This window comes from Candidatus Thiodictyon syntrophicum (assembly GCF_002813775.1).
Taxonomy (GTDB): domain Bacteria; phylum Pseudomonadota; class Gammaproteobacteria; order Chromatiales; family Chromatiaceae; genus Thiodictyon; species Thiodictyon syntrophicum.
Map to the genome: position 1 here is coordinate 6,357,285 of NZ_CP020370.1, position 230,686 is coordinate 6,587,970.

Annotated in this window: 190 protein-coding genes, 3 tRNA genes and 5 pseudogenes (2 of these 198 only partly in view); 101 read left to right on the forward strand and 97 right to left on the reverse strand. The window is 66.2% G+C overall.

Going from position 1 to position 230,686, the window contains the following annotated elements:
• The 4 genes from THSYN_RS27245 to THSYN_RS27260 all read left to right on the forward strand — a co-directional run.
• On the forward strand, positions 1-1,132 hold the 3' portion of the coding sequence (locus THSYN_RS27245; RefSeq protein WP_100921900.1) for a serine hydrolase domain-containing protein. The gene continues 71 nt to the left of window position 1, outside the view; 1,132 of the gene's 1,203 nt are visible here — the last part of the coding sequence; its start codon lies beyond the left edge, outside the window; the stop codon is at positions 1,130-1,132.
• Between the two features lie 290 nt (positions 1,133-1,422).
• Positions 1,423-3,732: a tetratricopeptide repeat protein gene (locus THSYN_RS27250; protein WP_100921901.1), complete on the forward strand. Its 2,310-nt coding sequence runs from the start codon at positions 1,423-1,425 to the stop codon at positions 3,730-3,732.
• Positions 3,733-3,753: 21 nt separating this feature from the next.
• Positions 3,754-3,951 (forward strand): BglII/BstYI family type II restriction endonuclease, encoded by a 198-nt coding sequence (locus THSYN_RS27255; protein WP_236848719.1) that lies wholly within the window; start codon positions 3,754-3,756, stop codon positions 3,949-3,951.
• Entirely contained in the window at positions 3,935-4,621 is a 687-nt protein-coding gene (locus THSYN_RS27260; RefSeq protein WP_100921902.1) for an MT-A70 family methyltransferase, read from the forward strand. Before THSYN_RS27255 ends, THSYN_RS27260 begins: the two co-directional genes overlap by 17 nt.
• Before the next feature lie 145 nt (positions 4,622-4,766).
• Here the strand turns inward: THSYN_RS27260 and THSYN_RS27265 are convergent, their stop codons facing one another.
• Genes THSYN_RS27265 through THSYN_RS27275 form a run of 3 tightly spaced genes read right to left on the reverse strand, consistent with a single transcriptional unit; the run spans position 4,767 to position 8,907 of the window.
• Positions 4,767-7,862, reverse strand: a complete 3,096-nt coding sequence (locus THSYN_RS27265) for an SH3 domain-containing protein (RefSeq protein WP_100921903.1) — start codon at positions 7,860-7,862, stop codon at positions 4,767-4,769.
• A gap of 29 nt (positions 7,863-7,891) precedes the next feature.
• Positions 7,892-8,188: a hypothetical protein gene (locus THSYN_RS27270; protein WP_100921904.1), complete on the reverse strand. Its 297-nt coding sequence runs from the start codon at positions 8,186-8,188 to the stop codon at positions 7,892-7,894.
• A gap of 35 nt (positions 8,189-8,223) precedes the next feature.
• Complete coding sequence (locus THSYN_RS27275) at positions 8,224-8,907, reverse strand: ankyrin repeat domain-containing protein (protein ID WP_100921905.1); 684 nt, start codon at positions 8,905-8,907, stop codon at positions 8,224-8,226.
• 185 nt (positions 8,908-9,092) lie between these two features.
• On the opposite strand from THSYN_RS27275, the gene THSYN_RS27280 reads away from it, so the two are divergent.
• Positions 9,093-9,476 carry a hypothetical protein gene (locus tag THSYN_RS27280; protein ID WP_100921906.1) on the forward strand — a complete coding sequence of 128 codons (384 nt, stop codon included), beginning with the start codon at positions 9,093-9,095 and terminating at the stop codon, positions 9,474-9,476.
• 130 nt (positions 9,477-9,606) lie between these two features.
• Entirely contained in the window at positions 9,607-10,356 is a 750-nt protein-coding gene (locus tag THSYN_RS27285) for an N-acetylmuramoyl-L-alanine amidase family protein (protein ID WP_100921907.1), read from the forward strand.
• A 156-nt stretch (positions 10,357-10,512) separates the two neighbouring features.
• Here the strand turns inward: THSYN_RS27285 and sbcB are convergent, their stop codons facing one another.
• The 7 genes from sbcB to THSYN_RS34390 form a co-directional block, all read right to left on the reverse strand.
• The gene (gene sbcB / locus THSYN_RS27290; protein WP_100921908.1) at positions 10,513-11,964 is read right to left on the reverse strand and encodes an exodeoxyribonuclease I; all 1,452 of its coding nucleotides are present in this window, start codon (positions 11,962-11,964) and stop codon (positions 10,513-10,515) included.
• A 163-nt stretch (positions 11,965-12,127) separates the two neighbouring features.
• On the reverse strand, positions 12,128-12,472 hold the full coding sequence (gene rplS, locus THSYN_RS27295; RefSeq protein ID WP_100921909.1) for a 50S ribosomal protein L19: 345 nt from the start codon (positions 12,470-12,472) through the stop codon (positions 12,128-12,130).
• Positions 12,469-13,242 (reverse strand): tRNA (guanosine(37)-N1)-methyltransferase TrmD, encoded by a 774-nt coding sequence (trmD, locus tag THSYN_RS27300; RefSeq protein ID WP_100921910.1) that lies wholly within the window; start codon positions 13,240-13,242, stop codon positions 12,469-12,471. Before trmD ends, rplS begins: the two co-directional genes overlap by 4 nt.
• Before the next feature lie 42 nt (positions 13,243-13,284).
• On the reverse strand, positions 13,285-13,812 hold the full coding sequence (rimM, locus tag THSYN_RS27305; protein ID WP_100921911.1) for a ribosome maturation factor RimM: 528 nt from the start codon (positions 13,810-13,812) through the stop codon (positions 13,285-13,287).
• A 65-nt stretch (positions 13,813-13,877) separates the two neighbouring features.
• Positions 13,878-14,150: a 30S ribosomal protein S16 gene (rpsP, locus tag THSYN_RS27310; RefSeq protein ID WP_100921912.1), complete on the reverse strand. Its 273-nt coding sequence runs from the start codon at positions 14,148-14,150 to the stop codon at positions 13,878-13,880.
• 503 nt (positions 14,151-14,653) lie between these two features.
• Positions 14,654-15,199: a DUF2059 domain-containing protein gene (locus tag THSYN_RS27315; protein WP_100921913.1), complete on the reverse strand. Its 546-nt coding sequence runs from the start codon at positions 15,197-15,199 to the stop codon at positions 14,654-14,656.
• Positions 15,200-15,366: 167 nt separating this feature from the next.
• Positions 15,367-15,516: a hypothetical protein gene (locus tag THSYN_RS34390; protein ID WP_157817968.1), complete on the reverse strand. Its 150-nt coding sequence runs from the start codon at positions 15,514-15,516 to the stop codon at positions 15,367-15,369.
• 253 nt (positions 15,517-15,769) lie between these two features.
• Here THSYN_RS34390 and THSYN_RS27320 point away from each other — a divergent pair, with 253 nt between their 5' ends.
• Together THSYN_RS27320 and THSYN_RS27325 are read left to right on the forward strand one after the other, a co-directional pair.
• Complete coding sequence (locus THSYN_RS27320) at positions 15,770-16,810, forward strand: DNA-methyltransferase (protein WP_100921914.1); 1,041 nt, start codon at positions 15,770-15,772, stop codon at positions 16,808-16,810.
• Positions 16,811-16,820: 10 nt separating this feature from the next.
• Entirely contained in the window at positions 16,821-17,897 is a 1,077-nt protein-coding gene (locus THSYN_RS27325; protein ID WP_216644634.1) for a hypothetical protein, read from the forward strand.
• A gap of 395 nt (positions 17,898-18,292) precedes the next feature.
• On the opposite strand, the gene THSYN_RS27330 is transcribed toward THSYN_RS27325, so the two are convergent.
• Together THSYN_RS27330 and smc are read right to left on the reverse strand one after the other, a co-directional pair.
• Complete coding sequence (locus THSYN_RS27330; protein ID WP_100921916.1) at positions 18,293-18,502, reverse strand: DUF433 domain-containing protein; 210 nt, start codon at positions 18,500-18,502, stop codon at positions 18,293-18,295.
• A 115-nt stretch (positions 18,503-18,617) separates the two neighbouring features.
• The gene (gene smc / locus THSYN_RS27335) at positions 18,618-22,118 is read right to left on the reverse strand and encodes a chromosome segregation protein SMC (RefSeq protein ID WP_100921917.1); all 3,501 of its coding nucleotides are present in this window, start codon (positions 22,116-22,118) and stop codon (positions 18,618-18,620) included.
• A gap of 556 nt (positions 22,119-22,674) precedes the next feature.
• On the opposite strand from smc, the gene THSYN_RS27340 reads away from it, so the two are divergent.
• From THSYN_RS27340 to THSYN_RS35515, 5 genes are all read left to right on the forward strand, one after another.
• A complete protein-coding gene (locus tag THSYN_RS27340) occupies positions 22,675-22,941 on the forward strand; it encodes a hypothetical protein (protein WP_100921918.1) in 267 nt (88 codons plus the stop codon).
• A gap of 12 nt (positions 22,942-22,953) precedes the next feature.
• On the forward strand, positions 22,954-23,265 hold the full coding sequence (locus tag THSYN_RS27345; protein WP_100921919.1) for a nucleotidyltransferase domain-containing protein: 312 nt from the start codon (positions 22,954-22,956) through the stop codon (positions 23,263-23,265).
• A gap of 231 nt (positions 23,266-23,496) precedes the next feature.
• Positions 23,497-23,739, forward strand: coding sequence for a hypothetical protein (locus tag THSYN_RS27350; RefSeq protein WP_236848720.1), 243 nt, complete (start codon positions 23,497-23,499; stop codon positions 23,737-23,739).
• Between the two features lie 10 nt (positions 23,740-23,749).
• Positions 23,750-24,952 (forward strand): ATP-binding protein, encoded by a 1,203-nt coding sequence (locus THSYN_RS27355; RefSeq protein ID WP_100921920.1) that lies wholly within the window; start codon positions 23,750-23,752, stop codon positions 24,950-24,952.
• Between the two features lie 433 nt (positions 24,953-25,385).
• Positions 25,386-26,120, forward strand: a complete 735-nt coding sequence (locus THSYN_RS35515) for a hypothetical protein (RefSeq protein WP_216644635.1) — start codon at positions 25,386-25,388, stop codon at positions 26,118-26,120.
• Between the two features lie 36 nt (positions 26,121-26,156).
• On the opposite strand, the gene THSYN_RS36300 is transcribed toward THSYN_RS35515, so the two are convergent.
• The 6 genes from THSYN_RS36300 to THSYN_RS27400 form a co-directional block, all read right to left on the reverse strand.
• Positions 26,157-31,106, reverse strand: coding sequence for a CHASE domain-containing protein (locus THSYN_RS36300; protein ID WP_236848721.1), 4,950 nt, complete (start codon positions 31,104-31,106; stop codon positions 26,157-26,159).
• Positions 31,107-31,222: 116 nt separating this feature from the next.
• Positions 31,223-35,446: a GAF domain-containing protein gene (locus THSYN_RS36305; protein WP_236848722.1), complete on the reverse strand. Its 4,224-nt coding sequence runs from the start codon at positions 35,444-35,446 to the stop codon at positions 31,223-31,225.
• A 30-nt stretch (positions 35,447-35,476) separates the two neighbouring features.
• The gene (gene selD, locus THSYN_RS27390) at positions 35,477-36,541 is read right to left on the reverse strand and encodes a selenide, water dikinase SelD (RefSeq protein WP_100921921.1); all 1,065 of its coding nucleotides are present in this window, start codon (positions 36,539-36,541) and stop codon (positions 35,477-35,479) included.
• A 274-nt stretch (positions 36,542-36,815) separates the two neighbouring features.
• A complete protein-coding gene (locus THSYN_RS36775; protein ID WP_257791208.1) occupies positions 36,816-36,947 on the reverse strand; it encodes a hypothetical protein in 132 nt (43 codons plus the stop codon).
• The gene (locus THSYN_RS27395) at positions 36,944-37,339 is read right to left on the reverse strand and encodes a type II toxin-antitoxin system VapC family toxin (protein ID WP_236848723.1); all 396 of its coding nucleotides are present in this window, start codon (positions 37,337-37,339) and stop codon (positions 36,944-36,946) included. Before THSYN_RS27395 ends, THSYN_RS36775 begins: the two co-directional genes overlap by 4 nt.
• Before the next feature lie 2 nt (positions 37,340-37,341).
• On the reverse strand, positions 37,342-37,569 hold the full coding sequence (locus tag THSYN_RS27400) for a type II toxin-antitoxin system Phd/YefM family antitoxin (RefSeq protein WP_216644636.1): 228 nt from the start codon (positions 37,567-37,569) through the stop codon (positions 37,342-37,344).
• 355 nt (positions 37,570-37,924) lie between these two features.
• Here THSYN_RS27400 and THSYN_RS27405 point away from each other — a divergent pair, with 355 nt between their 5' ends.
• From THSYN_RS27405 to THSYN_RS34405, 5 genes and pseudogenes are all read left to right on the forward strand, one after another.
• Positions 37,925-38,419, forward strand: coding sequence for a phospholipase D-like domain-containing protein (locus THSYN_RS27405; protein WP_100921923.1), 495 nt, complete (start codon positions 37,925-37,927; stop codon positions 38,417-38,419).
• A 717-nt stretch (positions 38,420-39,136) separates the two neighbouring features.
• Positions 39,137-40,807, forward strand: a complete 1,671-nt coding sequence (locus THSYN_RS34400) for a hypothetical protein (protein WP_157817969.1) — start codon at positions 39,137-39,139, stop codon at positions 40,805-40,807.
• A 245-nt stretch (positions 40,808-41,052) separates the two neighbouring features.
• A pseudogene (locus THSYN_RS37500) lies at positions 41,053-41,373 on the forward strand (toll/interleukin-1 receptor domain-containing protein); the annotation flags it as partial.
• A gap of 195 nt (positions 41,374-41,568) precedes the next feature.
• Positions 41,569-42,069 (forward strand): annotated as a pseudogene (locus THSYN_RS37505) (secretin and TonB N-terminal domain-containing protein); the annotation flags it as partial.
• Between the two features lie 456 nt (positions 42,070-42,525).
• Positions 42,526-42,936, forward strand: a complete 411-nt coding sequence (locus THSYN_RS34405) for a hypothetical protein (RefSeq protein WP_157817970.1) — start codon at positions 42,526-42,528, stop codon at positions 42,934-42,936.
• A 59-nt stretch (positions 42,937-42,995) separates the two neighbouring features.
• Here THSYN_RS34405 and THSYN_RS27425 read toward each other — a convergent pair whose 3' ends face one another.
• Positions 42,996-43,535: a hypothetical protein gene (locus THSYN_RS27425; protein ID WP_157817971.1), complete on the reverse strand. Its 540-nt coding sequence runs from the start codon at positions 43,533-43,535 to the stop codon at positions 42,996-42,998.
• An 80-nt stretch (positions 43,536-43,615) separates the two neighbouring features.
• The gene (locus THSYN_RS27430) at positions 43,616-44,773 is read right to left on the reverse strand and encodes an AAA family ATPase (protein WP_100921928.1); all 1,158 of its coding nucleotides are present in this window, start codon (positions 44,771-44,773) and stop codon (positions 43,616-43,618) included.
• A 426-nt stretch (positions 44,774-45,199) separates the two neighbouring features.
• Between THSYN_RS27430 and THSYN_RS27435 the strand changes: the two genes are divergently transcribed.
• The 3 genes from THSYN_RS27435 (at position 45,200) to THSYN_RS36920 (ending at position 49,336) form a co-directional block, all read left to right on the forward strand.
• Positions 45,200-45,646 carry a hypothetical protein gene (locus tag THSYN_RS27435; protein ID WP_100921929.1) on the forward strand — a complete coding sequence of 149 codons (447 nt, stop codon included), beginning with the start codon at positions 45,200-45,202 and terminating at the stop codon, positions 45,644-45,646.
• 179 nt (positions 45,647-45,825) lie between these two features.
• Positions 45,826-47,268, forward strand: coding sequence for a phospholipase D-like domain-containing protein (locus THSYN_RS27440; RefSeq protein ID WP_100921930.1), 1,443 nt, complete (start codon positions 45,826-45,828; stop codon positions 47,266-47,268).
• Positions 47,261-49,336 (forward strand): tetratricopeptide repeat protein, encoded by a 2,076-nt coding sequence (locus THSYN_RS36920; RefSeq protein WP_216644637.1) that lies wholly within the window; start codon positions 47,261-47,263, stop codon positions 49,334-49,336. Before THSYN_RS27440 ends, THSYN_RS36920 begins: the two co-directional genes overlap by 8 nt.
• A 747-nt stretch (positions 49,337-50,083) precedes the next feature.
• Here THSYN_RS36920 and THSYN_RS27450 read toward each other — a convergent pair.
• Entirely contained in the window at positions 50,084-50,821 is a 738-nt protein-coding gene (locus THSYN_RS27450) for a hypothetical protein (protein ID WP_100921931.1), read from the reverse strand.
• 101 nt (positions 50,822-50,922) lie between these two features.
• Between THSYN_RS27450 and THSYN_RS27455 the strand changes: the two genes are divergently transcribed.
• Positions 50,923-52,272 carry an IS701 family transposase gene (locus tag THSYN_RS27455; protein WP_157817463.1) on the forward strand — a complete coding sequence of 450 codons (1,350 nt, stop codon included), beginning with the start codon at positions 50,923-50,925 and terminating at the stop codon, positions 52,270-52,272.
• A 202-nt stretch (positions 52,273-52,474) separates the two neighbouring features.
• On the opposite strand, the gene THSYN_RS27460 is transcribed toward THSYN_RS27455, so the two are convergent.
• Complete coding sequence (locus THSYN_RS27460) at positions 52,475-53,482, reverse strand: ImmA/IrrE family metallo-endopeptidase (RefSeq protein WP_157817972.1); 1,008 nt, start codon at positions 53,480-53,482, stop codon at positions 52,475-52,477.
• A gap of 762 nt (positions 53,483-54,244) precedes the next feature.
• On the opposite strand from THSYN_RS27460, the gene THSYN_RS27465 reads away from it, so the two are divergent.
• From THSYN_RS27465 to THSYN_RS34410, 3 genes are all read left to right on the forward strand, one after another.
• The gene (locus THSYN_RS27465) at positions 54,245-54,475 is read left to right on the forward strand and encodes a phospholipase D-like domain-containing protein (protein ID WP_100921933.1); all 231 of its coding nucleotides are present in this window, start codon (positions 54,245-54,247) and stop codon (positions 54,473-54,475) included.
• A 133-nt stretch (positions 54,476-54,608) separates the two neighbouring features.
• Positions 54,609-55,496, forward strand: coding sequence for a J domain-containing protein (locus THSYN_RS27470; RefSeq protein ID WP_100921934.1), 888 nt, complete (start codon positions 54,609-54,611; stop codon positions 55,494-55,496).
• The gene (locus THSYN_RS34410) at positions 55,489-56,685 is read left to right on the forward strand and encodes a hypothetical protein (protein ID WP_157817973.1); all 1,197 of its coding nucleotides are present in this window, start codon (positions 55,489-55,491) and stop codon (positions 56,683-56,685) included. Before THSYN_RS27470 ends, THSYN_RS34410 begins: the two co-directional genes overlap by 8 nt.
• On the opposite strand, the gene THSYN_RS27475 is transcribed toward THSYN_RS34410, so the two are convergent.
• Positions 56,602-57,888 (reverse strand): ISKra4 family transposase, encoded by a 1,287-nt coding sequence (locus THSYN_RS27475; protein ID WP_100917720.1) that lies wholly within the window; start codon positions 57,886-57,888, stop codon positions 56,602-56,604. The genes THSYN_RS34410 and THSYN_RS27475 overlap by 84 nt on opposite strands.
• An 88-nt stretch (positions 57,889-57,976) precedes the next feature.
• Here THSYN_RS27475 and THSYN_RS27480 point away from each other — a divergent pair, with 88 nt between their 5' ends.
• From THSYN_RS27480 to THSYN_RS27485, 3 genes are all read left to right on the forward strand, one after another.
• Entirely contained in the window at positions 57,977-59,320 is a 1,344-nt protein-coding gene (locus THSYN_RS27480) for a hypothetical protein (RefSeq protein WP_157817974.1), read from the forward strand.
• Positions 59,321-59,473: 153 nt separating this feature from the next.
• The gene (locus THSYN_RS34415; RefSeq protein ID WP_157817975.1) at positions 59,474-60,415 is read left to right on the forward strand and encodes a hypothetical protein; all 942 of its coding nucleotides are present in this window, start codon (positions 59,474-59,476) and stop codon (positions 60,413-60,415) included.
• 142 nt (positions 60,416-60,557) lie between these two features.
• Complete coding sequence (locus THSYN_RS27485) at positions 60,558-60,851, forward strand: type II toxin-antitoxin system Phd/YefM family antitoxin (RefSeq protein ID WP_100921936.1); 294 nt, start codon at positions 60,558-60,560, stop codon at positions 60,849-60,851.
• 114 nt (positions 60,852-60,965) lie between these two features.
• Here THSYN_RS27485 and THSYN_RS27490 read toward each other — a convergent pair whose 3' ends face one another.
• The 4 genes from THSYN_RS27490 to THSYN_RS27505 form a co-directional block, all read right to left on the reverse strand.
• Complete coding sequence (locus THSYN_RS27490; protein WP_236848724.1) at positions 60,966-61,298, reverse strand: transcriptional regulator; 333 nt, start codon at positions 61,296-61,298, stop codon at positions 60,966-60,968.
• Between the two features lie 14 nt (positions 61,299-61,312).
• Positions 61,313-61,534: a hypothetical protein gene (locus THSYN_RS27495; RefSeq protein WP_100921938.1), complete on the reverse strand. Its 222-nt coding sequence runs from the start codon at positions 61,532-61,534 to the stop codon at positions 61,313-61,315.
• 30 nt (positions 61,535-61,564) lie between these two features.
• On the reverse strand, positions 61,565-61,738 hold the full coding sequence (locus tag THSYN_RS27500; protein ID WP_236848725.1) for an AAA family ATPase: 174 nt from the start codon (positions 61,736-61,738) through the stop codon (positions 61,565-61,567).
• Between the two features lie 21 nt (positions 61,739-61,759).
• Positions 61,760-61,856: transfer RNA gene (locus tag THSYN_RS27505), tRNA-Sec, on the reverse strand.
• 297 nt (positions 61,857-62,153) lie between these two features.
• Between THSYN_RS27505 and THSYN_RS27510 the strand changes: the two genes are divergently transcribed.
• Positions 62,154-62,834 (forward strand): cobalamin B12-binding domain-containing protein, encoded by a 681-nt coding sequence (locus THSYN_RS27510; protein WP_100921939.1) that lies wholly within the window; start codon positions 62,154-62,156, stop codon positions 62,832-62,834.
• Positions 62,835-62,854: 20 nt separating this feature from the next.
• A complete protein-coding gene (locus THSYN_RS27515) occupies positions 62,855-63,694 on the forward strand; it encodes a diguanylate cyclase domain-containing protein (protein ID WP_100921940.1) in 840 nt (279 codons plus the stop codon).
• A 173-nt stretch (positions 63,695-63,867) separates the two neighbouring features.
• On the opposite strand, the gene selB is transcribed toward THSYN_RS27515, so the two are convergent.
• The 3 genes from selB to fdhE form a co-directional block, all read right to left on the reverse strand.
• Positions 63,868-65,775 (reverse strand): selenocysteine-specific translation elongation factor, encoded by a 1,908-nt coding sequence (selB, locus tag THSYN_RS27520; RefSeq protein WP_100921941.1) that lies wholly within the window; start codon positions 65,773-65,775, stop codon positions 63,868-63,870.
• Between the two features lie 328 nt (positions 65,776-66,103).
• Entirely contained in the window at positions 66,104-67,573 is a 1,470-nt protein-coding gene (gene selA, locus THSYN_RS27525) for an L-seryl-tRNA(Sec) selenium transferase (protein WP_236848726.1), read from the reverse strand.
• A gap of 156 nt (positions 67,574-67,729) precedes the next feature.
• Positions 67,730-68,683, reverse strand: coding sequence for a formate dehydrogenase accessory protein FdhE (gene fdhE, locus THSYN_RS27530; RefSeq protein WP_100921943.1), 954 nt, complete (start codon positions 68,681-68,683; stop codon positions 67,730-67,732).
• 532 nt (positions 68,684-69,215) lie between these two features.
• Here fdhE and THSYN_RS27540 point away from each other — a divergent pair.
• Complete coding sequence (locus THSYN_RS27540) at positions 69,216-69,533, forward strand: nucleotidyltransferase family protein (RefSeq protein WP_100921945.1); 318 nt, start codon at positions 69,216-69,218, stop codon at positions 69,531-69,533.
• A 284-nt stretch (positions 69,534-69,817) separates the two neighbouring features.
• Here the strand turns inward: THSYN_RS27540 and THSYN_RS27545 are convergent, their stop codons facing one another.
• Complete coding sequence (locus tag THSYN_RS27545) at positions 69,818-70,147, reverse strand: nucleotidyltransferase domain-containing protein (protein WP_100921946.1); 330 nt, start codon at positions 70,145-70,147, stop codon at positions 69,818-69,820.
• Positions 70,148-70,232: 85 nt separating this feature from the next.
• Between THSYN_RS27545 and THSYN_RS27550 the strand changes: the two genes are divergently transcribed.
• Positions 70,233-70,472: a GIY-YIG nuclease family protein gene (locus THSYN_RS27550; protein WP_236848989.1), complete on the forward strand. Its 240-nt coding sequence runs from the start codon at positions 70,233-70,235 to the stop codon at positions 70,470-70,472.
• 447 nt (positions 70,473-70,919) lie between these two features.
• Here THSYN_RS27550 and THSYN_RS27555 read toward each other — a convergent pair whose 3' ends face one another.
• The 5 genes from THSYN_RS27555 to THSYN_RS37605 all read right to left on the reverse strand — a co-directional run bounded on the left by THSYN_RS27555 (position 70,920) and on the right by THSYN_RS37605 (position 75,326).
• Positions 70,920-71,543: a formate dehydrogenase subunit gamma gene (locus THSYN_RS27555; RefSeq protein WP_100921947.1), complete on the reverse strand. Its 624-nt coding sequence runs from the start codon at positions 71,541-71,543 to the stop codon at positions 70,920-70,922.
• Positions 71,543-72,415 carry a formate dehydrogenase subunit beta gene (gene fdxH / locus THSYN_RS27560; protein ID WP_100921948.1) on the reverse strand — a complete coding sequence of 291 codons (873 nt, stop codon included), beginning with the start codon at positions 72,413-72,415 and terminating at the stop codon, positions 71,543-71,545. Before fdxH ends, THSYN_RS27555 begins: the two co-directional genes overlap by 1 nt.
• A gap of 10 nt (positions 72,416-72,425) precedes the next feature.
• Positions 72,426-73,706 (reverse strand): molybdopterin dinucleotide binding domain-containing protein, encoded by a 1,281-nt coding sequence (locus THSYN_RS37595; protein WP_216644638.1) that lies wholly within the window; start codon positions 73,704-73,706, stop codon positions 72,426-72,428.
• Positions 73,707-73,811: 105 nt separating this feature from the next.
• On the reverse strand, positions 73,812-74,690 hold the full coding sequence (locus THSYN_RS37600; RefSeq protein WP_216644639.1) for a molybdopterin-dependent oxidoreductase: 879 nt from the start codon (positions 74,688-74,690) through the stop codon (positions 73,812-73,814).
• 48 nt (positions 74,691-74,738) lie between these two features.
• A complete protein-coding gene (locus THSYN_RS37605; RefSeq protein WP_100921949.1) occupies positions 74,739-75,326 on the reverse strand; it encodes a sulfate ABC transporter substrate-binding protein in 588 nt (195 codons plus the stop codon).
• An 802-nt stretch (positions 75,327-76,128) separates the two neighbouring features.
• On the opposite strand from THSYN_RS37605, the gene THSYN_RS27575 reads away from it, so the two are divergent.
• The 4 genes from THSYN_RS27575 (at position 76,129) to THSYN_RS27590 (ending at position 79,626) form a co-directional block, all read left to right on the forward strand.
• Positions 76,129-76,494 carry a hypothetical protein gene (locus THSYN_RS27575; RefSeq protein WP_100918454.1) on the forward strand — a complete coding sequence of 122 codons (366 nt, stop codon included), beginning with the start codon at positions 76,129-76,131 and terminating at the stop codon, positions 76,492-76,494.
• Positions 76,491-77,945 (forward strand): IS21 family transposase, encoded by a 1,455-nt coding sequence (istA, locus tag THSYN_RS27580; protein ID WP_100918453.1) that lies wholly within the window; start codon positions 76,491-76,493, stop codon positions 77,943-77,945. Before THSYN_RS27575 ends, istA begins: the two co-directional genes overlap by 4 nt.
• Positions 77,946-77,950: 5 nt before the next feature.
• On the forward strand, positions 77,951-78,697 hold the full coding sequence (istB, locus tag THSYN_RS27585; protein ID WP_100918452.1) for an IS21-like element helper ATPase IstB: 747 nt from the start codon (positions 77,951-77,953) through the stop codon (positions 78,695-78,697).
• A 773-nt stretch (positions 78,698-79,470) separates the two neighbouring features.
• Positions 79,471-79,626 carry a helix-turn-helix domain-containing protein gene (locus tag THSYN_RS27590; protein WP_236848990.1) on the forward strand — a complete coding sequence of 52 codons (156 nt, stop codon included), beginning with the start codon at positions 79,471-79,473 and terminating at the stop codon, positions 79,624-79,626.
• Between the two features lie 24 nt (positions 79,627-79,650).
• Here the strand turns inward: THSYN_RS27590 and THSYN_RS27595 are convergent, their stop codons facing one another.
• Both THSYN_RS27595 and prmC read right to left on the reverse strand, forming a co-directional pair.
• A complete protein-coding gene (locus THSYN_RS27595; RefSeq protein WP_100921950.1) occupies positions 79,651-79,974 on the reverse strand; it encodes a tetratricopeptide repeat protein in 324 nt (107 codons plus the stop codon).
• 121 nt (positions 79,975-80,095) lie between these two features.
• Positions 80,096-80,965 (reverse strand): peptide chain release factor N(5)-glutamine methyltransferase, encoded by an 870-nt coding sequence (prmC, locus tag THSYN_RS27600; RefSeq protein WP_100921951.1) that lies wholly within the window; start codon positions 80,963-80,965, stop codon positions 80,096-80,098.
• Between the two features lie 329 nt (positions 80,966-81,294).
• Here prmC and THSYN_RS27605 point away from each other — a divergent pair, with 329 nt between their 5' ends.
• Both THSYN_RS27605 and THSYN_RS27610 read left to right on the forward strand, forming a co-directional pair.
• Entirely contained in the window at positions 81,295-82,158 is an 864-nt protein-coding gene (locus THSYN_RS27605) for a Uma2 family endonuclease (RefSeq protein ID WP_100921952.1), read from the forward strand.
• Positions 82,159-82,458: 300 nt separating this feature from the next.
• Positions 82,459-83,352 carry a Uma2 family endonuclease gene (locus tag THSYN_RS27610; protein WP_100921953.1) on the forward strand — a complete coding sequence of 298 codons (894 nt, stop codon included), beginning with the start codon at positions 82,459-82,461 and terminating at the stop codon, positions 83,350-83,352.
• Between the two features lie 540 nt (positions 83,353-83,892).
• Here THSYN_RS27610 and THSYN_RS27615 read toward each other — a convergent pair.
• The 4 genes from THSYN_RS27615 to hemA all read right to left on the reverse strand — a co-directional run bounded on the left by THSYN_RS27615 (position 83,893) and on the right by hemA (position 89,907).
• Positions 83,893-86,691: an SUMF1/EgtB/PvdO family nonheme iron enzyme gene (locus THSYN_RS27615; RefSeq protein WP_100921954.1), complete on the reverse strand. Its 2,799-nt coding sequence runs from the start codon at positions 86,689-86,691 to the stop codon at positions 83,893-83,895.
• Positions 86,692-86,761: 70 nt separating this feature from the next.
• Positions 86,762-87,430: a TIR domain-containing protein gene (locus THSYN_RS27620; protein ID WP_100921955.1), complete on the reverse strand. Its 669-nt coding sequence runs from the start codon at positions 87,428-87,430 to the stop codon at positions 86,762-86,764.
• Positions 87,431-87,550: 120 nt separating this feature from the next.
• A complete protein-coding gene (gene prfA, locus THSYN_RS27625; protein ID WP_100921956.1) occupies positions 87,551-88,630 on the reverse strand; it encodes a peptide chain release factor 1 in 1,080 nt (359 codons plus the stop codon).
• The gene (hemA, locus tag THSYN_RS27630; RefSeq protein WP_100921957.1) at positions 88,627-89,907 is read right to left on the reverse strand and encodes a glutamyl-tRNA reductase; all 1,281 of its coding nucleotides are present in this window, start codon (positions 89,905-89,907) and stop codon (positions 88,627-88,629) included. Before hemA ends, prfA begins: the two co-directional genes overlap by 4 nt.
• A 217-nt stretch (positions 89,908-90,124) precedes the next feature.
• On the opposite strand from hemA, the gene THSYN_RS27635 reads away from it, so the two are divergent.
• The 6 genes from THSYN_RS27635 (at position 90,125) to pth (ending at position 96,129) form a co-directional block, all read left to right on the forward strand.
• Entirely contained in the window at positions 90,125-92,089 is a 1,965-nt protein-coding gene (locus THSYN_RS27635; RefSeq protein ID WP_100921958.1) for a tetratricopeptide repeat protein, read from the forward strand.
• Positions 92,086-92,964, forward strand: a complete 879-nt coding sequence (gene ispE / locus THSYN_RS27640; protein ID WP_100921959.1) for a 4-(cytidine 5'-diphospho)-2-C-methyl-D-erythritol kinase — start codon at positions 92,086-92,088, stop codon at positions 92,962-92,964. The genes THSYN_RS27635 and ispE overlap by 4 nt, the downstream gene beginning before the upstream one ends.
• Positions 92,965-92,983: 19 nt before the next feature.
• Positions 92,984-93,058, forward strand: a tRNA-Gln gene (locus THSYN_RS27645).
• A 215-nt stretch (positions 93,059-93,273) separates the two neighbouring features.
• Positions 93,274-94,227 carry a ribose-phosphate diphosphokinase gene (locus THSYN_RS27650; protein WP_100921960.1) on the forward strand — a complete coding sequence of 318 codons (954 nt, stop codon included), beginning with the start codon at positions 93,274-93,276 and terminating at the stop codon, positions 94,225-94,227.
• Positions 94,228-94,641: 414 nt separating this feature from the next.
• Positions 94,642-95,256 (forward strand): 50S ribosomal protein L25/general stress protein Ctc, encoded by a 615-nt coding sequence (locus THSYN_RS27655; RefSeq protein WP_100921961.1) that lies wholly within the window; start codon positions 94,642-94,644, stop codon positions 95,254-95,256.
• Positions 95,257-95,550: 294 nt separating this feature from the next.
• Positions 95,551-96,129 (forward strand): aminoacyl-tRNA hydrolase, encoded by a 579-nt coding sequence (gene pth, locus THSYN_RS27660; RefSeq protein WP_100921962.1) that lies wholly within the window; start codon positions 95,551-95,553, stop codon positions 96,127-96,129.
• Positions 96,130-96,526: 397 nt separating this feature from the next.
• Here pth and THSYN_RS27665 read toward each other — a convergent pair whose 3' ends face one another.
• Positions 96,527-97,558 carry a metallophosphoesterase gene (locus THSYN_RS27665; protein ID WP_100921963.1) on the reverse strand — a complete coding sequence of 344 codons (1,032 nt, stop codon included), beginning with the start codon at positions 97,556-97,558 and terminating at the stop codon, positions 96,527-96,529.
• An 85-nt stretch (positions 97,559-97,643) separates the two neighbouring features.
• Here THSYN_RS27665 and THSYN_RS36780 point away from each other — a divergent pair, with 85 nt between their 5' ends.
• Positions 97,644-97,769, forward strand: a complete 126-nt coding sequence (locus THSYN_RS36780; RefSeq protein WP_257791209.1) for a hypothetical protein — start codon at positions 97,644-97,646, stop codon at positions 97,767-97,769.
• A gap of 78 nt (positions 97,770-97,847) precedes the next feature.
• Here the strand turns inward: THSYN_RS36780 and THSYN_RS37610 are convergent, their stop codons facing one another.
• Together THSYN_RS37610 and THSYN_RS37615 are read right to left on the reverse strand one after the other, a co-directional pair.
• On the reverse strand, positions 97,848-98,645 hold the full coding sequence (locus tag THSYN_RS37610; protein ID WP_472297478.1) for a DbpA RNA binding domain-containing protein: 798 nt from the start codon (positions 98,643-98,645) through the stop codon (positions 97,848-97,850).
• A gap of 138 nt (positions 98,646-98,783) precedes the next feature.
• Positions 98,784-100,262 (reverse strand): annotated as a pseudogene (locus THSYN_RS37615) (DEAD/DEAH box helicase); the annotation flags it as partial.
• A gap of 1,943 nt (positions 100,263-102,205) precedes the next feature.
• Between THSYN_RS37615 and THSYN_RS27675 the strand changes: the two are divergent.
• The 13 genes from THSYN_RS27675 to THSYN_RS27735 all read left to right on the forward strand — a co-directional run bounded on the left by THSYN_RS27675 (position 102,206) and on the right by THSYN_RS27735 (position 111,836).
• On the forward strand, positions 102,206-103,054 hold the full coding sequence (locus tag THSYN_RS27675) for a tyrosine-type recombinase/integrase (RefSeq protein ID WP_100917453.1): 849 nt from the start codon (positions 102,206-102,208) through the stop codon (positions 103,052-103,054).
• Entirely contained in the window at positions 103,047-104,204 is a 1,158-nt protein-coding gene (locus THSYN_RS27680; RefSeq protein ID WP_100917452.1) for an IS91 family transposase, read from the forward strand. The genes THSYN_RS27675 and THSYN_RS27680 overlap by 8 nt, the downstream gene beginning before the upstream one ends.
• 1,003 nt (positions 104,205-105,207) lie before the next feature.
• Entirely contained in the window at positions 105,208-105,543 is a 336-nt protein-coding gene (locus tag THSYN_RS34420; RefSeq protein ID WP_157817977.1) for a hypothetical protein, read from the forward strand.
• A gap of 202 nt (positions 105,544-105,745) precedes the next feature.
• Positions 105,746-105,994 (forward strand): DUF2845 domain-containing protein, encoded by a 249-nt coding sequence (locus THSYN_RS37515; RefSeq protein WP_418219953.1) that lies wholly within the window; start codon positions 105,746-105,748, stop codon positions 105,992-105,994.
• Positions 105,995-106,233: 239 nt separating this feature from the next.
• A complete protein-coding gene (locus tag THSYN_RS34425) occupies positions 106,234-106,869 on the forward strand; it encodes a hypothetical protein (RefSeq protein WP_157817978.1) in 636 nt (211 codons plus the stop codon).
• 544 nt (positions 106,870-107,413) lie between these two features.
• Positions 107,414-107,884, forward strand: a complete 471-nt coding sequence (locus THSYN_RS27695; protein ID WP_157817979.1) for a hypothetical protein — start codon at positions 107,414-107,416, stop codon at positions 107,882-107,884.
• Positions 107,885-108,138: 254 nt separating this feature from the next.
• Complete coding sequence (locus THSYN_RS27700; RefSeq protein WP_100921967.1) at positions 108,139-108,339, forward strand: hypothetical protein; 201 nt, start codon at positions 108,139-108,141, stop codon at positions 108,337-108,339.
• Positions 108,340-108,797: 458 nt separating this feature from the next.
• On the forward strand, positions 108,798-109,247 hold the full coding sequence (locus THSYN_RS27710) for a DUF29 domain-containing protein (RefSeq protein WP_100921968.1): 450 nt from the start codon (positions 108,798-108,800) through the stop codon (positions 109,245-109,247).
• A 32-nt stretch (positions 109,248-109,279) separates the two neighbouring features.
• Positions 109,280-109,516: a hypothetical protein gene (locus THSYN_RS27715; protein ID WP_100921969.1), complete on the forward strand. Its 237-nt coding sequence runs from the start codon at positions 109,280-109,282 to the stop codon at positions 109,514-109,516.
• On the forward strand, positions 109,513-109,743 hold the full coding sequence (locus THSYN_RS27720; protein WP_100921970.1) for a hypothetical protein: 231 nt from the start codon (positions 109,513-109,515) through the stop codon (positions 109,741-109,743). Before THSYN_RS27715 ends, THSYN_RS27720 begins: the two co-directional genes overlap by 4 nt.
• A gap of 267 nt (positions 109,744-110,010) precedes the next feature.
• Entirely contained in the window at positions 110,011-110,187 is a 177-nt protein-coding gene (locus THSYN_RS35030) for a hypothetical protein (protein ID WP_172965349.1), read from the forward strand.
• 269 nt (positions 110,188-110,456) lie between these two features.
• Positions 110,457-111,197 carry a DUF2259 domain-containing protein gene (locus THSYN_RS27730; protein WP_157817980.1) on the forward strand — a complete coding sequence of 247 codons (741 nt, stop codon included), beginning with the start codon at positions 110,457-110,459 and terminating at the stop codon, positions 111,195-111,197.
• A 345-nt stretch (positions 111,198-111,542) separates the two neighbouring features.
• The gene (locus tag THSYN_RS27735) at positions 111,543-111,836 is read left to right on the forward strand and encodes a hypothetical protein (protein ID WP_100921972.1); all 294 of its coding nucleotides are present in this window, start codon (positions 111,543-111,545) and stop codon (positions 111,834-111,836) included.
• Positions 111,837-112,106: 270 nt separating this feature from the next.
• On the opposite strand, the gene THSYN_RS36340 is transcribed toward THSYN_RS27735, so the two are convergent.
• From THSYN_RS36340 to THSYN_RS27765, 6 genes are all read right to left on the reverse strand, one after another.
• Positions 112,107-112,550: a DUF4351 domain-containing protein gene (locus THSYN_RS36340; protein WP_236848727.1), complete on the reverse strand. Its 444-nt coding sequence runs from the start codon at positions 112,548-112,550 to the stop codon at positions 112,107-112,109.
• A gap of 122 nt (positions 112,551-112,672) precedes the next feature.
• Positions 112,673-113,368: an Rpn family recombination-promoting nuclease/putative transposase gene (locus THSYN_RS36345; RefSeq protein WP_236848728.1), complete on the reverse strand. Its 696-nt coding sequence runs from the start codon at positions 113,366-113,368 to the stop codon at positions 112,673-112,675.
• A gap of 55 nt (positions 113,369-113,423) precedes the next feature.
• On the reverse strand, positions 113,424-114,467 hold the full coding sequence (locus THSYN_RS27750) for an IS630 family transposase (RefSeq protein WP_100917916.1): 1,044 nt from the start codon (positions 114,465-114,467) through the stop codon (positions 113,424-113,426).
• Positions 114,468-114,869: 402 nt separating this feature from the next.
• Positions 114,870-115,817 carry an Rpn family recombination-promoting nuclease/putative transposase gene (locus tag THSYN_RS27755; RefSeq protein WP_100921974.1) on the reverse strand — a complete coding sequence of 316 codons (948 nt, stop codon included), beginning with the start codon at positions 115,815-115,817 and terminating at the stop codon, positions 114,870-114,872.
• 353 nt (positions 115,818-116,170) lie between these two features.
• Complete coding sequence (locus tag THSYN_RS27760; RefSeq protein WP_157817981.1) at positions 116,171-117,106, reverse strand: Rpn family recombination-promoting nuclease/putative transposase; 936 nt, start codon at positions 117,104-117,106, stop codon at positions 116,171-116,173.
• A 342-nt stretch (positions 117,107-117,448) separates the two neighbouring features.
• A complete protein-coding gene (locus THSYN_RS27765; protein WP_100921976.1) occupies positions 117,449-118,399 on the reverse strand; it encodes an Rpn family recombination-promoting nuclease/putative transposase in 951 nt (316 codons plus the stop codon).
• Between the two features lie 34 nt (positions 118,400-118,433).
• Between THSYN_RS27765 and THSYN_RS27770 the strand changes: the two genes are divergently transcribed.
• The 6 genes from THSYN_RS27770 (at position 118,434) to dtd (ending at position 123,389) form a co-directional block, all read left to right on the forward strand.
• The gene (locus tag THSYN_RS27770; protein ID WP_100921977.1) at positions 118,434-119,417 is read left to right on the forward strand and encodes a metal ABC transporter solute-binding protein, Zn/Mn family; all 984 of its coding nucleotides are present in this window, start codon (positions 118,434-118,436) and stop codon (positions 119,415-119,417) included.
• Positions 119,414-120,154 (forward strand): metal ABC transporter ATP-binding protein, encoded by a 741-nt coding sequence (locus THSYN_RS27775; protein WP_100921978.1) that lies wholly within the window; start codon positions 119,414-119,416, stop codon positions 120,152-120,154. Before THSYN_RS27770 ends, THSYN_RS27775 begins: the two co-directional genes overlap by 4 nt.
• Before the next feature lie 235 nt (positions 120,155-120,389).
• Positions 120,390-121,274, forward strand: coding sequence for a metal ABC transporter permease (locus tag THSYN_RS27780; protein ID WP_100921979.1), 885 nt, complete (start codon positions 120,390-120,392; stop codon positions 121,272-121,274).
• Positions 121,264-121,713 (forward strand): transcriptional repressor, encoded by a 450-nt coding sequence (locus tag THSYN_RS27785; protein WP_100921980.1) that lies wholly within the window; start codon positions 121,264-121,266, stop codon positions 121,711-121,713. The genes THSYN_RS27780 and THSYN_RS27785 overlap by 11 nt, the downstream gene beginning before the upstream one ends.
• 279 nt (positions 121,714-121,992) lie before the next feature.
• The gene (gene pip, locus THSYN_RS27790; protein WP_100921981.1) at positions 121,993-122,955 is read left to right on the forward strand and encodes a prolyl aminopeptidase; all 963 of its coding nucleotides are present in this window, start codon (positions 121,993-121,995) and stop codon (positions 122,953-122,955) included.
• Positions 122,952-123,389 carry a D-aminoacyl-tRNA deacylase gene (dtd, locus tag THSYN_RS27795; RefSeq protein WP_100921982.1) on the forward strand — a complete coding sequence of 146 codons (438 nt, stop codon included), beginning with the start codon at positions 122,952-122,954 and terminating at the stop codon, positions 123,387-123,389. The genes pip and dtd overlap by 4 nt, the downstream gene beginning before the upstream one ends.
• 346 nt (positions 123,390-123,735) lie before the next feature.
• Here the strand turns inward: dtd and THSYN_RS27800 are convergent, their stop codons facing one another.
• Positions 123,736-124,698, reverse strand: a complete 963-nt coding sequence (locus THSYN_RS27800; protein ID WP_100921983.1) for a Gfo/Idh/MocA family protein — start codon at positions 124,696-124,698, stop codon at positions 123,736-123,738.
• A complete protein-coding gene (locus THSYN_RS35035; RefSeq protein ID WP_172965350.1) occupies positions 124,695-124,862 on the reverse strand; it encodes a hypothetical protein in 168 nt (55 codons plus the stop codon). Before THSYN_RS35035 ends, THSYN_RS27800 begins: the two co-directional genes overlap by 4 nt.
• Positions 124,863-125,266: 404 nt before the next feature.
• Here THSYN_RS35035 and apaG point away from each other — a divergent pair, with 404 nt between their 5' ends.
• From apaG to THSYN_RS37065, 4 genes and pseudogenes are all read left to right on the forward strand, one after another.
• A complete protein-coding gene (apaG, locus tag THSYN_RS27805; protein WP_157817982.1) occupies positions 125,267-125,641 on the forward strand; it encodes a Co2+/Mg2+ efflux protein ApaG in 375 nt (124 codons plus the stop codon).
• A 49-nt stretch (positions 125,642-125,690) separates the two neighbouring features.
• Positions 125,691-126,536, forward strand: a complete 846-nt coding sequence (locus THSYN_RS27810) for a symmetrical bis(5'-nucleosyl)-tetraphosphatase (protein WP_100921985.1) — start codon at positions 125,691-125,693, stop codon at positions 126,534-126,536.
• Between the two features lie 33 nt (positions 126,537-126,569).
• Positions 126,570-127,325, forward strand: coding sequence for a TSUP family transporter (locus THSYN_RS27815; protein ID WP_100921986.1), 756 nt, complete (start codon positions 126,570-126,572; stop codon positions 127,323-127,325).
• A 360-nt stretch (positions 127,326-127,685) separates the two neighbouring features.
• Positions 127,686-127,970 (forward strand): annotated as a pseudogene (locus tag THSYN_RS37065) (DUF805 domain-containing protein); the annotation flags it as partial.
• 132 nt (positions 127,971-128,102) lie between these two features.
• Here the strand turns inward: THSYN_RS37065 and THSYN_RS27820 are convergent.
• Together THSYN_RS27820 and THSYN_RS27825 are read right to left on the reverse strand one after the other, a co-directional pair.
• On the reverse strand, positions 128,103-129,734 hold the full coding sequence (locus THSYN_RS27820; protein ID WP_100921987.1) for an alpha/beta hydrolase: 1,632 nt from the start codon (positions 129,732-129,734) through the stop codon (positions 128,103-128,105).
• The gene (locus tag THSYN_RS27825; protein WP_100921988.1) at positions 129,731-130,414 is read right to left on the reverse strand and encodes an SOUL family heme-binding protein; all 684 of its coding nucleotides are present in this window, start codon (positions 130,412-130,414) and stop codon (positions 129,731-129,733) included. The genes THSYN_RS27820 and THSYN_RS27825 overlap by 4 nt, the downstream gene beginning before the upstream one ends.
• Positions 130,415-130,664: 250 nt before the next feature.
• Here THSYN_RS27825 and THSYN_RS27830 point away from each other — a divergent pair, with 250 nt between their 5' ends.
• The 4 genes from THSYN_RS27830 to THSYN_RS27845 all read left to right on the forward strand — a co-directional run bounded on the left by THSYN_RS27830 (position 130,665) and on the right by THSYN_RS27845 (position 136,812).
• Complete coding sequence (locus THSYN_RS27830; protein ID WP_100921989.1) at positions 130,665-130,850, forward strand: hypothetical protein; 186 nt, start codon at positions 130,665-130,667, stop codon at positions 130,848-130,850.
• Positions 130,851-130,866: 16 nt separating this feature from the next.
• A complete protein-coding gene (locus tag THSYN_RS27835) occupies positions 130,867-132,513 on the forward strand; it encodes an alpha/beta hydrolase (protein ID WP_100921990.1) in 1,647 nt (548 codons plus the stop codon).
• Between the two features lie 150 nt (positions 132,514-132,663).
• A complete protein-coding gene (locus THSYN_RS27840; RefSeq protein WP_100921991.1) occupies positions 132,664-136,047 on the forward strand; it encodes a hypothetical protein in 3,384 nt (1,127 codons plus the stop codon).
• Positions 136,048-136,146: 99 nt separating this feature from the next.
• Positions 136,147-136,812 (forward strand): cohesin domain-containing protein, encoded by a 666-nt coding sequence (locus THSYN_RS27845; RefSeq protein WP_100921992.1) that lies wholly within the window; start codon positions 136,147-136,149, stop codon positions 136,810-136,812.
• Between the two features lie 133 nt (positions 136,813-136,945).
• Here THSYN_RS27845 and THSYN_RS27850 read toward each other — a convergent pair whose 3' ends face one another.
• The 4 genes from THSYN_RS27850 to THSYN_RS27865 all read right to left on the reverse strand — a co-directional run bounded on the left by THSYN_RS27850 (position 136,946) and on the right by THSYN_RS27865 (position 147,469).
• The gene (locus tag THSYN_RS27850) at positions 136,946-137,767 is read right to left on the reverse strand and encodes a Uma2 family endonuclease (RefSeq protein ID WP_100921993.1); all 822 of its coding nucleotides are present in this window, start codon (positions 137,765-137,767) and stop codon (positions 136,946-136,948) included.
• Positions 137,768-137,889: 122 nt separating this feature from the next.
• The gene (gene pbpC, locus THSYN_RS27855) at positions 137,890-140,199 is read right to left on the reverse strand and encodes a penicillin-binding protein 1C (RefSeq protein WP_157817984.1); all 2,310 of its coding nucleotides are present in this window, start codon (positions 140,197-140,199) and stop codon (positions 137,890-137,892) included.
• 306 nt (positions 140,200-140,505) lie between these two features.
• Entirely contained in the window at positions 140,506-146,985 is a 6,480-nt protein-coding gene (locus tag THSYN_RS27860; protein ID WP_100921995.1) for an alpha-2-macroglobulin, read from the reverse strand.
• 67 nt (positions 146,986-147,052) lie between these two features.
• A complete protein-coding gene (locus THSYN_RS27865) occupies positions 147,053-147,469 on the reverse strand; it encodes a septal ring lytic transglycosylase RlpA family protein (protein WP_236848729.1) in 417 nt (138 codons plus the stop codon).
• A 285-nt stretch (positions 147,470-147,754) separates the two neighbouring features.
• On the opposite strand from THSYN_RS27865, the gene THSYN_RS27870 reads away from it, so the two are divergent.
• The 3 genes from THSYN_RS27870 to THSYN_RS27880 are packed head-to-tail and all read left to right on the forward strand — an operon-like array spanning position 147,755 to position 152,113.
• Entirely contained in the window at positions 147,755-149,581 is a 1,827-nt protein-coding gene (locus THSYN_RS27870) for a diflavin oxidoreductase (RefSeq protein ID WP_216644641.1), read from the forward strand.
• Between the two features lie 17 nt (positions 149,582-149,598).
• Positions 149,599-151,302 carry an assimilatory sulfite reductase (NADPH) hemoprotein subunit gene (gene cysI, locus THSYN_RS27875; RefSeq protein ID WP_100921996.1) on the forward strand — a complete coding sequence of 568 codons (1,704 nt, stop codon included), beginning with the start codon at positions 149,599-149,601 and terminating at the stop codon, positions 151,300-151,302.
• A complete protein-coding gene (locus THSYN_RS27880; RefSeq protein ID WP_100921997.1) occupies positions 151,295-152,113 on the forward strand; it encodes a phosphoadenylyl-sulfate reductase in 819 nt (272 codons plus the stop codon). Before cysI ends, THSYN_RS27880 begins: the two co-directional genes overlap by 8 nt.
• Before the next feature lie 257 nt (positions 152,114-152,370).
• Here THSYN_RS27880 and THSYN_RS27885 read toward each other — a convergent pair whose 3' ends face one another.
• The 13 genes from THSYN_RS27885 to THSYN_RS27945 form a co-directional block, all read right to left on the reverse strand.
• Positions 152,371-152,943, reverse strand: coding sequence for a Uma2 family endonuclease (locus tag THSYN_RS27885; RefSeq protein ID WP_100921998.1), 573 nt, complete (start codon positions 152,941-152,943; stop codon positions 152,371-152,373).
• A 76-nt stretch (positions 152,944-153,019) separates the two neighbouring features.
• On the reverse strand, positions 153,020-153,943 hold the full coding sequence (locus THSYN_RS27890) for a LysR substrate-binding domain-containing protein (protein ID WP_100921999.1): 924 nt from the start codon (positions 153,941-153,943) through the stop codon (positions 153,020-153,022).
• A 44-nt stretch (positions 153,944-153,987) separates the two neighbouring features.
• Positions 153,988-155,490, reverse strand: coding sequence for a hypothetical protein (locus THSYN_RS27895; protein WP_100922000.1), 1,503 nt, complete (start codon positions 155,488-155,490; stop codon positions 153,988-153,990).
• A 229-nt stretch (positions 155,491-155,719) separates the two neighbouring features.
• The gene (locus THSYN_RS27900) at positions 155,720-156,646 is read right to left on the reverse strand and encodes an alpha/beta fold hydrolase (protein ID WP_100922001.1); all 927 of its coding nucleotides are present in this window, start codon (positions 156,644-156,646) and stop codon (positions 155,720-155,722) included.
• A 112-nt stretch (positions 156,647-156,758) separates the two neighbouring features.
• A complete protein-coding gene (locus tag THSYN_RS27905; RefSeq protein WP_100922002.1) occupies positions 156,759-157,178 on the reverse strand; it encodes a UPF0158 family protein in 420 nt (139 codons plus the stop codon).
• A gap of 269 nt (positions 157,179-157,447) precedes the next feature.
• Positions 157,448-159,646: a toll/interleukin-1 receptor domain-containing protein gene (locus tag THSYN_RS27910; protein WP_100922003.1), complete on the reverse strand. Its 2,199-nt coding sequence runs from the start codon at positions 159,644-159,646 to the stop codon at positions 157,448-157,450.
• Positions 159,647-160,032: 386 nt separating this feature from the next.
• Positions 160,033-161,337, reverse strand: a complete 1,305-nt coding sequence (locus THSYN_RS27915) for a DUF58 domain-containing protein (protein WP_100922004.1) — start codon at positions 161,335-161,337, stop codon at positions 160,033-160,035.
• A gap of 157 nt (positions 161,338-161,494) precedes the next feature.
• A complete protein-coding gene (locus tag THSYN_RS27920; RefSeq protein ID WP_100922005.1) occupies positions 161,495-162,481 on the reverse strand; it encodes an AAA family ATPase in 987 nt (328 codons plus the stop codon).
• Positions 162,482-162,620: 139 nt separating this feature from the next.
• Positions 162,621-163,829: a DUF4350 domain-containing protein gene (locus THSYN_RS27925; RefSeq protein WP_100922006.1), complete on the reverse strand. Its 1,209-nt coding sequence runs from the start codon at positions 163,827-163,829 to the stop codon at positions 162,621-162,623.
• Positions 163,819-165,390, reverse strand: a complete 1,572-nt coding sequence (locus tag THSYN_RS27930; protein ID WP_157817985.1) for a DUF4129 domain-containing protein — start codon at positions 165,388-165,390, stop codon at positions 163,819-163,821. The genes THSYN_RS27925 and THSYN_RS27930 overlap by 11 nt, the downstream gene beginning before the upstream one ends.
• The gene (locus tag THSYN_RS27935) at positions 165,380-166,402 is read right to left on the reverse strand and encodes a stage II sporulation protein M (protein ID WP_100922008.1); all 1,023 of its coding nucleotides are present in this window, start codon (positions 166,400-166,402) and stop codon (positions 165,380-165,382) included. Before THSYN_RS27935 ends, THSYN_RS27930 begins: the two co-directional genes overlap by 11 nt.
• Before the next feature lie 3 nt (positions 166,403-166,405).
• The gene (locus THSYN_RS27940; RefSeq protein ID WP_236848730.1) at positions 166,406-167,122 is read right to left on the reverse strand and encodes an RDD family protein; all 717 of its coding nucleotides are present in this window, start codon (positions 167,120-167,122) and stop codon (positions 166,406-166,408) included.
• 8 nt (positions 167,123-167,130) lie between these two features.
• Complete coding sequence (locus THSYN_RS27945) at positions 167,131-167,748, reverse strand: chorismate--pyruvate lyase family protein (protein WP_100922010.1); 618 nt, start codon at positions 167,746-167,748, stop codon at positions 167,131-167,133.
• A 461-nt stretch (positions 167,749-168,209) separates the two neighbouring features.
• Between THSYN_RS27945 and THSYN_RS27950 the strand changes: the two genes are divergently transcribed.
• Positions 168,210-168,404: an alanine-zipper protein gene (locus tag THSYN_RS27950; protein WP_100922011.1), complete on the forward strand. Its 195-nt coding sequence runs from the start codon at positions 168,210-168,212 to the stop codon at positions 168,402-168,404.
• On the opposite strand, the gene THSYN_RS27955 is transcribed toward THSYN_RS27950, so the two are convergent.
• A complete protein-coding gene (locus tag THSYN_RS27955) occupies positions 168,383-169,369 on the reverse strand; it encodes a L,D-transpeptidase family protein (RefSeq protein WP_100922012.1) in 987 nt (328 codons plus the stop codon). The genes THSYN_RS27950 and THSYN_RS27955 overlap by 22 nt on opposite strands.
• A 29-nt stretch (positions 169,370-169,398) precedes the next feature.
• Here THSYN_RS27955 and THSYN_RS27960 point away from each other — a divergent pair, with 29 nt between their 5' ends.
• On the forward strand, positions 169,399-171,480 hold the full coding sequence (locus tag THSYN_RS27960) for an elongation factor G (protein ID WP_100922639.1): 2,082 nt from the start codon (positions 169,399-169,401) through the stop codon (positions 171,478-171,480).
• A 201-nt stretch (positions 171,481-171,681) separates the two neighbouring features.
• Here THSYN_RS27960 and THSYN_RS27965 read toward each other — a convergent pair whose 3' ends face one another.
• Complete coding sequence (locus tag THSYN_RS27965; protein ID WP_100922013.1) at positions 171,682-173,145, reverse strand: MFS transporter; 1,464 nt, start codon at positions 173,143-173,145, stop codon at positions 171,682-171,684.
• Positions 173,146-173,673: 528 nt separating this feature from the next.
• Between THSYN_RS27965 and THSYN_RS34440 the strand changes: the two genes are divergently transcribed.
• Entirely contained in the window at positions 173,674-174,528 is an 855-nt protein-coding gene (locus THSYN_RS34440) for a hypothetical protein (RefSeq protein WP_157817986.1), read from the forward strand.
• 58 nt (positions 174,529-174,586) lie between these two features.
• Here the strand turns inward: THSYN_RS34440 and THSYN_RS27980 are convergent, their stop codons facing one another.
• The 11 genes from THSYN_RS27980 to recA form a co-directional block, all read right to left on the reverse strand.
• The gene (locus THSYN_RS27980) at positions 174,587-178,888 is read right to left on the reverse strand and encodes a pilus assembly protein (protein WP_157817987.1); all 4,302 of its coding nucleotides are present in this window, start codon (positions 178,886-178,888) and stop codon (positions 174,587-174,589) included.
• A gap of 272 nt (positions 178,889-179,160) precedes the next feature.
• Positions 179,161-179,733 (reverse strand): pilus assembly PilX family protein, encoded by a 573-nt coding sequence (locus tag THSYN_RS27985; RefSeq protein ID WP_236848993.1) that lies wholly within the window; start codon positions 179,731-179,733, stop codon positions 179,161-179,163.
• A gap of 228 nt (positions 179,734-179,961) precedes the next feature.
• Positions 179,962-181,200, reverse strand: coding sequence for a PilW family protein (locus THSYN_RS27990; RefSeq protein ID WP_100922018.1), 1,239 nt, complete (start codon positions 181,198-181,200; stop codon positions 179,962-179,964).
• 163 nt (positions 181,201-181,363) lie between these two features.
• Complete coding sequence (pilV, locus tag THSYN_RS27995; RefSeq protein WP_100922019.1) at positions 181,364-182,059, reverse strand: type IV pilus modification protein PilV; 696 nt, start codon at positions 182,057-182,059, stop codon at positions 181,364-181,366.
• Positions 182,060-182,231: 172 nt separating this feature from the next.
• Positions 182,232-182,322, reverse strand: a tRNA-Ser gene (locus tag THSYN_RS28000).
• A 168-nt stretch (positions 182,323-182,490) separates the two neighbouring features.
• Positions 182,491-182,724 (reverse strand): carbon storage regulator CsrA, encoded by a 234-nt coding sequence (gene csrA / locus THSYN_RS28005; protein WP_100922020.1) that lies wholly within the window; start codon positions 182,722-182,724, stop codon positions 182,491-182,493.
• A gap of 191 nt (positions 182,725-182,915) precedes the next feature.
• Positions 182,916-184,154, reverse strand: coding sequence for an aspartate kinase (locus THSYN_RS28010; RefSeq protein ID WP_100922021.1), 1,239 nt, complete (start codon positions 184,152-184,154; stop codon positions 182,916-182,918).
• 25 nt (positions 184,155-184,179) lie between these two features.
• Positions 184,180-184,419 carry a hypothetical protein gene (locus tag THSYN_RS28015; protein WP_100922022.1) on the reverse strand — a complete coding sequence of 80 codons (240 nt, stop codon included), beginning with the start codon at positions 184,417-184,419 and terminating at the stop codon, positions 184,180-184,182.
• Between the two features lie 173 nt (positions 184,420-184,592).
• Positions 184,593-187,259, reverse strand: a complete 2,667-nt coding sequence (gene alaS / locus THSYN_RS28020) for an alanine--tRNA ligase (protein ID WP_100922023.1) — start codon at positions 187,257-187,259, stop codon at positions 184,593-184,595.
• Between the two features lie 35 nt (positions 187,260-187,294).
• On the reverse strand, positions 187,295-187,750 hold the full coding sequence (locus tag THSYN_RS28025; protein ID WP_100922024.1) for a regulatory protein RecX: 456 nt from the start codon (positions 187,748-187,750) through the stop codon (positions 187,295-187,297).
• Between the two features lie 10 nt (positions 187,751-187,760).
• On the reverse strand, positions 187,761-188,819 hold the full coding sequence (gene recA, locus THSYN_RS28030; RefSeq protein ID WP_100922025.1) for a recombinase RecA: 1,059 nt from the start codon (positions 188,817-188,819) through the stop codon (positions 187,761-187,763).
• Here recA and THSYN_RS36350 point away from each other — a divergent pair.
• From THSYN_RS36350 to THSYN_RS28050, 4 genes are all read left to right on the forward strand, one after another.
• Positions 188,743-189,429 carry a Uma2 family endonuclease gene (locus THSYN_RS36350; protein WP_236848994.1) on the forward strand — a complete coding sequence of 229 codons (687 nt, stop codon included), beginning with the start codon at positions 188,743-188,745 and terminating at the stop codon, positions 189,427-189,429. The two genes, recA and THSYN_RS36350, sit on opposite strands and share 77 nt — an antisense overlap.
• A gap of 202 nt (positions 189,430-189,631) precedes the next feature.
• Entirely contained in the window at positions 189,632-190,450 is an 819-nt protein-coding gene (locus tag THSYN_RS28040) for a toll/interleukin-1 receptor domain-containing protein (RefSeq protein WP_100922026.1), read from the forward strand.
• 52 nt (positions 190,451-190,502) lie between these two features.
• Complete coding sequence (locus THSYN_RS28045; protein WP_100917404.1) at positions 190,503-191,513, forward strand: IS1 family transposase; 1,011 nt, start codon at positions 190,503-190,505, stop codon at positions 191,511-191,513.
• A gap of 76 nt (positions 191,514-191,589) precedes the next feature.
• On the forward strand, positions 191,590-195,255 hold the full coding sequence (locus tag THSYN_RS28050) for a CHAT domain-containing protein (RefSeq protein WP_100922027.1): 3,666 nt from the start codon (positions 191,590-191,592) through the stop codon (positions 195,253-195,255).
• A gap of 453 nt (positions 195,256-195,708) precedes the next feature.
• On the opposite strand, the gene THSYN_RS28055 is transcribed toward THSYN_RS28050, so the two are convergent.
• From THSYN_RS28055 to thrC, 4 genes are all read right to left on the reverse strand, one after another.
• On the reverse strand, positions 195,709-196,185 hold the full coding sequence (locus THSYN_RS28055; protein ID WP_157817989.1) for a type II toxin-antitoxin system VapC family toxin: 477 nt from the start codon (positions 196,183-196,185) through the stop codon (positions 195,709-195,711).
• Positions 196,172-196,372 (reverse strand): DUF2281 domain-containing protein, encoded by a 201-nt coding sequence (locus THSYN_RS28060; protein ID WP_100922029.1) that lies wholly within the window; start codon positions 196,370-196,372, stop codon positions 196,172-196,174. The genes THSYN_RS28055 and THSYN_RS28060 overlap by 14 nt, the downstream gene beginning before the upstream one ends.
• Positions 196,373-196,462: 90 nt before the next feature.
• Positions 196,463-197,215 carry a bifunctional 2-polyprenyl-6-hydroxyphenol methylase/3-demethylubiquinol 3-O-methyltransferase UbiG gene (ubiG, locus tag THSYN_RS28065; protein ID WP_100922030.1) on the reverse strand — a complete coding sequence of 251 codons (753 nt, stop codon included), beginning with the start codon at positions 197,213-197,215 and terminating at the stop codon, positions 196,463-196,465.
• A gap of 291 nt (positions 197,216-197,506) precedes the next feature.
• Positions 197,507-198,898 (reverse strand): threonine synthase, encoded by a 1,392-nt coding sequence (gene thrC / locus THSYN_RS28070; protein ID WP_100922031.1) that lies wholly within the window; start codon positions 198,896-198,898, stop codon positions 197,507-197,509.
• A 440-nt stretch (positions 198,899-199,338) separates the two neighbouring features.
• On the opposite strand from thrC, the gene THSYN_RS28075 reads away from it, so the two are divergent.
• The 16 genes from THSYN_RS28075 (at position 199,339) to ilvB (ending at position 218,560) form a co-directional block, all read left to right on the forward strand.
• Positions 199,339-199,647 (forward strand): DUF485 domain-containing protein, encoded by a 309-nt coding sequence (locus THSYN_RS28075; protein WP_100922032.1) that lies wholly within the window; start codon positions 199,339-199,341, stop codon positions 199,645-199,647.
• Positions 199,644-201,371 (forward strand): cation acetate symporter, encoded by a 1,728-nt coding sequence (locus THSYN_RS28080; RefSeq protein WP_100922033.1) that lies wholly within the window; start codon positions 199,644-199,646, stop codon positions 201,369-201,371. Before THSYN_RS28075 ends, THSYN_RS28080 begins: the two co-directional genes overlap by 4 nt.
• A 352-nt stretch (positions 201,372-201,723) precedes the next feature.
• Positions 201,724-201,981, forward strand: a complete 258-nt coding sequence (locus THSYN_RS28085; protein WP_100922640.1) for a DUF4212 domain-containing protein — start codon at positions 201,724-201,726, stop codon at positions 201,979-201,981.
• A gap of 11 nt (positions 201,982-201,992) precedes the next feature.
• On the forward strand, positions 201,993-203,792 hold the full coding sequence (locus tag THSYN_RS28090; RefSeq protein WP_100922034.1) for a sodium:solute symporter family protein: 1,800 nt from the start codon (positions 201,993-201,995) through the stop codon (positions 203,790-203,792).
• Between the two features lie 193 nt (positions 203,793-203,985).
• The gene (locus THSYN_RS28095; RefSeq protein WP_100922035.1) at positions 203,986-205,851 is read left to right on the forward strand and encodes a DUF294 nucleotidyltransferase-like domain-containing protein; all 1,866 of its coding nucleotides are present in this window, start codon (positions 203,986-203,988) and stop codon (positions 205,849-205,851) included.
• Positions 205,852-205,881: 30 nt separating this feature from the next.
• On the forward strand, positions 205,882-206,568 hold the full coding sequence (locus THSYN_RS28100) for a 3'-5' exonuclease (RefSeq protein ID WP_100922036.1): 687 nt from the start codon (positions 205,882-205,884) through the stop codon (positions 206,566-206,568).
• A 71-nt stretch (positions 206,569-206,639) separates the two neighbouring features.
• A complete protein-coding gene (mntA, locus tag THSYN_RS28105; RefSeq protein ID WP_100922037.1) occupies positions 206,640-207,050 on the forward strand; it encodes a type VII toxin-antitoxin system MntA family adenylyltransferase antitoxin in 411 nt (136 codons plus the stop codon).
• Positions 207,047-207,586: a DUF86 domain-containing protein gene (locus THSYN_RS28110; RefSeq protein ID WP_100922038.1), complete on the forward strand. Its 540-nt coding sequence runs from the start codon at positions 207,047-207,049 to the stop codon at positions 207,584-207,586. The genes mntA and THSYN_RS28110 overlap by 4 nt, the downstream gene beginning before the upstream one ends.
• Positions 207,587-207,622: 36 nt before the next feature.
• On the forward strand, positions 207,623-208,090 hold the full coding sequence (locus THSYN_RS34445) for a hypothetical protein (protein WP_157817990.1): 468 nt from the start codon (positions 207,623-207,625) through the stop codon (positions 208,088-208,090).
• Positions 208,091-208,558: 468 nt separating this feature from the next.
• The gene (acs, locus tag THSYN_RS28115) at positions 208,559-210,505 is read left to right on the forward strand and encodes an acetate--CoA ligase (protein WP_100922039.1); all 1,947 of its coding nucleotides are present in this window, start codon (positions 208,559-208,561) and stop codon (positions 210,503-210,505) included.
• A gap of 290 nt (positions 210,506-210,795) precedes the next feature.
• On the forward strand, positions 210,796-211,629 hold the full coding sequence (locus THSYN_RS28120; RefSeq protein WP_100922040.1) for an NYN domain-containing protein: 834 nt from the start codon (positions 210,796-210,798) through the stop codon (positions 211,627-211,629).
• Between the two features lie 186 nt (positions 211,630-211,815).
• Positions 211,816-213,528 carry a type IV-A pilus assembly ATPase PilB gene (pilB, locus tag THSYN_RS28125; RefSeq protein ID WP_100922041.1) on the forward strand — a complete coding sequence of 571 codons (1,713 nt, stop codon included), beginning with the start codon at positions 211,816-211,818 and terminating at the stop codon, positions 213,526-213,528.
• A 5-nt stretch (positions 213,529-213,533) separates the two neighbouring features.
• A complete protein-coding gene (locus THSYN_RS28130) occupies positions 213,534-214,793 on the forward strand; it encodes a type II secretion system F family protein (RefSeq protein ID WP_100922042.1) in 1,260 nt (419 codons plus the stop codon).
• A 251-nt stretch (positions 214,794-215,044) separates the two neighbouring features.
• Positions 215,045-215,917 carry a prepilin peptidase gene (locus tag THSYN_RS28135; RefSeq protein ID WP_100922043.1) on the forward strand — a complete coding sequence of 291 codons (873 nt, stop codon included), beginning with the start codon at positions 215,045-215,047 and terminating at the stop codon, positions 215,915-215,917.
• A 15-nt stretch (positions 215,918-215,932) separates the two neighbouring features.
• Positions 215,933-216,529: a dephospho-CoA kinase gene (gene coaE / locus THSYN_RS28140; RefSeq protein WP_100922044.1), complete on the forward strand. Its 597-nt coding sequence runs from the start codon at positions 215,933-215,935 to the stop codon at positions 216,527-216,529.
• Positions 216,530-216,814: 285 nt separating this feature from the next.
• A complete protein-coding gene (gene ilvB, locus THSYN_RS28145; protein ID WP_100922045.1) occupies positions 216,815-218,560 on the forward strand; it encodes a biosynthetic-type acetolactate synthase large subunit in 1,746 nt (581 codons plus the stop codon).
• 323 nt (positions 218,561-218,883) lie between these two features.
• On the opposite strand, the gene THSYN_RS28150 is transcribed toward ilvB, so the two are convergent.
• From THSYN_RS28150 to THSYN_RS28160, 3 genes are all read right to left on the reverse strand, one after another.
• Positions 218,884-219,579 carry an anaerobic ribonucleoside-triphosphate reductase activating protein gene (locus THSYN_RS28150; RefSeq protein ID WP_100922046.1) on the reverse strand — a complete coding sequence of 232 codons (696 nt, stop codon included), beginning with the start codon at positions 219,577-219,579 and terminating at the stop codon, positions 218,884-218,886.
• A gap of 181 nt (positions 219,580-219,760) precedes the next feature.
• Entirely contained in the window at positions 219,761-219,955 is a 195-nt protein-coding gene (nrdD, locus tag THSYN_RS28155) for an anaerobic ribonucleoside-triphosphate reductase (RefSeq protein ID WP_100922047.1), read from the reverse strand.
• Between the two features lie 105 nt (positions 219,956-220,060).
• Positions 220,061-223,027, reverse strand: a complete 2,967-nt coding sequence (locus THSYN_RS28160) for a ribonucleoside triphosphate reductase (RefSeq protein WP_100922048.1) — start codon at positions 223,025-223,027, stop codon at positions 220,061-220,063.
• A gap of 412 nt (positions 223,028-223,439) precedes the next feature.
• On the opposite strand from THSYN_RS28160, the pseudogene THSYN_RS37520 reads away from it, so the two are divergent.
• A pseudogene (locus tag THSYN_RS37520) lies at positions 223,440-223,763 on the forward strand (toll/interleukin-1 receptor domain-containing protein); the annotation flags it as partial.
• Here the strand turns inward: THSYN_RS37520 and THSYN_RS28170 are convergent.
• Both THSYN_RS28170 and THSYN_RS28175 read right to left on the reverse strand, forming a co-directional pair.
• Complete coding sequence (locus tag THSYN_RS28170; protein WP_100922049.1) at positions 223,749-224,099, reverse strand: hypothetical protein; 351 nt, start codon at positions 224,097-224,099, stop codon at positions 223,749-223,751. The pseudogene THSYN_RS37520 and the gene THSYN_RS28170 sit on opposite strands and share 15 nt — an antisense overlap.
• A 12-nt stretch (positions 224,100-224,111) precedes the next feature.
• A complete protein-coding gene (locus THSYN_RS28175; RefSeq protein ID WP_100922050.1) occupies positions 224,112-224,813 on the reverse strand; it encodes a hypothetical protein in 702 nt (233 codons plus the stop codon).
• Between the two features lie 38 nt (positions 224,814-224,851).
• Here THSYN_RS28175 and THSYN_RS28180 point away from each other — a divergent pair, with 38 nt between their 5' ends.
• Entirely contained in the window at positions 224,852-225,835 is a 984-nt protein-coding gene (locus THSYN_RS28180; RefSeq protein ID WP_100922051.1) for a tetratricopeptide repeat protein, read from the forward strand.
• On the opposite strand, the gene THSYN_RS28185 is transcribed toward THSYN_RS28180, so the two are convergent.
• Entirely contained in the window at positions 225,832-226,299 is a 468-nt protein-coding gene (locus THSYN_RS28185) for a DUF433 domain-containing protein (protein WP_100922052.1), read from the reverse strand. The two genes, THSYN_RS28180 and THSYN_RS28185, sit on opposite strands and share 4 nt — an antisense overlap.
• Positions 226,300-226,445: 146 nt before the next feature.
• Between THSYN_RS28185 and THSYN_RS28190 the strand changes: the two genes are divergently transcribed.
• The gene (locus THSYN_RS28190) at positions 226,446-229,586 is read left to right on the forward strand and encodes an error-prone DNA polymerase (RefSeq protein ID WP_236848731.1); all 3,141 of its coding nucleotides are present in this window, start codon (positions 226,446-226,448) and stop codon (positions 229,584-229,586) included.
• A gap of 224 nt (positions 229,587-229,810) precedes the next feature.
• Here THSYN_RS28190 and THSYN_RS28195 read toward each other — a convergent pair whose 3' ends face one another.
• Together THSYN_RS28195 and sohB are read right to left on the reverse strand one after the other, a co-directional pair.
• Positions 229,811-230,173 carry a hypothetical protein gene (locus tag THSYN_RS28195; protein WP_100922054.1) on the reverse strand — a complete coding sequence of 121 codons (363 nt, stop codon included), beginning with the start codon at positions 230,171-230,173 and terminating at the stop codon, positions 229,811-229,813.
• 148 nt (positions 230,174-230,321) lie between these two features.
• Positions 230,322-230,686: the end of a protease SohB gene (gene sohB, locus THSYN_RS28200; protein WP_100922055.1), read on the reverse strand. The gene runs 664 nt beyond the window's last position; the window shows 365 of its 1,029 coding nt (coding positions 665-1,029); its start codon lies beyond the right edge, outside the window; the stop codon is at positions 230,322-230,324.

Here is a 230,686-nt window from a genome sequence, read left to right on the forward strand (position 1 = left end):
GACGGACCGGGGCGCGATGCAGGCGGCGCTGCAGCAAATCGCCGACGACTACCTGAGCACCAGGGGCGAGCCCGAACACATCTCGGCAGTGTCGATCAGCGTGCTGCTGCCGGGCGGGCAGGACAATCTGAACGTCGTCGCCGGGCGGGTGGCACGCGCGGCAGACGCGGCACCGGTCACGCCAGCGACACTGTTCCAAATCGGCAGCATCACCAAGTCATTCACCTCGGCGGCGCTACTGCAACTCCAGGCGGAGAAAAGGCTGCGTATCGAGCAGCCCCTGGGCGAACTGCTGCCCGAATATCCGGCCTGGAAAGAGGTGACCCTGCGTCGGCTGCTCCACATGACGAGCGGGATTCCGGGCTACGACAATAGCCCAGCCATGTTGAAGTCAATGGCCGCCGTGGGGCTCGAGCGGCACTGGACGCCGCCGGTCTTGGTCGGTTTCGCCGATCCGACCTACCCCGACGCCATGGCGCCGACGACTGGTTGGAATTACTCCAATACCAACTACATCCTGGCGGGCATGATCATCGAGCGGGTGACCGGCCACCCCTATGCGCAAGAGATCACGGAGCGGTTCCTGGGTGAGCGTCTGGGGCTCACCGCCACCTACTACAGCCCCGACACCTATCCGGACACCGTCAACGCACGGCTGGCGGCGGGCTATTTCTGGAGCCATGATCCGGAAAACGCCGGGCTGGCGAAGCTGCTGGGCCGCGATGTCAGCCGCATGGACATGTCCTGGGCGGGGGCCGCGGGCGGCATCGTCGCGACCCCGCGGGACGTGACCCACTGGGTCGCTGCGCTCTATCAGTCCCCGCTGCTGGCGGCCCCCGAGCGGCAGGCGCTGCTCTCCATCGTTTCCAATAAGACCGGCCAGCCGATCGCGGCGACCTCGGCCGCCGATCCGCACGGCTTCGGCCTCGGGGTTGCCCAGTTCAGCAAGGCGCCCATGGGCACCGGCTGGTACTATCAGGGTGAGACGCTGGGATTTCGCGTGCTCTATGTCTATACCCCGGCGGACGGCATCATCTTCGCCGTGGGGCTGAACAGCCAACCGTCGGACGCGGAAAACAAGGCCGGCGACCTGATCACGAACATTCACGCGGCGGTGGCGGCCCACCGATAGACCCGAAAGGCGCGATTTAACCGCAGCCCGTAGGGTCCGCTGCGCGGACCAATGACCCTGAAATCCACAGATGAACACAGATGAACACAGATGAACACAGATTTTCTTTGCATTGTCATGCGCTTATCCCTATTGTCACAATCACCGGCAAGGTGAGTGCCCGGCCAAGCGTAAGTCCATGAATTATCTGCGATAATCTGTTTTCATCCGTGGATGACTGCTCTTTCTGGGATCATGCCGCCCGCCGATTACGCCTCTTTGCCCCCACCACCCGGACGCGACCCACCGCCATGTACCTGCGCACCCTGCTGCCCGCCCTGCTGCTGATACCGATCCTGTCATCTTCCATGGCGGCGGCGCCGGAGGCGGGCTACCTGGGCGTCGCGGTCTGCGGCGAGTGCCACGCCAAGGAACGCGACCTGTGGCGCGACTCCTTTCACGACCGGGCCATGAAGGAGCCGACTGCCAAGACGGTACTGGGTGATTTCAAGGACGTGCAGTTCACCGCCCACGGGGTGACCTCACGCTTCTTCAAGCGCGACGGGCGCTTCTTCGTCCGCACCGACGGCCCCGACGGGACGCTCAAGGACTACCCCATCCGCTATACCTTCGGCTGGTATCCGCTCCAGCAATACCTGATCGAGTTCCCCGGCGGACGCCTGCAAAGCCTCGGCATCGCCTGGGACAGCCGCCCCCAGGACCAAGGCGGCCAGCGCTGGTTCCATCTCTACCCGAACGAAAAGATGGACCACCGCAACCCGCTGCACTGGACGGCGCCCGACCAGACCTGGAACTACCAGTGCGCCGACTGTCACTCCACCGACCTCAAGAAGGGGTACGACGCCGAGCGCCACGTCTACGACACGCGCTTCGCGGAGATCAACGTCGCCTGCGAGGCCTGCCACGGCCCCGGCTCCCGCCACGTCGCCTGGGCCCAGGCGGCAGTCGCCGCCAAGGCGTCCGGCACCGCCCCGACGCCGCCCGCCGCGTCCACTGATCCGACCCTGGGCCTGCTGGTGGACCTAAAGGACCGCGACGGCGGCCAGTGGCAGACCGACCCCGCGACCGGCAAGCCGGCCCGCACGGTGCCGCGCAAGAGCCAGACGCAGAACGAGACCTGCGCCCGCTGCCACTCCCGGCGCGGGCGTATCTGGGACGAACTGACCCCCGGCGAGCCCCTGCATCAGGGGTTCCGCCTCGCCCTGCTGTCGCCGTCCCTGTACTTCCCGGACGGCCAGATCAAAGACGAGGACTATGAGTACGGCTCCTTCATCCAGAGCCGCATGTACCACCAGGGCGTCGTCTGCTCGGACTGCCACGAGCCCCACAGCCTGAAGCTCAAGGCCGCGGGCAACGCCGTCTGTACCCGCTGTCACCAGGCCGAGCGTTATGACGACAAGACCCACCATCACCACGCCACGGGCGGCACCGGTACCGCCTGCGTCGCCTGCCACATGCCCCGGCGCCTCTACATGGTGGTGGACCCGCGTTTCGATCACAGCCTGCGGGTGCCGCGCCCCGACCTGTCCGAGACGCTCGGCACCCCCAACGCCTGCAACGCCTGTCACCAGGACAAGGACGCCGCCTGGGCCGCCGCCGCGGTGGCCGGCTGGTTCCCGGACCCGGCCCGCCGCGGCCCCCACTTCGGCGAGGCCCTGCACGCGGCCGACACCAACGCGGCGGACGCCCCGGCGCGCCTGCTCGCCCTGGCCGGCGACCCGGGCCAGCCCGCCATCGCCCGCGCCAGCGCCCTGGAACGGCTCCATGAACACCCGAGCCGGGACGCCATGCTGACGCTGCCCCGTCTGCTCAAGGACCCGGACCCGCTGGTACGCGCCGCCGCCGTGCGCTACCTCGAAGTCACTGACCTGCGCACCCGCACCGAACAGGCCTGGCCCCTGCTCACCGACCCCGCGCGCACCGTGCGCCTGGAGGCGACCCGGGTGCTGGCGCCGCTCGCGACCCAAACGATGGGCGCGGAGCTGGCCAGTCAGTTGGACAGCGCCCTGCAGGAGTATGTGGCCGCCGAGAGCGTCAACGCCGACCGCCCCGAAGCCAACCTGAACCTGGGCCTGATCGCCCTCACCGCCGGGGAGCCGGAGGTCGCCGAGCGCGCCTACCGCGAGGCCCTGGCCCTGGACCCGCGCTTCATCCCCGCCCATGCCAACCTGGCCGACCTCTACCGCGGCCAGGGCCGGGAGGCCGAGGCGCAGGCGCAACTGCGCGCCGGCCTCGCGGTCGACCCCGAGAGCGCCGACCTGCACCACGCGCTCGGCCTGTCACTGGTGCGGGCCAAGCGCCTGGACGCGGCCCTGACCGATCTGAAGCGCGCGGTGGAACTCGCACCCGCCAACACCCGCTACGCCTATGTCTACGCCATCGCCCTGGACGGCGCCGGTCAGACCGCCGAGGCCCTGCCAGTCCTGGCGGCGGCCGCCGAGCGCGACGCGGCTAATACCGAGTTGCTGGTCGCCCTGGTCCAGTACCACGCCAAGCTCGGGCAACGCGAGGCCGCGACCGCCTGGCTGGACAAGCTGGCCGCCGTAGCGCCGGGGGACCCGACGGTCGACCAGTTAAGGGGTTCTTTGAAGCAACCGTGACCGCGCGAGTACCCTGAGAGGGTGATCTCGGTTGGCGTCATCATTACGCGATGTGATTCATTGCAGAGTATTTTTGCCAGGTTGGGACGCGGAAGCAGCTATGGAGCCTCAACGACGCATATGAGCAAGCTGCTGCCGAAGATCGAGGGAGGCGGCAGCGGCGGTTGCCCACTGCTCGTTTTTGGGATTAGAGACACCCTATATGACCAAAGTTGTTAGTATTACCGGGCCAACCCCCGGTGAGGACCTGTTGTCGAAGGTGGATGAGCTTTATTCCACCATCCTCGCCGACCCCCCGTGGCAGTTCCAGAACCGCACCGGCAAGATGGCGCCCGAACACAGGCGCCTGCTCCGCTACCCGACTATGGCCGTCAATGACATCATGGACCTGCCGGTGCAGGAGGTCGCCGCCGAGCGCAGTCACCTGTATCTGTGGGTACCCAATGCCCTGCTCGCCGAGGGCCTGCGCGTCATGGCCGCCTGGGGCTTCACCTATAAGTCGAATCTGATCTGGTACAAGGTCCGCAAGGACGGCGGACCGGATGGGCGCGGTGTGGGCTTCTATTTCAGAAACGTCACCGAGATGGTCCTGTTCGGCGTGCGCGGCGGTATGCGGACCCTGGCGCCGGGCCGCCGACAGGTCAATCTGCTCTCGACCCAGAAGCGCGAGCATTCACGCAAACCGGACGAGATCTTCGACCTCATCGAGCGCTGCTCCCCCGGCCCCTATCTCGAACTCTTCGCCCGTTTCGAGCGCGACGGCTGGGACCAGTGGGGCAATGAAGACGTGGAGCGCAACTCCTTTCACGGTGTGGCCCTGCGCACCGGCCACACCGAACCGCACTTGCGCCCGCTGGAAACACCGGCGGCCTATCGCGGCAAGGCGTGAGTAGCTGCCGGATTTACCGTGAAAGTCGCGCCGGGAGCGCGCTCCAGTTCTCCCACTCCCTTTGGGAGAGGGCGGGGTGAGGGAACGGCCATGGCCCCCGCAACGTTCATCTTTCGGGGTGGCGCGGGCGCCATGGCCGTTAGGATCACTGCGCCATACAGCGCGTAATCAGTTGCCTGATCCGGGCGCCCGCCTCCCCGGTCGCGCTGACCCGCGCATCCTTGACCGGTTGCAGGGAACCCAGTGCGGCCTCCAGACCTTGGCGGACCGGGGCCCAGCAGGCGATTTCCGGCTTCTCGTCCAACCAGGTCGTCAAATAATCACTGAGGGTTTCCTGCACCTTCCCAGCCGCCTCTGCGGCATGGACTGCCAAGGGGTAGAGCGCGAGATAGCGGATGAAGGGGTCGGCCGGGAGCGCCGCAATGGCCGCTGCGGCACAGGCCTCGTCGCAGTCCTCGCCCTCGGCCTCCCCATCGTCCACCGGGCCATCCAATCCGATCACCCGCGGGCTCCGGGTCCCACGCCAGGCCGCCCGCTCCGCGGCAGGGTGGCGCGGATTGCGGTCATGCCAGCCCCAGTAGGCGTCACCGATTCGCAGATAGCCCTCTACCAGATAAGGCTCCAATCCCGCCAACTGAGCGGCAAGCCAGGGTGCACTCAGGGTCTCCAGCCCGAACGCAGGGGCCATGGCGGCAAGCCGGTCGATGCTGTCCAAGCGTGCCAACTCCAGATCGGGAGACAGCGCTGGCGGCAGGTGGGCGCGGCCGGTTCCAAGGAACTGCAGGAACTCGACCTCATCACGGAAGGCAGCGCCCGCGGCGGCGGCATGGCGCTCTAGGATCACCCGGTACGCCTGCTGCGGATGGGCCGGATCGAAGGGGGCGAGAAGACCCCCAAAGACCCAACCCAGGATGCCGTCGGCGGTCTGCACCTGGTACCAGCGGTCCTCGACATCGCCGATGCGTTCAGTCCCCGCGGTCCGCTTCGTCACGGAGACCACCGTCCCCAGGGGGAGGCGCTGGAGTTGCCCGCAACCGGATTGCGGGTCGGGCCGCACAAGCACGCCCGCGCCAAGGGTAATGCGTGAGTGACGGGGCACGGATTGCACCCGCACCGCGCCCCTGTGCCCTTGCAGGGCGCGGCCGGGGGTGCGGCAGGTCTGCATCCGCTCGTCGAAGCGCTCGAGCAGTCGGCGCGGCCCCTCCTGCGCCTCCCCGGCCGGCGCCGCCGCCTTGGGCAGTTCGGCCCGCAGCCGGCCAAGGAAGGCCGCGAAGTCGGCCTCCTCCATCGCGTCGTGCGACGCCGCTGCCAGGTAATGCTCCACAATCCGACGGTAGGCCTGTTCGGGATGGGAAGAATCAAAGGGCGTCAGCAGTCCACCGAAGGCCCATCCGTTGACACGCTGCGGCCCCACGACGTAGTACCAGTAGTCCTGCACCCCGGCCACGCGGGTGGCCAGGGCTGAGCGCCCCAGGACCAGGACCGGCGTGCCGATGGCAAGGCGTGCCGCGCCGCCCTGCGTGCCCGGATACCGGATCTCCGGCGCACCCGCAAAGGCCGCACTGCGCAGCCGCCCACCCGAGCCGAGGATCATCCGCTGGTCAGGTCCGAACGGCTCGCTCCAGGCCTTCCCCCAGCGTCCGTTCTGCGCGACATTGGCGCTGTAGCAGCCCTGTATGTCATTGTCGACAACGGCCAGCAAAGCGCCCGGCTTCTCATCGCTGCCCTTGCCATAGAGGAAAGTCCGCTTCCCGTCGGCGGAGACTTCCAGGATGCAGCAATCCTCTGGAACCACGGGATTGGGACGCAGTTGGTCCGGCGGTGCCGACGGATAGACCCGGTCCCCATCCTGCTTGTCCCAGGGCTCCCGGTTATACAGCCAGCAGGCGGTATGGGCGGGAATCGCGACGGGCGTCTCAGGATCGAGGTCGACCGGCCCCTGCTGCGCGTCACGCACCAGCAGCCATGCGGTGCGGCCGTCGTCGCGGACCAGAAAACGCAGCGGCGCCTTGGCTTGACTTGAGCAACGAAACCAACCCGGCGTATAGGTCCGCGTCGCCAAGACCTGGTCGGATTCGACACGGCCGGTCGGAACCTCGAGCTTGCGCACCCGCTTGCTTGCCGAGGACAGGAGTGTGATCTTCCCGGCGTAGCATTCCTGCATCCAGTCTTCTCGTTCGCAATCGCGACGACAGAGATCCAGGCACCGCGCCAACGTGTCGGCCCTTTCCCGCGCACACTTGAAGCTATCGCAGTCCGCGGTGCAACTGTCATGTGCGTATTCGCATTGTCCGCAATCGTCCTCGACCTCCTCGCCGGCGGTCGTCGTCTTCACGACGTTCAGGCTGTCCCCGCGATAACTTGCGGCATAGTCCTCAGACCGCTCGAAGCTCCAGCTCCCGTTGCCCGAGCCGCTGAAATCCTGTGACCACTCATCGAACAGGCTATGCTCAGTATCGCTCGCAAGCACCACGCGTTGGCGTCGCTCGCGCTCCCGCCGATTCCAGTATTCGCTCTTAAGATCGTAGGTCATCCAATAGACATCAGGCTCGCCGCCGAGTCTTCGCACCTGGACCGACCCGGGATCAAGAAGATCTGCATACGCGAAGAACGACTGGGGGGGGAAACAAGGCGCGACCGCCTTATTGTCCGGCCGGGTGAGAACCAGCTCCGGGCCCCCGGCGATGGAGAACCACACCGGGCCGGGCTCGTCCGACAGGCTCCCCGGCGCAAAACGCAGCCGCCAGCGCGGCTCCCGTCCCTGCTCCAGGCTGTCCACGGGCCTGATATGAAACGGGGCCGACCGCTCACCAGACGCCGACTCCCAGGACCCGGTGGCCTCGCCCCGGGGATCGAAGGTGCCCGCGATCCTGCCGGTGCGCGGCGGGTCGCCGGCATTGCTCCGGTCCGTTTCCCGGAGGACGAATTGCCCGTCCGCCGCCAGGTTGCCATACAACTCCCGTGTTCGGTAGCGATTCGTCGCCGCGTCGTATTGGCTATCGCTCTGCTCATAATAAGAGCCACTCAGGTCACTCTTGCTTCTGACCAGGTGCAGCCAGATCGGGACAGCGTCCCCGCGCGTGCCGGTATAGATCTGACCGAAACATCGCGACTCCCCGGGCAGGCGCGGTTCGGCCGCGCTCACCCGTGCCGGCGGGATAGCCCCGAGCAGGATCAGGACCAGCAGCCCGACCCGGCAGTCCGGTCGCCCGCAACGGGCGCGGTTTTCCGCTCCGACCATTGCTCACCTTACGCGTGGGCACCCGCCCATCATTCGTCGCCCCCCTCCCCCAACCAGCCCTGCAACGCCTTGATCAGCCCCTCCGCCTGGGCGCGGCTGGAGATGTTGAATTTGGATTGCTGGCGGTATTCGCCGGCGCGCTTCTGGTAGCGGCGGATGGTGAATTTGTCCGGGCCATAGACCTCCTTGGCCTTGTCCCAGTCCTGATAGCGGAAGATGATGGTGGTCCAACTGCCCTTGGACAGGATCACCTTGTCCAGTTCCTTGCTGGTCTCGATCCCGTCTTCCGTGTAGGAAACGGTCAGGTCCTCCACTGTTTCTGCCATCGCTGTCTCTCCCAAGGGTTGGGGCGCCGCACCGCTCAGGGGCGGGCGCCGGATTGTTGTAATGCCGTTTGGATGTCGGCGGTGTTCGGTTGCCTGGGGTCGCGGGCACGGGCCAGCGCGAGCGCCGTCCGACCGGCCCCATCGGGGCGGTTGACGTCGGCCCCGCGGGCGATCAGCCGTTTGACGGTCTCCAGGTGGCCCAGGGTGACCGCCAGGTGCAGCGGCGTGCGGCCCTGGGCGTCGGGCCGGTTCAGGTCGGCCCCGCGGCGCAGCAGGAAGTCGACACTGTCGCGGTCCCAGACCCCGGCGTGCACCAGGGTGACCAGCATCGCCTGGGCCTCCAGCGGGGCGCCCAACTGCACCAGCAGGACGGCGACCTGGGTCCTGCCGTGGGTCAGGGCCAGTTCCAGGGGGGTGCGGCCAGCGCTGTCGCGGGCCGTCAGGGTGGCCCCGTGGTCCGCCAATTCACGCGCAACGGCGACCTGACCGGCCCGGGCGGCGAGGTGCAGGGGCAGGTCGCCGTTGCCGTCGCGCTGATTCAGGTCGGTCCCGGCGGCGATGTGCCGTCTGATCTGGTCCAGATCGCCTACCTGAACCGCCCGGTGCAGATTGACGGTCGGCGGCGCCGACCAGCCGCAGCCCGCCGCCAGGGCCGCCAGGAGCGGCAGCGCCCACAGGAGCGCCGGGAGCGGTGCCGACAGGTAGGATGGTTGACGCATGGGCTCGGGTCGGCTGAACGGGTCACTGGAGAGGCGGACGGGATGGTAAACGGCAGGGGTACGGACCCGCAACCCGGGAAGGCGGGGGTGCGCTCGTGTTAGCCTGTCGATCCGGCCGCGGGCCTGCCACATCATCGTTTCCGCGGTTCCACCACTTCTCACGGACTCACCGACAGCCAATCCATATGATCTGGAAATTCCTGCTGACCGCCGCGGTGGTGCTCGCCGCCTTCTTTTTCATCCGGCAGCGGCTGCGCGGCCGGGGTCGGCCCCTGGCCGACGGTCCGCCGCGACCCCCGCTGCTTCCCGCCGGTGCAGTCCGCTGGGCCGCCTATGGCGTGGTGGCGGTCATGCTGCTCGGCAGCGGCTGGTACCTGTACCGCGACTGGGCACTGGGCGATCAGGTGGTGGAGGTCCAGGTGGTCAACGCCAACACTGGGGCCATCACGCGCTACCAGGCGCACCGACGCGACATCCAGGGCCGCGTGGTCCGCATCCTGGATGGGCGGGAACTGCGGCTGGCAGACGTGGAGCGGATGATCGTGACCAAGGAGGGTCAGGGCCTCTGAACGGGCGTCACGCGGACAGTGAACATGCAGCCAAGGCCAAGTCTATGATTATTTGCGTCTATTCGCGTTCATTTGCGGCTAAACTGCTTTTTCTGGGTTGAAGACTTAGGCCCACTCTGGAGACCCCCACATGTCGGAGAAAAGCCGTCTGATCGGCCTGGTGTTGCTGGTCATCCTCTACCACGGCGGGCCGGCCCGTGCCTGTTCCCCGGCCGCTTTCGTCGTCGCCATCGATGTCGGGCACTCGCTGCGCAGCCCAGGCGCCGTCAGCGCGCGCGGCGTGCCCGAGTTTCGGTTCAATCGCGACCTGGCCGCGGCGGCGGCCGACGTACTCGCGGCCGGCGGGTTCCGCCGCAGCTTTGTGATCAACGCCGACGGCACTGCCCAGTCGCTGCGGGGGCGCACGGACGAGGCGGCACGGCGCGGGGCCGACCTGTTACTGTCGATCCACCACGACTCGGTGCAGCCGCGCTATCTGTCAAATTGGACCCTGGATGGCGTCACCCGACCCTACAGCGATCACTTTCGCGGCTTCTCGCTCTTCGTTTCCGCCAAGAATCGCCAAGCCGAGCGCAGCCGGCGGTTCGCCGAGCTGCTCGGGCGCTCGCTCACGGCGCGGGGGCTGACGCCGACCCTGCACCATGCCGAACCGATCGCGGGCGAGCACCGGCCCCTGCTCGATGCCAGGCTCGGCCTCTATCGCTTCGACGACCTGGTGGTGCTCAAGGGGGCCGCCATGCCGGCGGTGCTGTTGGAGGCCGGGGTGATCCTCAACCGCGACGAGGAGTCACTGCTGGCCCAGGGTGCCTACCAGCAACGGATCGCGGCGGCGATTCTCGCCGCGGTGCAGGACTATTGCGACGCGTTGCCGCCCGGGTAATCCCGGGAAGAGCAGTTCTCACGCCAAGGCGCCAAGTTCGTTGTCGTTGTCGTTGTCGTTGTCGTAATCGAGGTTATCGGAGCGTCCTGGATTCTCTCGCACCCCAAAGTGCATCGCTTCTCCGATTACGACAACGACAACGATTGTCGCTCATCCTCAGTCCCCGGCATCCATCAGCGCCTCGGCCCAGGCGCCCAACTGATCGAGGACCTGGCGCTTGGCGGGGTCGGCGGCATGGGTCTGCGCCAGCGCGGCAAGCTGGGCCTCGTACTGATCCAACTGGATGCTCCCGCCGGCCTGGGGGTCGGTAAGGCGGGTAAGGCGCCAGGCGTCCCACTCCTCGCGCTCCTCTGGACTCAGGGTCTCGGGCCAGTTGCGGGCGCGGTAGCGAAAAAGCATCTGCGGCAGGCGCGGGTCGGCGAAACGGGGATTGGCCGCGGCCAGGTCCGCGGGGGCCAGGGCGCGGACGCGCTCCAGGGTCCGGCGATCGGCATCCGACAGGAAGCCCCCGGAGTAGAGCATCAGGTCCGGGTCGGTTGCTGACTGGCCGTTCGGCCCCTCGGGCGCCGGCTGATGCACCGCCTGGACGCGCGCGCGGATGGCCGCGGCCTTGTCCCTGACGGTCTGGGCCCGGCGCACGACCTGGGCCGGATCAATGGACCAGCGCGCCGCCGCTGCTGCCGTCAGGGTCTTGAGCGGGGCCAGCACCGGGGAGTGGTTGACCTGGACCGTCTTGAGCGGGATACGCTCGACCCCGGCCGGCAACTGGGCGCTCGGGGTGAAGAGCCGTCGGCGCAGTTCCTCCACCGACAGATCCAGCAATTGGTCCGGGTCGGCGCGCAGGTCCAGACAGATTACACCGTTGCCGTTGGTCGGATGTTGGGCCACCGCGACCACCGGGGCGATGCACCCCAGGGCGGCGGGGAAGCGGGCGGAGGCGTGCACCAGGGGTTCGCCCTTCTCCAGCATGGTCCGCACCTCACGCTTGTCGCGCAGCCGCAGGGCATAGTCATAGAGCCGCGGCTGGGCACGGCGCAGCAGTCGCGCGAGCGCGATGGTCGCCTGCACGTCGATGAGGGCATCGTGGGCACCGGCGTGCGGGATGGCGTTGGCCGCGGTCAGGTCTTCCAGTCGGAAGGAGGCGGTGCCGTCGTCGCGCAGCGGCCAGACGATACCCTCCGGGCGCAGGGCCTGGGCCAGGCGCAGTATGTCGATCAGGTCCCAGCGCGAATTGCCGTGCTGCCACTCGCGGGCATAGGGGTCGCGCAGGTTGCGGTAGAGGAGGTGGCGGGTGACCTCATCGTCGAAGCGGATGCTGTTGTAGCCGGTCCCGCAGGTGCCGGGGACACTCAACACGTCCGCGATGGCGGCGGTGAACTCGGCCTCGATCAAACCCTTTGCATCGGCCAGTTGGGGCGTGATGCCGGTGACCAGACAGGCCTCCGGCTGGGGCAGCAGGTCCAGGGCGGGCCGGCAATAGAGCACCAGGGGCTCGCCGACGGGGTTGAGGTCCTCGTCGGTGCGCTGCCCGGCGAACTGGCAGGGGCGATCCCGCCGCGGGTCGACGCCCCAGGTCTCGTAGTCGTGCCAGTAAAAGGTCGCGGCCACTCGCACCTCACCCGGCCCTTTGAGGACCGTCGGTCATGGTGTTATACCAGAGCCCACCGCACCGAACCCGAGTACCCGCACCGGAGAGAAAATCGGTCAGACCCAAGGGTCCGCCGCTCCTCATAGCCCCAGCCCATGCGGTGACCCCGGGCGGCGGACCCTGTTAGAGCTTTTCCTTGATACGGGCGGCCTTGCCGGTGAGCCCGCGCAGGTAATACAGCTTGGCGCGGCGCACGTCACCCCGGCGCTTGACCTGGATCTCGGCGATCACCGGGCTGTAGGTCTGGAACACCCGCTCCACCCCCTCGCCGTGGGAGATCTTGCGCACCGTGAAGGCGGAGTTCAGCCCGCGGTTGCGCTTGGCGATGACCACGCCCTCGAAGGCCTGGAGACGTTCGCGCTCGCCCTCCTTGACCTTGATCTGAACGACCACGGTATCGCCGGCGGCGAAATCCGGAACCTCGCGGTTCATCTGCTCGGCATCGAGCGCCTGTATGATATTGCTCATGGTTTCCTAAGCTCCTGTGCTAACCCCAACCCGGCAGTTCGGCGGGCCTGGATAAATTCATCGAGCAGCGCCTGATCCTCTGGACCCAGGCCCCGCCGCGCCAATAGTTCCGGCCGCTTGAGCCAGGTCCGCCCGAGCGCCTCGCGGCGGCGCCAGCGCGCAATCGCCGCGTGGTCACCGCCGATCAAGACCGGCGGCACCGACTGCCCCGCCACCAGCTCCGGGCGGGTGTAATGGGGGCAATCGAGCAGCCCGTCCGTGTGCGAATCCTGCGCCGCGGACTGGGCGTGGCCCAAGGCCCCCGGCAGCAGCCGGATCACCGCGTCCATGACCACCATGGCCGCCAGTTCACCGCCGCTCAATACGTAGTCGCCGATGGACCACTCCTCGTCCACCTCATGCTCGATCAACCGCTCGTCGATCCCCTCGTAGCGGCCCGCCACCAGAATCCAACCGCCGGCCAGGGCTAACTCACCCATCGCCGCCTGATCGAGCAGACGCCCCTGCGGCGAGAGGTAGGCGACCCGACTCCCCGGTGCCTGGGCCCGGGCGGCGCCGATCGCGTCGCGCAGCGGCTCCACCTTCATCACCATCCCGGGGCCGCCGCCATAGGGGCGGTCATCGACGGTGCGGTGGACATCGTGGGTATAGTCCCGCGGGTTCCAGAGGTGCAGTTCGGCGATGCCCCGGGTCAGGGCACGGCCGGTCACCCCCTGATCGAGCAGGATGCGGAAGAGGTCCGGCAGCAGGGTAACCACATCAAAACGCATGGGCACTCCGCTGACCCGGGTCCGCCGCGGGCGCTAGGCCCGTCAGAAGTCCGGGTCCCAGTCCACCTGGATCAGCCGACGCTCGAAGTCCACGGCCCGGACCACCGCGTCCCAGGTGAAGGGCAGCAAGCGCTCACGCTCACCGACCACCACCAGGACATCGTTGGAGCCGGTCGAAAACAGGTGGCTCACCCGCCCCAGCGCAACCCCTTCCAGGGTCTCGACCGCCAGCCCCTCCAGGTCGATCCAGTAGAACTCGTCCGCCTTGGGCGGGGGCAGCCGGTCGCGGGTGACCGCGATCTCCTGACCCACCAGGGCCGCGGCCTGGTCACGGTCGTCACAGCCCTCGAGCCGGACCACCACGCCCTTGCCGTGCGCCCGACCCTCCGCCACCCGGCGCGGCGTCGGCGCGGTGCCGAGCAGCCAGGGCGAATAGCGCAGGATGCCCTCCCGCGGCGCGGTCTCGGAGAAGACCTTGACCCAACCGCGGACCCCGTAGACACCATCGATGTGTCCGAGGACCAGGCGTTGCCCACCGGGCCCTGACCCGTCAGGCGCATCCTCAGGCATGATCAATGTGACCCAGGGGAGACGTGGCGTTGCAGATGAGAGACTTGGACGACCCGACGCGACCCTCAGGCCGCGGCCGGAAGCGCCGCCGCGGCCTCGCGGGCGGCCTGCCGCAGGAGCTGGCGCACGCGATCGGTGGGCTGGGCACCCTTGCCGATCCAGTGCTCGGCACGGGCGCGGTCGACCCGCAACGGCACCTCGCCGCCCTTGGCGGTGGGGTTGAAGAAGCCGATGCGCTCAATGTAGCGCCCGTCGCGGGGCGAGCGGATATCGGTAACCACTATCTGGTAGAAGGGGTGCTTCTTGGCACCGCCGCGAGTCAAACGGATCGTGACCATGGTCTGTCCTAGCTAGAGACGAATGGCCCCCCAAACAGCGACCGGAATCCGTCGGATCCCGGGCAGGTCCCGTTGGGGTCCTGTTCAAGGTGGGCGCGTGAAAAAAAACGGTGCGCGGGCGGCCCCGCAGCAAACGCGTAAGTATACAGAAATCCGGGCGTGACGGAAGCCTGTATCGGAGAGCCCGTAGGCTGGGCAGAGCGAGCGCGATGCCCATCTGAAGCCGCGGCCCCGGTCCGGCCCACCCCGCTGCTGACCCGCGGGCGGCGTTAGGGCCCGCCTCCAGGGCCGCGCCGCGGAACGCGCACGGCGTGCGGGTCCGCGTCCTGCCGATCCCGAGGTCGCCGCGACCTTCGCGGCAGTTGCGACCCGCTTCAAGGGCCCCCGCGCGCCCCGACGAAGCCACCTTGTCACCCCCACCTACCGGGGCACTCGCCTTTGATGGTCCGCGTCGGCAGCCTCCGCTCGCCCCTCCCCCGCCAACGCGGGAAGGGCACCTAGGTCTACTTGGGCGGCGGCGTTTCCTCCTTCTCGGTCGCCTGCAACTGTTCCAGCGCATCTTGCTGCAACTGTTGCAGCTTGGGCTCCAGCATCATCATGCGCTCCTGCACCAGTTCCATGGTGTTCTGCATGACCAGCGGCATCTTGGCAATCACCGCGTGGCCGGCTTCGGATTTATAAAAGGCAATCATGCCGTCGATCTCGGGCTGGGTGAAGGTCTTGGTATAGACCGCAATGAACAGCGGCTCCAGCACGCCCCAGCCCATCTCCTGCCTGAAGAGCGCGGTCGCCTTGGCCCCCATCTCATCCACGACCTTCTGTTGCGGCGGCGTCAGGTCCTCACTGCCGAAGGCCTCCTGCATCGCGGACTGCATCGCGGACTCGACCTCTCCGGGGACCCCATCGACGAGCTTGCGTGACTCGGTGAGGGTAATCAATTCCTTGACCGAGGCCGCGGTCGGCGCCGGCACAGCGGGCGCGGGATCGGCGGCGCCGGCCGCCTGGGCCGCAATGAGGGCCAACAGCAGGACCCGCGGGAGCATTGACATGGCACTTCCTTCGTAAGGTGACGAGCGGTGGGAACAGGGGAGGCGCGGCACGCTAGCAGCCCGGGTTTGCCAAGTCAACGGGCGGGGCGCGGACGGGTGTGATCCAAACCGATGTGGTCCCTCGAACGCCGTAGGATGCCGCCGAAGATGGTCAGCGCGAACTGGCGCTACAGTTCCCCGGACAGGCCCGGAAAGAAGGCGATCGGCACGAACACCGCCAGCAGCACCAGGGTGCTTGCGATCACCGGCCCGGTGGTCTGGGTCACGGTCTTCCAGGCCGCCCCCGGGGCGCGAGCCCACGCCCATGCCGCGGTCACGGCAGCGGCTGCACGCGCTGCACGCCTACCTGACGCAGTTGGAGGGCAAGCTACCCACCCTAACACCGCCTTCCGGAAAAACTTCGGTTTTCCACCCAGGCAGTTACGGCGTGGACCGAAGCGGGAGGCGCCGCACAGCGAGCACCATGAAGCGGACTTGAGTCCCTCGGACCACGCCGCACCGGGGGTCAGACTCAGCTAGCGTATACTGGTCACCCGATCGCCGTAGGACCCGCAAGCGCTTGAAAGACCGATGACCACAGCCGACCCCCTCCAACTACTCGAAACCGACGCACTGACCGGTCTGCGCGGCTTACCCGATGCCTCGGTCCAGGTCGCCCTGACATCCCCACCCTTTTATTTGCTCCGGCGCTACGGGACCACTGCCACCTGGCCCGACGGCTGGGAAGGGGAGCTCGGACACGAATCCCACCCCAATGAATTCGTGCGCCACCTGCTCGACTGCTTCGACCAGGTATGGCGCGTACTGAAGGACGACGGGTGCCTGTGGGTGAACCTGGCAGACACCTACAACAACCGGCAAGGCAAGAAGGGCACCACCAACGCCCCGGACGGCTCCAACGGCCGCTTTGCTGCCGGCGGTAAGGGCTATGCGGAATCGCTGCGCCAACAGCCGGAATTCTTCAAGCACTACATTCCCACCATCGGACACAAGTCCGAAATCGGCGTGCCCTTCCGCTTCCACCTCGCCATGACCGACTCGGAATTCCGCCGTTTTGTCGGCGCGGCACCCGGGCCCCAGTGGATCTGCCGACGCACCATCGTCTGGGCCAAGTCGCTGGTGAACCTCGAGACCCAACAAGCGCGGGGCAACGCCATGCCGGAGCCGACGCTCGACCGACCCTCGCGCAACTACGAGTTCCTCTTTCTCTTCTCCAAGAGGCCCGACTATCGATTCGATCGCAAGGCCATCGACATCCCGGCCCGCTCCAGCATTCGACGCGGCGATCGGGCCAATTGCGGCTCCGTCTGGCAGACCGATTACCAAGTCCTTGCAGACAGCGACGCGACCCCCGACGGCCTGTGGCAGATCAACCCCGAGGCCTCACCCTATCGGCACCTCGCCATGTGGCCGCGCTCCCTGGTCAGACAGATGTTGCTCCCCACCACCCGGCCTGGCGACACCATCCTGGACCCCTTTGCCGGCAGCGGCACCTCGGGACAGGTGGCGATCGAACTCGGGCTGAACGCGGTGCTCATCGAACCCTCCGCGATGGCCCGGGACGCCCTGTCCGACCGGCTCGACGGCCTCAATATGGCACTGCCCTTGTGAACCCTTCGCCATGAGCACACCAGATCAGCCGGAAGAACCAGTGCCCGCAACGGCGACCGAAGCGATCGAGCGGGTATTCGGGGCGGACAACCGAGCACGCCTGCTCAAGCGCTACTTTGACGCCAATGGGGCTGTCACCCCCGAAAATGCCTGGTGGCACGTCTATCGACTCTTGCTCTGGATCGATCGCACGACCGCACTCGCCCACTGTTATGAATCGGACAAGGCCCAGCCGGGACGGCCCTGGTATGAACGCAGCCTCGCGTTTCACGACTGGTTGGCGACCGCCCTTAGTTTGGCACCCGCCGACCTGGGTGATGCCATCGACTGGCTCTTTCGCGAGGCCATCGGCGACCTTGCCAGCCAGGCCATTGCCTCCCGTAGCGCGACATACGAGAAGCAGCGTGCCCCTTATGCTGGCAGAGGCTTTCCCGAGCCGGGCGAAGACCCCGAATTGGTCGGAATCATCCGGGAAGCGCTGTCGCCGTGGATGGATCAGCGCCCACCCGACGACGCATTCCGGAACCTGACGCGGCGTATTCACGCACACTTGAACCAAGAGAACAAGAGACGCAATCTCGTTGGCGAAGGGTTCGAGGATGTCATCGCCGCGGTCATCTCCCGCCTGAGCGGCGCCGATCGCCTGAAAATTCGCAACCGAGCCCTGTTGCATGACCTGCCGGGTTTCCACGCCCCAGCGCCGAATGAGAAGATCAAAAAGGTCGATCTTGCGATCTTGGGCGAGGGACAGCGAAACCTGATCAGCGCCAAGTGGAGCATCCGTGCGGATCGGGAAGAACAGTTCCTGAGCGACTTCGAGGCCTATGCCCGCCTGGAATCGGCCGGGCAGAATTTCTCCTACACCCTGATCACGAACGAGTTCGACGCGGCACGCCTCAAAGCGGCCTGTGAACGTCGTCGGCAGAATGCACTGCTGTTCACCTATGTCGTGCACATCAATCCCCAGGGGATGCTGGCGGCCTACGGGGACTCTGGCCGCGGGGCCGCGAAGCAGATACGCACGCATGTCGAAACCGGGCGGCTCATGGACCTGGCAAGCTGGCTCGCCCTGGTTACTGACTCCTGATCATCAGGCCCAATACGGACAGTGGAGGTCAGCGCAATGTCACTGGTCCGCACAGCACACTGGCTGATTCTGCCGCTGCCTAAGCCCCGAAGGGGCGAGACATACCAGCCCAGGGCAGCGCCCTGGGTTGGGGATGCGAAGCAGTCCAGCCCTGTAAGGGCGTGACATAACGGGGTGGACCGATACGCCGGACACCGATGTCACGCCCTTACAGGGCTCGCCCATTCAACAACGGTACCCCAGGGCGTTGCCCTGAGCTGGTATGTTCGACCCCGTTGGGTCATGGCGCGCGACCGGGGCCTGCAGTGGCCTGGGTCCAGCAACGCCGAGCCGACCCGATGCCCCCCGCCCCGGCTCCCGCAACCGCGCTCCTCGATCAGTGCGCGCGCAAGACCCTAAGCCGCGGCAAGGGTCCGCTCCTTGACCTCTTCCAGGAAGCCGATCACCTGCTCACGGCGCACGCTGGGAAAGCCGTCGAGAAAGTCGTCGATCGATTCACCGCCCTCCAGATAGTCGATCAGGGTGGCGATCGGAACCCGTGTGCCCGCGAAGACGGGCGTCCCCCCCATCACCGCGGGGTCTAGGTGAATGACTGTGTTGACCATGGATCTTCACCTCGGAATGCGATCGGCTGCCGATAGCACCAACGATGGGTTTCGCTGCGCTCTACCCATCCTACGGGTCGGTTCTCGGGATCTGTGTCACGAGATCGCGGCGGCCTCAGCCCACCGCCCCCATCCGCGCCGCCTCCTCCACGTCCACCGACACCAGCCGCGAGACGCCGGGCTCGTGCATGGTGACGCCGAGCAGATGGTCGGCGATCTCCATGGTCACCTTGTTGTGGCTGATGAAGATGAATTGCACCTGCTCGGACAGTGAGCGGACCAGCTCGCAGAAGCGCCCGACGTTGGCGTCGTCCAAGGGCGCGTCGACCTCGTCCAACATGCAGAAGGGGGCGGGGTTCAATTGGAAGATGGCGAACACGAGCGCCACGGCGGTGAGCGCCTTCTCCCCGCCCGAGAGCAGGTGGATGCTGGAATTGCGCTTGCCGGGGGGGCGCGCCATGACGGTGACGCCGGTCTCCAGCAGGTCCTCGCCGGTCAGTTCCAGGTAGGCCTGACCGCCGCCGAAGAGGCGCGGGAACAGGACCTGGAAACCGGTGTTGACCTGGTCGTAGGTGTCCTTGAAGCGGGTGCGGGTCTCGCGGTCGATCTTGCGGATGGCGCCTTCCAGGGTGTCCAGGGCGCGGGCGATGTCGGCGTGCTGCTCATCCAGATAACGCTTGCGCTCGGACTGCTCCTGGTATTCGTCGATGGCGGCCAGGTTGATGGCGCCCAGGCGCTGGATGCGCGCACCGAGCTTGGTCAGGCGCTCCTGCCAGGTCGCCTCGTCCGCGGCCGGGTCCAGGTCGCGCAGCGCGGCCTCGGGGTTGGTCTGCGCCTCCGCGAGCTGCTCCTCCAGGGTGCGGCGGCGCACCAGGCGCTCCTGGCGCTCCAGGCGCAGCGCATCCAGGTCCCGTTGGAGCAGCTGGGCCGCCTGCTCCACCCGGTGACGCTCCTGCTCCAGGGCGCGGACCTCCTGGTCCAGGGACTCCAGACGCTCGCGGGCGGCGGCCAGTTCGGCCTCCACCTCCACCCGGCGGGCGAGTTGTTCGTCCAGCCGCTCGCGCTGCTCGGCCAGCGGCTCGACCGACTCCTCGATGGCCGCCTCCAGTTCGTCGCGCCGCCCGCGCAGTTGCGCCTGCTGGTCCTGGGCGCGGGACTGGCTGAGCAGCGTCGCCTCGCGCGCGGCGCGATTGGCCTCGACCCCCACCCGCAGGCCCTGGGCGCGGTCGCGGGCGGCGCGCTCGGCCGCGCGCGCCTGGGTCAGGGCCGCACGCAGGGTCTCGCGCTCACGGGCGAGCTGCTCGCGTTGCTCGGCCAGGCGCTCGACCTCCTCCAGCAGTTCGTGGAGCCGCTCGCGCGCCTCCTCCATGTCGGCGATGGCGTCCTCGCACTGGCTGGTCAGGTCCGCGTTCTCGGCGGCCAGGGCTTCCTGGCGCTCCAGCAGGTGGCCAGCGCGGGCGCGCTGGCCAGTCAGCTCGGCGCGTACGCCCGCCAGCTCCCGGTTGAGCGCGGCCAGGGCCTGGGCGCTCGCGGTGCGGGCCTGCTCGGCCTCGGCGCGGGCGCTGCGCAGGGCCTGGTCTTGGGCGGCGAGCGCCTGCTCCCGCCCGGCCAGGGACTCGAGCTCCAGTTCCAGGGCCTTGAGCGCCTCGGCGCGGGCCAGCACCCCGTCGGTGGCCCCCTTGGCCGGGGTGCGCAGCCAGTTGGTGCCGATCTCGGTGCCGTCACGGGTGATCAACCGCTCGCCGGGGGCCAGGTCCGCGCGCCGCTCCAGGGCCTCGGTCAGATCGGCGGCCGTCTGCACCGCACCGAGCAGGGCGTCCAGCGGCCAGGGGGATTGGCACAGGCCGGCGAGTCGGGTCCCCGGGCCGCCGCCGCCCGGGGCCGCGGGGACGGCGGTGTCGATCAGGACCAGGCCGGGGGTCAGCCCGCCCGCCGCCAGGGGCCGCAGGTCCGGCACCGGCACGGCCTTGAGCGCGGGCCCGAGCACCGTCTCCACCGCCGACTCCCAGCCCGCGCCCACCTGGAGCCGATCGGCCAGGCGCGGCGCCTGGGCCAGGCCGTTGGCCGCGAGCCAGGCGGTCAGCGTCTTGTCGCGATCGGTCAGCGCGTCCTGCTGCAGCGCCTGGAGGGAGGCGCGCCGCCCCTTGGCCTGCTGCAGCCCAGTACGCACCAGGTCCAGGTCGGCGCTCAGGGAGCGCGCGGCGGCCTCCCGCCCGGCCAGGTCCGCGGCCACGGCCGCTTGGCGGGTCTCCAGTGCCTCGCACTGCTCGGCCAACCCCTCCGCGCGCTCGCTCAGGTCCGCGACGCGCGCCTGCGCCCCCGCCAAATCCAGCCGACCGGCCTCCTCCTCCAGTCGCCGCAGCCGCTCCCGGTCGCGCCCCAGGCGCTGCTCCAGGGCGGTGATGCGGGCGCGCTCCACCTGGGACTGCTGGCCGGGACCGGCCGCCTCCTGGTTGAAGCGGTCCCACTGCGCCTCCCAGTGGGACTGCTGGTCCTCGGCGAGCGCCACCGCGGCGGCGGTCTCGGTGAGCCCGGTCTGGGCGGCGGCCAACTGGGGTCCGTCCCGGGCCAGGGCGGCCTCGATCTCGGCGAGCCGGGCCAGGTCGCGCTCCAGGTGCTGCCCCGCATCGGTGAGTTCCTGATCGAGCCGGAACAACTCCGCCTCGCGCCGACCGCGCGACTCGTTGGCGAACTGGATCGCCTGCTCGGCGCGCGCGATCTCGGAGCCCACGGCGTAGAAGCGGCCCTGGACCTGGTTGAAGTGGTCGGACGCCTCGCTGTAGGCGGTGCGGCGCTCCTCAATGTCCGCCTCGATGCGGCGCTGGCGGGCCAGCCCCGCCGCCTGGTCGGTCTCCAGGGTGCCCAGGCGCCGGTCCTGGTCGTCGAGTTCCCGGTCCAGGGCGCGCCAGCGCATGGCCTTGATGTCCTGGTCCAGACGCCGCTCCTCGGCCCGGTACTCGGTGTAGCGCGCGGCGGTGTCGGCCTGGCGCTCCAGGTGTTGGAGCTGCTTGGCCACCTCGTCGCGGAGATCCGTCAGACGCTCCAGGTTCTCCCGGGTGTTGCGCATCCGGGTCTCGGTCTCGCGCCGGCGCTCCTTGTACTTGGAGATACCGGCCGCCTCCTCCAGGAACAGCCGCAGGTCCTCCGGGCGCGCCTCGATGATGCGCGAGATCATCCCCTGCTCGATGATGGCGTAGGAGCGGGGCCCCAGGCCCGTGCCCAGGAACAGGTCCTGGATGTCGCGCCGCCGACAGCGGCTGCCGTTGAGGAAATAGGCGGATTGGCCGTCGCGGGAGACCTGGCGCTTGACCGCGATCTGGTTGAAGGCGGCGAACTCACCCCCGGCGCGCCCGTCGGCGTTGTCGAACACCAGCTCGATACTCGCCAGACCCACGGGTTTCCTGCCCGTACTGCCGTTGAAGATGACGTCCGCCATCGACTCGCCGCGCAGCATCTTGGCCGAGGACTCCCCCATGACCCAGCGCACCGCGTCGATCACGTTGGACTTGCCGCAGCCGTTCGGCCCCACCACCCCCACCAGATTGCTGGGAAAATGGGCGGTGGTCGGGTCCACGAAGGACTTGAAGCCGGCAAGTTTGATCTTTTCAAGACGCATCCGGGCAGGGTAACGGATGCGGGGGGTGGGGCCAAGCGTTGGGGTGGGGTTGGGACGCCCGATCAGCGTGTGACGCCTGAAAGAAAGACTGGAGGAGCGGCCAAGCCCCATCAGCCCAGAAAAAGCAGTTTAGCCGCAAATTAACGCAAATTAACGCAAATAATCAGAGGCTTGCGCTCTACTGCGTGTTCACCGTCCGGGCGACGCCCGCGACTATGCTAACCAGCAAATTTATTTGCGCTTATTTGCGTTAATTTGCGGCCAAATACTCTTTTTTGGCTCAAGGGGGGAGGCGACGCGGCGATCGTGTCACTGCAACCGTCGGGCGGACTTTGCAGCGGTTCGCCCCCCCGAGACGGCTTGCGTACGTCCCGGTAAAACGCCATGCTTTACGGCGACCCCAGCCGCGGGACCCGAACGACGAGATAGTCCTGGAGGCAGCGGTGAACGGTGGTGCCGACCTGATCGCCACCGTCAACCTTGCCGACGACCTGCCGGCCGCGACCCGCTGCGGGATCGGCGTGGAGCGGCCCGGCAACATCCTGCGGAGACTCCCATGACGGTCACCAGCAACGACGCCCTGCGGCTTCAGAAGTCGCTACTCGACGAGGTCAAGCAGATCGCGACCGAGGAGGGCACCACCATTAATCAGTTCATCAACGTGGCCGTGGCGGAGAAGGCGGCGGCGCTACGCACGCAGGCGTACTTCCGGGAGCGCGCGCAGCGGGCGGACTTGGCCGAGTTGGATCGCATACTGGGACGGTCCGGGAGTGAACCGCCGCGCCCTGGAGACGAGGTTCCCGAGAGACTGCCCAACCAGTAGCGAGCGCCCCCGATGATCAGCCAGGAACAGATCGATTCCGCCGTCCGCGTACTGGCACAGGTCGCCGACGCGCAGCGTATCCTGTTGTTCGGCTCCTATGCCCGCGGCGATGCCGGAGAAGACTCGGACCTCGACCTGCTGGTCATCGAGCCGCAGGTCCCCGATCGCGCGGCGGAAATGGTCCGGTTGCGGCGCGCATTGCGGCCCTTGCGTATCCCGGTCGACGTGCTGGTCTATTCCGTGGACGAGGTGGCGCGTTGGGGCGGGCAGCCGGGTAGTGCCTTGTATTGGGCGTTACAGGAAGGCAGGCAGGTTTATGCCTGAACCCGTAGCCCGTGTGGCAGAGGCCCAGCAGGACCAAGAGCGGCGAAACCGCCTTCGGCGTTCCGCCTAGGTACTGGAACCTATCGCTACGGCGCGGCGCAAACGGCGCTGGTGAGACCGCTCCAGCGGTGTCACCCAGGGGTTGGCCACTGCGCGGCCGGGACCGTCCGGCACCTGTCGCAGTCGCGATCGGGTACGTCGGCCTCACGGCGCAAAGCGCCTGAAACAGGCGTGAAACCGCTGGAGCGGTATCACGAGGGCTGCAATTGCCAGGTTGTATTCGCAACTCACAATGCCAATCTAGTGGTTAACGGGGATGCGGATCAAGTCATCGCATTGGAAGCTGACGCGCAGCAAGGTCGCGTATATGCATCCGGTGCGATCGAGGAACATGACGTCCGAAGCGCGATTATCCGCACCCTGGATCGGGGCGACGATGCCTTCTCTCTGCGCAGGGCAAAGTACGGTTTTTGAGGGGAAACACATGGACTGGACCGAGGTCTCACAACGCATTCAAGCCGGAGAGGACGAGCGCACCGAACTCGGCCGTTTTCGCTCTTGGAGCGAGAAGGACTGGCTCGACTCCGTCTGCGCCCTGGCGAACACCGAGGGCGGCCTGGTGGTCTTGGGCGTCGCCAACGACGGGCGTATCGACGGGGTGCCGATGGACGCCGAGGAGGTCCAGGAGCGGCTGACCAACGCCATTCACAATGGGCTCAACGCCCCGGTCCAGGCGCGGCTCGGCCGCCGACAGGAGGCGCAGGGGTGGGTCCATTGGATCGAGGTCGGACGGATGCGTGGGCCTGAGCCCCTGCGCCACCGCGGCCGGGTGCTGGTGCGGCGAGGCCGCGGCAATGACGAGCCGACGGGATCAGAACTGCAGGAACTGTACAACACCTACGGCCTGGTCTTTACCGAGGAGCGCGTGGTGCCCGGCACCAGCGCGGACGCCATCGCGCCGCAGGCGTTTCGGGACTACATGCAGCGCAAGGGCGTGGACCTGGACGCCGAGCCGGGGATGGCGTTGGAGACCGACCTCTACAACCGCGAGGTGCTGGGGCGCGATTTCGACGGCGCACTGCGGGCGACCCTGTTTGGGCTCTTGTGTTTCGGCAAGGACCCCCAGGCGTACCCGCCGACGCGCAATCTGTGGGTGGATCTGGTCGCCTATGCCGGCACCGAGCGCGGCGCCGAGGTGCTGCTGGCCGGGGAGGCGCGCGGCCGGCTCGACGAGCAGGTGCAGCGTGCCGAGGGCTGGTTGCGCGCGCTCGGGCACGGTGAGCGCTATGTCGGGATGGAGCGCACGGAGCAGTGGCCGGTGCCGCTGGCGGCCTTTCGCGAATGCGTGGTCAACGCGGTGGCGCACCGGGACTACAGTATCCTGGGCTCGCGGGTCCTGGTCGAGGTCTTCGATGACCGGGTGGTGGTGACGAGCCCGGGTGCCCTGCCCAATCACAAGCGCCCGGAGTCGGTCCTGGCCGGCGGTACGCCGCGTTCACGCAATGAAGCCATCGCCAACGTGCTGTGGGACCTGCGCCTGATGGAACAGCGCGGCAGCGGCTACCCGCGCATGATCCGCGCGATGCGCGCCTTCAACGGTACCGTGCCGGAATTGGAACACGACAAGGATGAGCGCTGGGTGAGGGTGACGCTGCGGCGCACGGCGGCTGAAACCCCCTCATCCTAAAGTCCTGCAAGTGCTCACGCCAAGGCGCCAAGCTCGCCGAGGAAGTTCCAGGCGTTGTTGAAGTGATTTGGCTCACCCATCGGGCGCTCCGGCGGCTGCGCAAATCCCTTTGTTTCTTCTTGGCGTCTTGGCGTGAGCAATTGCCGGATTCAGGTTCTTGCGATTGCGGGTAACGCGCCCGACTGGTGCCCGCGGCGCGGGTGCGATCAGCACTGCACTGATGTGGTGACCGAGATCCCGGGTACGCGGTCGTTGTCGTTGTCGTAATCGAATAATCCGACCACGATTACGACAACGACAACGACGCCCGGTCCGCGAGAACGCCGGGTTTGCGTCGAGCCGCGGGGACGTGCAGACTTTGCGTCCCAGTGCGTTCGGCCATTCAGCCCTGCCCCGCGGGGCGCCGGAATCGCTCGCGAGTTGAGGAGTGCCTATGTCCCCCGCAGAAGCCCCGCGCCAGCGTCAGCCCAGAGACCTGGGCCGGCTCATGGTCTGGTTGGTCGCCATCGTGACCACGGCCGCGCTGTTCCAGGTCTGGTCCAATCATACCCGGCAACCGGTGCCGCCGGACCCGACGGGACTGGCGACACGCTTGTCGCCGGTCGGGTCCGTCAAGCACGCCGTGCCGTCGGCGTCGGCGCCCGCGGCCCTGCCGGTTGCACCGGCGGCACCGCCGCCGGTGGTCGTAGCGCCCAGCGTCACCGTGGAGCCGGCCAGCGCCCCGACGCCAGCCGCGGTAAAGGCAGATCCGGCCCCGGCCCCGGCCCCGCTACCGGCGACCCCGGCACCGGCAGCCCCGACCCCGACCCCGGCCCCGGCCCTGCTGCCTGAAACCCCGGTCCAGGCGGCCCAGGCGCCCGCCGCGACGATACCGCCGCGCCCCGCGCGGGCGGCCCCCCCACCGGCGCCCGTCCAAGAGCGCGCCGCGGCGGGCGCCGCCGCCGGACCCCGGGCCAATGTTCCAGGGCGCCCGCGGCTGGCCCCGCCCGGGGGCCGGCCCCAATTCCGGCCTCAGGTCCCACCCTGGTATGCCCCCGGCTATCCGCCTGCCTACCCGCCGGCCTACCCGGCTGGCCCCGGATACCCGCAGTACGGGCCTGGCTACGGCCCCTTCCCGGCCGCTCCCGCGGGCTACGGACCACCCTGGGGCGCGCCCGGCTGGTGGTAGGCCTGGTCCGGCCCAGGACGCGGCGCGGCCGCGGGCTCAGTCGGCGCCCCCGGCAGGCCCCGGCGTCGCGCGGGCACTGTGCCAGTCGCGCAGGGTCGCGAGCGCCTCGTCATAGTCGAAGCGCTCGATCTCCCTGGCCAATTGGGCAGCCTGCGGACCGAGCGCCGCGGCAATCAGTGGCCGCTGCTCGAACCAGAGCGCCGCGGCCCTGGTATCGTCCTCGGCCAGGTGCGACTCCAACTGACTTAAGACCGCCAGCGCCCGCCCCCAATCCAGCGGGGCCGCCGCCTCGGCAGCAGGGGCCGGCGCGCGCTCCGGGGCGGGCTGCGCGGGGTCCGGCGGCAGCCAGTGCAACAGGGCGCTGTAGAGCAGTTCCGGCGCCACCGGCTTGCCGATATGGTCGTTCATCCCCGCCTCCAGGCAGCGTTGCCGGTCTTGCGCAAAGGCGCTGGCGGTCATCGCCAGGATCGGCAGGGACGCCTTGCCGGGCAGCCGGCGGATCTGGCGCGCCGCCTCGAGCCCATCCATGACCGGCATCTGCACGTCCATCAGCACCAGTGCATAGTCGCGGTTGCGCACCCGCCCCACCGCGTCGCGGCCGTTGTCCACCACCTCGACGACCAGCCCCAGGTCGGCCAGGAGGTCGCAGGTGACCGCCTGATTGACCGGTTCGTCTTCGACCACCAAGAGGCGGACGCCGTGACAGCGGCGGCGCAGCGCCTGCTCGTGCGTCTCCTCCTGGGGCTCGCGGGCGACGGACGGCGCCCTCCCCGCCGCACCCGGCGCCCGACCCAGGCGGGCGGTAAACCAGAAACGGCTGCCCACCCCCAAGGTGCTGTCCACCCCCACCTCGCCACCCATCAGGGCGGCCAGGCGCGCGACGATGACCAGGCCCAGACCGGTGCCGCCGTACTCGCGGGTGGTCGAACTGTCGGCCTGGACGAAGGGCTGGAACAGCCGTGCCTGTTGGTCCGCGCTCAGACCGATACCCTGGTCCGCCACCTCGATGCGCAGGAGCAGGCCCGCGGCGTCCTCGGTCAGGACCCGCACCTGCACCCGGACCTCGCCGCGTTGCGAGAACTTGACCGCGTTGCCCACCAGGTTGGCGACCATCTGCCCCAGGCGTAGGGGATCGCCATGCAGGTAGGCCGGGACCCCGGGGTCCAGCGCGACGACCAGCCGCAGGCCCTGCTGCGCCGCCCGCTCGGAGAACAGGTTCAGGGTCCCGTCCAGGACCTGGCTCAGGGCGAAGTCGAGATCCTCCAGCACCACCCGCCCGGCCTCGATCTTGGACAGATCCAGGACGTCATTGAGGATGCCGAGCAGGCGCTGGGCGGCGTCACCGATCTTGGTCAGCCGGTCCTGGGCCTTGGGGGCGGGGGTCTCGCGCTGGAGCAGATAGGTCAGCCCCAGGATGGCGTTCATGGGCGTGCGGATCTCGTGGCTCATGTTGGCCAGGAAGGCGCTCTTGGCCCGGTTGGCCGCCTCGGCCGCGTCGCGTGCCTCGCGCAACTCCCGGGTCCGGGAGGCGACCAGTGATTCAAGGTGATGGCGGTGGCGCTCCAACTCGAGTTCGGCCTCCTTGCGGGCACTGATGTCCTGGAAGATACCGGACAACGCGACGGTCTTGCCCTGCTCCACGATGGGCCTGCCGATCGCGTGCACCCAGCGGTGATGGCCCTTCGCAGTCACGAATTCCAACTCCAGGTCAAAGGGCTCCTGGTCGTCGATGGCCGCTTTCACGGCCCCGATCACGACCGGGCGGGACCCGGGGGCATAGAACACAATCCCCTTGTCGACCGTCGGCTGATAGGACGGGTCCAGCTCGTGAATCTCATAGATCGCCTCGGTCCATATCTGCGCGCCGGTGGCCACGTCCAGTTCCCAGCCGCCGATCCGCGCGATCCGGCCCATCTCATTGAGTAAGGCCTGGCTCTTGCGCAAGGTCGCCTCGGCCCGCTTGCGCTCGGTAATGTCGATGTTCATCCCCAGGATACCCAGGATCTCGGCCCCGCTGCGGATCGGGGCAATGATATTCTGGAAGATGCGCAACTCATCGTTGACGAGGTATTCGACCTCCTCGTCGACCACCTCCCCCGCCAGGGCGCGGGCATTGTTGGCCTGCCAGAGCGCCAGGTCCGGCGCGCTCACCCCGCTCTCGTCCGGGCGCCGTCCCAGGATGCTGCCCCAGTGCGCGACCAGGCAACCGTTCTCGATCACACAATAGCCGTCACGGTCGCGCGCCCAGAACTCGAAGGGGGTGTTGTCCACCACCGCGCGCAGGAGCGACTCGCGCGCCCGCAGATCGGCCTCCGCCTGGACCCGCTCAGTGATGTCAAAGAAGGTGACGACGACCCGCCGAACCGCCCCCTGGTCGTCGCGCAGCGGGTGGGCCTCGCATTGGACCCAGGTCGGAGCGGCGCGGTCGGGCCGCAGGATGCCCAGGTTCAGTTGCCGCAGCGGCTCACCGGCCGCCAGGGCGCGGTTGACCGGGTACTCCGCCGGCGGCATCCGCGAACCGTCTTCCCGCACAAAGCACCAGACCGGGTCGATGGCCGCCTTGCCGCGCATCTGCTCCCCCGTCAGACCCAGCAACCGGGCGGCCATGGGATTGGCGAACCGGATTTGCGTATCCGGACCATGCACGACCACCCCCGCGTCCAGGTTCTCGACCAGACCGCGGTAGTTGCGCTCGCTCGCGCGCAGCGCCGCCTGGGTCTCAAGCCGCTCGATCGCATCGGCGGCGGTGTCGGCGATGGTGCGCAGCGCCTCCAGCAGGCGCAGGGCCTCCGGGCGGCGCGCGGTGTCGGCAATGGCCAGGGTCCCCAGCAGCCGCTCCCGTGACCGCAAGGGCACGCACGCGAAGGTCACCACGCCCAGCGCGCGCAGGGCCGCGAACCGGTATTCGGGACGGTGGCCGGCATCCAACTCCACCAGGGCCTCGCCGCGCGTCGCCACCAGCCCGGACAGGGTCTGGTCAACGGGGACCCGCAGCGGGGCACCATCGCCGACGCCGACGGCGCCGACGAACACCATCTCGGCCCGCGCCGCGTCGTAGGTCTCGATGACGACGATCGGGAACCCCAGCCGGTGCGCCAGGGTCCGGGGCACGGCCTGGTAGAACGCATCCGCGGAATCGGCCGCGACCGCCAGACTGACCACGGCACCGACCGCGTCGCGCGCCAGTTCGGCATAGCGGTGGTCGGTGATGTCGCCGTAGGCGATGACCACGCCGTACCCCGGCAGCGGCAAGGGGGCGGCGGTGACCTCGATCCAGGTCACCGTCGCATCCGGCCGCACGACACCCATCTCCGAGTGATGCAGCCCCTCACGGGTCTGGAGCGCCCGCATGGCGGGGTACTCGGCGGGCGGCATCGGGGTCCCGTCGGTGCGCAGGATCCGCCAGGCGGGGCTGTCGATGCGGCGTTGGCGCTGCTCTGCGCTGGGGATGCCGAGCAGGGCCTCGGCGCGCGGGTTCGTCTCCAGGATGTCACCCGCGGCGTCGGTCACGGTCAGACCCAGCGGCAGGGTGTCGAAGAGCGTCTTGTACTTGGTCAGGGCGACGCCGAGCGCCTGCTCGGCGCGCTTGCGGTCGTCGATATCCAGCAGTGCCCCCTGGTAGCAGGTGATGCTCCCCGCCGGATCACGCACCACCCTGGCGTTGATGGAGACCCAGCGGGTCGCCCCGTCCGGTCGGCGCGCCTGGATCTCGTAGCCGGTGACCGCATCCTGCTGCGCCAGCAGGCGCAGCAGCCGTTGCCGGTCCTGTGGGTCCGCATAGAGTTGGGAACCGATATCGGTCACCTCCGCGAGCAGTTGCGCCGGCGTGGTGAAGCCGAGGATGCGGGCGAAGGCACTGTTGACGCTGACATAGACGCCCTGCGGGGTCGATTGGTACAGCCCCACGGGCGTGGTCTCGAAGATCTCGCGATACCTGTGCTCGGCCTCCTGCAACCGCAGGGCCTGGAAGCGGGTGTTGCGCAGGGCCAGCACCAGCGCCGCGAGGAGTGCGCTGATGATGCCCCCGCCGCCCCCGACCAGCCAGACGCGCAGATCCCGCCACGCCGCTGCCGGGGGACCGGACGGCGCGACGACCAGGGTCCAGCGCGACCCATTGAAATCGACGGGGAGGCGCAGCGCCGCGCCCGCCCCCAGGGCAGAGGCCGGCGCCGCGCCCGGCTCACTATCGAACAGCAGGGTTTCCGGTCCGGGTCGATCGCCCTCATAGACCGCGAGGCGCACACCAGGGACCCCGTCCCCCAGAATGCCATGCATCAGATCGGTCATCCGATAGGGGCTGTAGACCCAGCCGAGCAGGGCGGCGCGGCGCTCCGCGACGCTCGCCGTCGGCGCTCCGGGGCGATAGACCGGGACATACATCAGGGTCCCGGCCTGGGCGTCCTGGCCCGTCTCCTGCACCAGCAGGACCCGACCGGAAAGGATGGCCCGGTCCTGGTCACGCGCCCGCTCCATGGCAGCCCGGCGCACCGGTTCGGTGAACATGTCATAACCGAAGGCGCGCAGGTTACGGCCGCTGAAGGGCTCCAGATAAACGATGGCGGAATAGGGGTCGCGTTCACCCGGCGGCCACACGCGGTAGTCGGGGAAGCCCTCCGCCCGGATCTGCTCCACATGTCGGGCCAACTGCCCGGCGGGGATCAGGCGCGCGAAGCCCACACCCTGGATGCCCGGCAGATTCAGTTGGACCTTGCTGCGCTCAATGAACGTCTGCCACTGACCACGGGTGACCTCTCCCGCCGCCGCGAAGTAGGCCGCCCCGCCGCGCAGGACCTGGGCATGGGCGTGCAGACGCGCCTGGACCTTGGCCTCGATCGCGATACCGGCCACGGCCAAGTCCTGGCGGTTGACGGACTGCACCGCGGCCAGGGTGTAGAGGGTCGCGACCAGGGTCAGCACCAGGCCGAGCGCGAGCGTCGCCCAGGCCAGCCAGAGATGGCGCCGCGGGCCGCCGGCGGTTACGGGCATGGTTTGATCCTCGGCATCAGGGGCCAAGAAAGGCTATTTGTCCGCAAATCAACGCAAATAAACGCAAATAAAGAAAAAGATTTCAATCGTGCGGTAATCGCTGTGTTCATTTGCGTTCATTTGCGTTCATTTGCGGACACCTTGTCTTTGATGGCGGCGCGCAGAGTCGCCAAAGCCGCGTCGAAGGCGAAGGCCTCGATCTCGCCGCCCAGGCGCGCCGCGGCGTCCGGCCCCAGGACGGATTGGGCGAGCACGGCGCCGGTGAGCCACAGGTCGCCGGCACGGGTGTCGTCCGCGGCCAGCAGGGACTCCAACCGGGTCAGAACACCCAGCGCGCGGTCGCGCTCGCTCGCGCCCGGCGGCGGCGGGGACGGGTCCGCGGCCAGGAACTGCCCCAGTGCCGTCAACAGGGGGGTAAGGGCCCCCTCCAGCCCGGTCAGGCAGGTCTCAAGTTCAGCCCCCGGTGCCGCCGTGCGCACGGCCAGTTCGAGCGCCGCGGCGCCCTGCCGCACGGCCTCGGCGCCCAGGGTAGCGGCCGAACCCTTCAGGGCATGGGCCAACTGCTGCACCGCGCGGCGATCATCCGCGGCCAAGGCGCGGCGCAGCGCCGCCAGGTCCCCGGCATGGCCTTGCACGAACAGGGTCAGCAGGCGCGCGTAGCTTGGGAGCCGGCCACGCACCGCGCGCAACCCGGCCGCCAGGTCGAGACCGGCAATGTCGCTGAGCCGCGCCCGCAGCGCCGCCTCCTCCGGCGCCGCGGCGGGGGGCGGCACCGGCGCCGACGGTGAGGCCTGCGCAACGCGCCCCGGCAGCCAGCGCAGCAGGGCCGCGTAGAGGCGCTCCGGCTCCACCGGCTTGCCGATGTGGTCGTCCATGCCCGCGGCCAGGCACAGTCGGCGGTCCTCCGCGAAGGCGTTGGCGGTCATGGCCAGGATCGGCAGCGCGGCCCCGGCCGGGGACGCGCGGATGCGCCGCGTCGCCTCCAGCCCGTCCATTTCCGGCATCTGCACGTCCATCAGGATCAGGGCATAGGCCCCGGTGCGGGCACGCTCGACCGCCTGGACCCCGGTGGTCGCGACATCCACGATCAGACCCAGCCCGCCCAGCAGTTCGCTGGCCACTTCCCGATTGACCGGGTCATCTTCCGCCAGGAGCAGCCGCAGGCCCCGGTAGTCACGCGCCAGGGTCTGTGCCAGGCCCTCCGGCGGCGGCGGGCCGGACGGCGCGGCCAGGGGGTCGTCGGGCCGCGGGACCGGGGGCCGGTCCCGCGGGCCCCCGACCCGCGTCAAGCGGACGGTCGCCCAGAAGGTGCTGCCCTCACCCGCGGCGCTCGTCACGCCGACCTCCCCTCCCATGAGGTCCGCCAGGCGGCGGCAGATCACCAGCCCGAGACCGGTGCCGCCGAAGCGGCGGGTGGTGGAGTCGTCCGCCTGGGTAAAGGACTGGAATAACCGGCCCTGTTGGGCCGGGGTCAGGCCGATGCCCTGGTCCACGACCTCCAGGCGCAGGAGCAGGGTCCGGCCGCCCTCCTCCACCACCCGGGCGCGTATCTCGATGCAGCCACGCGCGGAGAACTTGATCGCGTTGCCAATGTAGTTCAGCAGGATCTGCCCCAGGCGCAGGGGGTCGCCGCGCACCAGGGCGGGCAGGGCCGGATCGATCGCACGCTCCAGACTCAGGCCCTTGACGGCGGCCCGCTCGCCCAGGAGGGCGATGGCATGATCGATCGTCTCGACCGGGTCGAACGGGACCTCTTCCAGGCCCAACTGGCCGGCCTCGATCTTGGAGAGATCCAGGACGTCGTTGACGATGCCCAGCAGGTGCCGGGCGGCCTCGTCGATCCGGGTCAATTGCCCCTGGGGCTTGGGGTCGGTGAAGGCCCGGCGCAGCAGATAGGTCAGCCCGACGATGGCATTGATGGAGGTGCGGATCTCGTGGCTCATATTGGCCAGGAAGGCGCTCTTGGCGCGGTTGGCGACCTCGGCCGCCTCCTTGGCCTGGGCCAGGGCCAGTTCGGCCCGGCGGCGCACGACGATCCGCCACAGTTCATCGGCCACGAGCTGCAATTGCTGCACGTCGGACGGGTCGTAATCGCTCGCCTTGTTACCCACCCCGATCAGCATCAGGACGCGCTCGTCCTCGGTCACCGGGACCCCCAGGTGGCGCAGCACCGGGGCGTGGCCCGCCGGGTAACCCCGGCGCTCGGGGTGCGTTGAATAGTCGTTGTGGATGACCGGCGCGCCGGTGCGTACCGCGTCCGCCCAGACCCCGGCCTGAGAGACCGGATAGTGGCTGTCGTAAGGCGCGGCGCAGAGCGCGTGGGTGCCCGCTGACCAGCAGTTGAGCGTGAGGCCCTCCTGGTCCGGGTTGACGAAGTGCAGGTACCCGATGGCACTGTCGGTGAGGGCCACCGCGGTATCGATGCCGATCTGCAACAGATCGTGCTCGGTGAGGAGGGGCGCCCGGGCGCTCAGATCGGCCAGGGCCTTGAGGCGCTGGTCGCTGCGTCGGAGATCCCGATTGGCGACCTCCAGCGCGGCGGTGCGCGCCTGCACCAGGGTCTCCAGATGGTTGCGGTGCCGGTCGAGCTCGCGCTCGACGCGGGCGCGTTCGATCGCCACGCTGGCCAGTTGGGCGCCGCGCTCGATCAGTGCCAGTTCCGGGGCACGGGGGGCCCGCGGCACCTTGAAATAGATGGCAAAGGTGCCGAGCGTCTCGCCCCGCACGGACAGGATCGGCACCGACCAGCAGGCGCGCAGTCCATGCGCCAGCGCGAGTTCCCGCCACTGCCGCCACAGCGGATCGGCGGCGATATCCGCCACGACGGTGATGCGGCGGGTGTAGGCGGCGGTACCGCAGGAGCCCGCGGCGGGGCCGATTGCCAGGCCGTCGAGCGCCCGGCAGAAGCCCGCGGGCAGACTGGGGGCGGCGCCGGTGCGCAGTCGCCGACCGTCCTCGTCCAGCAACAGCACCGAGCAATACATGCCGGGGAAGCGCGCCTCGTAGCCCAGCGCCAGTTGGGTCAGCACCGCCGTCAGGGGCTCGCCGCGGGCCAGCCGCTCCAGGGTGCTGCGCTCGGCCTCGTGCTGCAGCTCCAGGCGCTTGCGTTCGGTGATGTCATGGTGGGCGACCGCCAGGCGCACCGGTCCGGCACCGGGGAAGCGGTTGACCCGCATGGAGAACCAGCGCTCCACCTGGGGTGAGTGACAGGGGTATTCGAGCACCAGGTCGTCCTGAGCACCGGCGAGCAGCGCCGCGATACCGGCGGCGACGGGACCGGCCTCCACCGCCGCGGGACCGGCGGCGGAGCGGCAAACCGCCAGGTAGTTGGTCCCCTCGCAGATGTTGGACGGCACCGGGGGATTGGCCTGCGCGAACTCGCGCCAGGCGCGGTTGACGGCGATGATGGTGCCGGTTTCGTCGAGGATCGCCAGGTGATCGGAGAGTGCATCCAGGGTCGCGCGCGCAAACTGCTCGCGTTCGCGCAGGGCGTCCTGGGTCTCACGCAGCCGGGTGATGTCCCGGCTGATCCCGAGTACGCCGATGGGCTGGCCCGCGGCGTCGCGCAGCGGGGTCTTGATGGTCTCGAAGAGCCCGCGGTAGCCGTCCGCCGCAAACGACAGCCATTCCTCGTTCACGCTTGGCCCGTCCGCCGCCAGGGCCGCAGCGTCGTGGGCGCGGAAGAAGTCCGCCAGTTCCCGCTCGACGAAGTCATAGTCCGTGTGGCCGACGATCGCGGCCTCCGCGGCGCCGAAAAAACGCTCGAAGGTGGTGTTGCAGGCGCGATAGACGCCTTGCAGGTCCTTGAGCCAGATGAGGTCGGGGATGGCGTCCATGATGGCCTGGAGCCGGTCCTTCGCCGCCACCGTCACCTGGCGCAGACCGGCCTCGGCCTCCTTGAGCGCCGTGATGTCCATGGCGGTACCGACCATCCAGGTCGGCCGGCCGTCCGGGTCGCGGGCGGCCACGGCGCCGCGCGTCTGCACCCAGATCCAGCGGCCGGCCTTGCGGGCTGGCCGGTACTCGAACTCGATGGTCCCGGCGCCGGGCTCCTGCGCGGCCTGGAGACGCGCCACCGCCGGGGCGCGGTCGTCGGGGTGCAGGCGGGCCAGCCATTGGTCGCGGGTGAGCGGCGGCGCGTCCGCGGCGAGGTCGACGAGTCGCCGCAGGGCCGCGTCGTGGTAGATGCGGTCGGCGACCAGGTCGATCTCCCAGAAGCCGATCCCGGACGCCTCCATGGCCATCTTGAGCCGCCGTTCGGCCTGCCCCTGATCGCCCTGCGGGACCGCGGTCGGGCGCCCGGGCGCGTCCGGCGGCGGCATGGTCGTCGTGTCGGTCATTGCGCTCTCACCCGCTGGTCCAGGGACCGCTCAGACCACGGCCACCGCCGTCGGCCCGGCGTGCAGTTCGCCGATGATCGCGGCCTGGGCGAAGCCCTCCGCCCGGAAGTGCTCCAGCACCGCGGGCGCGCTGTCCGGCGCACAGGCGAGCAGCAGTCCGCCGCTGGTCTGGGCGTCGCACAGCAGGCGCGCGGCCCACGAGGGCAGCGCCGTATCCAGGGCCACCTCCGCCCCGTAGCTCGCCCAGTTGCGCTCGATGGCGCCGGGTCCGTGGCCCTCGCGGGCGAACCCCAGGGCCGCCGACAACACCGGCACCGCCTCGAAACGGACCCGGGCCCCGACCCCGGAGGCGCGGCAGACCTCCAGCAGGTGACCGAGCAGGCCGAACCCGGTCACGTCGGTCATGGCATGGACCCCGGGCCAGTCCGCAAAGGCGATGCCGGGGCGGTTGAGTTGGGTGGTGGTCGCGAGCAACGACTGGTAGCCGGCCTCATCGAGCAGGCCCTTCTTCAAGACCGCGCTCAGGATACCGATCCCGAGCGGCTTGCCGAGGACCAGCAGGTCCCCGGGGCGCGCGGTATCGTTGCGCTTGACCCGCTCCGGGTGGACGGTGCCCATCACCGCAAGGCCGTAGATGGGCTCCGGCGAGTCGATGGAGTGACCGCCGCCAAGGGGAATGCCGGCCGCGTGGCAGACCGCAGCACCACCCGCCATGATGCGCCGCACCTCACCGAGCGGCAGGGAGGCGATCGGCATCCCGACGATGGCGAGCGCCAGCACCGGGGTCGCCCCCATGGCGTAACAATCGGAGATCGCATTGGTGGCAGCGATGCGGCCGAAGTCGAAGGCGTCGTCCACGATCGGCATGAAGAAATCGGTGGTCGCCACCAGGGCCAGATCGTCGCGCAGCCGCAGCACCGCCGCGTCATCGGCCGTGGCGTTGCCCACCAGCAGGTCCGGGTGCGGAAACCCCATGGACAGCCCCGCCAGGGCCTCCTCCAGCACCTTCGGCGCGATCTTGCAGCCGCAGCCGCCCCCGTGGGAGAGTTGGGTGAGGCGGATGGGGGCTGGCGCAGGGGCGTGGGGGGTCGTCATGGGGTGAACCTGGGGTTGGCCGATTAACCTGGAAAGGGCAGTTTGTTTACTGTACCCCGCGCGTGGGTAGACGTCAGGTCAAGGATACCGCCGGACGCTGCGCCGCGGACACCTCATCGAGCAGTTTCATCAGCGCCGCCGGGTCCGTCACCACTCCATAGTGCCAGGTCCCGAACCCGCCCGCCCGCCCGGTTCACGGCCGCGACCCGGCCGGCGCCGCGCCGCCTCCCGGGCCAGGCCCTTGCGGCAACCCGTCGCGGCCTGGGGGCCGCTCCTACGGCGTAGGAGCGGCCCCCAGGCCGCGACGGATGTCACCCGCGAGGTGGCCGGAAAATAACCAAGGCCCGCAGGGCGGGTCGATGATCGGCTTCCCGACCTCGTTGGGGCTGGCGGGTCGGTCGCTCATGATATCCGCCGCTCCCATATCCGGCGCACCGGATATGGATCAAACAAGGGATCAGTGCTGACCACAGGAATACCTTCGACCATGGCTTGGGCGATGATCAGGCGGTCGAATGGATCGCGGTGGTGAAACGGAAGGTCGGTCAGCGCCGCGGCGTGCCGCGGGAGAATCGGCAGAATGCGGATATCGTTGTCTGCCAGCTCGCGATCCATGAAGGCCCCAAGGGGTTCCCGCAGTTCGTACTTCCCGAGACTGATCTTGATGGCGATCTCCCAGTAAGAGGCCGGACTGACCTCCGGGCGGTGCTGCGCGTTCGCAATCACATCCCGGGCGACCCGCGACAGCTTGGGGTCGTCCAGCAGGAACCACAGCAGCGCATGGGTGTCGAGAAGCACCCTCAAGGCACGTAGTCCCTGAAGTCGTCCAGATGTGCATCGTCATCGACCAGGATGCGCAGCTTACCCTTAGCGCTCCCGGGCTGGCGCGTGCGGTCCGTCCTGCAACCCTGGCTGACCAGTCGCGCGACCGGCTCGTCGCCGTCGGTGATCAGCACCTCGTCGCCGCTCGCGAGCCCTTTCACCAACTCTGGGAGTCGGGCCTGCGCCTCGTTCAATGACACTCTCATGATCATTTCAGTCGCTCCGCCCTTGAAGGACGTTGACGAGGACGCGCGTGTCGGACCCTGGCGGACCCAAAACGTTTGCGCAATGCTTGTGTAACTCCGATTATAGCCGTTAGCGTCCGCTCAGCGCTTCGTCAGACCGGCGATCCGGGGTCGGCCGAGCCGTACCGGCCTGGACCCCGGGGCCTGAAGCCGCCGGCTTGGCGAGCGGGCGCCCCGGTCTGGACGCGGACCGTACGCCCGCCGCCAGATCGAACCGGACCGCTGCGCGAGCCCCCTCGCGGCGGCCGGATCGCGACAACCCAGGGCCGCCCCGCGGGACGACCGCCCGGCACCGCACGCAGCCAACGGACAACCCATGGAAACGACGGCCCATTTCGAGCACATCACGCAAGAGATCGCCCGGCGGCTGAACGCGGCGACGCAGGAAATCGTCGTCGCGGTCGCCTGGTTCACCGACCGGGACCTGTTCGACGTGCTGTGCCGACAGGCCGGGCGGGGCCTCAAGGTGCGCCTCGCGGTCCTGCACGACCGGATCAACGTCGGCGTCGGCCGGCTCAACTTCGAGCGACTCAAGGACATCGGCGGCGAGGTCTTCCTGATCCCCGCGGGCGACGACCGCGACCCGATCATGCACCACAAGTTCTGTGTCATCGACCGCGCCACCGTCATCAGATCGTCCGCAACCTCCTGTTGCTCGACGAGTGGGAGACCCTCGCCCCCCAACTGGAGAAGCTCCGCCCCGCGGGAGCCGCGGCCCGTCTCGAACCCCTGTTCACCGCCCTGCAAGGCCGCGACACCACCACGGCCGTGGCCTGGATCGCCGACTACCTCCAGCGCGCGACGGCCCTGACCATCGCCACCGACCAGGAAATCGCCGACCTGCGCCTGACGCTGCGCGGCCTGGAATATCAGGTCACCGCCCTGTCCGACGACAAGGCCGAGATCGAGCGGTTGATTCATGCCTTTTCGCTCCGCACCAGTCACGAGATCGGCGACCTGATCACCCGCTACCTGGAACTGCGCGCGGACAAGCTCCGCCGCCAGGCCGCGGTCGAACAGGAGGCCGCAGCGGAGGCCGACAGCGCCCGCGCCGATTACGAGGACTATCGCGAGGCCAACGAGACCGCCCGCGACACCCCGGCGCCCCCGCAACTCCCGCCCGACGATCTCAAGGAACTCAAACGCCTCTATCAACAGGCCAGCCAGAAGTGCCACCCGGACAAGGTGGACGCGGCCGACCGCGACCACGCCAACCGGCTCTTCGTCCAACTCCAGGCCGCCTACCGCAACAACGACCTGGGCGGCGTGCGCGCCATCCATGCCGCGGTGCGCGAGGGACACCTGTTCGTCGACCGCTCCCTGACCCTGACCGAAGCCGAGTCCCTGGGTCACGCCATCACGGTCCTGCGCCGCGACCTGGAGCAACTGGCCGCCCAGGTCCACCAACTGCGCCGCGCGGACACTCACCGCACGCTCAAGGACCTGACCGACTGGGACGCCTACTTCGCCGAACAGCGGGTTGCGCTGGAACAGGCCATCGAACAACTGGAAGCGGAGCTTGCCGAGCATGAGTGAGACGCCTGAATCCAACCCTGGCGCACTGGTTGTCAGTAGTCCCAAGGCCCTAGCCGTCGCCAACCGGCAGTTACGCATTGCCGGGCAGGCACTCGCGCGGATCGAGCAGGAGCGGTATATCGAGTTCTTTGCGACGCATCCGGAGGCTTCGCGGGCGTTTGTCATCGCCGTTGCCCGGTACTACCCCTGCACCGAGTCACTCATTGACCGCTTTGAGGAATTGCGGGATTGGAGATTTCTCAGCGGCAACGAAGCCATCCCTTGGAGTGAAGCGCTTATTGAGCGTTACGCAGAGCAGTTGGGCTGGAGATGGATCGGCTACAATAGGGCGCTACCTTGGAGTGACGAACTGATCGCTCGTTATGCTTCCATTCTGGATTGGGAGTCACTCAGTTACAACAGATCGCTGCCCTGGAGCGAAGCATTAATAGAGCGCTACGCAAAGCGATGGCATTGGAAAGGGGTTAGCAGCAACAACGCTCTACCTTGGAGTGAGGAGATAATTACCCGTTACGCCTCCCTCTTGGATTGGACGTATCTCAGCGCTAATAGGGCCTTGCCTTGGAGCGCAAGACTCATTGCGGAGTACGCGGGCCGCTGGGACTGGCGATCGTTGAGCGGAAACGAGGCATTGCCATGGAGCGAGAAGCTAATCGAACACTATGCGGCACGATGGGATTGGACCAGACTAAGCAATAATCAAGGATTGCCTTGGAGTCAATCACTTAGAAACCGATACAAGGGGCGGTGGTCACCATCGATTATTGGCACCGAAGCTCTCCCATGGCGTACGCCACTCGCGCCAATGATAGAAGACTGCGCCAAGCGTTTCGGTTGGAAATGGCTCAGTAGCAACAATACGTTGCCTTGGACCAGGGAGCTTATCGAGCATTTCGCCCAACGATGGGATTGGGACATGCTAAGCTATAACAGGTCCCTGTCCTGGACTGAATCACTTATTGCAGACTATGCCACGCGCTGGCAATGGGGGCAACCCGGTGCGCGTGACCGGGTAGTATTCCGGCGCTATTTTTCAGGTGACGGCTCTGGGCTAAGCGGAAACGAAGCCCTGCCCTGGAGCGAAGAATTGATCGAACGTTACGCCGATCGTTGGGTTTGGGCATACTTGCCGCAAGTTGCCTTGTCAAAGATTTTGCCGCGTTGGTCAGAAGCATCCATCGTCGCAGTCATGGCTCGGCTTTCTCCACGTACCAGCGTAGTATCAAAACCGGAACCTGCAATTATGGCCCGCCCATCCGGTTCTGAATTTGATTCAGAATTCTTTGAAGCGGGCGCCGAGTTGGCGGTTTTCCACCTTGAGGCCGGCGCGCGCGCCTTTGCGGACTATAGTCGGGCGATGGTCGAGGACCTTGGCGCGAAGGTGCGCCCCTATCTGCGCGGACTTTACGAGGGGGCGCGGCATTGGCCCGGATTCGACACGACAGGGATGACGCCCATCATTGAGATGGATGCAGAGGTTGCCGCGATGGAGCGCGGGAACCAAGAGACGGCGGCCCAGGCGCAGATCGCACCGCATGGCGGAAACCTCTACGGCGACTTGCCTGAGGGGACAGCTCAAGACCCGGCCTCGCCCCGCCAAATCTGCGACAGTATCCAGGGCCGTCGGAACCCCAACCTTGTCCAAGGTCACGAAACCGAGTAGGGCGTGCACCTCACCCTAAACCTGTACTTAGTGCGTGGTCGGGTTAGGCGCGTGCACCGAGCCTTGCTATAATCCGCGAGGTCAAACGCGCCGTAACCCGACAGCAGGCACGCGAATCGTCGGGTTACGCTTCGCTAACACGACCTACGAACTTCTGAAGCAGACCGAGTGGGAGATCGCGCAGGTATAGCGTTTAGATGCCTTTTCGACAATTACATGCAATAGTGCCGTGCTGGGAGTCAACCATGGACTACGACTGCTTTCTTTCCCACAACAGCAAAGACAAGCCCGCAGTGCGCGAGCTATGTGTTCGCCTGCAAGAGGCCGGGCTCAAGGTCTGGTTCGACGAGAACGAGTTGCCGTTTGGTTACAACTGGCAGCCACTACTGGAGGACGGCATACGCCGCAGCGCCGCTGGGGTGGTGGTGATTGGGCCGAACGGTACGAGCAACTGGAATGCGGAGGAGATGGAGCTTATGCTTCGCGACGCCAGGCGCCAAGTCCGCCCGGTGATCCCACTGCTGCTTTCGGGTGCCCCGAGCACGCCGGATCTGCCGGGATTCTTGTTGAACCGTACCCTTTGCAACCTTGGCGACGATCCCGACGGTATCGCCTTTGAGAAGTTAGTTCGAGATTTGCTCAAACTTCGAGGCGATACGTCCGATCCTAATCCCGTTACTCCACCAACCGGGAATGATATGTCCACGGACTACCTGTCTCAGAGTGATGCCGATTCCCCGAATGTCAAGAACCCGGAAACGGTCCTTTACAGCGGCGACCGGCTCTCGCTCAATTTCCAGGACATTGAGGTGCGCGCAGTTCTGCAAGTGCTGGGTGAATTTACCGGTTTGAATTTTGTCGCCAGTGACACGGTGTGCGGCAGTATCACGCTGCGGCTGAAGAACGTACCCTGGGACCAGGCCCTCGACATTGTTCTCAATTCCAAGGGCCTGGCCATGCGCCAGACCGGCAACGTGATCATGGTAGCGCCGGTCACAGAGGTCGCGGCGCAGGAGAGGCTGGACCTGCAATCTCGCGCGCAAATTGAGGAACTCGCCCCACTGTGCTTCGAGTTCATACAAATCAAGTACCGTAAGGCTTCCGATCTCGCCGCCTTGATCAAATCCGAGGGCGCCAATCTTCTCTCAGAACACGGCAGCATCATTGCCGATCAACTAACAGACACGTTACTGGTGCGGGATACTGTTTCCAAGCTTGAGCGCATACGCGGGTTGGTCACCCGCCTCGATATCCCTGTGCGACATGGATGATGAATGGCGGCGTAGGGCGGATGCCGACAGGGCGATCTGCCGTCTTCCTCGCCCACGGGATGGCGGAACCGCTATCGCGTTCCGCCCTACGCGAGCTTAATTTATGATTCTCCCCGATCGGTTGGTTGCGCGTCCGACCGTTCGTCTGCGGAAATCGAGCCCTAGGTTGAGTAAAGAATGAAGTGCTGGATTTGTGGGGCAGATGCTGATACCGGTGAGCATCGGATCAAACAATCCGATCTCAAGTCAGTCTTTGGCCACATCTCGCCCGATCACCCACTGTATCTATGCAACGCCCACCGCCGAAATATGCGCGTTAATGGCTTGAAGGCCAACGCTCTCAAGTTGAAGGCGAGAATCTGCGGAAAATGCAACAACCAACTAACCAGTTCGTACGACTACGCTTGGGAGGATTTGTCGAGATATCTCCGCTCAAGAAATCGAGCCTTGAAGCACAACGAACGAATCGGACTTCACAAGGTCTTTAAAGGTACAGTGAAACGCTCAATGGTATGCGTGCATCTATACTTCGTGAAGCTTCTTGGCTGTCACATAGCAGAGCATGGCATGCCCATTGATCTTGGGCCTTTTTCCCAGGCTCTGCTTCATGGAACGGCACATCCGCTAGTTTATTTGGCCTTCTGCACGCCTCTTGATACAGAACACAAGTCCGTGGGTTACTCAGATATCGATGTGATCAAGAGATACGGAAGAATTATAGCCGCGTCTTGGATTTATCATCTCGATCACTTCTCGGTGCGAGTGATGTATGCTGAACCTGGAGAACGCAGGCAGGGTCTTATTGATTCTTGGCATCCATCAATGGTCACGAAGCGCATCCGTATCGCAAGTATCTGAAGCAGAGAGACATAAGTGGTTCCGGAGGTTCCGGGAACAATACACTTAATTCGATCCCCTCAGGAGTACCGAGGAGGCAGAACGCGATCCTTTTCAGAAAACTGGGCAAGCCGCTCAACCGCGCGGGCCAGCGACGGTGACGCCTTCGCGGCTCGCCCGATTTCCCAATGGTCGCGCACGAACCGGCACCATTGGTCGTTGTAGCCAAGCCCCACCGGGAAGGACACGCCGGGCCTGGGCAGAATCTCTTGCCGCAGTTCCCGGCGCTTGGACTTCCGTACCAAATCCAGCAAGGCGGCCTTCGGATCGGTCAGCTCATCCGGCCTGTCCGGCACTGTGCCGATCGAAATACCCAGAAAGTCGGCGAAGGCCGGGCGGTCCGCGAGCAACCATGATTCCGTCTCGCGTACCGCGACACGGAACAATAGCCGAGGGCTGGCACCAACCGGCAGCCAGGCGTTAATCAATTCGGCCGGGCAACCCGAGCGATCGAGATCGGTCAGCAACAGCACCGGCATCACCCGTTGCGCCATCTGGTTAAAGGCGGTAATCCGCTGCTTCAGGTAACCGAAACCACCGCGGCGCAGGCGCTGGTGCACCACATGCCCCCCGACCTGTTGCAGCAGGGTCTCGGCAACCGCCTCGCTCAGTGCGTCCTCCGTGGCGACAGCGAATGCGGTTATTGGAACAGGCCAAGCCCATCTATACCCTGCGGGCGCGCCTTGGGTAACAGGACCTCGGCGGGGGATAGCCCGGTTTCGATCATCGCCACTTCCTCGTCGGTCGCGCCGCGGATCTGGGAACCGTCGTCGGTGGGTATGACCAGCAGAATGGCGCTCGCGTCGATGCTGTTGCTCAGCATTGCCTCACTGTGGGTGGTGATCAAGGTCTGCCGACGATACTTCGCCTGACGCTTGATGCGATCGATCATCAGCGGGATCTGTCGCACGATCTCATCGTTCAGCGACAACTCCGGCTCCTCCAACAGCAACAGGGAATCCCCCTCCAACAGCGACCAGAGCAGGGCGATGAGGCGCAAGGTCCCGTCCGAGAATTGATCCTCCCGGTGCCAGGCGCCCTGAGGGCGCCAGTGGGCGTACCGCGCTTCCAAATGGGGCAGCCCGGTCATCTCATCGCGGTTGAACCGCAGTTCCTGGAATTGCGGCACCGCCTTGGTCAGCACCTGCTGGATCTTGCGCAGACGCGCAGTGAGTGTGTTCTTCGGCGTGCGGGCCAACCCATCCAGAAAGCCCTGGCCGAAGGGGTCCTCCTCTAACCGGTTGCTGCTCAGCCGGTCGGCGAACTTCAGGAGTTGGGGCACCAGGTGCAGGTAGGTGGTTGACCGCAAGTAGGTCGCCAGCGCCCGGAATGCGACATTGGCATTGACCTGCTCCAGGTGGCTCTGGGTCAAGCGCTCCTTGTCCCCGACGTCGTGCTCGTCCGGACGGCTCAAGAGACAGATGCCGTCGCGCTCGACCCGTTCCTCATGGACCATCGGGCGCTGTCGTCCCGTGCCCTCGCTCTTGAATCCGAGCACATAAAGCCATTCGCCCCGCTCGTCTTCTGCCGTGCTCCCGGAAAGCCGGACCTCGATCCGCACCTCGGTGTCTTGCCGCGCCTGAAGACAGCGCAGCTTCTTGATCCCGCCCCGCTCCGCGACCGCCCTTTGTAGGCCTCCGCCAGAACTGTCCGCCACTGTGCGCAAAAAGCGAAACACGTCCAGGAAATTGGACTTACCAGAGGCATTCGGGCCGATCAGGTACGTGGTTTCGATCAGCGCGGCGTCGACCTTGCGGAAGTTCAGCCAATTCTTGAGGCGGACATGGTCGATTCGCATGGTCTTGAACGCGTATGTTGTTGGCGGAAGGGCGTGGGAGTCGAACCCACCCGGGACCGCCTGACGGCCCCAACCGGATTTGAAGTCCGACGAATTCAACAGTCTACAACAAACCACAGCAAGGAAAACAGGACTTTAGGGCGTCTCACTTGTTGCCGTTGCTTGTGGATAAGTGCCGGTATTTGCGAGCAAGTGCGCCACCAGTGCGCCACGGGTAACGCTGCCCCTTGTCTCGTCTGGTCGCTTGGGGTGCACTGGTGTCCATCGCCAAGGCCTGCCCCACGGGGTTTTCGTATCCTGACGTAGTGCACTTGCGTCATAGCGCAACAGGCACAATCTAAGCTATAGTGATACTTGCGAAACAAATGGTTACGCGATCTATATATTGTGGTTTCGCATTTCGTGGACCACTATATATAGTCCCCCATGACCGAGAACACCCAGATGACCACTCAAGCCCTACATGCACAAAATGATGACGGCTGGCACTTGGTAGCGCTGGGAAACCTGCGAGTGCTCGTCTGCAAGGAAGATGGGGAGTGGCTGGCTCAGGGTGTGGAAATCGACTATGCCGCGTCCGGCGACACGATATCAGAGGCGCAGCGCCGATTCGAGAAGGGCTTGAGGGCTACCGTTCACCTGCACTTGACCAGATTTAAATCCATAGAGAAACTGTTGCGCTACGCGCCCGAATACGTGCGCAGAAAACTAAAGGACCCCAAGGCGTTCGCCTTCAACATGGCGACGCTTATCCCGCCCGATCAAGGTGGTGTGATGATCGGGACCATCGCGCGCATGTTCGCTATCGACAAGATCGAGTTTTACTATTTCAGGCAGATCGACGCCCAGAACCAAGAGCCGACAACGCACTGACCCGGAGCCCGTTTAGCACCTACCAACCCCGCCTAGACGGGTTTTTTTGTGCCTGTGTAGTTGCAAGGCGTCAAGACACTTGGGCTTCGGTACGATGCCCATCGGCGCGGGCAGGCATCGACCATGCAAAGCCCCGCGGGGTTTGCCTCCCCACTCGTCAGGCAGCCAACGGACAGCACATGGAAACGACCGCCCATTTCGAGAACATCCCCCAAGAGATTGCCAAGCGGTTGAACGCGGCGACGCAGGAAATCGTCGTGGCAGTCGCCTGGTTCACCGATCGGGACCTGTTCGACGTGCTGTGCCGACAGGCCCGGCGGGGTCTGCGGGTGCGCCTCGCGGTCCTCGGCGACCGGATCAACGTCGGGCCGGGGCGGCTCAACTTCCAGCGTTTGCAGGACTGCGGCGGCGAGGTTTCCCTGATCGCCACGGGCGGTGACCGCGACCCGATCATGCACCACAAGTTCTGTGTCATCGACCGCGCGACCGTCATCATTGGGTCCTACAACTGGACCAAGCGGGCACAGGACAACGACGAAAGCATCACCCTCATTGCCGCCGGTGACGACGTTGATAGCGGGATCGCCGCCGACTACCTGACCGCCTTCGATGCCCTCCTGTGCAAGCATGGCCACGGCACACCGGCCATCGACCAGGCCCAGATTCGCCGCCGTCTGGAGATCGTCCGCAACCTCCTGTTGCTCGAAGAGTGGGAGACCCTCGCCCCCCAACTGGAGAAGCTCCGCCCCGCGGGAGCCGCGGCCCGTCTCGAACCCCTGTTCACCGCCCTGCAAGGCCGCGACACCACCACGGCCGTGGCCTGGATCGCCGACTACCTCCAGCGCGCGACGGCCCTGACCATCGCCACCGACCAGGAAATCGCCGACCTGCGCCTGACGCTGCGCGGCCTGGAATATCAGGTCACCGCCCTGTCCGACGACAAGGCCGAGATCGAGCGGTTGATTCATGCCTTTTCGCTCCGCACCAGTCACGAGATCGGCGACCTGATCACCCGCTACCTGGAACTGCGCGCGGACAAGCTCCGCCGCCAGGCCGCGGTCGAACAGGAGGCCGCAGCGGAGGCCGACAGCGCCCGCGCCGATTACGAGGACTATCGCGAGGCCAACGAGACCGCCCGCGACACCCCGGCGCCCCCGCAACTCCCGCCCGACGATCTCAAGGAACTCAAACGCCTCTATCAACAGGCCAGCCAGAAGTGCCACCCGGACAAGGTGGACGCGGCCGACCGCGACCACGCCAACCGGCTCTTCGTCCAACTCCAGGCCGCCTACCGCAACAACGACCTGGGCGGCGTGCGCGCCATCCATGCCGCGGTGCGCGAGGGACACCTGTTCGTCGACCGCTCCCTGACCCTGACCGAAGCCGAGTCCCTGGGTCACGCCATCACGGTCCTGCGCCGCGACCTGGAGCAACTGGCCGCCCAGGTCCACCAACTGCGCCGCGCGGACACTCACCGCACGCTCAAGGACCTGACCGACTGGGACGCCTACTTTGCCGAACAGCGGGTTGCGCTGGAACAGGCCATTGAACAACTGGAAGTGGAGCTTGCCCAGACCGAGCAACCGGCTACCGCCGGACGCGGGACCGACACCGATGGATGATACCGCTGCCGATACCGGCCGGAGCCTTGCGCTTGGCAACAGCCAGACGCTCGTGCGGGTCATGGACCGGGCGCGCGCCATCACGGCTGGACTGCAAGACGACAACGAACGCGCGTGTTTCAAAGCGGTCCTCGGACGGCACCCCGAGTTTCTGGTAACGGGCCTGTCTACGCATTACCCGGTTGATGCCGATCTGCTTGGCTGCTACGTGGACGCCTGGGATTGGGAGGCGCTCTCTGCGAATCCAGTGCTGCCCTGGAGCTTGGATCTCATCGACTGCTACGAAGATTACTGGGACTGGGAAGGGCTGTCCCGCAACCCCGCCTTGCCTTGGAGCGCGGAGTTGATCCACCGCTTTGAGGATGGCTGGGACTGGGAGGCGCTCTCCGCGAACTCCGCCCTGCCTTGGTGTCCGGAGATCATCGACACCTTCGAGGGGGCTTGGGATTGGGATGCCCTCTCCCGCAACCCGGCCTTGCCGTGGAACCCGGATTTCATCGACCGATACCGGGATGCCTGGGATTGGCCGGGCCTATCCCATAACCAGGCCATTCCCTGGACCCTGGCGCTGATCGAGCGCTACGCGGAGCTAATCGACCTCTTCGACAATAGTCCCGTCTGGAATGCGCTATCCAGCAACCCCGCCTTGCCCTGGAGTGTGACGCTGATCGAGAAGTATGCGGACCGTTGGGACTGGGAGAAGCTGTCCGGTAATCCTGCGCTGCCCTGGAGCCGCGAACTCATCGAGTGTTACGCGGATCGGTGGGATTGGACGGGAGACGAGGTCGCCGCTTTCGGGCTTTCCGGAAATCCCGGGCTGCCTTGGACCACGGGCTTCATCGCGCACTTTGAGGACCGCTGGCTATGGGGTGCACTTGGGCTCTCAAGCAATCCAGCCTTGCCTTGGACTCAAGCACTCATCGAGCGCTACGCAGATCGGTGGGAGTGGTTCTTTCTCGGCGACAACCCTGCCTTACCGTGGAGCGAAGCACTCATCGCGCGCTATGCTGACCGCTGGGACTGGAGTGGCGATCTTTCAGAGGGATTGCCTGGACTCTCGGGAAACCGCGCCTTGCCATGGAGCCTAGAACTCATCGAGCGCTTCCAGGATCGATGGGATTGGGAATTCCTTTCGAGAAATGCCGCCCTGCCTTGGAGCGCAATCTTGCTGGCACGTTTTGAATCCCATTGGGACTTCGCCGAGTTGGCGAAGAACCCGCTTGCGATGTGGCGACTCTTGCAGGGCGAAGACATCATCGAGTTGATGGACGAGTTGCCGGCGCCGCCGCTGACATTCGCCGATGGTTGGGAAGCCTACCAGATCGGCGACTATGACCGCGCGCTTGCGGCTTGGCGTCCCTTGGCCGAGCAGGGCAATGCCAATGGGCAAAGTAATCTTGGTGTCATGTACGACAACGGTCGCGGCATCGCTCAGGATGACGAGCAAGCGGTCTATTGGTTTCGCAAGGCTGCCGAGCAGGGCAATGCCAATGGGCAAAGTAATCTTGGTGTCATGTACGACAACGGTCGCGGCATCGCTCAGGATGACGAGCAAGCGGTCTATTGGTTTCGCAAGGCTGCCGAGCAGGGCAATGCCATTGCGCAAAGTAATCTTGGTGTCATGTACCGGGACGGCTGCGGCATCGCTCAGGATGACGAGCAAGCGGTCTATTGGTTTCGCAAGGCTGCCGAGCAGGGCAATGCCAATGGGCAAAGTAATCTTGGTGTCATGTACCGGGACGGCTGCGGCATCGCTCAGGATGACGAGCAAGCGGTCTATTGGTTTCGCAAGGCTGCCGAGCAGGGTAATGCTGCCGGGCAAACCAATCTCGGTTGGATGTACCAGAACGGCCGCGGTGTCGCCAAGGATGATAGTCAAGCTGTGCAGTGGTATCGCAAGGCCGCTGAGCAGGGTCAGGCACGTGCGCAAAGCAATCTTGGTTTCATGTACCGGGACGGTCGCGGCATCGCTCAGGATGACGAGCAAGCCGTGCACTGGTATCGCAAGGCTGCGGAGCAGGGCTATGCCTTTGCCCAAGAACGGCTCCATGAGTATCTGCGGCGATAGGTTCGCTTCATCTGGCTTCCGCGCTCTAACGTGGGAGCAAGTCCCGACGCTCCAGCGCTGCGGGAAATAGGGGAAGGGAAATAGGGGCATAAGGAACCAGGGTCAAATGCTGCGCTCCGGAGACTCCCGGTGCAATGGCGGCATCCCCGGTTTGAGCGGAAGAACGTGAATAGAGCCATCAGTTGCAGTGAGGCATCAGCCGCGGCTTGCCGGACGCACCGGGTCATCAGGAATCACAGGTCATCAAGCAACCACTCCTGTTCCCGCAGTGCCCGAGCCAAGTTCCGCAGCATGGGCCGATACCCGCCGCGATAGGCGTTGCGGGCGGACCGCTCTTTGCCCTCAGTCGTCCGCGGACCGGTCGCGTGCTGCCAAGGACGCCAGGTAGGAATCAGCGCGGCCTGCCGCTGCCGCCGTTCCGCAGTCCAGTTTGGACTTTCAAACCAAGTCGAGCAAGGCCGCCTTCGGATCGCTAAGTGCGTCCTCCGTGGCGACGGCGAATGCGGTTATTGGAAAAGGCCAAGGTTTCCTAAACCCTGCGGGCGCGCCGTCGGTAACAGGACCTCGGCGGGGGATAGCCCGGTGGCGAGCATTGCCACTTCCTCGTCGGTCGCGCCGCGGATCTAGGAACCGTCGTCGGTGGCTATTACCAGCAGGATGGCGCTCGCGTCGTACTCGAACCCTGGCCACACCCGCAAAATTGGAGCCGACCACGCGTCCGAAAACCATCGCCAACGGCGCGCCGCGCTATTGTGACAAGCTCGACTCCGATCCACCAACGATCAGTTCGCGGAAGCGCAACAGCGAATCTACCTCTCGAAGATAAGACCGCAGACATTCGCAGAGGTTGGACTCGTGCATATCTGGCTTAAGAACCAAACGCAGCATACCGTCCGGCTTTGGTGAATCAAGCAATTTCTGTTTAACGCTGGCAAACCCGTTCCTATGTAACGCCAACAGCAGAGCGCTTTCAAACGTCACAACGTTGTCACGCAAAGCTTCAACCACGCGTGCAAGCAACGCCTCTTGAGCCAGCAGCGCCCGAAGCGCGTTCCGGTCGCCAGTTGCCAAGATCGGATTCGGCAACTCGACAGCAGCGGCAAATAGCAATGCTTCCCCAGAGTCGATCTTGTCGATGCGATGCAAGAGTGTCAGCAAACCCTCGTCCTTGATGCCAGGGATTTCCTTTGTGGATTCCAAGAAGTCACGGACTCGCCTTACCGTTGCTTCATCGCCGAATTTGTCTATCGCCTTGGACTTCTTTTTCGGCAGAAGTTGATACTTGGCCGTCGGGGTTATGAAAACTTTTTCGGCAGGCTCGCCCAATAATTCTGCAAAGCTGCCCAACAGGTCGCACTGGGCCAGCTTAACTCGACTTTGGCCATTTTTGCAGTTGGGCGACGGCCCCGCGCGTGACGCCGCGGTGGTGGCGAAGCGTGTGCTGAGCGGGGGCTGCGGCGGCCGATCGTCGCGGCCAGCCAGCATCCGCCCGTGGCCGTGGCACGCGGGGACACGCAGGGGGAAGGCAGGCGGGGCACCAACAGTGTATGTTCCGAGGTCGACCAAGACACCGGACGTACCTCCTGATGCCCCACCTGCCCGCCTCGATTGTACCGACTTTGCTGCCCTTTGCGCCGCTGTTCACCGCGCCGACCTGGCGCCATGTGCAGGTCTTGTTGACCGGCACGTTGCTGGCCCAAGGCCCGCGCACGGTGGCCGCGGCCCTGCGGGTCATGGGGCTGGGGCACGCGCCCCGGTTCGAGCGTTACCACCGGGTGCTGAGTCGCGGGCGCTGGTCGGGGGTGCAGGGGTCGCAGATCCTGCTGGGGCTGCTGATCGCGCTGCTGCCGCCCGGCTGGCCGTTGCTGATCGTCGTGGACGAGACCCTGGAGCGGCGCAAGGGCGCGCGCATTGCTGCCAAGGGGATGTACCGCGATGCCGTGCGCTCGAGCAAAAGTCGCGTGGTGACCTGTCTGGGCCTGCAATGGATCTGCATGGCGTTGATCGTCCCCTTGCCGTGGAGTCGGCGGCCCTGGGCATTGCCGTTCCTGACGTTGCTGGCGCCCTCGCAACGGGCCAACGTCGCGGCTGGCAAGGCCCATCGGACCGTGATCGACTGGACCCTCGTCATGGTCCGGCTGGTGGCGCGCGGGCTCACGCGCCGCCGCTGGGTCCTCGTTGGGGACGGCAGCTACTCCTGTGTGCGCCTGGGCTGGGAGTGCCTCAGCGCGCAGGCGGCCCTGATTTCGCGCCTGCGCCTGGATGCACGCTTGTTCGGGCCGCCCGCACCGGTGCCGCCGGGACGGCGTGGCCCCAAGCCGAAGAAAGGCCCACCCCTGGCCAAGTTGGCCACACGCCTGGAGGAGGCGCGTACGCACGGCACCGAGACCACGGTTCAGTGGTATCGCGGCGAGACCAAGACGCTGCGTCTGCTCAGCGGGGTCTGTCTCTGGCATACCCCGGGGTGGCCGCCCCTGCCGATCCGCTGGGTATTGGTCGTCGATCCGGCCGACCCGCTGGCCGCCGAGGCGTTCTTCACCACTGACCTGACCGTGCCGTCGGTACGCGTCATCGAATGGTTCGTCTTGCGCTGGTCGATCGAAGTCACCTTCGCCGAGGTCCGTCGCCACCTGGGCGTCGAGACCCAGCGCCAATGGGCCGCCAAGGCCATCGCCCGCACCACGCCGGCATTGCTGGCGCTGTTTTCCATCGTCTGCTTGATGGTGCATCGGCTGCGTGAGCACTGGGCGTCCTTGCCGCGCTCGACCGCTTGGTACTTCAAGCCGCAGGCCACCTTTTCCGATTGCCTGGCGCTGGTGCGCCGCACCATCTGGGCCGAGGGGAATTACGTCAACTCGCTTGCGGATCAGGATCAGGTGGTAATTTCCCGCCCCGCCTGGGAGCGCGTGCTCGCGCAACTGGCCGCGACCGCCTGAGCCGCGTCGCGCGGCGTGCCGCGCCGCCGCGCCGCCGCGCCGGGGCCGCGGAGCGGGCCTGACGGGTTGGCTCCGTGGTCCCCCAGGGTCCGCCGTGCGGACCCTGGCCCCGCGATTGCCGGTCGCGGCTGGCACGATGAGCGGATGCGCCTAAAATGGCCAAAGTCGAGCTTAAGTATGATGTCGTTATCCGCAAGAAGGATCAAGCGCCGTCCTCTCCCATCAGGCGCTTAAGGGCTGCGATGTCGTCCTCCGCCATGGCTTCCAAATCCAAGGCGGCTAACAGCGATCGAACCAAAATATGCTGGTCGGTCGGCTGATTATCAGCAATCGCTTTGACCGCTTGAGAGGCTACAGCCCATTGCTGAAAGGTATGTCCGTAATTCAGGACAATATGCAATGGGTCAATTTTCCTCGATTTTCCAAGACGCATTGAAGCATTAACGAGTTGCTGCTGGAACAAATGCCGCCCTACCGGTACAATTTTGCAGTCGGGGATTCCGGTCAATAACTCCAGGGCAAAGCGGTTGGCACCTCTCTCTTCTTCGTCGTCCGAATCAGAATCAATTGTCTCATCAACAACCCAGGCGCCGTTCTTGGTATGCTCGAGGGTGATATGACCCAACTCGTGGGCCAGGTCGAAAAGCAGGTAGCCATGAGGCTTGACTTGCGTTAATACAATGACCGGACGTCCGTCATGCTCGAATGAAACCCCCGCCATTTTCTTGGCTTTACTCGGCAGATGCTTCAGAAAGATCACGGGTATCCCCGACTCCAGGCAGTAGCTCAGGAGATCTTGGAAGCCGATCCATGGGCTACCGGAAGATAATAGAGACTGCCGCAACTCTCCCGCGTCAGGAAAAAATCCCGGCTTAAGCCCTGGCTTGAATGCGCTCAACACCAGTCGCGCAGCGGCGCGTGCCAGAGCGCAGGCAATAGCTAATTCATGCGTCTTGGTATCAACGCGTTGTTTGAATTTACAGCCATCGGGCACGACCAGCACCGGATTAGCGTCTTTCATCCATAGCGTTTCCGGCTGGACACTAAGCAAGCGCCCAAGTATCAGGCTGGCTTGCTGTAAGCCACTGGGGGTTTCTGCTATCGCGTCATCCCACCAATCGGGCAGCAGCGTATTGACGTAGCGCTCCGGGTAGCCAACTGTTTTGATCTTCTTGTAAAGGTGGCGCATAGTTTCGTTGGTGACCGTCATGATGCACCTCGTTGCGTTGATCACAGTATGCCAATGCTTGGGCTGCATTGGTGTCGATGACGAATTCCACGGTACATGGTCCACACTTATCGCCCTGACTTGGCAGTGCGGCCTCTCGCCCCGTTAGCAAGGGCGCAAGGGTAGCCGTCCGCGGCTCCTGAGGTCTTGGCTCGGCCTACGCCCGCCAAGCGGTCACACCCTCACGCCGATAGACGAGACAGGGGGCGGGTGACTGTAAACAGGAGAGCGCAAGGTCAAGAGAGGGTCGGTAACCGACTTGGGGGGCCGGTTTCGCCCTGCGTCCCTCGGACGCTGCCCCGGATGACTTTGCTGCCTCCACTTGCGGAGACACTTCGTCTTACGGCGGAAATGCTTAAAAGTTTGATTTTAGTATACCTTAGCCTGGCCTTGCGTTCTTGAGTTTGCTGGCCCTTTGGCGCTGGTCGCCAGGTTGCGCTGTCTGCGTGCCCTTGGGCGCGTACCCCGCGTCCAGGTGGCTGGACCCGTCAGCGTCTTCAGCCGCCGGGTCCGGGCACCCACGGTGTCGACCGTCCACCGATCCGGCGCCCACCGCCCTGGAACCTCGATCCCGACTGCGGCGAACACGGCCACAGGTCGCGCTCCCGGAGGTCAGGGTGTAGACCTGACATTTGGCTTGAACCTTGGCTTTCGGTACGATGCCCCATCGGTGCGGGCAGGCATCGACCACCTAGGCCCCCCGCGGGTTACCTCCCCACTCGTCAGGCAGTCAATGGACAGCCCATGGAAACGACCGCCCATTTCGAGAACATCACGCAAGAGATCGCCCGGCGGTTGAACGCGGCGACGCAGGAAATCGTCGTCGCGGTCGCCTGGTTCACCGATCGGGACCTGTTCGACGTGCTGTGCCGACAGGCCGGGAGGGGCCTGCGGGTACGGCTCGCGGTCCTGCACGACCGGATCAACGTCGGCGCAGGCCAACGACGAGAGCATCACCGTCATCGCCGCCGGTGACGACGACCTTGAGACCGGCATCGCCGCCGACTACCTCAACGCCTTCGACGCCCTCCTGGCCAAACACGGACAAAGCACCCCGGCCATCGACCAGGCCCAACTGCGCCATCGCCTGGAGATCGTCCGCAACCTCTTGTTGCTCGACGAGTGGGACAGCCTCGCCCCGCAATTGGACAAACTCCGCCCCGCGGGTGCCGCGGCCCGGCTCGAACCCCTGTTCACCGCCCTGCAAGGCCGAGACACCGCCACGGGCCTTGCCTGGATCGCCGACTACCTCCAACGCGCCACGGCCCTCACCATCGCCACCGACCAGGAAATCGCCGACCTGCGTCTGACCCTGCGCGGCCTGGAGTACCAGGTCACCGCCCTGTCCGACGACAAGGCCGAGATCGAGCGGCTGATTCATGCCTTTTCGCTCCGCACCAGTCACGAGATCGGCGACCTGATCACCCGCTACCTGGAACTGCGCGCGGACAAGCTCCGCCGCCAGGCAGTGGCCGGGCAGGAGGCCGCAGCGGAGGCCGACAGCGCCCGAACCGATTACGAGGACTACCGCGACGCCAATGAGACCGCCCGCGACACCCCGGCGCCCCCGCAACTCCCGCCCGACGATCTCAAGGAACTCAAACGCCTCTATCAACAGGCCAGCCAGAAGTGCCACCCGGATAAGGTAGACGCGGCCGACCGCGACCACGCCAACCGGCTCTTCGTCCAACTCCAGGCCGCCTATCGCAACAACGATCTGGGCGGCGTGCGCGCCATCCATGCCGCAATACGCGAGGGACACCTGTTCGTCGACCGCTCCCTGACCCTGACCGAGGCCGAGTCCCTGGGTCACGCCATCACGGTCCTGCGCCGCGATCTGGACCAACTGGCCGCCCAGGTCCACCAACTGCGCCGCGCCGACACCTACCGCACGCTCAAGGACCTGACCGACTGGGACGCCTACTTCGCCGAACAGCGGGTTGCGCTGGAACAGGCCATCGAACAACTGGAAGCGGAGCTTGCCGAGCATGAGTGAGACGCCTGAATCCAACCCCGGTGCACTGGTTGTCAGTAGCCCCAAGGCGCTGGTCATTACCAACCGGCAATTGCGCATTGCCGGCCAAGCCCTAGCGCGGATCGAGCAAGAGCGGTATATCGAGTTCTTTGCGACGCATCCGGAGGCTTCACAGGCGTTTGTCCAGACGCTCTCGCGGTATTACCCACTGACCCAGTCGCTACTCGACAGCTATGCCGACCGCTGGGACTGGAGTCGACTCAGTGAAAATATCGCGCTGGCCTGGAGCGAATCTCTTGTCGACCGCTATGCCGACCGCTGGGATTGGCGCTGGCTCACTTACAGAGCCCTGCCCTGGAGCGAAGCTCTTATCGACCGCCATGCCGACCGCTGGAATTGGAAAGGTCTCGGTGTAAACGAAGCATTGCCCTGGAAGGAGGCCCTAATTGATCGCTACGTGGACCGATGGGACTGGAGCTGGATCAGTCTAAGGGACGAGCGGGCCTGGAGCGAGGCGCTAATCGAGCGCTACGCCACCCGATTGGATTGGGCTAGCCTCAGTTTAAACGAAGCATTACCCTGGAGCCCCGCGCTAATCGAGCGCTACCTCGACCGCTGGGATTGGGATTTCCTTGGTTCAAATGGAGCCCTGCCTTGGACCGAAGATTTAATAGAGCGCTACGCCGGCCGCTGGGTTTGGAAAAGTCTCACCAGCGGCGATAGCAGAGACGGCCTGCCCTGGACGGAGGCGCTAATCGATCGCTACGCCGACCTTTGGGATTGGGACGATTTGAGTGCCGTCAACACTCTACCCTGGAGCGTTGCTCTTATCGACCGCTACGCCGACCGCTGGAATTGGGATAACCTTGGTTCAAACGCGGCATTACCCTGGAGCCCCGCGCTAATCCAGCGCTACCTCGACCGCTGGGGATGGGTTGGTCTGAGCTGGAACAATGCATTGCCCTGGACGGATGCGCTAATTGATCGCTACCTGGACCGATGGAATTGGAAAGGCCTCAGCTCAAACGAAGCATTACCCTGGAGCCCCGCGCTAATCGAGCGCCACGCGGACCGTTGGGGATGGTCTGGCCTGAGCTGCAACGGGTGCGGCCTCCGAATAATGTGCCTAACCGTAGCACTCAGCCCCAAACTGGTCGATCTTCTGCCAGAACTGTGCCCATCGTCCGGTGGTCTGCGTCAGTGCGCGTAGGCTGAGCACAATCTTGGCCCCTTTGTTCTTCCAGCGCATCCCGGAGGCACATAGCCGTTGCTTGACCAAGGTCTTGCAGGCGGCCTCGGTGACGCCCGATCCGATCGGCAGTCCCGCGGCGACGAAGCCCGGGTAGTCCATTTGATGGCGATGGTTGGTGAAGTAGGTCCAAGCGCTGAGAACGTCGTCGCGCAGCGTCTGCGAGAGGGTGTGCCGCTGCGACAGGCGCGCGGCCTCGCCGATGAGCAGGTCAAGGGCGGCGGGGTCGTGCTTGAGCGTCGTGCAGTGCGCGCTCTGCCACTGCGCGCGCGGGCCCTCGGCGTGGCGCTGCGGATGGGTCGCTTGGGCGATTTTGCCCACGTATTCCGTTGCATGGAAAAAATCGATCAACTGGCGGTCGGTGTGTTGCTCGAGGAACCGCCAGTTGCTTGCCGCCCCGTCGGCGATGCCCAGGTACAGTGCCTCGGGGAGGTGCCGCTTGACGCGTTGGATCTCGCGCTCCATGCGTTGCCGGAACTCCTGCTTGCCGTACTCGGGTGCCGCAGCGAGGTAGATGGTGTGCTGGCGCTCGCCCTCGCCGTCGTAAAGCGAGAGGGTTCCGACCATGGCTTCGCGCCAGCCCGCACTGTCGGCCATGGGGATCATGGCGCCGTCGAGGCTGACCACGACGGTCGCGATGGGCGTCTCAAGCGCCGGCATCGCGTACTCCCAGTCCTCCTCTTTGGCCGTGGCGATGGTGCCTACCCACTCCGCAACATTTTGAATATACGAGGTAGCGATCGTCCGACCGTGGTTCTGCTCAAGGTCAGTCTGCACCGCGCGCACGTTGAGCTGCGCATACTTGTGGCTGAGTTGACTGGCGAATCGGGGGGTCGCCCCGCGCACGATCCGCGCCTGGTGCTCGAGCGGACAGTAGATCCGCCCGCCGCGCGAGCTTTGGTAGACATAACGCTCGACCTCGACCGGCCCGTAAGGCGTCTGGTACTCCTTCGGATCGCGCCCGCGCGCGGTCAGCTTGATCGCGCCGACACGGATCGCACTGCCGTCGGTGTCGAAACGCTGCAGCGCCTCCTCGGTGGCGCAGCGCCCCACCGCGTTGGTGGCCTCCTGGATGGCTCCTTCCATGTCCAGCAGGCTACCGCTGAGCCGCACCGTTACCTCGACCGTCACCTCGTCACCCGAGATCCTGACTACCTTCGCCACGACTGCACCTTCTCGTCTAGTCACAGAAGGTTACGAAATACTCCTCAAAGGCACATCATGTCAAGGCCGCACCCGCTGCAACAATGCATTGCCCTGGACGGAAACGCTAATTGATCGTTACCTGGACCGATGGGACTGGGAGCGTCTCAGTAAGAATAAAGCATTGCCCTGGAGCGCCGCGCTAATCGAGCGCTACGCCGACCGTTGGAATTGGTCGGAAATTCATTTGGCGTTATCCGGAATCCTGCTTCATTGGAGTGAGGCATCTATTCGTGCGGCAATCGCGTGGCAAAACTCTTGGATAGCCTCGAAGCCGCCGCTCACATTCGAGGATGGCATAAGAGCCTCGAATCGCGGAGAGTTTGAGACTGCCTTTGCAGCCTGGCATCCTTTGGCCAAAGACGGCGATAGCTATGCGCAATACAATCTTGGCCAAATGTACTGCTTAGCCCACGGCGTCGAGCAAGATTACTGCGAGGCATTAAATGGATCGACGGAGTGCGCGAAGCGCCTCAGCATGAAGGAGTGGCTGCCGAATAAGTCGTATCGCCAGCAGAAGGTGCATTACGTAACTCGGCAGAAACTAAGCGCTCATTTTCGCGTTTTCAATAATCCGGTCTTTCCAATGTCCCACTGGCTACCTGAGTCGCTTATCGAGATGCATTTTCACAGTGCACTTATCTCCTACTACTCCAAGAAGTTCAGTGGAAAATTTATTCGCCTATATAAACCAGTCCCACAAAAGGAAGCGTGGGTCGGGTTCGACCAAGGGTGGACATCGTCGGATCTCAGCGAACTCGAACTGTTTGCGTCTCTAAAAGCCGCAATTGCTTCGCAAGCGAAGTCTATCAACAAATTCTATTTGGGCGAGTTCTTGCAGTTCAAGGTTGTGGACACGGTTACTCGCGCTTCAAAGCGGATGCCCGCCGGGTTTTCGACGCCCTACTTCCGATCTGAGCTATCACTCAAGCCTAATAAGTCGACGGGAATCTCGCAGCACGAAACGCTTCTCCGTCTCAAAGCCATTGCAAAAACGGCAGTCTTTTACACATGCGGGATGGTGTTTGAAGAGGCCGATATTTGGAAGCCAGCCGATCTAAGCGCGTTGCGGTTCGTTGACATTCAGACCGCACCTCCCGGCTGGGCGACAAACGAAGATCATTTCATCGTCTTTCGTAATTCGACCGATTCAACGCCGATGTGGTGTAGTGAACCCCTTCCCGGTATTTCATTTTCAATCGAAGAACTCGCCGAGCGACAACTCTTGCCATTGCCGCTAGACGGAGCAGCCGCAGCCCAACTTATTCAAGATTCATCAAGGGCTGTCGGCGGACCCGAAGACGGAAACATTGCGGACATCTTCGGACGGACCAACAGCCATGCATCTCGTTTGCCCGCGTGCTTTTCACTCATCGAGTTTGAACGAATCTAACAATGCGCCAGCGCTTTCCTCTGGGTACACTGCCCGCAATTCCAGTGACAGTATACTTAATTCAGCTTGAGGCCAGTCTCGATTGATCAAACTGTCCCCGGAATTCCCGTCTCCTATTTCCCGTGGTAGCCGGTCCAGTCAGAGGTCCTGTGCATGCACGTCAACGCTCGGCAGTTCGCGCTTTCATTTCAGTCCGCTTTCGCCCGTGAGTCTTCCCTCGTTCAATTCGGAGAGATCGCACAATTTCGCGCCATGATGCGCGCGTTTGCGGCCCTGAGTCCACAATTTTACTTGGAGGAGTATCACGGGTCGAAGCGACAGGTCTACTTCAATACTTCTCAGCCGTGGCTTCGCGCGCTTGCTCGCTGCGAGCTCTGCGACGTGCTGTTTGTCGTTTTCTCAAAGGACGGTGGACTCAGAGTTAAGATGACTCTGCTTCAAGCCAAATTGTCCAGGTCCTTACACTGTACGGATCTTGCGTCCTTTAATGGATTGATTGAACCACAGATGTTCAAGGCGAACTTTGAGCAGTGGGACCTACTTAGCGCAAGGCCGACGATTTCGCCAACGACGGTGTTCTCACCACCGCCTGATCTTCTCAGCAGTGCGGTCGTTCCGTCGGTCGGTTCCTTCGGTATCTTTCATCGAACCGCTGCTGGTAAAGTCGATTTTTTCTACGCGTCGGCTGATTGTTTGTCACCGAATGGTACGCCCACGGGTCCAAAGGGACAGTTGCGCACGCATCATGGGTTTCCTGTCAGACGGTCGTTCGCGGGCTTTGGCGATGCGGCGTACTGCGCAACGTCGCTTTTTTTTGCCCAATCGCTCTACAGTCTTGAGATCGGGACGCCAGTTGTGATTACTCAACCAAACGGCACACGATCCGATTTTCCGCCAATGGCCAAGTGGTTAAAATCAGTGCTGACAGCGCACATTAGGACGGCGGATGCGGACTCACCTGTTGCGCGTTCGTTGCTCGCCGAACTTCAAGATGTTGGCGAAGGCCCAGATTGGAATGACGCCTTTCCAAACCTCTTGGTACTCCGCAGTGAGCTTTCGGTTGACCCCGACTTCTCTGAACGCGATGACAGCTAAATCCAGGCAGTAGGTTGGGGTGACGCAGGAACCCCAACATGGTCCATGATCACCGAACCGAGCGGGGCGCGCACGTCTCACCCTCACCCAGCCGGGCGCAGCGCGACCGAGCAGATATCAACAAGCCCAAGGTAGCTATCAGATGTCCGATACATCGATTGTCAACGCGAAGGCGCGGCTGCCAAGCCTGGTGCAGCGGGCCGAGGCCGGAGAACCGGTGCATATCACCCGCCGCGGCAAACGGGTGGCGGTGATCCTGTCCGAGCAGGAGTTCAATCGCCTCACCAACGCACTGCCCAAGCCGACCGGGTATCTCGACTTTCTTGCGGGTTGGCGCAAGCGCTTGCAGGAGGACGCGTGCGAGCCGCTGACCGATCAAGAGGTCGCGAGTTTGCGTTCCAAGGAGACCGGCCGGGATGTCTCTTGGGACCAATGAGATACCTCCTCGATACCAACGTCTGGTCGGAGTTGGCACGCCCGCAACCCATGGCATCCGTGCGCCGTGCCTTTCATCGTTACGACCTTCGGTGGCGTGCAGGATCGGCACCGATCAGCCCCCGAGCGGCTTCGGCCCCAGGTAGTCAGACAACCGGTGGAGCAACCGCCGGTGGCGCTCCGGGGCCAGGGCGCCGATGCTCCCCAGCAACTTGGCCTCTGGCACTACCGCCAGGAACCCGAGACGGATCAGCGAGGGCGCCTTGAGTCCGCTGGTCCCAAAGTCCGTATGCCCGGGGCGGATAGGGTCATCGAAACCGGCGATCTCCTGCCGAAGCTGGCTACTGACGCCACACAGCAGCCAGTCCCCGAAGCCAGGCAGGCGCCGCAGGGCGATGGTCGGACGGTTCTTCACGCGCCCGTCGGCTTGCGGGAGGGGGGCCAACACCACGTCGCCCCCGTTCACGGGCGCCGTAGAAGATCGGCCGGCCCATAGTCCGGCTCGTCGTCGCCATAGGCACCGGCCAAGCCGGAGAGCGCCAGTCCCACCCATGCGGCGCGCTCGTCGTCTTGGCCCGGCTCTACCAGGGTTACCAGCAAGCGGGCGTTGGGAGGAAGTTGGTAGGGCTCGTCCAGGAGGATCGAACGCCCATCGAAGTGGGCTTTGAGCGTGACGCTGGGCATGGCTTGCTCTCGATTATTCGATGGAAAGGGCTACCACTGGAATCTCCGGTTATAGCGCCGATCAGTACGCAAAAAGCGAAACAGGTCCAGGAAATTGGACTTACCGGAGGCATTCGGGCCGATCAGGTATGTGGTTTCGATCAGCGCGGCGTCGACCTTGCGGAAGTTCAGCCAGTTCTTGAGGCGGACATGGTCGATTCGCATGGTCTGGAACGCGTCTGTTGTTGGCGGAAGGGCGTGGGAGTCGAACCCACCCGGGACCGCCTGACGGCCCCAACCGGATTTGAAGTCCGGCCGCCTCACCGGATAGCGACGCCCTTCCAGAAGAAATTGTCGGCCGGGCCGCCGGGGCAACCGGCAACCGGACCTGTGCCGCGGCGCTGCCGACCAGCGGCGCCGTTCAGCGCCGACGCGGGCGCGGCCCCTTTCGTGACCGGCCCCACTATCGTCGCTCCGGCTGCGACCCTTATACTCTTTTCGCCGCTGGCCCTTCCTGCAACGATGACACGGTTGCGCCGGGCGGGCGACGACTGTCGCGACCGACTCCCGGCGCGACACCCGACCAGCGCCCGACGCTGGTATCCCGACCCTGGCCTGCCGTGTTGCGAGGTGGCTGCCGATGGCGACCGAAGACCTGGACCTGCCCGTGCCCGACTCGACCCTGACGATTCTTTACCCCGGATTCGTTGCGGCCCTGTTGGCCGGACACCGGCGCCGTTGCGAGGCCCTGACCGATCAGGCCCTGGGCGCGGGCGTGCCGATCCTCGCCCTGTACCAGCAACTCTTTCAACGGGCGCTCTACCAGGTGGGCGAGGAGTGGGAGCACAACCGGATCTCGGTCGGCACCGAGCACCTGGCCACGGCCGTCGTCGAGGGCCTGCTCAATCGGCTCTATCCGCGGGTCATCGCGCCGTACCGCCGCGGCCGCCGGATCATTATCGGCTCGGTGGAGGGGGAACTGCACCAGGTCGGCGCCAAGATGGCCTGCGATGTGTTCGAGATGCACGGCTGGGAGGCGCTCTATCTGGGCGCCGACACCCCGACCACTGAACTGCTGCGCACGGTGTTGGAACTACAGCCAAACGCGGTCGGTCTCTCGCTCAGCATCGACACCCATCTGGATGCGCTGCACGCCGCGCTCGGCCTGCTGCGGGCCGCCCACCCGGCGCTGCCGCTGTTGATCGGCGGCCAGGGCTTGCGCCGGCTCGGCCCGACCCTGACGGCCGATCCCAAGGTCCACTACATGGCCGACCTCGACGCGCTCGAACGGCTGGTGACCCGTTTGGACCGCGACGGTTAGACGCACCGGTGAGCGCCGCCATGGACCAGAGCGACGCGGTGCCGGACGCCCCCCGGCCGCCGGATAGCCCCGCCGATGCATCGACACCGGCACCGGGTCACGCCTGGGGCGAGGAACTCGACCGGGCGCACGACACGAGCGACGCCCTGGCGGTCGGCCGCTTCACCCTCGACGGCGAGCCCATCTATCTCAATCGCGGTATGAACACGGTGCTGGACGGCGCGACCCCCGATCGCCCGCGCCGCGACTACCTGGTCAACCCCAGCTTCGCCCAGTTGCTCGCCGGGGGCACCGAGGGCCTGCTGTTCGCGGGCTGGCTGACCCTGGGCGATGGCTATCGCACGAACCGCACCCTGCACGGCCAGGTCTACCGCAAGGGCGCGGAGGTCCTGATCCTGGGCGAGTACGACGTGGTCGAACTCGACCGCTTCAAGCCGATCAACGACACCCATGGGCACGCGGCCGGCGACACGGTACTCCAGACGGTCGCGGAGCGGCTCAAGCGCAGCGTGCGCGATACCGACAGCGTGGCGCGACTTGGCGGGGATGAGTTCGTGGTGGTGCTGCGCGACGTCGAGGCGCCGGAACACGCGCGCCAGGTGGCGCACGAGATCCAGGCGGCGCTGATCAAGCCCATCTGGCTCAGCGGACTGAGCGTCCGCGTGAGCGCGAGTATCGGCGTCGCCTTAGGCCCGCAGGCGGGGGAGACCGCCGAGGACCTGCTCCACCGGGCGGATCAGGCCATGTACGCCGCCAAGCGGGTGCGCCCACCGCCCCACCCATTGCCGGGGCGCATGGGCCCACTGGCGAGCCGCCGCGGCCACCTCGGGCCCGAGCCGCTGGATCAGGCGGGCGACTGACCCTAAGAAGAGTATTTGGCCGCAAATAAACGCAAATAAGCGCAAATAAATCTGCTGGTTGGCATCGTCGCAAACGTCACCCGGACGGGGAACACACAGTAAAGGCCAAATCTCTGATTATTCACGTCAATTTGCGTTCATTTGCGGCTAAACTGCTCTTTCTGGGCTGACACCTACCGGGTCAGCAGGCTGTCGCGGAATACGCGGTGGTCATCACCGATGCGGCGCGAGTAGCCGATGCGGTCGAAGAACTCCAGGATCTGGATGGCTAGCTTACGCCCGGTGCCGGCGGCATCGCGAAAGGCGGCGGCGCGCGCCGCGCCGTCGGTCTCGGTGAGGCGCAGGGCGATGGCGCCGAGGTCCGCCACCGCCGTCGGCGTGAAATAGTGGTCGTGCGCGACCCGGTAAACCTCGCCCATCGCGGCGAGGCGCTGGAGCAGTTGGCGGATCAGGGCCTCGTCCTGCGCCAGGGCGCGGGCCAGATCGCGCACCCGCGGGGGCTGGAACGGCTGCGCCTCCAGCAGCGGCCGGATGCCGGTCTGCCACAGGGTCGCATCGGCCGGCGCGAGCCGCACCGCGTGCCCGGGCAGATGGACCCAGGGGCCGCTGCGCATCAGCGCCCCGGCGGCAACCATGCGCTCCAGCAGCCCGGCGAAGGCCGCACGCTCCATGGCCGGGCAGGCGCCGCGGCGCAGGCGCTCGCGGTCCGGGCCGAGTTGGTCGGGGTGCTCGGCGTGGCCCTGCGCCAGCGCGGCGAGGACGCGCTGTTGGAGCGCCTGCCAGTGCGCCCGGGCGAACAGGAGCGGACCCGCCGGGGTGTCCAGCCGCTCGCCGCCGGGCAGCGCGGCGATGGCCGCGGCCTGCCCGGGGTCGAGGTTCCAGTGCCGCTCCAGGCGCTCCAGGCTCAGCCCCTGCTCCGCAAGATCGAGGGCGGCAGCGGCGGCGCTCAAGGTTTCGCGTTCGCTCAGCGCCGCCAGCAGGGCGAGCCGCGCCGGGCGGCGGCGGCCGCGGGCGGGCGGCTCCGGGTCCAGCACCCAGCCGCCGGCGATGGTGCGGCGGGCGGACTGGTCGCGCAGGATGAGGCGGTCCCCACGCAACGCCGCCAGGTCGGCATCCAGGATCAATTGGGCCAGCCCCACGGCCCCGGGGGCGATGGCCTCGCCGTCCAGCACCGCCACCCGGCCGGTCAGATGGGCGGCCCCCAGGTGGCAATGGACCGGGGTCCAGTGCTTGAGCGGGCCGGGCTCCGCGGCCAGGACCCGCAGGCGCACGTCCAGTCGGCGGGTGGGCAGGTGCAGGGCCGGGGCCAGCACCAGATCGCCGCGCCCGACCGCATCGCGGTGCAGGTCGGCGAGGTTCAGGGCGCAGCGCTGTCCCGCCCTGCCCTCTTGCGTCGGCCGGCCCTGGGCGTGGACCCCGCGCACCCGCACCGGGTGGCCCGCGGGGGAGACCAGCAGCCGGTCACCGGGGCGGACCCGGCCGTCCAGGACGATGCCGGTCACCACGGTCCCGGCCCCGGCGATGCTGAAACTGCGGTCCACCGCGAGCCGGAACCCGCCGCCGCCGCGGCGCGTCGGCAGGTCCGCGGCGGCGGCGCGCAGGTGCAGCGCGAGCGGCTCGATACCGTCCCCGGAGAGGGTATTCACGGGGAACACCGGCGCCCCGGCCAGGGCCGTGCCCTGCAACAAGGCCCGCACCTCGGCCGCGGCCTGGCTGACCCGTGCGGGCGGCACCCGATCGATCTTGGTCAGGGCGACCAGACCCCGCTCCAGGCCCAGCAGGTCCAGGATCTCCAGGTGTTCACGGGTCTGGGGCATGGGGCCGTCGTCCGCCGCCACGACCAGGATCACGTAGTCGATCCCAGCCGCCCCGGCCACCATGTTGTGCACCAGGCGCTCATGACCCGGCACGTCCACGAAACCCAGGACCTCGCCCGTGTCGATCTCCTGGTAGGCAAAGCCCAGGTCCAGGGTGATGCCGCGCGCCTGCTCCTCCGGCAGGCGGTCCGTCTCCACCCCGGTCAAGGCGCGCACCAGGGCGCTCTTGCCGTGGTCGATGTGGCCGGCGGTGCCGATGATCATAGGGCGCTCGATGGGGGATGCCGGGAAATGGAAAGATTGGTTAGCCGCAAATGAACGTCAATGGACACAAATAACCACAGAAAGAGTTTTTATCCACAGATGAACACAGATTAACACAGATGTTTCATTGACTTACGCTTGGCTGGGAGATCACCTTGCCGGTGATTGTGACATCAGCGATAAGCGTATGACAATTCGGAGCAAATCTGTGTTCATCTGTGTTCATCTGTGGATTTCAGGATAATCGCTCAAAGTCGGCTCAGCTGCTACTCCATAGGCTAATAGCGATATTGGTTACAGATCAGCATCACTGAGAAACCTGTTCTCTTCATTTGCGTCCATTGGCGTTCATTTGCGGCCTCTTCTCTTCTTGACCGCCGCAATGGGAAGCGAGGATCGGCAACTGACCGCGAAAGGTCTCCGGGTCTTCCAGGCAGCGCAGGTCGAGCCACAGGGCGCCGTCCGCCACCCGGCCGATCACCGGGATCGGCAGCGCGCGCAGGGCGGCCTCCAACTCCCGCAGTACGCCGCCGCGGCGGCCCTGCGGCCGCACCACCAGGGCGTGGCTGGGCAGCAGGTCCACCGGCAGTGAGCCGCTGCCGATCTGGCTGTGGACCGGCGCGGTCGCGACCGTCAGCGGCCAACCGGCCAGGGCCGCGGTCAGGGCCGGGAGCAGGACGGCCGCCAGCGATTCGATGTCTCCCACCGGGCGCGTGAGCAGCCGCAGCGTCGGCAGGCGCTGCGCCAGCCGCTCCGGGTCCTGATACAGACGCAGCACGGCCTCCAGGGCGGCCAGGGTGAGCTTGCCCAGGCGCAGCGCCCGTTTCAACGGGTTCTTTTTGATGCGGGCGATGAGGTCCGCGCGCCCGACCAGAATGCCGGCCTGGGGACCGCCCAAGAGCTTGTCGCCGCTGAAGGTCACCAGGTCCGCCCCGTGCGCCAGGGTCTCCCGCGGGGTGGGCTCGTGCGGCAGGCCGTAGGCGGCCAGGTCCACCAGGGTCCCGCTGCCGAGGTCCACGACGAAGGGCAGGCCGCGCGCATGGGCGAGCGCGGCCAGCTCGGGCTCCGGCACCGTGGCGGTGAAGCCGGTGATGGCATAGTTGCTGGTGTGGACCTTCATCAGCAGGCCGGTACGCGGACCCAGCGCCTCCGCGAAGTCCCGCGCATGGGTCCGGTTAGTGGTGCCGACCTCCGTGAGACGCGCGCCGGCGCGCGACATGATGTCGGGGATCCGAAAGGCCCCGCCGATCTCCACCAACTCGCCGCGGGAGACCAGGACCTCGCGGCGCAGGGCGAGCGTATTGAGGAGCAGGAAGACCGCGGCGGCATTGTTGTTCACCACGGTCGCCGCCTCGGCTCCGGTCAGGTCCCGCAGCCAACCCTCCACCACCGAGTCCCGATCGCCCCGGGCCCCGCCCTCCAGGTCATATTCCAGGGCGCAGGGCTCGCGGGCGGCCAGCGTCAGGGCGGCCACCGCCTCCTCCGGCAGGGGCGCCCGTCCCAGGTTGGTGTGAAGGACGGTGCCGGTAAGGTTGAAGACCCGGCGCAGCCGCGGCGCCTGTGTCCGTGCCAGGCGCCCGGCGAGACGGGCGGCGAAGGGGGCCGGGGCGAACGGATCGGCCGGCGGGTCCCCGCTCGGGACCGGGTCGGCGAGCCCGGGGCGCAGCTCGTCGATCAGCGCGCGCACCGCCGCGAGCACCGGCGCACGGCCGTAGTCGAGCAGCAGCGGCGCCAGGTCCGGCCAGCCGAGCACGCGATCGACCGACGGGGGCCGGCGGGCGGGGATGGGGCTAGGCACGGCAGGGCCTTTGACTACAATCCCGGCGGGCACGCGGCTTGCGCGGTCGCTGGTCCGCACAGCGGACCCTACGGGCGCGGAGCCTCCCCGCAGGGTCCGCTGTGCGGACCGCGCGCCGCGGACCGGCACGATGGGCATGACGACCGATTGCAGACCTCACGGCGCCGCCGCCCCGCCCTGAAGCAGCAGAAAGTTCAGCCCCGCCCGCTCGAAGCCCTCTTGCTCCACCAGCAGGTCCAGCGCGAGCGTGGCAAGGTCGTCCGCCCAAGGGTCAAGCTGCGGGTCACGCTCCAATCGGCAGAGCTTGAGATAGCCCCGACACTCCGGGCAGGCCTCGGCCTGCACCGCGGCCTGGTGCCCCGGCCCCTGGTCCGCGTCCGGCCCCGTCAGGCCCAGGTAGCTGATCCCGCAACCGTTGTCGCACAGGCTGCACTTGGCCCGCACCAGATGCCATTCGGTGGCGCAGAGGCCGCAGTGGAGATAGCGCAGCCCGTCCTCGGCCCCATTGATGCGCAGGACCGCGGCCACCGGCAGGGCCCCGCACACCGGGCAGAGCCCGGGCGGCGTCTCGCCCAGTCCAGGTGGGGCAAGGTCGCCCGGGTCGAGCCGCGCCGCGGCACCAGTCCAGCAGACCTGTAGCGCGGCGCCAATCAGGGGTGCGGCGGTCAGGTCCAACTCAGTTGCATCCAGGCCCAGCAGGGCACGGGCCTGTGCCTCCAGCCAGGCGCCCGAGGCCTGGGCGAGCGGCGCCAAGGCCCTGGGGTCAGGCGCCGCGGGCGCCAACTCGGCCGCCAGTCGGCGCAGCAGGTCGTGCCAGCCGGGCCCCGGCCACCAGCCTGGGGCGGCCAGGGGCGGCATGGCGGCCTCCCGGCAGCACGCGAGCAGGTCGGCCGACGGCAGCGGTTCGGGCGCCGCATCGTCCCACAACCGCTGTTGCGACTCCGCCAGGTGTGCCGCAAAGCGCAGCAGGGGCTCCAGGCCGTGACCGGGGGCCAGTGCGTGCAGGCGTTGGGCACGGGCGGTGAAGAGCCCGGGCGCGGGCAGACGCCGGGTGGGGAAGACCCCGGCGGCGGGCTCGAGTTGGCCGGGTTGGAGGATGGCATTGGGCATGGTGGATCGGTTGCTCCCCGGGGTCCGGATGGCGTTTCATGCAAAGTTCACGGATGACTCGTCGGCCTCGATCATGGTTCCGGCCCCCGCGACGGGTCGGTCGGCCCCCAGGCCGACCGCCTGGGAGCGCCGCACCCCAGTGCGGCCCGGCCCATCCGCGGCACGCGACGCCGCGGACGCCTGAGAGATCGCGCCGCACTGGGGTGCGGCGCTCCCAGCCGTAGGGTCCGCTGCGCGGACCCCGCCCGCATCAATGCGGGCGACCGGCCACGGCCCAGCATACCGGCTAACCCAACGCCTTGACAGCCACGCGGACATCTGGTCGACTTTTGCCCACAGACAGCACCGCGCCCGTAGGGTGCGCCGTGCGCACCATGGCGCCAACCGAAACCCTGGCCGCGGCGATCAACCGCAGCCTCTCAAGGTGCGCACGGCGCACCCTAAGCCAATGGTCCGAGCAATTGCGTCAGGTGGTAGTAGTGTCATTTGCCCTGCGCGCAAGCCCGATAGATCGCGACCGCAGACTGACATCATGGCAACGATCAGCGCAGTGATGAAACAATGCAAGACGGCCCTTGCCAGCCATTACGGCGTGCGGTTCAAGGGCCTGATCCTATATGGCTCTGTGGCACGCAAACAGGCCGACCCAACGAGTGATATCGATTTGCTGGTCTTGTTGAGCCAACCCTTCGACTATTGTTCAGAACTGCGCGAAATCATCGATCTATTGTATCCCATCCAACTCGAGTCGGAGCAACTGATTTCCGCCAAGCCGGTACTCTTGGATGCCTTTGAAAGCGGAAGCATTCAGCTTTATCGCAATGCCAGAAGGGAAGGGGTGCTGGTGTGACGGATTCATACCAGCCGATGATCGCGGTTCATGGCCTTGATCATTACTCCGACCAGATCCCGGCTGACCCTCGCCGCTGACTTGATCATGGCTCGCCCGCGACCCTGACCGGCCCCGAAGTTTCTTGACAGGATTAACAAGATTTACAAGATTGAAGACGAATAACATCTTGTAAATCTTGTTAATCTTGTCTAATTTTCTTGGGTTTTGCGCTCGCCGTGCTGCCTCAGATCGTCCCCGCAAGAACTCATTGTTGCCGATGCCGCAGCAGGCGCGCGGCCTCATCAATGCAGGGCGTCATGCAGCACCCTCCCCTCCCGGTAGGCCCGAAACAGGATGGTTCCCGGCACCTGACTGCGCCGCTCGAATTCGCTCAAGGTATAAATCAGAAGATCAACGCCGACTCCTGGCGCCACCCGGCCCACGGCATCCATCAGGCGCATGTACTCTCCAGAGGGGTCCGCGACCTCACGCTCGATCACCATCAGGTCCAAGTCCGACCCAGGATCGGCGGTACCGCGACCGTAGGAGCCGAACAGTATCACCCGCACGGGGGACGAGGCGGCGGCGACGAGACGGTCGACGGCCGACTGGATGAGGTCCTTGCTAAGCACCTTGGGTCACCTCAGACATTGCATCGTCACATCTGCTCAGATTAGTTTTCGGATTTCGGCCGGGGAACTGGGGTACGTGTACCTCATGAAGTCAGGAAAATACTACAAAATTGGCCGAACCAACGCCATTGGACGACGGGAATATGAACTTGCCATTCAACTGCCCGAGAAACCAACCAAAATTCATGAGATAAAAACAGACGATCCAGTCGGTATCGAGGCGTACTGGCACAAGAGGTTTGAATCCCGTCGCCTCAATGGTGAATGGTTCAACTTGACCCCACAGGACACTGCCGCATTCAAGCGGTGGCGACTTATTGCCTGAATGCGCGTTGTTTGCATCCGCCTAGCGTGCTCACTTGAGCCGCTTCTCGGGATGAACAGTTACAGTCAAGCGATCACGCTGCGGATCGACCCCAAAGGGGTCGAACATACCAGCCCGGGGCCGCGCCCCGGGTAGTCTGAGTTTACCAATCCAGCCCTGTAAGGGCGTGACATAGCAGGCCGCTTCCACACTCGGCGGGAATGTCACGCCCTTTCAGGGCTGATTCCTTACTCTCACCTTTCCCAGGGCGTTGCCCTGGGGTGGTATGTCACGCCCCTTCGGGGCTCTGGCTGCGGTCGGCGCGAAACCGAAACGTCTGATAAACCGCTCCATTGCTGCCATGCGAGTCAATACCGGCTGAAACGTTGCCATCCCTGGCCTGGATTCCGGCTTCCCGGCCGGAATGACGGAGCGCCGTTTGATACCCCTGGTTCGCCCCCGGCGCCCTCACCCCTCCTTCGTCACCTCCTTATACCACCCGCGATGGTGCTGCTTGGCCCAGGCGCGGGTGACGGTGCCGTACCACATGGCGCGGATGGTGCCCTTGGTCCAGATGGCGGCGTAGACGTGGACCATGATGAGGCCGATCATCACCGCCGCACTGGCGGAATGCACCACGGCGGCCAGGCGGACCCACTCCACCGGGAAGTTAAACCAGGCTCGCCACAGCGCGACACCCGACAGGATGAGCAGCAACATGCACCAGAACAGCAGCCAGAACAGGAGCTTCTGGCCGCCGTTGTACTTGCCCTGCTCGGGCATGTTGTGGTCGTCCCCGTCCACCATCTGGCGGACATTTCTCACCCATTGCCAGTCGGTGGCGGTCATGAGATTGAGGCGGGTGAAGCGGATCAGCATGATGATATAGGCAACGGCCATCAGGACCCCCAGGTAGGGGTGCAGGATGCGCGTCCAGGTGCCGCCGCCGAACAGCAGGGTGAAGGGCCAGAAGGCCGGGTGGAAGAGTGCGAGCCCCGACAGCCCCAACAGGATGAAGCTGATCCCGACGATCCAATGGTTCAGGCGCTCGCCCGGCGTGTAGCGGACCAGGTCGTTGTAGTCGCGTTGCATTACTCGAACTCCTTCTCGGTCTCCTTGGAGACCTCATTGGGGCCTTTGGTGATGTAGTGAAAGAGCCCGGCCAGGCTGACCGCCGCGAAGGCGGCGATGGCGAACGGCTTGGCGAGCCCCTTCCACACGCTGACCAGCGGATCGATCTGCGGATCCTTGGGCAGATCGGCATAGAGTTCGGGTCGATCCGCGTGCTGGAGTACATACATCACATGGGTCCCGCCCACCCCCGGCGGGTCGTAGAGGCCGGCGTTCGCGAAGCCCCGCTCCTTCAGGTCACGCACCCGGATGGCCGCCGACTCCACCATGTCGTCCTTGCCGCCGTAGGTGATGGCGCCGGTGGGACAGGTCTTGACGCAGGCCGGCTCCAGGCCCACCGCCACGCGGTCCGAGCACAGGGTGCACTTGTAGGCCTTGCCGTCCTTGGCGGCGAGCCGCGGGATGTTGAATGGACAGCCGGTGATGCAGTAGCCGCAGCCGATGCAGTGCTCCTGATTGAAGTCCACGATGCCATTGCCGAATTTGACGATGGCACCGGGGGCGGGGCAGGCTTTGAGGCAACCCGGGTCCGCACAGTGCATACAGCCGTCCTTGCGGATCAGCCACTCCAGCCGGCCATCCGGCTCAACCTCCGAGAAGCGCATGACCGTCCAGGATTGGTCAGTGAGATCCATGGGGTTGTCATAGACGCCATGATTGAAGCCCACCTCGTCGCGCAGGTCATTCCACTCCATGCACGCGACCTGACAGGCCTTGCAGCCGATGCATTTGGAGATGTCGATGAGCTTGGCGACCTTGAACCCCTGGCGGGCCGCGGGTGAGGGCGTGGTGGTGGCGGAACGGGCCGCGATGTCGAGTGATTGCAGTGCCATGGTCGCCTCTTCACACCTTGGTCGGGAGCAGTTCGAGGTCCACCAGGAACGCCTTGAACTCCGGCGTCTGGGTATTGGCGTCGCCCACGAAGGGGGTGAGCGTATTGGTGATATAGCCATTCCTGGCCACGCCCTTGAAGCCCCAATGGATGGGGATGCCCACCGTATGCACGGGCTTGCCCTCGATCATGAGGGTCTTCAGGCGCTTGGTCACCACCGCCACGGCGACGATGAAACCCCGCTTGGAGCGTACCCGCACATGGTCCCCGGCCTTGATCCCCTTGGCCGCCGCCAGTTCCTCCCCGATCTCCACGAACTGCTCCGGCTGCACGATGGCATTGAGCCGCACATGCTTGGACCAGGTATGGAAGTGCTCGGTCAGGCGGTAGGTGGTTGCCACGTACGGGAATTGTTCGACGCTGCCGAGACGCTCCAGGTCCCCCGTGAAGATCCGCACCGCCGGATTGGCCCGCGCGAGCGGATTGTCCGGGTGCATCGGGTTGTTGGCGAGCGGCGACTCCATGGGCTCGTAGTGCTCCGGGAAGGGTCCCTCCGCCAGCATGTCCCGGGCAAAGAAGCGCGCCACGCCCTCCGGGTTCATGATGAATGGCCCCATGCCATCGACCGGGGCGCTGTCCGCCTTGAAGTCCGGGATATCGGAACCGGTCCATTTGGCCGCCGCGGCGTCCCAGCCGATCAGCTTGCGGCTGGGGTCGTAGGGCCGACCGTCCGCGTCGCAGGAGGCGCGGTTATAGAGCACCCGCCGATTCGCCGGCCAGGCGAAGGCCCAATTGAGATTCTGGCCGATCCCATAGGGGTCCGCGTTGTCCCGACGGGCCATCAGATTGCCCTTCTCGGACCAGGCACCGGCAAAGATCCAGCAGCCGCAGGCGGTTGAACCGTCGTCGCGCAGTTCGGCGAAGCCATTCAACTGCTCGCCGGCCTTCACCAGGACCTTGGCGGGGTCCTTGGGGTCGGTGACGTCCTTGATGGCCCGGCCGGAGAACTCCCGCGCCAATTCCTCCGGTGAGGGATCGGCCGGCTGCTTGTGCCGCCAGGTGAGATTCAGGATCGGGTCCGGGAAGGCACCGCCGTCCTTTTTGTACATCGCCTTGAGCTTCAGGAAGATGCCGGCGATGATCTCCTGGTCGTTGCGCGCCTCGCCGGGCGGCTCGGCGCCCTTCCAGTGCCATTGCAGCCAGCGCGACGAATTGACCAGTGAGCCATCCTCCTCCGCGAAGCAACTCGAGGGCAGACGGAACACTTCGGTCTCGATCTTCGTCGGGTCCACGTCGTTGTATTCGCCGTGGTCCTGCCAGAACTCAGAGGTCTCGGTGGCGAGCGGGTCGATGATGACCAGATACTTGAGCTTGGCGAGTGCCCCGGACAGCTTGATCTAGAACTTGGGATAGTTCTGCCAATAGCTCAACTGGCCGGGCCTCATGGGCTTGGGCGAGCGCTTGGTCAGATAGGCGGCAAAGTCCTGCTCCGCCTCACCGGGCAGGGTCATATAGCCGGGCAACAGGTTGGAGAGCAGCCCCAGGTCCGTGAGGCCCTGGATGTTGGAATGGCCGCGCAGGGCATTCATGCCGCCGCCCGCCACGCCGATATTGCCGAGCAGGAGTTGCACCATGGCCCCGGTGCGGATCATCTGCGACCCCTTGGAGTGCTGGGTCCAGCCCAGTGCATACAGGATGGTCATGGTCCGATCGGCCGCCGCCGTCTCCGCGATCATCCCGGCCACCTTGAGGAAGGCGTCCCGGGGCGTGCCGCAGACCCGCTCCACCAGTTCCGGCGTATAGCGCGAGAAGTGCGCCTTCAGCAACTGATAGACGCAGCGTGGGTGCTGCAAGGTCGGATCGGTCAGCACGAAGCCGTCCGGGCCCATCTGGTAGCCCCAGGTGGACTTGTCGTACTTGTGCCTGGCAGCGTCGTAGCCCGAGAAGATACCGTCGGTGAAGGTGAACTCGTCCTTCACCAGATAGCTCATGTCCGTATAGTCCCGGACATACTGGTGATGGATCTTGTCCTGCGTCAACAGGTAATTGATCAGACCGCCCAGGAAGGCGATGTCGGAGCCGGCGCGGATCGGGGCATAATAATCCGCCACCGCCGCGGAGCGGGTGAAGCGCGGATCGACGACGATGAGCCTGGCCTTGCGGTGGGCCTTGGCCTCGGTCACCCACTTGAAGCCGCAGGGATGGGCCTCGGCGGCATTGCCGCCCATAATGAGAACGAGATCGGCATTCTTGATGTCGACCCAGTGATTTGTCATGGCGCCACGGCCGAATGTCGGGGCAAGACTTGCCACCGTCGGGCCGTGTCAGACGCGCGCTTGATTATCGAATGAGAGCATCCCCAGACTACGCACGACCTTGTGGGTCAGATAGCCGGTTTCATTGCTGGAGGCGGAGGCGGCCAGAAAGCCGGTGGTGTTCCAGCGGTTGACGGTCATGCCGTCCTTGTTCCTGGCCTCGAAGTTGGCATCGCGATCCGCCTTCATGAGGGCGGCGATGCGGGTGAAGGCATCATCCCAGGCGATCGGCTGCCACTCGCGGCTCCCCGGCGCCCGGTACTCGGGCCGGGTGAGGCGCGTGTCGCTGTGGATGAAGTCCAGGAGACCCGCGCCCTTGGGGCAGAGGGTACCGCGGTTGACCGGGTGGTCCGGGTCGCCCTCGATATGGAAGATGCGCCCGTGGACGTTCTTGGCCCCGGCCCCCAGGCCGTACATCAGGATGCCGCAGCCGACCGAGCAGTAGGGGCAGGTGTTGCGGGTCTCGGTGGCCCGCGTCAGCTTGAAGGCGCGCATCTCCGCCAGCGCGGCGTCGGGCGCGAAGCCCAACAGGGTCAGGCTGGAACTGCCCACCCCCGCGGCGGAGACCTTCAGGAAGGTCCGACGTGTGACTTTCATCTTTTTCGGTTCCTCGTCTTGGTGGTTCTGGGGTCTGCCGCCCTGGGGGCGGGTGTCGCGGCCGACCTGAAACCGGTCGGAACTTGCCGACCTGAAACCGGCTCTTCTTCCCCGTCTTCTTCCTGGTTAAGAAATAATCAGGCTGGTGTTTTCTTGCTGTGGGCTCTTCTTCGGTCTTCTTCCGCGCGCGTGTCATAGCTGGATCGGTGATCTGGCGAGAGACACAACATGGGGCGGGAACAAGGGCGGACGTGTGCGCATTGCGGCGAGAATTTCACCCCGGACGCGCGCAATGCCCGTCACCAGCGCTACTGCTCGCAGGCGGCGTGCCGGACCGCCAGTAAGCGCGCCAGCCAGGCCAAGTGGCTGTCCAAGGAGGACAATCGCCACTACCACTGCGGTCCCGCCGCGGTCGCCCGGGTGCAGGCGTGGCGGCACGCCCATCCTGGCTACAGTCAGCGCAACGCCCGTGCGCCGGGCGCGCTCGCCCAGTTGCCCGCAGTCGCCGCCCCGGACCCAGTCACCGCGTCCCTGCCGATCCCGGCATCGGCCGCGTCCGTGTCTGCCGCGCCGCGCGCTGCTCACGCGCCGGACCCCACCGCGCACGCACCGTTACAGGAGCACTTGGGCACCCCGTTACAAGATGTCTTAGGGTCCCCGTTACAAGATATCTTGGCTACTCAACCTGCTGTCCTGATTGGCTTAATCGCGCATCTGTGGGACAGTGCGTTACAAGAGGACATCGCCACCGCGCTGACCCGGTTGATACAACTGGGCCACGATATCCGCGGCGGAGGCGAGCATGACCATCATCAAGCGGGTCTTGAACCCGGACCGGTTGCGCCAGGTACCCGAGCACTTCAGTTGGCTCGATCATCGCCTGGTGCGTGAGCACTACATCGAGCGGGCTGACGTGTGCGCCTGGGCGCTGTATCTGTTTCTGCTCAGCGTCGCCGACGTGCATGGCCTGAGCTATTACAGTGACGCCACCCTGTCACAGCGCCTGCGGTTGCCGGCGCCCCGGCTGGCGCAGGCGCGCTGCGAGTTGATCGCCCTGGATCTGATCGCCTTCGAGCCACCGCTCTATCAGGTGCTCAGTCTCCCCGGGACGGTCCCGACCAGCGTCCACCTCCAGCGACTGCACGCGGTCTTGGAGCGGCGGTCATGATCGACTACGCCACCTGGTGTGCAATTCGCGACGGCAACGCCAAGCACCTCACGGCGCGGCAAATAGCCCGGGACCTGGGGCTGAACGTCAAGACCGTGCGGCGCTGGCGGGCGCGCCCCTATGAGCAGCGGGCCACCGCGGCACGCCCCAGCAAGCTCGATCCCTTCAAAGGGCGCATCGTCGGTTGGCTCGAGGCCCATCCGCTCAGCGCCCAGCAGGTCTTTCAGCGCCTCGGCGAGGCCGGGTATGACGGTGGGATCAGCATCGTCAAGGAGTATGTACACACCATTCGCCCACGTCCGCGGGAGGCGTTCCTGACCTTGGCCTTTGCCCCCGGCGAGGTGGCGCAGGTCGACTGGGGCGAATGGGGCACCATCGCCGTCGGGGAGACGCGTCGGCGCCTGTCCTTCTTCGTCATGGTCCTGGCCTACAGCCGGCAACTGTACGTGGAGTTCACCCTGGCCCAGACCATGGAGCACTTTCTGGCCGCGCACATCAACGCTTTCAACGCTCTGGGCGTACCCCAGAAGGTGATGGTCGATAATCTGCGCACCGCGGTGCTGGCGCATGTGCGCGGCGAGCCGCCCCGGTTCAATCCCCGGTATCTCGATTTCGCCCGGCACTACGGCTTCGAGGTCGTGGCCTGTAACGTCGCCAAAGGCAACGAGAAAGGGCGCGTGGAGCGCGGCGTGGGGTACGTCAAAGCGAACTTCCTCAACGGCCTGGAGTTACCGGATTTTACCGCCCTCAACCCGGCGCTGCGGGTCTGGCTGGAGACGGTGGCCAATGTCCGACTGCACCGCGAAACCCAGCGCCGGCCGGTCGATCTGTGGGCCGAAGAGCAGACTCATCTGCAATCGGTCAATCCGCGCCCCTTCGATGTCGGTCGGGTCCTGGCGGTGCGGGCCAATCGCCAGTTCCGGGTGACCTTCGAGGCCAACCGCTATTCGGTGCCGGCGCGCTTTGCCGGCGTTCAGGTGACGCTCAAGGCGTATCCCGATTACCTGTGTGTGTATCACGATCAAGCGCTGATCGCCCGCCATGTCCGCTCCTACGAGCGGCACCGCGATATCGCCGATCCCGATCATGCCAAAGCACTGGTGGCGCAACGCCGCCATGCCCAGGACGCCCACGTCCTCCAGCGGTTCCTGGCCCTGTCACCGCTGGCGGCGAACTACCACACCGGCTTGCTGGAGCGGCGCGGCAACGCCTTGTCCCACGTGCGCAAAATCGTGGCCCTGGCGGACATCCACGGCGAGGAGGCGGTCGCCCGCGCCCTAGCCGATGCCCTGACGTTCGAGGCCTTCAGTAGCGAGTACATCGCCCATCTGATCCAGGCGCGGGGCCGCCAACTCCCAGCGCCCAGCCCGCTTCAATTGCTGCGGCGCCAGGATGTCCTGGACCTGGAACTCCCGCCGCCGGACTTATCGCCCTATGGGAGCGAGGGGTAAGCAGCATGTCGATCACCGAGCAGGTCCTGGTGCAGCAACTCGAACGGCTGCAATTACGCTATTTCCTCCAGCACTATCCGGACCTGGTGGCGCAGGCGGCGCGCGAGTCCTGGACCCATGGCCACTTTCTCGAACAACTGGTCGCCGGTGAGGCGGCCCGCCGCGACGAGGCCCGGGTAGCGCGGCGAGTGAAGGCCGCCCACTTGCCCGGCCTCAAGACCCTGGATGGCTTCGACTGGAGTTGGCCAAAGAAGATCAACCGCACCCAGGTGCAGCACCTCTTCCGCTTGGAATTCCTGCCCCAACAGGGCAACGTCATCCTGCTGGGCGGAGTCGGCGTGGGCAAGACCCATCTGGCCATCGCCCTCGCGCACACCGCCTGCCTGCAAGGACACGCCGTGCTCTTTACCCGCGCGGTCGATATCGTCACTGCCCTGGCCGCCGCCCAGGCCACCGGCGGGCTCAAGCGGGAACTGGCGCGGTTGCTGAAACCTACACTGCTCGTGATCGATGAGCTAGGCTACTTGCCGATCGACAAGTTCGGCGCCGACGGTCTGTTCCAGGTCATCAGCCAGCGCTATGAGCGCGGCTCCACCGTCATCACCACCAACCGGGCCTTCAAGCAGTGGCCGGAAATCTTCAACAACGATAGTACCCTGACGTCAGCCTTGCTCGACCGGCTGCTCCATCATGCCGAGTCCGTGGTCATCGAAGGTCGCAGCTATCGCATGCGCGATCAGACCGACGCCTGAGTCCCGCTCCCCCCAGCGCTCCCCCATGACCGCCGCCAGTCACCCTGCGTGACCGGCGGCGACCCTGTTCTTGCCCCGCCATCGTTCCGCCGATGCCTTTTGTGGTCCGTTTTGTTGTCGGCTGTTTTGTACCGCTTTCACGGTGGCGCCGACAGGCGGGGGCCGGTCTGGGCGCGATGGTCTAGCCGGAGTGTAGATCATGCCGGGGCTTTGGGTACGGGCACCAGCGGACGCGCTCGCCCGGAAACAGGATTTCCGAAGTCGGCCGGACCCTGGGGCGATCCGGGCGGTGGAGCACCCTTGGAAAATCGTCGCACCTGGTGCCGACAACCCTAAATCCGGCAATTGCTCTCACAAAGACACAAAGAACACAAAGAGAAATAGACTATATGAAGGCGTTGCGCCGATCACCGCCCAGGTAACCTCCTCGACCGACATATCGCTCTGAAAATCTTTGTGATCTTTGTGTCTTTGTGAGAGAACTGCTCTTTCTTGGGGTAATCAGTTCCGCCCAATCTCGCGGTTGGCTTGAGCCCCGAAGGGGCCTGACATACCAGCCCTGGGCAACACCCTGGGGCAGGGCCGTCTGGTCGGTCTAGCCGTGAAAGGGCGTGACATAACGGCGGCGCCCCTGATGTCACGCCCTTTCAGGGCTAGGCTGCATTACACAGCATACCCAGGGCGTTGCCCTGGGCTGGTATGTCCGACCCCGTTGGGGTCGAGATGCAGGACAAGTCCGCGCCTAAAGTGCCGATGAGATCCGCGCCATCCGCCTGCGCAGCAAGGCAAGCCTTGCGGTCTTCGCGGCCTATCTCAATACCAGCGCAGCGACCATCCAGAAATGGGAACAGGGTCAACAGCACCCGCACGGGCCTTCGCTGAAGCTGCTTGATCTGGTGGACCGCAAGGGGTTGGAGGCGCTCGGGTGACGCTATGATGATCCTGCAATTCAGTCAGCTGGCCGAGGCCTTCTCCGCGCGCTTGCGAAAGACCCGCATCTCCTTGGCGGCCTGGAGATCGCCCTTGCGCTCAGCGGTGGCGATCCCCTGATCGAAGGCGGCGAGGGCCGGCGCGTATTCGCCGAGGGCCTCGAGCGCCTTGCCGTAGAGCTTCCAGGCAGCGGAATAGTCCGGGTCCTGCCGGAGCGCAGCGGCCAGGTGTTCCGCGGCCGGGGCGGGCTCCCCGGCCTTCAGGTACTCGTTGCCCAGGCCATAACGCAGCAGGGCGGAGTCCTGGCCGCGGGCGAGCATGGATTGGAGGTTGTCGATGATGGACATGGGTTCCTCAAGACTCGGATGACGCCGGCGTGACACCGCTCAAGAAACGGGACACTTTCAGGTGGCCGGGATTATGGTGACGGCCGCCGATCCTCAGGTTGGAACGGAGGGGTCTGAACGGTTACAACTGCCCGAGGGTAACCCGGTCCAGTCCTGCCAAATCGTGCCGGGTCTGCGGGTCGCGCAGGCCATGATCCCCGAATAATCCGCGCACCGCCGCCCCCTGGTCAAACCCATGCTCGACCGCCAGCAACCCTCCGGGGCGCAGGCAGCGCACGGCCTCGGCCGCAATCCGGCGGATGGCCGCGAGCCCATCGGGTCCGGGGGTGAGTGCCGCGCGCGGCTCGTGGGGCAGATCGCCCTGGTCGAGGTGGGGGTCTGCCGCGGCGACATAGGGTGGATTGGCGAGGATCAAATCCAGGGAGCACGAGGCGATCGGGCTGAGCCAGTCCGCGCTTAGCGGTCGGACGTTGGCGAGGCCCAGGTCCCGGAAGTTGGAGCGGGCGACCGCGAGCGCGTCGGCCGAGCGGTCGGTGGCAATGACCTGCCAGGCGGGGCGCTCGCTCGCAACAGCGGCGGCGATGGCGCCGCTGCCGGTGCCCAGATCCGCGATGCGGCGCGGGCGGTCCGGGTCCGGCAGTTCGAGGGCGATCTCGACAAGCAGTTCGGTCTCGGGGCGCGGGATCAGGGTGTCGGGGGTAACCTTCAGATCCAGAGTCCAGAAGGCCTGCCGGCCGCGGATATAGGCGATGGGCTCCCCGGCCAGGCGGCGCGCGAGCAGGGCAGCGAAGCGCGCGGCGGCCACGGGCTCAAGGTGCGCCTCGGGCCAGGCGACAAGGCGGGTGCGCGCCCAGCCGGTCGCCTCGATGAGCAGCAGCTCGGCCTCCAACCGCGGAGCGGCCTGCGGGAGACTGGCGAGGGCGGCGGCGGCATCGCACAGGGTTTGGTCGACGCGCCGGCCCTGTATGTCCACGGGGGTATCCTTGTTCATAAAGATGAAGCGATAAGGGCGCGTCGGCAGTCGCCCGGCCCCGTCCGGCTAAGCCTCGACCTCCGGTTCGGGCGCGGCAGCCCCCCGGAGGTCGAGGCTTCAGCCGGTCCCGCGCCCGCTTGCGGGCGCGGTGGGCGGACGCACCGACGGCGAAAAACAGGATTCTACAACGCGCAGTTTCGACGCGAATCCCCTTCCCCGATTCCCGCCCCCAACAAGGCCGAACACGCGCGGCCAAGTCCGGCGTGAGTCCCTTGTCCCGCGCCGCGACCCTGCGGTATCGTGCGCGCTCATATCTCCGACGTTCCTACTGGAGGAGGCCCCGCGCGATGAACCCCCTCTCCCTCTACGACCCCGACGACCCCTATCCGGAGAGCGACGGCAAGCCCATGGCGGAAAGCACGGAGCAATACGAGTGGCTGGTGAAGATCAAGGAGAACCTGGAGTGTCTCTTTGCCGAAGACCCCGCAGTCTTCGTCGCCGGCGACCTGTTCTGGTATCCGGTGCGCGACCGCAGCGTCGCCGACGCCATGGCCCCGGACGTGATGGTCGCCTTCGGCCGGCCCAAAGGTTTGCGCCGCTGCTACAAACAATGGGAGGAGGCCGACATCGCCCCCCAGGTGGTGTTCGAGATCCGCTCGCCGTCGAACGGTCCCAAGGACATGGCCGAGAAGCTCGCCTACTATGACCGCTTCGGGGTGGAGGAGTATTACGTCTACGACCCGCCGCCCAACACCCTGGAGGTGTGGCTGCGCCAGGACGGGCGGCTCAAGCGGATGTCGCACCTGAAGGGCTGGACCAGTCCGCGGCTGGGTATCCGCTTTGCCCTGGGCGGCAGGACGCTCGCGATCTTCGACGCCCAGGGCCAGCCATTCCTGACCTCGGTGGAGCGCGCCGAGCGGCTGAGGCGCGAGCAGGCGCGTGCCGAGGATGAGCACCAGCGGGCCGAGGAGGCGCACCGGTGGGCGGAGCGTGAGGCGGCCCAAGCGGCGCGGCAGACCGCCCGGGCTGAACAGGAGCACGCGCGCGCCGAGGAGGAACACCGGCGGGCGGACCGCGCGGCGGCCCAGGCGACCGCGGCGATCACACGCGCTGAACAAGAGGCGGCTCAAGCCATCGCCCGTGCGGAACAAGAGCGGGCGCGGGCAGAGCGACTGGCCGAGCGGCTGCGCGAACTGGGGGTCGAGCCCTGAGAGCGGGCGGCCGGGCCGCTCGGCGGAGTGACCGCCATATGACCAGAAGGTCGCCATGATTCCGGCGACCGTGGCCCGAATCCGGATCGAGAAAGACGCTCACGCGCACCGGTCCCAGGCGGCACGTTCGGCTGCCACGGCGCTCGATTTCTCCGGAATTGTGACCAAGACCCGCAGCCGCACCGGCGCCGCGCGCTCGGCCAGGTCCGCCGCTGGGTCCTCAGGTCCTTGTTCCTTGCCGCGACCTTGAGATATCGTGCCAACGTACCCCGACGTTCCGACTGGAGGAGGACCCACACGATGAAACCCCTCTCCCACTTCGACCCCGACGACCCCTATCCGGAGAGCGACGGCAAGCCCATGGCGGAGAGCACGGAGCAGTATGAGTGGCTGGTGAAGATCAAGGAGAACCTGGAGTGCCTCTTTGCCGAAGACCCCGCGGTCTTCGTCGCCGGCGACCTGTTCTGGTATCCGCTGCGCGACCGCAGCATCGCCGACGCCATGGCCCCGGACGTGATGGTCGCCTTCGGCCGGCCCAAGGGTTTGCGCCGTTGCTACAAACAATGGGAGGAGGCCGACATCGCCCCGCAGGTGGTGTTTGAGATCCGTTCGCCGTCGAACGGTCCCAAGGACATGGCCGAGAAGCTCGCCTACTATGACCGCTTCGGGGTGGAGGAGTATTACGTCTACGACCCGCCGCGCAACCACCTGGAGGTGTGGCTGCGCCAGGACGGGCGGCTCAAGCGGATGTCGCACCTGAAGGGCTGGACCAGCCCGCGGCTGGGTATCCGCTTTGATCTGGGCGGCAAGACGCTGGAGATTTTCGATCCCCAGGGCCAGCCATTCCTGACCTCGGTGGAGCGCGCCGAGCGGATGAGGCGTGAGCAGGCGCGTGCCGAGGAGGAACACCGGCGGGCGGAGCTTGAGGCCGCGCGTGCCCACGAGGAACGCACCCGCGCCGACCGCGTGGAAGCCCTGGCGGCCGCGGCGATCACCCGTGCCGAGCATGAGGCGGCCCAGGCGGCGCGGCAGACGGCCAGGGCCGAGCGGGAGGGCCTGCGTGCCGACGAGGAACACCAGCGGGCGGAACTCGCCACGGCCCAGGCGGCCGCGGCCGACGCCCGTGCGGAACAAGAGCGGGCGCGGGCAGAGAGACTGGCCGAGCGGCTGCGCGAACTGGGGATCGCGCCCTGAGAGCGGGCGGCCGGGCCGGTTCGGCGCTTGATGTCGGCAGGTCTGGGGTCGTGGTACTCGGGGGCATCGGCAAGTATTTTCATCATCGCGCAGCGGCACTGCCATTAAGCTAAGGCGCACTCGCCGACCGCGTCGCCTCTGCCTGGAGTCCAAGGCTTCAGCCTTGGCGCGCTCCAAGGCTGAAGCCTTGGACTCCAGGCGCTTGGGCAGTGATCCCGGAGCGTGGGAATGAGCGGGCGCGGCGCGCGGCGGGGCGCCCGGGGGAGGTCTCCGCCGGGCCTCGATCATCGCGGCGGCCACTGGGAGCGCCGCACCCCAGTGCGGCGCGGTCTATCCGCAACACGCAACACCGCGGTCGCGTGCGAGATCGCGCCGCACTGGGGTGCGGCGCCCCCAGTGCCCGGCTCCTGCCTCAGCGCGTGCGGTGTCGCGCGGGCAGCGCAGCCTGGCATGGCCGGGGTCATGGTCAAGGCCCTGCCCCGTGCCCCCTCCGGAGTCGGCGGATCAGAGGGCGGCATCGGGAGCGACAGAGATCGGGGCTTAAGAAACAGGGGCAGAACGCAACACCACACGAAAACCCAGAAACTCAGGGCGAAAGTCGGAGCGACTCCTGCTGCGACAGGCACAGCGCACGCCGTCCCGACGGCCACCCCACGAACCGCCGCGCACGACTCGTGATTGGACGTCACCGACTTCAAGGTCCTCAGGCGCTGAGCCGCTCATCTCCCCGTAGCCCCCGGCGTAGTGGCTACGCGTCCACTCCCAGACGTTACCGATCATGTCGTAGAGTCCGAACCCGTTGGCCGGGAAACAGCCGACCGCCGAGGTGTCTCCGATCCCCGAGTCCCCGCAGTTGGCGGCATTCGGGTCCTGCGCATCGCCCCAGGGGTATACCAAGTGCCGTTGGCCGCCCCGCGCCGCCACTTCCCACTCCAACTCGCTCGGCAGGCTGACCTGCCATGACCCTTGCCGCACCAGCCGGGCAGCCTCGGACCCCGCAAGGACTGACCCTTGCAGGAGGGCCTGGTGCAGCCACCGGCAGTACGCAATCGCCTCCCGCCAGCCGATGTGCCGCACTGGTCGGCTGTCCGGATCGCGCAGGGCCTTGGGGTCCGACGGTACAGCCCCGGTCACCGCGAGGAAGGCCCTGAACTGCGCAACAGTGACCGGATAGCGGGCGATGTAGAATGCCGACGTGGGCGTGGGGGTGTCATTGATCTCGTGGAGGGGCACCTCATAGCCGATAATCTTCGCGACCCGCTCTCTGTCCGACTGCCGCGTACCGATCCTGAACTCCGGATCGGCCGGGATCGGCGCGAAACCGAGCAGGTCATCGGCCGGCAGGTGAAAGCACCCCGGATCGAAGCGGGGATCACCCAGGCGAGGCACGAGGTCCCCGATCCGGGCGCGAAGCGGGGGCTTGGACCCCTTAAGGACGCTCGCATCGCCCAACAGTTCGATGATCCGCGCGGCACAGTCGGCCTTGAGCGCCGCCCCGCTCTCACGCCACTCCAGCACGGCGGTACCCGCCAGTTCCGCCGCCGCGATCCGGGCGTCCGGCGTCTTCCCAGCCTGGGCCAACGCCGCCAGGAACTCGCGCGCAGACTTGGTGGCATTGGCACCCAGGTAGCCAGCCAGAAGGAGGATGGGCTCACGCCACCAGGGGTCGCTGAGCCGGTCCTCCAGACGCTTGACGATGGCGGGGTGGCCGCCCGCCCCGCCGATCACCTCGCGTAGATAGCGCGCGGCGAGGAACTCCTGGAAGGCCAAATGGATGAAGCGATAGACCCCGGTGCGCTCCTCCAGCACGCTGCCGCGCTGGCGGGCGCTCTGTAGGAAGTCGTCGATGCGCGGCTTGAAGTCCGTATCCTGGCGCAGCGCGGCCTTGAGCGCAGCATCTTCGATCTCGCGACCCTGGTCGCGGCCCTGGCCGTGCATGTGGAAGGCGAGGTGCTGGGCCATGTCGCGGAAGGGTTTCCAATCCGTGGAAAGTTCCCGGATATCGCCCTCCTCCCGCCCATAGTCCACCTGCAACAGGGCATTGATAGCCTTGTCGAACAGGTCCGCGCGCTCGTCGGGCAGGCGGCGGTTGTTGAAGTGCACGATGAGCAGTAGGCGCACCATCAGGGGACTGTCTACCAGTGCCTCGGCGTCCTTACCCAGGCGCGTGCGGCGGTCCTCCTCCAGCCGCCGGATACCCTCCAGCAGGTCGTTTACCCGTTCACCGCGCACGGCGGCATCCTGCGGGTAGATGCAGTCATAGGCTTGGCGGACCATTGGGGCTATGTGGGCCTTGAAGTCGAGCGGCCGGACGAGAATCTCCCGGAAGTCCGCGCCCAGGGCGGTGCGCCCGCTGCGATAGGCGACAGTACGGCAGGTGACCAGGACGCGCATCGTCTCGCGCCCACCCACCAGGTCCTCGACGCACTGGCGGACCTCGAAGCGCTCGGACTCGTTGGCCACCTCGTCCAATCCGTCGAGCAGCAGGAGGATGTCCCGGCCATCCTGAAGGACCTGGACGAAGAAATGCGGGGAGAGATCGAAGTCGGCCTGCCGTTCGGTTAGGTGGTACGAGATGAAGTGGGCCAGGGTACGCTCGCGGGGTGGTACGTTGGCTGGCAGATTGCGCCGATAGCGCGCGAAGGACGCCAGTGGCACGAAGATGGGCAGCGGCAATTCGCTTGGGGGGACATCTATCTCGTCGAAACGAGGGGCGGTCGACTCGGGTTTCCGGCTCCTCGGCATGGATTGGGGCGGCGAAGCAATCTCAATCGCTTTCTTCAGTGCCAGACGTGAGCGTGCCGGTTCCGGCTCGCCGCTGAGCAGTGACGAGGCCAGCGCCCAGGCCATATGCACCAGCACCGTTGTCTTTCCGGACCCCGGCCCCCCGATGATCGCCAGCCGATTGCCCAACCCCAGCACCTTGCTCAGTGGCAGGTCTCCCCCGTTACCCGCCATCCACTTAGCCTGCAGCGGTACATAGGCCGTCTCGAGCGGCAGCATCACCACCGGCGCCCCGCCCGCCCGCTCGATTCCACGCAGTTCGATGCACTCGGTGCGCGCGCACAGCCAGCGCAGGTAGCCCGTCACCTGGCGGGCGATCTGCTCCTTGGTCAAGCGCCCGCCAGCGGCGGCATGGTAATGGGTGACGATCTGGATCCCGGTGACGATGGTCTCGGCATCACCCTCGACCTTGACGCTGCGCTCGCCCAATGCGTCGCTGCCGCCTTGGGCCACGGCACCGGACCCGGTGAGGCTCGCCGCTTGCCCTGCCTCGAGTTCGGCTAACCGACGGCGCAATGCCTCAATGTCGTTCGGATCGATGGAATCGGCTGCCATGGCATGCCCTTCAGTCGTCCTCGTTATCGCGTCCGGTGAAATCCCTGCTGACGTGGATCTCTCCGCCGATTTAGGCGCTGCCGCCGGTATTTACCTGGGTGCCGGTGTTGATGGTGGAGGTATGGGTGCTGCCGATATTCACGGCACCCTTGCCGAGTGCGGTGGCCCCGGGACCCTGCGCGACTGCACCGCTACCGCTCTGCGTCGCCTGGTAGGTGCCGTCAGCCGTGTCCCGCTCCGGCTCGAAGGTAATGAATCCGTTAGCTGCCAGTTTGTCGAGTTGACGGCTAAAATGGAGGTGCAGCCCGTCGCTGGTCTCGAAACGGGTGTAGAAGTGGCCCAGTGCATCCAGTTTCTCCTGAAAGGCCCAAAGGCTTTGCAGGTCCTGCTTCTTCGCGCTGCCGGTGCTGATCGGGGCGTCCTTGAAATAGGTGAAGATGAATGGCCGGTGGGTGGCCTGGAACCGGCCGAAGGCGGTTTCGAATTCCTCTTGGGTGTAGCGACCAACCTTGGTCCAGAACAGCATGACAAAGAGATCGCAGTCACGGATCGCCAGATTGTATTCGTCCTGCAGGCGGGCCTGGGACATGGCGTCAAAGAAGTCCTCCCAGATGACCAGTTCCAGGAAGACCCCGCGGGCAACCCACTCCTTGTTCTTGCGGTTGATGAAGACCTCGAATGCCAGCCGATCCGCTTTCAGTTCGGCGGAGGAGGCGAGAAAGAGCTTGATAGTTTTCATGCACAGTCTCCGGCGCGGTGTCACGCGAGTAAACGGGCGGGGCGGGACGCCCCGCCCCCAGTCAGTCGTCCATCATCGACTCGTCTTTTCCACATACTGATTTTCTACTGAAAATCAGTATCAGTCGCCCATCATCAGCGTAAGCTGTTCACTCTGATATTCCGCCAGCAACGGCTCGACGATCTGATCCAACGCCCCCTCCATGACCTCGTCGAGCTTGTAGAGGGTGAGGTTGATGCGGTGGTCGGTGAGCCGGTTCTGCGGGAAGTTGTAGGTGCGGATGCGCTCGGAGCGGTCGCCGCTGCCGACCTGGAGCTTGCGGGACTGGGACTCGGCCGCGGCCTGGGTGCCCTGGGCCGCCGCGAGCAGGCGCGCGTGCAGGAGCGACAGGGCGCGCGCCTTGTTCTTGTGCTGGGAGCGTTCCTCCTGGCACTCCACCACCAGGCCCGAGGGCAGGTGGGTGATGCGCACGGCGGAGTCGGTCTTGTTGATGTGCTGGCCGCCGGCACCGGAGGCGCGGTAGGTGTCGATGCGCAGATCACCCGCGTTGATGTCGATGGCGTCGATCGACTCGACCTCGGGCAACACGGCGACGGTGCAGGCGGAGGTGTGGACCCGACCCTGGGACTCGGTCTCGGGGACGCGCTGCACCCGGTGGGCGCCGGGCTCGAACTTGAGCCGGGAGTAGACGCCGCTGCCGCTGATGCGCACCACCACCTCCTTGTAGCCACCCAGTTCGCCCTGGCTCTCGCTGTAGACCTCGGTGCGCCAGCCGCGGGTCTCGGCGTAGCGCAGATACATGCGCAGCAGGCTGCCGGCGAAGAGCCCCGCCTCGGCCCCGCCGGTGCCGGCGCGCACCTCCAGAAAGCAGTTGCACTGGTCCTTGGGGTCCGGCGGGACCAGGAGCCGGTGCAGTTCGGGTTCCAGGGCGTCCCGGCGGGCGGCGGCGGCGACCACTTCATCCCGGGCCAGGGCGGCCATCTCGGGATCGGCCAGCAGGTCCTGCACCGCCGCCAGTTCCGCCTCGGTCTGCCGATAGCGCCCGAAGCATTCCACCAGGGGTTCCAGTTGGGCGTATTCGCGGCTCAGGTCCCGGAACCGGTTGTTGTCGGACTGGATCGCGGGGTCGGACAGCAAGAGCGTAATCTCGCTGAAGCGCTCGTCCATGCGCTCCAGCCGGTCGCGGATCGAGCGGTTCATTGGGGCGGGGCGGCGGCGGGCGCCGCGGGACCGAGTTGGAAGAGCTCGTTGGCGGCCTCCAGGATGTCGGCTTCGCCCTCCCGGGCGGCCTGGCGCAGCCGGGTGCTGGGGGCGTGCAGCAGCTTGTTGGTGAGGGTGTGGGCGAGAAAGGTCAGCACATCGGGGGCGGACTTGCCGGCCTCGAGCTGGCGCTTGGCCCGCTCCAGGACCTCATCGCGCAGGTGTTCGGCGCGGCTGCGGTAGTCGGCGATGACGCTCGCGGCATCGAGCGAGCGCAGCCAACCCATGAACTCCTCGGCATGGAAGGCGACGATCTCCTCGGCCTCCAGGGCCGCCGCCTGACGCGAGCGCAGCCCCTCGTCGATGACCCCCTGGAGGTCATCGACCGTGTAGAGATAGACATCGGTCAGGGACGCCACCTCGGGCTCGATGTCGCGCGGGACGGCGATGTCGACCATGAACATCGGCCGATGCCGGCGCTTCTTGAGCGCCCGCTCCACCGTGCCCTTGCCCAGGACCGGCAGGGGGCTGGCGGTCGAGGAGATCACGATGTCCGCGTCCGCCAGGTGGTTGGCGATCTCGGTCAGGGCGATGGCGAAGCCGTCGAACTGGGCGGCGACCTCGTGGGCGCGCTCCACCGTGCGGTTGGCGACGATGATGCGCCCGATGCCGTTCTGGTGCAGGTGCCGGGCGACCAGTTCGATGGTCTCCCCGGCGCCGATCAGCATCGCCGTCTGTTGCGACAGGTCGCTGAAGATCTGGCGCGCCAGGCTGACGGCGGCGAAGGCCACCGAGACCGGGCTGCTGCCGATGGCGGTGTCGGTGCGGACCGTCTTGGCGACCGAGAAGGCGTGCTGAAACAGCCGCGAGACGAGTTTGCCGGTGGCGGTGCAACTGGTGGCGGTGGCGAAGGCGCTCTTGACCTGGCCCAGGATCTGGGGCTCACCCAGCACCATAGAGTCCAGGCCGCAGCCCACGCGCAACAGGTGGGTCACCGCGTCCCGGCCCGCGTGGGCATAGAGGAAGGGGTTGACCCGCTCGTGCTCGACCCCGTGGAAGCCGCCCAGCCAGTGCCGCACCGTCTCCTCGCCCCCATCGTCGGTGGCACAGTAGACCTCGGTGCGGTTGCAGGTGGAGAGCACCACCGCCTCGTGGACACCCTCGTGTCCCCGCAGGTCGCGCAGTGCCCCGGCGATAATGTCGGGTCCGAAGGTGATGCGCTCGCGCACCTCGATCGGGGCCGTCTTGTGATTGAGCCCGATGACCAGCAGTTTCATGTTGAGACCGTCAAATTTGGACCCCGCGATTGTCCGGCTTATGGCGCCAGATGCAAGTCATGGTTGTCGACCATTGCCCGGCCCGGTCGGACACCGTGCTGCCCCAGGCCCGCGCCGACCGCGTATGCTGCCGCAAGTCGGTCTCCGCCGCCAGTGCGCAGCGGCCCCGGTATACTCACCCACTGGAAACCAGTAACCCCTCATGAGCGCCTCTTCGATGCCCGACACGCCGTCCCAGAAGTCCCGCGGGAGCGGTCCCGCCGCCGCCGGACTCTTTTGCGTCCTGTGCCTCGGCGCCCTGAGCGCGCCCTGGGCGGAGCCGACCCCGGCGGCCCCTTCACCGGCACTGCCGAGTCCAGCGGGCACCCCCGGGACGGCCCCCACGCCGTCGTCCGCGACCGGGGCGCAACCGGCCGCGGACGCGCCCCTGGGGGAGCGCCGTCAGGCCCTGTCCCAGCCGACGCCCCCGGACCAGCCGGGGGCCGGCGCGCCGCCCCCGGACGGCCCGCGCACACGCGACAGTCTGGACGCCGACCTGGTCTACGCCGTGCTGGTCGCCGAGGTGGCGGGGCGCCGCGGTGACCTGGCGATGGCCTTCACCCATTATCTGCACGCCGCGCAACTGGCCCGCGACCCCAAGATGGCCGAGTTGGCGGTGCGGGCCGCGATCAGCGGCGGGGACGACGCGGGGGCCGCGCGTGCGGCGGCCCTGTGGCTTGCGATCACGCCGGACTCCCCGGGGGCGCACCAGCTCGCCGCCGTCCTGCGCCTGAAGGCGGGCGAGCGCGAGGACGCGCTGACGCACCTGGCGCGGGTGGTCCAACTGGCCGGGGACCCCGAGTACGGCTACCAGCAGGCGGCGGCCATCATCGGCCGGGCGGCCAGCCCGCCGGAGCGGGTCGCGTTGATGAGCGACCTGGTCGCGCGCGACGAGACGAATGCCGACGCCCAGCAGGCCCTGGCACTGGTAGCCGCAAGTGTCGAGCAGTTCGAGGTCGCCGCCGCTGCCGCCGCCCGCGCCCAAGCCCTGCGCCCGGACTGGGACAAGCCGCGCCTGTTCCTGGTCAGGCTCCTGCTCGCCCAGGGTAAGCGCGACGCGGCGCGGGCGCAGCTGGAGCAGTTCATCGCCGCGCGGCCGGATGATCGCGCCCTGCGCCTGCTCTACGCCCAGTTCCTGGTCGATGAGAAGGACTATACCGGCGCCCGGGCACTCTTCACGCAGTTGCTTGCCGACCAGCCGCGGGCGCCGGAGGTCCTGTTCGCCGCCGGCATCCTGTCCCTGGAGTTGGAGGACCTGGCGGCCGCGCGCGACTATCTCACCCGTCTCTACGAGACCGGCGAGCGGCGCGACGAGACCAGTTACTACTTAGGCCAGCTCGAGGAGCGGGCCGAGCAGCCGGGCGCGGCGCTCGACTGGTACGCCAAGAGCCAGGGCGCCAACCTGGTGGAGGCGCGGGTCCGCACCGCCGTCCTGCGGGCCAAGGCCGGCGAGGTCGAGCGCGCCCGCGAGATCATCCAGCAATTGCGCGACCTGGCACCGGAAGAGGCGCCCGCGCTCTTCCTCGCCGAGGCCGAGATCCTGGACCAGGCGGGGCGCCCGGACGCGGCCATGCAGGTCTATGGCAACGCCCTCGCCGCCTTCCCGGACAATGCGGACCTGCTCTACGGGCGAGCCATGTACGCGGTGAAGCTCGAGCGCATCGGGCCGGCCGAGCAGGACCTGCGGCGCATCATCGAGCAGCACCCGGACCACGCCGACGCGCTCAACGCCCTGGGCTATACCCTGGCCGATCGCACCGACCGGTATCAGGAGGCCCTGGGGTATATCGAGCGCGCCTACCAGCTCAAGCCCACGGAGCCGGCGATCCTGGACAGCGCCGGGTGGGTGAACTACCGGCTCGGCCGCTACGAGGCGGCCCTGGAGTACCTGCGCAAAGCCAACGACGCCATGAAGGACGGGGAGATCGCCGCCCATCTGGGCGCGGTGCTCTGGGCACTGGACCGCCAGGCGGAGGCCCGGGCGGTCTGGGACGCGGCCCTGAAAGAGCATCCGGACCACCCCTATCTGCTCAAGATGATGGCGCGCCACCCGGCGCCGGACGCCGCCGCACCCGGGGCCGCGACGCCCCAGGCAGACGCCCCCCAGCCCCCGCATCAGCCCGCCGGCGAGGCGCCGCGGTGAACCCTGAAGCGATAGCACAGGCCTGGCCGGCACCGGCCAAGTTGAATCTGATGCTGCGCGTGCTGGGCCGGCGCCCGGACGGCTACCACCGACTGCAGACCGTCTTCCAGTTCATCGATCGCTGCGATCGGCTGTGGTTCACACCGCGCGACGACGGCCAGATCCAGCGGGCCGACGCCTTGCCCGGGGTCCCCGAGTCCGCGGACCTGACGCTACGGGCCGCCCGCGCCTTGCAGGCCCACTGTGGTTGTCCGCGGGGGGCGGAGATCCGTCTGGACAAGACCCTGCCGATGGGCGGGGGGCTCGGCGGCGGCAGTTCGGACGCCGCCACTACCCTGGTCGCCCTGAACCGGCTCTGGGGCCTCGACCTGCCCGAGGACGAACTGGCCGCAATCGCCCTGCCGCTGGGGGCCGACGTACCGGTCTTCGTGCGCGGCCGGGCGGCCTGGGCGGAGGGGGTCGGCGAGCAACTCACCGCGGTCGAGCTGCCCGAGCCCTGGTATCTGGTCCTGACCCCCCCCGGCCAGGTCGCCACCGCGGCGGTCTTTGGGGACCCGCAATTGACGCGGGACTCGCTTCCCGTCACACTTGCGGACTTCGTTGCGGGCGACCGGCGAAACGATTGTCTCGCGGTCGTGCGGCGCGGTTACCCCGAGGTGGCCGCCGCGCTGGACTGGCTGCAGGGCGTCGGGGGTGGTCAACTCACGGGTACCGGCGGATGTGTGTTTGCGGTCTTTGCCGATCAGCATAGCGCGCTCGCCGCCCGCGATATGGCGCCGCCCCGGTTCCAGGCCTTCGTGGCGCGGGGGCTCAACCGCTCCCCGCTACTGGACCGGCTGGCGTCCGAACCCGGGAAGCATCACGCCGACCACTGATCACTGACCACGCTTTTATTGGGGCGTCGCCAAGCGGTAAGGCACCGGGTTTTGATCCCGGCATCCCCAGGTTCGAATCCTGGCGCCCCAGCCAAGTAAATCCAAAAAGAGTATTTGGCCGCAAATGAACGCAAATAAGCGCAAATAAATCGGCTGGTTAGCATCGTCGCGGGCGTCACCCGGACGGTGAATGTGCAGTTAAGAGCCAAGTCTCTGATTATTTGCGTTCATTTGCGGCTAAACTGATTTTTTTAGGTTCAATGTCGGCGTCCCCTGACATCCCCGCCCCTATCAGACCGGAACTTCGCCTTGCCAGCCAGTCACATGATGGTCTTTTCCGGGAACGCGAACCCGGAACTCTCAGCCGATATCGCCCAACACCTGGGGTTGTCCCTGGGCAAGGCCGTGGTCGGTCAGTTCAGCGATGGCGAGGTGATGGCCGAGATCCAGGAGAACGTCCGCGGACGCGACGTCTTCGTGGTCCAGCCCACCGGCGCCCCCACCAACGACAACCTGATGGAACTGCTGGTGCTGATGGACGCCCTGCGCTGGGCCTCCGCCAAACGCATCACCGCCGTCATCCCCTATTTCGGGTACGCCCGCCAGGACCGGCGACCCCGCTCGGCGCGGGTGCCGATCACCGCCCGGCTGGTCGCCAAGATGATCGGCCAGGCCGGAGCGGACCGGGTCCTCACCATGGACCTGCACGCCGACCAGATCCAGGGGTTCTTCGACATCCCGGTCGACAATGTCTACTCCTCGCCGATCCTCCTGGGGGATGTCTGGCGCCAGAAGCACCCGAACCTGATCGTGGTCTCCCCGGACGTGGGCGGTGTGGTGCGGGCACGGGCGCTCGCCAAGCGCCTGGACGACGCGGATCTCGCCATCATCGACAAGCGCCGGCCCAAGGCCAACGAGGCGCAGGTCATGAACATCATCGGCGACGTGGACGGCCGCTCCTGTGTTCTGATCGACGACCTGGTGGACACCGCCGGGACCCTGTGCCGCGCCGCCGCCGCGCTCAAGGAGCACGGGGCCCAGCGGGTCGTGGCCTACTGTACCCACGCGGTCCTGTCCGGACCCGCCGTGGACACCATCACCGACTCGGTGCTGGATGAACTGGTGGTCACCAACACCATCCCGCTGCGCCCCGAGGCCCGCAATTGCCCGCGCATCCGCCAACTGAGCATCGGCGAGTTGCTGGCGGAGACCATGCGGCGGGTCTCCAATGAGGAGTCGGTCAGCTCGCTTTTCATGGATTGATATACGTCCGGGATTGATCCCGGAAAGAGTTATTGGCCGCAAATGAACGCAAATGGACGCAAATAAATCCGCTGGTTAGCATTGTCGCTGGCGTCACCCGGGCAGTGAACATGCGGCCTTGATCATCGTTGCTGCCACCCAGGGTCGGAGTCCAAGGCTTCAGCCTTGGAAGGATAAGACCAAGGCTGAAGCCTTGGACTCCAAAAGGCGGCCGCTGGCCCGAACGATGATCAAGGCCGAACATGCGGTAAAGGCCAAGCCTCTGATTATTTGCGTCCATTTGCGTTCATTTGCGGCTAAACTGTTTTTTCTTGGTTCAATTGCGGCCTAGTCTTTTCTTGGTCCGCCCCTTGTGTGCCGGGAACCTGGTCGCGGGTCCCGGCGCTTTGTTTGTGATTCAACTGGAGAACGCCCATGAGCGTAAATTTCGACGTCCTGGCCGAGCCCCGCAGCGATACAGGTAAGGGTGCGAGCCGCCGCCTGCGTCGCCAGGGACTGATCCCGGCCATTGTCTATGGCGGTCATCAGGAACCGCAGATGATCTCGCTGCGGCACAACATGATCCTGCGTCACCTGGAGCACGAGTCCTTCTACTCCCATGTGCTGAACCTCAAGATCGGCGACCTCGAGGCCCCGGTGGTGCTCAAGGACCTGCAGCGCCACCCGGCCAAGCCCTTCATCCTGCACGCCGACTTCATGCGCGTGAGCCAGGACGAGAAACTGCGCATGGTGGTGCCGCTGCACTTCCTGAACGTGGAGAAGTCCCCCGGCGTCAAGGCCGGCGGCAATGCCTCCCACACCATGACCGAAATCGAGATCAGTTGCCTGCCCAAGGACCTGCCGGAGTATATCGGGCTCGATATCGCGGCCATGGAGGTGGGCGACATCATCCACCTGTCCGAGATCCCGCTGCCCGAGGGGGTCTCGCTCGCCCATGCCCCCGACCCCGATGAACCGGTGGTCGTGATGCACGCCGCCCACGCCGGGGCTGAAACCGAAGGCGAAGAGACCGAGGGCGGCGCCGCCTGAGCGGGCCCGCCGCGGACCCTGCGGACACAGGCCCGGCGGAGCATCCGTCGGGCCGGTGATCCCCCAGCCGCCACTATGACGATTACCACGAGGCGATCCCGACACCATTCGAGATTCGGCTCGAGATTGAGAAATGGACAGGATTAACAGGATTTCTCAGGATTTACAGGATCTCTTGATGAGCGTCGCACACCATTTTTCCTGTTGATCCTGCGAAATCCTGTTAATCCTGTCTAATTTCTTGGTTGTTGCTCAATGGCCAGTTTGGTATCGGAAATTCCGCTTCGCGGGACTATGGACTCCGGCGGCATCCGTCTCATCGTCGGTCTGGGCAACCCGGGCCCGGACTATGCCCCCACCCGCCACAATGTCGGCTTCTGGTTCGTCGATGCACTGGCCCTTGGTCAGTCATTCAAGGCCGAGGCCCGCTTCCACGGCGAGTTGGCGCGCCTGACCCGGCGGGGCAGCGACCTGCGGCTCGCCAAGCCCGCGACCTATATGAACCACAGCGGCCGCTGCGTGGCCGCCGTCAGCCGCTATTTCGAGATCCCCCCCGAACAGATCCTGATCGCCCACGATGAACTGGACCTCGCCGTCGGCACGGTACGCCTCAAGCAGGGTGGCGGACACGCCGGTCACAACGGCCTGCGCGACACCATCAACCTGCTCGGCAGCCGCGACTTCTGGCGCCTGCGCATCGGCATCGACCACCCGGGCGACCGCAGCCTGGTCACCAACTATGTCCTGGGCCGCCCGTCGCGCGACGATGCGCTGCGCATCGAAGACGCGCTGCGCGACGCCGAGGGCGTCATCGACGACTGCCTGGACGGACGCTTTCAGTTGGCCATGAACCGGCTGCATCGCGCTCGCTGAGGGCCGCTCGGGAAGGCACCGGCCGATTACCCTAAATCCGACAATTGGTCTCACAAAGACACAAAGACACAAAGACACAAAGAAAAACAAATCATTGAAGGCGTTGAGCCGATCACCGCCCAGGTGACCTCGTCGGCCGACATATCGCTTTGGAAATCTCTGTGATCTTTGTGTCTCTGTGAGAGAACTTCTCTTTCTGGGACTACACCCGGTCGCAATGCTCAGAGCATTGGCGCAGCGTATCCCCGTAGGGTGCGCCGCGCGCACCAAGGCACTCGCCAAGACTCACGCCATCCCGCTCAACCGCAGCCTCTCAAGGTGCGCACGGCGCACCCTACGCCAATGGTCCGAGCAATTGCGCCTTTGCGTCTTTGCGTGAAACAGATGGTTCCCGGGTTCAGGCCCGGCAAAGTTGGTGGAGCGTGACCTCCGGCAGGCAGTTGAGCCGGGCATTGACGACTGAACTGCCGCAGCCGACGGAGGTATAGCCCGTCATGCCCCCGTAGGACCAGCCGCCGGCCGCGAAGCGACGGGGGCAGCGGGCGTCCCAGGTCAGGGCGCGACCGCCCGGCAGACAGATCTGGCCGCCGTGGGTATGACCGCAGAGCATGGCGGCGAAGCCCGCGTGGGCGGCGTGACGGTAGACCTCGGGGGTGTGGGAGAGCAGGAGCGCCACCCCGTCCGCGGGGATCCGGGCGGCGGCCTGCTGGATGTTGTGGACCTGGTAATAGTGGGCGTCGTCGATGCCCGCCAGGTACAGGACGGCCCCGTCGCGCTCCAACGCCGCCGATTCGTTCAACAGGACCCGCAGGCCCAGGGCCTCCAGCCCCGGCACCAGCCGGATGCTGTCGTGGTTGCCGAGGACGGCGTAGAGGGGGCCGTTCAATTGCCCGCGGATCTCGGCGAGCCCGTCCAGGGCCGCCTGGCAGGGGCCGTAGGTGCGGGCGCGATAGTCCCCGGTCACGACGCACAGGTCATAGTCCAGGCCGCGGACCCGTGCCGCGATGGCGGCCGTGATGCGCGGGTCCATATCCGCGTGCAGGTCGCTCAGATGCAGCAGGCGCAGACCCTCGAAGGGCGGGGGCAGCCCGGGGACGGTCAGCCGGTGATGGGTGAGGCGGATGGTGCGGCTATTGCGCTGGGCGCGCTCGTAGAGGCCCGCCAGGCGCAGCGCGGTGCGGATGAAGCCGTGGACCGAGTACCAGTTCTCGGGGTAGAAAAAGTGGGCGCCGGGGCGCGAAAAGCAGAAGACCTCGTGGTCTTCCTCCAGTCCCAGGCGCTGGCGCAGATGGGTGTGGCCGATGCGCCGGGCGAGCGACTGCAACTCGGGCGGGACCTCGGCCCCACCCTGGGTGCGCCGGTCAGCCACCCGGCGCGTCTCGTCCCCAGACGCGGGCGGGAGGTCCGATCCTGTGTTGCGTGCGTGCATGGAAAACCCGCTGCCTTGGCCGTTGTCGTTGTCGTTGTCGTAATCGAGGTTATCGTAGCGCCCCGGGATTCTCTCGCAAGCCGATGTGCAGCGCTTCTCCGATTACGATTACGACAACGACAACGACAACGACAACGATTCCAGCCCGGCCTGGGAGCGCCGCACCCCAGTGCGGCGCGATCTCGCGGGTAACCCGGGCGGTGCGGGTTGACGAGAGGCCGCGCCGCACTGGGGTGCGGCGCTCCCAGTGCCCAGGTGCGCACTGCCGCACCGGGCCCCATCACCCGCCTCAGTCGCGCGGCTTCTTGCGGAACCCACCCTCGGGCCGCGGCGCCCGGGGGCCGCGGTCATCGGCGCCGAAGCGCCGCGGGGCCGGTCCGCGGGAATCGTCCCGGGGGCGCGGCGGGCGTGGTGCACCGTCGCGGTCATCGCGCGGCGGGCGCGCGGGGCGGGGGGCGCCGCCTTCCATCACCGAGATCTGCAACTCCTTGCCGCAGACGAAGACGCGCTGCAGGTGCGCGAAGATCTCGCGCGGCATCCCGGCCGGCAGGTCCACCACGGCATGGTCGTCCTGGATGTCGATGTGGCCGATATAGCGGCCCTCCAGTCCGGACTCGTTGGCGATGGCGCCGACGATCTCGCGCGGGGTCACCCCGTCGCGGTGTCCGACCTCGATGCGGTGCTGGACCAGGTCGACCCCCCGATCACGCGGGGCGCGCTCCTCACGGTCGCGCGGCGGCCGGCTGTCCGGGCGGAATTCCGGGCGCGGGGCGTCGCGGTAGCCGTCACGCGGCGGTCCCGCGGGGCGCTCGAAGCGCGGGTCGCGGTTGCCGCGGTTGTCGTCGCGCCCATCGTCCCGGTTGCCGTCGCGATTGCCGTCGCGTTCGCGGAAGGGGGGCTGCCCCTGATCACGGAAGGGCGGCTGTCCCTGGTCGCGGTAGGCCGGCCGGGCGTCCCGATCCGGGCGGAAGGGGCGGTCGTCGCGCGCCGGGCCGCGCTCGCGATCACGGTCGAAACGCGGGCGCTCCCCGCCCTGGGCCTCACGCTCGCGCTGGTAGGCCGGACGCTCGTCGGTGCGGGCGCGCACGCCCTGGTAGGGGACCTGGGTGGGCTGGCGGTCACGCTCGCCGCCGAAGGGCCGGTCGTCACGCTGCGGCGGGCGGTCGCGGTTGAAGGAGGGTGCCGGGCGCTCCGCACGGTTGTCGAAGCGCGGGGCCCCGTCCCGGTCGCCGCGCGGCGGGCGCGGGCCGCGGTCGTCGCCGCGCCCGGCCGGGCGCTCGTCGCGGCCGTAGGGCGGGCGGCGCGGGCGCTCATAGGGCCCGTCGCGCGAGTCGCGCCGTGCCTCGCGGGGCGGCTCCTTCACGTCGAGCGGACGCTCGCGCTGGATCAGATAGCTCGCCGCGGCGGCGATGTCCATCAGCTCCAGTTCCTGCTCCTTGGCGACGCGGGCGATCAGGCGGTAGAAGAAGTCCAGGTCCTGCTCGGCCAGGGTCTCGCGCAGTTGGGTGGTAAAGCGGTCGATGCGCGAGGCGCTGAGTTGCTCGGCGGAGGGCGCCGGCATCTCCGGGATCGGGCGGCGGATGGTGCGCTCGATGGAGCGCAGGAGGCCCCGCTCGCGCGGCTCCACCAGCAGGATCGCCTTGCCCGCGCGCCCGGCGCGCCCGGTGCGCCCGATGCGGTGCACATAGGCCGAGGGGTCGGTCGGGATATCGAAGTTGACCACATGGCTGATCCGCTCCACGTCCAGCCCGCGGGCGGCCACATCGGTCGCCACCAGGATGTCGAGCTGGCCGCCCTTGAGCCGGTCCACCGTGCGCTCGCGCATCTCCTGGTTCATGTCGCCGTTCAGGGCCTCGGCCGCGAAGCCCTGGGAGCGCAGCTTGTCGACCAGTTCCGTGGTGCCGCCCTTGGTGCGCACGAAGATCAACATGCCGTCGAAGGTCTCGAGCTCCAGGATGCGGGTCAGGACGTCCGCCTTGTGGAAGCGGGTGACCACGACATGCTGCTGCTCGATGGTGTCGACCGTGGCGGTGGCCGACTCGATGCGGATCTCGACCGGGTCATTCAGGTGCTCACGGGCGACCTTCATGATGCCCGGGGGCATGGTGGCGGAGAACAGGGCCACCTGACGCTCGGGCGGGGTCTGCTCGAAGATCCAGTCGATGTCCTCGGCGAAGCCCATGTTGAGCATCTCGTCGGCCTCGTCCAGGACCAGGGCCTTGAGCGCGACCAGCGACAGGGTGCCGCGGCGCAGATGGTCCATGACCCGCCCCGGGGTCCCGACGATCACCTCCGGCGCGCGCTGGAGCTGGCGGACCTGGAGCCCGTAGCTCTGTCCTCCATAGATGGGCGCGACATGGAAGCCCGGGATGTGGTGGGCATAGCGCTGGAAGGCCTCGGCGACCTGCAGGGCCAGTTCCCGGGTCGGCGTCAGCACCAGCACCTGCGGCGGCTTGGCCTGCGGGTCCAGGCGCGAGAGCAGCGGCAGGGCGAAGGCCGCCGTCTTACCGGTGCCGGTCTGGGCCTGGCCCATGACATCGCGGCCCGCGAGCAGCGGGGGGATACAGCGCAACTGCACCGCGGTGGCGGTCTCGTAGCCCAGTTCCGCCACGGCGCGGGCGACCTCGGCGGAGAGGCCGAGCGTCGCGAAGCCGTCGTCGGGGGTCTCCTCGACGGGCGCAGCCGACGCCGGGGCGGCGGCGATCGGGGCCGGGGCCGACGCGGCGGCGGGCGGCTCGGTCACGGGGGCGACGGGGGGCGGGTCGTCGACCGGCTCCGTGACCGGCTCATTGACCGGCTCGTCGTCCGGTTCGCTGACCGGTGCGGTCGCGGCCGCGGCGACCGGATCAGCATCGCCCTCGGCAATCAGCTCGGCGATCACGGCGATCGGATCGGCGGTCGTCTCGGCGACGGGTGCCGCGATCGACTCGGTGCTCAGTTCGGGATCGACGCTTTGCGCCTCGTTGCCGGCTGCCGCGGCGGTGTTGGGGGTATCCATAGGGGGCGGGCCTCGCAGAGTGAATGGTGCCTGGCATACGTCCAGGGAGTGCAGCATCCGGAGGAGTGCGTCCGAGGAGGGGGGTCGGCAGGGGGATATCGCGGGAAACCGGGCATTATGGTCTGACGGGAGGCCGGATGCAACACCCAAAAGCGACCAAGGGGCCGGGGTGCGATCGGAACTGCTGTGGTGGCCGCGATCCCGGGGCGTTGTCGTTGTCGTTGTCGTTGTCGTTGTCGAATAATCCGACCACGATTACGACAACGACAACGACAACGACAACGACGCCCGGTCCGCGAGAACGTCCGGTCACTGTAGGGTCCGCTGTGCGGACCGAGCGCCGCCGCCCTCTCCCCTCCCCCCGTTCGGGAGCGTCAATCTGATCGCCACCCTGACCGCGGACCAGGTCAAGGCGGTCCCGCCGGCGCTGGCGGAGGCCGCCGGCGTCACCCTCGCCCGCGCCGGGCCGGAGCGACTCAGCCCCCCGCGTCACTGCCGTTAAATCAAGCCTCACCCGCACTCCGCCCCGACCCGGGAGCGCCGCACCCCAGCGCGGCGCGATCTCGCAGACCACCCCGCCGTGTGGGTTGAGCAGAGCCCGCGCCGCACTGAGACTGGGCAAGTATTCCCGTAGGATGGGTAGAGCGCAGCGAAACCCATCGTTTGCGCGGCGCGAGGGTGACATCCGTCGCGGCCTGGGGGCCGCTCCTACGCCGTAGGAGCGGCCCCCAGGCCGCGACGGGTTGCCGCAAGGGCCTGTAGCCGGAGTGATGATCAAGGCCGCGGGCAGCGGCGTATCGCCAGTTCTGCAAGGACAGCGACTTCACCCTCTTGGAGGACCCGGCCAAGGCAGCCGGGCGGGCGATCCGGGCGCAACCGGGTGCGCACCAAAGCCCCCGGGACGACCGACACCGCAGTCCGTAGACCAACCGCGTCATCCGCTGGGCATCGGTTGGGGCCTGCGGTGCCCATTTTTTCGTCGGCGGCCACAACCACCGTCCGCACCCTTGGCGGGCGCCGGGGTGCGCCCCCTGCTGGCGTATTGGATCATGGCACCAGCAACGGCGCGGCGTTGATCCGGGATGACGGCGGGTCGGTCGCTGCTGCTGGTGCGAGGCGGCGCCAACCAGCGGCTTTGGGCGCGGCCACGCCGATCAAAAAACGTGACCGAGGTCATTGTTTAACGATCGCCGTGCCTTTACACTCGCGATCGTTTGTTGCCTGCGTCTGATTTGCGCGCTTCTACGTCGGCGCGCTCTGATCCGCGGGAACATTACAGAAACCAGACTGAATCCGTCGGTTACCATGGGCACAGAATCCGTGAAGTGCTTCCAACACAGACATCGGTTTGACGAAAGCAGTTGGTGTTTACGGACTTGGCTGGAGTCACTCAAGAATATTGGTATCCTAGCGCAACCTAGCTCATTAGTATCCTAATGCAATCTTGAACATTGCGATCCTAGTCCAATCTAGAACACGTTGAACTAATCCGCTCCGCGGGGCCTTCCGCGGCCATCCCGCAGCGCCATTGAATAGCGAATGAAGCGCGGATAAGCCCAGCCGTCCCACGGTTACCCGCGGCCCCGCCCCGTCCCCCATCGTCCACACTCGTAACGGCCCACTCCGGGTCGTTGACCGAGAACCAGACGATGACACCCCTGCGTCAGCAGATGATCACGGCCATGCAGATGCATGGCTTCTCGCCGCGCACCCACGAAAGCTATCTCGACGCGGTGCGTGACCTCGCCAAATTCACCCGGCGCTCCCCGGACACCCTGGAGCACGCCGATCTCACGCGCTACTTCGAGCATCTGGTGGTGCAGCGCAGTTTGGCCCCGGCCAGCGTGCGGCTGATGTACAACGGCATCCGCTTCTTCTATCTGCGGGTGCTCGGCTGGCCGACGGTCGACCTGGAGGTCACCTTACCCAAGCGCCCGCAGCGCATCCCGGAGCTGCTCACCCGCGGCGCGGTCGCCGCCATCCTGGCCGCCTGCGACAATCCGCGTTACCGCATGATGTTGACGGTCTGCTATGGCTGCGGACTGCGCCTGAGCGAAGTCCTGGCCCTGCGGGTGCAGGACATCGACGGCGAGCGCCGACTGCTGCGGATCACCCAGGGCAAGGGGGCGAAGGACCGCCTGGTCCCACTCTCACCGACCCTGCTGGAGGCGTTGCGGGACTATTGGCGCCTCTATCGGCCAGCGGATTGGCTGTTCGCCGGGCGCGCCGGGACGCCGCTGTCGCCGACCGGCTTGCAGAAGGCCTTCACCGACGCCAAGCGCCAGGCCGGCGTAACCACGGTCGGCGGGATCCATGGGCTGCGCCACGCCTACGCCACCCATCAATTGGCGGGCGGGTTGTCGGTGGAGCGCCTGCAACGGTTGATGGGCCACCGCAGCATCCAGACCACCCTGCGCTATGTGCATTGGCTGCCCAGTGCCAGCGAGGGCGAAGGGACCCTGGACCTGCTTGCCCAATTGGAGGCCGGCCATGGCTAATACCTCCCTGCAAGCGGTCATGGCGGCGTGCCTGTCCGGTTATGCCGAACATCACCCGTTGAGCCCGCACCAATGGCAGGTCTGTCATCACATCCTGGACTGTCGTACCGCCGCGCTGGGCGGCTTCGCCCTGGAATGCGACCAGTGTGGGGATTGCCCCTTCCTCTATCACGCCTGCCGTGATCGCCATTGCCCGCGCTGCCAACGCCGGGCCTCCGAGGAATGGGTCGAACGCCAGCGTGCGGCGGTGCTGCCGGTGACCTATCACCATCTGGTCTTCACGCTACCCGACACCCTCAACGGCTGGGTCGAGGTCCACCCCGAGGTGATCTACGCCTTGCTGTTCGAGACGGTGTGGGCGACCCTGTCCGCCTTCGCTGAGGACCCCAAGCGCCTGGACGGGCAGTTGGGGATGACGGCGATGCTGCACACCTGGGGGCAGACGCTGGTACGCCATGTCCACCTGCACTGTCTGGTGCCGGGCGGGGCCTTTGGCGCCGACGGGACCTGGCATCCGGCCAAGAGTACCTATCTGTTCCCGGTGCGGGCGCTGTCGCGGCACTTCCGCGGCGGTTTGGTCAGCCGGTTGCGCCGGGCCTTCAAAGACGGGCGACTGTCGCGCCTCACGGCCGCGGAGGTTGACCGCGTCCTCAACGCCCTGATGCAGCCCGAGTGGGTGGTCTATTCCAAGCCTTGTCTGGCGCGCACCGACACCGTGATCGAGTACTTGGGCCGCTACAGCCATCGCATCGCCCTGTCGGACCGGCGGCTGCTGGCCTTCGATGAAGAGGACGACACGGTGGACGTCCGCTACAAGGACTACCGCGACGGCAGTCGCAACAAGGTCATGACCCTGACCGGCGAGGAACTGATCCGGCGCTTCCTGCTGCACGTCTTACCCAAAGGGTTCATGCGCGTTCGTCATTTCGGTTTCCTGGCCAACCGCTGCCGGGCGCGCTGTCTGGCGCTGATCCGTGCGGCGCTGGCGGCCCCGCCGCCGACGCCGGAACCCGCCACGGCACCGGCGGCGACGGCGCCCTTTGACGGCTATCCCTGTCCCAAGTGCCGCACTGGGCGCTTGCACGTCACCGCGCACCTGGCCCCGCTACGGCGTGGTCAGGGGGTTTCGCTGATGCCCGCCACCTGCTAAGCCTCAGCGCCCGCCGGCCGTCCGGGACAGGCCGCCCGCGGCCTGCGTTCGCGCTCGCCCAACATCCGGGAAATGGGCTACACTTCGTCCTCAATAGCCCGTTGTCCAGCCCCGCGGAGCCCTGCGGAGGCCCGCTTGGTGCCGCACCGAGCGGCATCCGGGTGCTGCAACGTGGTCCGGGACCGACCGGCGCCCCGGCCTCAGGGATACAATTCCCTCTCTTAAAGAGGACCGCGGCCGCAGCAGGCGTCGTGCCAGGAGCGGATTAGTCCAACAAACGTTTATCCGTCGTGCGCGCGCGGCGTCGCGCTCCGACTCGGGGTCAGTTGGGCGCGCACGACGGATAAACGCTTATTCGTTAGGCCCAAGAGATCCCTGGAATCCGATATGCCTCCCATACCGCCGCAGATGTCATCAAGCAACGAGAAGCCAAGCTGAGCAAGCAGGTCTATGTAAAAAACGACGCCATTGTGATTAACGTAAGTTTTGAGTATTCAATCGCCCTTAACCGGTGCGACACCGCAGAGAAGCTGCTGGATTGGGTCTGTCACATCGCCGTAAAGCCTTGGATGACGGGCGATATCTTACGCCGTTTCGTTGAAACGGCATGCCGAGAAAACGGGATCGAGATGGACAAAAATTTTGTAACAGAATGAAAATCTTCACCATGCACCTCAGACCCGTTGTTTGAGGGGATATCCATTGCACTCAGGCAAAGACAGATGGAATCAAACGGTGGATGTGCGTTAGCTCTATTACTGTTCGTCGCAGCTGGAATCGCGGGCGGCCTTGCATCCTTTGCTTTCGATGTGGATATGGACAGGGGGTTCAAGATCGCATTTTCTATTGCGGCAGTTGGGCTTGTAGCTTTCGCTTACGGCGCAACAAGACGGTAAAGGGATGGCAAACCCCTTGAATATGGACTGCAATTGGGGAAAGACCTCGTTTGTTCCCCGGAAACTGGGAGCAGACCACGTTTGTCTCAATTTTGCTTAAAGTGCGGATGAAGCTGGTCTCTCCTCTATTGCGGTTGTTGGCATCCCCCTATTGCCCCGCCGTTGCTCGTAGCGACAGATCCGAGGAAGAAATGATGAACCAAGGTGCGCGAATTGTTGTAGCTTTTTCTGCTATTGCCTGCGTCTTAACTTTCTGGAGTTTCTTCGGCGCATCCCCGTCGTCCGCGAATATTCCACAAGAATGCTCGATCTCGAAAAGCTATGGTGCTTTTAGAGGCGCCTTTATGGGAGGAGTGATCATTATGATATTCGAGGGGGATGATGGCATCATCAGATGGGTGAACTACGACTGCAATGTAGAGCGAATCTTCCGTCGTTATTAGCAGGGGGAAATTGGGAAAAGGGCCCAGGCTCAATTATCAACCCAGAGAATGGCCTCCGCCGTAGGAACGCCGGGTAACCGGCGTTCCTACGGCGGAGCCGCTTATGGTGGCGCAGCATCTCGCTGCACACATGAAGAAAAGGACAAACGAAATGCTACCCGAGAAGGTGAATTTTAGTTGCATGGTTGTTCTCGTCGCAACCATGTTACCGTTGGCCGCCGCAAACGCAGATTTTCGTTGCCGAGACGGAAATCTCATCAACACAGGGGACTCAATGTCATACCTCATGAATAAGTGCGGCAGCCCGATGTCCCAATCCGACCTTGTTAACAACTTCGGCGCCGTTATAGGACAACGCTTGCGCTACGAAGACCGTAACGATAGCAGCTGGGTTTACGTCGTGGACATTTACAGTGGAAAAGTAACGAGAGTCGTAACAGAACGCCAATAGCAGTAGTTCGAGGAAAAAAAGAAAAAAAAGGGGGTTATTAGGGACAGACCACGGTTTCCCTGTGAGTCCCCTGCCCCAACAGCAAAGAAGACAAAGAATGCCTGACCTTTTTCTAGAAAGCGAGCACGCGCCACGCGTGTTGCGCTAATTCGCTAGCGCATCAGGGGCGCGCGCCGCTTGAGGCTTTAGGTTACGACCCTCCGACAGAGCGATCTGTACGTTTCCGAAGAGAACTTCTTATGGCTATTTCGCGCAGAAACCTTGTTGTATCCGCCATCTCAGGGTCGATTTTGTTGCTCAGTCCTGTCCAGCAAACATTTGCCTTCTGGCCGCTCTTGCTGAGATTTGTTGTGGGAGGTGCTATTCGCAGCACAGCGAGCAGAGCAGTTGTTTCTACTGCGGCGAGAGCGGCTGCGGGAACTGCAGCAAGGCGCGGTGCAGCAGGGGCTATTGTTCGTCGGGAATCAATGAAAAGGGTAGCATCGCTGAAGGTTTCAGCAGGTTTGGTGGCGTCCGTTTCCCCTACCGTATATGCTCTAGCGGAGGAACATAACGCAGAAGCAATTTGGGTACAACAAGGCTACGATAACGAATTCGAGGCAGTTCTTGGGAACGACAGCCAGGATCCAGTGGCCAGCCAATTATATGTAGGCATCGAGGATGTCCCGACCGGTTCGATAGAGCGCGAAAAGCACTGCGGACTTCTTTCGGCAGGTCCTAGCGATACTTTTCGCTTCTCATTTAACATCGCAGACTTGCCTTACCCGGGGGTCAAGAGAATAACTGGCAGAACCACCGATCCTGCAATCAAGTGCTTACCAAGCGGTGCGATTATCGTTGCATCACAAGATGACGTTTCTACCCAATATGAATAGCACACCTTATTTTAGAGCGGTTGCTTGCCTCTCGACGCTATTGATAACCGCGTGCGCATCGCGATCCGATATCAACGAAGGCAAAGAGCAAATTAGGGAGGTTTCGATTAATCAACAGTCAATTCATGGAGATCTTAAGAAGCTCCATGCCGAGTCGGAAGCTGAATTTTCCAGACTCCGATCTCGGCTCAGCGAAGTCGAGGCACAGGTGTCGGAAATCAGGGAAAAGACGGATCAGTTCAAGGTTCAGCGAAGCAGCAACAGCCTTCTCTTCGTCCCCTCGGAATGAGGAAAAAGAGGGATATCGGGGACAGGCCAAGGGATATCGGGGGATATCGGGGACAGGCCACGTTTAATTGCCACACGACGCAATGAGGCCCAGTCAGAGAATCCATCGTGGTCGGTCCCCTGTTTCCTTCTGATCCGTGGGAACATTAGAGAAACCAGACCGACTCTAGGTTGTGACGGGGTGCTCTTGACCTCCCGTCCTGGCAAAGCTTAGGGTTACGTGCCGCAATATCCACGCAACAACGGGAGTCAAGCTATGCCACCACGTCCACCGCCGGCGCCGCGTCAGCAGATGACGAGGTTGCACTGGCTGTTGTTAGTCCTGATGGTCTTGGCCGTCGTGTCCCTGCTGTCGATCCCGTTCACCCGCGAGGCCACGCCACCGGCGCGGGTCGTGACACGCCCTGCAACGCAGCAACTGGCGCACCCTGCCGCCGCGCCTGTCGAGGCCAACTGGTGGCAGGGTGGGCGCCTGCACAACGTTTCCCTCTTGACTTGGCGCGATGCCAGCGAGGCCAACAAGCTCGCCACCGCCGGGGACTGGCTGGCCAACACCAAGTGGAAAGGCCACGTCAACACGCCGGACGATCTGCGCCGGATTCGGCTTGCGGCTGAGCGACTGGTGCGTGCAATGGACATCGTTGCCGCGGCCCACAACAGCGACTATCAGAACACCGGGGCCATCGCCGCGGGCATCATCGCGCTCTCAAACGATTCTGGACCTTGACCCGCCGCCCGCCCGGGTCCATGTAACAGGCGCGCAATAGGGGACACGCGTAATAGCGCGGATGGGGTCAAGCGCGGATGGAACGGGTCTTCAACGGATGCAAACGGATGGGGTCACAAACGGATGGAACGGATGGAACGGATGGGGCCAGGTCTTGACTTATTCCTCCCGGCAGAAGTCAAAACCTGACCCCATTTCCCTTAAGAACGCCTGGCTGGCGCAGCATAGCTCAAGACATTTGAAGGTGAGCATTTATGACCAGTATTTCTGAGATCGAGATCGCTGTGGCGAACCTCTCCCGTCAAGACCTTTCTGCTTTTCGCGATTGGTTTCAGGAATTTGACGCTGACGCTTGGGACCGACAATTGGAAGCCGACGTTTCTGCAGGACGTCTCGACATGCTCGCTGAAGAAGCATTGCGAGACCTTCGGGAGGGACGCTGCACTGACCTGTGAGACACCGCACCAATCCGAAATTCTGGAAATTCTATGCTTTGCTTCCTACAAGTATTCAGCGGCTTGCCGACGAGAATTTTGAGGCTCTAAAATGTGATCCGTACCACCCATCACTTCATTTTAAGAAATTTAGATGAGCGCAGAAGCGATGACGTTGGATCAGGTAAGGGCCGTTGGCATAGACGCCCTAAGTCGGAGCCTCGGGCCAGTTGGAATGATAAGATTCTTGCAACAAACGGAAATGGGGTGGGGCGACTACACAAGCGATAGAGAAACGTGGCTCGGAGACCCAGACCTAAGGGAACTATTCAATTCGATCAAAGCTAGCGAATCGGAGGATATCGGCACGGATGGGGTCTGACTTATTCCCCCCGGCATAAGTCAAGACCTGACTCCATTTCCCTATGAATCCCCTGCTCCGACAGCAAAGAAGAGCCTAATGACCGATAGGAGGCACAATGCGCGTTAACCCGAACAGTTACGACAAAGACGTGATAGCTTGGGCTAACGAACAGGCTCGACTGCTTCGGGCCGGGCGTTTCGATGCACTGGACATCGAACATATCGCCGATGAGATCGAAGACGTGGGAAAAAGCGAAAAACGCGAATTGGCAGGCCGCATGGCGGTACTCCTGGCACACATGCTGAAGTGGCAGTATCAGCCAGGAGGAAGGGGCAATAGTTGGCGGCGAACCATCAAGGAGCAACGCAATCGAGTCGGGCTCTGTATTGATCAGACACCAAGCTTGCAAGCGGATTTGCGAAATTCCGTTTGGTGGTCTGACGTGTGGTCTGATGCGGTTGCCAAAGCGTCGCAAGAAACCGGGTTAGGTGATTTCCCGGAATCCTGTCCCTGGACCTTCGATCAAATCATGAATCCGGAGTTTTGGCCTGCGTCGCTCGACTGACCCTATCCCCTGACGTTAGCGAGGATCAAGAAGTGACGTCGTTTGATATCCTCGACACAATCACCGCCATCGAGACGATTGCAGCCGGCCAGGGCGTATACATTAGGCGCTACTTGGAGCGTACTTACGGCAAGGGTCGATGGCGCAAGATGAAAGGATTGGCTAATCTCCGACTTTCCGATGGCACAACTTGTTACGCCGAAATTCATTGGTTTGAAGCGCATGGCGTCGGGCGCAGAGACTTCAAGATAAAGAAGGTAATAGAATGAACAATTTCGTAATTTGCATCGATAACGAAGACAATCCCGCCAGCCTGATATTGGGTAAAGTCTACGCTACACTACCAGATGCGATTGCCGCAGCACACAACATGGTGCGCGTTATTGATGAAGACAAGTCGGAGTCCGACGGCTATCTGTATGAAGCATCTATGTTTGCCCACATCGAATTGCCGGAGACGGTGAGGCTGGCTCTCGAGCAGCGCGGGCAACTTTAGCGGTAGAGGGACCTGCGGCAAGGGAAAATGGGGTCGGTACCGAATCGCACTGACTGAAATCGAAAGTCTATCTTGAAACATCGATCGTAAGCTACCTGACGGCAAGAAGTAGCCGCGACTTGGTGGTTGCTGCGAATCAGGAGCTTACGCGCGAGTGGTGGGATTCGCGCCGGGCCGCTTTTGATCTCGCATTGATGGCGTGTGTCGCGCGATGGGTTTTGAACCCCCGATAATCTGCACGCCTCAAGAGTTACTGGAGCTTTAGCTATGTGGCACGACCCGATCGTCGATGAAATGCACAAGGTACGAGAAGAGTATGCCAGGCAATTTGACTTCAATGTCGATGCTATTTGCAAAGACATCCAGAACAAACAAATAGCAAGCGGCCGTCAGCTCGTATCATTTCCAGCACGTAAGCCGACGCCAAAGAAGAATGCGGCCTGAGAACGGGCAGCCGAATAAATGATCGTTCAGCCCCCTCGCCGCGGTGCGGCAGGATGGGTTTCGCTGCGCTCTACCCATCCTACGGGAAACCACCACCTGAGACTGCTTGGGGGCGAGCGGACGCCGGGGGGCTAAGCGGTTGCGAGGGCAATCGTATCGAGAGTGCCGCCTGGCACCCCCTGATCATCACCCGGAACGGCGCGCCGCCGACGGCGGACAGTGCGAGGACCAGGGACAAACCGAGTAGACGTTGCATTGCGAGATTCTACATGATCGATACGAAACAGAGCTTGGCCAGCCTTGGCCTCGCCGCCTGGACGGCGCTGGCCGCGGCCGGCGACCAGGCACAATTCCACCCGCTGGGCTTCTCCGAGAGCGGTCAATACTACGCCTTTGCGCAGACCGGCACCCAGGACGGCTCGGGCTTTCCGTATGCCGAGGTCGGGGTGGTCGATGTCGCCAAGAACGATCTGGTGGCGAGCAAGACCGTGCTCATCGAGTCGGAGACCGGCGCAAGCCCCGAGCGGGCGCTTAAGCAGGCTTTAGGCGAGGTCAAGCTCAAGCGCTTCGGCATCGTCAAGGGCCAGGAGACGGGAGAAAACCTCCTGTGGCGCGAGCCGGGGGACGCGGACGCAGACGCCCCGAATCGCTTCACCTTCATGAGTATGGGCCACGGGCCGGCGGTCGCGCAGGAGCCGGAGTACGAGATCGTCGTGGAAACGACCAAGACCGCGCCCCCGGCGGACGACCCCTTTTGCGCCGAGCTGGGCGGTGCGCAGCGGCTCAAGCTCTCACTGGCCGGACGGGAGCGCTCCGACGGCGCGGTGCGCGTCCTCCAGGATGACCAGCGGCTACCCCGGAGCCGCGCCTGTCCGCTCGGCTACCAGGTCCGCGGCATCGTCGAGTACGGCACGGGACTGGCAGTGGTCCTCGCCTACACCCGCCCGGGGTTCGAGGGGCCGGATACGCGCTATATGGTCGTCACCGGCAACGTGGTGCCCCTGCCCTGACCCGGGGAAGCAGTCGGCAGGCGATCAGCCCCGCGACATTCATTTGCGGAAAAGGGCTTGGACTCGATTCGATTTTTCTCCGTCGGCAAGCTTAATCTGAGCCAGGCACCTTACCCCTGGCCGGCCTTGATCATAACTCCGGCCGCGGCGATCGGTCCGCACAGCGGACCCTACGGTAAGCCCGCGCTCCGTAGGGTCCGCTGTGCGGACCAACGGCCTCGCGGTGAGCCTGGTGGCCGGAATTATGACCAAGGCCCCCTGGTCCTTACCCCGGGATGTTCCCCCGGCCTTCTGGAGTGATCAGTGGCATTATGTGATCGACAGTCACTTTGACGATGATTTACGATGATTATCAAGCTTTTGGCGCGTATCGGCGTCTGGGGTCACTTACTGGCCTGGTTGACCTTAATGCTGTTCTGGTTTGCAAGCGAGCCGTTTGCGCGTCGTACTAATCCCACCATCGAAGTGCTGGCGGTTCTGGCGATTTGTTTCTTTGTCAGCTCCCTCGTCGCGAATATTTCTCTGCTTGGTTGGATACGCCCTCGTCACCCGGTAGAAGTCGGTGTCTATGTCTCATTTTCCATTCAACTGTTATTCCTCTTCTGGCTTGTCTGGCTCTTCGGCTTCTCCGACGGGTAGCGTCGCGGTTATTAGGAGAAGACGGGCCGGGATCGAAAAAATCCGGCCTCCTGACAAGCCCGACCCGCCGGCCTTGATCATGGTTCCGGCCAGCGATGCTCAATTGGAGTCCAAGGCTTCAGCCTTGGCCTGTAGATCCAAGGCTGAAGCCTTGGACTCCAGCGGGCCGGCGCCGCGGCTGGCCGGAACCATGACCAAGCCCGACCCGCCGGGAATAGCGGAAACGGGGGAAGGTCCAACGTTTCTTGCGCAAGCCGTCGCCAGTGCAGATCAATGCAGCACCGCGTCCAGACTGTCCGCGGTGAGGATGCGGTCCGACCAGCGCAGCAGGCTGTCGGGGTCCGCGCTGCTGATGCGTGCGCGCACCGTCTCGCTCGGGGGACCGAATTTCCGGTCGATCTGCCGCAGCAGCATAGCGGCCTCACCCTCCTGTCTGCCCTCTTGTCTGCCCTCCTGTCTGCCCTCCTGTCTACCCGCCTGTCTGCCTTGCTCAATATAGCGGTCGATAAAGGTTTGCATGATTGGGTCTCCCGTGGGGTTCTGTTCCAGCAGGGCGCGGACGTCGCGTTCTTCCACGCGCCCGGTGCCTTGGACATAGTAGCGCAGCAGGGATTCCAGGATCTCCAACGCGGTGGTCCGGTCCTCGACCTGCTCGATCAGCGTCAGTAGATTGCCCAACCGCGCGAGGGGCTCTTTGCTGAAGATCCAGCGCATCGACCAAGCGGAGCCTGGAAGAATCGGGCGGACGGTCGCTGATTCTCAAGAAAGCCGGGGCTGGGTTATCGCGCAACGCGCTAATATCGTTGAGATCTTGTGCAAGCCGTCGCCAGTGCAGATCAATGCAGCACCGCGTCCAGACTGTCCGCGGTGAGGATGCGGTCCGACCAGCGCACCAGGCTGTCGGGGTCCGCGCTGCTGATGCGTGCGCGCACCGTCTCGCTCGGGGGGCCGAATTTCCGGTCGATCTGCCGCAGCAGCATAGCGGCCTCACCCTCCTGTCTGCCCTCCTGTCTGCCCTCCTGTCTACCCGCCTGTCTGCCTTGCTCGATATAGCGGTCGATAAAGGTTTGCATGATTGGGTCTCCCGTGGGGTTCTGTTCCAGCAGGGCGCGAACGTCGCGTTCTTCCACGCGTCCGGTGCCTTGGACATCGTAGCGCAGCAGGGATTCCAGGATCTCCAACGCGGTGGTCCGGTCCTCGACCTGCTCGATCAGCGTCAGTAAATCGCCCAACCGCGCGAGGGGCTCTTTGCTGAAGATCCAGCGCATCGCCAACTGGACCAGACGGGTCAGCACGGCGCCCTTGATCTCGGCGTTGGTGCGAGCGCAGATGTCGTGCAGCGCGTAGGTGAACCGTGGCACGAAGGGCGCCAGCACCGCTGGCAGCGGGGCGATCAGGTCATGGAAGTTGCGGGGTGCGCGCCAGCGTCCTTTGCCGTGATAAATCACCAGCGGATAGATCGGCGGGAGCCGCCGGGCCTTTGGGTGTTGCTTGCGGTAGGCATCGCCCTCGGCCGCGAGGTAGCGCAGCAATTGCAGCAGCGTCCAGTATTCCGGGCTGCTCTTGTGCTCGAACAGGACGTATACTCTAAATTGAAATTATTTGAGATTTTCTAATGCGCTGAAACTTTAAAGAAAACAGGGTCTTCATTTCGCTTTTGCATTGAGCGTTCGCATCGCTCAAGCAGTTTGATATTGCGCTCTTGAATTTCGGAAAATCCTCGTAATATTTTGAATAAAGTGCTTTTTTCTTTACGTATCTCCATAATCTTTCGATCAGATTAAGATTTGGTGAGTAGGGAGGTAGATAAAGCAGATCGATTTTCAGCTCTTGTGCAAGCTCAGCCACAATGCGACATTTTTGGTATTTTGCATTATCTAAAATCAGTGTGATGGCTTCGCCAATGTGACATGCAGCAATCTTACGTAGGAGCGCGCAAACACTGATCGCGTCAATATATGTATCATTGGTGACCGTGACGATATCATGGGTCACAGCATTCAGGGCACCCAAGACATTAAATCGCTTACGGCCAGCAGGCGCTTTGATAAATAGGCGCGTAAATGACCACAGGAAACCCAAAAATGGAGCAAGTACAAAATGGGCGGCATCAACGAAATAGACGTGACGATTCCCGGCTATCGCCTCATTCAGAATTGGTTGTAACTTGTTGTTTATAAATGCTTCCTGTTCGTCGGGATCACCTTTTGCTGGAACCATCCCGACTTTTCTCCGATACATGCCGATAGAAAGCAAGAAGGTGCGAACGCTACCGAGACTACGCTTGATACCGGTTAGTTTTTCAATTTCAGAAGCGGTCTCCTTTAAGCTGCCAGGCGGATGTTCAGAAAAATGTTTCTTTAGGAGATAACGGTGGTCTTGTAATTCGCTTTGAGGGCGATACGGTCGCCGCTTCATAACTTTGTCGAGCCCACCATCTATATAGCTACGAATCGTGGTTATAATCGTATTTCCAGAAGCACTGCTAAGCCGAGCGATTTCATGATTAGAATATCCAAGTGACTTATACCAAAGAATACTCATGCGCTTGCGAATTACCGGAGATGAATCGTAGAGACGAGCCTTCTCAATGATATCCTTATCTCGATTAGGGAACTCGCAATTGTACATGTCATGGCTCCATAAGAATTCAAAGATTGGGAGGGGCTACCTCCCTAGCTTGCTCGGGCAGCAGGGAAAATGCTATTTATAATACCGCAACCTATGCCTATAGCAAGTATAGATCGTCAAGGGTCCGTCGCGATGGCGTACGCGATAGACCAGATCGGAGTAGGCCGAGCGCAGATCGGCCGGGGAAAACGGGCCAGGCTCGAATGGCGCTAAGTTACGCACGAGACCTCATGAGAACAGTGTCTTGCGGGGCGGCCAGCCTGCTGCCCGAAACGCTCCAGTACCAAGCGGAGCCTGGAAGAATCGGGCGGACGGTCGCTGATTCCCAAGAAAGCCGGGGCTGGGTTATCGCGCAACGCGCTAATATCTTTGAGATCTTGCGCAAGCCGTCGCCAATGCAGATCAATGCAGCACCGCGTCCAGACTCTCCGCGGTGAGGATGCGGTCCGACCAGCGCAGCAGGCTGTCGGGGTCCGCGCTGCTGATGCGTGCGCGCACCGTCTCGCTCGGGGGGCCGAATTTCCGGTCGATCTGCCGCAGCAGCATAGCGGCCTCACCCTCCTGTCTGCCCTCCCGTCTGCCTTGCTCGATGTAGCGGTCGATGAAGGTTTTCATGATTGGGTCTCCCGTGGGGTTCTGTTCCAACAGGGCGCGGACGTCGCGTTCTTCCACGCGTCCGGTGCCTTGGACATAGTAGCGCAGCAGGGATTCCAGGATCTCCAGCGCGGTGGTCCGGTCCTCGACCTGCTCGATCAGCGTCAGTAGATTGCCCAACCGCGCGAGGGGCTCTTTGCTGAAGATCCAGCGCATCGCCAACTGGACCAGACGGGTCAGCACGGCGCCCTTGATCTCGGCGTTGGTCCGGGCGGAGATGTCGTGCAGCGCGTAGGTGAACCGTGGCACGAAGGGCGCCAGCACCGCTGGCAGCGGGGCGATCAGGTCATGGAAGTTGCAGGGTGCGCGCCAGCGTCCTTTGCCGTGATAAATCACCAGCGGATAGATCGGCGGGAGCCGCCGGGCCTTTGGGTGTTGTTTGCGGTAGGCATCGCCCTCGGCCGCGAGGTAGCGCAGCAATTGCAGCAGCGTCCAGTACTCGGGGCTGCTTTTGTGCTCGAAGAGCACGTAGATAGTCAGGGGTCCGTCGCGATGGCGCACGCGATAGACCAGATCCGAATAAGCCGAGCGCAGATCGGCCGAGACATAGGTGTCCTTGGAGATTTCCAGGGTTTCGAGGTCGATCTCGGCCAGCAGTTCGGCCGGCAGGTGGTGCCGCAGGAAGTCTACGGCGATCTCCCGGCGGCCGAAGCTCTCGCGGAAGTAGGTGTCGTGGGGGGTGGCGATGTCGTCCATGGCGTCAGAGATTAATCGCGGCGCCTTGGCGGCGCAAGCGTCCGAGAGTCGCGGCCCGACCAAGACACGATCGGCCCAGTCCTCGTGGGCCAAGCCGCTGAGCGGGTCGGCGACCCAAACAGGGGAAAACGAGGGGAAAACGGGCCATGCTCGAATGGCGCTAAGTTACGCACGAGACCTCATGAGAACAGTGTCTTGCGGCGCGGCCAGCCTGCTGCCCAAAACGCTCCACTACCAAGCGGAGCCTGGAAGAATCGGGCGGACGGTCGCTGATTCTCAAGAAAACCGGGGCTGGGTTATCGCGCAACGCGCTAATATCGTGGAGATCTTGAGCAAGCCGTCGCCAGTGCAGATCAATGCAGCATAGCGTCCAGACTGTCCGCGGCGAGGATGCGGTCCGACCAGCGCACCAGGCTGTCGGGGTCCGCGCTGCTGATGCGTGCGCGCACCGTCTCGCTCGGGGGGCCGAATTTCCGGTCGATCAGCCGCAACAGGATAGCGGCCTCACCCTCCCGTCTGCCTTGCTCGATGTAGCGGTCGATGAAGGTTTGCATGATTGGGTCTCCCGTGGGGTTCTGTTCCAACAGGGCGCGGACGTCGCGTTCTTCCACGCGCCCGGTGCCTTGGACATAGTAGCGCAGCAGGGATTCCAGGATCTCCAGGGCCGTGGTCCGGTCCTCGACCTGTTCGATCAGGGTCAGCAGGTCGCCCAGCCGCGCGAGGGGCTCTTTGCTGAAGATCCAGCGCATCGCCAACTGGACCAGACGGGTCAGCACGGCGCCCTTGATCTCGGCGTTGGTCCGGGCGGAGATGTCGTGCAGCGCGTAGGTGAACCGCGGCACGAAGGGCAGCAGCGCCGTCGGCAACGGGGCGATCAGGTCGTGGAAGTTGCGGGGTGCGCGCCAGCGTCCTTTCCCGTGATAAATCACCAGCGGATAGACCGGCGGGAGCCGACGGGCCTGCGGGTGTTGTTTGCGGTAGGCATCGCCCTCCGCCGCGAGGTAGCGCAGCAATTGCAGCAGCGTCCAGTATTCCGGGCTGCTCTTGTGCTCGAACAGCACGTAAATCGTCAGGGGTCCATCGCGATGGCGAACGCGATAGACCAGATCCGAGTAGGCCGAGCGCAGATCGGCCGAGACGTAGGTGTCCTTGGAGATTTCCAGGGTTTCGAGGTCGATCTCGGCCAGTAATTCAGGCGGCAGGTGGTGCCGCAGGAAGTCGATGGCGATCTCCCGGCGGCCGAAGCTCTCGCGGAAGTAGGTGTCGTGGGGGGTGGCGATGTCGTCCATGGCATCGGAGATTAATCGCGGCGCCTTGGCGGCGCAAGCGTCAGCGAGTCGCGGCCCGACCAAGACACGATCGGCCCAGTCCTCGTGGGCCATGCCGCTGAGCAGGTCGGCGACCCAAACAGGGGAAAACGGGCCCGGCTCGAATGGCGCTAAGTTACGCGCGAAACCTCATGAGAACAGTGTCTTGCGGCGCGGCCAGCCTGCTGCCCGAAACGCTCCAGTACCAAGCGGAGCCTGGAAGAATCGGGCGGACGGTCGCTGATTCTCAAGAAAACCGGGGCTGGGTTATCGCGCAACGCGCTAATATCGTTGAGATCTTGCGCAAGCCGTCGCCGGTGCAGATCAATGCAGCACCGCGTCCAGACTGTCCGCGGTGAGGATGCGGTCCGACCAGCGCAGCAGGGTGTCGGGGTCCGCGCTGCTGATGCGTGCGCGCACCGGCTCGCTCGGGGGGCCGAACTTCCGGTCGATCAGCCGCAGCAGGATAGCGGCCCCACCCTCCTGTCTGCCCTCCTGTCTACCCGCCTGTCTGCCTTGCTCGATATAGCGGTCGATAAAGGTTTGCATGATTGGGTCTCCCGTGGGGTTCTGTTCCAACAGGGCGCGGACGTCGCGTTCTTCCACGCGCCCGGTGCCTTGGACATAGTAGCGCAGCAGGGATTCCAGGATCTCCAACGCGGTGGTCCGGTCCTCGACCTGCTCGATCAGCGTCAGTAGATTGCCCAACCGCGCGAGGGGCTCTTTGCTGAAGATCCAGCGCATCGCCAACTGGACCAGACGGGTCAGCACGGCGCCCTTGATCTCGGCGTTGGTGCGGGCGGAGATGTCGTGCAGCGCGTAGGTGAACCGCGGCACGAAGGGCAGCAGCGCCGTCGGCAACGGGGCGATCAGGTCGTGGAAGTTGCGGGGTGCGCGCCAGCGTCCTTTGCCGTGATAGATCACCAGCGGATAGATCGGCGGGAGCCGGCGGGCCTGCGGGTGTTGCTTGCGGTACGCGTCGCCCTCCGCCGCGAGGTAGCGCAGCAACTGCAGCAGCGTCCAGTATTCGGGGCTGCTCTTGTGCTCGAACAGCACGTAGATCGTCATGGGTCCATCGCGATGGCGAACGCGATAGACCAGATCCGAATAAGCCGAGCGCAGATCGGCCGAGACGTAGGTATCCTTGGAGATGTCCAGGGTTTCGAGGTCGATCTCGGCCAGCAGTTCGGCCGGCAGATGGTGGCGCAGGAAGTCCACGGCGATCTCACGGCGGCCGAAGCTCTCGCGCCGGTCGACGCTGTTATAAGATATCATTCCATCCAACCCCACTCCTGACCGGACGTTGCCTATGTCGCTCGCTCCACTCTGCAATCTCCACCGTCCGCGGGCGCGGTGCGCGGGGCGCGCCCTTGCCCCGGCCCTGGCCCTCGCCCTGCTCTGGTGGTGCGGCCCGGGCGGTGCCGCGGACGGCGCGCCGGGTGCCGAGCCGCTGCCGGTCTTCGTCAGCGTGGTGCCCTTGCAGACCTTCGTGGAGCGGATCGGCGGCGATCAGGTCCGGGTGCAGTCGCTGGTTGGGCCAGGTCAGAACCCTCATGCCTACGAGCCGACGCCCAGGCAGGTGGCGGACCTGGTCGGCGCCGAACTCTATGTGCGCGTGGGCGTGCCGCTGGAGGATGCCTGGCTGCCGCGCATCCGCGCGACCAACCCGGGGTTACGGGTCCTGGATGTCCGCGATGGCCTGGCGCTGCGGCCCCATGACCAGGTCCAACCCGCCCCGGGGCCTGAGGGCGACGCGGACCATGGGCACGGCGACCACGATGACGAGCACGGAAACGACCACGGCGCCCTGGACACCCACGTCTGGACCAGTCCGCCGCTGGTGAAGTCTATCGGGGCCGCGATCCGCGCCGCCCTGAGCGACCTGCGCCCGGGGCAGGCGGCTCTCTTCGACGCGAACTATGCGCGCTTCGCCGCCGATCTGGACGCCCTGGATACGGAGATCCGTGACCAGCTCAAGCCCCTGCAGGTGCGCCGCTTCCTGGTCTTTCACCCGGCCTGGGGCTATTACGCGGACACCTATGGACTGACCCAGGTGGCCATCGAGTTCGAGGGCAAGGAGCCAGGCCCGCGCGCCCTGGCCGGCCTGATCGACGCGGCCCGCGCCGCCGGGGTGCGGGCGGTGCTGACCCAACCCCAGTTCAGCCCGCGGGCGGCGCAGCAGGTGGCGGAGGCGATCGGTGGGCGGGTGGAGTCGGTGGACCCGCTGTCGGGCGACTATTTCGGCGCCCTGCGCCGGGTGACCGGGGTGATCGCCGGGGGTCAGACCCCGTGAGCGCGCCGGTCATCGAGCTTCGCGGAGTGGGCTTTTCATTCGGCGACGCGCCGGTGCTCTCGGACATCGATCTGACGATCGCCGCACGCGAGTTCGTCGGGTTGGTCGGACCCAATGCCGGCGGCAAGAGCACGCTGCTGAAGCTGATCCTCGGGCTGCTGGTCCCCCAGACGGGGCACATCCGTGTGCTGGGCGTGCCGCCGCGGCAGGCGCGCGGGCGCCTGGGCTATGTGCCCCAGTACCCGACCTTTGCCCGTGATTTTCCCATCTCGGTCGAGCAGGTGGTGCTGATGGGCCGCCTGGGTTTCGGTCGCGGACTGGGCGCACAATTGGGCTGGTACCGGGCGGCGGACCGGGCGGCGGCGCGGCTCGCCCTGGCCGAGGTCGAGGCCCTGGACCTTGCCGCCCGGCGGATCGGCACCCTCTCCGGCGGCCAGTTGCAGCGGGTCCTGCTGGCGCGCGCCCTGGTGAGCGACCCGCAGATCCTGATCCTGGACGAACCGACGGCGAACATCGATCAACGCATGGAGGGCGACATCTTTGAACTGCTCGCGCGGCTGAAGGCGCGCCTGACCATCCTGGTGGTCTCGCACGACATCGCCTTTATCTCCGCCTATGTCGACCGGGTGGCCTGCCTCAATCGCACCCTGATTGCGCACGACACCACCGCGATCGATGGCGACCTGATCCACCGGCTCTATCCGGGCGCGGTGCGGGCGGTGGCGCATGTCCATTAATCATAAAATCCACAGATGAACACAGATGAACACAGATGAACACAGATTTTCCTTGAACTGTCATGCGCTTATTGCTACTGTCACAATCACCCGCAAGGTGAGCCCCCGACCAAGCGTAAGCCAATAAATCATCTGTGTTCATCTGTGTTCATCTGTGGATAAATGCTCTTTCTGAGTTAATCCGAAGAGTTTTTTTCCCGGTGATCTGTATCGCAATGACTGTCGGGATTGAACCATGACCGAGTTCCTGAACGCACTCACCGAGCACGCCTTCCTGCGCACGGCGCTCCTGGCCGGGCTCCTGGCCAGTATCGGCTGCGGGGTGATCGGGACCTATGTCGTCGTCAAGCGCATCGCCTTTCTGGCCGGCGGCATCGCCCATTCGGTCCTGGGGGGCATGGGGGCGGCGCTCTATTACGGCTTCGACCCGCTGCTCGGGGCCCTGCTGGCGGCGGTGGCGGCGGCGCTCATCATCGGGGTGGTGCGCCTCGCCTGGAGCGCCCAGGAGGACACCCTGGTCGGCGCCATCTGGGCCATCGGTATGGCGATCGGCATCCTCTATATCGCCAAGACCCCGGGCTACAGCGCGGACCTGATGAGCTATCTGTTCGGCAACATCCTGCTGGTGCCGCGCCGGGACCTGTGGCTGATGGCGGGGCTGGACCTGGGGCTGGTGCTGACCGTGGTGCTGTTCTATCGGCAGTTTCTGGCGGTGAGTTTCGATGAGGAATTCGCCCGCCTGCGCGGGGTGCCGGTCACCTTCTTCTACCTGCTGCTGCTGTGTCTGGTGGCGGTGACCGTGGTGCTGCTGATCCAGGTGGTGGGGCTGATCCTGGTGATTGCGCTCCTGACCCTGCCGGCCGCCGTCGCCGGTCACTGGGTGCACTCACTGGGGGGCATGATGGGGATCGCGACCCTGCTCGGGGCCGCCCTGACCTCCGCCGGGCTGGCCCTGTCCTATGGCCCCGATCTGCCGGCCGGCCCGACCATGATCCTGCTCGCGGGCGCGGTCTATGTGCTGTCCGCGCTCGCGAGCGGCCTGTACCGGGCGCGGCGGGCGCGACGGGTGACCGGGTCGGGCCGCTCCACCGCGCCGGGGTTGTCGGCCGATGAACCCTGACACCGACGGGGCGCTCGCCCGCGCCGCGGCCCTGTGCGGGGAGCGCGGCGTGCGCCTGACGGAGCAGCGCCGCCGGGTGCTCGCGATCCTGTGCGCGGCCGGCCGACCCGTCGGCGCCTACGAGATCCTGGAGGCGCTGCGCGCGGGTCCGCGCCCGGCGGCCCCGCCGACGGTCTATCGGGCGCTGGACTTTCTGCTGGAACAGGGCCTGATCCACCGGCTCGAGAGCCTCCACGCCTGGGTCGGCTGCGACCACCCGGGGCGGCCGCACCTGAGCGAGTTTCTCATCTGCCTGGAGTGCGGCGGCGTCACCGAGATCGAGGACGCGGCGGTCCAGCAGAGCCTCGCGCGGCTCGCCAGCGGGAGCGGCTTCGCGCCGCGGCGGCGGGTGGTCGAGGTGATGGGGACCTGCGCCGACTGTGCCGCCAAGGATGGCTGAGCCGCTGCGGGCAGCAGAGCAAAAACCCCCGTCGCGTCCCGCGGCGGGGGTGTCGCGCTGCTTGGTCTGGTGTGGTCTACGCAACCGCCGGTGGGCGGTTCTTCCGTCCCTGGGTACCAGGTGGCGACAACTTCAGTATCGTGCAGGTTCCCGATTGCGGCTGTCCGGACCCGCCGGACCCCGCGTCAGCCATCTTCGCCGCTGGTTGTAGGCATTGTCCGACCAGGTTTCACGTCAGCCCGATTGCGGCCAACCGGCGCGCCCCCTATCCTGGCGGCCATGAACAAGACCCAGCGCGACCTTTATCCCCCGATCACCCCCTATGCCACCTACGAACTGCCCGTCGGCGATGGTCATCGGCTCTACGTGGAGCAGTGCGGGCGCCCCGACGGCATCCCCGCAGTGTTCCTGCACGGCGGTCCGGGGGCCGGCTGCGAGCCCGCCCACCGCCGCCTCTTCGACCCCCAACGCTACCGGATCATCCTGTTCGACCAGCGCGGCTGCGGTCGCTCCACCCCCCACGCGGGCCTGGAGGCCAACACCACCTGGGACCTGGTGGCGGACCTGGAGCGCATCCGCGAGCGGCTCGGTATCGCGCGCTGGCTGGTCTTCGGCGGCTCCTGGGGCTCCACCCTCGCGCTCGCCTATGCGCAGACCCACCCGGAGCGGGTGCTGGCCCTGGTGGTGCGCGGGATCTTCCTGTGCCGGCCGGCGGAGGTCCGCTGGTTCTATCAGGAGGGCTGCAACCAGGTCTTCCCCGACTACTGGGCCGACTTCCTGGCACCGATCCCGCCGCCGGAGCGCCACGACCTGCTGGCCGCCTACCACCAGCGACTCACCGGCGCCAACGAGATCGGGCGCCTGGCCGCCGCCAAGGCCTGGTCCATCTGGGAGGGCCGCACCGCCACCCTGCTCACCAACCCCGACATCCAGGCCCACTTCGCCGACGCCCACCTGGCCCTGAGCCTGGCGTGCATCGAGTGCCACTATTTCGTCCACGACGCCTTCCTGCGCCCCAACCAACTGCTGGAAGACGCCGGCCGGCTCGCCGACCTCCCCGGGGTCATCATCCAGGGCCGCTACGACCTGATCTGCCCCATGCGCTCCGCCTGGGAACTGCATCAGGCCTGGCCCAGGGCCGAGTTGCGGGTCATCCCGGACGCCGGTCACTCCGCCTTTGAGCCCGGCATCCGGGCCGCGCTGGTGACCGCCACGGACCAGTTTGCGCGCGTACTGGGATGATCGGCCTGCTGCAGCGAGTGACCCAGGCCCAGGTGCAGGTGGACGCCGCGCCCATCGGCGCCATCGGCCGCGGCCTCCTGGTCCTGGTCGCGGTGCAGCCGACCGACACGCCGGCGCGCGCCGAGCGCCTGCTGGAGCGCCTGCTCGGCTACCGGGTCTTCCCCGACAGCGACGGGCGGATGAACCTGAGCCTGCGCGAGATCGGCGGCGGCCTGCTCCTGGTCCCGCAATTCACGCTGGCCGCCGACACCCGCAAGGGCACCCGCGCGAGCTTCACCAGCGCGGCACCGCCCGCCGTCGGAGAGTTGTTGTTCGATCACCTGGTGGAACGTGCCCGCGCCGCCCACCCGGTGGTTGCGACCGGCCGCTTCGGGGCGGATATGCAGGTCAGTCTGGTCAATGATGGGCCTGTGACCTTTTGGCTGGAGGCTTGAGACCGACGCCTTGACGCGCCGTTTGCAGCAATACCGCCTCGCTGCAACAATGGCCTGATGCGAGCCTCAATCTTTTTTCGGTTTAGCCCTGAAAGGGCGTGACACAACGGCGGGGTTCCTTATGTCACGCCCTTTCAGGGCTGGGGTCTGTTATCCGTCCAGGGCCTTGCCCTGGGCTGGTATGTCGCGCCCCTTCGGGGCTTGAGCGACGCAAGGTTAGGCGAAATAAGGTACTAGGATGTCCATCAGCTAACGCTTTGGCTCGCCGGCCCGATACCGCGTCGGCACGGCGTCGAAATGTATGTGGAACCGCTGAAAGAGTATGTGGCGGTAGGGCGGCCCTTCCTCAGCACCCGATGCGGGCGCGCACTTCCAGGGCCACTTCCAGCGCCTTGAGTCCGATCGCCCCGTCCACCAGCGGCGGGTGGCCGGTGCGGGCACTCGCGACGAAGGCGGCCAATTCCTCATCCAAGGGCTTGACCGCGTCCACCTGGAGCCGCTCACGGGCGATCTCGGGGCGGGCGGCCCCGGGGACCTCGCGCAGCCAGGCGTGGTCGATGGTCTGGCCGATGAAGTCGAGCGACAGGTAGCCGCCGGACTGAAAGACGCGGATGCGCCGGGTCTGCTTGTCGGAGACGCGACTGGCGACCACATTGGCCACGGCGCCGTTGGCGAACTCCAGGCGGGCGTTGGCGATGTCGACATGGGGGGTGAGCACCGCCGCGCCGACCGCGGAGATGGCGGTGATCTCAGACCCCATCAGGGCCAGGATGATGTCGATGTCGTGGATCATCAGGTCCGAGACCACGTCCACGTCGGTGGCGCGCTCGGTGAAGCCGCCCATGCGCTGGGCCTCGATATAGCGAGGGACCGTGATGCGCTGCGCGAGTGCCATGACCCCCGCGTTGAAGCGCTCTACATGTCCGATCTGGAGGAGTGCCCCGTGGTCACGGGCCAGCGCGACGATCGCCGCACCCTCCGCCTGGGTGGCGGCAATGGGCTTCTCGATCAGGACGGCGCAACCACGGCGCAGAAAGGGCTCCGCCGCTTGCAGGTGGGCCGTCGTCGGTACCACCACGCTGACCGCGTCGACCTGCGACGCGAGGTCCGCGAGCGAATCGTAGACGGCGCAACCGGCCTCCGCCGCCACGGCCTGGGCGCGTTGCGGATCCGCGTCGACCAGACCCACCAGTGCGACTTCGGGCATCCGCGCGTAGATCAGGGCGTGGAACCGGCCCAGATAGCCGACGCCGACCACGGCGACCCGCAGCCGGTCTGACCCAGGTCCGGCCGGTGCGTGCGGCCTCACCCGCCCACGCCGCCGACCGCCGGCCCCTGGCGGGCGATCGGGACCGGGGCCCCACCGTAATAGACGTTGATCTGATACGCGAGGGTCACGGACATGCCGAGGGTCACGACGATCAATAGGAGCGAGAACAGATCGGGTTTCCGCCGGCTGCGTTTGTAGGTCATGGACGTACCGAACATCACGTCGATTGAAGATTAAGAAAAGAGTTTACAACGCAAAGACACTGTGGATCGGGAAACCGACTGAAGTGCCCTGAATCACCGCCGTTTCCCGGGACCGCGTGCCCGCGGCGGCTATTATCACGCGTTCCTTGGCGCTTGTCTGCTTGCATTCGCGCACCTTGGCGCCTGCCGGGCCGCCGCGGCATTTCACCGGCCCCCGCTCCGTCCCCGGGGCGGTTCGGCTTCCTGGGAGCGCCCCCGGTAGGGTACTCTTAGGGGCCTGGCAGACGGGCATCCGCCCGCCGTCCGTGCCGTGCGGCCCCGGCCTCTGCCGCCGGCCGTCCCGGTGCGGCGCTCAGTCACCCGTCGCCGGCGCTCCCGCCGGCACCACCCCGATGGAGGTCCAAGTGCAGCGTCATTCGATCAAGGTCTTGGCCCGCAGTCAGTTTCAGCCGGAACAGTCGGCCCCCGTGGAGGGGCGCTATGCCTTCTCCTACACCATCACCATCGAAAACGACGGCAGCGAGCCGGCCCGTCTGCTCGACCGCCATTGGATCATCACCGACGCCGACGGCAAGGTGCAGGAGGTCCGCGGTGAGGGCGTGGTCGGCGAGCAGCCTCACCTGAAGCCCGGCGAGCGCTTCCGCTACAGCAGCGGGACCATCCTGCCCACGCCGGTCGGGTGCATGCACGGCAGCTACGGCATGGTCGGCGACGACGGGACCCGGTTCGACGCCGAGATCCCGGCCTTCTCGCTCGCCTCCCTCGCCCGGCTCCACTGACCGGCGCGCCCGGGCCAGGCCAGCCGGCACCGTCGTCGCCGCAGAACCTATGCCGACCTACGCCATCGGAGACATTCAAGGCTGCGAGTTGGAGTTGCAGCGGCTGCTTGAGCGCCTGAAATTCGACCCCGCCGCCGACCGCCTCTGGTTCACCGGCGACCTGGTCAACCGGGGGCCCGGGTCCCTGGGTGTGCTGCGCCTGGTCCATTCCCTGGACGCCTGCGCGATCGTGGTCCTGGGCAACCATGACCTGCACCTGCTCGCCCTGGCCGCCGGCAACGAACGGCACGCCAGGAAGAGCACGCTCGATGAGGTCCTCAGTGCCCCGGACCGTGACGAACTGCTCCACTGGCTGCGCCACCGGCCGCTGTTACATCACGACGCCGCCAAGGGTTACACCCTGATCCACGCCGGACTCGCGCCCCAATGGACCCTCGGCGTGGCCCAGACCCTGGCCCGCGAGTTGGAAGAAACCCTGCGGGGGGCACACTGGCAGGACTTTCTCCTCGCCATGTATGGCGACCAACCGGAGCGTTGGCGCCCGGACCTGACCGGCATCGAGCGGCTGCGCTTCATCACCAATGCCCTGACACGACTGCGCTACTGCACCACCGACGGGGCCTTGGCCCTGAAGGAAAAGCGGCCCCTGGCAAGCGCCCCCAAGGGATTGGTGCCCTGGTTCCAGTGCCCGGGCCGCAAGAGTCGCGATGCGCGCATCATCTTCGGTCACTGGTCGGCCCTGGGCTACTGGGACCAGGACAATGTGTGGGGCATCGACAGCGGTTGTCTGTGGGGCGGCAACCTGACCGCCGTGCGGGTGCGCAAGTCCAAACCCATCGAACCCGTGCATCTGCCCTGTGAGGGTTATCTGACGCCGGGGGAGAGCGGGGACTGAAGGCGCGCGCGGTATGCTCGGGCATCCTATCGCATGGCATCCATCGAGGTCTTGAGCCTGCTGTTCCTGGTCGCCCTGCTGGCCGGGTTCGTGGACTCCATCGCCGGGGGCGGCGGTCTGATCAGCATCCCGGCCCTGCTGTGGGCGGGGCTGGGGCCGGTGGCGACGCTCGCCACCAATAAGGCGCAGGCGGTCTTCGGCAGCGGCACCGCGGCGCTGAATTTCATCCACAAGGGGCAGGTCGACCTGCGGGCGGCGGCCCTGGCGGCGGCCTGCAGCTTCGGCGGCGCCGCACTCGGGGCGCTCCTGGTGCAGCGCCTGGACAGCGCCTTCCTCGGGCGCCTGATCCCGGTGTTCCTGATCGCCTTCGCCCTGTATTTCCTGCGCTCGCCGCGGGTGTCGGACCTGGACAGTCGGCGGCGCCTGGGGGCGGTCGCCTTCGCCCTGACCCTGGGTCTGGGCCTGGGCTTCTACGACGGCTTCTTCGGCCCCGGGGCCGGCACCTTCTTCGCCATGGGCTATGTGGCGCTCCAAGGGTACAACCTGCGGCGTGCCACCGCCCACAGCAAGCTCCTGAACTTCGCGAGCAACCTCGCGGCCCTGCTGGTCTTCCTGCCGGGCGGGCACATTGTCTGGCCGGTGGCGCTGGTGATGGCGGCCGGCCAGTTGCTGGGTGCCTGGCTGGGCTCCCACCTGGTCCTGCGTCACGGCAGCGCCCTGGTCCGACCGGTGCTGGTGGTCGTGTCGCTCGCGATCTCCGCCAAGCTCTTGTGGGGGCAGTTCGGTTAGGTCAGGATCGGAATTTGCCCTTCGCGATACTATTACACCCGGATGGAAATGCTCGGACCTTTGGCAAAAGCGTGTACCCGTAGGGTGCGCCGCGCGCACCGGGGCGCTGGCCCAGGCTCAAGACGTTTCGTTCAACCGCAGCGTTGGAAGGTGCGCACGGCGCACCCTACGCCACTGGTCTGACGACTTGCGCTGCGTAGAACTAGTCTGTCGCACGGCCGCGGGGGAAACCCGCCGGCCGCCCTATGCACCCTACCCGGAGTATCGCCGATGTTTCGAGCCTTTCTTGGCGGCCTGACCACCGGGCGCCTGGCGCGCCTGCCGTTCCTCGGGTTCTGGCTGCTGCTCTGGGTCCTGTTCATGCTCTTCGGGTTGGGTCTCGCCTTCGGGATCGGGTTGGCGGAACCCCTGATCTTCGATGACCTGGCGACCGCCCAGGGCTATCTGCTGGAACACATAGCCCCGGCCCTGCTCGTCGGCTTTGCGCTCTTCTGCCTGCTCTTCGTCTTTGCGCAGTTCAACCTGGCGGCCAAGCGCATCCGTGACATGGGCCTGCCCGGCTGGTCGGTGTTGCTGCTGATCGCCCTGGCGAGCGCCGGGCTCGGCTATGCCCTGCCCCCAAGCCTGGAACTGATGCGCCTGGAGAATCAGGTCAATGGGGCCTTCAACGGCATCCTGGTGCTGGCCCTGCTGTTCATTCCGGGCGGGTTCTTTGCCCGCCGCGACCGGCCCGCGCCGGCCGCGGTCCCGTCGCCGGGACCCGATCAGGCGGGTGACTCAGTCCACCACCGGGAAGGTCACGGCGAGGGACCAGGCGAAGGCGAGCCCGATCGCGATGGCCCCCACCAGCGGGTGACGGGTGCGGCGATAGACCCAGCCGCCGATCAGGCCGTAGAGCAGGAAGAAGGCCAGGATCGCCGGGATGATGATGATCAGAAAGAAGAGCTGGCTGAGATTCAGGGCCACCGCCCCCAGCAGTGAGACCAGGAACAGCGTCTTGGTCAGGATCGGCGCGGCCCAAGGCGACCCCTCCCCGTGGGTGAGCCAGCCGTCGGCGGCGAAATAGGCCAGGGTCCCCGGCAGGATGCCGAGCACGATCCAGAGGCGCCCGGCCCCGGGCATGAAGGCGGTGACATACTGGTCGAGCGGCAACGCGATGGCCAAGGTCAGGTAGGCGGACGCGGCCAGGGTGCCGACCACCAGGCCCGACCACAGGACCAGCCCCGGCGCCGGCGGCAACCCGGCGGGAGCGGCAGCGGCATCGTCACGCGTCGATGTGAACCAGATGCCCAGCAGGGTCAGCAGGCCATAGACCCCGAAGTGCAGGGCCAGATAGTCCCCGAGCAGGATCGGCAGGTAGTCGCTCGGCAGCACCCGCAGGATCAGCGGCGTGAGCACCGCGGGCGCGATGGCCGCCGGCAGCAGCCGCCGCCAACCCAGCCCCGCCCCCAGCGGCCGGGTGGCCGCGCGCGGCAGCAGCCTTGAGAGGGGCCAGGCCAGCGCCACGATGCCCAGGAAGAGCAGCCCGAGCGCGCCGCCGCGGGCGTCGATGAAGCCGCCGCCGCGGTGCCCCAGGGCCCGGTTAAGCCAGTCCAGCGCGGCGCCGAGGCCGCCCTGCCCATAGAGCACCCCGATGTGCTCGACCCCGGGGGCCAGCACCAGTTCCCGGGCACTGCCGTCGGCCAGGTCACCATAGATGATGCCGGGCTGCACCGCGGCGGCGTCCGCGACCTGGGACCCGCTCGCCGCGGCGACGGCCTCGCGGCCCGCCTGGTGGAGCATCGCGGGCTCCAGTGCGCCGAAGACGAACAGGACATCGCGCGGCTCGGTCCGGGGGGCGCTCGCCGAGATGTACGGCGAGAGCAGGACCGAGGCGACCACCTGGTCGCGGTGGGCGGTGGCGTAGCGCAACAGTACGTCGCCGGCCATGGAGTGCCCGAGCAGCGCGAGGCGCCCGTCGGCCCCCGGCAGCCCCGTCGCGAACCCGACCACCCGCTCGAGCGCCCCCAGCAGGACCCCGACCCGGCGCTCCTCGTCCTCCAGGCGGGCGACGAAGGGCGCCGGGTTGCGGCCATGACCCGGGAAGTCGAAGGTCACGGCGATATAGCCGTTGCGGGCCAGGGTCACCGCATAGGGCTGCATCAACTGCTGGGAACCCGCGAAACCGTGGGCAATGACGACGACCGGCGCCGAGGCGGATTCGGTCCCTGCCGTCGCCGGGCGATAGACGGTGACCGGGATCTGCCCGACCCGCAGCGTCTCGATCGCGAGTCCCGCCGTGGCCGAGTGCAGGCGCCAGAGTCCGGTGCCGATAGCGGCCAGGGCCAGGAGTGCGACCAGCAACGAGGCGATGCCGGCGACGCGCCCGAACCGGCCCGCCGCCGCGGCCTTGTCGATGGCTGCCGTCATGGTGCCACCCCCGTCACCGGCGCGGGCGCCGCCTTGGTGCCGACACCCTCGGTCAGGTCGATGAGGACCTCGTTACGCCGCAGGAAGCCTGGCGTGAAGGGGTCGTTGTAATAGGCGTAGACCGGCGCGGCGGCGGGGGTCAGCCCCCGGGCGGCCAGCCAGGCGCGCAGTTCGGCCTCCTTGCCCGCCATCAGTTCGTCCGTGGCCGACCCGCTGAAGCGGATGGCCGCGACCCGCCGGGGCGCAATCTCGCTCAGGCTCACGTCCGTCCCCGCCGGGGCGGGCAGCTTATCCAGGTCATAGCTGGCCGGCATGATGAAGCGCACCGCCCAGTCGCCGGCCGAGTCGCGCGACTGGGTCACCGGGACCGTCATCGCGATGGTTTCAGGTCGCTGCTGGGTCACCGGGGCCGTCATGCTGATCCGCTCGCCGGCGCGCTCCTTGGCGAAGATGTAGCGGGCGAGCGGACCGAACCCGGCGCTCAGTGCCTCCCGGCGGGGTCCGCCGCGGCGCACCTCCGCCACCACCAGGCGCGGGTAGTCGCGGACCTCGAAGGCGCCGTCGAGCGTAATCGACTCATAGGCCGGCTGCTCCACGTTCTGCACGACGAAGACGAACACCGCCATCCCCGCCACGGCGAGCAAGAGCAGAACACCAAGCACGATCAGGGTAATCTTCATCGGGGAGACCTCGGGGACAGGATTGGGGGGATGGCCCCGCGGCTTCGCGAGACCCTTACCCCGATCCTGGTATATGGGGGCCAGCGCCGACCTGTGCAAACCCGAGCTGACAGGTCCGGACCGCAGGTCAACGCGACCGCCCCGCGCCTTGTCGCCCGCCGCTATGCCCCAATGTTTTGGTAGGAAGTTCAAGTGCGGCGGCCCGCCCCCCCCGGCCGGCAACCCACCCATAGAAAACGAGGCACCCAAGATGACCATCAACACCTCTGCCCTACTGACCGCCGGCCTGCTGGCGGGCCTGATCCTGGCCGGTTCACTGATCCCGGCCCACGCCGGTGACGCCTGCGGCCAGGAGAACCAGGGGGCCCGCATCGGGTCCTTGGCGACGCACCAGGCCGCGGCCGCGCCCGGCGCGGCATTCACCGGCGATCACTGATCTTCCTGAGGTATCAATGACCAGCCGCCCAAGGTCCGCGGTGCAGCAGCGTATCCGAGGCCCCGGCCGGCCGGGCCGGCAACGGATTGCGACGGCCGCGGTGGTGATCACCGCCACCTTGGCGCCCCCGTTTGGCGCCGCCGCACCCGCCGTGCCCGTGCCGGTGATCGCCTGGCAACCCTGCGCCGCGCCCCTACCGCAGGGCTTTGATTGCGCGAGCGCCGTGGTGCCGATGGACTATGCGCAGCCGACCGGCGCGACCTTCCGCCTCGCCCTGATCAGGCACCAGGCGCAGGACCCGGGCAGCCGGATCGGCACCCTGTTCTGGAACCCCGGCGGCCCCTCCGATGCCGGCACCGCCTACCTGCCGATCGCCATCGATGGCTTTCCCGAGCAGGTCCGACGCCGCTTCGACATCGTCAGTTGGGACCCCCGCGGCATGGGGGGCGGCACTACCCCGGTGGTCCAGTGCTTCGACAGCGCCCAGGCGGAACGCGACTTCCTCGCCAAGACCTTCGGCGATCTCACGTCCATCCCGGTGTCCTCGCCGGAGTTGGCCCAGTCGATCAACGCCCGGACCAGGCTCAACCAACGGTGCGTCCGCCGGGACGGCCGACTGATGGCGCACGTCTCCACCGCCGACAACGCACGCGACCTCGACCTGCTGCGCGCCGCGGTCGGCGAGGAGAAGATCAGCTATTACGGCACCTCCTACGGTACCTTCCTCGGGGCGACCTACATCAACATGTTTCCGCAGCGGGTCCGGGCGGCCGTCCTGGACGGCGCCGTCTCCCCCCGGGCCTGGGCCGGCAACGACCGCGACGCGCGAACCCTGACCACCTTCCTGCGGATCGGCTCGGACCACGGCGCCGCGGACACCGTGAAGGCCTTCATGCGCGAGTGCGGCCGGGTCGGCGCGGCCGGTTGCGCCTTTGCGGACCGCTCGCCCGCGGCGACCCGCGATAAATGGAACAAGCTGCTGGCGCGCCTCGCCGCCCGCCCCGTGACGCTCGATGGTCAAAGCGTCGATGCCCGCTCGCTGCTCGCCTATGTCCAGGGCGCGCTCGACACCACGCGCCCGGTGCCCGGCTTTGAGCGTTTCCCCGGCTATGTCGCCGTCGCGCAATTCGTGCAGCGGGTCTGGACCGCCGCGCAAGGCCGCTCCGGCGCGAGCACCCAGCCGCCGGCCCCGGCCCCGGCACCCGCAACGCCCCCGACCGAGAGCACCTACACCACGAGCCTGGGCCGGCAGGCCGCCGTGGTCTGTGGGGAGAGCCCCAACCCCGCGACGCCGCCGGGGTACGCGAACGCGGCCCGGGCGTCCTACCGGCGCGCCGGACCCAACATCTGGCCATTCGCGGCCCTGTGCCGCGGCTGGTCGGTCACATCGGCCAACCGCTACCTGGGACCCTGGACCACCGCGACCCTGCCGGTCCTCGTGATCGGCAACACCTTCGACCCCGCCACCCCCTACTCCAGCTCGCAACGCATGGCCGCCGAACTGGCCAACGGCTATCTGCTGAGCGTCGACGGCTTCGGGCACACGGTGCTGCTCAACCCCAACCGCTGTGCGCAGGAGCATATCGTGTCCTATCTGATCGACGGACTGGTCCCGCCCGTCGGCGCCCGGTGCGCGGCGGATGCTTCACCGTTCGCGCGGTAGCGGTCAATCGGCGTCAGAGTATTCGCCGCGGCCAGGCTCGCAAGCGGCTGAAGCCTCTACCGAGCCGACTCACAGAATCGACCTTTGTTTTCCAAGCATGAGGGTTGTGACGTGGATAGAGCACTTTCGAGATCACCGAGGGCGCCTGCCGTGTTGGCGCTTGTTGCACTGCTGTTGACGAGCCAGGCACCGGCTCAGGACCAGAACGACTGGGCGCAACAGGGTCGCGGGGCGTCGGCTGCCGCTACACCTTTCAGCACGCGAACCTCTCCCTTCGACCCACCCACCGACAATACCTTCGTCACCGACGACAGCCCTGGACTCGACACCGGCTGCACCTTCGAGAGGGACCCCGAACACCCGCTGACGATCGACGTCTTGATCGATCACCCCGTCGGCGCGGTCGACGCCAATGGTTATCTCCAGGACGCCAACGCCTTGATCGCCGCGGGCCTGATCCCGTCAACGGTTGAGGTCATACTCCCCGCCTACGACATCGACGCCCCGGACGAGCAGGACGAGTTCTACCTCAACGGGAACTTTCTCGGGTATTTCACTGGCAGCGACGATATCTGGAAGCTCAACACCTTCGCCATCGATGTCCGCAAACTGAAGTTTCCGGCGCCGGTGGCCGCGGGTAGCGCCGTCACGCCCGCCGCCAACCGCGTGCAAATCCGCATCGACACCGCGGCTGGAAGCACCAACCGATGGTGCATGTCCGCTGACTGGGTCGCTTTGGTCCTGCCCATCGATGTGAAGTACGGACTCAAACTCGAACCGGTCGCGGGTGCCACCAATAGGATTACGGTCAACGCCCCCGCGTCTACCGCCACCATCGACGTGATCTACGATGAGGTCGCCGACGCTGACTGCAATATGACTCAAACGATCGGCCCGCAGGATCAGTACCCGTTCGCGGGCTCATCCGAGTCGGGATTCGGGAATGTCGCGGGGGAGGCGAAGCTGCGTGTCACACTGAAACCCTGCCCGAGCGGTGGCAGCAGCGTCGGTCCGGAGGTCGAGGTCAACTGGTCGATTACCGGCACCAGCTTGCAGGGCACCGAGACCTGGACCGGCCTGACCGGCGACGTCACGCTCGAAATGCCGGGTCAGGTTGGTGCCTACGACGTCAATCTCGAAGTGTTGCTCGATGGCACGGCATACCGGACGGTGACGCGCAAGTTATTCGTGACCAAGCGCAGCCCCTTGTTCAAGGTCGGCAACCCACGCCTGTCCTGGTATGCGTTGGCTACCGCCTGGGCGGCCGGCAAGAGCGCAGAAAGCGAGATTCTGACAGCGCTGCTCGCCGGCACCTACAACTACGGCCAGACGCACTGGCGTTATGGCTATGACTTTGGCCCCGCGCAACTATGCCATTGGACCGAACTCTCGGCCGACCCGATCTCATGCGATTACTCCGACTGCTATGTCTTCAGCGACGTGTTCGATAATATGGCCGCGACCTTGGGTGTCGGTGGCCTTGGCGACTACCCGAAAAAGGGGATAAACGACGGCAATTTCGTGACTCGTGCCAGTGCTTCTCTCGACCCCGCCTTCACGGGTACGGTGGAGCCGTTCCCGAAGAATACACAGGATTATGATCGCTATCTGTTTGCCAGCCATAGCTTGCGCACGCGTGGTCCTGTCTACTATGACGCGACCTTCAACCGCACCTATGCAACCGATGACGCCTTCATCGAATGGAATCTCACCGGTACGATGGGCGCTGATGCGGACGGCACCTTCGAGAGGACCCACGAGGGTAAGAATATCTATTCCCAAACCTCGCCGGCCTACGATCACTGGCGTGTGACCAAGGCGTACAAGGTCGCGGCCGGTGGTTCGCCACTGGCAACCGGGGAAACCATGGCAGTCGCACCGACCAGCACCGAATTGACAATCACCGGGAATGCCTCCTACGACACCGTTGATGACAATAACGACGGTATCGCCGAGGCAGTGATTGCAAACGTCGAGATCCAGGTACTCACCGCGGGGACCTACCTGATCTCCGGGACCCTGGAGAAGAACGGCCAGGTGGTATCGACCCAACCCAGACTTTCCACCCCTCAGCCAACGAGCGACACCATCACCGGTGCTCCCGGACTTTACACCGCCGTGCTCAGATTCTCCGGCGAGGAGATCTTTCAATCCGGACAGGACGGTCCTTATGACCTCAAGGTCACGGCCTTGGGCAACAGCGTCGATGAGCGAACCTTCGCGACCCCGGCCTACGCCCATACCCGGTTTGGTGAGCGGTCCGCGCGCGTCCGCCAGCTGACTGACCGTACCACCGATACGGACAGCGACAGCCGATTCGATATCCTGCAAGTCGAGGTCGAGGTGGAGGTCGCTGCAGCCGGCGAATACATCCTGCAAGGCACCTTGATGAAGGATGGTGAGACCGTGGTGAACGGCTCCACCACCGTGACCCTGACCCCCGGTCAGCATACGGTCGGAGTGCCGTTCTCCGGCGTCGCGATCTTCCGCTCGAATCAGGATGGACCCTATGACGCCCTGGTGTCCCTGCTCGACCCGGACACCGGGTCCCGGGATGACCTGGCGGGTGTGACCCAGGCTTATCGCCACGGCGACTTCGAGGGGCGCATCGATCCGAACGGGACACTGACCGATCAGGGGGTGGATTCCAACGCAAACGGGTTGTTCGATCTGCTGCGGGTGACCTTCGGGGCCGATGTCCGGGCACCCGGGACCTACCTTGTATCAGGAACCTTGCACGACGTCGCCAGGGCCTCGGCAGTGGTCACCGAACGGCTCATGACGTTGTCGGCGGGCGTCCAGAACCTACAACTGGATTTCCTCGGCCCCGAGATCTACGCGCAACAACTCGATGGGCCCTACCTGATCGCTATCACGTTGAGAGACCCGGGGACCCAGGAGACCCTGGACGGCGTGCGGCTTGGTCAACAGACCACCGCGCACCGCTACACGGATTTCGACCGCAGCGGCGGCACGAGCGCGCTCCGCCTGACCGGAGTGAGCACGGACCAGGGAATCGACTCTAATGGAAATACACGGTATGACATCTTGAGCGTGGCCGTCCAAGTTGATATCGCGGTCGCCGATACCTACCAGTGGAGTGCCCGCCTGCTCGACGTCAACGGTAAGGAAATCGGCTTCTATTCAGGTAAAGGCAGCCTCGGCGCCGGACTGAAGACTATCAACCTGCGCTTCTCCGGTACGACCATCGGCGCCAACGGCATTGCCGGACCCTATTATGTCCGGGGACTTTTGATGTACGGCCAGAAGGGCGCCAATCTGGTCAGCACCAATGTTGCTGATACCCAAGCCTATGCGGCCGGGTTATTCGAGGGTTTCGTCGCGCCTCTAGTCGGCGATCTCGATGGCGACGGCGATGTCGATCGCGACGACATCGATCGCCTGATGGCCCGCCGCAACATGCCCGCGACCGGGGCCGGCGACCCGATGGACTTGAATGGTGACGGTACCATCAACGCGGTGGACCTGCGTCTGCTGCGACTGCTCTGCACGCGGCCGAACTGCGTGCCATAGCCTGGACAGACAGGGTAGTCACGGACAGCCTTGTCCCGAGCGGGACGGGGCTGCCGTGGCCGAGTCGATCGATCTTCTTACCTCTCATGGAGAGCACATATGAAAATCCGCCACTACCCCCTCCTTCTGGGAGCCGTCCTGCTCGCGTTCGGTTCCGGCGCACAGGCACTCCAGATCTCGATATCACCATCAAGTCCATTAGTTAATCAGGGGGGCAATCTATCAGTAGCGATCGTCATCGCAGGTCTTGCCCCCGGCGGAGCGCCGTCGCTCGGGAGCTTCGACCTCAATCTCTCTTTCGACCCGGCCATCCTGGGCCTTGACCCCGCGGACGGCAATGGCGACGGGGTGATCGACAGCGTGCTACTCGACCCCGACGGTCAGCTTGATACCTTCGCAGCCGGGCTGAACCTCGTCGCCGCAGGCATCACGGCCATCGGCACGGTCAACTTGTTTGAACTGTCATTTGATCTTCCGATGGTCCTCAATGCCAATCAAGCCTCGTCGTTTACCTTGGCAACCATCAGCTTCCTCGCCGTGGCGCCGGGTACCTCGGCCCTCGGACTCGGCGTGCTGGCGTTATCCGATGAGCTGGGCAGAACCCTGACGGCAACCCTGAGCAACGCAAGCGTGAGCGTTTCTGACACCCAGGTACCGATCCCATCGCCGCTCCTGCTGCTATTGGCTGGAGTTGGGTGGCCGGTGGCCCGTGCATTCAGGGAGTGCCGCGCGAGGCGGTGGTCAAACAGTCGGCCCGACGTCTGATCGGTAGACCAGCCTCACGTCACCCTGCCTGAACCTATCGCCGAGGTCGGCCGCGGCCTGTCAGGTGCCAGTCCTCAGCCCATGCGGCTGGATAGCACGGGAAGCGGGCCATCGCCGCGCACGCCGTGCGGCGCTACTCGTCGCGCCCGGCCAGTTGCGCCTGAAGCCGGGCCAGGGCCTGCTCCGCCTGCTGTGCCCGCCGCTCGGCCTCGTCGCGGGCCTGCTCGGCCTCCCGCGCCCGCTCCTCGGCCGCGCGCCAGCCGGGCAGGACGAAGGCGGCATAGACCGGATCATCGCGCAGGGTCGCGTGCTCGGGTCGACGGCAAAGATCGGCCAGCCGGAACTGAAAGCCCGGCAACACCCGCGAGCGGATCACACCATCGACGGGCGCGATCGGGGCATAGAGCCCGTCAGCGGCGCGGGCGAAGAAGGCCTGCTGCTCGGGCGTGCGGTGCAGGATGTAATATTCGGGCACGCCGCCGGCGGCGTACTCGGCCTTCTTGACCAGGGTATCGCGCAGGATGCCGCGGCGCTCCAGGTCCGACAGTGCCTCCACGCAGAGGTCGAAGACGCCATCGTAGGAGGCATCGAGCGGCAGGAGCGGCTGGGGGTTGTCATTGCACACCACGCCGAAATCGGGCTTGCGGATGACGGTACCGGTCGGCAGCGGCAGGCGGAAGCCCATCTCCAAGGCCACCATCTTCGCGATCGGTCGCGCGGTCAGAAAGTGCTCCAGCAGCAGCATGAACCACTTGTAGACAAGGAAGGTCTCATAGTCGGACACCGGTTTCTCCTCCAGGCGACCATTGTTCCATTCGTAGTGGCAGTCGGAGTCGAGGTAGTAGGTGCGCCAATACTCGGCCTCCGAGACGCGGCGGCCGGCCTGGGAGGGGGGCGCCAGGCACTCCGGTTCAGGTCGCGTGCGGCGCGGCTCGGCCAGGGCGGTTTCAGGCATGGGGGTCACCAAGGGCAGTTGGGGTCCTGGGGCAAATCCTAGCACGGGCGCGGCAGGGCTGCTGACTGTGGGCCTGAAGCTGACCGTGGTGCGCGGGGGCCTCGACCGCCCGCTGGTTTTCTTTAGTCGACTGGAATCGCGGTCAGGACCGTGGCGGCGGATTGCCCCTGTTCATCGACGACGCGCACCACAAACCGGCCCGGCCGCCCCGGCCAGAACACCGTATTGCCCTCGCCTACGAAGCTGTCACCGACAAACCAGAACAGGCGATGGCGGCCGCCGTCGCTGACGCCGGAGAATTCAATGCGGCTGTTACCATCGGCGCGGAGCGGATAACTCATGCCAACCAGCGGCGAGACGATGGTGGGCGGATGCGCCCCCGCGTCGGCGCCGGCCAAGTCCCCGCACGGCCGTTCAAAGGGCGGCGGCGATGCGCGGCGCACACCGGCCAGCCGGAACAGCTCCAGCACGTCGCTATCCCAGAACTCCGCGACCTGCGCCTCGCTGCCCCCTTCCTCGCCCCGGCACCGCCGCAGCCCGTTGCCTGGGTTGATGAAGACCTGCCGATGGACGGTGCAGGTCGCAATCGGCGAGACGCCGGGGATGATCCAGCCGGTCTTGCCATGCGGACACCAGGGCGAGCGCAAGGCGCCGGACACCGGGCAGATCTCCACCGCCTTCAAACCTGGCGGCGGCGCGGGTTGCGACCCGTCCCCGGGCACTTCCTGGCCAACGGCCTCAAGGATGCTGAACAGCAAGGGGCCGGCCAGGTCGCGCCCGACCAAGTGTCGGTTCGGCGCTCCATCGAAATTGCCCACCCAGACCCCGGCCAGCCAATCCCCCATCAACCCCAGGGCCCAGGCATCCTTCAAGCCCGACGAGGTCCCGGTCTTCCAGGCCACGGGCAGGTTCCGGCTGAACGAGCGCAGCCCGAAACTTCGCTCCGGCGGCGGATTGGCCTCCAGCATCCGGCGGACCAGGTAGGCGGCCGGAGGCAACAGCAGTTGGGGGGCGCTCCGCGGCCCGGCCCCGTCGTCCGTGCGCAACCAACGCAAGGCCCGGTATTCCCCGCCATTCGCCAGCAACCCATACAGTCCAATCAACTCCTCCATGGACGCCTCCGCCCCACCCAGCGCCAAGGTCAGACCATAGAACGCCTCCTCCCTCGCTGGCTTGAGCCCGGCCAGGCGCAAGAACTGATACAGCGTCGGCCGGCGCAATTGCGCCGCCAGGGCGACGGCCGGAATATTACGGCTGCGCACCAGGGCCGCGGTGGCGGACAGGGGGCCGAGATAATTGCCCTCAAAATTCTCCGGCTGGTAGCCGCCCGTCCGCAACGCGGTATCCTTCAGCAAGGTATCCGGTGTGATCAGACCCTGACCGATCGCCAGCGCATAAACAAAGGGCTTCAGGGTGGAACCGGGCGAACGCCGGGCCTTCAGACCATTGACAAAACCCTGGATGCGACGATCAAAATAGCCGGCCGAACCCACATAGGCCAAGACCTCCATGCGCGGGGCCTGGACCACCATCGCCGCCGCATTCCTGATGCCCTGCGCCTGGTGTTGGCGGACAAAACTGTTCAGCAATTCCACGGCGAGTGCCTGCACCGTCGGGTCTAAGGTCGAGGCCAGGCCCTCCCCACCGCGCCCGCAGACCCGCTCGGCAAAATGCGGCGCACGCAACGGCAAATCCTCCCGGCGTCGAAACCCCAGGCGCTCAAAACCCGGGTCTTCGCCATAGGCGACCCGCCAAGCCGCTTGCAGGGCCCCTTTACCTGCCGGACTGAGGGGGGCCCGCGAGCGGGGATTTTGCGGAATCAACACCAAGGCCCGGGCCTCGTCGGGGGACAGCTCGGCCGCGGGTTTATGGAAATAGACCCAGGCCGCCGCCCCGACCCCCTCGATATTCGCGCCATAGGGCGCGAGATTGAGATAGGCCTCCAGCAATTCATCCTTGGAAAAATGCCGCTCCAACCACAGGGCATAGCCGATCTGGCGGAGTTTTCCGGGCAGCGTATGGGTGATGAGCCGAAAGCGCTGGCGCGCCAATTGCATTGTCAGCGTGGATGCGCCCTGCCGACGGCCAGACGCCGCGACACTGCCCCATGCCGCCCGCACCAAGGCGAATGGATTGACCCCCGGGTGGCGGTAAAACCAACGATCCTCGTACCGGAGCGTCGCTTGCTGCAACTCAAGCGGCAGCGCTTCCAGCGGCACCCACAGGCGGAATTTCTCATCTCCGGTCAAGCTCAGACGCAACAACTTGCCGGCACGGTCGGTGACGGCGCAGGAGGCATTCGATCGGTTGACCAGCAGGGGTGCTGCGATCAGACCCAAGCCGGCCCAGCCGAGCGCAAGGACCACCACCAGGGCGACGGCATAGCGGGCGCTGCGGGGCGCCCGGCAATCCCAGAAAGAGCGGCTAGCCACGGATGAACACAGATTATCAAGGATGATTCATTGGCTTAGCAACGAATCAAGAACAACTTAAACACAAACCCAATCGTTGTCGTTGTCCTTTTCGTTGTCGTTGTCGTTGTCGTTGTCGTTGTCGTAATCGGATAGGCGATGCAACTTGGGGTGCGGGAGAATCCGGGGCACTACGATTAACCTCGATTACGAAAACGACAACGACAACGACAACGGCGCTAAGAGCAGGCTCTAATGGGCTTGTTTGACTTATTAGTGAACCGTTCCCCACGGGCCTCATGCCGGCACGGAAAAAACGCAAGTGCCCTACTCTTTCACCCTGATCGTATCCGCCAGTCCGCGATGCAGAATCCCGGTGTCGTACATGCCCTCGGCCATGACCGGCGGTACCGTGTAGACCCCGGCGGTCAGCGGTTTCAAGCGAAACTCAAAATAGCGCTCGCCGCCGTCCAGGTCGCCGAAGAACACCACGCGGTCTTCCTGTACGTCGATATACTCGGGCTGCCACAGGGGTTTGCCGGCGATATCCAATGACTTGCGCGCACCCAGGCCCTCTTCGCTCAAATCGATTTCAAAGCCGCCGGGAAGCAGCATCACCACCGCGATATCGTTCACCGGCTGGTCCGGGTGCAGCCCCACGCGGATATGCAGCTTATCCGTCAATGCCAGTTCAGTGGTCGGTTCGCCTTTTTCATTCAGTACCCAGCGCTCGATTGTCAGCCCCTGGTTGATGGCGACGCGCGGCGGCGCCTTGTCATACCCACGTTCGGTCACCTGATAATAGAGATTCCACACCCCGGACCCGCGCACCTGCAGCGGACTCATCGCCTGCTCCAGCAAGGCCCGCTTGACGGTCTGCCCGTGCAGTGGCATGGGCGCCAAGGGTTGGCCGGCGAGCACCTCGAAGCCGGTGGCGTCGTCCTGCGCAAAGCGGCTCCAGAGGCTTCCCAGCCCCAGTAAGGCGAGCGAGCCGCGCAACGAATTGCTGCGTTGCTTGACCAGGTCCTGGCCGAGTTCGAGAAGGTAGCGGCCAAATTGCGGGTCTTGCGTGTCCAGCAGTTCGGGGAAATGCCGGTTGAGCAGATAGAGGTACAGGCTCATGACCTCCGGGCTTTCCTGCATATTCCACGGCAGCAGCCCGGTGCTCTTCCATTGCCTTTGGAACTCGCCGAAATAGCGGTCGGCGTCGGCGTCCAAGTGATGGATCTTGTAGGCCGCGCCGAGGAAGAAGCGCACCCAGTTGGCCGCGCCCGCGCCTTGCCCCCATTGCCGCTGCAACTCCGCCTCGAAGGCCTTGAGCCGCTCGGCGACGTTGCGGCCCTGGCGGGCGAGCAGGTACAGGGCATAGGCCTGGGCCTGGTGCTCGGGCCAGGTGTAATGCCGCTCCTGGGTGTATTGGTCGGCGTAACCGATGGCCCGCTCGAACATGGCATCCGCGGCCTGATGACCACGCTCGCGGGCCTCCAACAACAGATGGGTGGCGTACATCGAATAGAATGGATCGGCCGGGCCGGCGACCGACCAGATGCCGAAACTGCCGTCATTCTTCAAGCGGGTTTGCAGGATCTTCATGGTACGGCCAAACAGCAGATCCGCGTCCTGCGCCGACAAGCCGAGTTCGGCGTTGCGCCCCAATACCACCGCCGGGAAGGCCTGGCTGACCAGTTGCTCGGTGCAGCCGTAGGGGTAGGTTTTCAGATAGTCGAGCAGGCCGCGCAAATACGCCACCGGCGTCATCGCGACAGAAAATTCGGCGTAGCGCTGTTCGTCGAAGAGCGTGCGTTGCAGCGCCAGTGCGCCGGTCTTGCCGGCTTGCTGGTCGGTGATGCGCAGCACGCCATTTTGCAGCGTGGTCAGTAGCGGCTGGGATGGGCGGATGGTCAACTCCTCACTATAGGCCGCTTCGTGTCCGGTGCCCTCGACCTGGTAGCGCACGGCGACCGGCCCCAGCTTTTCGCCTGCCTTGGCGGTGAAGCGCACCGTGGCGTCCTGGCCTGGGCCCAGTGTGAGCCTTTGCGGATTGGGTGAGAGCAGTTCCAACGCCTCGCCCCCTGCGACCGAAACCGCCAGCACCTGTTCTCCGGCCTCGCCCGTCGTGTTGGCGACCAACACCCCCAGGTCGAATTCATCGCCCGGTGCCACCGCCAGGGGTTGCTGGGGCGCGATCACATAGGGGTTGGCGGCCACGCTGCGGCTGACCGGTACGGCGAGCTTGCCGGCGTTGACGGCCACGGCCAGCACGCGGATGCTGCCGTTGAAATAGTCAGGGATCGGCACGGAGACGAGGTGCTCGCCCGGCGCGGCGTCGCGGATACCCGACCAGAAGGCCAGCGGCGGCTTGTGTTTGCGGGCGAAGGGGTTTTTGTATTTGCCGAAGGTCTCGGCGTCCTCGTCGCCGCCGGGGCTGGAGAGCCTTTGCACCAGCGCATAGTCGGGCAGGATCAGGTCGAGGATCTGGTGGGTCTTGGTCCGCAAGGCGCGTTTACGGAAGAAGAAATCGAGCGGCGCCGGGTTGCGGTAATGGGCGAACTGCAAAATGCCTTCATCGACGGCATAGAGCACGACCTTGGTTGGCTCGGTCACGGTGTAGCGGACCTCCAGGGAAGTGCCGGGCCGCACCTTCTCCGGCACCTGCAGGCTCAGGTCGTTGATGTAGGCCTGGCGGGAGATGGCGAACGGCACCACGGCGACACTGAGCGGGCTCATATAGATCTCCCGCGAATCCAGGGAGCGCACGAAGGCCACCGCCACATAGGCATTGCCGCTGACGCCCTCGGGCAGGGTAATACGATGGGTCGAGGAGGTGCCGACGGCGTTGAACCACTGGCTGGCAATCACGCCGTCCTGCTCGATGGTAATCAAGCCGGCCCCCTGGTAGGGCGCGACGATTTGCAGTTCGATGTCCTCACCCGGCTGGTATTGCGCCTGGTTCAGCGTCAGGTTCAACTCGGCGTTGCGCTCGATATTGCGTGAGACATTGCCATCCCCCGCCACCGTATAGGCCACGCGGTTGAGCTCCTCGCCCTGCGCGTTGCTGAATACGACATAAAAGCGGCCAGGGTCGTCGGTAGGCAGGTCGAAGTCCGTCCGGCCGTCGGTCAACACCAGTGGCACGGTGTTGCCGGGCTCGTCGCGCTGCACCGATTGGTAGGCGTACAACCCGTCGTCGCGCTTGACCAGGGTCGACAGATAGCGCTGCTCGAACACTTGCGCCGTAACAGTTGCGGTCCCGGTTGATTTGAAATCCGGCCCTACGGCCAACAGCCTCAGCCGGCGTGGGCTGTCTTTTGAGATATAGTCGAGCGGGCCGTCGGGCGACTGGCCGAGCAGGAAGGCGTGCCTGGACACCAGCGCGGAGGTGACATTCACCACTGAACGCCCTGAGTCCTTCTCGAAACCTTCCCCGGCCAGGGTGATCTCGAAGACCGGCTCGTCGATCGCGGCCAGCGGCAGGTCGAAGCTCGCCACGCCTTGCGCGTCGGTGCTGGCCTCGCCCAGTTCCGCGGGGGCCTGCGGAATCCTGGCCTGCAGACTGCCCCGGAAGCGGTAGTCGGGAAATCCCGGCACCTGCCCCGACCAGGGGCGCACGGTCATTTCCAGCCTGGCCGGATTGCCCGCCGCCGCGGTGCCGAACAGATTGCGCACGGTGACTTGCGCCTTGGCCCCGTCAGGCGTGATCCAGCCCGCACCCGGCGCACCCGGGATCTCGGTCTTGACCTGCAGGCGATCCGGTTGGAACTCCTCCACCCGCAGCGTGGTGTGGCCAAGCGATTTTCGCTCGGCGTCCTGCTTGGGTGGCTTGGCCGGGTCGGCGAGGAACAACTCGACCCGATAGGTCCCGGTCTTGCCGGCTGACGAACTGGCCCAGGCCATTTCCTCAAAACCGGCCTCGCCGAAGGCGATCGTCTGCCGCCACACCTCCTGGTCTTGCGGGTCGGTGATGACGGCCTGCAGCGGCAGGCCGGAAGGCAGCGTGGACCAGTCGCGCTTGCGCAGGATCAGGCCGATATGCGCGGTATCGCCGGGTCGGTAGATACCGCGATCCGAAAACAGGAAGGCACGCAGCGAATCCGGTGCGTCGCGCAGCCCATCGATGTCAAAGCGCGAGAGGTCCAACAGCCGGTGGTCACGCGCATAGGGCAGGAAGGACAGGTCGCCGTCCTTTTCGGCCAGATAGACCGAAGGCGCCTTCTCGTCCTTCAGGCCCAACACCGAGGGGAAGGAGGCCCGGCCTTGCATATCGGTCTTGGCCGACGACAGCGCGATGCCGTTCATGCCCAGCAAGGACACGCGCGCCCCGGCGACCGGCTGGCCGCTGCGCAAGGACATCACGAACAGGTCCTGGCGGCCGTCGGCGGCGGTCTTGACCAGCAGACCCAGATCGGTCAGCAGCACCAGGCGCTGGTCTTTGATCGCCGGGGCCTCTTCCTCGCCCCCGTCCTCCTCGGGGTCGGCCTCTGCGTCCGGCGCGTCGGCCGCGTCGCAACTGTCCGGGGTTTCCTGCCCGGCGTCTTCGGCGGTTTCGGGGTTGGTGTCGGTGTCGCCGGAATCCTGGCCGGTGCAAGGCACGTCCGAGGTCTCCGACTTTCGCTTCTGCTCCGTCACCGACAGCAAGAACAGCCCTCGCGGCGGATAGCCTTCCTTCTTCGCGAAGCGGGCGAAATCGACGGCGAAATACTGCCGCTCCATTTCTTTACCCGCCGGCAGCGCCTCATCGTAGGTGAATTTTTCCGCGAAATGCGCAATGGGTATTTTGAAGGAGGGATTCTGGAAATCGCCCCGGGTGAACTGGGCGAAATGGTGCATATTGTGCGGCAGGACCCGTTGCAGCACGACCTGTACCTGATCCACGCCGCGCACTGCCACGCCCAGCTTTTTTGAACCGCTCAAGCTGAGCAAGGCGCCGTCGTGGAGGATCTTCAACTCACGCTCATTTTCCCCCATGTGCAACAGAAAGCGGGCGTCCTGAGCCAGCATGAAGCCGTCCTCGCCGGCGATACCATGATTGACATTGACGAACACCTGGCGTTTCTCAGGCGCCTGGAAGACGAGGAAATTCTGGGTCTTGTCCTCTTGGTCGGAAGCGCGCCAACGCACCCGCAACGGGGTGGAAAGCGCCAGCGTCGCCGCATCCACCTGCGCGTCGCTGTCCCATGCGCCAATGCCTTTTTCTTCACACAGCGACGGACGGTCCAGGGTTTCCTCATGGCAATCGGGCAATAGCCAGACCTCTACGGCCTCGGGCAAGGCCCGCGGGTCCTGCAATGGCGTGGTGGTTTGCAGGATCAAGAGCCGTTCGATGTCGCCGTCGGCCTTGATCAGGGTCTGGGTGTCGGCGGCGGTGAATTTCAGGATATCGGCGGTGCTGGGGATTCCCAGGTTCGTACTGAAAGCGCTGCCGGAAGGCTCGCCGCCCAGGCTGGACATCATCCCTGACGCGACGCCGATAGCGACTTCGCCGGGTTCGTCCGGGATCGCGATGGGAGCGGTCTTCAGATAGGCGCGCCTGGGATTTTTCTCGTCAAAGGACAACGCGAACGGCAGCGAGGTCACCCGGGCATCGGTGAACGACTTGGCCGGCTCCAACCGCATCCGCACCGAGGTGTTGGCCGCGAGGCGGTCTTTCTGCGGGGGGTAGCTGAAGTCCAGGGTGGCCGTGACGCGCTTGATCTTCGGGTCGGTCGGATCGCTGTATAGCCGAGGGTTGGTGACGGACCCGGACATTACCGGGGTTTGCACGGTGGCGGTGACCTGCGGTGGCTCGAACAGCAGCGGCGGAAAGGCGGCAGCGGCGACGGCTATTTCATAGCGGGTCCCGGGCCGCCAGGCGTCGGCATCAGTAGGGGTGAAAATCAGGTCCGGGCCCGCCGCCGAAGCGCCGTAAACCCAGCGGCCGGCGATGGCGGGCCTGATCGCCACGCCGTTGTTTGCCTCCTCGCCCGCCGCTGTCTTCTTCGCCGATTCCTTCAACTCGCGGCCCTGCAAGCGGACTTCCAGCTTGCCCTCGTTGAGTTTCGCGGCCAGCCCGGTCACGGTCGGCAGTTTCGCCGGCTGCTCCTCGATCTTGTCCCAGGCGCTGCGCAGTGCGGGCAGTCGACAGTCGGCGCCGGTTGCGAGCGTGACCGCCGCGCCGGGAACGTCGCGGCCAGCCGGGTCCCGATCCAGCAGGCGCACGGGGCCGGGATTGACCTGGAAGCTCAGGCTCATATCCTGCGCCGGGCGCAGCAAGGCCGAGGAATGGACGATGAGGCGAGAACCGGCACCGCCAGACAAATCCGGCAACGGGTTGTCGCCAAGCGTGCCGGTGAAGGTCGGCTGATAGACGGGATAGTTGAACTCCACCACGGCGTCCAACTGCCGCCGCATCGGCGCGATCAAGATATCCTGCCAGTAGCATTCGTGGCGGAGGACCCGCAACGGCGGGGTCTCGTAGGTCAAGGCCGACGGCTTGGGGAGATAGCCATCGCGCAGCGCCAGGCCCTGCAACGAGACGCTCACCCGCGTACCCGGCCGGAAGGTCTCGTCTCTCGGGGTGAATACCAGACGCGAGGGGTCTTGCCAGGTCCACTGGCCTTGCGCCGGGGGTGACAACCGCGGCGGCTGGCCGGGTGCCTTGCCCAGTTCATCGAGCGGTGCGACCTCCTGGGCAAAATTCAGCACCAGCACCGGCGTCCAGGCCCCGTGGTTGAGCAGATAAACCGACGGGGCGCCCGATGTTTTTTGCTCCTGACAAGCGGCGAGCACGACCAGGAACAGTGCCAGGACAACAAGCCGTAAGTGAATCATCGGGGGCGGACTCCTGCCGAGGAGGCTGCGACGCGCGGACGAATGACCGCCGGGTGGTGGCCGCCCGTCAGAACACGTCGCTCAGGGTGAGTGGCTGGGACCGGTTCAGGACCTCCAGCCGAACCTCGGACAGGCCCTTGCGGGTGAGTCCGATCTCGGCGGCGGCGGCGCGCGAGAGGTCGATGACGCGGCCCCGGGCGAAGGGACCGCGGTCGTTGATACGAACCACCACGCTGTCGCCGGAACCGAGATCGGTGACCCGCACCTGGGTACCGAGGGCGAGTGTGCGATGGGCGGCGCTGAAGCCGTTGCGGTCGTAGCGGGCGCCGCTGGCGGTCCGCCGCCCGTGGAAGCGGTCGGCATAGTAGGAGGCCACACCGGCCTGGGAGGTCGCGGCCTGTTCCTGGTAGAGGCTCGCGCGGGCCTCGACTGAAGCGACGAGCATCGGTACCGCCAGCGCGGACATGATCAGGGTCTTTTTCATCACTGCCAACCATTTATCTGGGCCGACCGGTCCCCTCCTGCCCGGGTGACGGGGGTGGGAAGGCGGTCGGTCGTTTGCTGATGGCCGGATACTAAGGGAATTCCCTGATCAAGGAAACCCCTCATTTGGGCGCGCGGCTGCCGAGATATATCGATTTTCGAGATATAAAAAAATGATAAATCACTTTTCAAGATTTCTGGGGTCGCCATACTTTCCTCCTCAGAGGGTCGGCATCGGCACTGCCCCTGAGCCCCCCCGCGCACCCAAGCGACACCCGGAGGCCCCGTGAAGGCGACCAACCCTGTAAACCAACTGCACCTGACCCCCCTGACCAGCCCGCTGGACGAGCGCCAGTTGGCGCGTCTGCAAACCGCGGTCGCGGACCTGTCGGCGCTCCAGGTGGCCTGGGTCAGCGGCTATCTGGCCGGTCTCGGCGGGCTGACGGTGGCCGCCAACCCGGTGGCCGTGTCGGCGCCCGAGCCAGGTCTTACCCTGACCATCCTCTACGGCTCCCAGACCGGTAACGCCCGTGCCGTGGCGGAGTCCCTGGCCGGGCTGGTCCGTGCGCGGGGGGCCGAGCCGCGTCTGGTATCGATGGCGGACTACCGCCCGCGCGACCTGGCCCGGGAGCGGCTGCTGCTCCTGGTGGTCAGCACCCAGGGCGAGGGCGAACCCCCGGAGAGCGCCCGCGAGCTGCACGGCTTCCTGCACGGTCAACGGGCCCCGCGCCTGGACGGCCTGCGCTATGGGGTGCTTGGGCTCGGGGATTCGAGCTACGAGCACTTCTGCAAGACGGCCAAGGATTTCGAGGGTCGGCTGCGGGCCCTGGGCGGCCAGCCCCTGCTCGACCCCCAGTATTGCGACCTGAACTTCCAGGCGGCGGCGAGCGCCTGGTCACAGCAGGCCCTGGAGCGGGCGGCGGAGCACCTGGGCCAGCGCGAGGCGAGGATCATCCAGATGCCGGGCACCCGGCCGGCCCCGTCCACCCCCCCGGACGCGGCCCTGTCGCCGACCACGGAGCCGCTGACCGCCCGCCTGCTGGAGAACCGCCCGCTCACCACGCAAGACGCGGTGGGCGAGGTCCGCCACCTGGCCTTCGCCATCGACCCCGCGGCCCTGCGCTACGCGCCCGGTGACGCGCTCGGCGTCTGGTTCCGCAATGACCCGGCCCTGGTGGACGCGGTGCTGGACGCCACCGGCCTCGATGGCGACGCCGCCCTGACCCTGGACGGCGCCGATTGCCCCCTGCGCGAGGCGCTGAGCGGCCGCCTGGAACTGACGCAACTGCACCCGACGGTCGTCAAGGTCTGGGCCGGGCTGGTCGGCTCCGCACCCCTCGCGGCCCTGTGCGCAGACCCCGCCCGGCTGCGCGACTATGCCGGCGGGCGCCAGTTCATCGACCTGCTCGCGGAGCACCCGGGCCGTCCGGACACCGCCGCCCTGGCCGGGCTCCTGCATCCGCTGCGCCCGCGGCTCTATTCCATCGCCTCCAGCCAGGCGGAGTTTCCCGACGAGGTCCATCTGACGGTCGCACTGGTGAATTACCGGGTCGCGGGGCAGGAGCGCCTGGGCGGCGCCTCCGGCTTCCTGACCCGACGCCTGGCCGAGGACGCGCCGGTGCGGGTCCAGTTGTGGGAGAACCAGTCCTTCCGGCTGCCGCGCGATGGGGCCGCCCCGGTGATCATGGTGGCGGCCGGCACCGGGGTGGCGCCCTTTCGCGCCTTCCTGCAGCAGCGCGCGGCCACCGGCGAGCCGGGGCGCAACTGGCTCCTGTTCGGTAACCGCAATTTTCGGCGGGACTTTCTCTACCAACTCGACTGGCAGGCGCACCGCAAGAGCGGGGTCTTGAGCCGCGTGAACGTCGCCTTCTCCCGTGACCAGGCGGACAAGCGCTATGTCCAGCACCGGCTGATCGAACAGGGCCGCGACCTCTACGCCTGGCTCCAGGAGGGCGCCCACCTCTATGTCTGCGGGTCCACCACCATGGGCCGTGCGGTCCACGAGGCACTGCTGGGGCTGATCGCGGCGCAGACCGGCGGCGACCGGGAGGACGCCGTGGAGCAACTCGACGGCCTGCGGCGCGACGGCCGCTACCAACGCGATCTTTACTGAAATTTCACCGGGAATTTATGAACGCACTGAGCACCCCCATCGCCCCGCACGAGTTGAACAAGGCGCGCAGCAACTTCCTGCGCGGCACCCTGGCCGAGAGCCTGGCGGACGAGTTGACCGGCGCCCTGGCCCCGGGCGACGACCAGATCGGCAAGTTCCACGGCTTCTACCAGCAGGATGATCGGGATTTGCGCGCCGACCGGCGCGACCGGCTGCTCGAGCCCGAATACAGCTTCATGCTGCGGGCGCGCCTGCCCGGGGGCGTCTGCACCCCCGCCCAGTGGCTGACCATCGACCGCATCGGGCGCGAACTGGCCCAGGGCAGCGTGCGCCTGACCACCCGCCAGACCTTCCAGTACCACGGCATCCCCAAGGGCGACCTGCGCGGCGTCATCCAGGGTATGCACCAGGTGCTGCTCGACTCCATCGGCGGCTGCGGCGACCTCAACCGCAACGTCATGTGCAATCCCAACCCGGACCAGTCGGCCCTGCACGGCGAGGTCTACGCCTGGGCGCGACGCATCAGCGAACACCTGCTGCCGCGTACCCGCGCCTATCACGAGTTGTGGCTCGACGGGGAGTGCGTGGCCGGCGGCGAGGAGTCCGAGCCCCTGTACGGCGAGACCTATCTGCCGCGCAAGTTCAAGACCGCGGTGGCCGTCCCGCCCCACAACGACGTGGATGTCTACGCCAACGACCTGGGCTTCATCGCCATCGCGGACCCGGCCGACCCGGCGCGCCTGCTGGGCTTCAACGTCCTGGCCGGCGGCGGCATGGGCACCGCGCACGGGGACAAGTCCACCTTTCCGCGGCTGTCGGACGACCTGGGCTTCGTCACGCCGGACCAGGTCCTGGCCGTGGCCGCGGCGGTGCTCACCACCCAGCGCGACTTCGGCGAGCGCGGCGACCGGGTCCATGCGCGGCTCAAGTACACGGTAGAGCGGATGGGCAAGGAGGCCTTCCGGGCGGAGGTCGAGCGCCGCGCCGGGGTCCTCTTCGCCCCGCCGCACCCGGTCGCCTTCACCGACCACGGCGACCGCTACGGCTGGACCCGGGGCCAGGATGGGCGCTGGCATCTGACCCTTTTCATCGAGAACGGCCGTCTGCGGGACCTGCCCGGGCGGACGCTACTCACCGGGCTGCGGGCCATTGCCGAGGTCCATCAGGGCGATTTTCGCATCACCCCCAACCAGAACCTGATCGTCGCCGGGGTGCCCGCCCGGCAGAAGAAGCGGATCGAGGCCCTGGCCCGGGACCACGGGCTACTCGCGGACGGGCTCACGCCGGTCCGCCTGGGTGCCATGGCCTGCGTCGCCTTTCCCACCTGCCCGCAGGCGATGGCGGAGGCCGAGCGCTACCTGCCGGCCCTCCTGACCCGCATCGAGGCCCTGGCGGCGCGCCACGGTCTGGCGGGACAGGAGATCGTGATCCGCATGACCGGCTGCCCCAACGGCTGCGCCCGCCCCTTCCTGGCCGAGATCGGCCTGGTCGGCAAGGGGCCGCGGACCTACAACCTGCTGCTCGGGGGCGACGGCAGCGGGACCCGGCTCAACAAGCTCTACCGGGACAACATCGCCGAGGCGGAGATCCTGGACACCCTGGACGGGCTCTTCGCGCGCTATGCCGCGCAGCGTGCGGCCGGTGAGCGCTTCGGTGACTTCGTGGTCCGCGCCGGGATCATCCGGCGCGTCGAGAATGCAGCGAGTGATTTCCATGACTGAACAAGCGATCCGTCAGACCCCCTGGGGTGTACCCCCCAAGGGCCTCGCCACCCGCAGCGTCGGCCCCCGGGCCCTGCGCACCACGGCGCCCCGGGCCACGCCGGCCGCCGACCACCGTTTGAGCCCGCAATTCCTCGACCAGGCCAACGCCCAACTCGCCGGGCTCGATGCGCCGGGGCGCGTCGCCTGGGCGCATGAGCACCTGCCGGGGTCCCAGGTCCTGTCCTCCAGCTTCGGCGTTCAGGCCGCGGTGATGCTGCACCTGGTCAACCAGGTCATCCCCCGCCTGCCGGTGGTCCTGATCGACACCGGCTACCTGTTCCCGGAGACCTACCGATTCATCGACGAACTGGTGGAGCGGCTGGATCTCGATCTGCGGGTCTATCGTGCCGACCTCTCCCCCGCTTGGCTGGAGGCGCGCCACGGCCGCCTCTGGGAGGAGGGACTGACGGGCCTGGAGCACTACAACCGCATCCACAAGGTGGAGCCCATGGGGCGCGCCCTGCGCGACTTGGGCGTCGGCACCTGGTTCGCCGGGCTGCGCCGGGTGCAGTCCGAGAGCCGCAAGGCCATCCCGGTGCTCCAGGTCAAAAACGACCGCTTCAAGGTCCATCCGGTCATCGACTGGACCGACCAGGACATCTACCGCTACCTCAAGCGCCACGACCTGCCCTATCACCCCCTGTGGGAGCAGGGCTATGTCTCGATCGGCGACCGGCACTCCACGGTCCCGCTGTCACCGGGCATGTTGGAGGAGGACACCCGGTTTTGCGGTCTCAAGCGGGAGTGCGGGTTGCATCTGTCCTGGTGATCTTCCCAGCCCGGTCGCGCTTGTGGGCCCGCCGCGAGACTGGACAAGTAGTCGCCCGCCACCGGCTCCACGCCCAATCCGTAGGCTGGGTAGAGCGCAGCGAAACCCAGCATTCGACGCCTTAGGTGCGCGCAAACGATGGGTTTCGCTGCGCTCTACCCATCCTACGGGGGCACAGGAGCGGGAGCCGGATCGGTTCCGAGCGGTCCTGGACTGCGGCAAGACCCCGCGCCGTCGGCGGGTTGCCTCGCTTGGTTCTAACCGACACCCGAGTCGAGATAGATCGCCGCGAGCGGCAGCGCCAAGCCGATCGTATCAAGCGCCAGCACGCTGCCCGGGTCCTCGATCAGGAGCGGCTGCCACCAGCTCCCGCGTCGGCGGTAGTGGAGAACGGCAATGGCCGTCGAGTCCACCAGTACATAGTCGGTCAGGGTGTCGATCGTCTGGTATTGCAGGAACTTGGCACCGCGATCATCCGCGGCCGTGCTGGGCGACAGCACCTCAATGATCAGCACCGGGTTTTGCAGGGTGCGCAGTCCATTGATGGTGACGTAGCGCGGGTCGCAGGCGACCGACAGATCAGGATACAGATAGGGACTGCCGGCATTGACCTTGACCCGCTGATCGCTCGGGAACGGCCGGCAGCCCCGTTCCCGCAGGCCAGTGCGCAGTTCGGTCAACAGATTGACGCAAATGGTGTTGTGCTCGGGCTGGGCACCGCCCATACAGAACACCTCGCCGTTGCGGTATTCGCAACGCGGCGCCGCGTCGCGATCGAGGGCGAAGTAGTCGTCCAGGCTGACGAAGGTACGTCTCAGGGAACTGGCCATGACCGGAACCGGTGTCGATGCGATGCCGAGAGTATAGCGAATCGCGCCGGCCGCGCGGCATCGGATCGGCCGCGCCTCAACCAGGCCCCGCCCACCCCCGCCGGTTCAACTGCGCCGACTCTTCCTGGAAGAGGTCGATAAAGCGCCGCTGGAAGCGCTGCAGGTACTTGTCGCGCAGATAGGCGACCTTGGTCACCTCCCAGGGGAACAGGTGGCTCAAGTCCCGTCGGCCCAGGTCCGCATCCAGGGTGGGCTCATAGGCCAGATCGGCGATGATCCCGATGCCCATCCCCTCGCGCACATAGGTCTTGATCACGTCGGTGTCCGCCGCGCTCAGCACCACCCGCGGGCGCAGGCCCTGGCGGGCAAAGGCGGTGCTGAAGTTGCCGCGCCCGGTGAAGCCGAAGACATAGGTGATCACCGGGTACTCGCACAGCAGTTCCAGGGTCATGGCCGGGGCCGCCAGCAGCGGATGTCCCAGGGGGGCGATGACGCAGCGGTTCCAGCGGTAACAGTGGATCGCCTCCAGTGCCGGTTCGTTGCTCAGGGCCTCGGTACAGATGGCGAGATCCACCGCGTCGCGCACCACCAGTTCCACCAGTTGGCCCGGGGTGCCCTGGTGGATCTGGACCTCGACCGCCGGAAACTCGGCGGCAAAGCGGCGCATCGCGGGCGGCAGGACATAGCGCGCCTGGGTGTGGGTCGCCCCGATGCGCAGGGTGCCGCTGGTCGGCCCCGTCTGGTCCCGCCCCACGGCCGCTACGCTGGCCGCCCCCGCCAGCGTCTGGCGGGCATAGATCACCACCTGCTCCCCGGCCGGCGTCAGCCCCGCCAAGCGCTTGCCCTGACGGCGAAAGAGCCGGGTGCCCAACTCGTCCTCGAGTTGTTTTAAGTGCTGGGAGACGGCCGACTGGACCAGATGGAGCTGCTCCGCCGCCCGGCTGACGCTGAAACCGTTCTCGGCCAGGGTGACGAGCGAGCGTAATTGGCGCAGTTCCATGTCATTGCCTCAGGCTGGCGAAAGAACCGGCGCGCGAAAAACGGTTAACGCACCCCCGCCACCGGCCGCATCTCCACGTCGCAGGTCCCGCCGAGGCGGGCCGTGGTCGCGGTGCCCGCGCCCTGGCAGGTCTCGCCGCGGTCCTTGACCCTGCAGGTGATCTCGACCGGGCGGCCCTCGTTGATCCAGCTCGGGGTCTTGCGATAACGGCCGACCTGCTTGAAGGAACAGCCGGCGGGCACGCCGTAGGGCGGACAGGAGGACGGGGCGCGCAGCGACACCTTGCGCCCATCGACGGTGAATCCGGGGTAGCGGTCCACAATCTGGATGGCATCACCCTCCGGCTTCTCCTCGAACAGGAACTGCTTGAAGGCGTAGCCGTCGCCGGCCGCGGCATCGACCTGGATGCGGGTGTCGGCGAGCAGGGCATAGTCGCTGCCGCGGCTCGCCACGGCGCCGGAGATGTACTCCACCCGCTGCTGCTTGGGGAAGCACTTGCCCATGGCCGGGGCGTGATAGTAGTGGCGAAGCTCCTTCAGGTCGGCCAAGGGGGTGCCGGGGAAGATCGCCTGGAGGTCGGCGTCGGCTCCGTACAGGATGCGCTCGATGTCACCCACATTCTGGGTATACATGGCCTGGAGCTTGGCATAGTCGCTGTCGGCGGCCAGGTCCGGGCGCAGGAAGCAGGAGGTGAGGCCCGAGATCTGGGTCAGATACTCGTCCCAGATGTTGTACTGGGAGACCGACGAGGAGACGCCCTGGAAGTCCCCGGGGAAGCCGCACCCCTGGCCGCGCTGGCACTGGCCGACGGCCCGGTTGCGGATGGAGAGCGCAATGACATTGCGCTCGCAACTGCCGTAGGCGTTGCAGCCGCGCTTGAGATGGCCCTCGTTCAGGGCGGTGCGCATCACATAGTCCAGGTGCTTGGCGCGGGCGAGTTCGGTGTCCGTACCCAACTGCCCGTTGGCGCGGATGAATCCGTCCCAGGCCGCAGCCAGGGCGGCACGACGCCCGGTCAGGGAGCGGTTGGCCGTCTCGCACTGGGGGGAGGCATGAAAGGCGCGCACCATCCGGTCGAGCCCGCTCGCCCCCTCGCCGCCGCCCGCCGCGGCGCCGGGCGGGTCGAAAAAGGGCCCCTTCTTGAGGGCATAGAGCTGGCGCACGTCGATCACGTTCTTGACCCCGGGTGCGCAGTGGTGGTTCTGCACCTGCATCCCGGCGCGCCCCGCCACCGCCTGCTTGAAGCGCTGCGTATCGGTACGGGTCGCCCGGCGCGGGTCGACGACCACCTCGAAGCCCACGTAGGGCGTGCCCTTGGCGTCCGTCAGCGGCTTGCCGTCGCGGATCACAAGACATGGGATGACCGAGGTCCCCTGGGTCAGGGTCCCCGCCGGGGCGCCGGCCCCCGGGGTCCCGTCCGCGCTGTAGTAGGGCACCGTGAAGGGGCCGTTGAACTTGTAGATCGTCATCACCGGCGTGGCCGGGATGGCCGCCTGGGTGAGCGGGGCGGCGAGCAGCAGCACAAGGGCGGCGAGGCGATGGCGCATAGCGAGAGAGACTCCGGCTGAGGGGTGGGGCATAAGGAGCGGTTCAGTAATAAGTTAAGCAAGTCCATTACGGAGTGCTGTTCGCGTCGTTGTCGTTGTCGTTGTCGTTGTCGTTGTCGTTGTCGTTGTCGTTGTCGAGGTTATCGTAGCCCCCCGGATTCTCTCGCACGCCACATTGCATCGCTTCTCCGACTACGACTACGACTACGATTACGACAACGACAACCTGTCAGACCCCGGCCGGCGCCCCCGCCCAGAACCGATCCAGCGCGGCGACCACCGCCGGCAGGCGTTCCCACTGGGGCAGGCCCAGGTGCGGTGCCAGGCTCTCGAGCCGCCAATTCGGATGGGCGGCCACGAATCCCGCCAACTTCTCGAAGGTCACATAGGGGTCGCGGTCGGCAATGGTCAGGACCGGCAGCTTGGCCGGCAGACTGCCGTAGAGCCGCTGCGGGGCATCCTGGGTGAAGAGTTGCATCGACAGGAACATCAAGGGGGCGAAGCGCGCGCCCGGCTGGTGCGAGGTCGCGTAGGCGTAGTCGATCAGTTCCGCCGGGGGCGCACCGACGAAGGATTTGCCGAGGTAATAGTTGATACTCGGGCGCGACGAGACCAGGGCATAGGCGGCAGCCCCTAAGAGCGGCAGGGTCAGGAAGCGGTGCAGCGGCCGACCGATCGCCGGGCCGAACGGCTGGCGCGCCCCGAACCCGGTCGGCGAGATCAGCGCCAGCGACGCGATCCGCCCCGGGGCCTTCAGCGCCGCGCGGGCGGCGAACTCGCCGCTGAGCGACAGGGCCAGCACATCGGCCGGCTGCTTCACCACCTGGTCCAGGAAGTCCACGATGGCCGCGGCGAAGCGCTCCGCCGAGTAGGGTCCGACCGGCCGGTCCGCGTGGCCGAAGCCGGGGAGATCCAGGCTATAGACCGGGCGCTGCCCGCGATACTGGTCGAACAGCGGTTTGACCTCGAAGCTGCTGGGCGCGGCATTGATGCTGTGGATGAGGACCAGCGGGCGACCGCTGCCACTGCCGTCCCCATACCAGGCCAACCGCTCCCCGGCGCGGGTCATCAGGCTGTGACGCGGCGCCGCGAGCGCCTCGGGCAGCGGCGGTGCGCCTTTGCGCGCCAAGGGGAGGGAGGTCGAGGTCGTCGTCATCGCGTTTGCTCCAGCGAAGTGGCCGGCCTAGGCCGGTAAACAGGGGGTGGCTGACCCGGCGGGTGCTGCGCCCCGGGGTCCCCCATTGTCGCACCTGGCCGCGGAAAAAACCCTAATCGACCAGCTCGATCCCCCGCCCCTCGGCCCAGTCGCGCAGGGCCTCCAGGGTCTTGCGGTGCTCATAGTCGTACCAGGCGTCCAACTGATCCCGCGCGTCCAGAAAGCCCTTGAAGCGGGCGTAGGCCCCGCGGCGCCGGAAGATGTCCCGGACCTCGTCCGCCGCGTCGGGCAACTGGTCCGCCACGAAGTCGAAGACCAGTGCCTTGCCCAGATCCAGGTCGTACTTGTTCGGCACCCGGATATACCGATCCGAACCGGCGAACGCATCCGCCGCGCCTTCGGGCTCGTCGAACCCCTCCCCGACGATACGGAACTCCCCGGTCTCCCGGTCCAGATAGGCCCCGGCATCGAGGTCGGCGCCGGCGCTCGCGAACATGAAGGCTTCTTCGAGGTTGCTGATGGTGGTCTTCATCGGTTGCTCCGGTCGGACTGGATTCGGTCAGGGCGCGTCCGCGGGTCGGCGGCAGGGTCCGGGCGCGCTGCCAAGGTGCAGGCTCGGCGGCGGGTTTGAAAGGACCGCAAGCCCGCCGGTCCGCTGGTCCGCTGGTCCGCTGGTCCGCTGGTCCGCACAGCGGACCCTACGGGCGCCCGTAGGGTCCGCTGTGCGGACCGGCGACCCCGCGGGCCGCCGCGGCCTCGTCGCGGCTGAAGCCGCTCCCACCGAGGGCTTGGGCCGGGCGGTCAGGGATGCCGGGTGAGCCAGGCGCGGGCCTTCTCGGCGTGGAGGCTCTCCATCGACTCGAAGAGCGCCAGGGCCTGCTGCATGTGGCCGCGGGCGGTCGCGGGGTCGCCCAGCGTCTCGAAGGCCAGGGCGAGGTTGAATGAGGCGTTCGCATCGCCGCGGCGGTCGCCGATCTCGCGGGCGATCATAAGTCCCTGCTCGTGGAAGCCGATGGCCTTGCGCGGCTCGCCGAGGCTCCACCAAGCGATACCGAGGTTGCCGAGGTGGGCCGCCTCCCATCCCCGCTCGCCGAGCCGGCGGGCGGCAGCGAGTCCGGACGCGAGCCAGCGGACCCACTGGCGCGGATGCAGGCGGAGACTCAATACAATGACACCGGCGTCCGGATAGTCCATCGCCAGCCGGGCGGCTGCCTCATCCGCACCGGCTGCGGCCCAGTCCTGACCGGCGGCGATCTGGGCAAACTCGGCGTCATAGGCGGCGAGGCTGGCGGTAACCCCGGCGTGACCCTCGAGCAAGTGATCTCTGGCCGCCCGCAGGACCGCGATGAAATGGGCACTGTGCCGTCCCCGCGCCAGCCCAAGGTTCTCCGGGCTGGGTCCGGGCACCCCGTCCGGCACCCGGACCCGACACCAGCGCCAGGGCTCCACGGCGATGGGCCTCAGCAGATCATGCAGCCGGTAGCGCCCGCTGCCGGCCTCCCAGCGCAGCAGGCTGCGGTCGATCAGGTCGGAGAGCGCCGGCTGCGCCTCCCGCTCCACGGCGAGCCCCCAGACGGCGGCGGCGGCGGCCCGGTCGAAGGGGGCCGGGAAGCAGGCGAGCGCCTGCCAGCGGGCGGCGAGCCCGGGGTCTTGGGCCAGCAGGCGGTCGGCGGAGAGGGCGAGCACCGCGCCGACCTGGCCGCGCTCGACGGCGTCGCTCGCGAGCGCGCCGAGCCGGGTCGCCTCGTCGGCCAGGTCGGCGAGATACTCGGGCAAAGGGACCTCGGGATGCAGGGCCAGGTGCGCGCCCGCGACCCGCAGGGCCAGCGGCAGCCGGTCGCAAGCGGCGGCGAGGCGGTCGAGATCCGCATCGCGCAGGGCGCGGCCCTCGCCCAGGATGCCGGCGAGCAGGGTGCGCGCCGCGGCGGGCTCCAAGAGGTCCAGGTCGCGCCGCTCCCCGAGCGCGATGCGCCGCCGGGAGGTGACGATCAGGGCGGCGGGCGGACTGGGCGTCAGCGGCACGACCTGCGCGGTTCCGGCCGCGTCGTCGGCCAGGATCAGCACCCGCCGGCCGTTCAGGACCCCGCGGTAGAGCGCCTGGACCTGGGCCTCGTCGTCCGGGAGGCGCCATTCGGGCTCGAAGGCGCGGATCACCCAGGCCATGGCGTCCAGCGCGGTCATGGGTTGCTCGCCGGCCCCGCCGAGCGGGATCAGGATTTGTCCGTCCGGGAAGCGGTCCTTGATCCGGTGCGCGACATGCACCGCGAGCGCGGTCTTGCCGAGCCCGCCCTGACCGGCCAGGGCGCAGATGGCGACCGACCGGCCAGCGGCCAGGTGTCGCTCCAGCCAGTCGCGATCCAAGGTGCGGCCGGTGAAGTCGGGCAGGTCCGCGGGGAGTTGGAAGCGCCGGTCGGGTGCGGCCCGGAGGGCGGCGCCGGGGCGGTCGCCGGTGATGCCCCAGACCAGGCGGCCGATGCCCTCGGTGTCGATGCCCGCGCGCAGGTCGACCCAGGTGCGGTTCTTCAGGAACAGGGAGATGGCGGGCCGTTCGGGTGCGCCGGGGAGCAGGACCGGGATGACCGGGCGCTGCTCATGGGCGGCCAGATCGAGCGCGACCTGCATCTCCTCGTCCTCCCAGGGGCCGATGCCGGAACCGCCGATGCACACCAGCACCGAGGCGCTGGCGAGGATGCCGGCCGCGAGCCCGTCCTGCCAGCGCTGGCCGGGGCGCAAGTCGTCCTCGTCCAGCCAGACGCGCAAATCCTGCGCCTGGAGCCGGCGGCGCAGTTCGCGGATCAGCGGCTTGTCGGCGCTGTGGTGGGAGAGGAAGGCGTCGAAGTCCATGGCAAACACCCGCAGCGAAGGTCCGGGCTTGATACCAGAAATCGCGGCACTGAGCCAGGTTCTTCTTGGGAAGGTCGCGCGGCGACGCTGTGGGAGCGGCTTCAGCCGCGACGCGACGACGCAGGCGGTCGTGGGCTTGTCGCGGCCAACGGCCATGAAGGCTTGTACGTCACCCCGGAACGTGAACCTAAATCCGGGAATTGCTCACACAAAGACACAAAGAACACAAAGAAAAACAGATCATTGAAGGCGTTGGGCCGATCACTGCGCGAGTAACCTCCTCGACCAACGTATCGCGTTGAAAATCTTTGTGATCTTTGTGTCTCTGTGTGAGCACTGTTCTTTCCAGCTTGCGCCTTGGCGTGAGAACTGCTCTTTCCAGGTTTCACTGTATCCCTTCTCCCAGGTGCGCTGATTCGGAGTCAAATTTGACGTACGTCAGGAATGACTCGAGTTGAGTGGACGACCTGTCGCGCGCCATCGAGCAGGCGGGAGCGGCAAGAGCGCGGCGGTAGCGCCAGCGGCGGTCCGCGCAGCGGACCCTACAGGGTCCCGGCCCGCTTGATCTCAAAGTAGCGGTTCACCAGGGCGATGGGGAGTTGGGCGGGCAGCAGGTCCAGGACCTGGATGCCGAGGTGGCGCAGGCGCTCCTGTTGGTGCTGGCGCTCGGCGAGCCAGCCGTGGACGGCGTGGAAGCGCAGCGCGTCGTCCAGGGTTGCGATCGGGGCCTCCAGGGCGCGGTCCAGGGCGGCCTCGCGCAGATCGGCGATGACCACCAGATGGCGGCGGCGCAGGAGTTGGGCGGCCTGGGCCAGGCCCTCCTGGTCCTCGTCGCGGCTGTTGGTCAGGACCACCACCAGGGCGCGGCGCGGCATGGCGGCCAGCAGGGCGCGGGCGGCGACCAGGGGGTCGGCCGCCTCCAGGCTCGGTTGGAGGTCATAGAGGCCCTGGAGCAGCCGGTTCACGGTGCCGGGCTCTTTGCGCGGGGCGAACCAGCGTTGCGGTCCGCCGTAGGTCATGAGGCCGACCGCGTCCCCCTGGCGCACGGCCACGTAGGCGAGCAGGAGCAGGGCATTGAGCGCCTCGTCCAGGTGGCCGCGGCCCTGATCGCGGTGGCGCATCCGCCGGCCGCAGTCGAGCAGGAAGACCAGGCGCTGGTCGCGCTCGTCCTGATACTCCCGGGCGATGAGCTTGTGCATGCGCGAGGTCGCCTTCCAGTCGATCCGGCGCAGCGAGTCGCCCTCCCGGTACTCGCGCAACTGGTGGAACTCGGCCCCGCGGCCCAGGCGCCGGAGTCGGCGCACCCCCAGTTGGGCGAGTTGGTCGCTGGCCGCCAGCAGGGTGTAGCGGCTGATCTCGGCGAAGTTGGGGAAGACCCGCAGCGGCTGCGCCGGGGGCAGGACCCGGGTGCGCCGCCACAGGCCCAGGGGCGAGCGGGTGGCGACGGCACAGCCGGTGAGCGGGAAGTCCCCGCGGCTGGGCGGGCGCAGTCGATAGTCGACACGCCCCTGGTGCCGGGCAGGCAAGTCCAGGTCCGCGGGCAGGCCGCGCACGGCGAACTCGCCCGGGTGCAGGTCATGGACGCTGAGCCGCAGGCGCTGGTCCGACCCATTGGCGACCTCCAGCGTCACCTGGCTCCAGGCCCCGAGCGGCAGGGCGCGACCCATGCGGCGCGTGATCCGCGGGTCCGGGAGCCGGTGCAGGGCCAGCAGATCCCCCAAGGCAAGGGCGGCGATCAGGAGGCCCAGTCCCTGCCACAACGGCCAGGTCCAGGGCAGCCAGACGGTGGCGAGGCCGACGGCGGTCCAGATGGCCAGGGCGTGGATCAGAGGGGGGCGGGGATGCATGGTTGGGCCTGGTGGTTCCTGTAGGGTCCGCTGTGCGGACCGCAGCCCGCTGGTGGTTCACGTAGGGTCCGCTGTGCGGACGGCAGCCCGCGAAAACGCCGTGCGGACCCCCGGCCGCGAAAACCCACCCCCGGTACTCTGGTCCGCACAGCGGACCCTACGACCGCGGCGCCGGGACGCCGGCCAGCAGGTCGACCAGCACGTCGTCGGGCCGGTAGCCCTCGATCTCCAGGTCGGCGGTGAGCTTGAGGCGGTGGCGCAGTACGGCGGGGGCCATGGCCTTGACGTCGTCCGGGGTGACGAAGGCGTTGCCCTCGATCAAGGCCTGGGCGCGGGCGGCGCGCACCAGGGCGATGGCGGCGCGGGGGCCGGGGCCGGTTTCGACCCCCTGCCAGTCCCGCGCCGCGCGCACCAGGCGCACGGCGTAGGCCAGGACGCTGTCGTCCAGCCGGAGCATGGCCGCCGCGCCCTGGACCGCCAGTACCTCCTGCGGTGTCATCACCCGGGGGACCCGGGAGGTATCGAGCCGGTCGCCGATCTGACCGCTGGTCATCTGGCGCACCACGGCCAGTTCCTCATCGGCCCCCGGGTAGTCGATGAAGACCTTGAGCAGGAAGCGATCGAGTTGCGCCTGCGGCAGGGGGTAGGTGCCCTCCTGCTCGATGGGATTCTGTGTCGCATAGACCAGGAAGGGGGCGGGCAGGGGCAGGGCCTCGCCTTCGATGGTGACCTGCTGCTCCTGCATGGCCTCCAGCAGGGCCGACTGGGTCTTGGCGGGGGCGCGGTTGATCTCGTCGCCCAAGAGCAGGTTGCAGAAGATGGGGCCGCGGCGGATGCGGAACCCCTCGGTCTTCATGTCGAACAGCGCATGACCGGTCACGTCGCTCGGCATCAGGTCCGGGGTGAACTGGATGCGCGCGAAGCTCCCGCCCAGGGCCGCGGCCAGGGCGCGGACCAGGAGCGTCTTGCCCACCCCCGGGACCCCTTCCAGCAGGACGTGACCGGCGGCGGCCAGGGCGACGACCGCCTCGCGGATCACCTGGGGCTGCCCGACCAGGGCCTGGGCGACGGCGCTCTCCAGTGCTTGGAGGTGCCGCGCGGCGGCGGCGACCGTCATGGCGGGGGGGCTGGTCGAATCGTTCATCGGGGCTCCTTGATTAGGGTGTCGGTGGTCGGCTACAGCTACCGGACCTTCTCACAGACCGGGCGTCGTTGTCGTTGTCGTTGTCGTAATCGTGGTCGGATTTTCGATTACGACAACGACAACGTACCCGCGATCTCGGTCACCTCATCAGTCCTGATCGCACCCCGGGCCGGGCTGCTGTGCGGCGCTCCCGGGTGCCTTGCCAAAGGGCCTTGAGGAGACGCGTCTGCTCGACGAAGGCGGCGGCATCGGAGGCCTGGGTGTGCAGGGCGGCGGCGACGGGTCCGGCGGGCCGGGCGGCGGCCTTGGCGATCACCGCGGCCTGCGACACGGGCGTCAGGTGCCGCAGTTCGGGACGGCGCCGCTGCCAGGCGCTGAGCACCCGCCGCTGGGTTGCCGCCACCAACTGGGCGGCGCGGCCATGGCGCCAGAGGAAGGCCGCGGCGGCGTCCAGGTGCTCGATCAGGTCGCGGCGGCGGCGGTCCGGGACCGGGGTCAGGGGGCCGAGCCGGGCGCCCAGGGACCAGACCCAGACCAGGACCAGCACCCCGGCCGCGCCCAGGGCCGCGGGCGCGGCGGCCCACAGCAGGGCGCCGAGCCAGGGCACCGAGCTGTCGTACAGCAGCCAGACCTTGCCCCCGGGGGGCGGCTGGGCCAGTCGGGCGAAGAACAGGGCATGGTCGTGGCGCCCGATCCGCTCGTTGGTCAGGAACCCGAGGTCGCTGGTGACGGTGAGCAGCCCGGCGCCGACCGCCTGTTGCAGCAGGCGGGGATGCCCGGCGGCGTGCACCAGGTTGGCCTGGTCGGGGTCCTCGACCTTCAAGGCCCAGTCCGGATCGAAGCCGACCCTCAGCGGCGCGCCCGGGTCCCCCCACCGGATCTGCCCCAGGGCCTGCTCCCCATCCGGCCCCGGGCGCTTGCCGGCCGCCGCCTCGACCCTGGTGCGCTGGATCCCGAACCCGCCCAGGAGGTCGTCCGGGCTGGGATCCTGGTCCCCCGGGTCAGTCGCCTCGACCACCAGACGCCCGCCGCCCCGGAGCCAGGCGCCCAGGGTGGCCCGGTGCCGCACGTTGAGCCGGCCCAGGCCATTGACCACCAGTGTATCGGCGGTCGGCGGGGGCTGGTGCAGCAGGCCGGCGCCGGCGCGACTCTCCGCCGGGATGCCCAGGCGGGTGAGAAAGCGCTCCGCGGCCAGGAAGGGGTTGCGGCGGGCCGCCGCCGCGGCGCCGACGGCGACCTCCTGGGGCCGGCGCTCGAAGTTGGTGAGGAACCAGGCGCCGAAGGACACCGCGGCGATCAGGGTCAGGCCGATCAGGACCAGGCCCAGGGTGCGCTGCTCAGCGGCCATCGGCGTCGCTGCCCGCAGGAACCCGCGGCTCCCCGGCCGGCGCGGCGCTCCCCGTCCAGCGCAGCCAGTCGTCGAGACGCGCGGCGATGCGCTCAGGGTCCGGCGCCTGCTGGGCATAGGCCAGGGCCTGCCAGTCCCGGGTGAGGTGCCGCAGGGGTGCCAGGTCCCCGGTGCCCGGGTGGCCGGCGGCGAGCCGCAGGCACTCGCCCTCGGTGGCCCCGTCGGGGATGCGCAGGCCGCGCCGCCCCAGGTGGCCGATGCTGCCCCGATACAGGAGCGCCAGGGCGCCGCGCGGGTCCCCGGCGGCGAGCCGGGCGCGCACCGCCCGCGCCAACCCGGCCGCGTCCGGGTCCGCGTCCGCGCCCAGGGACTCCGGGGCCGCGGGGGCCGGGCGCCGGGCCGGCCGGCGCCGCCGCCAGGCGCCGGGCTGCCAGTCGCGCAGGATGCGCCGGATCAGGAGGGCGACGGCGATGACCGCCAGGACCACCAGGAGCCCCTTGACCAGGCGCCCCAGGAACACCGCGAAGTCGGCCAGGTCCTTGAGCCAGGTCGGGTCCGGCGCGGCGGTCTCCTCGTCGGGGCCGATATAGGTCCAGACGGACTCGGTGCGCGTCCGCCCGAAGTCGGCGTCGGCCAGGACCTCGGCGATCAGGGCGCGCGCCGGTGCCGGTGCCGGCAGGGGCGGCAGGGGGTCGGCGCCGACCGGCGGGCCTGGCCAGGCGGCAAGCACGGCGGCGCACAGCAGGCCGGCCGACACCGCGGTGCGGGGGCTGCCGCGGCGGCCGGGCCGTGCGGCGCCCTTCTCCGGTGCGCCAGCGGTCGCGTCGGGGGCTGCCCGGCGGAAGGCGAGTTCCAGGTCCCAGGCCTCCAATTCGGTGCGCCGCCCGATGTAGAGGGCAAAGCCCGCGCAGCAATAGAAGGGCGCGATCACCGAGCAGGCAAGCAGGTAGAAGCCGCCGCTCAGCCAATAGGGCCAGGACTGGGAGTCGGTCAGGGCCGCACCGAGGTCCAGGCCGGCCAGTCCTTCCGGGAGCCCGGTGGGGATCAGGTAAACCAGCGTGAGCAGCAGCCCGCCCCAGAGGATGGCCTCGAAGTGGTAGCAGATCAGGGTCAGCCAGGCGGCCCCGGCGCCGTCGCCCAACACCCGGCGGCGCTGCCGCAACGCCGCGCCGTCCAGACCCTCCAGGAGTCCGATGGTCAGATTCAGGGAGCGGCGGGCGGCCAGTCGCCGCCACAGCAGATAAGGCAGCAGGTGCCGCGTCCAGGCGGCGCGCTGAAGCTGCCAGGCACGCCCGAGCGGCGACCGCTCCCCGAACAGAGAGCGGCTGATCCACCAGATCAGGGGCGCCTCATAAAGCGGCTTGAACCACCACAGGAGCAGCAGCCACCAGTCCGCCCGCGCGCCGCACAGGGGCAGCGCCAGGAGCCCCACGGGCAGGGCGCTGCACCACCACAGGCCCCACAGGGTCGGAAACCAGGCGCGCCCCAGGGCGAAACCCAGGTCGATCCCCTCCCAGGGCCCGCGCGGGCGCAACACCACGCTCATGCGGTCAAGGTCCATGATCGTCCCCGGAACCGCCGCGCACCGGCCCGGCGCCGCCATCCACTCGGCCCGCCAAGGCGAAATATGCCATCACCGCCACCCATCCCAGGACCCCCACCGCGTACTTCACCCCCGCCGCCGCCCCGCTCGCGGACCAAAATGCCTCCACCACCGCCGCCAACAGCAGCATGAGGGCCGCCCCGCCCACCAGGACCGCCGCATCGCGTGCGTTCGCGCGCAGGGCCGCGAGGCGGGTCAGGCGTCCGGGGGCGATCAGGGCCCGGCCGAGCAGGAGCCCGGCCGCCCCGCAGATGACGATGGCCGTCAGTTCAAAGGGGCCGTGCCCGCTGACGAAGGGCCAGAAGACGGGGCCGAACCCCAGGCGGGTCAGATGACCGGCCGTCGCGCCAATCATGAGCCCATTGGAGATCAGGATCAGCACGCTCCCGAGCCCCAGCAGCAACCCGGCGCCGAAGGTGCGAAAGCCGATCCCGATATTGTTCATCACATAGAAGCCGAACATCATGAAATCCGTATCGGCCTGACGTTCCGGGCCCCGTCCGGGCCGGCCGCCGTCGGGGTCGTACAGGGACTCGAGCTCGGCCACCTGGGCGCTGTCCATCAGGCTGTAGATCAGTTCCCCGTCCTGCCAGCAGGCGAGCCCCATGACCAGCAGCGGCAAGAAAAACAGGGCCGCGGCCAGGGCGCAGACCCGGGCCTGACGACGCAGGGTGCGCGGAAATCCGGCCGCCATGAAGCCCAGGGCCAGGGCCCACCAGGCGTTGCGGCGTCGGTACAGGTGGGGATAGCCGCGCCGCACCAGGTCGTGCAGCTCCGCGATCAGCCCGGGGGCGTAGCGGCGCGCCCGCGCCAGCGCGTAATCGGCGCACAGACGCCGATAGAGGGCCGGGAAGCGTGCCAGGGGCAACACGGGCGACGGGTCGCGCCCGCGCCCCTCCAGGGCGGTCAGGAGGCTGCGGTAGTCCGCCCAGGCCGCCGCGCGGCTCGCCTCGAAGGGTCCCTGGCGCACGGTTCAGTCCCCCGCCCGGCCACTGGCCAGCCAGGTTCCATAACCCTCTACCTGCTCTACCGCCGCCCACCCCCGCGCGCGGGCTGGCCCCGTGGCGGGGCTGGGCAGGTGGGCGAGCAGGGTCTCAGCCAGTTCGATCCGACGCGCCCCGGACAGGCGCCGCGCCCGCTCACAAAAGGCCAGGATCGCCTGCTGGGTGGCGATCGGCAGCCCCGGGGGCGCGGGCGTCCCGCCCGCGTGCGTGCGTCCCGCCCGCGCCCCCGTTGAGCGGCGCTGCGCATGGACCACCAGGGTCCCGGCGGCGAGGTCCCCGAGCCGCCGGAAGTCTCGATCGACCAGGGTGCAGACCAGACCCACCCCATAGAACAGCGGAAAAAAATCGACTACCCGCAACAGATTGCGGATCAGGGACGCGGACAGCCCCACCGGGGTGCCGTCGTCGTGAACCACCAGGAGGCCCATGGCGCGCTTGCCGGGCGTGGCCCCGTAGAGGACCTCGAAGGTGACCGGGTAGAGCCACTCGAGCAGAAAAACGGCGATCAGGTTCAGGCCGAGACCGAGCCCGGACAGCGCCGACAACGGGCTCAATGCCAGCAGGATGACCAGCCGGATGGCGCCGTCCGCGGCCAGGGCCAGGGCCCGCGGCGCCGGACCCGCGACGCGCAGGCCCAGGTCCACCCCCTCCGGGGTCTCGTTCAGGCGGATGGTGTCCAGGGGCATCATCGTAATCAGGCCACGGGAAACAGGGCCAGTGGAAAACACTCGGTGATGAGGATCACGGGGCGACCGCCGATGATGATCCGATAGGTCCTGAACACTGATGGGCCGCTGTCCGGCGCCCCCGCCGGGTCGCGCCGGGGGCCGCCGCCATGCTCCAGTCCGACGTCCAGCACCTCCCGATAGCTCTCCAGTCCGCTGTCGCGGATCAGTGCGCCGATGCCGATCTCCCGGGCGATCAGGCGGCGGCGGAAGTCCGGCGGGATCAGTTCGGTACGGATCAGGGACAGGGCCTCGGCGAAGGCGCGTCCGCTGTGAACGCCGCGCAGGCGGGCATCGCGTATCAGACAGGCATCGCCGGCCGCGAGCCCGATCCAGGGCACCGGCTCCGCCGCGGTTTCAAAGCGCTGCTCCAGGGTGTCCACCGTCACCGGCTCCCAAAAATAGGCCTCCAGTGTCTTGGTCACGGTCCCGTCGGTTACGAGCAGGGCACGCAAAAAGGGCGACAGGTCCGACAGCGGGATGGTCGCCCCGCGGTCGTCGCGGATCATGGCACCCGCCAGGTAACCGTCGCAGCGGAAGGGCGAGTTCGACGGGTCGTCCAGGGGGCGACCGTAATATCGGCGCATGGCCTCAAGGTTCCTTGCAACTGGAGAAAAGTGGCGGTGGTCCGCGGATCTGACTCAGAGTAACGCGGATCGAGCGCAGCGATGGTGCCTGATTGCGGCCGATCCCGCCAGGGTTGCGGCCGCACCGGCCCGCGGGCCGCCGCGCCCCCGACGACGGGCTATCTGAGCGGTTTTGAAGTACAAAATGGCCCCTTCGCGAGTCGCCAAGGGCGCTTCTTCGCGGCTTTATTGCGTCGCGGTCTTGATGTTCCGGCCCGTTTGACGCAAGCTTAGAAACCGGGTCCGACTCTTTCGGTCGATCATCTCGATGATGGCCCGAGAGCGCAAGAACGGATCCTACTGGCCACCAGACGCCTTGGGCGCACTGCGCGTCGTCGGCGGTGGTGTGGGGGGATTCGGAAAAACCCGAACCTGTGTTATAAAAAGAGGGCCTTTTGGCTCAACCTACGGAGATTCTACCGATGACCAAAGTCGTTAAGCTCGCTTCCCTGACCGCCGCCGCCCTGATCGGCGCCACCGTGATCGGCGGTTGCACCGACACCACCGCCCGTGAAATGGCCCAGCAGGCCCTGGACGCCGCCAAGGGCGCCCAGTCCTGCTGCGACGCCAACACCGAGCGTCTGGACCGCATGTATCAGAAGATCATGTCCAAGTGAAGCCTGTCGGCTGAACTGCGCCGGCTTCCCACGAGTTGTGGGAGGCCGGTGTTCTCGGCCACCGCCCGCTCGACCGCCTTCCAGTCCAGCTGCAGTCCCTGCGCGTTCGCCACCGAATCCGGTATCACTGAGCGCGCCGTCTTCCGCTTCCCCTCGTCGTCGATGTGGACCTCCAGATACAGGTCATCCCCCAGCCAGCCGAGCTTGTAGGGCTGGTCGACGATCGTCACCGTCGTGCCCGTCGCCACCTGCGGGAACAATTCGATAATACCCTCGTTATTCATGCGGATACAGCCGTGGCTGACCTGCATCCCCAGGCCCCAGGGCTTGTTGGTGCCGTGGATCAGATAGCCGGGTATGCTAAGGCGCATGGCATAGGGGCCGAGCGGGTTGTCCGGACCCGCGGGTACCACGGCCGGCAGGATGTCGCCCTTGGCCGCGTGTTCGGCCCGGATCGAGGCCGGCGGGGTCCAGGTCGGGTCCTTGACCTTGGTCGCGACGGAGAAGGTACCGAGCGGTGTGCTCCAGCCCTCGCGTCCGATGCTGATCGGGTAGCTCTGCACCTCGTCCGGCCGGCCGGGCGGGTAATAATAGAGCCGCATCTCCGGCCGGTTCAGGACCAGCCCGGTGCGCGGGGTGTTGGGCAGCACATAGAGGCTCGGGATCAGCACCTCGGCATGGTCGCCGGGCACCCACATATCGACCTTCGGGTTGGCCTGGTCCATGTCCTGATAGCCCAGTTGATTCTGCCGCCCGATGTCGAGCAGGGTGTCGTGCTTGCGGCTCTTTACATAGAAGGCCACCCCGACCACGCTATCACCCGGGTGGGCAAATTTGAAGGTGTCGGCCAGGACGCCCGGGGCCCGGGCAAGCCCCAAGGCCAGCGCGACCGCGCCGGCCAGTGCGGCCCTTGTGAAGCCCCGGCTCCGTTGTCGACCCCAGGACGATTCCGCTTTCGACTTCATATACTTCACTCTGTTACCTCGTCAACATGATGAAAAAACTGTCGCGATTGTCTCACGTCCGCAATATCGGGGTCGCGGCCCATGTGGACGCCGGCAAGACCACGCTGACCGAGCGCATCCTGTTTTACACCGGCGCCTCCTACAAGATCGGGGAGGTGCACGACGGGGCCGCCCACATGGACTACCTGGCCGAGGAGCAGCGCCACGGCATCACCATCACCTCCGCGGTCACCAAGGCCCCCTGGCGGGACCACCTGATCCAGGTGGTCGACACCCCCGGCCATGTCGACTTCACCATCGAGGTGGAGCGCGCCATGCGGGTGCAGGACGGCTGCATCCTGGTCCTGGACGGCGTGCGCGCGGTGGAGCCCCAGACGGAGACCGTATGGCGCCAGCGCGCCCGCTTCAACCTGCCGGCCCTCTTCTTCGTCAACAAGATGGACCGGCCGGGGGCCGATTATCGTGCATCCCTGGACGCCATCCGCCGCCGTCTCAAGGCCGAGCCGGTGCCCATCACGGTGCCGTTGGGCGAGGGCCAGGGCAGCGCTGACCAGGCCCCCGTCGCTCATTCAGTGGTCCATTTGATCGACCGCACCCTGCTTCGGTTCCAGGGCGAGCAAGGCGAATTGGTCGTGACCGAGCCCTGCCCCGCCGACCTGTGGGCGCGCCTGGCCGCGGACCGCGAGGCCCTGGGGCTCGCGGCCGCCGAGTGGGACGAGCGCCTCACCGAGCAGGTCCTGGCGGGCGAGGACCCGGATCCGGGCGCCTTACGCGCCGCCATCCGCCGCGGCACCCTGGCCGGGCGACTCTTCCCCTGTTACGGCGGCAGTGCCCTGCGCAACCTGGGGGTGCAGCCCTTGCTGGACGGGGTGATCGACTTCCTCCCCGCCCCGCTGGACCGCCCGCCCGCGCTCGGCCGGCACCCGGACGGCAGCCTCGAGGAGGTCGTCCTGGGCGGTGAGGGGCCGCTCGTCGCCCTGGCCTTCAAGGTCCAACTCTGGGATGGCCGGCGCCACGTCTTCGCCCGCATCTACCGTAACACCCTTAAAGCCGGGGATACGGTCGAGTTCATCGGTCCGGACGGCCAGACCCGGCGCGAGCAGGCGGCGCGCCTGTTCGACGTGGACGCCGGCAAGAAGACCAAGCTCGAGCAGGCCGAGCCCGGCCAGATCGTGCTGATCGCCGGCCTGCGCTTCGCCACTACCGGCGACACCCTGTGCGCCCCCGGGCACCTGCTCGGCCTGGAGCGCATCGAGGCGCGCGCCCCGGTGTTGGGGCTCGCCATCGAGGCCGCGGCCGGCACCGAGGAGGAGAAATTGCTGGAGGTCCTGGACAAGGTGACCCAGGAGGACCCCACCCTGGCGGTGGAGGAGGACCCGGAGACCGGGCAGCGCCTGCTGCGCGGCATGGGCGAGTTGCACCTGCAGATGGTTTTGGAGCGGATGGCGCGTGAATTCGGCGTCACGGTGCGCAGCGGGCGCCCGGCCGTGGCCGTGCGCGAGACCATCCGCCGTGCCGCCGCGGCCGACGCCTTCTTCACCACCCCACCCTCACCGGACGGCAAGCACCCTGACCTGATGGCGCGGGTGGCCCTCGCGGTGGAGCCGCTGGCGCGCGGCGCCGGTATCCGGATCACGGTGGACCCGCGGGTCCTGCCCGAGGGGGCGCTGTTGAGCGACGAGCAGCGCCGGGCCGTCGAGGCCGGGCTGCGCGGCGGCCTGGAGTCCGGCCCCTTGCAGGGGGCGGCCCTGCTGGACCTGGCGCTCAAGGTGCGCGAAGTCGAGGTCTTCGGTCCCAACTCCACCCCTGAGGCCTTGGCCGCCGCCGCCGGGCGCGCCCTGCGCCAGGCCCTGGACGCCGCCCAACCGGCCCTGATGCAGCCAGTGATGGCGCTCGAGGTCATAGTGCCGCAGGTCAACCTGGGGGCCGTGCTCGGCGACCTGCAGTCGCGCACGGCAATCATCACCGACACCGGCAACCGCGGCGAGACCGCCGAGGTCCGCGCCGAGGCCCCGCTCGCCGCCCTGCTCGGCTACACCACCACGCTGCGCAGCCTGACCCAGGGGCGGGGGCAATTCAGCATGGAATTTCTGCGCTTCGACCTGGCCTGAGGGGCAAAAAAAGAGCGCGACCGGGTCGCGCTCATTAAGTTACCACCAAAGGAAGTCACGGAACGGAGGAGTGCACGGAAGTGGAGTGCTTCAGTGCATTAGTAGTTTCTTACATACTGTTGCGCCTGTCAAGGGAGGCGTGCGTGACGGGCGACCAACGGCAGGGACGACGCGCCGGGCTGCTGCCCGGCGCCCCCCGCCTCAGTCGTCGATGCGCACGAAGAACAGCAGCATCATGGCGGGGATCGAGGCGAGCAGGCCGATGGTGAAGAGTTCAAGATAGCCGCTCGCCTCCACGATGACCCCGCCCAGGCCGCCGAAGAGGGCCGAGAAGACGGACATGAAGGCGGAGCCGATGGCGTAGTGCCCGGCCTTGTAGGCGGGTTTGCAGGTGCGCAGGATGTAGACGATCAGCACGGCATTGCCCAGGCCCGCGGCGATCTGCTCGATGGTGTAGACACCGCAGATGGTCAGCAGGCCCATCAATTCGGTCGCCAGCGGGCGCTCCCAGGCGAGCCAGACGTAGGCCAGGATATTGACGTTCATCAGGAGCGTCAGCGGCCAGATGGCACGGCGCAACCCGGTGCGCTTGATCCAGAGCCCGCCGATGGTGGTCCCGGCGATGGAGCCGATCAGCCCCAGGAGGCCGCTCATCCAGGCGAGTTGGGTGTTGTCCACCAGCAGGTAGCGCTTGAGGAAGGGCGTCCCCATCGAGAAAATGATCTCGTCGCCGATCTTGTAGAACATGATGAAGGCGAGGCTCAACGCAATCGCCGGGCGCGCCTGGGCGAGCAGGGCGAGCAGCATGAAGGCAAAGCCGTAGGTGACGGACTGGACACCGGGGACCCCCAGGCCAGCCAGGACCGCGCTCAAGGCAAGGCCGAGCACGGGCGCGCTGGTGAGCGCGATCAGTGAGCGCCGACGCGAGACCTCAAGGTAAGCGGCGAAAGAGCCTAAGAAATCCCCCGCCGCCTCGCGAACCCCGATGACCCGGGTGCGCGGCGCCTGGAAGCGCGGCAGCCTGATCAGGTGCAACAGGGTGAGTCCGGCCATCACCAGCGCGCCGGCCGCGAAGCCGCAACCCCAAGCGGCGTACAGGTTCCCGTCGAAGGCGGTCCGGGCGATCTGGGCCACCGCGAGGATAATCCCGAAGCGCGCCAGGATCATGGCCAGGCGGTAGGCCATCACGCGAAAGCCCGTGTAGGCGGCCTGCTCCTTGGGGTCGGTGATGCCCTCCATGTAATAACCGTCGATGGCGATATCGTTGGTCGCCGCGAGGAAGGCCAGGGCGATGAAGACGCCCACCAGCAGGGCGTCCGGCACCCCGAGGTCGAGCCCGGTGCCGCGCGCCAGACACAGGGCGGCCAGCAGCGCGGTGAGCAGGGTCAGCAGCGCCTGGACCAGGATCATCCAGGTACGCCGGGTGGAGTAGATGTCGACCAGGGGCGCCCACAGGAACTTCAGGTTCCAGGGCAGCCCGAGAAAATTGAGATAGCCGAGAAAGCGCTCCGACATGCCGACATCGGTGAAAAACACCGACGACATGGCACGGACCACCATGTACGGAAATCCCTGGGCGAAGTAGGTCGAGAAGACCCACCAGCGGGGATCGCCGGGCACCAGCCCGGCACGCATGTCGGTCTCGGATGTCGAATTCGTGTCCATGGTCCTCCCATCTGAAAGCGCCGCGCCCCCGGGCACGCCGAGCACCCGCTCGGCGCGGGTCCAGTCCGCGACAACACCCCAACCATCCCCCGCCAGTGTGCCAGGGCCGCGGGATCGAGTCCAAGGCGTTGGCGGCGGCGGGACGGCTGCGCCCACCTGGATCAGGCGGCCACCGCCGCGGCTCTTTCGTCCCGCGCGCTGATCGCGTATTGTATCGCCGCGAAGCGCAGGCCCGGCTCATGCAGTCGCAGGCCAGTCCAGACCGACAGGCCCCGAGCTGCCGGGGGTCGCGGTCCCGACCGACTGCGTCCGGTTTGTGATGGTCGCGTTGTATGGCCGGTACCTGGGTCTCGGCAGTGTCAGCTTTTTTTACACTCGCGTCGGCTGGACTTTCACGATAGGTCCACCAAGAAAACTAAGCCATTGTTTTTTAAGTTTGATGATTTAATGGCTCGTTTTTTGCTTTTCGTATCGCGCAAGTGCCTTTGGTGCCCGTTCAGCCTGTCGCCCGTTTCCAGGAGTCTGCAGATGTCTCGTTCCGAACCTGCCAGTCAAGGCCCCCACCGCCCGGCGGCCAGCCGTTGCGCGCTGCTCGCCCTGGGTATCGCGTCGGCCTTGGCGCCGGGGTTCGCGGACGCCGTGCCGTTCGTGTTAAACTGGGGCATCAACCCCATCACGTTTGTGGACTCGAACGTGGCGTACAACACCCTTGCCGTGAACTGCGACAACGCGGGCGGGAGCGGGTGCACCATGCCCGGAGCCAATAATACGGCGCAGGTACTGTACAGTTGGGGCGAGGCCATCATCGGCGCGAACCGGAACAGCCGCACGACATGGACCAACAACTCGGGATCAAGTTTTGTGTTGGATCATATCTATATCGAGTCGGCTGGCGCACCTGTCGGTACTGGTTATAACGACTCAAATCCGAAGAGCAAGACCACAGGGCAAGGCGCCGCGCCGGTCTGGGAATGGACCAGCGATTCGCTAGGCACCTTGTTGGCCGAATCGCAGATGCGGATTACCCTGGCCGACAGTGGCGGCAATATCAAGTGGCGCAAGGACGTGGCGCTGTTCAGCGACTTCAGCACGCAGGGGCCTTCCTGGTATAGCGGGGGCGGCCAGACCACGCTGCCGACTCCCTTTGGCGTCACATTGAAGACATCCGACCTGATTAATCCCGGGGACACAATCCAGTTCCGCTTGTTTGAGACCGTTTGGAACGGCGCGACCCAGAATCTACCGGACCTGGTGTTCGCTCCAATCACCTTAACGATTGCCCCCGCTGCTGATCCGGTACCGGCGCCGGCGACGCTCGCCCTGCTCGTGCTCGGACTGCCCCTGATCGGCCTGCGCCGCCGCTCAATGCGCAGCGAGCGTTAGTCGGGTGATTGGAAGCGTCGGTTGAGCCGCCCACAGGTGGGCGACTCAACGCTACCCTTCAGGGCAACTGCTGCCACACCCGCCACTGCAGGAAGGGGAAGTCATTGACCGAGTGCAAGCCGCCTGCGGAGCTGGAGACCACCGTCGTGCTCCGACCCTTGCCGTCCCCGAAACCGGAGGTTGAGGAATAGACCCCCGTGGCCTTGCCGCCGGGCGTGAAGCGCACGCTGGTACCGGCCTGGCCCCCAAGCAGATCAGAACGGTCGAAGACCCCGTCCATGTTGTAGTCGAACGGGCTCGATGGGAAGTGGGCGCCGCTGCGCAGGTCCAGGGCGTTGATCCAACCGTAGCCCTCGCCGACGCACGGGTTGCCTTCCGGGACCAGGCTGACGAAGATCACCCGGGTCCCTTGGACCTCGGGCGCGACGACAACCCGCTCTCCCTTGTTGACGCCGCTCACGGTCTTCTCCTTGTCCAAGTCGATATACCACCCGTTCTTCGTGGACCAGTCGACCGTATTGGCGCTGCTGGTACGCCCGCGCGTGACCTCCACGCCGTCTTTATCCTTGACGACGATGTCGGTATCCACGAACGTCTGCACTTGGAGCTGGGTATTGTTACGCACCACCGGCGGCTGGGCATCGCTACCCTTGTCCCAGATGGCATAAAAGCTCTGGACCCGACCGTCGCTCACGTCCTCCTTGACGTCCAGGTACTTACCGGTACCGAATAACACCAGCGTGCCGACGCCGGTCGGGTGCCGTGCCACGGCGACCGGGGCCGTGATCGGCTGGGCCGCCCCGAGGGCGTTGCCCACGCCCGGCCCGGTCGCGGAGAACAGCCTGCGGACCGGTAACGCGCTGGTGCCCGTCAAGTCGAAGCGCCAGAGGTTCCCGAACAGGTCCGCCGCGTAGGCATAGTCGGCCAGGAGGTCGCCATCCGAGTGCACCGTGGTGCCGACGATCGTGGGCTGACCCAGTGCGTTCGGGCGCTTGTCACCCCCGGTTTGCGGATCATCCTTGCGTCCGACCCCGGTCTGGAACTTCTTGAGGATCTCCCCGGTTTCGATCTTGATCACATAGAGCACCGCCTGACCGCAGAGGCCAGTACCGGGCTGGTCCTTGGATGGGTCGTCACAACCCGCGGCGCGGCTGCCGTCCTTCTCGGCGCTGTTGTAGCCGTTGCCGGTGATGGCGACCCAGACGGGCTCCCCACCACTCGCGCCAGGGATACGCACGATGGCCGGGCGCCCGAAGACATAGCCCAGGTCAGGGTCCCAACGCTGGTCGTCCGTGGTTGTCGTCGAGTCATTGCGGTCCGTGATCTGCCAGCGATACATGCTGCCGGCAAAGCTGCTGACCGCGGTCGCGGCCGCCGTCGGCGGGTTGGTCACGTCCAGGGCGTAGAGCGCCTGGGCGCCGAGACCGAGCCCGGCAATCAGCACCGTGTGCCAATCGCCCGCCGCGGCGGTACCGAACCGGACATCGCCGGTGGCGATTGGACCATCCACAAAGTTGCGATGCTTTCCGGCAGCATAGGTCGGGTCGCGCAATATCTGCGGCCCCGGCCGCTGTTTTCTCAAGTCGGGCGGATAGTTTTCAAGCCCCATCAACGCCGGCGGGATAAAGGCGAAGGACTCCGTCAGGCTGTCCGCATTGAAGGCGTGTAACATCCCGTCATTTGCCCCCGCGTAGATCAGCGCGGGCCGGGACTTGTCCTTGAAGGGGGTGCCATTCGCGCCCACCCCGGTCATGTAACCCGGCGCCTTGTAGTAGAAAGCCGGCGCACCCACGAGCACCGGGGCGGCATTGATGAAATCACCGAGCACCGTGGTGCGGAGGCGAAATTCTTTATTATCTTCTAATCTGTTATCACCGGCGACATAGGTCACGATGTTCTTCGCCGTCACCGCGTACGGGTCCGTGTCCGCGGGCGGAGTGGTCCCGGTAAAGCCGGCACCTGCCAGAAAATCCATCTTCTGGAGGTCCGTGAGGTTTGCCCAACTGAACTCCTTGCCGGTACCCGCGGCGGCGGTGAAAATACGGCGGTTCGTGTAATTGCCGCTGACCGGCGCACCCAACATCGCATCGGCGGCAGACAGGTAGTAGAGACCGAGTGAGGCATCCTCGCACAGTTGGCCTGCCACCGGCACCGTATCGCCGCAGGGTGGCCGGCCCTTGCCGTCGGAGATCCGGTAGGCGCGGATGTCACCGCTCCAATCCGCCGGGTTGAAGCGCGCCTGGTAGAGCAGGTCCGCGCTGGCGGTGCTGCCGGTATTGATGGCGGCGGCGGCGGCGGAACTGTCCCCGGCCAGGGTCGCGAGGATGTCCACGATGTAGTTGAAGGTGGAGATCAGGGTGGCGGGGTCACCCGCGCTCAGATAGTCGCCGCGCCCGTTGATGCCGGCGTGCAAGGTGTCGTCGACCTTCATCTTGACCGGGATCATGCTGGCGCGGCTTGCCCCCGTGCCCGGATCGGTTCCGGTGGCCGTCCAGTTCCCGGGAAAGCCGTCTATAAAGATGTTGCCGGTGGTCGTAACGGCGGTGGCGCCGGTGCCCGTCGTATAGCTCCAATCGCCTTTGCCTGGAGGGTCCCCTAAAGGGTACTTGGTGTTGCCCGCTACCCCAAGGCCGACCGTGATGGTGGTGACATGCTGCCAGTCGGCCCAGTCGTTGCGGTGCCTCCAGAACTGATCAGCAATGCTGCCAGTCGTATCGGGATCGAGTGTGAGGGGCGCCACCGCGTCCGTGGCGATACCGAGGTCGGGCCTCAGGTCCTCGATCCAGGACCGGAAGGCGACGTCCGCGAGCATTCCGGTGTTGCCGTCTGCAAACACCTTGGAGGTGAGTGCTGACGGATCGTAGGTTTGCGGAAGCGCGACCGGGAGACCGGTCACGGGGTCAGGGATAGTCGCGCGGTGCTGAACACCGTTCGGCGACCCCGCCGGATTCGACGGATCAGGCCAGGCCAGTGGCGATTGGGTCCCATCGTTATTGATCAGCCAGGCGGGCGGGTCAAAGCCCCCGGCACTTGCCGCTAACTTGTCCTCCCAGAAGCCGTCGGTGAAGATGGCATGCACATTGTTACGGCAACCGTGCAGCGGGTTGGTGTCGGCTGCGACCGGTTTGACGAGGACCCCATTGACCGCCTCGGGACTCTCGACGTAGGCCTGATCCGATTTACAGAATTCGTGGGTACGCAGGGCCGCACTGACCAGATAGGTTTGGGTCGTGGCCCGTCGCGAATAGAGCCAGCCGTAAAACCGCGACCTGTTCTGACTGTAGGGGGCAAAGGTTGTGGAAAGGGACTTGTACGCCGCGGCGGTCGGCAGAAATTGACCCTGAGTCAGGGTCTGGTAACCGAGTCGCACGCCCGGACGGAGACGGTCCATGACGCGGCCCAGCGCGCTTTGCACCGTCAATTCGCGGCTGCGATAGTAACTGAACCAGTTTGCGAAGTTCCGTTTTGCGAGTGCGGCGTCGTCTGGCACCGCACCGTTGTCGTCCTTGAGAAGCTTTCGACGGGCGGCCAGGACATCATCCTTGGCGTCATTGCACCAGCAGGCCTCCGTCGAGCAACATGAGGTCGGACGCTTGTTCGCCGCCACCGCGGAGATGTCCACTCTGCTATCGTATATTTCTGCCAAGTCGTCCGCGGTCCCCACCACCACCCGCTCCAGACAGGCGGCCGGGAAGTCAACGGGGGTAATGTCCGCAAGTAAATTCGGGTCATTGCACGGTAATTGCGTGGGCGCGGGGGGCGGGTTAGGGTTAGGGTACTGGCCCGAGTAGTTCAAGCGGTTGTAGAAGGCCGGGCAGTCGCCCGTGCCCCCCGCTTTCATACAGCGCCAGGCCCAGGCGCTGCCTAGTTCAAGCAGCGTGAGCGTCGGGTGGGCGGCAAGAAACGCCGGGAATGCGGGGTTTCCCGTATCGGCCGTATAGGTGTTGCTTAAATCGTCAGCGACGGTTTTAGCCGGATCGAGGTCCGTGCATGGCCCATCGGAATTCGTGCCCGAAAGGTCCCAGACCGGGGCGTAGTTGCGTCCGAGGTCCACTGTACAATTGCTCAGTGCAAGGTCTGTCGCACAACTCCCGCTTGGTGAGGTCTGCGCCGTGCAGCCCGTGCTCGAAGCAAAGGCCGCATACAGCGGATCCAGGCGGGTGACGGCAACCCCGCCGACTTTGATGGAGTCGCCATGGGGCAGCCTAGTGCCCGAGGCGTCCACGGGCGGCTCATAGGTGATGGCCGGATTATAATACTGCCGGTTGGTCAGGGCTGCCGTGTCGCGCGCGTCCAGCTTGGGCGGCGATTGCAGTGCCCCAGGCGTCCAGATGCCGTCCGGCAAAAACGCCTGGTTCATGCTGTTGGAGTCATCCAGGGTCAGAATGAAGTTGGGCTGGCTGCCGGATAACACGAAGAGCGGGGCGTGTGAAATCCCGATAGCGTCCAAGGATCCAGCCGCGGCAAGCGCCGACGTGACGGCGCTCACCAGGGTCAGGATGGCGATCGGCCACGCGTGCCCCCTTGACCACCGCGGCCGCACGGATGCGGCGCAAGACCGTGTTTGATCTGCAAGAGCGCAGGCCTGTCGGTTCAACATGGTGTGGCCCTCCGGCCCGGTGATTAGGCTTATCAGAAGAGTTTGGTAATGGTGGTCTGCAAGATCGCGCGGGAGTTGGTGCCGGGGTCGAAACCGACCGCGGAGACCGTGAAATAGTGAAACCCCTTGCGCGCCGAGGCCTTCTCGGGTTCCAGCGGCGGGACATACCGCGATTCGATGATGAAATGGGGCTGAGTGGTCGTGCCGATACCAGTCAAGGGCGATCCGCTCACCGCGTTGATCGCTTGGCCGGCAAGCGTGGCGGCGCCCCCGCTCACGTAGCTGCCCCAGCCTGCGACCACGGTGTTCAGGGTCGCGCAGGGGTCGAAGCTGGCCGTTGCGGGCTTCGCGAAGTCCTGTCCCTCGCAGGCGGCCCAAATCAAGAACGAGGTGCCGGTCCAGGCGACCGAGGCCCCCCGTTCCTTGATCCGCGGGGGGACTCGCAGTGCTGCCAGATGGGTGAGCGCGGTCTGCGTGCCCGCCTCGGCCGCCTGGAAGGCGCTGTTCGTTTCCTTGGAGTGGCCCGCCATGAGCTCCTGCAGTACCGAGGTCCGCATGCCGCTGACGCCGAGTATGACCATGATCAGCAGCACAATCAGGCTCACGATCAATACCGCGCCGCGGGCCGACGCCGGCGCCCCGGCCGGCGATGAGCTGAGCTGACACCATGGTTCAGACCCCGGGGCGGGAATGTGGCATGGGGAGCGGCGCCGGATCGCGAATGCGCCGGCCTTCGGCGCGGCTACCGAGCCTGGGGGCGGGCAGCAAATCGACGCGCGGCGGGGGCGGGAGGGGGTGGCGGGCTGATTGCTACCTGTCATCACGGCAGTCCCTTATTGATCACGATACCAAGGGGTGAGCGCCCGGATGGCGATGGCGCTGCTGAACGTCTCGTAGAGTCGTTTGTCGGCCACCATGTTCCAGCCGAGATCGGTTGCGGTTGCGGCGGCGGCGGCCGGTGCCGGCAACACGGCGCTCCTGCGCACCTCATCGCCGCCGGTCACCAGGAGTTCAACCCGCGCGCTGTAGACGCGATCCCACCGGTTTTGTGACGTCACCTCCGCGGCCGTCTGCAGCGTGGCGGAATCACTGAAACGGACTGGATTGCCGACGGCGTCCGGGGCCAGCCGCCCGTCGTAAGTGACACGCAGGTCGGCGATGTCAGAGGCGATGACGGCCACCGCGGGACTCGTCGCCGACCAGCGGCACAGGGCCGGTCGGTATTGCGTGGGTGTGTCGGTGCAATTGGCAACGCCGCTGCCGGATTGGAGTAAACCGGTATCCTGGTCCATGCAGCAGATGTAGAAGACCCGCAGGTCGAACGCCGCGACCCGGGCGCCGGGATACTGCGCCCGGTCCTTGATATAATTGTAGGATGTGGATACCGCGGCGCTCATATTGGCCTTCGTACTTCCCCGGCTCAGTGCGTGCTCGAGGCTTGCAGTGCCGGTTGTGCCATCGGTGTTTGAAATGGTAAAGACGTCGCTGTTTTCGCAATCGGTGATGATGGCCAGGTGCCCGCCCGTGAAGCCGGCGCTTTTGAGTGCCTTGAGCCCCGCGGTGCTGGTGTCGGCGATGAGATCAATCGCGTGGGTCAGGTCCGGTGCGGGCGGATTCCCCGATGTAAGGGTGTTGGCCTGGGCGTAATAGAATTCGCCGACCGCGCCCCAGGCCACGAGCACGTCACCGCGCAGTCGGCCGCCCCCCACGTCAGCCCGGGCGGTTGACGGAAGGCCCGCAAGGCCGGCCGCGGTTGCCGCGGAGGCGCTGTAGCCGAGCGGTGTCCGGGTGCCGATCGTCTTGTTCCCGCTGCACGCGGTGGGGTCCGCCAGGAGCGCACAGGCGTGCACGGCCATTGTATTGTCCATTTCCTCGTGCGCGACGTTACGGCAGAGACTACTGCGGCTGGGACGCATCTCTTTAGCCAGAAGTTGGATGGCGTAACGTCCGCTTTCCTGGGCCCGCGCCTTGGCCTCCGCGAGGCGGTAAGTGGTGCGGTTGGAGTCAAGCACCTGGATGATGCCCCCGATCAGCAACAGCCCCAGGACCAAGGCCACCAGGATCTCGACCAAAGACAATCCACGCGAGACATTGACGAACCCGCGATCACGAGGCTCGGGGTGGGCTGGTCTTGGCACATGCATTACCTGCGGTGGCGAGGTTTGAGTGGGTCCGATCAACGGCGGGTTTACGGGTTGGGGGCATCCAGGGCAGTTGGAGATGATCGTCGGCCGACTAAAACGCGGGCAGGCGGGTACAGAACCTAAAGGCGGTATTGTGCGGCGTCAGATTTTTCGGGTCGCCCCTCGAGTCGTCCCAGCGGATCACGATTTCGCAATTGCCGCTGCCGCACCCGCTGGTGGTGCTTGTGTTATTGCAGTCGACTTCCAGCGCATTGGTAACGCCGGGGGTCAGCGGCGGCGGTAGAGCGAAGGCGCAAAAATCGCGTTGCCAGCGCAGGGTGGGCGTGCTTGCGCAGGTCGTCCCGATCAGGGCCGTGGCCAGCCCCCCCTTGCCGAGGACCCGGGACGGGTCCGCACGCAGCCGATCCACCAAGTCGTATGCGGCGTGCGTGGCGACGGTGCGGAGCCGGGCACTGTCATTGGCCCTCAATACGGACATCTGCAGACCGGCCATACCGAGCAGACCCACGGCAAGCACGATGACGGCGACCAGAATCTCGACGAGCGAGAAGCCGCGCACGGGGGAGCGCCAGCGGCCCCGCGGCCCGTTGCCTGTGCTCGGGCGACGCGGCGCGTGGCGGGCGGCCAGACAACATGAGTCACGCGAGGCATCAAGCAGGCGCCGCGGCGCGGGGAATCGGCGTTGCCGCGCACAGCAGCGGGTCGAGGCGCCGGTAACCGTCGCGCCGAACGCCGCCACGGGGGTGCCGCAACCCAAATTCGCCGGAACAATCGACATGTTGATCATCCATCTGAGCGGGAAACCGCTTGACAGAGTGTCCCAGTGACAGTCTAGGCCACGGATTACCAACTCGACGGCGAATGCCGACCAGCGTCGCCGAACGGCAGACAGGCGAACCTGGCAGTGCGCGCCGCCTGAAACAGTTAAGTCGCGAACCAAGTGGTGACTGGCAGGAATTTGGCGGAGAGAGAGGGATTCGAACCCTCGATGGGCTTTTGACCCATACTCCCTTAGCAGGGGAGCGCCTTCAGCCGCTCGGCCATCTCTCCGGGATCGGTAAATCGTGTGAGGATCGGCGTCCCTGCGCCGGTGCATGATCGGGAGCGTTACGCGGTGTTTGCTTGCGTGCCGCGTCCTAAGAAAAGGGGCTTGCCACAAAACCGGACTCGCGTCGCCACGAGTCCGGTAGTGTAGCGCGATCACGACTGACTTTCCAGTTACTCCGGCTCAGGGTCCTGAGCCTGGGTGTCAGTCTCGGGACCGGCCCCGGCCCCATGGGCCTCTGCCTGCTCGCGCTTGATGCGCTCGTAGATTTCCTCGCGGTGCACGGCGACATCGCGCGGGGCGTTGACGCCGATACGCACCTGGTTGCCCTTGACGCCAAGGACTGTAACGGTGACTTCGTCACCAATCATGAGGGTCTCGCCCACGCGACGAGTCAAGATCAACATGGCTTCTTTCTCCCTTTCTTTCCATTTTTCCGACTTACGTGGCTCCCCCGGACGTAACCCATGCAGCATCCGGCGCCGGATTACGCGAGTTGCACCACACCCAGACCAAGCTGGGGGCGACCTGCCCCCAGCCGGATTTTAGCAATTGCTCGGGTTGAGCCCAAGCATTCGTTTAGATTCCGTCACAATTCTCAAGACCGGGCGGCCTGCGGTGGGCGCGCGAGTCCGAAGGCGTCGTGCAGGGCGCGCACCCCGAGCTCCAGGTATTTTTGATCGACCACGACCGAGATCTTGATCTCCGAGGTGGAGATCATGCGGATGTTGATCCCCTCGCGGGCGAGGGCACCGAACATCTGGCTGGCAATCCCGGCATGGTTGCGCATCCCCACGCCTACCAGGGATATCTTCACGATCTGCGCGTCCCCCAGGACCTGGCGCGCCGCCAGGGTGGCGGCCGTGCCCTGGAGGATCTCCAGGGCGCGTTCATAATCGTTTCGGTGGACCGTGAAGGTGAAATCGGTGGTGGTCTCGTCCGGGGCGATATTCTGGACGATCATGTCGACCTCGATATTCGCCGCGGCGATCGGCCCCAGGATCTTGTGGGCCACCCCAGGCTGGTCCGGCACCCCGAGTACGGTCAGCTTGGCCTCGTCGCGGCTGAACGCGATGCCGGCGATCTTGGCGTCTTCCACGGTATCTTCCTCGAATGTGATCAGGGTGCCCGCGCCCTCGTCGAAACTGGAGAGCACGCGCAATGGGACCTTATATTTGCCCGCGAATTCCACGGCGCGGATCTGCAGCACCTTGGAGCCCAGGCTCGCCATTTCCAGCATTTCCTCAAAGGTAATGCGGTCGAGCTTGCGCGCCTTGGGCTCGACCCGTGGGTCGGTGGTATAGACCCCGTCCACGTCGGTGTAGATCTGGCACTCGTCGGCCTTGAGGGCGGCGGCGACGGCGACGGCGGAGGTGTCCGAGCCGCCGCGCCCCAGCGTGGTGATATTGCCCGCGGCGTCGATGCCCTGGAAGCCGGCGATGACCACCACCCGCCCGGCATCAAGGTCCGCCCGCACCCGCACGGCGTCGATGTCGTGGATACGCGCCTTGTTGTAGGCACTGTCGGTCAGGATGTGGACCTGGGCCCCGGTGTAGGAGCGGGCCGGGCAGTCGAGGGCGTCCAGGGCCATGGCGAGCAGGGCGATGGTGACCTGCTCGCCGGTGGACAGCAGCACGTCCAACTCCCGCGGGACTGGGCGCTCCTGGATCTGTTTGGCGAGCCCGATCAGCCGGTCGGTCTCCCCGGACATGGCGGAAACGACCACGACGACCTGATGGCCCTGGTCGCGGGCGCGTTTGACACGCTGCGCGACGGCGCGGATGCGCTCGCTGCTGCCGACGGAGGTGCCGCCGTATTTCTGTACGATCAATGCCATCTGGGTCTCGATTCCGGTGTGGGGGCTAGGCCGCGCGGGCGCTCTGGAGGCCGATCAACTGTCCCGGATCGAATCCTTCCATGCCTACGTCGGCGGCGGTCAGGCCCACCGTTTCGGCACTTTCCAGAATCCGCTCCAAGATCTCGAAGTACGCCATCCGGCGCCCCTGATTGTAGGCGTCGCCACCGGTGAGGGACTCGGCATTACGGCGTGCCCGTTCGACGGAATGCAATACGACAAAGCGGTAATCTTCAAGACTTGCCATGGGTTCTCTCCGCAATCCGCCGCTCATAAGAGCGGATTGACTTTTCAATCTCGGGTATCCGGCTGTCCTTGAACCGCCCATACAGTCCCGCATTGCGCCCACCGTTTTTGGCAATTTCACAATCCGACAAGTTCGCCTCCTTTAGCCTATGGTCCCTCGTCGCCTCCTTGAGGCTATGGTCCCTCGCCGTCTACACCGGGGAGGCGACGGCCGCCCGGGATCGGGAGTTCTGGCTCTGTGTGGAGCCGCTCGCCAACCCACCCCTGCACCAGCGCCAAGGCGGCGGGCAGGCCCGCCGGGTCATTACCGCCCGCCTGGGCCATGTCCGCCCGGCCGCCGCCCTTGCCGCCAACTAACGGCGCGGCCGCACGGATCAGGTCGCCCGCCGCCAGACGGTCGGTGAGGTCGCGGGTGACGCCAGCCGCCAGGCTCACCTTGCCGTCCACCACGGCGGCCAGGAGGACCACCGCGGAGCCGAGACTGTCCTTGAGCTGGTCCAGGGTGTCGCGCAGGGCCTTGGGGTCGACGCCGTCGATGCGCGCGGCCAGGACCTTGACCCCCCCCACGTCCAGGGCCTGGGATGCCAGGTCCCGGCCGGCGGAACTGGCCAGGCGCGACTTGAGCTGATCGAGTTCCTTTTCCAGCGACCGGCTGCGCTCCAAAAGACCCGTGACCCGCTCGTCCAGGTCGTCGCGCCCGCCCTTGAGCAGCCCGGCCAGGCGCAGTACCCGGTCCTCGTCGGCCTCGACCCAGGCCAAGGCCCCGGCCCCGGTCATGGCCTCGATGCGTCGCACCCCGGAGGCGATGCCGCCCTCGGCGACGATCTTGCAGAATCCGATGTCACCGACCGCCTTCACATGGGTGCCGCCGCACAGCTCGGTGGAGAAGTCACCCATGCGCAGGACCCGCACCTGCTCGGCATATTTCTCACCGAAGAGCGCCATGGCACCGCTGGTCTTGGCGTCCTCCAGGCTCATGATGCGGGTCTCGACGAGATGGTTTTCGCGGATCTCCCGGTTCACCAACTGCTCGATCGTGATCAACTGCTCGCGTGAGACCGGCTCGAAGTGCGAATAGTCGAAGCGCAGACGCTCAGGCCCGACCTGGGAGCCCTTCTGCTGGACATGCCCGCCCAGGACCTGACGCAGCGCGGCGTGCAGGAGGTGGGTAGCGGAGTGGTTGAGCGCCGTGGCCGTGCGCCGCTCGCCGTCGACCGCCGCCGCCACGCTGTCGCCGACGCGAAGCTGCCCGTGCAGGACCCGCCCCAGGTGGCAGATGACTCCCTCGCCCTTCTTTTGGGTGTCGGTCACGGCGAACTGACCCCCCTCGGTGCTCAGGGTGCCGCGGTCGCCCAACTGGCCGCCGGACTCCGCGTAGAAAGGCGTGAGGTCAAGGATGACGAGCCCGTCCTGGTCCTGGTCCAGGGCGTCGCACGACTGGCCGTCCCGGTAGAGGGCGACCACGGTGGCGTTCTCCTCGAGGTAGTCATAGCCGCAGAACTCAGCCTGACCCTGAAAATCGATCGCCAGGTCCTGACCGACGCCGAACTGGCTGGCGGCGCGGGCGCGGCCCTTCTGCTCGGCCATGGCGCGCTCGAAACCGGGAAGGTCCAGCGTCAGGCCGCGCTCGCGGGCGATGTCCGCGGTGAGGTCGGTGGGGAACCCATAGGTGTCATAGAGCTTGAAGACGGTCTCACCGGGGATTTCGGCATCGGTCAGCCCGGCGATGGCGCCCTCCAGGATGACCATGCCGTTGGTCAGGGTCTCGGCGAAGCGCTCCTCCTCCAGGCGGACGACCCGCTCGATCTGGGCCTGGGCCGCGGCCAGCTCCGGATAGGCGGCCCCCATCTCGGTGACCAGGGGGGCGATCAGGCGGTAGAAGAAGGGTTCGGTGCAGCCGAGCCGATAGCCGTGACGGATGGCGCGGCGCATGATGCGGCGCAGCACATAGCCGCGCCCCTCGTTGCCGGGGGTCACACCGTCGGTGATCAGGAAGGCGGTGGAGCGGCTGTGGTCGGCGATGACCCGCAGCGATTTGTCGGCCCGGTCGGTGCAGCCGGTTACCGTAGCGGCGGCGTCGATCAGGTTGATGAAGAGGTCGATGTCATAGTTGCTGTGCACGCCCTGTATGACGGCCGCCAGGCGCTCCAGGCCCATGCCGGTGTCCACCGAGGGGCGCGGCAGGGGGGTCAGGCCGCCGTCCGCGGCCCGGTTGAACTGCATGAAGACCAGGTTCCAGATCTCCACATAGCGATCCCCGTCGGCGTCCGGTGAGCCGGGCGGGCCGCCGGGGACGGCGGCGCCGTGGTCATAGAAGATCTCGGAGCAGGGGCCGCAGGGGCCGGTCTCGCCCATGGACCAGAAGTTGTCCGCGGCGCCGCAGCGCGAAAAGCGGGCCGGGTCCACCCCGATCTCGTCGAGCCAGATGGCGGCGGCCTCGTCGTCCTCGGTGAAGACCGTGACCCACAGGCGCGCGGGCGGCAGGCCCAGCACCCGGGTCAGGTAGTCCCAGGCGTAGCCGATCGCCTCGCGCTTGAAATAGTCGCCGAAGCTGAAATTGCCCAGCATCTCGAAGAAGGTGTGGTGCCGCGCGGTGTAGCCCACGTTTTCCAGGTCATTGTGCTTGCCGCCCGCGCGCACGCAGCGCTGGGAGGTGACGGCACGATTGTAGGCGCGGCGCTCGCGGCCCAGGAAGCAGTCCTTGAATTGGACCATGCCGGCATTGGTGAACAGGAGCGTCGGGTCATCGGCGGGGATCAGGGAGCTGGAGGCGACCGGCTGATGCCCGCGTTGCGCGAAATAGTCGATAAAGCCTGCTCGCAGTTCGGCACTGGTGATCATGGGAAATACTCGGATGGGCCGCGGATCGGCGGCGGTCAATCGTGCCGCCGCAACTGGCGGTGGATCATTTCGGGCGGAAAGCCGCGCTGTTGCAGGAAGCGGCCGCGGCGGCCGATCTCGGTATGATCGGTCGGCGGGGTCGGGCCGAAGCGCCGATCGTGGACGGCGGCCAGCAGCGCCGGCCATTCTTCGTTCATCGCCTCAAGGTAGGGGTCGATGGCCGTGTCCGAAAGGCCCTTGTCACGCAGCTCCGCGTGGATGCGCAGGGGGCCGAAGCCCTTGCCCACCCGTTCCGCGACATAGCTTTCGGCCAGCCGCGCCTCGTCGATCGCGCCCTGCGCGGCCAGCCCGGACAGCACCGGGTCGATCTGATCCGCTGGGTAGCCGCGCATCTGGAGCTTGCGCACCAGCTCCAGCCGGGAGTGCTCGCGGGTGGCCAGCAGCCGCAACGCGAGGCGCTCGATCGCGGCGGCGGGGTCGGGGTCGGCCATCCTTAGAGGCTCAGGCGTCGAGGTCCGGGGCCGGCCCGGCGGGCTCGGCCAGGTCCGGGGCCGGAGCCTCATCCGCCGCTTGCGGGAGCAGTTTCTCGCGGATACGCGCCTCAATGGCCTTCGCCAGTTCCGGGTTCTCCTTGAGATAGACCCGCGCGTTGTCCTTCCCCTGCCCGACCCGGTTGCCGCCGTAGCTGTACCAGGCCCCGGACTTGTCGATGATGCCGGCGGCGACGCCTAAGTCGACGATCTCGCCCTCCCGCGAGATCCCCTCGCCATAGAGGATGTCGAACTCCGCCTGCTTGAAGGGCGGGGCGACCTTGTTCTTCACCACCTTGACCTTGGTCTCGCTGCCGATGACCTCCTCACCCTTCTTGATGCTGCCGGTGCGGCGGATGTCCAGGCGCACCGAGGCATAGAATTTCAGCGCGTTGCCGCCGGTGGTGGTCTCCGGCGAGCCGAACATGACGCCGATCTTCATGCGGATCTGATTGATGAAGATGACGAGACAATTGGAGCGCTTGATGTTGCCGGTGAGCTTGCGCAGGGCCTGCGACATGAGGCGCGCCTGCAGCCCCATGTGGGAGTCGCCCATCTCGCCCTCGATCTCCGCCTTGGGGGTCAGGGCCGCCACCGAGTCCACCACCACGATGTCCACGGCGTTGGAGCGCACCAGCATGTCGGTGATCTCCAGCGCCTGCTCGCCGGTATCGGGCTGGGAGACCAGCAGGTCGTTCATGTTGACGCCGAGCTTCTGCGCATAGCCCGGATCGAGCGCGTGTTCCGCGTCCACGAAGGCCGCGACCCCGCCGAACTTCTGGGTCTCCGCGATCACATGCAGGGTCAGGGTCGTCTTGCCGGACGACTCGGGGCCGTAGATCTCGACCACCCGGCCCTTGGGCAGGCCGCCGATGCCGAGCGCAAGATCGAGCCCCAGCGAGCCGGTGGAGATCACCTCGATGTTGCGCGCGGCGCTGACATCGCCCATGCGCATGACCGACCCCTTACCGAACTGCTTTTCGATCTGGGTCAGGGCGGCGGCGAGGGCCTTCTTGCGGTTTTCGTCCATCGGGTCTCCATGGGTCCGGTCCGGGGCGCGCGCCCGGTCGGGCGTGCGGCATTGGGGTTCCCGGGTTGCGATAACGCAAGATTATCGCACAGGCGATCGGCGCCGGACACCGGTTGCGCCGCGGCGGGTCGAATCGGGCCGCGGTGCTGATGTCGCAGGGTCCGCTGCGCGGACCGCCGACCGCGTGCTCAGGCAGATAGCCAAGTCCACGATCAACAGCTTAGAATCAGACCCAGCCCAACCCTCCCGAGGCACCGCAGGACCAGCACCATGTCCACCCAAGCCCAAGTCTCGCGGCGCCGAACCGGACGAGGGCTACATCTTCGGCAGCCCGGACGCTGAGCGCCCGCACTTGGCGATCGAGGTCGTCTGGACGTCCGGGCGCATCGACAAGCTCGCCATCTACCGCAAGCTCGGCGTCGCCGAGGTCTGGTACTGGCGCCGCGGCCGCATCCAACCCTACGGCCTGCGCGGCGAGCGGTATGTGCCGCTCACCACGAGCGAGGTGCTCCCCGGTCTGGATCTCGAGCTGCTCATGAGCTTTCTCGACCGGCCGACGACGTTTGAGGCGATCCGCGGCTATCGCGAAGCGCTGCGTTTCGCCCCCTGAGCGCAACGCACTGATCCCGTGGGAGCGGCTTTAGCCGCGACGGGTGACTGCACCCGCGACGCTGCGCACTGGCCGATGACGCCCGAACCGGAGGTCGAGGCTTCAGCCGGACGGGGCGCCGAAGGCGTTCTCTCCCCGCCCGCACTGTGTTAGCTTGCCGCCGAGCGAGAGTCCCGGATGCACCCAAGGAGCCAGCGCCGCCATGACCCAGGTCTTCCTCTCCCACGCCACCGCGGACGACGCGGTGGTGCGATCACTCCGGCAGGCCCTCGCCGACCTGGGCCAGGAGGTCTGGATCGACTCGCGCGAACTTCGCGGCGGCGACCTGCTGTGGCCGGTGGTCAGCCAGGCGATCGAGGCAGCGGCGGCCTATGCGGTGCTGGTCAGCCCGAACGCCTTGCTGTCGCGGTGGGTTGGCAAGGAACTGCGCCACGCCTTGACCATCCAAGGGCAGCGCGGCCGGGAGCGGTACCCGGTCATCCCCCTGTCGCTCGACGGTACCCAACTCGGCGTCCTGGAGGACTTCTTCGGCGAGCAACCCGCCTACGTCCCCATCAGCAGCGCCCCCGGCGGTCTCGACGCCGCCCTGCACGCCATCCTGGTCGCGCTCGGCAAACGCCTGCCGGAGGACGTGCCGCCCCAGGCCCAGCCCACCGCCGAGCCCATCGAAGACCTGGTCCTCGAACTGACCGATCTGCGCTTCCACGAGACCCCGGAGGGCATCCGCCGCCCCAGCGCCCGCGCCCGTCTGGTCCACGAGCCGGCCGCCGCCAACCAACGCGAGGTCGCAAGCGAGCACAGTTGGCGCCTCATCGCGCCGCTCGGACCGATCGAGGCCGACGACATCCGCTGGTACCTGGAGGACTACGCCGTCTGGCCCGGCACCCAGTTCCAGGCCCGCGCCCGCCGGATCGAGGCGAGCCTGACCCGTTGGGGCCAGGACCTCTATCAGGCCGCCCTGCCCAAGGAACGGCACTGGTTCAGTTTAATTCCTGTTTACAAGACATTGAAATATATGTAATATATCTAGTTCGGCGCGGGTTTCCGTCACTTTTTGAATAAGTGAGAACTTCTTGAACGGACAATGGACATGCCCTCATTGCAATTCACAGAATTGTCGGCATCACAAGACGTATCAAACCGGTCATAACGGTACGCGTTTGCTGTGGCGATGTCAAAGTTGCAATAGGCTCTTTTCCGAGACCAAAGCCACCCTTATCGAGGGGCTCAGGAAACCGACCAGCTTCATCATTCAAGTGCTCAAAACGCGCACTGAGGGGATCGGCTTGAACGCCGCCTGCCGGGCCTTCGCGATTGCGAAGAATACGTTGCTCCTATGGGAGCGTCGCCTGGCCGATTGCAAGGATGTGCTGGTCATATATGCCCTGACGCACACCTTTATTGAGCAACTGATCGAAGGTGATGAGCTTTATACGAAAGTGAATAGGAATGTCCCCCCGGAGGATTGTGAAGGCTGGACGATCGTACTGATGGAAAGGGCAAGTCGATTTATCTGGGCGCTTCAGTGCGGGAAAAAGGATCGCAGCCTATTTTCATATGCCATACAAATACTTAGAGATGTCATCCTGCGTACTGGCGATGTCACTCTAGTCACCGACGGGGAACGTCGGTATGGCAATCTCCTGTTTGAAATTTGCCACGAAGTATTGCGAACCGGAAAACGCGGCCGCCCACCGAAAGTGCTTCGTCGCGGTGTGAAGGTGCGCCTTAAGAATAAAGGGAAAGGAACTGATAGAACGGGGCACTCGCGTCCCAAATACGAAACCCCTCATCCGGAGCATCCAGAAACCGATCAAGATGTGACGCCAGCCGATATTCATGCTAATCATTTGGAAGCATCGAACGCTTCATTTCGGCGAAAGAATTCTGCTTATCGCCGCCGAACGAATACGTACGCGAAGAGCATTTCTGGTTTGCAAAGAACATTGGATATGTTGTGGATTGTCCATAACTTTATTCGCAGCCACTTCACGACAAAACAGGTTCCTGCGGTGGCTCTGGGGATTCTCCAGCAGGGACTCTCGTGGGATGAGGTCCTTAGAGTTCGACAGCCCAGGTTATAAAAATACTACAAAAACATAAGGATAAGGAAGAACCAAACTGAACCAGTGCCCCCTGCCCAAGGAACACACGGCCAATGTGCTGCAAGCCTGGGCGCGCATCGACGGCCAGGCCAGCCGCCGCTTCTCCGTCTATGTCGACCCGGAGGCGACGCTGGAGGCCGACACCCCGGACGCCGACCGCCAGACCGCCCGCGAGGCCGCCACCGCGCTCCTCGCCCTGCCCTGGGAACTGCTTCACGACGGCCAGGGCTACCTGTTCCAGGGCCGCCACCCCACCCGGGTGCGCCGCCGACTGCCCAACACCCGGGTGCTGGACCTGCCGCTGCTCGCGCCCCCGATCCGCATCCTGCTGGTCAGCCCGCGGCCGGAGGACCAGGCCTGCGGCTATATCGACCACCGGGTCAGCGCACTCGCGCTGGTGGCGGCGATCGAGGAACTGGGCAGCCTGGTCGAGCTGACTATTCTCAGCCCGCCGACCCTTTCGGCCCTAAGCGAGGCGTTGACTCGCGCGCAGGATGCGCGCGCCCCTTTCCATGTGGTCCACTTCGACGGTCACGGCGTCTATGACCACAGGGCTGGCCTGGGCGGGCTCTGTTTCGAGGACCCGCGCGACCTTGGGTCTTTGGAGCGGCGTCGGCACCTCACCGTCTACACCGACCAGCTCGGGCCGCTGCTGCGCGACCACCGCATCCCGCTGGTGTTCCTCGAGGCCTGCCAGAGTGCCCAGGCCGAGCAGGCGTCGGAGTCGGTCGCCACCGAACTGCTCAAGGTCGGGGTCGCCGCCGTCATCGCCATGAGCCACTCGGTGCTGGTGGAGACCGCCCGCCGCTTCGTCGCCGCCTTCTACGGACCGCTGGCCGCCGGCCGGCGCGTGGGAGAGGCGACCCTGGCCGCCCAGCGGGCACTGCACGAGGACAGCTTCCGCGGCCACTGCTTCGGCGCCGGTGAACTGCGCCTCCAGGACTGGTTCGTCCCCGTCCTCTACCAGGAGCGCGACGACCCCCAACTCTTCACCCAGGTCCCGGCCGCGCGGACCGTCGCCGACCTCAAGACCGCGCTCAAAGCGCGCCTCGGTGCCGTCCCCGCGCCGCCGGAGACTGGTTTCATCGGTCGCAGCCGGGACCTGCTGGCACTGGAGCGGCTGTTGCAGCCGGCCCAGGCCAAGGTCCCGCCGGAGCACCGCTGGGCGCTGATCCGCGGCCAGGGCGGCGAGGGCAAGACGGCGCTCGCTTGCGAACTCGGCCGCTGGCTGGTGCGCTCCCAACAGATCGACCGCGTCGCCTTCGTGTCGGTCGAGACCCACGCCCAGGCCGCCGCCGTGCTGGATGCCCTGGGCCGCCAACTGGTCGGCCCCGCCTACTCGGTCGCGGCCTACGGCGCGCCCCTGGGAGCGCCGCACCCCAGTGCGGCGAGTGAGGCCGCGATGCTCCCAGTCGAGCGCGCCCTGACCGAACGCCCGACGCTCCTCATCATCGACAACCTGGAGAGCCTCCTGCTCCCGCCCTACCTGGCCGCCCAGACCCCGGCCGCGCTGACCGAGGAGGCAGAGCAAACACTCACCGAGGTCCTGGCCCTGTGCGAGCGACTGCTCGCCAGCGGCCAGACCCGGCTCCTCTTCACCAGCCGCGAGCCCCTGCCGGCCCCCTTCGACCGCACGGCCAACCGGCGCGAACTGGCACAGTTGGACCCGCCGGACGCGGTACGCCTGGTGGAGCGGGTGCTGAACCTGGACGGCGCGGACACTGAAGCCCTCGCCACCCGCGAGGAAATCGAATCGCTGGTGGAGTCCGTCCACGGCCACGCCCGCACCCTGGCCCTGCTCGCCCCGGCGCTGCGCGACCTGGGCGTGGCGCGCACCCGCGCGGACCTGGTCGCCCTGATGGCGGACATGGAGCGGCGCTTCCCCGGCGACCGGGAGCGGTCGGTCTATGCCGGGGTCGAGCTGTCGCTGCGCCGACTCTCGCCCGCCAACCGGGAGCGGGTGGGGGTGCTCGGGGTTTTTCATAGCGAGGTGCAACTCGGCGTGCTGCACGTGATGACGGGCTGGGAGCAGTCCGAATGTGTTGCACTGGCTGCGGAACTGATCGACACCGGGCTCGCGACCCAGGATCCCTACAACCATCTGACGCTGAATCCTGCACTATGCCCCTATCTGCGCGGACGATTGGACCCGACAGAGCTTGCGGCCCTGAGCACCCACTGGCGTGATTCCATGAGCCAGTATGTCGGTTTGCTGGAACAGGAGCGGGATCGGCAGACCGAAATGGCCGCGACCCTGACGGTACTGGGACTACCGAATCTCTTTGCGCTGCTGGACCTGGAGCAATACAGCGGGGGTGCCGAATCGACCATCGACCTGACCACGAAGCTTTGGAGTCTATTGCAGTTGCTCGGCAGGCCGCGTCTGCTCGCGCGCGTTGGGCAGGTGCGCGAGGCCGCGGCATGGGCGCTCGCGGAGGGCGCGGGCGCGGCTTGGGACCATGCCGGATTCCAGGTCGAGCACACCCGCATCGAGCAGCAACTCGCAGCCGGGCGCCTGCGCGAGTCGCTCACCAGGGCGCAGGCCCTACTCCAGCGCGCCCGGTCGGCGGGTGGGGCAGCCTATCCGGATGCCGATTACGATCTGGCAATCGCCTGTTTCCTGTTGGCCCGAGTCCGCAAGACCGCTGGCGACGCCGGGTCGGCTGTGCCGCTGCTTGATGAAGCCAGGCAGGGTTTCAAAGCAATCATGCGGGGGCAGGGCGCCGCGGGGGCAGCGCGGATGGCGTCCGTCTGCCTCGGGGAGACGGGCGATTGCCTTCTCTCGCTGGGTCGGCTAGATGAAGCGGAGGCCGCCCTTGAAGAGCGGATCAGCGACGCGGAGCACCAGAATGACCACCGCGGCATCGCCGTCGGCAAGGGCCAATTCGGCACCTTACGTCTGCAACAGCGCCGCTATGGGGAGGCGCTGGACGCCTATGCCGAGGCGCGCGAGCGATTCACCCGGTTGGACGAGCCCGGAACCGTCGCCGCCTTCTGGCATCGGACTGGAATTGCGTATCAGCAGTCAGGCAACCCGGAACCGGCGGAAGATGCCTACCGTCAGTCCCTGACGATCAGGGTTCGGCTCAGTGATGTCGTCGGGCAAGCGGACACGCTGGTCCAACTGGGCAACCTGTATTGCGACCACTGGAACCGCCCCGAGGAGTCAGTGGCCTTCTACCTGCAGGCGGCGGACCTGTATTTCACGATCGGCGCTGCGGTCGGCGAAGGCCGTGCTAGGAGCAATCTCGGAGAAGCGCTGCGCCGAATCGGACGCCTCGACGAGGCGGGTCTGGAGGTCCAGCGCACGATCGAGTGCTATGCGCCATACGGCCACGCCGCCGAGCCCTGGACGGCCTGGTCCATCCTCGCCGATATCGAGACCGCCGCCGACCCCGAGGCCGCCGCTGCGGCCAGGGGCGAGGCCAAGGCCGCCTACCTCGCCTACCGCCGCGACGGCGGCGAGAACCACAACCCGTCCGGCCGGATCGCGCTGGCCCTGACCGAACCCTTGAGCGCCCGCGACCCGGCCGCCGCCCAGACACTGCTCCGTGAGCTTGCCGCCGACCCCGACTGCCCGGACCGCCTGCGCCCCTTCCTCGCTACGCTTACGGCCATCGCCGCCGGCAGCCGCGACCCCGCCCTCGCCGACTCCCCGGACCTGGACCACACCGAGTCCGCCGAGGTCCTGCTCCTGATCGAGACCCTGGCGGCCCCCTGAGCCCGCCCACGCGCCTGGACCGCGCCTGGAGTCCAAGGCTTCAGCCTTGGAGGGGCGCCAAGGCTGAAGCCTTGGACTCCAGCCAGTGCGCCGCGCCGGTCGCCCTGCAGGGCGACTGACACCTGCCCGTCCGCTACGCTACCGGGTCGCTCGGATACGCGACGAGGCCTTGATCATGGTTCCGGCCGCGACCCTGAGCCGGTCCCGAAATTTTTTGACAGGATTAACAGAATTTACAAGATTGAAAACAAATAACATCTTGTAAATCTTGTTAATCCTGTCTAAATATCTTGGTTTCGTGCTCGCTGTGCGAGGCCTTGGTCATCATCCCGGCCACCGTGCCAACCGCGAGGTCGCTGGTCCGCACAGCGGACCCTACGGCTTGGTAACCCAGGCCCGGGAAGCTCCAGCTTCGCGGGTTTCGGGCTCTGCCCCATCCCACCGGTTTTTGCCTTAATGCGTCGGCACCTGCAACACCGAGGGGGGACCGGCGATGACGATACCGTCGGGCGAAAAGACCTGCCAGTCCTCGCTATCGTAGGTGAAGACCCGGTACACACCGCAGACCAATGCAGTTGCGGCATGACGTGCGTCGTGGATTCGGCGGGCGGTGAGCCCGTGCCGCGCGGCCAGTTCAAGCATCCTCAGGCCGGCCGGGAGTCCGGTTTCCAGAGTCAAGATACCGGACGGCACCGCCGCGAGAGCCCGCACCGCCGCCGCGGCATCCACCGGCCTCTGTGGGGGAAGGGCACCAACCCAAGTCAGGGCGGCATAGACCTCAGCCAGCACCCCTACGGACGTACACGCGGCCAGCCGACCCTGACGGGCCGCCTCGACGATGCCGCGTGCCTCGACGTGCCGCGGATCGCCCGCAAGCAGGGCGCCGATGAACAACCCGGCATCCAGAAAAACCCGCTCAGCAGGGTTCATGGATGGCATCCTTCCAGCCGGGCGGAACGCGACCGGACAGCACGGGAAGCGGCTCTGGCTGGATGGCCTCAGGGTGACTCCGATGCGGTGCTCGATACCGCAGGAAGGCAGCGAAATCCACCACCTCCGCCTGCAGATCAGGCGGGAGCTGGTGCAGGGTTTCCAGTAGTTGCTCGTCAATGGTCATCGTCTTAACCCCATTTTAGCCGTAACTGTCGTGTGCCATGAAAGCGCGGAACGGCAAGCGACAGGATTAGGTATTGCGGACAGAGCGGTTTCAGACCGGCTCGCGCTGCATGACCAGCATGTAATTCACCCCCATCCAAGGGGTAAAGGAGAAATGACGGTTGAACGGATTGACCCGCACCCCGGTGCGATGCAGGCAGCGAAACTCCGCACCCAAGCCGGCGGTGACCTCCGCGGGCCGCACCAGTTTGCGGTAGTGATGGGTGCCCCGCGGCAGCCAGCGCAGCAGGTACTCGGCCCCGAGGATCGCCATCAGCCCCGCCGCCCAGGTGCGGTTGATGGTGGACACCACCATGACCCCGCCCGGGCGCACCAGGCGCGCGCACTGGGCCAGGAACAGCGGGCGCTCCTCCACATGCTCCACCACCTCCATGTTCAGCACCAGGTCGAACTGCTCGCCCGCCGCGGCCAGTTGCCCCGCCTCGGCCAGGCGGTAGTCGATCGCCAGTCCGCTCCCCTGCGCGTGCAGACGGGCCACCCGGAGATTTTTCTCGGTCACGTCGATCCCCACCAGGGTGGCGCCCAGGCGCGCGACCGCTTCGCTCAGGAGGCCGCCGCCGCAGCCGATGTCGAGCACCGCCAGGCCGGCGAACGGCAAGTCCGCCCGGGGGTCGCGCCCCAGCGCCGCGCCCGCCCGCTCGCGCAGATACTCCAGGCGAAAAGCGTTGAGGCGATGCAGGGGCCAGAAGGGCCCCGCGGTGTCCCACCAACGGTGGGCGAGGCGCTCGAAATAGGCGACTTCGGCCGGATCGATGCCGGTCCCGGTCAGGTGTTCGCGGTTCATCGTCGGCGCTCCCGAGTGTTTCGACCTGCCCATCAGTTCGGTCTGACGACGGGTATATCAACCCGGGAAGAGGAGTCCAGCCGCAAATGAACGCAAATTGACGCAAATAATCCAAAGACTTGGCCTTTACTGCATGTTCACCGTCCGGGTGCCGCCTGCGACGATGCTAACCAGCAGATTTATTTGCGCTCATTTGCGGCCAAATACTCTTCTTGGGTTGACCGGATCGCGACCGTAGGGTGCGCACGGCGCACCCTACGCCAATGGTCCGGGCAATTGCGTCAGGTGGTGCTAGCGCGGATCTTCCCGCAGGGTCGACCGCACCAGGTCCTTGACCGCCGCGGTCGTGGCGTCCAACTCGGTGCACCGCGCCGCCCGCTCCAGCAGACCTTGCAGGGACGGCGGCGCCGGGGCCTCCCGGCCGATCGCCGCGCGGACCGCCTCGTTGAACTTCGCCGGATGGGCGGTGGCCAGGCAGATGGCGTCCCCCTGGTCCCGCGCGGCCCACACCCCGGTGGCAGTGTGGGGGCAAAGGATATAGCCGCCGGCGTCGAAGGTCGTGCGGATCTGCTCCAGGGTGTCGGCATCGGACACGGCGGCGGCATGGAAATCGGCCTGGACCTGGGCGAGCCGCGCCCCGTCGACCGCCAGGCGACCGTCGCGTTGCAGGTCTTCCAGGAGTCGGCAGACGGCCGCGGTGTCGCCGTCGTGCAAAAAGTACAGATAGCGCTCGAAGTTGGAGGCAAGCTGGATGTCCATGGCCGGACTCAGGGTTTGGTAGACCGGGCCGGCCTCATAGACGCCGCTGTGGACAAAGCGGCTGAGGATCGCGTTGCGGTTGGTCGCGATGATGAGCCGTTCGATCGGCAGGCCCATGCGGCGGGCGATGAAGCCGGCGCAGACATCGCCGAAGTTGCCGGTGGGTACCGAGAAGCTCACGCGGCGCTCGGGGTCGCCGCCGCTGACCCGGCCCCAGGCGTAGAAGTAGTAGACCATCTGGGCCAGGATGCGCGCCCAGTTGATGGAGTTCACGGCGCCCAGGTGGAACTCGGACTTGAAGGCCAGGTCGTTGAACAGGTCCTTGACGATGCGCTGGCCGTCGTCGAAGGTGCCGCGGATGGCGATGTTGTGGACATTGGCGTCCAGCACCGTGGTCATCTGCCGCTCCTGGATCGGCGAGACCCGGCCCTTGGGGTGGAGGATGAAGACATGGATGCGCGCCTTGCCGCGGACCCCGTAGATGGCCGCCGAGCCGGTGTCACCGGAGGTGGCGCCGACGATATTGAGGTGACCGCCGTCGCGCGCGAGCAGGTACTCGAACAGGTTCCCCAGCAGTTGCAGGGCGACGTCCTTGAAGGCGGCCGTGGGTCCGTGGAAGAGTTCCAGGACGCGCAGCCCGCCGGTCTCGATGAGCGGCGTTACCTGCGGGTGGGTGAAGGAGGCGTAGGAGCGCTCGATCAGGGCGCACAGGTCCGCGCGCGGGATTTCACCATCCACGTAGAGGTCGAGCACCTCCAGGGCCAGGTCCTGGAAGCGCAGCCCGGACCAGGCGCGCAGCCGCTCCGGCGCCACCCGCGGGATCAGGGCCGGCACCAGGAGACCGCCGTCGGTGGCGAGCCCCATCATCACCGCCTGCGCGAAGCCGACCGGGGCGACGCGGCCGCGCGTGCTTACATATTGCATGTCTGTCGATCCCCAAGGGAAGCACCGGTGTACACTGATCGCTCTGAGCGGTCCGGCCAATGCGGCAGTGTAAGGGGGACCCGCGGGCTTGGCAAAACCCGGCCGCGCGCGGCGCGGGGGCAGGCAACCCGGGGTGTCCGTCCATCGGCCCGTGGGCTTACTCAATCCTCAAAATCGAAAAAGTTCGCCGGGAGCGTTGACACGCCTTGCGGTAGGGCAACACAATCGGCCCGGCTTGCCGCCGTCTGCGGCCCCGAGCGGATTCGCCCGGTTCGCGACGTCGGTTTCTTCGCACCCGCGCCCGTCGCGGGGGAGGCCCGGCTGCGAGCGGGTCCGGCCGCGCGCGGGCCCTGATATGCTGCCCACGGGACGAGGAGGCATCGCCCGGGCGGGACACTGAGCAGGTAATCAACTTTTTTCCCCCACCATAAGGTACGCCCATGACAATCGAGTCGGTCGACGCCATAACCCGGCATCCGCTCTATGCGGAACTCGTGTCGAAGCGCAAACGCTTCGGCTGGACCCTGACCTTTCTGATGATGCTTTTCTATTATGGCTTCATCCTGATCGTCGCCTTCAAGAAGGAGTGGCTGGCACAGCCGCTCTATGAGGGCGCGATCACCACCGTCGGCATCCCGGTGGGCCTGGCGGTCATCATCTCCGCCTTCGCCCTCACCGGGATCTACGTCTACCGTGCCAACGGTGAGTTCGACGACCTGACCAAGGCGATCCGGGAGGACCTGCAATGAAGCGTTTCGCCTTCTCCCCCTGGCTCATCCTCGCCGCGCTGCTGGTGCCCTTCGCCATTGTCTCGGCCGACGCCCTGACCGGCGGCGTGACGAAGCAGCCGCTCAATATCACCGCGGTGGTCATGTTCGTGATCTTCGTCGGGGCAACGCTCGGCATCACCTACTGGGCCTCCCTGCGCACCCGCACCGCCAGCGATTTCTACACCGCGGGCGGCGGCATTACCGGTTTCCAGAACGGTCTGGCGATCGCCGGCGACTACATGTCCGCGGCCTCCTTCCTCGGTATCTCCGGCCTGGTGTTCGCGTCCGGCTATGACGGCCTGATCTACTCCATCGGCTGGCTGGTCGGCTGGCCCGTGATCATGTTCCTGATCGCCGAGCAGTTGCGCAACCTGGGCAAGTTCACCTTCGCCGACGTGGCCTCCTACCGCTTCAGTCAGGTGCCCATCCGGACCATGGCGGCGGTTTCCTCCCTGGTCGTCGTCGCCTTCTATCTCATCGCCCAGATGGTCGGTGCCGGCAAGCTGATCCAGCTCCTGTTCGGCCTGGAGTATTGGATGGCGGTGGTGATCGTCGGGGTCCTGATGATGGTCTATGTCATCTTCGGCGGCATGACCGCGACCACCTGGGTGCAGATCATCAAGGCCGGCCTGCTGCTCTCCGGCGCCACCTTCATGGCCCTGGCCGCCCTGTATCACTTCGGGTTCTCCCCTGAGGAGATGTTCCGGCAGGCCACCACGCACAGCGCCAAGGGCCTGGCCATCATGGGTCCCGGCACCCTGATCAAGGACCCGATCAACGCCATCTCGCTGGGTCTGGCACTGATGTTCGGTACCGCGGGCCTGCCCCACATCCTGATGCGCTTCTTCACCGTGCCCAACGCCAAGGAGGCGCGCAAGTCGGTCTTCTTCGCCACCGGCTTCATCGGCTATTTCTACATCCTGACCTTCATCATCGGATTCTCCGCCATCACCCTGCTGGCCCAGCATCCTGAGTTCTTCAAGGACGGCGCCCTGGTCGACGGGGTCGTCAAGACGCCCGGCGGTTTGCTCGGCGGGACCAATATGGTCGCCATCAAGCTTGCGGAAGCGGTCGGCGGGAACCTGTTCCTGGGCTTCATCTCGGCCGTGGCCTTTGCCACCATCCTCGCGGTGGTATCCGGTCTGACGCTGGCCGGCGCCTCGGCGATCTCCCATGACCTCTACGCCAGCGCGATCGCCCGCGGTCGGGTGAACGAGACCACCGAACTGAAGGTGGGCCGCTATGCGACCTTCGCCCTGGGTCTGGTGGCCATCGGGCTGGGGATCGCGTTCGAGCAACAGAACGTCGCCTTCATGGTCGGTCTCGCCTTCGCCATTGCGGCCAGCGCCAATTTCCCGGTGCTGGCGGCCTCCATCTTCTGGAAGGGGATGACGACGCGCGGTGCCTTCATCGGCGGCTTTGTCGGGCTGATCACCGCGGTGACCATGACCGTGATGACCAAGGCGGTGTGGGGCGAGACGCTCGGTCACACGGTCGCGGATGCCACCGGCAAGATGGTGCCGGTGGGGCTGATCGGGCTGGACAACCCGGCGATCATCTCGATCCCGGTGGCCTTCATCTGCATCTGGCTGTTCTCCATCACCGACCGCTCCGATCGGGCCAAGATCGATCGGGCCGCCTTCGCGGCCCAGCGGGTCCGGTGCGAGACCGGGATCGGCGCCGAGGGCGCGGCCGGCCACTGATCGCAAGGACTGCGCCGCCGGGACAGGGAGGTCCCGGTGCCTCACCGCGCAGGAGGCTGCCGCCGAGGCCCGAGGTCGCCCCGCGACCTCGGGCTTCGGCATTTGTGGACGGTCCGGCTGGAATCCCAAGAAAGAGTATTTGGCCGCAAATGAACGCAAATAAGCGCAAATAAATCCGCTGGTTAGCATCGTCGCGGGCGTTACCCGGACGGTGAACATGCAGTAAAGGCCAAGTCTCTGAATATTTACGTCAATTTGCGTTCATTTGCGTTCATTTGCGGCTAAACTGCTTTTTCTGGGATAATTGAAACCGCAAAGCAGGCGAGCTAACACGAGAATGGAGCGAGATACCATGACACCCGAGCAGCGTACCGCCTACTGGCGGGCGAACCTGAACCTGTTGGCCGTACTGCTGGCGGTCTGGTTCCTGGTCTCCTTCGGTTTCGGCATCCTGTTGGTGGAGCCGCTCAACGGCATCCGGCTCGGCGGCTTCAAGCTGGGCTTCTGGTTCGCCCAGCAGGGGGCGATCTATTGCTTCGTGCTGCTGATCTTCGTCTATGCCTGGGCGATGAATCGGCTCGATCGTAAGTTCGGTGTCCGCGAGGACTAAAGGAGACGGCCATGCTGTCGCTGCAATTCTGGCTCTGGGCCATCGTCGGGGGCAGTTGCGCCCTCTATATCGCCATCGCCTTCCGGGCGCGGGCGCGCACGACCGCCGATTTTTATGTGGCCGACCGGCACGTCGGCCCGATCGCCAACGGCATGGCGACCGCCGCGATCTGGATGTCCGCCGCCTCCTTCATCTCCGTGGCCGGGCTGCTGGCCCAGAACGGCTATGACGCCTCCGTCTACCTGATGGGATGGACCGGCGGCTATGTCCTGCTCGCGCTGCTGGTGGCACCCTATCTGCGCCGCTTCGGCAAATACACGGTTCCTGAATTCATCGGCGACCGCTATTTCTCCGGCTTGGCCCGCCTGGTCGCAGTGCTGTGCCTGCTCATCATCTCGGTGACCTTTGTCATCGGCCAGATGCGCGGCGTCGGCATCGCCTTCTCCCGCTTCCTGGAGGTGGACTTCACGGTGGGGGTCGCCGCCGGCATGGGCATCGTCCTGGTCTACGCCGTCGTGGGCGGCATGAAGGGGATCACCTATACCCAGATCGTCCAATATGTCGTGCTGATCCTCGCCTACACCATCCCGGCGATCTTTATCTCACTGCAGCTGACCGACAGCCCCGTCCCCCAGCTCGCCTTGGGCGGCGAGTATCTGCGCGATGGCGCGGCGAGCGGGGTCGCGCTGCTGGATAAACTGGACCAGGTCATGACGGACCTGGGCTTCAGCGCCTATACGGCGCAGAAGGACGGGACGCTCAATCTGTTCCTGCTGGCGGCGACGCTCATGATCGGCACCGCCGGGCTGCCCCATATCATCGTGCGCTTTTTCAGCGTCCGCCGGGTGGCGCAGGCCCGCTCCTCGGTCGGCTGGACCCTGATCTTCATCGCCATCCTCTACACCACCGCCCCGGCGGTCGGGGCCATGGTCCGACTCAACCTCATCGAGAGCATCCAGACCGGACCGGTCGGGGTGGCGACGGCCAATGTGGCGATCGACAGGTTGCCGGACTGGATGAACCGGTGGTCCAAGACCGGGCTGCTCGCCTGGGAGGATAAGAACGGGGATGGACGGCTCCAGTATTACAACGACCAGAACCAGCGCTTTGCCGCGACCGCCGCGGGCTACGGCTGGAAGGGCAACGAACTGACCCGCATCGACCACGACATCCTGACGCTGGCCAACCCGGAGCTCGCCCACCTGCCCGCGTGGATAATCGCCCTGGTGGTCGCGGGCGCCCTGGCCGCCGCGCTGGCCACCGCCGCGGCACTGCTGCTCACCATCGCCTCGGCCATCTCGCACGATCTGCTCAAGGGCCTGCTGCTGCCCGGGCTGTCGGAATCGCGGGAACTGCTGGCCGGGCGCATCGCCATGGTGCCCGCGGCGCTCTTTGCTGCCTACCTGGCGCTCGATCCCCCCGGCGCCGCCGCGGAGGTGGTGGCACTGGCCTTCGGGGTGGCCGCCGCCACCCTCTTCCCGACGCTGATGCTGGGGATCTTCGACAAACGCGCCAATGGTCCCGGGGCCATCCTCGGCATGTTGTCCGGACTGCTGTTCACCGCCGGCTACATCGTCTGGTTCAAGGGCTGGTTCTACTTTCCGGGCACCGCGATGGCAGCCGACAACCCGGACAACTGGGTCTTGGGCATCGCCCCGGAGGCCATCGGCGCCTTGGGCGCCGTGATCAACTTCGCCGTGGCCTACCTGGTATCGCGCCTCACCGCCGCCCCGCCGGGGCCGATCCAGGAACTTGTGGAGGACATCCGTGTACCCAAGAGGGCTGAGGCGGGCGTTGACGCCAGACCCTGAGTAACGAGTCTAGAACAAGTCAAACACCTTCGTTGTCGTTGTCGTTGTCGTTGTCGTAATCGAGGTTATCGTAGCGCCCCGGATTCTCTCGCACCCCAAAGTGCATCGCTTCTCCGATTACGATTACGACAACGACAACGAACATGGCGCTATCTTGGTTAATCGCACCTTATTGTGACCCCGGAGGAACTGCGTGGACGTCGAACTCGTTGAAATCCAGGAATTCCTGGCCAGCCACCCGCCCTTCGACAAACTTCCGCCGGAGACGCTGGAGCGCCTGCCCAAGCGGCTATCGGTGCGTTATATCCGCCGCGGCAGCGTCTTTCCACCGCTGGACGCGGACCAGCCCTATCTCTATATCTTAAGGCGCGGGGCGGTGGAACTGCGCGACGCCCAGGGGGACCTGGTCGGCAAACTGGCCGAGGGCGATCTCTGCGACATGGCCTGCCGTGCGGGCGAGAATGCCGTGCCGATGAAGGGCAGCACCGCCGAGGACACCTTGGTCTACCTGCTGCCCTGTACTGATCTGACGGCCCTGCGTGCGCAGCACGCCCACTTCGCGGAGCACTTCGATCAATCCGTCGCCCATCGGCTGCGTCGGGCCCTGGATGCGGTGACCAATGCCCCGGCCTCCGGTGCCGGCCTGATGACCCTGCGGGTCGGCACCCTGATCAACCGCGCGCTGGTCACGGCCACCCCCGAGACCAGCATCCGCGAGGCGGCGCAGGTCATGGCCGAGCACAATATTTCCTCGCTCCTGATCATGGTGGGGGAGCGCCTGGCGGGCCTGATCACGGACCGGGACCTGCGCAAGCGGTGCCTGGCCGCGGGGCTGCCGAGTGATCGGCCGGTACGCGAGATCATGACCGAGCGACTGGAAACGGTGAACGTGGATACCCTGGGTTTTCAGGCCCTGATCACCATGACGCGGCTCAACGTACACCACCTGCCGGTGATGGCGGGCGCCCGGGTGGTCGGCATCCTCTCGACCACGGACCTGACACGCTTCCAGAGCTCCAACTCGGTCTATCTGGTGGGCGACGTCCATCATGCGAAGGACCTGGAGACGCTGATCGACATCAGTTCCAAGGTCGGCGAGTTGCAGGTGCACATGGTCAATGGCGGGGCTACCGCGGACCAGGTGGGGCAGGCGATCAGCGCCATCACCGACGCCATCACCCGGCGCCTGCTGGAGATCGCCGAGGCGCAATTGGGGCCACCCCCGGTTCCCTATGCCTGGATGGTCGGCGGCTCCCAGGCGCGGCGCGAGCAGACGTCCTATTCGGATCAGGACAATGCGCTCTTGATCGCCGACCACATGAAGCCGGAGGACGACGCCTATTTCGCCGCGCTCGCAAGCATCGTCAACGATGGACTCAACGCCTGCGGCTATGTCTATTGTCCGGGCGACGTCATGGCCCGGAACCCCAAATGGCGCCAGACGCTGCGGATCTGGAAGAAATATTTCAACACCTGGATCCAGCGCCCCGAGCCGATGGCCCTGATGCTCTCCAGCGTCTTCTTCGACCTGCGCCCGGTCCATGACCCGGAGGGCCTGTTCGAGGAGATCCACGACCAGGTGCTGAACCTCTCCAAGGACAATCGGATCTTCATCGCCTACATGGCCGCGAACGCCGTCAAGAATCGCCCGCCGCTGGGGTTCTTCCGCAATTTCGTCCTGATCCAGGGCGGCGAGCACGACCACACCTTCAATATCAAGCACCGGGGCATTGTGCCGATCATCGACCTGGCCCGGGTCTATGCCCTGTCCAGCGGCATCACCGAGACCAATACCCTGGAGCGCCTGCGCACCGCCGCCGGGATCAATGCCCTGAGCAAGGATGGCGCGGCCAATCTGAGCGACGCGGTGGAGTTCATCGGGACCTTGCGGGTACGCCACCAGGCGGGCCAGTTGCGGCGCGGGGAAAAGGCGGACAACTTCCTCTCCCCCGACGAACTCTCGCCGCTGGAGCGTGGACACCTGAAGGATGCCTTCCTCCTGATCAACGCCATGCAGGAGTCGCTCGCCCAGCGCTACCAGACCGGACGGATCAACTAGACGGATCGACGAGACGGATCAGATAACCGCGTGTTCTTCGTACCCTCCTTTCTCGACTGGCGCCGCCAGTGGCAGCGCCTGCGCGCCCGACCGGGGCCGCTGCGGGATTACCTCGCCCACCGCTTGCCGCGCACCGACCAGGATTGGCGCTCGGCCGATTATCTGGCCATCGATCTGGAGACCACCGGGCTCGATATCGAGCGGGACCTGATCCTGAGCGTCGGCTATGTGGTGATGCACGGCAACCGGATCGATCTCGCGAGTGCCTGCCACCGGGTGGTGCGGATCGACCGCCGGATCCCGGAGGCGAGTGCCGTCATCCACCAGATCACCGACGATCAATCGGCCGGCGGTCTGGAACTGGCGGACGTGCTGGCGGAGCTCCTGCCGGTGCTGGCGGGCAAGGTCATGATTGCACACCATGCGACCATCGAGTGCGGCTTCATCGGCAATGCCTGTCGGCGCCTGTGGCGGGCCGGGCTGCCGGTACGGGTGGTCGACACCCAGGTGGTGGCGCACCGCACCTTCGAGCGGCGCCAGACCGCCTTCAAGGGCTCTGACCTGCGCCTGCACTCCCTGGGGGAGCGCTACAACCTGCCGCGCTACAGCGCCCACAACGCCTTGAGCGACGCCCTGGCCGCCGCCGAACTCTTCCTCGCCCAAGCGGCCTACCGGGAGACGGGAGACTGGCTGCCGCTCAAGAAATTCCTGTGGTGAGGTGCGGCGGCTGCAAAAAAGCTAAGATGTCCGGACATGAACACCCAATACAGCGATCCCGCCAGGCGCCGATGCGCAAGCTCGACGAAACCGATTTCGCGCGGTTGACCGCGCACCTGAGTGCCGCGCCGGACCTCGTGGCCGGCTATTGCTTCGGCTCCCAGGTCGACCCCGGGCGACGAAGTCCCCGCGACGTGGATATCGCCGTGCTGCCGAGCGAGACACTCAGCCTCCGGCGCCTGTTGGAACTGCGGGCGATCGTGACCGATACCCTCCTCATCGACGCCGTCGACCTGGTTGACCTGCACCAGGCCGGTCCTGTACTTAAGCGCCAGGTCATCAAGTCCGGGCGGCTGCTGTTCGCGCGCGACCAGACCCTGGTCAACCGTTTTGAACTGCGAGCGTTGCGTGACTATCAGGATGGCGCGTATCGACGGCGGGTGCAATTGCAATATTTTGCGGATGGCCACGGGCTATCATGACTCTGGAGCCCAATATCATCATCCGGCGGCTCCAGAGTCTGCGCGAAACCTTGCGACGCCTCGAGCCCCTGGCGACCACCCCTCGCGACGACTTTGTCGCCGACTTTCGTACGTACTGGGCCGCGGGGCGCGGGATTCAACTTGCGGCGGAGGCGGTGCTGGACATTGCCAGCCACTTCCTGGCGGGACATTTCGATCGTTTCCCGGAGACCAATGAGGAGAGTCTCGATGCGCTCTTGGAGGCAGGGGTCATCGCGCCTGCGACCCGTGCCCGCCTGAGGGGGTTCGGTGGCGTTCGAGTATACTGGTGCATGCTTACCTCGACCTCGACGTTGGACAGGTCTATGACCATCTCCAGCAACTCCCCGCCGACCTCGACGCCTTTATCCGCGACGTGGCGAGTTGGCTTGCCGGAATCGAAAAGCTCGCGGTATGAGCGCTTGCTCGACGCGACGCAAGGGTCGTTTCTAGAAGAATTAACACATGTCGGAGGCGTCGTGCATCAGCGTTTGATTGTTGATGACTTTAATTATTGACCCGAAATATTGGGGGACTGGTGGATCGATGAACCTTTGCTCGATCGCCGGGGGCCGAATAATACGGATCTTTTTGGTGCCGATATTGCCGTTACCGTGACCGTAGAAGCGCCGACTCAGAAGATGATCAAGACAGCGTTGGTTCAGCTAAAGGTCAGCAATAGTTTTTTCGTCACGCTTGAAGCGCGGCAGCTCGATGACGCGATTAGCAATAGTATAACTCGGGATATTTCATTCGTGCTGGCTGTGGACCGAGAGCAGCGTGGAGCTATGCGGGTAAGAACATCGAAGTCGCTTCGGGACGCGTTCGCTCCGGGAAATGCTACCCATCTGTTCAATTCAACGGGCTGGTCGTCATTTGCACCCTGGCTGTACGACTGGCTCTCCTGTCATATAGGCGCTCCAAGCGACCCTGATAACCCTCGGTCCATTGAACGTATTTTAGAAAAATTGTTGCAACCAAGCGCGCTGCCGCAGGCATCTGCGGAGGAGATATTGCGCTGAATGGATTTGCGGTCTTTTCCCGCTCGTCATTGGATTCGCTCCACTCTTCATGTGCCAACTGCGACCGATCAGCGCCAGAGTCACTAAGGCGTCGGATACAGTGAGCCGACGGTGATTCTCGTTGGCGTCACCGGCGACCGCGGATTGTTCTGCCAGCTTTGTGGCCCCGCGCCCGGAGTCGATGATCGGTCCCCGTGTCTCTGGCGTGTCCGGAAACGCGTCTTCGACAGGTGCGGGCGAGTCGTCGATCGTAGCCGGGAGTCGTCGCCAGGCGCGTCCCCCAGGACCAAATCAGTCCCGCGGCCTGCGCTCCCCGCCCCAGCGGGGCGGGGAGCGCAGGCCGCGGGAGCCTGGAAAGCGATTAGCCTAACGTTTAGTATTGGCTTCCCCGCAAGCTTGCCCTTGGCCCCAAAGACCCAACCCTTGGGTTTCGCTGCTGGCCACCACCCCAACCGGAGGACATGAGAGATGTCGCAAGATAAAATTTACCCCATCCCCGAGGAAATCGCCGCCAAGGCCCACATCAACGCGGCGCAGTACGAGGCGATGTACAAGCAGTCGCTTGCGGACCCGGAGACCTTCTGGGCCGCCCAGGCGCAAGAATTCGTGACCTGGTCCAAGCCCTGGGACTCGGTGCTGGACTGGAGTTTCGACGCGGAGAACCTGCACATCAACTGGTTCAAGGGCGGCAAGCTCAACGTCTCCTACAACTGCCTGGACCGCCACCTGGCGACCCGCGGCGACCAGGTCGCACTGATCTGGGAGGGCGACAACCCGGCCGAGGACCGCAAGATCACCTACCGCGAACTGCACGCGGAGGTCAATAAATTCGCCAACGTGCTCAAGGCCCACGGGGTCAAGAAGGGCGATCGGGTCTGCATCTACATGCCGATGATCCCGGAGGCGTCGGTGGCCATGCTCGCCTGCACCCGGGTCGGTGCCGTCCACTCCATCGTCTTCGGCGGCTTCTCCCCGGACAGCCTGCGCGACCGCATCCTGGACTCCGACTGTCGGGTGGTCATCACCGCCGATGAGAGTATGCGCGGCGGGCGCAGCGTGCCCCTGAAGAAGAACGTGGACACCGCGCTCGAGGAGTGCCCCAGCGTCGGCACCGCGATCGTGGTGCGCCGTACCGGCGGCAAGGTGGCCTGGAAGGAGGGCCGCGACGTGTGGTACCACGAGGAGATGGCCAAGGCCGCCCCGGTCTGCGAACCCGAGGAGATGGACGCCGAGGACCCGCTCTTCCTCCTCTACACCTCCGGTTCCACCGGCAAGCCCAAGGGGGTGCTGCATACCACCGGCGGCTATCTGGTCTTCGCCGCCATGACCCACAAGTATGTCTTCGACTACCAGGAGGGCGAAATCTACTGGTGCACCGCGGACGTGGGCTGGGTCACCGGCCACACCTATATCGTCTACGGGCCCCTGACCAACGGCGCTACGTCCTTGATGTTCGAGGGTATCCCCAACTATCCGGACATGTCGCGCTTCTGGCAGGTGGTGGACAAGCACCAGGTCAACATCTTCTACACCGCCCCCACCGCCATCCGCTCACTGATGCGCGCCGGCGAAGACCCGGTCAAGAAGACCTCGCGCAAGTCGCTGCGCATCCTGGGTTCGGTGGGTGAGCCGATCAACCCGGAGGCCTGGGAGTGGTACCATCGGGTGGTGGGCGACGAGCGCTGCCCGATCGTGGATACCTGGTGGCAGACCGAGACCGGCGGCCACCTGATCACCCCCCTGCCGGGCGCCACCGCACTCAAACCCGGTTCCGCCACCAAGCCCTTCTTCGGCGTGGTCCCGGCCCTGGTGGACGCGGCCACCGGCACCCTGATCGATGGTCCTGGGGAGGGCGCGCTGGTCATCACCCAGCCCTGGCCGGCCCAGATGCGTACCGTTTACGGCGATCATCAGCGCTACGTCGACACCTACTTCAAGCAGTATCCCGGTTACTACTTTACCGGTGACGGCGCCCGCCGCGATCAGGACGGCTACTACTGGATCACCGGGCGCATCGACGACGTGCTCAATGTCTCCGGCCACCGCCTGGGGACCGCGGAGATCGAGTCGGCCCTGGTGCTGCACCCCCATGTGGCGGAGGCGGCGGTGGTGGGCTACCCTCACGACATCAAGGGCCAGGGCATCTACGCCTATGTGACCCCGATGCAGGGTGTCGAGGGCACGGATGACCTCAAGAAGGAACTGGTGGCCATGGTGCGCGGGGAGATCGGACCCATCGCCATCGTGGATATCATCCAGTGGGCGCCAAGCCTGCCGAAGACCCGTTCGGGCAAGATCATGCGCCGCATCCTGCGCAAGATCGCGGCCAACGAGATCGACAGCCTGGGCGACACCTCGACCCTGGCCGACCCGACCGTGGTCAATGACCTGATCGAGGGCCGCGCCAACAAGTAGGGCGGACCCGCTGGTCGCACCGCGTGCGGTGCGACCAGTCCAAGGGTCAGTGACGCGAGCGAGCGCAGACAAACGGACAGGATTAACAGGATTTCACCGGATTAACAGGATTTTGACATACGCAAGCAGCAATGTATTATCTTGTGAATCCTGAAAAATTCTGTTAATCCTGTCCAATTTCCATCCGGCGGGTGCGACCTAAGGCTCAAGGCATGGACTTCGTTGGTGCCTGAGTCCGCGGCAGAAACTTGGCGGGTTCCAAATTAGATTATTGTTTCCCAGAGGTTAAATTGAGTTCTCATCGTCGTGTTGGGGTCTTTGTCGATGCCGAGAATGTGCGTTACAACGGCGGCTACCAGATGCGTTATGACGTTCTGCGCCGCTTTGCGGCCCGCGAGAACGGGGTCCTGCAACGTTTGAATACCTATATGGCCTTCGACGCCGAGCGCGCGCGCGAAGACATGGAGTACGCGAAAAAGTCGCGCATCTATCAGCAGATGGTGCGGGATTTCGGCTGGAAAATCACCGTCAAGCTGGTACGCCGCTACACTGACGAGGCCGGTAACGTCACCACCAAGGCCAATGCGGACCTGGACATGGCGGTGGATGCCATGCTCCAGGCCGACAAGCTTGACCAGGTGTTGCTCGTCACCGGCGACGGCGACTTCATCCAGGTGGTTAATGCGTTGCAAAACAAGGGCTGTCGGGTGGAGTTGATCGGTTTCAAGAACGTCTCCCGCGATCTCCAGCGCGAGGTTGACGCCTTCTACTCCGGCTTCCTGATCCCCGACCTGGTGCCCGTCTCCTACGAACCGCGCAATGAGTGGGGCAAGTCCGGCTCCTGCGTGCGCGGGGTCTGCACCAAGTGGATCGCCGACAAAGGCTACGGTTTTCTGCGTATCATGGACCACATCTCCCCCAACCTGTGGGTCACCGACCCCCGGGGCGAGGGCTCGCCCTACGCCAGTGTCTTCTGTCACGTCAACGAGTTGGCAGACGACGTCACGGAGGACCTGCTGATGAACCGGGAGACCGTGCTGGAGTTCTACGTCAACGAGAGCGAGCAGAAGGACAACGGACTGGTGGCCAAGAACGTCAGGCTCGCATTTTCGGTCAACAGATAACAGACTTAGACGGGCGAGCCCGCTAAGCTTGGGGGTGCGGGGGCTGACCCTGGCGCCGCCGCGGGTGCCGGGTATGGGCGGCACGGTATTTCGAGGGCCCCCGCACGCGCAGGTTGCGACGCGGGCGGCACAGCTTGGACTTTGGCCCCGCGCCCCGCGGGGCCACCCCGACCGGACAGGCATCCAATGGCGACCAATCAGACCACCATGAAACCGTCGGGCCTGGCGTGGCGCCTGGTGCGGGATCGCTTGCTGACCGAGGACCAGGCGACCACCGCGACCACCGAGGCACTGCGGCGCCGCGAGCCCTTCGTCAAGTACTTAGTCGATCAGAAGGTGCTCGACAGTCGGCGCATTGCCATCGCGGCCTCCCACGAGTTTGGTGTACCGCTCCTGGACTTGAGCGCGCTGGAACTGGTCGACATGCCGCTGAATCTGGTCGACGAGAAGCTGATCCGCAAGCACCGGGCACTGCCCTTGTTCCGTCGCGGCAACCGCATCTTCCTCGCCCTGTCCGACCCGACCAATGGTCAGGCCTTGGAGGAAATTCGTTTCAACACCGGGCTCGCCACGGACGCGGTCCTGGTGGAGGAGGACAAACTCGCGGCGGCCATCGATCGTGCCATCGATGCCCAGGACACCACCATGACGGACCTCATGGATACGGACCTGGACAACCTCGATATCGCCGCGGACGACGAGGACCAACACGACGACTCCGATCTCAATGTCGATGATGCACCGGTGGTGCGCTACGTCAACAAGATCCTGGTGGACGCCATCACCAACAGTGCCTCGGACATCCACTTCGAGCCCTATGAAAAGTACTTCCGCATCCGTTTTCGTCAGGACGGTCTGCTGCGCGAGGTCGCCAACCCGCCGCTCAACATCGCCGCGCGTCTGGTCGCCCGGCTCAAGGTCATGTCGCGGATGAACATCGCCGAGCGCCGGGTCCCGCAGGACGGGCGCATCAAGCTCAAGCTCAGCCGCACCCGTGATATCGACTTCCGCGTCAACACCCTGCCGTGCCTGCACGGGGAGAAGGTGGTGCTGCGGATTCTGGACTCCACCTCGGCCCAGGTCGGGATCGATGCGCTGGGCTTCGAGCCGGAGCAGCGCGACCTCTTCCTCGCCGCCATCAAGAAGCCCTACGGGATGATCCTGGTCACGGGCCCCACGGGCTCCGGCAAGACCGTTTCCCTCTATAGCGCGATCAACATCCTCAACGCGCCGGATGTCAACATCTCAACGGTCGAGGACCCGGTAGAGATTCAGGTGGCGGGGATCAACCAGGTCAACATGAACCCAAAAACGGGGCTGACCTTCGCCTCCGCGCTACGCGCCTTTCTCCGCCAGGATCCGGACATCCTGATGGTCGGGGAGATCCGCGACCTGGAGACCGCCGAGATCGCGGTCAAGGCCGCCCAGACCGGACACATGGTGCTCTCCACCCTGCACACCAACGACGCCCCACAGACGCTCACCCGACTGGCCAATATGGGTGTGGCGCCGTTCAACATTGCCTCCTCGATCCTGCTGATCATGGCCCAGCGCCTGACCCGTAAATTGTGCCCAAGCTGCAAGCAGCCCGAGGAGGTACCGCGCGAGGCCCTGCGCGAGGAGGGGTTCACGGAAGCCGATCTCGACGAGGGCATCACCGTCTACCGCCCGGTCGGCTGCGAACGCTGCACCAAGGGCTATAAGGGACGAATCGGGATTTTTCAGGTCATGAAGGTATCCGAGGCGATCGGGCGCCTCATCATGGAGGGCGGCAACGCGCTCCAGTTGGCCGAACAGGCAGCGCGCGAAGGGGTCGCAAACTTGCGGCAATCCGGGCTGCGCAAGGTCAAGGCCGGAATCACCAGCCTTGAAGAGATCAACCGAGTCACGAAGGACTGACGCCCATGGCACTGGCAGCAGCGCAGAGGCCCAGGCCTAAACCCAAGGCCCCGCCCAAGGCTGAAAAGGCCTATGTTTTCGTTTGGGAAGGAACCGACCGCCGCGGCGGCCGTGTCAAAGGCGAAACCCGCGCCTCGAGCATCACGACGGTGCGCGCCGACCTGCGCCGCCAGGGGGTAAACCCCACAAAAGTCAGGAAAAAGGCCCAGTCGCTCTTCAGCGGCAGAAAGAAGATCGGCGCCGGTGACATCGCCATCTTCAGCCGCCAACTGGCGACCATGATGGCCGCCGGTGTGCCCTTGGTGCAGTCCTTCGACATCGTCGGCCGCGGACACGACAACGCGGCCATGCAGGACTTGATCCTCGCCATCAAGCAGGATATCGAGAGCGGCACCGCCATGGCGGAGGCCCTGGGCAAGCACCCACTCTATTTCGATGACCTGTTCTGCAATCTGGTCGCCGCCGGTGAGCAGGCCGGTGTGCTGGACATCCTGTTGGACAAGATTGCGGTCTACAAGGAAAAAACCGAATCCATCAAGGGCAAGATCAAGAAAGCCCTGTTCTATCCCACGGCGGTCATTGCCGTCGCCATCCTCGTCACGGTGGTGATCCTGATCTTCGTCATCCCTCAGTTCAAGGAACTGTTCAGCAGCTTCGGGGCGGACCTGCCGGCCTTCACCCTGGCGGTCATCGCCATGTCAGACGTGCTGCGGGAGTGGTGGTGGGCGGTTTTTCTGGTCGTTGCCGGGGCAATCTGGGCGATCGGCTATGTCTTCAAGCGCTCCCGCAAGTTTCGCGAGATCGTCGACCGCACGCTCCTGAAGATCCCGATCATCGGCGTTATCCTCAATAAGGCATCATTGGCGCGCTTTGCCCGGACCCTATCCACCATGTTCGCCGCCGGTGTCCCCTTGGTGGAGGCACTGGAATCGGTGTCCGGCGCCACCGGCAACATCGTCTATCAGGAGGCGGTGCTCAAGATGCGCGAGGAGGTGGCCACCGGCCAGTCCCTGCAACTGTCCATGCGGCAGCGCAACCTGTTTCCCCACATGGTGATCCAGATGACTGCCATCGGCGAGGAGTCCGGCGCCCTGGACGAGATGCTCGCCAAGGTCGCCGACTTCTACGAGGAGCAGGTGGACAATGCCGTCGACAGTCTCAGCAGCCTCTTGGAGCCGATGATCATGGTGGTCATCGGCGGCCTGGTGGGCAGCCTGGTGGTGGCCATGTACCTGCCGATCTTCAAGCTTGCCTCCGTGGTGTGAGGCGGTGGCCAGTGGTCGGCGGCTAGTGCAGAACGTCGAAAGTTCCGCTACCGTTCCCGGTCGTGATCGTTGTCGTTGTCGTTGTCGTTGTCGTAATCGGAGTCGAAAACGATTACGACAACGACAACGACAACGACAACGAACAGATATGGTCGCGGGATTCTCGGCGTCATGCACTAGTGAGTAGCCGCGTATCACCAATGAGTGACCACTGACCACTAATCACTGGCCACTAATCACTGAGTTCAATAATGCTGTGGATCGAGGTCTTCAACGCCAACCCGGGCCTGCTCTACGGGTCCGCCCTGGCCCTGGGGCTGATTGTCGGGAGCTTCCTCAACGTCGTGATCCTGCGCCTGCCGCGGATGATGGAGGCGAGTTGGCGCCGCGAGTGCGCGGAACTCGCCGGGGTCCCGCCGGCCGACACCGAACCAGCGCTCAGCCTGGCCCGACCGCCGTCGCACTGTCCATCCTGCGGCCACCGGATCCGCGCGTTGGAAAACGTCCCCATCCTGAGTTATCTGTTCCTGCGCGGGCGCTGCTCCGCCTGCCGCACACGCATCAGCCCCCGCTACCCGCTGATCGAGGGCCTGACCGCGGTGCTGACCCTGATCGTGGTCCTGCGTTTCGGCCTGAGCTGGCAGACGCTGGTCGCCTTGCCCCTGACCTGGGGACTGATTACGCTCGCGCTCATCGACTTCGACACCCAGTTGCTGCCGGACTCGATCAGCGTCCCGCTCCTTTGGGTCGGTCTGCTGTGCAGCCTGTTCGGACTCTTCACGGACAGCGCCTCCGCAATCATCGGTGCCGCCGCGGGCTATCTGAGCCTGTGGTGCGTCTTCCAGCTCTTTCGGCTGGCCACCGGCAAGGAGGGCATGGGCTACGGCGACTTCAAGCTCCTGGCGCTCTTCGGGGCCTGGTTCGGCTGGCAGTTCCTGCCCCAGATCCTGCTGCTCGCGGCCTTGGCCGGGGCCCTGCTCGGCACCCTGCTCATCGTCACCGGACGGCACGCCCGCGGGGTCCCCATGCCCTTCGGTCCCTTCCTGGCCGTTGCCGGTTTCATCTGTCTGATCTGGGGTCCGCAGCTCAACGCCGCCTATCTGCGCCTCGCCGGCCTGGCGTGAGCGGGTTGCGGTCACATGTTTAGGGTCGGGCTCACCGGCGGGATCGGCAGCGGCAAGTCGACCGTGGCCGAACGGTTTGCCGCGCTCGGCGCCGGCGTCATCGACACCGACCTGCTGGCCCGGGAACTGACCGAACCCGGCACCCCGACCCTGGCCCGCATCGGGGCCCAGTTCGGCACCGTCGTGCTGCCCGACGGCAGCCTGGACCGGGCCGCGCTACGCGGCCTGGTCTTTGCCGACCCGGGGGCCCGCGCGCGCCTGGAGTCCATCCTGCACCCGCCGATCCGCGGTCTGATGCTGGAGCGCGCCGCCTGTCTTCAGACGCCCTACGTGCTGCTGGTCGTGCCGCTCCTGTTGGAGAGCGGTCAGGAGTCCCTGGCGGATCGGGTGCTGGTAGTGGACTGCCCGCAAGCGGCCCAGATTGCACGGGTGTGCCGCCGCAGCCTGCTCGCGCAGGCCGAGGTCGAGCGCATCATAGCGAGTCAGATCCCGCGCGCTCGGCGTGTAGCGCGGGCCGACGACATCATCGACAACGGCGGCCAACCCGCGGCCCTGGGGCCCCAGGTCGAGCGGCTGCACCGGGCCTATCTGGCGCTCGCGGCAGAGGCTTAGCGCAGGCCGCTGAGCGCGGGAAGACGTTTGTCCGCAAATGAACGCCAATGAACGCAAATAAGAAAAATAGCTGCAACCTATTGTTCAAAAAAGCAACGTTGAAGAATCATTGGCTGCTATAGTAGCGTTCGCCGGCCCTGGCGGTGACGCCGGCCCATCCTCTGAATCCTTATCTTATTTGCGTTCATTGGCGTTCATTTGCGGACGAACATTCTTTCCGGGCACGGTGCTTTCTGGGATCATGGGCACCATGCCTCCCCGTTTCCCAGGACCTACCCGATCCCCATGAATGCCCCAGAGACCCTCGCCCTGCGCACCGGCGCCGCCGTGTTATTCGATGTGTTGACAGATCTCGGTGTCGAAACCATCTTCGGCCACACCGGCGGGGCCGTGATTCCGCTCCATGTCGAGCTGAACAAACGCCTGCGCGGCGGCGCGCCCTGCCCGCACTTCATCATGTGCCGCCAGGAGTCCGGGGCCGGGCACGCCGCGGAGGGCTATGCCCGCACGAGCGGCCGGGTGGGCGTGGCGCTCGCCACCTCCGGACCCGGGTCGACCAACCTCACCACCCCCATCGCGGACGCCTACAAGGACTCCATCCCGACGCTCTTCATCACCGGGCAGGTGCCGAGCGGGGCCATCGGCTCCGACGCCTTCCAGGAGGTGGACACGGTCGGCGTCACCCGGGCCATCTCCAAGCACAACTACCTGGTCAAAGACGTGCGTGACCTGGAGTGGGTGCTGCGCGAGGCCTATGCCCTGGCCGGCAGCGGTCGCCCCGGCCCGGTGGTGGTGGACATCTGCAAGGACGTGCAGCTCGCGCCCCTGACCCACAGCAACCCGCCCCGTCGTCGCTACCACGAGTCGATCCCCTTCGACCCGGCCCGGGCCGACGCCATCCTCGCCGCCCTGACCGCGGCCGCGCGCCCCGTGGTCAAGGCCGGCGGCGGCGTGATCCACGCCGGGGCCGCCGCCGCCCTGTGCCGCTTCGCGGAGCGTTTCGCGGTGCCGGTCACCACCACCTTCAACGGATTGGGCGCGATCCCCTTTGAGGACCCCCACAACCTGGGGATGCCCGGGATGCACGGCACCATCCCGGCCAACTACGCGCTGCGCGACGCCGACCTGATCCTGACCCTGGGCGGGCGCTTCGACGACCGCGTGGCGGTGCGCGGCTTCGCCATCGACAAGCAGATCGCCCAGGTCGACATCGACCCCTCCGAGATCGACAAGACAGTCGCGACCCATCTGCACCTGGTCGCGGGGGCGGATGCCTTCCTGGACTATGCCCTGGCGAGCGGCCGGGACGCCCGGCACCCGGACTGGATGGCCCAGGTGCAGGAGTGGCGCACCCAACTGCCCAAGCCCTATCAGAGCGGCCCCCACCTCAAGCCCCAGGCCGTGATCGAGACCATCTCCGAACTGACCGGCGGTGATGCCACCCTGGTCACCGGGGTCGGCCAGCACCAGATGTGGGCGGCCCAGTATTACCGCTTCCAGCGCCCGCGCCAGTGGATCAGCTCCGGCGGACTCGGGACCATGGGCTTCGGCTTGCCCGCCGCCATCGGCGCCTGGTTCGCCGACCCCAGCCGCCCGGTGGTCCTGATCGACGGCGACGGCAGCTTCCAGATGAACATCCAGGAACTGGGCACGGTCGTAGCCCAGCGGATCCCGCTCAAGATGTTCGTGCTCAACAACAACTTCCTGGGGATGGTCCGCCAATGGGAGGACATGATGGACGCCGGGATGCACTATGAGACCTGCCTCTCGCGCACCGCCGAGTGCGACCCGGACTGCACCGACATCGACGCAGGCTGCCGCCGCCAGATCCCCAACCTCACCGGGCTCAAATACGTCTACCCCCGGCTCAAGACCCTGCGCATCCGCACCAATGAGGAACTGCGCGAGGGGGTTGCCTGGGCGCTGGCCCAGGAGCATCCGGTACTGGTGGACTGCTGGGTCGACAAGGCGGAGAACGTCCTGCCGATGGTGCGGCCGGGGAACACCCTGTACCAGATGGTCGAGGCTTGAATAATCGCCCGCTGGGCGATTATTCAAGTGGTTTAGTTCCAAGTGATCAGCGCCGTACCGCAGCGGGGGGCAGGCGGGCAATGGCCCGAACCAGATCTCGGCAGGGCGTGACATACCAGCCCAGGGCAACGCCCTGGGTGACATGGTTGAAGATGTCTAGCATTGAAAGGGCGTGACCTGGGGTCGGATTCGCCGACGGCTGAGTTTCGACGCTAATTGCCTAAGTCTACAATGAATACGGAGGATTGAGCCGACGGGCCGGTTCAAGCGGGTGGGGCGGAACGCGTAGCGGTTCCGCCACCTGCGGCGTATGTGCTATGGCATCACAGAACCCGCGCCGACTCGGCGGCGAGGGTCGGATCGAGCGTATGCCCGGTGCGGCAGGACTGGATGCGGTGCTCACGCACCCCCAGCGCGGCGAGGCGCTCGGGCAGCGTCGCCAGTTGGGCGGGGCCATCCTGGCCGGGCATCAGGGTGGTGCGCACCTGCAGCGGTACTCCGGCCGCGAGCAGAAGGCGCAGGCTCGCCCAGGCGCGCTCGCCTGAGCCGGGGACGCCGGTGATGGCCGGGTAGTGCTCCGGCAGGGCCTTGATGTCGAGCCCGACCCAATCGAGTAGCGGCAGCAGTGCCTCGATGCGCGCCGGATAGGCCCCGGAACTGTGCAGCCCGACCTTGAAGCCCAGGGCGCGGGCTTGCGTCATGGCCGCCCCCAGTGCGGGCTGGAGGGTCGGCTCACCGCCGCTGAAGACCACCGCGTCCAGGAGTCCGCGACGGGCTTCAAGGAAGGCGCGCACCTGGGCCCAGGGGATCAACTCCGCTGCGCGCGGGGGCAGCAGGTGGCCGTTGTGGCAATAGCGGCAGCGCCAGGGGCAGCCTTGGCAGAAGACCACGGCGGCGAGTTCGCCGGGGTAGTCGACGGTGGTCAGGGGCGTGAGGCCGCCGACGCGCAGTTCCCGCCGGGCGCTCGTCGGCGGCACCGGCGCAGCGGTGATCAACTGCGGCGACTGCGCAATTCCCATGGCGAATCCTTCAGGCCGGTAAAGAGGAGTTCAGCCGCAAATGAACGCAAATAAACGCTAATCATCAAGGCCCTGACGGTTCCCGCGGGATAGTCGTCCGGATGTCGTCCCACGGGTCGCAAGCACTCTTGAATTATTTGCGTTCATTTGCGTTCATTTGCGGACAAAATTCTTCCCGGACTCAGGCGGCGGCCTGTTGGGGCGCGCGCAGCGGGGTGCCGCACGGATTCTCGGTGAAGTAGCAGCGCTCGCCATGCTCGGCGCGCTTGCCGACGTTGAAGGCGGCGACCGGGCGGTGGTAGCCCATGACCCGGGTCCAGACTTCGCAGCGGGTGCGCTCTTGCGGGTTCAGGCTGGCGGTGGTCAGTTCATTCATGGTCTCGATCTCCTCGTCTCGTTGCTCGATTGCGGTCGGCGTGGCGGGGCCGACTGCTTTGCGTTGATTGGCGTTCAGGTGCGGCTAAGAGCTAAGCGCTAAGAGCTAAGTCGCGCTTACCCGCTTGCGCGCGATCAGTTCCTCATCGCACACCGGGCAGAATTCATGCTCGCCGGCCAGATACCCGTGCTTGGGGCAGATGGAGAACACGGGGGTGACGGTGATATAGGGCAGGCGGAAGTTGGTGAGCGCGCGGCGCACCAGCCGCTTGCACGCCTCCACACTGGAGACCTGCTCGCTCATATACAGATGCAGCACGGTACCACCGGTGTAGCGGGACTGGAGCGGCTCCTGCATCGCCAGGGCCTGGAAGGGGTCGTCCGTGAAGCCTACCGGCAGTTGGGTGCTGTTGGTGTAATAGGGCGCGTCCGGGGTCCCGGCCTGGAGGATGCCCGGGAAGCGCTTCTGGTCCTCGCGGGCGAAGCGATAGGTGGTCCCCTCCGCCGGGGTCGCCTCCAGGTTGTAGAGGTGGCCGGTGGTCTCCTGGAACTCCACCATGCGCGCGCGCACCCGGTCGAGCAGGCGGATGGCGAGTGCCTGGCCGAGGTCCGTGGTGATGTCCTCCCGGTCGCGGGTGAAGTTGCGGATCATCTCGTTGATCCCGTTCACCCCGATGGTGGAGAAGTGGTTGCGCAGGGTCCCGAGATACCGCTTGGTATAGGGGAAGAGCCCGGCGTCCAGGTGCCGCTGTACCACCTTGCGCTTGATCTCCAGGCTGTTGCGGGCGAGTTCGAGCAGCCGGTCCAGACGCGCCAGCAGGGCCGGCTCGTCGCCCGGGTGCTGGAAGCCCAGGCGGGCGCAATTGATGGTGACGACACCGACCGAACCGGTCTGCTCGGCCGAACCGAAGAGCCCGTTGCCGCGCTTGAGCAATTCGCGCAGGTCGAGCTGCAGGCGGCAGCACATGGAGCGGACCATGTTCGGCGACAACTCGGAATTGATGAAGTTCTGGAAATACGGCAGGCCGTACTTGGCGGTCATGGCAAAGAGCCGATCCGCGTTCTCACTCTCCCAGGGGAAGTCCGGGGTGATGTTGTAGGTCGGGATCGGGAAGGTGAAGATCCGGCCCTTGGCGTCGCCCTCGGTCATCACCTCGATATAGGCGCGGTTGATGATGTCCATCTCGGCCTGGAGGTCGCCGTAGGTATAGGGCTGCTCCTCGCCCGCAATCACTGGCACCTGATCGCGCAGGTCCTCCGGGCAGACCCAATCGAAGGTGAGATTCGTAAAAGGCGTATTGCCGGTGATGAAGGTCTTGCCGTTGCGGCGTGCCACGAAGGTGCCGTTACGGGTGGTCGGGCACCAAACCTTGCCCTTGTAAGCGCGACGCTCGATGAGCTGGATATAGGTCTCGCGGTTGCGGATCAGGTTCAGTACATGGACACCCGAGTCCTGGCGCGTATAGACGCTGCTGCCGTAACCGGCCAGGGTGCAAAGCTCCTGGAGGGCATCCAGGTTGTCGCGATCGTTGGTGTAGATCCGGGTGCGGCCGTTCGGCTCGATACTGCCGTCACCCTTGATGTAGGTGTCCAGAAAAAGCTGGATCTGGCGGACGGATAGGGTGCGGATCACCGCCGGAACGCATTTGCGTTCCAGATGGCCCAGCACGAAGTCACTGCCTTCCTGGTTCAGGCGATAACGGTAGACCGGGTAGTTCGAGTAGGTCCCGGTCTTCTCCAGCAGGTGATAGGAGAGCCCGAGTTCTTCGAGCAGCCAGGCGATCTCGGCCGCGTTCTCCGGATGGCCGGTCGATTGGAACAGGCTGATCCGGCGACGCCCGGCGCTGAAATCGAAGTTCCCCTCGGCGACCACCCAGGCCAGCAGCATCACCACCCGGTCGTCGATCTCAACCGTCGAATCGGTCTCCCAGGCGTTCGGGATGATGACCGGTGACTTGAGTGCCGCAACGTCTTCGATGTCTTCCAGGACCCACCGGTTATCGCTGTTGAAGACCTTGCGCAGGACCTTGTGCCCCGGGGTGATCCATTGCTCCTGGGTACGGTTGCGCAGGACGTACATCTCGCCGTCGAAGTCATAGGCCTTCACGGCCAGCGGCTCCAGATACTCCAGACGATTGTTGCGCCAATCGAAGGTCGCGATGCGCTCGCCGGTCTGAAGCTGGTCGTAGTGCTTCCAGCCCTGTTCGGTCAGACACTCGGTCTGCGCATCGACGCACTGGGTTCCCCACCGCGACGGCACATTCAGGTTGTAGATCAGTTCCTGGATGCATTGCCGGACCTGGGCATAATCGAGCCGGTCCGTCCGCACGAAGGGGGCCATATAGGTATCGAAACTGGAGAAGGCCTGGGCGCCCGCCCACTCGTTCTGCAGGGTCCCCAGAAAATTCACGATCTGGCCCACGGCGCTCGACATGTGGCGCGGCGGCCCCGCCTCGACCCGCCCGGGTACGCCGTTGAGCCCCTCGTGCAGCAGGGTGCGCAGTGACCAGCCGGCGCAGTAGCCGCAGAGCATGTCCAGGTCATGGACGTGGATGGAACCGTCGCGGTGTACCTCGCCGATCTCGGGCGGGTAGACGTGGGACAGCCAGTAGTTGGCGATCATCTTGCCCGAGGTGTTGAGGATGAGCCCGCCGAGCGAGTAGCCCTGGTTGGCGTTGGCGGCCACCCGCCAGTCGGAGCGGTCCAGGTACTCGTCGATGGAGGCGGCCACGTCCACCAGGGTGCGGGTGTGGTCGCGCAGCCGGGTGTGCTGTTCGCGGTAGACGATGTAGGAGCGGGCGGTCTCGAAGTGGTTGGCCGCGATCAGCGTCTGCTCCACCACGTCCTGGATCGCCTCGATGTCCGGCGCCTTGGTGTGGCCGAAGCGGTGGGCCAGCACCTTGACCACCTGGGCGGTCAGCAGGCGCGACTCCATGTCGCCGTACTCGCCGCTCGCCTGGCCGGCGCGCAGGATGGCGGACTCGATCTTGGCGGCATCGAAGGGGACTTCCAGGCCGTCGCGCTTGAGGACCCGCAGGGGCAGGCTGGCGATGTTGGTGTGCGCGGTCCCCATGGCAGGCCCTCCCCCAGTGAAATACTATATTTTGTGTCGGCGACTGTTCTGGACACAGTATATAGGGGTCAGGGGGTTCCGGCAAGGTGGCCCGGGAGGGTCCGACGGACGGACGGCAGGGCGCCTGGGGCAGCGGTTGCGTTCCCTGCCCACCCGCAAATCCAGCGGCTCGCAAGAACAAGGAACGGGTTTGTTTTGGTTTTTGCTCGAAAACTAAAATACAAGGGGGGCCTATTTCAGTTTTTAGCGCGAAGCAGTGGCTCAAGTGCTTCCCGGTCGGGGTGAGCGAGACCGCCCGCGGCGGCGTGACCACCTTCGACGCGATCCTCAGGCCCCAGCGGGAGACGGACACCTGGCCTCCCGCTGCAAATTCTGTTATCAAACACCCGCGACTCCACTACGGGTGTTTGCGATGGACTTCGACGCCTTTCTCTCTGACCACAGCGCCGACAAGCCACTGATCCGGGAACTGCGCCGCCGACTTCAGGCGCAGGACCTGCGCGTCTGGCTCGACGAGGAGGACCTGCGCCCCGGGCAGCCCTGGCAGAAGGAACTGGAGGCCGGCATCCGCGCCTCGGGCGCGGTCCTGGTCTGTATCGGCGGCTCAGGCATCGGCCCCTGGGAGGACGAGGAGATGCAGGCCGCCCTGGACCTGGCCGCCCATGAGAAAAGGCCCGTCATCCCGGTCCTGCTCCCCGGCGCACCCGCGAAGCCCGCGATTTCACTCTTCCTCAAGAACCGCACCTGGGTGGATCTCCGCGCCGGGATCGACTCGGAGGGCATCAGCCGCCTGGTCTGGGGCATCACCGGCGACCGCCCGGACGCGGACGCCCGAGCCGCCCCCAACCCCCGCTGCCAACTCCCCGCGGACCTGCCCGACTTCACCGGCCGCACCGCCGACCGCGACTGGCTGGAGGCGCACCTCACCGCTGGCCGCACCGTCGCCATCTGCGCCCTGGCCGGTCAGGGCGGGCTCGGCAAGACCGCGCTCGCGGTGCATGTGGCGCACCGCATCGAGGACCGCTTCCCCGATGGTCAGATTCTGATCCCGCTTGGCGGGGCCGGCGAGCAACCCATGTCCGCCCTAGACGCCATGGCCTGGGTCATCCGCGCCTTCGAGCCCGAATGGCGCCTCCCGGACGACGAGGCCCAGGTCCAGGCGCTCTACCGCGGGGTCCTGAACGGCCGACGCGTACTGATCCTGGCCGACGACGCGGCCGGAACCGCCCAGGTCGCACCGCTCGTGCCCAGTCCGCCAGCCGCCCTGATCCTCACCTCCCGGCGGCGCATTGCGCTCGGTGAGCGGCGCGACCTGGACCTTTTGGAACCCGCAGCGGCGCGGGCGCTCCTGGCGGGCATCCTGGGCGAGGGCCGCGCCCTGGCCGACGCCGACCTGGACCGCCTCGCCGCCGCCTGCGACCGGCTGCCGCTGGCGCTCCGGGTCGCCGGTGCGCACCTGGCCCTGCACCCCGAGGTCCCGCTGGCCGAATATCTCGCTGAGATCGAGGACGAGGCGACCCGGCACCAGGCACTCGATAGCGACGCAATCGAAGGCGGTCATGTCGGTGCCGTCCTCGCCCTTTCGGCCGACCGGCTGCTCGTCGAGGACTTGGGCCTCGCCGCCCGCTGGCAGGCGCTTGCCTGCTTCCCGGCCCCCTTCGACCGGGCGGCCGCCGCTGCCGTCTGGGGGCTCGCCGTGGAGCGGGAGGCGCAGCCGACGCTCTCCGACCTGATCGACCGCAGCCTGCTGCGCTGGGACGCCGGCAGCGGGCGCTACCGGCTGCATGAACTGCTCCGGCCGATCGCCGCGGAGCCCTGGCGCTGGTGCCGGACCCAGGTTCCGGACGGGGGCCCGGACCCAGCCCGGAGAACCTCGGGCTGGCGCGGGGGCGGCACAGTGCCCATTTCCTCGTGGTCTTGCGGGCGGCCAATGAGCGCTATAAGGAGGGTCACGAGGGGGTCACCGCCGGCCTCGCCGCCTATGACGCAGATGCCACCCAGATCGCCGCCGGACAGGGCTGGGCGGCGGCCGGCACGGACGAGGACGCAGCCCGTCTGGCGATGGACTACCCGGGCGCCGGTGCCTATGTGCTCGGTCTGCACCTGCACCCGCGCGAACGGGTCCGCTGGCTCGATGCCGGGCTCGCCGCCGCCCGCCGGCTCGGCGAGCGGGGGAAGGAGGGCAACCACCTCGGCAACCTCGGCATCGCCTGGAGGAACCTCGGGAAGCCACACAAGGCCATCGGCTTTTATCAACAGTCTCTCGCCATCGCTCGTGAAATCGGAGACCGCTGGAGCGAAGGTTGCGGCAACCTGGGCCTCGCCTGGTCCGACCTCGGCGAGCCGCGCAAGGCCATCGAGTTTTACGAAAAGTCTCTCAGCATCGCCCGAGAAATCGGCGACCGACGCGGCGAGGCCAATGTGCTCGGCAACCTCGGCAGTGCCTGGGCTCTCCTTGGCGATCCGCGCGAGGCCATGGGCTTCTTCGAGATGTCCCTTATCATTTCCCGCGAGGTCGGTGACCGCCGCGGCGAGGGCAACGCTATCGGCAGCCTCGGTATTGCCTGGCAAGACCTCGACGAGCCCGGCAAGGCCATCGGCTTTTACGAACAGTACCTGGCTACAGTCCACGAAACCGGCGACCAGTTCGGCGAGGCCGCCGTGTCATTCAACCTGGGTCTGGCCTTAGAGACGCTGGGCGACCCCGAGACCGCCCGCGGCCATATGCAACACGCCCTGGCACTCTACGAGTTGATGGAGAGCCCTCACGCCGAGACCGCCCGCGCCTGGCTGGCCCGGCACCCCTAGAGCACCCGGCGCCGGCCGCGCTCATCACCCGGGCGGGCGGGCGCGGGATCGCTGGTCCGCACAGCGGACCCTACCCACCTGTAGCGTCCGCTGTGCGGACCAACGGCCTCGCGGTCGGCGCAGCCCGCGTAGCCCGCGCGGAACACCGCAGGCGGTTCCGCCTCTTTAGGTACCCACGCAATGGCGGATCGCCCTGCGGGCATCCGACCTACAGCCCTTGAATCCCATGCCGCATCGCGCTGCGGCAGGTCGATGACCTGTTCGCGAGCCAACTCCGCCGCATACCGGATCGCGGCCTGGACGTCGTCCGTGGTCAGGGGTGGATAGCTGTCGATGATCTGCTGTTCGGCGAGACCGGCGGCGAGGTTGTCGAGCACGACGGACACCGGCACGCGCGTGCCGTCGATGCAGGCTTGCCCGTGGCAGATCAGCGGGTCGACGCGGATTCTCTGTTGCCAAGTCATGTATCCGCCTCCGGTGGGCCTGAGGACACTCTCGCCTGGTGGCGATTATGGAGCCGGTCGCCGGTGGGAGCAAACCCGTGCTGCAATCGCCGTCAAACTGGTCGATACTGTATATAACAACAGTTTTCCACCAGGCGACCCCGATCGTGACCCCGGCCTACGCCGAACTCCTCTGCCGCTCCAATTTCTCCTTCCTGCGCGGCGCCTCGCACCCGGAGGAACTGGTCCGGCGCGCCCATGAACTGGGCTACAGCGCGCTGGCCCTGACCGACCTGTGCTCGCTCGCGGGGGTGGTGCGCGCCCACGCCGAGGCGCGCACCCTGGGGCTGCACCTGATCATCGGGGCCGAGTTGCGGGTGGAGTCAGGCCCGCGCCTGGCGGCACTGGCGATGGACCGGGACGGCTATGGGAACCTCGCGCACCTGATCACGGCGGCGCGGCGGCGCTCGCCCAAGGGGACGGACCGGCTGCTGGCGGCGGACCTGGCCGACGGGCTGCCGGGCTGTCTACTGGTCTGGCTGCCGGAGGCGGCGGACGGTGACACAGAGCAGCGGGCGCAGGGTGAGTGGCTGAAGGGCCTGTGCGCCGGGCGGCTCTGGATCGGCGTGATCCAGCAACGCCGCGGCGCCGATCTGGCCTGGCTCGCGCGGCTGCGCCGCCTGGGCGTGGACCTGGGGCTGAAACTCACCGCCTGCGGGGAGGCGGCGATGCACACCGCGAATCGGCGACCGCTCCTGGATGTACTGACCGCCATCCGGCTCGGGGTGCGGGTGGACCAGGCGGGCGAGGCCCTGGCCCAGAACCGGGAGCATCACCTGCGCACCCGCGCGGACCTCGCGCGCTTCTACCCGCCCGACCTGTTGGCGCAGACCCTGGAGCTGGCCGCCGCCTGCCGCTTCTCACTGGACGAGTTGCGCTACGAGTACCCGGACGAACTGGTCCCGGCGGGCGTCACCCCCGCGGCCTACCTGCGGCGCCTGACCGAGGAAGGTGTGACCACCCGCTGGCCGGACGGCTGCCCGCCCCGGGTGCGCGACCAGATCGAGCACGAACTGGCCCTGATCGCGGAGCTGGCCTACGAGCCCTATTTCCTCACCGTCCACGACATCGTGCGCTTCGCCCGCGCCCGCGGCATCCTCTGCCAGGGCCGGGGCTCGGCCGCCAACTCGGCGGTCTGCTATTGCCTCGGGATCACGGAGGTGGACCCGGCGCGCATGGAGATGCTGTTCGAGCGCTTCATCTCCCGGGAGCGGGGCGAGCCGCCGGACATCGACGTGGACTTCGAGCACCAGCGCCGCGAGGAGGTCATCCAGTATCTCTATACCAAATACGGCCGCGACCGGGCGGCACTGGCCGCCGCGGTGGTCACCTACAGGCCCAAGGGCGCGGTGCGCGATGTCGGCAAGGCCCTGGGGATGGACTTGGACCAGGTCGACCGGCTGGCGCGCAATCTCAACTGGTGGGACGGGCAGGCGGTGGCCCCGGAGCGGCTGCGCGAGGTCGGGCTCGACCCCTATAACCCGCTGGTGCTCAAGACCATGCGGCTGGTCCATGAGGTCCTGGGCTTCCCGCGCCACCTGTCCCAGCATGTGGGCGGTTTCGTGATCGCCCGCGGGGAACTGTCGCGCCTGGTGCCGGTGGAGAACGCGGCCATGCCCGGGCGCACCGTGATCCAGTGGGACAAGGACGACCTGGATACTCTGGGGCTGCTCAAGGTGGACTGCCTGGCGCTCGGGATGCTCTCCGCCATCCACCGCGCCCTGGACCTGATCAATGGGTTCCGCGGCAGCCGGCTGACGCTCGCCGACATCCCGGCCGAGGACCCGCGGGTCTACGCCATGATCCAGCGCGGCGAGACCACCGGGGTCTTCCAGATTGAGTCCCGCGCCCAGATGTCGATGCTGCCGCGCCTGAAGCCCGCCTGTTTCTATGATCTCGTGATCGAGGTCGCGATCGTGCGCCCCGGCCCGATCCAGGGGGACATGGTCCACCCCTATCTGCGCCGTCGCCAGGGGTTGGAGCCGGTGAGCTATCCGTCCGAGGCGGTCAAGGAGGTCCTGGGGCGGACGCTCGGGGTGCCGATCTTCCAGGAGCAGGTCATCAAAGTCGCCACGGTGGCGGCGGGCTTCTCACCGGGCGAGGCGGACCAGGTGCGCCGCTCCATGGCCGCCTGGCGGCGCCGCAGCGGGCTCGAGGCGCTCCGCGGGCGGCTCGTCGGCGGGATGCTGGAGCGGGGCTATACGCGTGAGTTCGCCGAACAGATCTATCACCAGATCCTGGGCTTCGGTGAGTACGGCTTTCCGGAGTCACATGCCGCGAGCTTCGCGCTCCTGGTTTATGTCTCTGCCTGGCTCAAGCACCACGAGCCGGCCGCCTTCTTCGCGGCGCTCATCAACAGCCAGCCGATGGGGTTCTATGCCCCGGCGCAGTTGCTTCGGGAGGCCCGGCGCGTCGGGGTGGAGGTGCGGCCGGTCGCGGTGAACGCGAGTGACTGGGATTGCACCTTGGAGGAGCCCGAGCCTCCTGACGCCACGCGGGCGGGACGCCCGCGCCCCCAAACCCTGCGCCTGGGCCTGCGCCTGATCAAGGGCCTGTCGCGGGCCGGTGCCAGGCGCCTGGTGGCGGAGCGACAGCAGGCCCCCTGGTCAAGCCTCGCCGACCTGATCGCCCGCACGGGCCTGGACCGGGGCGATCTGAAGGCCCTGGCCCGCGCCGACGCATTGGCCCCCCTGGCGGGCGATCGGCACCGGGCGGCCTGGTCGGTCTCCGGGCTCATCGGCCTGGGTCCACCCCGGCGGCCGGTCCAGGACGAACTGGCGCTCCCGCCCCCGCGGGCCGCCGTCGGCCTGCCGCCGCTCCCCGCGCCTACCGAGGGGGCGCAGATCGTCGCCGACTACGCAAGCCTGGGGCTCAGTCTGGGTCGCCACCCCCTGGCCCTGCTGCGCCCGCACCTCAGCGCCCGGCACCTGCTGACCGCCCTTGAGGTCGGGGCGGCGGCGCCGGGGGCGCGGATCAGTACCGCGGGGCTGGTGATCAACCGCCAGCGCCCGGGCACCGCCCACGACGTCACCTTCGTCACGCTGGAGGACGAGACTGGCCAGGTCAACCTGGTGGTGTGGAAGCAACTCGCCGAGCAGCAGCGGGCGGTGCTCCTGGGGGCGCGGTTACTGGGGGTCGATGGGGAGGTGCAGCGGGAGGCGGGGGTGACGCACCTGATCGCCCGGCGCCTGACGGACTATTCGGCCCTGCTCGGCGGGCTCGTCACCCGCTCGCGGGACTTCTGCTGAACCGCGGGCGATGTCACCAGGCACCGGACCCGCGAAGCCCCGCCGGACGGCCGGGGCTCCCGGGTCACTGCCATCAAGTCGAGGCGCACTCGCCGACCGCGTCGCCTCTGCCTGGAGTCCAAGGCTTCAGCCTTGGCCCGCTCCAAGGCTGAAGCCTTGGACTCCAGGCGCTTGGGCTGCGGCGCTTAACTCAACGGCAGTGGGCTCCCGGGTCCGAACACGGACTAGGGCGCCTTCTGCATCGGCATCTGCCCGGCCCCGGTACCCATACCGACCGGCGCTTTCCCGGTCGCGGTGCCGGCGGGCGCCATGCCCGTGCCCATGTCGGCGGGCGGCGTGGAACCCTTGTCCTTGGTGGTCGCCTTGGCACCCGGCACACTGGCCTTCTTGCAATGGCCGGCGACGGTCTTGCCATCCTTGCGGGTGTATTCCTTGGTCCAGGCGCAGCCGTCCATGGCGGCACATTTGGCTTCCTCCAGACCCTTACAGGCCGAGTCGGCGGCACCGGCCGGGACGCTGACCAGGACGCCGCAGAGGGCCGCGGAGGCGAGCGCAATCACGACGAAACGGGGGCTATACAATTTCATCTGTGGTCTCCTTCCAAAGTGGGTGGTGACGCGGCGCCAGGGTGTACCCGCCGCGCCCCTTGAGCGTAGAGGCCATTTTCAAGCGGCGCAACCCCCAAGGACTCGCGATGACACAAAAAAGGCCCTTCCTTGCGGGTGCCGCGCGGACTCATCGAGGACTCTGAGCCAGGCGCCCGGCCCAGGCCGCCAGGCGCCCCGCCAGGGCCCCCTGCAGGCTCGCCAGCAGCCGCTCGATGGGCTTCTTTTTGGCGGTGTACTTGAGCTGCAAGAGGTCGCGGTGCTCGCTTTCGGTCAGCAGCAGGTCGTCGCTGGTCTGGATGGCGTCCACCAGGCCCAGTTCCACCGCCCGGTTGCCGTGCCAATACTCACCGGTGGCGACCAGTTCCAGGTCTAAGGCGGGGCGGTACTCGTGCACGAAGCCCTTGAACAGGTTATGGGTCTCCTCCAACTGTTCCTGGAGCTTTTGCCGCGCGGCGTCGGTGTTCTCGCCGAAGAGGGTCAGGGTGCGCTTGT

Bases quoted from the DNA above. Each gene is read 5' to 3' on its own strand.
- THSYN_RS27250 (WP_100921901.1), top strand. From the start codon at position 1,423: ATGTACCTGCGCACCCTGCTGCCCGCCCTGCTGCTGATACCGATCCTG.
- THSYN_RS27260 (WP_100921902.1), top strand. From the start codon at position 3,935: ATGACCAAAGTTGTTAGTATTACCGGGCCAACCCCCGGTGAGGACCTG.
- THSYN_RS27265 (WP_100921903.1), bottom strand. From the start codon at position 7,862: ATGGTCGGAGCGGAAAACCGCGCCCGTTGCGGGCGACCGGACTGCCGG.
- THSYN_RS27270 (WP_100921904.1), bottom strand. From the start codon at position 8,188: ATGGCAGAAACAGTGGAGGACCTGACCGTTTCCTACACGGAAGACGGG.
- THSYN_RS27275 (WP_100921905.1), bottom strand. From the start codon at position 8,907: ATGCGTCAACCATCCTACCTGTCGGCACCGCTCCCGGCGCTCCTGTGG.
- THSYN_RS27280 (WP_100921906.1), top strand. From the start codon at position 9,093: ATGATCTGGAAATTCCTGCTGACCGCCGCGGTGGTGCTCGCCGCCTTC.
- THSYN_RS27285 (WP_100921907.1), top strand. From the start codon at position 9,607: ATGTCGGAGAAAAGCCGTCTGATCGGCCTGGTGTTGCTGGTCATCCTC.
- rplS (WP_100921909.1), bottom strand. From the start codon at position 12,472: ATGAGCAATATCATACAGGCGCTCGATGCCGAGCAGATGAACCGCGAG.
- trmD (WP_100921910.1), bottom strand. From the start codon at position 13,242: ATGCGTTTTGATGTGGTTACCCTGCTGCCGGACCTCTTCCGCATCCTG.
- rimM (WP_100921911.1), bottom strand. From the start codon at position 13,812: ATGCCTGAGGATGCGCCTGACGGGTCAGGGCCCGGTGGGCAACGCCTG.
- rpsP (WP_100921912.1), bottom strand. From the start codon at position 14,150: ATGGTCACGATCCGTTTGACTCGCGGCGGTGCCAAGAAGCACCCCTTC.
- THSYN_RS27315 (WP_100921913.1), bottom strand. From the start codon at position 15,199: ATGTCAATGCTCCCGCGGGTCCTGCTGTTGGCCCTCATTGCGGCCCAG.
- THSYN_RS27320 (WP_100921914.1), top strand. From the start codon at position 15,770: ATGACCACAGCCGACCCCCTCCAACTACTCGAAACCGACGCACTGACC.
- THSYN_RS27325 (WP_216644634.1), top strand. From the start codon at position 16,821: ATGAGCACACCAGATCAGCCGGAAGAACCAGTGCCCGCAACGGCGACC.
- THSYN_RS27330 (WP_100921916.1), bottom strand. From the start codon at position 18,502: ATGGTCAACACAGTCATTCACCTAGACCCCGCGGTGATGGGGGGGACG.
- smc (WP_100921917.1), bottom strand. From the start codon at position 22,118: ATGCGTCTTGAAAAGATCAAACTTGCCGGCTTCAAGTCCTTCGTGGAC.
- THSYN_RS27340 (WP_100921918.1), top strand. From the start codon at position 22,675: ATGACGGTCACCAGCAACGACGCCCTGCGGCTTCAGAAGTCGCTACTC.
- THSYN_RS27345 (WP_100921919.1), top strand. From the start codon at position 22,954: ATGATCAGCCAGGAACAGATCGATTCCGCCGTCCGCGTACTGGCACAG.
- THSYN_RS27355 (WP_100921920.1), top strand. From the start codon at position 23,750: ATGGACTGGACCGAGGTCTCACAACGCATTCAAGCCGGAGAGGACGAG.
- THSYN_RS35515 (WP_216644635.1), top strand. From the start codon at position 25,386: ATGTCCCCCGCAGAAGCCCCGCGCCAGCGTCAGCCCAGAGACCTGGGC.
- THSYN_RS36300 (WP_236848721.1), bottom strand. From the start codon at position 31,106: ATGCCCGTAACCGCCGGCGGCCCGCGGCGCCATCTCTGGCTGGCCTGG.
- THSYN_RS36305 (WP_236848722.1), bottom strand. From the start codon at position 35,446: ATGACCGACACGACGACCATGCCGCCGCCGGACGCGCCCGGGCGCCCG.
- selD (WP_100921921.1), bottom strand. From the start codon at position 36,541: ATGACGACCCCCCACGCCCCTGCGCCAGCCCCCATCCGCCTCACCCAA.
- THSYN_RS36775 (WP_257791208.1), bottom strand. From the start codon at position 36,947: ATGAGCGACCGACCCGCCAGCCCCAACGAGGTCGGGAAGCCGATCATC.
- THSYN_RS27400 (WP_216644636.1), bottom strand. From the start codon at position 37,569: ATGAGAGTGTCATTGAACGAGGCGCAGGCCCGACTCCCAGAGTTGGTG.
- THSYN_RS27405 (WP_100921923.1), top strand. From the start codon at position 37,925: ATGGAAACGACGGCCCATTTCGAGCACATCACGCAAGAGATCGCCCGG.
- THSYN_RS34400 (WP_157817969.1), top strand. From the start codon at position 39,137: ATGAGTGAGACGCCTGAATCCAACCCTGGCGCACTGGTTGTCAGTAGT.
- THSYN_RS27430 (WP_100921928.1), bottom strand. From the start codon at position 44,773: ATGCGAATCGACCATGTCCGCCTCAAGAATTGGCTGAACTTCCGCAAG.
- THSYN_RS27435 (WP_100921929.1), top strand. From the start codon at position 45,200: ATGACCGAGAACACCCAGATGACCACTCAAGCCCTACATGCACAAAAT.
- THSYN_RS27440 (WP_100921930.1), top strand. From the start codon at position 45,826: ATGGAAACGACCGCCCATTTCGAGAACATCCCCCAAGAGATTGCCAAG.
- THSYN_RS36920 (WP_216644637.1), top strand. From the start codon at position 47,261: ATGGATGATACCGCTGCCGATACCGGCCGGAGCCTTGCGCTTGGCAAC.
- THSYN_RS27450 (WP_100921931.1), bottom strand. From the start codon at position 50,821: ATGCTGGCTGGCCGCGACGATCGGCCGCCGCAGCCCCCGCTCAGCACA.
- THSYN_RS27455 (WP_157817463.1), top strand. From the start codon at position 50,923: ATGCCCCACCTGCCCGCCTCGATTGTACCGACTTTGCTGCCCTTTGCG.
- THSYN_RS27460 (WP_157817972.1), bottom strand. From the start codon at position 53,482: ATGACGGTCACCAACGAAACTATGCGCCACCTTTACAAGAAGATCAAA.
- THSYN_RS27465 (WP_100921933.1), top strand. From the start codon at position 54,245: ATGGAAACGACCGCCCATTTCGAGAACATCACGCAAGAGATCGCCCGG.
- THSYN_RS34410 (WP_157817973.1), top strand. From the start codon at position 55,489: ATGAGTGAGACGCCTGAATCCAACCCCGGTGCACTGGTTGTCAGTAGC.
- THSYN_RS34415 (WP_157817975.1), top strand. From the start codon at position 59,474: ATGCACGTCAACGCTCGGCAGTTCGCGCTTTCATTTCAGTCCGCTTTC.
- THSYN_RS27485 (WP_100921936.1), top strand. From the start codon at position 60,558: ATGTCCGATACATCGATTGTCAACGCGAAGGCGCGGCTGCCAAGCCTG.
- THSYN_RS27495 (WP_100921938.1), bottom strand. From the start codon at position 61,534: ATGCCCAGCGTCACGCTCAAAGCCCACTTCGATGGGCGTTCGATCCTC.
- THSYN_RS27500 (WP_236848725.1), bottom strand. From the start codon at position 61,738: ATGCGAATCGACCATGTCCGCCTCAAGAACTGGCTGAACTTCCGCAAG.
- THSYN_RS27510 (WP_100921939.1), top strand. From the start codon at position 62,154: ATGGCGACCGAAGACCTGGACCTGCCCGTGCCCGACTCGACCCTGACG.
- THSYN_RS27515 (WP_100921940.1), top strand. From the start codon at position 62,855: ATGGACCAGAGCGACGCGGTGCCGGACGCCCCCCGGCCGCCGGATAGC.
- selB (WP_100921941.1), bottom strand. From the start codon at position 65,775: ATGATCATCGGCACCGCCGGCCACATCGACCACGGCAAGAGCGCCCTG.
- fdhE (WP_100921943.1), bottom strand. From the start codon at position 68,683: ATGCCCAATGCCATCCTCCAACCCGGCCAACTCGAGCCCGCCGCCGGG.
- THSYN_RS27540 (WP_100921945.1), top strand. From the start codon at position 69,216: ATGGCAACGATCAGCGCAGTGATGAAACAATGCAAGACGGCCCTTGCC.
- THSYN_RS27550 (WP_236848989.1), top strand. From the start codon at position 70,233: ATGAAGTCAGGAAAATACTACAAAATTGGCCGAACCAACGCCATTGGA.
- THSYN_RS27555 (WP_100921947.1), bottom strand. From the start codon at position 71,543: ATGCAACGCGACTACAACGACCTGGTCCGCTACACGCCGGGCGAGCGC.
- fdxH (WP_100921948.1), bottom strand. From the start codon at position 72,415: ATGGCACTGCAATCACTCGACATCGCGGCCCGTTCCGCCACCACCACG.
- THSYN_RS37600 (WP_216644639.1), bottom strand. From the start codon at position 74,690: ATGACAAATCACTGGGTCGACATCAAGAATGCCGATCTCGTTCTCATT.
- THSYN_RS37605 (WP_100921949.1), bottom strand. From the start codon at position 75,326: ATGAAAGTCACACGTCGGACCTTCCTGAAGGTCTCCGCCGCGGGGGTG.
- THSYN_RS27575 (WP_100918454.1), top strand. From the start codon at position 76,129: ATGACCATCATCAAGCGGGTCTTGAACCCGGACCGGTTGCGCCAGGTA.
- istA (WP_100918453.1), top strand. From the start codon at position 76,491: ATGATCGACTACGCCACCTGGTGTGCAATTCGCGACGGCAACGCCAAG.
- istB (WP_100918452.1), top strand. From the start codon at position 77,951: ATGTCGATCACCGAGCAGGTCCTGGTGCAGCAACTCGAACGGCTGCAA.
- THSYN_RS27595 (WP_100921950.1), bottom strand. From the start codon at position 79,974: ATGTCCATCATCGACAACCTCCAATCCATGCTCGCCCGCGGCCAGGAC.
- prmC (WP_100921951.1), bottom strand. From the start codon at position 80,965: ATGAACAAGGATACCCCCGTGGACATACAGGGCCGGCGCGTCGACCAA.
- THSYN_RS27605 (WP_100921952.1), top strand. From the start codon at position 81,295: ATGAACCCCCTCTCCCTCTACGACCCCGACGACCCCTATCCGGAGAGC.
- THSYN_RS27610 (WP_100921953.1), top strand. From the start codon at position 82,459: ATGAAACCCCTCTCCCACTTCGACCCCGACGACCCCTATCCGGAGAGC.
- THSYN_RS27615 (WP_100921954.1), bottom strand. From the start codon at position 86,691: ATGGCAGCCGATTCCATCGATCCGAACGACATTGAGGCATTGCGCCGT.
- THSYN_RS27620 (WP_100921955.1), bottom strand. From the start codon at position 87,430: ATGAAAACTATCAAGCTCTTTCTCGCCTCCTCCGCCGAACTGAAAGCG.
- prfA (WP_100921956.1), bottom strand. From the start codon at position 88,630: ATGAACCGCTCGATCCGCGACCGGCTGGAGCGCATGGACGAGCGCTTC.
- hemA (WP_100921957.1), bottom strand. From the start codon at position 89,907: ATGAAACTGCTGGTCATCGGGCTCAATCACAAGACGGCCCCGATCGAG.
- THSYN_RS27635 (WP_100921958.1), top strand. From the start codon at position 90,125: ATGCCCGACACGCCGTCCCAGAAGTCCCGCGGGAGCGGTCCCGCCGCC.
- THSYN_RS27655 (WP_100921961.1), top strand. From the start codon at position 94,642: ATGAGCGTAAATTTCGACGTCCTGGCCGAGCCCCGCAGCGATACAGGT.
- pth (WP_100921962.1), top strand. From the start codon at position 95,551: ATGGACTCCGGCGGCATCCGTCTCATCGTCGGTCTGGGCAACCCGGGC.
- THSYN_RS27665 (WP_100921963.1), bottom strand. From the start codon at position 97,558: ATGCACGCACGCAACACAGGATCGGACCTCCCGCCCGCGTCTGGGGAC.
- THSYN_RS27675 (WP_100917453.1), top strand. From the start codon at position 102,206: ATGACACCCCTGCGTCAGCAGATGATCACGGCCATGCAGATGCATGGC.
- THSYN_RS27680 (WP_100917452.1), top strand. From the start codon at position 103,047: ATGGCTAATACCTCCCTGCAAGCGGTCATGGCGGCGTGCCTGTCCGGT.
- THSYN_RS34420 (WP_157817977.1), top strand. From the start codon at position 105,208: ATGAAGCTGGTCTCTCCTCTATTGCGGTTGTTGGCATCCCCCTATTGC.
- THSYN_RS37515 (WP_418219953.1), top strand. From the start codon at position 105,746: ATGTTACCGTTGGCCGCCGCAAACGCAGATTTTCGTTGCCGAGACGGA.
- THSYN_RS34425 (WP_157817978.1), top strand. From the start codon at position 106,234: ATGGCTATTTCGCGCAGAAACCTTGTTGTATCCGCCATCTCAGGGTCG.
- THSYN_RS27695 (WP_157817979.1), top strand. From the start codon at position 107,414: ATGCCACCACGTCCACCGCCGGCGCCGCGTCAGCAGATGACGAGGTTG.
- THSYN_RS27700 (WP_100921967.1), top strand. From the start codon at position 108,139: ATGACCAGTATTTCTGAGATCGAGATCGCTGTGGCGAACCTCTCCCGT.
- THSYN_RS27710 (WP_100921968.1), top strand. From the start codon at position 108,798: ATGCGCGTTAACCCGAACAGTTACGACAAAGACGTGATAGCTTGGGCT.
- THSYN_RS27720 (WP_100921970.1), top strand. From the start codon at position 109,513: ATGAACAATTTCGTAATTTGCATCGATAACGAAGACAATCCCGCCAGC.
- THSYN_RS35030 (WP_172965349.1), top strand. From the start codon at position 110,011: ATGTGGCACGACCCGATCGTCGATGAAATGCACAAGGTACGAGAAGAG.
- THSYN_RS27730 (WP_157817980.1), top strand. From the start codon at position 110,457: ATGATCGATACGAAACAGAGCTTGGCCAGCCTTGGCCTCGCCGCCTGG.
- THSYN_RS27735 (WP_100921972.1), top strand. From the start codon at position 111,543: ATGATTATCAAGCTTTTGGCGCGTATCGGCGTCTGGGGTCACTTACTG.
- THSYN_RS36340 (WP_236848727.1), bottom strand. From the start codon at position 112,550: ATGCGCTGGATCTTCAGCAAAGAGCCCCTCGCGCGGTTGGGCAATCTA.
- THSYN_RS27750 (WP_100917916.1), bottom strand. From the start codon at position 114,467: ATGTACAATTGCGAGTTCCCTAATCGAGATAAGGATATCATTGAGAAG.
- THSYN_RS27755 (WP_100921974.1), bottom strand. From the start codon at position 115,817: ATGGACGACATCGCCACCCCCCACGACACCTACTTCCGCGAGAGCTTC.
- THSYN_RS27760 (WP_157817981.1), bottom strand. From the start codon at position 117,106: ATGGACGACATCGCCACCCCCCACGACACCTACTTCCGCGAGAGCTTC.
- THSYN_RS27765 (WP_100921976.1), bottom strand. From the start codon at position 118,399: ATGATATCTTATAACAGCGTCGACCGGCGCGAGAGCTTCGGCCGCCGT.
- THSYN_RS27770 (WP_100921977.1), top strand. From the start codon at position 118,434: ATGTCGCTCGCTCCACTCTGCAATCTCCACCGTCCGCGGGCGCGGTGC.
- THSYN_RS27780 (WP_100921979.1), top strand. From the start codon at position 120,390: ATGACCGAGTTCCTGAACGCACTCACCGAGCACGCCTTCCTGCGCACG.
- THSYN_RS27785 (WP_100921980.1), top strand. From the start codon at position 121,264: ATGAACCCTGACACCGACGGGGCGCTCGCCCGCGCCGCGGCCCTGTGC.
- pip (WP_100921981.1), top strand. From the start codon at position 121,993: ATGAACAAGACCCAGCGCGACCTTTATCCCCCGATCACCCCCTATGCC.
- dtd (WP_100921982.1), top strand. From the start codon at position 122,952: ATGATCGGCCTGCTGCAGCGAGTGACCCAGGCCCAGGTGCAGGTGGAC.
- THSYN_RS35035 (WP_172965350.1), bottom strand. From the start codon at position 124,862: ATGACCTACAAACGCAGCCGGCGGAAACCCGATCTGTTCTCGCTCCTA.
- THSYN_RS27810 (WP_100921985.1), top strand. From the start codon at position 125,691: ATGCCGACCTACGCCATCGGAGACATTCAAGGCTGCGAGTTGGAGTTG.
- THSYN_RS27815 (WP_100921986.1), top strand. From the start codon at position 126,570: ATGGCATCCATCGAGGTCTTGAGCCTGCTGTTCCTGGTCGCCCTGCTG.
- THSYN_RS27820 (WP_100921987.1), bottom strand. From the start codon at position 129,734: ATGACGGCAGCCATCGACAAGGCCGCGGCGGCGGGCCGGTTCGGGCGC.
- THSYN_RS27825 (WP_100921988.1), bottom strand. From the start codon at position 130,414: ATGAAGATTACCCTGATCGTGCTTGGTGTTCTGCTCTTGCTCGCCGTG.
- THSYN_RS27830 (WP_100921989.1), top strand. From the start codon at position 130,665: ATGACCATCAACACCTCTGCCCTACTGACCGCCGGCCTGCTGGCGGGC.
- THSYN_RS27835 (WP_100921990.1), top strand. From the start codon at position 130,867: ATGACCAGCCGCCCAAGGTCCGCGGTGCAGCAGCGTATCCGAGGCCCC.
- THSYN_RS27845 (WP_100921992.1), top strand. From the start codon at position 136,147: ATGAAAATCCGCCACTACCCCCTCCTTCTGGGAGCCGTCCTGCTCGCG.
- THSYN_RS27850 (WP_100921993.1), bottom strand. From the start codon at position 137,767: ATGCCTGAAACCGCCCTGGCCGAGCCGCGCCGCACGCGACCTGAACCG.
- THSYN_RS27860 (WP_100921995.1), bottom strand. From the start codon at position 146,985: ATGATTCACTTACGGCTTGTTGTCCTGGCACTGTTCCTGGTCGTGCTC.
- THSYN_RS27865 (WP_236848729.1), bottom strand. From the start codon at position 147,469: ATGAAAAAGACCCTGATCATGTCCGCGCTGGCGGTACCGATGCTCGTC.
- cysI (WP_100921996.1), top strand. From the start codon at position 149,599: ATGAACGCACTGAGCACCCCCATCGCCCCGCACGAGTTGAACAAGGCG.
- THSYN_RS27880 (WP_100921997.1), top strand. From the start codon at position 151,295: ATGACTGAACAAGCGATCCGTCAGACCCCCTGGGGTGTACCCCCCAAG.
- THSYN_RS27885 (WP_100921998.1), bottom strand. From the start codon at position 152,943: ATGGCCAGTTCCCTGAGACGTACCTTCGTCAGCCTGGACGACTACTTC.
- THSYN_RS27890 (WP_100921999.1), bottom strand. From the start codon at position 153,943: ATGGAACTGCGCCAATTACGCTCGCTCGTCACCCTGGCCGAGAACGGT.
- THSYN_RS27895 (WP_100922000.1), bottom strand. From the start codon at position 155,490: ATGCGCCATCGCCTCGCCGCCCTTGTGCTGCTGCTCGCCGCCCCGCTC.
- THSYN_RS27900 (WP_100922001.1), bottom strand. From the start codon at position 156,646: ATGACGACGACCTCGACCTCCCTCCCCTTGGCGCGCAAAGGCGCACCG.
- THSYN_RS27905 (WP_100922002.1), bottom strand. From the start codon at position 157,178: ATGAAGACCACCATCAGCAACCTCGAAGAAGCCTTCATGTTCGCGAGC.
- THSYN_RS27910 (WP_100922003.1), bottom strand. From the start codon at position 159,646: ATGGCCGTTGGCCGCGACAAGCCCACGACCGCCTGCGTCGTCGCGTCG.
- THSYN_RS27915 (WP_100922004.1), bottom strand. From the start codon at position 161,337: ATGCATCCCCGCCCCCCTCTGATCCACGCCCTGGCCATCTGGACCGCC.
- THSYN_RS27920 (WP_100922005.1), bottom strand. From the start codon at position 162,481: ATGAACGATTCGACCAGCCCCCCCGCCATGACGGTCGCCGCCGCCGCG.
- THSYN_RS27925 (WP_100922006.1), bottom strand. From the start codon at position 163,829: ATGGCCGCTGAGCAGCGCACCCTGGGCCTGGTCCTGATCGGCCTGACC.
- THSYN_RS27930 (WP_157817985.1), bottom strand. From the start codon at position 165,390: ATGGACCTTGACCGCATGAGCGTGGTGTTGCGCCCGCGCGGGCCCTGG.
- THSYN_RS27940 (WP_236848730.1), bottom strand. From the start codon at position 167,122: ATGCCCCTGGACACCATCCGCCTGAACGAGACCCCGGAGGGGGTGGAC.
- THSYN_RS27945 (WP_100922010.1), bottom strand. From the start codon at position 167,748: ATGCGCCGATATTACGGTCGCCCCCTGGACGACCCGTCGAACTCGCCC.
- THSYN_RS27950 (WP_100922011.1), top strand. From the start codon at position 168,210: ATGACCAAAGTCGTTAAGCTCGCTTCCCTGACCGCCGCCGCCCTGATC.
- THSYN_RS27955 (WP_100922012.1), bottom strand. From the start codon at position 169,369: ATGAAGTCGAAAGCGGAATCGTCCTGGGGTCGACAACGGAGCCGGGGC.
- THSYN_RS27960 (WP_100922639.1), top strand. From the start codon at position 169,399: ATGAAAAAACTGTCGCGATTGTCTCACGTCCGCAATATCGGGGTCGCG.
- THSYN_RS27965 (WP_100922013.1), bottom strand. From the start codon at position 173,145: ATGGACACGAATTCGACATCCGAGACCGACATGCGTGCCGGGCTGGTG.
- THSYN_RS34440 (WP_157817986.1), top strand. From the start codon at position 173,674: ATGTCTCGTTCCGAACCTGCCAGTCAAGGCCCCCACCGCCCGGCGGCC.
- THSYN_RS27980 (WP_157817987.1), bottom strand. From the start codon at position 178,888: ATGAACCAGGCGTTTTTGCCGGACGGCATCTGGACGCCTGGGGCACTG.
- pilV (WP_100922019.1), bottom strand. From the start codon at position 182,059: ATGATCAACATGTCGATTGTTCCGGCGAATTTGGGTTGCGGCACCCCC.
- csrA (WP_100922020.1), bottom strand. From the start codon at position 182,724: ATGTTGATCTTGACTCGTCGCGTGGGCGAGACCCTCATGATTGGTGAC.
- THSYN_RS28010 (WP_100922021.1), bottom strand. From the start codon at position 184,154: ATGGCATTGATCGTACAGAAATACGGCGGCACCTCCGTCGGCAGCAGC.
- THSYN_RS28015 (WP_100922022.1), bottom strand. From the start codon at position 184,419: ATGGCAAGTCTTGAAGATTACCGCTTTGTCGTATTGCATTCCGTCGAA.
- alaS (WP_100922023.1), bottom strand. From the start codon at position 187,259: ATGATCACCAGTGCCGAACTGCGAGCAGGCTTTATCGACTATTTCGCG.
- THSYN_RS28025 (WP_100922024.1), bottom strand. From the start codon at position 187,750: ATGGCCGACCCCGACCCCGCCGCCGCGATCGAGCGCCTCGCGTTGCGG.
- THSYN_RS36350 (WP_236848994.1), top strand. From the start codon at position 188,743: ATGACCGACCCCTTACCGAACTGCTTTTCGATCTGGGTCAGGGCGGCG.
- recA (WP_100922025.1), bottom strand. From the start codon at position 188,819: ATGGACGAAAACCGCAAGAAGGCCCTCGCCGCCGCCCTGACCCAGATC.
- THSYN_RS28040 (WP_100922026.1), top strand. From the start codon at position 189,632: ATGACCCAGGTCTTCCTCTCCCACGCCACCGCGGACGACGCGGTGGTG.
- THSYN_RS28055 (WP_157817989.1), bottom strand. From the start codon at position 196,185: ATGAACCCTGCTGAGCGGGTTTTTCTGGATGCCGGGTTGTTCATCGGC.
- THSYN_RS28060 (WP_100922029.1), bottom strand. From the start codon at position 196,372: ATGACCATTGACGAGCAACTACTGGAAACCCTGCACCAGCTCCCGCCT.
- ubiG (WP_100922030.1), bottom strand. From the start codon at position 197,215: ATGAACCGCGAACACCTGACCGGGACCGGCATCGATCCGGCCGAAGTC.
- thrC (WP_100922031.1), bottom strand. From the start codon at position 198,898: ATGCAATATGTAAGCACGCGCGGCCGCGTCGCCCCGGTCGGCTTCGCG.
- THSYN_RS28075 (WP_100922032.1), top strand. From the start codon at position 199,339: ATGACAATCGAGTCGGTCGACGCCATAACCCGGCATCCGCTCTATGCG.
- THSYN_RS28080 (WP_100922033.1), top strand. From the start codon at position 199,644: ATGAAGCGTTTCGCCTTCTCCCCCTGGCTCATCCTCGCCGCGCTGCTG.
- THSYN_RS28085 (WP_100922640.1), top strand. From the start codon at position 201,724: ATGACACCCGAGCAGCGTACCGCCTACTGGCGGGCGAACCTGAACCTG.
- THSYN_RS28090 (WP_100922034.1), top strand. From the start codon at position 201,993: ATGCTGTCGCTGCAATTCTGGCTCTGGGCCATCGTCGGGGGCAGTTGC.
- mntA (WP_100922037.1), top strand. From the start codon at position 206,640: ATGCGCAAGCTCGACGAAACCGATTTCGCGCGGTTGACCGCGCACCTG.
- THSYN_RS28110 (WP_100922038.1), top strand. From the start codon at position 207,047: ATGACTCTGGAGCCCAATATCATCATCCGGCGGCTCCAGAGTCTGCGC.
- acs (WP_100922039.1), top strand. From the start codon at position 208,559: ATGTCGCAAGATAAAATTTACCCCATCCCCGAGGAAATCGCCGCCAAG.
- pilB (WP_100922041.1), top strand. From the start codon at position 211,816: ATGGCGACCAATCAGACCACCATGAAACCGTCGGGCCTGGCGTGGCGC.
- THSYN_RS28130 (WP_100922042.1), top strand. From the start codon at position 213,534: ATGGCACTGGCAGCAGCGCAGAGGCCCAGGCCTAAACCCAAGGCCCCG.
- THSYN_RS28135 (WP_100922043.1), top strand. From the start codon at position 215,045: ATGCTGTGGATCGAGGTCTTCAACGCCAACCCGGGCCTGCTCTACGGG.
- coaE (WP_100922044.1), top strand. From the start codon at position 215,933: ATGTTTAGGGTCGGGCTCACCGGCGGGATCGGCAGCGGCAAGTCGACC.
- ilvB (WP_100922045.1), top strand. From the start codon at position 216,815: ATGAATGCCCCAGAGACCCTCGCCCTGCGCACCGGCGCCGCCGTGTTA.
- THSYN_RS28150 (WP_100922046.1), bottom strand. From the start codon at position 219,579: ATGGGAATTGCGCAGTCGCCGCAGTTGATCACCGCTGCGCCGGTGCCG.
- nrdD (WP_100922047.1), bottom strand. From the start codon at position 219,955: ATGAATGAACTGACCACCGCCAGCCTGAACCCGCAAGAGCGCACCCGC.
- THSYN_RS28160 (WP_100922048.1), bottom strand. From the start codon at position 223,027: ATGGGGACCGCGCACACCAACATCGCCAGCCTGCCCCTGCGGGTCCTC.
- THSYN_RS28175 (WP_100922050.1), bottom strand. From the start codon at position 224,813: ATGCAGCCGGTAGCGCCCGCTGCCGGCGTCCCAGCGCAGCAGGCTGCG.
- THSYN_RS28185 (WP_100922052.1), bottom strand. From the start codon at position 226,299: ATGACTTGGCAACAGAGAATCCGCGTCGACCCGCTGATCTGCCACGGG.
- THSYN_RS28195 (WP_100922054.1), bottom strand. From the start codon at position 230,173: ATGAAATTGTATAGCCCCCGTTTCGTCGTGATTGCGCTCGCCTCCGCG.